Below are 222,301 nucleotides of genomic sequence, written 5' to 3'. Positions count from 1 at the left end.
GGCCGATGTCGTTTGCAGGTCGAAAAGCTGGTTTAGCGCAGCTGGCGCCAGGCGGCGCTGATCGTCATAATGCCTTCGAGAAGTTCGGAGAGCCCCTCGGCGCTGTTCGCCAATACGGCATCGTCGAGCTTGCGGCGCATGCTGCGATAAACGCGCGACAAGGCCGTGGCGACGTCGCCGCCCTTGTCGCGATCGAGACCGGCATCGAGGCCGATCAGGATCGCGCGTGCGCGGTGTGCGGGTTCGGTCGCCGATACGCGCTGTCCCTGCCGGATCATCGCCCCCAAGACGCCGACGGCGGTTTCCAGCTCGTCATAGAGCATGGTGACCAGCTCGACGGGGTCGGCGGCGGCGGCGCGGCTTTCATGCTGCAACCGGCGATAAAGCCCGGTCGCCCGGACGGTCGAGGCGGTAGCGGTCACGGTGGCGGCCCTTAGTCGTTACCCTGGTTCGACCAGAGTTTGATTTGCTGTTCGAGATAGGTTTGCGTCGCCTTGAACGTCGCGAGCCTGGCTTCGAGCGTACCATATTGTTTCTCGAGGCGCTTTTTATAGGCGCTCTCGCGCTCCTCGATCTTTTCGAGCTGATCGGTGAGGGTTTTCTTTTTGGCGTCGAGCGATTTCGACGCGCGATCGATCGCGCCATTGACGCCGACCGCCTTGTCGCGGATCGCGTCGAGCGCAAAGGCGATACCGGGATCGGTGGCCTCGGTGTGGGTGGCATCACGCCGTGGATTGAACAGCGCCTCGACCGCGCCGGCGTCGGAGGCGAGGACCTTGTCGAGCTTGGCATTGTCGACCGACAGCAGGCCTTCCTTGGTCGAGGAAATGCCGATGTCGGACAGCTTGTTGATGGTCCCGTGGCTCGACAGCACCTTGTTGACGAGGCTGGAAAGTTCGCGCTCGATCTCGCGCAGCGACATCGTCGCGCCCGGCAGCTTGGATGCCGCGGTGAGGCTTTTCTTCAGCTGGTTATAGACCGAGACGAAATCGCCGACGGTCTGTTTGATCATGTCGAGCGGGCGGCTCGCGCCGATGTCCACGCCCTGTCCCGGCGCCGCCTTTTTCAGGGTAAGCGACATGCCGGGGATGACATCGTCGACGATGTTGCTGGCGCGGCTGAACGCTACGCCGTCGATCGTGAATTCGGCGTTGGCGGCGCTCTGGCCCACGGTCATGCCGCCACCGGTTGAAAAGGCGGTGAGGCCCGGATCGGCGCCGGCGTCGGCGGTAAGAGTGAAGGCGCCGACTTCGCCTGTCGGACCTTTGACGATCAGGCGGTGGCCGCCTTCGTCGGCGATGATGGATGCGGTAACCCCGGCGCCGCTCGCGTTGATCGCGTTGGCCAGCCCGTCGAGGCTGTTGTTCGTAGCGCCGATGGTGATCGTCTTGGCGACCCCGCCGACGGTCAGCGTCATCGTGCCCGCGCCGATCGCGGCGGTGCGGTCGGAGACGACGCCCGAATAATTGGTCTGCGCGCGTGCGAGCTGGTTCACGACGACGGTCGCGGCGAAGCTGTCGGCCGAGAGGCCGGCGCGGCTGGTGGCGGCGAGCACGCTGTCATCGGAAACCGTCGGCGTGCTGCGGAGTGTGCCGTCGGTGACCATCTGCTCCAGCGAATTGGCAAAACCGTCAAGATCCGATCGCGCCTGCGCCAGCGCGCTGATCCGCGTCTGGTTCGCCTGGGTCAGGGTGGCCATGCGCTGGACCTTGGGATCGCGCGACGCGTTCGACAGGTCGGTGACGAGCTGTTTGACGTCGAGACCGGAGCCGAAACCCAGGGCGTTGGCAATTGAGCTGACCATGGCAAAATATCCTTCGAACCCCTTAACGGCGGCGCGCGGACAAGTTTAAGCCCGCCGCCGTCCGTCGGGATCGAAACGGTGCGAAGGCGGTATATCGACCGACGGAGGCACCGTGCCTTCGGCCGCTGCGCGCTCGAGCTGGAAGACGAAAGCCAGCACCGTTGCCACTGCGACGAACAGCTCCTCGGGGATTACGCGGCCGGCGCGCGCGGTGAAATAGATGGCGCGGGTGAGCGCGGGATATTCCAGCAGCGGGACGCCCGCGGTGCGCGCAAGCTCGCGGATTGACAGCGCGACGTCACCGCGCCCGCGTGCGACCACGACAGGGGCGGCATCGACGCCGGGACGGTAGCGCAGCGCGACGGAGAAATGCGTCGGGTTGGTGAGGATAACGGTCGCATCGGACACCGCCTTGCGCGCCGAACCGCTCAATATCTCGTGCGCGCGCTGGCGCTGCGCCTGCTTGAGTTCGGGGGCGCCGTCGGACTGCCGCATTTCTTCCTTCACCTCCTGCTTGCTCATCATCAGCCGCTGGTTGCGCTGGAACCATTGCACCGGCACGTCGATCAGCGCGATGAGGACGAGCCCGCCGGCGAGCACCAGCATCGCATGGCCGATCTCCTTGCCGGCCAGCCCGACCGCGGCGATCAGATCGTTCGAGGCCATCGTCATGATCGCGGGCAGGGCGCCCATGACCAGCCAATAGCCGATCGTGCCGAGCAGCAGCACCTTGGCGAGCGCCTTGCCGAGTTCGGTGACACCCTGCATCCCGAACATGCGCTTGAGCCCGCTCATCGGGTTCATGCGGTTGCCCTTGAAGTGCAGCGCCTTGCCGCGCCAGCCGAACGAGCCGAGCAGCGCCGGGCCGGCGACCGACGCCCCCAGCGCAAGCGCAAACAGGCTGGCAAGCGGCAGCAGGATTTCGACGCCGTTGCGCATCAGCGCCTCCGCCGGGGCGAAATCGGCGACGTCGGCGTTGGTCAATGTCAGTCCGCGGCGGACGAGGTCGCTTGCCGACTGCACGAACCAGCCTCCCGCGGCGATCATCCAGCCCGCGGCGGCGAGCATCATCAGCGCCGTCGCGAGTTCGCGCGACATCAGCACATCGCCTTCGCCCGCCGAGTCCGACAGCTTTTTCGCGGTCGGTTGTTCGGTTTTCTGGTCCTTCTCGGTCGTGCCCGCCATGGCTCAGATCCCGGCGATCATGCGCGCGGCATCGAGCGCGTCGGACAGGATGCGCGCGATCGCTTCGGCCATTGCGGGAGTCGCGACGCCGAGCAGGACGATCCCGGCGAGCAAGGTCGCCGGAATGCCAACCGCGAACAGGTTGAGCGCGGGCGCTGAGCGGCCGATGACCCCCATGATGATCTGGACGAGGATCAGCACGAAGCCGACCGGCATCGCGATGGTCAGTCCCGCCGCGAACATCAGGCTGCCGAACCGGATCAGTCCGCCGATCGCGTCCCAGGACGGAAAGGCGTTGCCGGGCGGCAGCGCGATATAGCTGTTAACGATGATGTCGATCAGCACGAGATGGCCGTCGGCGGCAAGGAAAAGTGCGGTGGCCATCATCGACAGGAACTGGCCGATCGCCGAACTCGATGCGCCGCTCAGCGGGTCGACCATCGACGCGAAGCCGAGCCCCATCGCGTTGCTGATCGCCTCGCCCGCAAGCAAGGCGGCGGCAAGGCCCATCTGGAGGACGAAGCCCATCGCGAGGCCGATTACGACCTCGCCGATGATGAGGAAAAGCCCCGGAACCGAGACGATCCCTTCGGGCGGCAATGCCATGCCCGATGCGGCGACCGCGGGCACCCCGACCGCCAGCGCGATTACGAGCCGCAGTTGCACCGGTACGCTCGACGCGCCGAACACCGGCGCGGCGATGAACGCGGCGCCGGGGCGGATCATCCCCAGCATCCATAGCTGGAGCATCGCCTCGATATTCGGGATGTCGGCGGGATTCATCCCCGGATTACTTCACCAGGCTGGGGATTTGAGCGAAGATTTCGCGCGTGAAATCGGTGAGAAGAACGAGGATGCTGCCGCCGAAGATCGCAAGACAGATCGCCGCGACGATCAGCTTGGGCACGAAGGTCAGCGTCTGTTCGTTGATCGACGTTGCCGCCTGCACCATGCCGAGCAGCACGCCGATGACGAGCACCGGCAGCAGTAGCGGCGCCGAGGCGAGTGCGAGGATCCACAGCGATTGCTGCGCGACCCCGATGAAATAGTCGGCCTCCATGTCGCTAACTCACAAACGAAGAGGCGAGCGATCCCATCGTCAGCGCCCAGCCGTCGACGAGGACGAAGAGCAGGAGCTTGAAGGGCATCGATATGATCGTTGGCGACAACATCATCATGCCGAGCGACATCAGCGCCGAGGCGACTATCAGGTCGATCACAAGGAAGGGCAGGAAGATCAGGAAGCCGATCTGGAATGCCGTCTTGAGTTCGCTGGTGACAAAGGCGGGCAGCAGGATCGAGAAGGGAACGTCCTTCGGGCTCGCATAGGTCGGCGCCTTGGCAATCTTTGCGAACATCATCAGGTCGGTCTTGCGAGTCTGCTTCATCATGAAGCCGTGGAGCGCGACGCCCGAACGCGACACCGCTTCGCCGATGTCGATCTGTTCCTGACCATAAGGTTCGATCGCGACGCGGTTCACTTCGGTGATTACCGGTTGCATCACGAACAGCGAGAGGAACAGGCTCAATCCGACGAGCACCTGGTTCGGCGGGGTCTGTTGCAGCCCGAGCGCGTGGCGCAGGATCGACAGCACGATGATGATGCGCGTGAAACTGGTCATCATGAGGAGCAGCGACGGCAGAACCGTCAACAGGCTCATCAGGACGAGGATCTGCAGCGACAGGCTCAAGGGCCGGCCGTCGCCGCCGATTTCGCCGACCGCGCGGCTCAGGCCGTCGGCGGCCTGAGCATAAGCGGCGGGCGCGGCGCAAAGCAACGTAGCGCCGCCGGCCAGCGCCGCGGCGCGCAGCCAGAAACGGCGATCAATCCGCATGGAAGTCGCCCTGGCTGTCGTCGGCGATCCGCGTGATGCCATTGCGCGACACCGCGATCAGGACCCGCTGCCCCGCAAATTCGACCACCGCGAGCTTCGATCCCGGTCCGAGGGGCAGTACGTCGATCATCTCGACAGCGCGCGTCTTGGCCGTGCCTCCGCCGACGAGCGGCATGCCCATCTGGACGCGTTTCCACAGCCACAGGCTGCCCCACGCCATGCCCCCCACGATCGGGAGCAGGATGAGCAGGCGAAGAATATATTCGAACATCAGGCTCTCCGCTCGAAGCCTTCGAGTCCGCGCGCCGGCGCGACGACTTCGGCGACCTGGATGCCATAGCGGCCATCGACGCTGACGATCTCGCCCTTCGCGATCAGCGTGCCGTTTGCATAGATGTCGAGCAGATCGGTCGCCGCGCGGTCGAGTTCGATCACACTGCCTTCGTCGATCGCGAGCAGTTCGGAGAGCGTCATCGAAGTCGACCCGACCTCGACCGACACGCGCAGCGAAACGCCGGCGAGCAGGTCGAAATTGGGTGCGGCGGCGATGCTCTTGTCGCGCCGGTCGGCGCGCGCCTTCGGGGCGTCGCTGATGTCAGTCATTGTCCGGTCCTTTTTCGATATGTTCGATCATGATCGCGGCGTTGCCATTGGCTTCGCCGATGCTGCCGAGCGCGAAGCTGCGTCCGGCGACGGTCACCGGCACATGGCGCGGCATGGTGAGCGGAATGATGTCGCCAACCTCGAGCGCGAGCAGCTTGACGAGGCTGATTTCGGGACGCGCGAGCACCGAGCGCACGGGCATGCGCACGTCGCGCAGCGCCTTGTCGAGCGCGCCGGCCCAGGCCGGGTCGGCGCCATTGCCCTGCATGTCGGGAAGCAATTCATCGCCCGCGATCCCGCGCAGCGCGGCGACCGGATAGGCGCACATGATCGTCCGACCCTCGAACGGAGCGCCGCGCAGCGTGAAGCGCTGAACGAACAATTCATCGTCGGCGCGCACCGCGGCGAGCTTGGCGGGATCGGCGGTGACGCAATCGAGTTCGGGTTCGATCGCCAGCTTGCCGCGCCATGCGGCAGCGAGCTGCAACCCGATGTCGCGGCCGAGCCGCGCCGCAAAGCGTTCCTCGGCATCGGTCAGCTCTTCGCGCTCGGCGGCGAGCTGGCCGCGGCCGCCGTAGAAGATATCGACGAGCTGGAGCAGCAGCGAGCGCGAACCCGCAAGCAGCACCGGGCCCTTGAGCGGCGGCGCATGATAGCGCCAGAAAATAGCGGGTGCAGCGGACGCGCTCCACTCGGCAAAGCTGATCTGTTCGGCGCCCGCACGCTCGACCTGAACCGCCGGCGCGCCGAGCGCGCGGATCAGGTCGCGCAAGCTGCGCGCAAACTGGTTCGCCACGCCCTCCAGCGCGGGGAAAGCATAGCCGTCCGCTGCCCTGCGCAGCAGCAGAGACTCCTTCGTATCCGCGGGCGCGACCGCGACTGCAGGTGCAGGCGCGGCCGGTGCCTTCACGGCTTTGACGGTTTTGGTGCTGGTGGTCACTGAATCACCAGACTCGTGAAATAGACATTGTCGATACCCCCGAAACCTTCCTTGTCGCGCAGCACATCGTTGATCGCGGCGGTCAGCTGACGCTGCAGCCGCTGTTTTCCCTGTGATGTGGAGAGCAACGCCGGATCCTGTTCGGCGAGCACCATAAGCACGACCGAGCGGATAGGCACCGCCTGTCGTTTGATATTATTGATAACCTTGCCGTCATAAAAGGTCGAAAGGCTGATACCCACCTGCAGGAAGCCCGATCCGTCGGCTAGGTTCGTCGTGAAGCTGTCGGCGATCGGGTAATAGGTGATCTCGTATTTTTTGGGGTCGACCTTGAACCTGTCGTTCGGGACCGACACCGTGCCGACCTTGGGTGGCGCTTCCTTGCCCTCGCCTTCGGCGGCTGCCTCGGGCTCGCCTTCGTTGCGCACGACGAGCTTGGGGAAATGATCCTCTGGCTTCGCCTCATGCGCCGACAGCGCGCCGAAATAGATGCCGGCGCCGGCGCCCGCGCCGATCAGGGCGATCGCGGCGACGCCGATGATCAGCAGTTTCTTGAACTTGCCCTTCTTCTTGGGCTCGGCTTCGGTTTTATCTTTGGTCATGGTGCGACCCTTTCTGATCAGGCGAAGCGGCCGCGACGGTCGGCGGCGCGGTCTTCGTCACGCGGCTCGGCGCGTTCGGTGGCGGTTTCGATGAGATGCGAAGGGTCGGGCGCAGCAGTGCGTCCCTGGCCCTGGCTTTGTGACTGGCGTCCTGTCTCGCCCGGCGTGCAGGTCACTTCCGCGCCGGTGACGCGGACACCCTGCTGGCGCAGTTCGTCGACGAGGCGGCCTTGCGCGGCGGTGACGATCGTCGCGGTCGCTTCGTGATGTGTGTCCATTTTCAGCGACATGCCTTCGTCGCCCATTTGCATCGCGACGTCGAGGCGGCCGAGGTGGCGCGGCATCAGGCGGAAATTGATGTCGCCGCCGTCCGATTTGGTTGCGGCGATGTCACGCGCGAGCTGGTCGATCCACGCGCCGTCGCTGTCCATGTCGAGCACGCGTTCGGCGATCTGCGCCGGGGCTGCCACATCGGCGAGTGTTGCGGCGCCCTGCGCTGCGGGGTGGGTGAAGAGGATCGTCATCGACGGTACGGCGTCGGCGGGCTTGAGGGCAGGCGCTTCGGCGCCGACGAGGATCGGCATTGCGGCATCGCGCGGGCGCGGGGTTACGGCAAGGGCCGGCGCGCTGTTGTCGGGCTGGGCCGCTGCGGCGTCCGTCGGCTTGGCGGGTTTCGCGGCGGCAGGGACCGTGGCAGCCACGATGGCGACCCAATTTGTTTCCGGAGCGGCTGCGACGGCTTCGCCGGCGTCCTCGACATCGGGTGCGGTGGCCGTTCCGGGCTCGGCCGGAACCGGCTTGCCGGGCGCGGCCGGGGTGCCGGGGACGCTGCCATTCAGCGCGACCAGCAGGTTTGCGGCCAGCGTCGCCGCGTCGGTTTGCGCAGGCTCGGCCTTGACCACCTGGGTCTCGACCACCTGGGTCTCGGCGGTGGCGCCGGTTGCGACCGGCGTTTCGACTGGCGGGTTTGCGGCGCCGACGGCCGGCGCGGGATCGATCTTGATCGTCGCAGCGGCATTGGTAATCGGCGCGGCAGCGAGAAGCTGGTCGAAGCCGCCTTCGCTGCTGCTGTCCGGACCCTGACCGATGTTGGCGAGGAATGCAGCGAAGCCCGCGGGCATCGCTCCCTGCGCTGTAGAGGGAGAGGGTGCGCCCATCATGACGCGCCGCCTTCGATCAGGCGTAGCCGCATGCCCGTGCGCGGACGGTGCGGGCGGTTGGCGTCGTCGCGGCGTTCCTGTTCGACTTCGGCCGACTTGCGGCTGCGTTCGTAGAGGCGCACCGCCGATTCTTCCTTGACCATCGCGCTCTGTGCCAGCGCGCCCATCTGGTCGCGGCGCAGGCTTGCGTTGCTGAGCGGCGCGGTCAGGCTTTCCTGCGCGATGTCGAGCCGCATCGCGAGTTCGCCGATCGTGTTGAGCGCGCGGCCGGCCACGGCGCCTTTCGCCATAGCGAGGTCGACGCGCAGCGTTTCGAGCCGCTTTGCCAGTTCGACAAGGTTCGCCAGTTCGCCATTGGCCCGCGCCAGATTGGCCTCTGCCATCTGATGTTCGACGGTGCGCACGCGGATGATACGTTTGCGGCGTGCAGTGCGGGCGGTCATGCGGAATATCCTTCAATCAGGGTTTGGCGGGAAATCTGGAAATCGACCTGCGCCTTGGCAGGCTGCGACACGAAAGCGATCTGGTCGGCGTGGCGGGCAATCGCTTCGTCGAGCACCGGATCGGCGCCGGCGACATAGGCACCCATCAGCATGAGATCGCGGTTCTCTTCATAAGCCGACCACAGCTGGCGGAAGCGCGCGGCGGCGGCGGCATGTTCGGGATCGACCGAATCGACCATCGTGCGCGACAGCGAACGGGCGACGTCGATCGCGGGATAGACGCCCTGTTCGGCAAGCTGGCGCGACAGGATGATATGGCCGTCGACGATCGCGCGGGCGCTGTCGACCACGGGGTCGTCGATATCGCCGCCATCGGCGAGCACGGTATAGAGCGCGGTGATCGAACCGCCGGTTTCGCGGTCGATGCCGGCGCGTTCGCACAAAGAGGGGATCAGCGCGAAAACCGAAGGCGGATAACCCTTCATCGTCGGCGGCTCGCCGAGCGTCAGCCCGATCTCGCGCTGTGCATGCGCGACGCGGGTCAGGCTGTCGATCAGCAGCAGGACCTTCTTGCCCTCGGCGCGGAATGCTTCGGCGATCGCGGTTGCACGCATCGCGGCGCGGAGGCGAAGAAGCGGAGGGTGATCGGCGGGAACCGCGACGACGACCGATTTCTTGCGGACTTCGGGGGGCAGCTTGGTTTCGACGAAATCGCTGACCTCGCGGCTGCGTTCGCCGATCAGGCCGACGACGATGACGTCGCATTCGGTGCCGGCGATCATTTGCCCCATCAGCACGGATTTGCCGACGCCCGAGCCCGCGATGATCGCGACGCGCTGACCTTCGCCGACGGTGAGCAGGCCGTTGATCGCGCGCACACCCATGTTGAGCGCGCGCGTGACGCGGCCGCGGCGCAGCGGATTGACCTTGCGTCCGGCGAGCGGCCACTGGAATTGCGACTGGATTGCCGGGCGGCCGTCGAGCGGATTGCCCTGCGCGTCCATGATGCGGCCCAGCAGGGTCTTGCCGACCGCGACCATCGAGCTGGCGCCATGCGGCTCGACCGGCGCGCCGGTGACGAGCGGCATATTGGTGTCGAAAGGCAGCACGAGGCTGCGGTGACCGCGAAAGCCGACGACTTCGCCATAGACATAATCGTTGTTCGCCGAACGGATGCGGACATTGCTGCCGAGCGGCTGCGGGAAGCCCGAGACTTCGAGCATGATGCCTTCGTGCGACACCAATGTGCCGATGCGGCGCGGGCTGGCGTTCGTCAGATCGACCGGGTCGAGCAGTTGCTGCGCGCTCATGGCGAGGCGGCGGGTCATTCGGCGACTCCCGTACCGAGCGCGGTGCGCAGTTCGTCGAGATAGACCGCGCGGCCATGTTCGATCCAGCCGGTCGAGGTTTCGAGGCGGACCGTGCCGCGCACCATTGCAGGATCGCTCTCGATCGCCAGCGTCAACGGGCAGTCGGCGAGCAGCGCGGCGTCTTCGGGATGGACCCACAGGGTGCGCGCCTTGTCGGCGTCGGCGACCATCGCGGCGGCGGTTTCGGCCTGCGCTTGCAACCATATGGCGTCGATCGGCGCGGCCTCGACGATCTGGCGCACCAGCCGTTCGACGGTTTCGGCGATCAGCTGCGCAAGTTCCTCGCTCGGCTCGTCCTGCAGCGCTTCGGCGGCGGCGAGCAGCGCGAGCAGTTGGTGACGCTCGGCGACAAAGGCGGCTTCGGCGAGGCGCTGGCCTTCGGCGAGGCCGAGTGCGAACGGATCGTCAAGGTCGGGCTCGTCGCAATTCTCTTCAGCGGCCTGTGGTATATAAGCCGACGGTACGAACGACAGCGGGCGAAAGCCGTTGCCGCGCGCCATCGCCTCGGCGAGCGAGACGGGGGCAAAGCCGGTCTCGGCGGTGCGATCAGACATAGTCGTCGCCTCCGCCCGCGATCATGATTTCGCCCGACGAGGCCATCTGGCGGACGATCTGCATCACGCTCTTTTGCGCGTCGTCGACATCGGCGCGCTTGACCATCGTCATTTCGGTCATCTCGTCGCGGATCGTTTCGGCCGCGCGCTGCGACATGGTGGCAAGGCACATGTCGACCATTTCTTCGTCGGCGCCCTTGAGCGCGATCGCGAGCTGGGCGGCGTCGACCGAGCGCAGCACGGCGCTGAGGCTCTTTTTGTCGAGATCGCGCAGATTTTCGAAGATGAACATCTCTTCTTCGATCGCCTGGGCGAGCACGCGGTCATGCTTCTTCAGCGAACGGAGCGTGCGCTCCGAAAGCTGTTTCGGCATTTTCTTCATGATCTTGGCGACGTCGCTCGGGCCACCGATCGTCTGTTTGGCGACGCGCTGGCCGTCGACATTGGCGCTGGCGAGTACCGATTCCAGATCCTCGATCGCCGCAGCGGGCACCGAGGTGAGCATCGCGGCGCGGAGTACGAGATCGGCCTGCAACACTTCGTCGAGCGTCTCGATCGCGCGCGCGGCGACATCGGGGACGAGCACCGACAGGATCAGCGCGCCGACCTGCGGATGTTCGCTGGCGAGCAGTCCGCTGATCGCGTCGACATCCATCCATCGCAGGATCTCGAGTGACGCGGCGCTCCGCTGCGGGGCAACGGCGGCGAGGATATTGTCGGCGCGGACGTTGCCGACGGCTTCGTTCATGACGGTACGGATGCGCGTGTCGGCGCCGATCGCCAGCGCGCTGACGTCGCGACTGCGCGTCACGAACCGGTCGAGTGCCTGACCGATCTGCTGTTCGCTGGCATTGGCGGTGTCGAACATCGCTTTTGCCAGCTGGCGCACTTCGTCGGGGCCCAGTTGCTTGAGGATCGTCGCGGCTTCGCTTTCGTCGAGCAGCATCAGCAGGATGGCGGCGGCGGCCGATCCTTCGATCGCCGGCATAACGGGGGAAGCATTCATTTCGGCGGCGTCAGGCACGGGCGCCCTCCTGCATCAGGTGGCGGACGACCAGCGCGGCGCGCGCCGAATCCTGGCGGACGAAGGCGCGGACGAGGTTGGCGCGGGCCTCATAGCTTGGCGCCTGCTCGATCATCTCGAGGGTGATTTCGCGGCCACCCTGACCGCTGGCGAGCGCCGGGCGATCGGTTGCTGCGAGCAACGATGCTTCGAGTTCCTGATGCTGTGCGATGCGCTTCGCGGCACGTTCCTTGGCGGCGCGGATCATCGGGCGGCCGATGAACAGGAAAGCGAGCAGTGCGGCGAGGATCGCGCCGACCTGCTTGATCAGCGGCAGGAACCAGCCCTGGTCGTAAAAGGCGGGCGACACATCTTCGACCTGCACGAACGGACGCTGGTTGATCGCAACCAGATCGCCGCGCGTCGCGTCATAACCGATTGCGCCCTTCACCAGATTGTCGATCTTGGTGAGATCGGCCTGCGTCAGGGCTTTCTTGCCCTGATTGAGCGCGACGGCGACCGAGACGCGGCGCAGCTTGCCCTGCGGCGAGTGCGTCACCGAAATCTCGCGGCCGACTTCATAGGCGCGCGCGGCATTTTCGTTGCTTTCGGTGCCAGGAGCGGGTGGCGCGCCGGGCGGGACCGTTTGCGGGCCGGTTGCGGAGATCGTTGTCGCCTGCGGCGGCTGGTTCGACAGCGCGCCGGGGATGCCGACCGCGGGGGCGGGGGTCGAACCGCTGGTCGAGCGCGTGATCTGTTCGCTGGTCAATGCGCGGTCGTTTTCGGGGAAGCTCTCTCGCGTCGCCTGGCTTTCGGACATATCGACGTCGGCGTGGACCTCGACGGTATAATTGCCAGCGCCGAGCATCGGGCCGAGCAAGGTATCGAGCGCGCGGCGGAAGCGATCCTCGACCTGCACCTGCAACTGAAATGCCTTCATGTCGCTGCCCGATGCGGTATCGGACAGCAGCGCGCCGCGCTGGTCGATCACCGACACCTGATCGGCGTTCATGCCGGGAACCGACGAGGCGACGAGGAAGCGGATCGCCTGCACCTGACCGTCGGAAAGCGAACGGCCATTCTGCAGCGTCAGCATCACCGACGCGGTGGCGGGCTTGTCTTCGCGGACGAACAGGCTGGGTTCGGCGGCGGCAACATGGACGCGCGCGCTCTTGACCGCGTCGATCGTCTCGATCGTGCGCGACAGGTCGGCTTCGCGCGCCGACCGCAGCGCTTCGCCTTCGATCGCGCGGCTCGACCCCATGGGCAGCGCGGCGATCAGGCTGTCGCCGCTGGGCGCCGCCTTGGGCAGGCCCTGTCCGGCGAGCGCGATGCGCGCCTGATGGAGCTTGTCGGCGTCGACGGTCAGCGCGCCCGTGGTCGGGTCGATGCTGTGGCCGATGCCCTGCGTCTGCAGCGCGTCGGCGACCGCCGCCTTGTCGGTGTCGTCGAGGCCGGCGAACAGCTGCGCCTGCGGCGCCGCCTGCATCGTGAAATAGGCGAGTGCGGCGATACCGATCGCCGACGTCATGGCGATTGCGGGCAGTGCGCGCTGTATCGCCGGTTGGCGGAGGAACTGGGTCAACGGCGCTAGCCGGCCGCCCAGGACGGGGGCGGGGAGGCGGTTCGCGGAGCCGTCGTCAACGGGCGTGAGGATCTGGGTCTCGGCCATGGGGTCAGACCGGCATGTTCATGATGTCGCGGTAGGCGGACAGCAGCTTGTTGCGCACCTGAAGCGTGGTTTCGAAGCCGAGCGAGGCTTTCTGGCGTTCGATCATCACGCTGACGATGTCGTGCGTGTCGCCGCGCTCATAGGCTTCGCTGATGCTGCTTGCCTTGGTTTGCTGGGCGTTGACCTGCTGGAGCGCATTGTTGATCGCGGCGCCGAAATCGGGGGTTCCCCCTGCGCCGCCGACGCCGCCATCGGCCCCGCCGATGCCGATGCCGATGCCGCTGCGGCCCGCGGCGCGCTGCAGCGCCTCATTCTGATTGAGAATCGAACTGCGCATCTGCAGCAGCCGGCTCGGGTCAATCGTGCTCATTGCTTTCCATCCGTCCTGATGCGCGGCGATGTGCCGCACGCAAAGAACAATGCAAAGCGCGTGCCAAAAAATTAAAAGACCTGTTTTCAAATTGTTGGCTAGGGAATCCGTAGGCTATTCGGGGCTTTCGGCGTTTTTTTGACGGGGCGCCCTTAATCGCCTTTGTCGTCCGCCGTTACTGCTTTCGTGACCGCTCCTCGAGCCCTCACATCATGGGAATGGCCATCGAGGCCGGAAAGGAACAAGTATGACCGTCATCAACACCAATGTGAGCGCGCTTCGCGCCCAGAATAACTCGCGCGTCGCCAGCCAAATGCAGTCGCAGGCCATGGAACGCCTGTCGAGCGGCAAGCGCATCAACAGCGCGAAGGACGACGCCGCCGGCCTCGCCATCGCGACCCGCATGGACGCCAGCGCGCGCGGTCTGACGCAGGCGATCCGCAACGCCAACGACGGCATTTCGCTTGCCCAGACTGCCGACAGCGCCGCTGGCAGCATCTCGGACATCCTCGTCCGCATGCGCGAACTGGCGATGCAGGCCTCGACGGGCACGCTGAGCGACGACGACCGTACGCTGGTGCAGGAAGAAGTTACCGCGCTGATTTCGCAGATCGGCGACGTCGCGACCCGCACTACGTTCAACGACAATGTGCTGCTCAACGGCAGCGTCGCCGCGGGCTTCGACATCCAGACGGGTCTGGATACCGGCCAGGTCGTGAACATCACGGTCGCCGACATGCAGGCCGCTGCGCTTGGCGTCGATGGGCTCGACTTCTCGACCGCGGCGGGTGCGCAGGGCGCGCTTGCAACGCTCGACACCGCGATCGACACGGTCGCGACCGAACGCGCCAACCTGGGTGCCCAGCAGAACCGTCTGTCGTCGGCTGTCGATAATTTGACGTCGAGCGTCACCAATCTGTCGGAATCGAAGTCGCGCATCGAAGACGCCGATTTCTCGGTCGAATCGACGAACCTTGCGGCTGCCGGTATCCTGGCGCAGGCATCGACCGCGATGCTCGCTCAGGCCAATCAGAGCCAGCAGGGCGTGATGAACCTGCTCCGCGGCTAAAAATCGCGAACATATTTCAGGCTATATTCGGTTGGTCCCTTAGATAGCCTGATTCGATGCCCCGGCCCCCACAGCCGGGGCATCATCTTTTTGTCTGTTTGCAACCGGACAGATGCCGCGTCGGCCCGCGCCCCGCGGCGACCACGCCTCAATGAAAATCCCGCGACTTGGGCAGGATGCGCACGTTGCGCGGATGGCCATGCTTCGCGGCATAGCCGCGCGGGGTTTGCGGATGCGCGACCTCGTCGGCACGGCAGAGATCGGGATGGACCTCATGCCCGTCGCCAAGCCCGTCGAGCATCGCGGTGCGATCGACAATCCGCGTCGCCATCAGGTGGATGACGCCCTCCTTGCTCCGCTGCACCTCGCCCTCGGCCAGCATCAGCCGCGACGCCATGACGGCGCGGCGATAACGTTCGAAATGCCGCGCCCAGAGCAGGATGTTGACGACCCCGCCCTCGTCCTCGATCGTGATGAAGATCGCGTTGCCCTTGCCCGGCCGCTGGCGGATCAGCACGACGCCCGCGGCGCGGACGATCGAGCCGTTCTTTGCGGCCATCACCTGAGCCGCGCTCAGCACGCCCTCGCGCGCGAAGTCACGGCGCAGGAACGCCATCGGATGGCCTTTGAGCGACAGCCGTGTCGTCTGGTAATCGGTGAGCACATGCTCGACGAGCGGGGTGGGGGGCAATTGCGCATCCTCTTCGGCGCCCAGTTCATCGGTTTCGGCCGCCCCGAACAGCGGCAGGACACCTTGCCGGACGCGGCGCGCATCCCACAGTGCGGGGCGGCGATCGAGCCCCATCGAACGGCAGGCATCGGCCTCGGCCAGCAGGCGTAGCGCGCGCGATGGCAGGTTTGCACGGCGGGCGAGTTCCTCAACCGAGGCGAAAGGCGCCGCGCGGGCATCGGCGATCTGCGTCGCCCATTCCTCGCGAAAGCCATCGACCTGCCGAAAGCCGAGGCGGAGCGCGAGGCTGCCGTCGGCCTTTCGTTCAAGGCTGTTGTCCCAGCCGCTGGCATTCACATCGACCTCACGCACCTCGACCCCATGCTCGCGCGCATCGCGCACGAGCTGCGCGGGGGCATAAAAACCCATCGGCTGCGAATTGAGGATGCCGCAGGCGAAGACGGCGGGATGATGGCATTTCAGCCACGACGACACATAGACGAGCTTGGCGAACGACTGGGCATGGCTTTCGGGAAAGCCGTAGCTGCCGAAACCCTCTATCTGTTTGAAGCATCGGGCCGCAAAATCGGCTTCGTATCCGCGCCGCACCATGCCGCCGATCATCTTCTCCTTATATTGGTGGATCGTTCCGGCATTTCTAAAGGTCGCCATCGCACGGCGCAGACCATTCGCTTCATCAGGGGTAAATTCAGCCGCAACAATAGCGAGCTTCATCGCCTGTTCTTGGAATAGGGGGACGCCGCATGTTCTGCGAAGCAGATTGTAAAGTTCCTTGGGATCATACGGTGGCGCAGGAGAGGGATAGTCCACTGCTTCCTCGCCAGCACGACGTTTCAGATATGGGTGAACCATGTCCCCTTCGATCGGTCCCGGACGAACGATCGCGACCTGAATGACAAGGTCATAGAACTCTCGCGGACGCAGCCGCGGCAGCATGTTGATCTGCGCACGGCTCTCGACCTGGAAGACTCCGATGCTGTCGCCCTCGCACAGCATGTCATAAACGACCGGATCCTCTTCCGGGAGTGATTTGAGGTTGTGATCGCCCAAATCGTGAAGACGCATCAGGTCGAAGCATTTGCGGATGCAGGTGAGCATTCCGAGCGCGAGCACATCGACCTTCATCAAAGCCAGCTCGTCGATGTCATCCTTGTCCCATTCGATGAAAGTGCGGTCCTTCATCGCTGCATTGTGAATGGGCACCGTCTCGTCGAGCCGATCCTCGGTCAGCACATAGCCGCCGACATGTTGTGACAGGTGGCGCGGGAAAGTGAGGAGTTGTGCAACGATCCATTGTAGCCGAGCAATGTCATCCTGTTCCGGGTCCAACCCCGCTTCAACGAAGCGTTCGATAGGCATTTCGCTGCCCCAGCTGCCCCAAGTCGTGTCAGCGAGCCGCTGCGTGACATCTTCGCTGAGACCCAGTGCCTTTCCGACCTCGCGCACGGCGCTGCGCGGGCGATAATGAATCACCGTCGCGGCAATGCCCGCCCGCCGCCGCGTGTAGCGGCGATAGATATATTGCATCACCTCCTCGCGCCGTTCGTGCTCGAAATCGACGTCGATATCGGGCGGCTCGCGACGCTCTTCGGACAGGAAACGGGTGAAGAGGAGGTTGTTGGCGATGGGGTCGATCGAGGTGATTTCGAGGAGATAGCAGACGAGCGAATTCGCCGCCGAACCGCGTCCTTGGCAGAGGATGGGCGGATCACGCGTGCGGGCATGATTCACGATGTCGTGGACGGTCAGGAAGTAGCAGGCGAAGTTGCATTTGCGGATGAGGGAGAGTTCCTCGTCGAGCACCGCCTGCCAACGTTCGGGCAATCCGCTGGGATGAAGTCGGTTGGCAGCTTCCATTACCATATGTTTGAGCCAGCTTTGGGGCTCCCAGCCTTCGGGGACCGGCTCGTGTGGATATTCATACTCCAGATCTCGTAGTGAAAAACCGATGCGATCGAGGATCTTTGCGCTTTCATCGACCGCTTCGGGGCAAGTGCGGAACAGGCGGCGCATCTCCTGCGGCGATTTCAGATGGCGTTCGCCATTGGCGCGCAGCAGGCGGCCGGCATCGTTGAGATTGCTCCCCTCGCGAATGCAAGTGATGACATCGTGCAGCGGTCGTTGCTCGCGCGTGGCGTAAAGCGCGTCGTTCGTCGCCAGCATCGGAATGCCGACACGGTCTGCCAAGGCGCCTAGCCGGGAGAGGCGTCGGCGATCGCTGCCGCCTCTTGGCATCGTCGCACCCAGCCATAGCGAGCCCGGTGCGACCTTCGCCAGACTGCGCAGGATTTGTTCATCTTTCTCGGACGCCATTGCGATCAGGGTCATATCCTCGCAGTGGATCAGCAGGTTCTTCAGCCTCATCACACAATCGCCCTTTGTGGTGCGGCGATTGCCGATGGTGAGCATTCGGGTCAGGCGACCCCAGCCATGGCGCGTGGTTGGATAGGCGATGATGTCCGGCGTTCCGTCGTCGAACACCAACCGGGAACCGACGACGAGTTTTATGTCAGGGAGGTCTATCCCGTCTTCTGCGGCATCTTCGCGCAGCTTGCGCAACCCGGTCAGCGCCCGCACCACCCCCGCGACACTGTTGCGATCCGCAATGCCGATACCCGACATGCCAAGGGCTATGGCCTCCGCCACCATCTCATGTGGATGCGAGGCGCCGCGCAGAAAGCTGTAGTTGGTCGCGGCGACCAGTTCGGCGAAACCGGGGTCGGGGCCGGGGTCGGGTTCCTCGCTCATGCGAAGACGCCGTGGATATACCAGCGCGGATCGGGTTTTTCGTCGTAGAGGCCGTGGCGGAAGAGCCAGAAGCGGCGGCCCTGTGTATCCTCGACGCGGTAATAGTCGCGCGTCAGGCCGCCATTGTCGCGGCGGCACCACCATTCGGCGGCGATGCGCTCGGGGCCTTCGTAGCGGCGGATCGCGTGCGTCGCGCGGCGCCATCGGAAATGGTGCGGCGGGCCGTCGGGTACTTCGGCGATCACCTCGATCGGTTGCGGCGGGTCGAAGAGGTGGAAGGGGCGCGTCGGCGGCTCACCGGCTTCGGGCGCGGGCCAGGGCAGCGGGGGCGGCGCGTCGGCCGCCGGCAGTTCGAGCTGCGCCTGTTCGGGAATATGCGTATCGGCGGGGCGTAATCGCCGGACGCGCCCGCGCCCGAGCCGCGTCGTCAGCCGGTCGGCGAGCTCGTTCATGGCTGCCCCTTCGTTAACAGCGCCCCCTGCGCCCCCCTCCAGCTTCAACTGCGTTGCGGTCAGCCGTTCGAGCCGCGGCACCGCGAGGCGAATCATGTCGAAGCCGAATCCCGGATCGAGCGGGTCGCGCAAGCTGTCCATGCGTTCGGCGAACAGGCGCATGACGAGGCCGGTGTCGCGGGTCGGGTGGCCGGTTTCGATCGCGATGCTCCGCGCGAGGCCGTCGCTGCGAAAGAAGGTCGCGCGGAAATGGCGGCCGCCCTTGCCGCGTTCGGCGAGATCTTTGATCGCTTCGCCGACGAGTTCGGCGAGTACTCTGGTTGCGTGGGTCGTGCTGCCGAGTGGCTCGGCGAAACGGCGGTCGGCGACGACCGGCGGCAGGGCGGTGCGGGGATCGAGCGGGCTCGGCGCGTCGCCGAGCAGGCGGCGCAGCGCGGTCGCGGCATCGGCGCCGAAGCGCGCGGCGATGTTCGCCATCGGACGGCTCGCGAGATCGCCGATCGTCTTCAATCCTGCGCGGACGAGCGCGGTCGTCGCCTCGGCTTCGAGTTCGAGTGCGGCGACGGGCAGGCGACGGATCGCTTGCCCCTCGTCGGGGGCGGGGCGCGTCTGGTAGCGCGCGAGCGCACGCGCCGCATCGGCGGTGGGGCCGAGCGCGTGACGGAGCGTCATACCGAGCCGGGCGAGGCGCATCTCGGCATCGGCGACCAGCCCCGCTTCGCCATTGTAGAGATGCTCGACGCCCGCGATATCGAGGATCAGTCCATCGGGCGCGTCGAGCGCGACAAGCGGGGAATAGCGCGCGCAGCCCTGCGCGAGCCGGTCGAGCCAGTCATGGTCGAGCACGGGGTCGTGCGGAATGACGGCAAGCTCGCCAATCTGCGCGCGCGCATCGGCGAGCGGCATACCGACGCGCAGCCCGACGGCCTCTGCCCGTGCGTCAACGCTGGCAAGCCGCATCGCACCGCGCTGTTTCTCGGCAAAGACGAGCGGCGCGTCAGGCGGCTGCGGCGCCGTGCGAAGCCATCGCTCGGCGGGCAGGAAAGGGAAGAAGATCGCCAGATAGCGCCGCGTCGCCAGGATTTGGCCCGAAGCATTTTTCGTCATGGTTCCAATCCAGTCGCCAGCGCGTGCCGGCGGGGCCACCGCGCCAGCGCAGCAGTTCGAGGTCGAAGGCGGGAGCGCCGGGGGCATTGGCTTCGAGTGCGCGTGAAGGCGAGGCGGCGATGTTCCAGCGCGTCTCGGCGACGCTCGGCGCGGGGACGGCATTGAGACGGAGCATCAGCAAGGTCGTGCCCGCATCGCGCGCGCCGAGCGCGAGGCGGCGGCCCGCGGTCAGATCGAGCAACGGGAATTTGCCCCAGCTTTCGACGATCACCGCCGCCGACCCGGCGCAACGGATCGCGTCGTTGGCGCAGGCGAGCAGCATTCTGGGATCGGCGGTCTCGACGAGCAAGAGCCGGTCGGGGTCACCGCCGAGTTCGGAAATGCCAGGGGCATAGATATGGCCGGTGCGCTTGCCGGCATCGGTGGTACGCAGCCAGAGGAGCGGTGCCTTGCCGGGGGTGCGCAGCGCCACAAGCGCGGCGAAGGCCGCGGCGCTCGTCGCATCGAGAGCATCGGCGGCGAAAAATTCATGGCATCGTCCGCTCGCCAGCCCGCCGCCCATCGCGTCGTCGAAGGGCGCGTGTCCACTTGCCAGCCAGCCGTCGACCCGGCGGCTTTCGAGACCGCCATTGGCGGTCAGCCGGGCGATGCGCTTACGCAGCCCGGCGAGTATGGGAGACGACTCGCGCATCATTTGTTCCTGATATGTTCTATTAGCGCTTTTTGGGCAACGCTTGTCAAGACGAGTCAGGAGCCGATGCGTTTAATGACGAAGGCGGGTTAGCGAGCGGGCGTCGTCGAACCCGCGCTGCTGTCGCCGCCCAGCGCGCGGAACAGCGCAATGCGTGTCTGGACGAGCAGCAATTGCGTGCCGATCTCGCTTCGCCGCGCCGAATAGAGGCTGCGCTGCGCATCGAGGCTCGAGAGGAAGCTGTCGACCCCGCCCTTGTAGCGCGCGTCGGTCAGCGTCGCGGTGTCGGCCGCCGCTTCGGTGTTGGCGGCCGCGGCGCGCACGCGTTCGGCGATGGTGCCCTGCACCGCGAGCGCGTCGGCGACTTCGCGGAACGCGGTCTGGATAGCGCCTTCATAGCCCGCGAGTGCGGCGTCACGCTGCGCCTCGCTGACCGCAACGCCCGCGCGGCGGCCGCCGGCGTCGAATATTGTCGCGGTGGCATCGCCGCCAGCCGACCAGCTGAAGGCACCATTGTCGAACAGGCCGGACAGCGCGTTGCTGGCAAAGCCGAGCAGCCCGGTCAGCGAGATCGAGGGGAACAGCCGCGCGCGCGCGACACCGATATTGGCGTTGGCGGCGCGCAGGCCATATTCGGCCTCGATCACGTCGGGACGGCGGAGCAATATGTCGGAGCTGATCCCGGCGGGGAGCGCGACAATCGACGGCGTGACTTCGGCGAGACCGGCGGGCAGCAGGGTCCGGTCGACATCGCCGCCGACGAGCAGGCGGATGAGATTCTCGTCCTGTGCCAGCGCACTTGTCTGCGCTGCGATCGCATCCTCGGCAGTCGCCAAAATCTGTTCGGCCTGACGCAGGTCGGTGCGCGGCGCGACGCCGCCGTCGAGCCGCGCCTTGGTCAGCCGGACATTTTCGCGCGCATTCGCGGCGGTATCACGCGCGATGGCGAGCAGGTCGCGGTCAGCGCCATAGGACGCCCATATGTCGGCCAGATTGGCAATCAGCGCGAGCCGTACCGTGCGCGATGCCGCCTCGGTACCGAGCGCGCGGTTGCGGTCGGCTTCGGTCGCGTTGGCGAGCTTGCCGAACAGGTCGAGTTCGAAGGCGGTGATCCCGCCGCGCAGTGAAAAATCACCGCTGCCGCTGGTGCCGCTATTGTCCGAATAGCCGGCGCCGGCGCTGGCCCCGATTGCGGGGAATTGACCCGAACGCGTGACGCGAACCTGCGCGCGTGCCGCCGCGACATTGGCATAAGCGACGCGCAGGTCGCGGTTGTTTGCCAGCGCCTGATCGGCGAGCGATTGCAGGCGCGGATCGGTAAACACGCTTTTGTAAGAGAGGATCGGCAGTGCGGCTTCGCTCTGCAGCAGATAGGCGTCACCAGCGGGCCAGCTTTGGGGGACGGGCGGCGTCGGCAGCACCGTCTTCGGCGCGAGCGAACAGCCGGCGAGCGCGAGCGCGCTTGCCATGAGCAGGGCGCGGGTGCCGATCATGCCGGCACCTCCGTCACGCCATCATCCTTATTCTTGCCAAAACGCGCACGCATTGCGGCAATACCGTCGCGCACGCCGCGGCGGACCAGAACGAAGAAGAGCGGGATGAAGAAGATCGCGAGGAAGGCGGCGGTCAACATGCCCCCGATCACCGAGGTGCCAATCGCGACGCGGCTGTTCGCGCCGGCGCCCGTCGCGATGGCCAGGGGCAGCACGCCAAAGATGAAGGCGAAGCTGGTCATCAGAATCGGGCGAAGGCGGATGCGCGCCGCAGCGATCGCCGCCTCGATCACGCGCTTGCCTTTGCGTTCTTCCTGTTCGGCGAACTCGATCATCAGGATCGCGTTTTTGGCCGCAAGGCCCATTGTGGTGAGCAGGCCGATCTGGAGATAGACGTCGTTTTCGAGGCCGCGCAGCGACACCGCGACCACCGCGCCGATCAGCCCGAGCGGGATGATCAGGATCACCGCGAGCGGGATCGTCCAGCTTTCGTAAAGCGCGGCGAGGCACAGGAAGACGACGAGCAGCGAAATGCCATAGAGCAATGGCGCCTGTCCCGACGACAGCCGCTCCTGATAGGAAGAGCCCGACCAGGCGACGCTCGTCCCGGGGATCTGGTTTGCCATCGCTTCCATTTCGTCCATCGCTTCGCCCGAACTGGTGCCGGCCGACGGCTGGCCCGAAATTTCGAACGCGGGGACGCCCTGGAAGCGCGAGGTGCTGCTCGGCGTCGTCGCCCAGCCCGTGCGGGCAAAGGCCGAGAAGGGCGACATCTCGCCATCGGCCGAACGCACATACCATTGGCTCAAATCTTCGGGCTTGGCGCGATAGGGCGCATCGCCCTGAACATAGACGCGTTTGACGCGGCCTTCGTCGATGAAGTCGTTGACATAGCGGCCGCCCCACGCCGTCGCGAGCGTCGCATTCACATCGGCATTGTCGATCCCGTAAGCGGTCAGCCGCTGGGTATCGACGTCGATCTTCAACGTCGCCACGTCGGGCAGATCGCTCAGGCGCACCGCAGTCAATTTGGGATTGGCGTTGGCCATCGCGAGCAGCCGCTCACGCGCCGCGACGAAATCCTCGCGGCTCATGCCGCCGCGGTTCTGCAACTGCATGGTGAAACCCGACGAGTCGCCCAGCCCGCGCACCGCGCCGGGAACCAGCGCAAACACCTGCGCATCGCGCAGCCCGCCCAGCGCCTTGCGCGCGCGTTCAGCAATAGCATCGGCGGTGTTTTCCTTGCCTTCGCGATTGTCCCAGTGCGTCAGGTTGACGAAACCCTGTCCGGTATTCTGGCCGACCGCGCCGCCGCCGCCGCCGCCGGCGACGATAAACAGCGCCTGCGTGTTCGCCTTTTCCTGCGTCAGCATATATTTTTCGACCGCATCGCGCACTTCCAGCGTCCGCGCCTGTGTGGCGCCGGCAGGAAGGCGGAACTGGACCTGGACGCGCCCCTGATCCTCGCCCGGCAAAAAGCCGCTCGGCAGGCGTAGGAACAGGACGGCCAGCACGGCTACGATGATCGCGTAGATGCCGAGGAAAAGCCATTTTCGGTCGACGACCTTGGTCACGCTGCCGACATAGCGTTCGACGGTGCGATCGAAGCGGGTGTTGAAGCCGTTTTTGGCGCGTTCGAGCATCGCGCTGGCGCGCGGAAAACGCCCGTCGGGTGCGGTCTCGCCATGTGTCTTCTGCTTGAGGAGGGTCGAGGTCAGCGCGGGACTGAGGATCAGCGCGACGAGAACCGACAACATCATCGCGGAAATGATCGTGACCGAGAACTGGCGATAGATGACCCCAGTCGAGCCGCCGAAAAATGCCATCGGCAGGAACACCGCCGACAGCACCAGTGCGATCGCGATCAGCGCGACCTGCAATTCCTTCATCGACTGGATCGTCGCTTCGCGCGCCGACATCTCCGGATTTTCTTCCATCAACCGCTCGACATTTTCGACCACGACGATGGCGTCGTCGACGAGCAGGCCGATCGCCAGCGTCAGCCCGAACAGGGTGAGCGTGTTGATGCTGAACCCCAGCATGTAAAAGATCGCGAAGGTGCCGAGCAGAACGACCGGAACCGCGATCGCCGGGATCAGCACCGCGCGCCAGCTTTGCAGGAACACGAACATCACGATGATGACGAGGATGATCGCCTCGATCAGCGACTTTTGCACTTCGCTGACCGACAGCTTGATGAAGGCGGTCGAATCATTGGCGTAGGAATAGGCAAGCCCATCGGGAAAGTCTGCGGACAGTTCCTCCATCCGCGCCTTGACGCGGTCGGCGGTTTCCAGCGCGTCGGATCCCGGCGACAGCGAGATCGACATGCCCGCGCCGGGGTGGCCGTTGATGCGGCTGACGACGCTGTAATTTTCGGCGCCGATCTCGACCCGCGCGATATCCTTGATCCGCACGCTCGACCCGTCGGGCAGCGTTTTCAGGACGATATTTTCAAACTGTTCGACGGTCTGCAACCGCGATTGCGCGGTCACCGTCGCGTTGAGCATCTGACCCGCGGGCGACGGCAGGCCGCCGACTTCGCCCGCCGCGACTTCGCTGTTCTGCGCCGTGATCGCGGCGATCACCTCGCTTGGCATCAGCGATACCGCAGCGAGCCGCTGCGGGTTGAGCCAGATGCGCATCGCGTGCGGCGCGCCGAAGATATTGACATCGCCGACCCCCTCGACGCGCGATATCGGATCCTGGATGTTCGACGTCATATAGTCGGACACGTCCGCGTTCGCGCGCGTGTCGGTCTCGTCATAAACGCCGACGAGCAGCAAGGTGTCCGAGTTGGATTTGGTGACGCGGACGCCCTGTTGCTGCACCTGTTGCGGCAGGCGCGAGATTGCCGACTGGATCTTGTTCTGGACCTGAACCTGCGCGATGTCGGGATCGGTACCCTTGGCAAAGATCGCGGTGATGTTCGCCTGTCCGCGCGAGCTTGACTGCGAGCTGAAATAAAGCAGGCCATCGATCCCGGTCAGCTGCTGTTCCAGCACCTGCGTGACGCTATTCTCGATCGCCTCGGCCGACGCGCCCGGATAGGAGGCGCGGATATTGACCTGCGCCGGGGCGATATCGGGATATTGCTCGATCGGCAGCGCAAACAGCGCGCCAACCCCGCCCAGCATGACGATGATCGCCAGCACCCAGGCAAAGATAGGGCGGTTGATGAAAAGGCGCGACATGAGGGGCTATGGTCTCTTTTCTGTTGTCTTCGCGGCGGGTGCCCCCACCCGCTGCACACTGCTCGCCGGAACCGGCTTGATCGGCGCGCCTTGCTTCAAATTGCCGACGCCCTGCGTGATGACGCGCTCGCCGGCTTTCAATCCGGCGGTGATGACCCAATTGGCGCCGACGGTGCGGTCGGCGGTCACCTTGCGCCGCGCCGCCTTATTGTCCTTGCCGACCAGATAGACGAAGGCCGAGCCGTCGAAATCGCGTTGCACCGCGGGCTGCGGCACAAGAATAGCCGCCGGGTTGATCGCCTGGTCGAACAGCGCGGTCACGAACATGCCGGGCAGCAACACACCCTTGGGATTGGGGAAGCGCGCGCGCAGCGTGACGGTGCCCGTTTGCTCGTTGACCGTGATGTCGGAAAACTGGACCGTACCGGCGAAGCCATAGGCGCTGCCGTCCTCCATGCGCAGGCGCACCGATGTGCTGCCGGCCGCGACACCGCCGCTTTCGATCGCCTGACGCAGCGTGGTGAGTTCGGCGCTCGATTGTTGCATGTCGACATACATCGGATCGGTTTGCTGGATCACCGCGAGCGGGGTCGCCTGGCTCGCGCTGACGAGCGCTCCCGGGGTGGCGAGGCTGCGGCCGATGCGGCCGCTGATCGGCGCGGTGATCGTCGCATAGCGCAGGTTGATTCGGGCGGTTTCGAGCGCCGCACCATTTTGCGCGATGGCGGCGCGCGCCATGCGGGCCTGCGCAAGCGCATCGGTATAATCCTGTTCGGCAACCGCCTGCATCTTCGCGAGCGGTTCGAGCCGCCGCGCGCGTTCCTCGGCAGCCTGCGCGCTGGCACGCGCGCTGGCGAGATTGGCTGCGGCCTGGTCGACCCCCGCCTGATAGAGGCTGGCGTCGATCTGGTAGAGCGGCTGGCCCGCGCGCACAAAGCCGCCCTCGGCGAACAGGCGGCGGCGGATCAAGCCATTGACCTGCGGCCGCACCTCGCTGGTTTCGAAGGGCACGGTGCGCCCGCCGAGCGACGTCGTAACGGGCACGGCCTCAACCTTCACGGCGACATAGCCGACCTCCGGCGCGCTGCGGCCGTTCTTGCTGTCATCCTGACCCGAGCAGGCGCCGAGCGAAAGAGCCGCGGCACACAGCGCTCCGGTCAGCGAAAGCGACCTTTTGTCCAGCATAGTTGGTTGTTCTCGTATCGGTTCGCCGGGAGGCGGGGGAGGTATTGCGCCCTTTCAACCGATTGGATTGCCCCATGCAAGCCCAATGCGGGCGCTGCGACAAATTACGACAATTTTCTGTGGCAGAAAAATTGCCGTCCGAGTTGTCATACAAGGACGGCAGTTGTCATACAATTATCGCTTGACACGGGCCGGCTAATTCCCGCATCATTCGTGACACCGGTTACCAGTGCCGGGCAATGAAACAGAAAATGGGAGGGCGACGGGCGCGGCTGCAAGAGCCGAGCTTCAGGCGCAATCTCCCGGGGAAATCATTGGTGGTCGGGCGACAGGCCCGCCGCCGGCGTGGGAGGATGACGATGGCTATTCAGGCAAGGCGGGGCGCCCGGACATGGGCAAAATGGGCGAGCGGAGCGTCGCTGGCGGTGCTGGCAGTGGCGCCAGCCTATGCGCAGGACGCAGCGGCTCCGGCCGACGATGATGCGATCGTCGTCACCGGCATCCGCGCCTCGCTCGAGCGCGCCGCCGATATCAAGCGCGAAGCCGAGCAGGTGATGGACGTCATCACCGCCGAGGATGTCGGCAAGCTGCCCGACGCCAACGTCGCCGAAGCGCTGCAGCGCGTGACCGGCGTCCAGATCACCCGCGTCTTTGGCGAAGGCCAGTCGGTGTCGGTACGCGGCCTGCAACAGGTCCGCGTCGAGGTCGACGGGCGCACCCTGCTTGGGTGGTCGGCGCGCCTGTCGCCGCCCGAGAATGACCAGCTCGGCCGCTCGTCGGGTCTCGATTCGGTGCCCTCCAGCCTGTTCGGCCGCCTTGAGGTGCGCAAGTCGCCGCTCGCAAGTCAGGCCGAGGGCGGCCTGGGCGGCACGGTCAACCTCGTCACGCCGAAGCCATTGTCGTTCAAGGAGCCGACGATCTCGGTTCGCGCGCAGGGCGTCTATTCGGAAAATTCGAAAAAGTTCGAACCCGCGATCACCGGCTTTGCGACGACCAAATTTGCCGACGGGCGCATCGGCGTCATGCTGGCGGGCGAATATCAGAAGCGCACCTCGATGACGCAGACGTTCGAGCGTAACAATTTCCTCAACCGCACCTATACCGGTGTCGGCGGGGGCGTGGTCCCCACCCCGGTGCTGCTGCAATATGAACAGTTCACCGTGGACCGTTCGCGGCTGGGACTCAATGGCTCGATCCAGTTCGAGGTGACCCCTGAATTCACCCTCACCGCCGATGCGCTTTATTCGAAACTCAAGACCGGGCGCCGTCAGGACTTTTTCGCATTCCGCCTGCCGACCGGCGCCAACCCCGTCACCAACCGCGTTGTCGAGAATGGCGTGGTCGTTGCGGGCAACGCCAACGGCACCGTTACCAGCGCGGGACAGATCCGCAACGAGCCGACCGAAAGCTTCCTTTATGGCCTGAACGGCAAATATGAGAGCGGGGGGCTGAAGATCGAGGCCGACGGCTATTACAGCAAGGGCACGATCGACCAGACGATCCAGATCATCACCTTGCAAGGGACCGCCTTGGTCCCCGGCGCGTTCGATTTCCGCGATACGACCATTCCGTCGCTGACGCTGACCGGGCCGTTCAACCCGACCAGCTATGCCTCGTACAATCCGGCGACAAACGGCGTGCGCAGCAACCGGCTGATCGGCCTGCTCGACGAGTATACGGGCAAACTCGACGTCAGCTACGAAACCGGCGGCGGCGTCACGATTGCTGCGGGGGTCCGCTACACCGACCTCCACGCGCGATCGAATGCGTTCCGCAGCCAGGTCACCCCGACCCGCGCTGAACTCGAACCCTATCTCAAGCTGGTCAATATGGGCGACTTTCTGTCGGACATTCCGGGCAGTTTCCCGCGCAGCTTCCTCAGCACTGCGCCGACGTTCGACTATGTCTTCACCCGCGCGCAGGCCGCCGAACCCAATCCCGATGCAAACGGCCGATCGACCTTGCTACCCAATTTGCAGCGCGATTATGATTTCAGCGAACGCACGCTTGCGGGCTATCTGATGGTGTCGGGCGAGGGTGAGATTGCCGGCATTCCGTACAAGGCCAATGCCGGGGTGCGCATCGCATCGACGCGGCTGTCGGTCGACTCCTATGTCAACGTCGGCACCGTCAGCCGGCTGGTCAACGACAAGAATCGCTACACCAATGTGCTGCCCAGCGCGAACATCGCGTTCAACATCACCGACGATTTTCTGATCCGCGTATCGGGATCGCAGACGATGCAGCGCGCGTCGATCGCCGACCTGTCGCCATCGACTTTCTTCAATGCGACAAACCTGTCGGTGACCGGCGGCAACGTGAATTTGCAGCCGCCCGTATCGACGCAGGCCGACGTCAGCTTCGAATATTATATGGGCAAGACGTCACTCATCTCGGGCGCCATGTTCTACAAGGATGTGAAGGATTTCATCGCCAGCTTCGTGACCACCGGGGTCGACACCAATCTCGACCCCCAGGGCCGCGAATTGACCTTCTCGCGGCCCGAAAATCTGGCGAGCGCGAAGATCAAAGGATTTGAAATCGGTATCCAGCAGTTCGCCGACTTCCTGCCGTCGCCGTTCGATGGCTTTGGCGTCATTGCCAACTACACCTATTCGGATTCGGAAGATAATAACGGCTTCCCGTTGGTGGCGGTGTCGAAGAACAGCTACAATCTGGTTGGTCTGTACGAGAAGGGGCCCTTCTCGGCGCGCCTCGCCTATAATTATCGCGACGAGGCGGTCTTCGAATTTTCGGAAGGGCGGCCGAGTTTCGTCGGTTCGCGCTCGCAACTCGACGCGCAGATCGGGGTCGACGTCACCAGGAATATCGCGCTGTCGCTCCAGGCGCAGAATCTGATGCCCAAGAAATCGGCGACGAGCGAGTATAGCAATTTCAACACGACCGCGCTCAACAGCTATGCGCTGTCCGAACGTCGTTTTTCGGTCGGCGTGCGCGCAAAATTCTAAAAGGGTCCCCGGCGTGGCGGCGCCCCCGACCTTTGACGGGTCGCGCGCCGCCATGCCACCGGGCCGCAGGGAGTGATCGGGTTATGATTTCGGGTGATCGGCGCGCGCGCCTCGTTTCGGTTTTGGCGCTCGGCGCGGCGTTGACGCTCCCGGTTCAGGCGCAAACGGCGAAACCGCCCAGGATCCTTTCCGACCCGGCGACGGTGGCCGCGAACCCGCTGCCCGATTTCAGCTATGCAGGCTATGGCTTCGGCCTCGCACCGATCCCCGCCGATGCGGGGACGATCGTCGACGTGACCACCCATGGCGCGATCCCCGACGACGGGCTCGACGACACGAAAGCGGTGCTGCGCGCACTCGCCGCGGCGAACGCAGTGAAGGGCAAGGTCATACTGCGTTTTCCGAAGGGGCGCACGCAGATCACCGAAGTGCTGCGGATCACGCGCAGCGACATTGTCCTCGACGGCGCGGGCAATGGTCCGGGCGGCAGCGAATTGTGGTTCCCGCGCCCGCTGAGGTTGATCGACCAGAGCCACGACTATGACGAGCTGCGCGAATATCTGTTGCGCGAGAAGAAGCAGCAGGTCGAGCCCGAGCATAATATCGATTATCTGTTCACCGAATATAGCTGGGCCGGGGGGATGATCCTCGTCGCGCCGGCAGGCAGCCGGCCGGTCTCCTATGACGGCAGCAAGGATGTGCGCGACCCGGTGCTCGCGACGGGCGTGTCGGGCAAGCAGTTTACCCGCACGCTGACGGTCGACAACACCGCAAAGCTCCAGGTCGGCGATGTCGTGCAGCTACAGTGGTTTTCGGTCGACGGGCCAAACAGCAAGATATTGAAGTCGCTCTATGGCGATACCGACCTGCCGATCGGGTCGCACCACTGGACGTCGCCGAACCGGCCGGTGGTCGCGCAGGCGACGCGCGTTACGGCGGTTCGCGGCAAGACGGTGACGCTTGGCGATCCGCTGCTCCACGATGTCCGCGCCGACCAGCCCGCGGTGGTCGCCGAATGGAGGCATCTCTCCAATGTGGGCATCCAGAATCTGCGGCTGCAATTTCCCGACGCGCCGTCGTTCGGCCATCATCTCGAACAGGGTTATAACGGCATCTATATGACCGGCGTGTTCGACGGCTGGGCGAAGAAGCTGACGATCGACAGCTCGGACAGCGGCATCCTCACCGACAATGCGGCGAGCCTGACGATCGCCGACGTCACCACGACGGGCACGCGCCGCGCACATTATTCGGTGCATGTCGGCGCGGTGCACAATGTGCTGGTCAAGGATCTGAAGGTCGAAAACCCCGTCGTCCATCCGGTCAGCATCAACACGCGCTCGACGCGGTCGGTCTTCCTGCGTTCGGTCGTCGACAAGGATGCGATCATCGATCAGCACAGCGGGTCGAACCACCAGAATCTGTTCGACCAGATCGTGATGCATATCGAGCCGAAAGAGGTGAAGGGCGCCTGGCGGTATCAGCTATGGGTCGGCGGGGGCGCGCCGTATTGGAAGCCGGGCCACGGACTCTACAACACGCTCTGGAATGCCAGGCTGGTGATGCCGGGCAGCGTGCCCGCAGATGCGACGGTGGCGATCACGAGCGGGCTCGAAGGACCGGGCGAGCGGATCGTCGGCCTCCATGCCAATCGCAAGATCGCAGTCAGCTATACGCCCGCGCCCTATATCGAGGGAACGGGGCAGGCGGTCGATGCCGTGCCGTCGCTCTACGAATATCAACTCGCGCGCCGGCGGCGCTGAGGCATCAGCGTCGCGGCGCGGGCGCCACCGACTGCCGTTCGACGAAGGTCGACGCCAGCACATTGCTCTCGTCGTCGCCGCCCTTGGTGCCCGGACTCAGGAAATCGGGGACGAGCGTCTGTGCGGCGCGAATACCCATCTCGCGGATCGGCCAGCGCACGGTGCTGAGCGCGGGCCAGATATGCGTCGCGGTCGGGCTGTCGTCGAAGCCGATGATCGAAAGCCGTTCCGGCACCTTGATGCCCTTGCTGTGCGCAACGCTCATCACGCCTGCCGCCATCTCGTCGTTCGAGCAGAAGACAGCCGTCGGCGGCTCGGCGAGCGAGAGCAGCGCTTCGCCCGCCTCGATGCCCGCGGTGTAGCGGTAGTTGCCCGGCGCATAGAGTTCGGAGGCAAGATCGAGCCCGGCCTCGGCGAGCGCTTCGCGGAAACCCTCCTCGCGTTCGGCGGCCGAACGGAACCCGTCGGGGCCGCGCACGAAGCCGATGCGCCGATGGCCGAGAGCGATCAGTCCGCGCACGGCTTCGGCGACGACCTCGCGATCGTTCGACGAGATGCAATGCTTCGCATCGTCGATCCGCGCCGATCCGATGCGGACATAACGCACGCCCAGATCCTCGCAGAGGGCGGCCAGATCGTCGTTTTCCGAAATCGGCGGCAACAGCATCGCGCCGATCGGCCGCTGTTTTTCGAGGAAAATCCGCACATCTTCGAGCATCTTGTCCGATCCGCGGTCGACTGGGCGGACGAGCAGCGCGAGGTCGCTGTCCTTGATCGCGTCGAGCACGCCGCGCTGGAAGTTGAGCACCGTCTGTGCGTTCGGATTGTCGTGGAGAAGCGCGATCAGGAAATTGCGGCGAAAGGCAAGCGCGCGCGCCTGCGGATTGGGAACGAAGCCGAGTTGTTCGATCGCCTTTTCGACGACAGCACGCGTCTTGTCGGTCAGAAACTCGGACCGGTTGATCACCCGGCTCACCGTCTTTTTCGAAACCCCCGCAAGCGCCGCCACGTCGTTAATCGTCGGCTGCTTGCCCCCCGGCCCCTTATTTTGTGCCGCCATATTCTCTTTCCCCTGCAAGTCCGGCCGAGGTCGGGCTCGCCTTTTCGTTCTGATGGGCGCTCGACGGCGTAAAATCAACCGCCTGGCCGGGGTGCCAACATCTCTTGACACCGGTTACCATCAATTCTAGCAAGTCGGCAAGCCAGAAATCTCGAGCGAGGATGCCATCATGTTTTCCAAGACCTATTACGCCACCCATCCCGTGATGATGGAGGAGGTGTCGAATGCGGAGCTTCGCGATCGCTACCTCATCCAGAACCTGTTCCGCACCGGCGAGTGCGTGCTCAACTACACCCACGCCGACCGCTTTGTGATTGGCGGGGTTGCCGTCGGTTCGGTACCGGTGAAGCTGCCCGCGCAGAGCGAGCCGCCGTCGGCCGCAGGCCACCCGTTCCTCGAGCGTCGCGAGCTCGCGATCGTCAATGTCTCGTCGGCCCCCGGCACCGTCACCGTCGACGGCGAGAGCTTCACGCTTGGCAACAAGGATTGCCTCTATGTGACGATGGGCGCGACCGACGTCGAATTCGCGGGCGAAGGCGCGCGCTATTATCTGGCGTCGTGCCCGGCGCACAAGGCGTTCACGACACGCAAGCTCGGCATCGCCGACGCGAATGCGCTCGACCGCGGCAGCCTCGCCGAATCGAATGAACGCACGATCTTTCAGCTCGTCATCCCGGGCGTCTGCGACAGCGCGCAGCTCGTCATGGGGCTGACCGTGCTCAAGGAAGGCAGCGTCTGGAATACGATGCCCCCGCACATCCACGAGCGGCGCAGCGAGATCTATTTCTATTTCGAACTCGACAATCTCGACAACGACCGCGTGATGCATTTCATGGGCGAAGGCGAGGCGACCCGTCACATCGTCATGCAGAATGAGGAAGCGGTGATTTCGCCGCCCTGGTCGATCCACATGGGCGCCGGTACCAAATCCTATGCCTTCATCTGGGCGATGGCGGGCGAGAATCAGGATTATACCGACATGAACGTCCTCGACATCTGTCAGCTGTCGTAATGAGCGGCCTGTTCGATCTTTCGGGCAAAGTCGCGCTCGTCACGGGTGCCAACACCGGCATCGGCCAGGGCATTGCGCTTGCTCTCGCCGAAGCGGGGGCGGATATCGCCGCCGCGGGGCGCTCGCCCGCCGACGAGACGGTGGGCAAGGTGCGCGGGCTGGGACGGCGGGGCGAGAATTTCGCCGCTGACCTGTCGAGCGTCGGCGCGGTGCAGCCGCTCGTCGATGCGGTGCTCGCCGAGTTCGGACGGATCGATATCCTCGTCAACAACGCGGGGATCATCCGCCGCGCCGATGCGGTCGACTTCACCGAGGCCGACTGGGATGCGGTGATGGACACCAATCTCAAAACGCTCTTCTTCCTTTGCCAGAGCGTTGGCCGCCACATGATCGCGCGCGGCAGTGGCAAGATCATCAACATCGCCTCGATGCTGACCTTTCAGGGCGGCGTTCGTGTGCCGAGCTATACCGCGTCGAAATCGGGGGTCGGCGGACTCACCAAATTGCTCGCGAACGAATGGGCGGCCAAGGGTGTGCAGGTCAATGCGATCGCGCCCGGCTATATCGCGACGAACAACACCGCCGCGTTGCAAGGCGACGAGACGCGCAATCGCCAGATCATGGAGCGCATCCCCGCAGGCCGCTGGGGCGACCCTGGCGACATCGGTGGCGCCGCGGTCTTCCTCGCGTCATCGGCGTCGGACTATGTCCAGGGCCATATCCTCGCCGTCGATGGCGGCTGGCTTGCCCGCTAGGGGCGCGCGATGACCGGGCGCCTTGTCTTTTTCGGCGAACTGCTGATCCGCCTGACCGCCCCGGGCAACGAACTGCTGATGCAGTCGCCGTCGCTCGCGCTTCATGTCGGGGGGGCGGAAGCCAATGTCGCGATCGGGCTTGCCCATCTTGGCCATGATTGCGCGATGGTCGGCCGGGTTCCTGCAAACGCCCTGGGTCGCGGTGCTTTGGCGGCGGTGCGCGGCGCAGGCGTCGATTGTACCGCCGTTGCCAGCGGCCCGGGACGGATGGGGCTCTATTTTCTCAGCGTCGGGGCGGGGTTGCGCTCGTCCGAGATCGTCTATGACCGAGCGGGGTCGAGCTTTGCGGCCACTGGCTCCGACGATTATGACTGGGACAAGCTGCTCGCCGGTGCGGACCTGCTCCACCTGTCGGGGATCACCCCGGCGCTTGGCCCGCGCTCTGCCGAAGCGGCGCTCGCCGCCGCGCGTGCCGCCAAGCGGCTTGGCGTCCCCGTCAGCTTCGACGGCAATTATCGCGCGATGCTGTGGGAAGCATGGGACAGCGACCCGCGAACGATCCTGTCCGAACTGATCGGCATCGCCGACATCCTTTTCGGCAACCATCGCGACCTGTCGCTGGTGCTGGGGCAGGAGTTCAGCGGAGACGGCGGCGACCGGCGCCGCGCAGCGGCCGAAGCGGGCTTTGCGGCCTTTCCGGATTTGAAGCTCATCGCTTCGACCGCACGCCACACGCTTACCGCCGATCACCACCGTGTCGCGGCGCGGGTTGATTTGCGCGATGGCGGTTATCAGACCGACGAGGTCGACGTGACCGGCATCGTCGATCGCATCGGCGCGGGTGACGCCTTTGCCGCGGGGGTGCTCCATGCCCATCTGTCGGGCGGCGATGCGCGGGCGATGGCAAAAAGCGGCCTTGCGCTCACCGCGCTCAAGCATTCACTCCCCGGCGATGCGAGCCGCTTTGGTCAGGCCGATATCGACGCGTTTCACGGTGGCGGACTCGACGTCCGGCGCTGAGCCGCCACCGCCAATTTCACAAGGCGCGGCTATTCGCTGCACGGCTACGGAGGCCCAAGACCCTCAAGTTTGCCCCGTTATTCGCTTGCCTTTGACACCGGTGTCTCTTAGACAGTTTTGCGGAAGAGGGAAAATGACAAAGATGCTGGCAAGCCCCGAACAGGAAAATGTCGCCCGCGCCTTTCTGGCAGCGCGAGCCGAAAAGACACCGCTTACCGCATATCCCGGTGCGATGCCGCAGACGATGGCCGAGGCCTATGCGATTCAGGGCGCCGCGATCGCTCTCGACGGGCGCCGCGTTGGCGGCTGGAAGGTCGGGCGCATCCCCGCCGAGATCGTCGAGCGCTTTCAGGACAATCGTCTGGCCGGCCCGATCTTCAGCGACGAAATATTCGACGGCAGCGCCGGGCAGGTGCCCGCGATGCCCGTCTATGCCGCCGGTTTCGCCGCGGCCGAGGCCGAGGTGCTGCTGTGCTTTGGCGACGTCGGCGCGCGCGACTATGATATCGATTCGGTTCGCGATTGCATCGCCGATGTGCGGACCGGGATCGAGATCGCCAGTTCGCCCTTCATCGAGATCAACCGGCACGGCCCGGCGGTCACCGCCTCTGATTACGGCAATAACAAGGGACTGATCGTCGGTCCGTCGATCGCGGATTGGCGTGACATCGATCTGATATCGATGCCCGTCGAGATGGCAATCGATGGCGAGAGCGTCGGCGCGGCGACGATGGAAACGATGCTCGATGGCCCCTTCGGGTCGGCGCTGTTCCTCATCCGTATCCTGCGCGCGCGGGGCATCGCGATTCCGCCGGGCACCTGGGTGTCGGCTGGCGCGATCACCGGAATTCATGAAATAAAACCCGGCCAGCGCGCCGAGGCAGTGTTCGACGGAAAAATCCGCGTCCGCTGCTCCATCACAGGCTAACAAGCCAGAACGGGAGAGAGAAATGGCACAGGCAATCGCGGGCGGAGGTGTGGCGCCGCCGGTGCCCAAGGCGGGCCGCTACCGCTGGCTGATCGTCGGGGTGCTGTTCGCGGCGACCACGGTCAATTATATCGACCGCACCATGCTCGGCCTGCTTGCGCCGACGCTCGGCACCGAGCTCGGGTGGAGCGAGAATGACTATGGCAACATCGTCACCGCTTTCCAGGCCGCCTATGCGCTCGGTTTCCTGCTCATGGGCTGGCTCATCGACCGCTTCGGGCCCAAGATCGGGTACAGCATCGCCATTTCGATCTGGACGATCGGCCATATCGCGCATGGCTTTGCCGGGTCGGTCGCCTCTTTCATGGCGGCGCGCGTCATTCTTGGCGTCGGCGAGGCGGGGCATTTCCCGTCGGTCGTCCGCGCTTCGAGCGAGTGGTTCCCGCAAAAGGAGCGCTCCTACGCGATCGGCTGGGTCAACAGCGCGACGACGATCGGCGTCATCCTGACCGCACCGACGATCTGGCTGTTCATGATCTGGATGGGTTTCGACTGGCGTCAGACATTCATCTACACCGGCGCCTTTGGCGTGCTTCTGCTGATCCTCTGGCTCTGGCTCTACAGCAATCCGCGCGAAAGCGGGAAGGTCAGCGATGCCGAGCTGGCGTGGATCGAACATGATCCGCCCGAAAAGGTCGAGCGCCTCGGCTGGGGCGCAATCGTCACCAAGCGCGAAGCCTGGGCCTATGCCACCGGCAAGTTCCTGACCGACCCGGTCTGGTTCCTGATGCTCTTCTGGCTGCCAAAATATTTCAGCACCACCTATAATGTCGATCTCAAGGTCGTGCTGCTCCCGATGATCATCATGTATCTGTTGTCCGACGTCGGCAGCATCCTTGGCGGTTGGGTCTCCTCGAAACTCATCCAGACGGGGCACAGCGTCAATTTCGCACGCAAGGCGACAATGCTCGGTGCGGGCTGCTGCGTGCTGCCTTTGCTGTTCGTCTCGGGGCTCGACAATATGTGGCTCGCGGTCGTGCTGATCGGCATCGCGCTTGCCGGGCATCAGGCCTTTTCATCGACGATCCTGTCGATCCCGCCCGACATGTTCCCCAAACGCGCCGTCGGTTCGGTAATCGGACTCGGCGGCTTCGCGGGCGGCGTCGGCGGCATGATCATGGCGAAGTCGACCGGGCTCGTGCTCGACGCGACCGGCGGCAGCTACACCCTCATCTTCGCCGCCTGCACGACCGTCTATTTCCTCGCCGTGCTGGCGATCCATCTGTTGAGCCCGCGCCTCGCGCCGGTCACCGTTGAAAGCAAAGCCTGATCCCATGTCGCGTTCGTTGGTCCTCTCCCCCGACCGTCTCTTTCCCTCCGACCCGGCGCAGCGCGACATCGCGCGCCGGCTTTATAAAGAGGTGGCGGGCCTGCCGATCATCAGCCCGCATGGGCACACCGACCCAAGCTGGTTCGCGGGCAACGAGTCGTTCGGTAATGCGACCGAGATGTTGCTGCATCCCGATCATTATGTGTTTCGGATGCTCTATTCGCAGGGCGTATCGCTAGGCGCGCTCGGCATCCGCAACCGAGATGCCGACCCGCGCGAGAGCTGGCGACTGTTTGCCCAAAACTACCATCTCTTCCGCGGCACCCCGTCACGGATGTGGATGGACTGGGTGTTTGCCGAGGCGTTCGGGATCGATGTGCAATTCGAAGCGGCGACTTCGGACCTCTATTACGACCGGATCACCGAAGCGCTGGCGACCGACGCCTTTCGCCCGCGCGCGCTGTTCGACCGCTTCGGGATCGAGGTGATCGCGACGACCGAAAGCCCGCTCGACACGCTCGATCATCACGCCGTGATCCGCGCTGCCAATGCCAGCGGCGAATGGGGCGGGCGCGTCATCACCGCCTATCGTCCCGACCCGGTGGTCGATCCCGAGTTCGAGGGCTTTCGCGATAATTTGAAGCGCTTCTCCGACCGGTCGGGCGAAGATGCCTTCAGCTATACGGGCTATCTCGCCGCGCACCGCAATCGCCGCGCCTTCTTCGCCGACATGGGCGCGACCTCGACCGATCATGGCCATCCGACCGCGGCGACCGCCGACCTGTCGGAGGCCGAGGCCGAAGCGCTGTTCGCGCGCGTCACGGCAGATCATGTCAGCGCCGCCGATGCCGAGCTGTTCCGCGCGCATATGCTGACGGTGATGGCGGGGATGAGCCTCGACGACGGTCTCGTCATGCAGATCCATCCCGGCGCATTCCGCAACCATAATCCGTGGCTGTTTGAACATTATGGTCGCGACAAGGGTGCGGATATCCCCACAAGTACGGATTATGTCCACGCGCTGCGCCCGCTGCTCGGCAAATATGGCAATGAGGCTGGACTGACGATCATCCTCTTCACACTCGACGAGACGAGTTACGCCCGAGAATTGGCGCCGCTCGCGGGCCATTATCCCGCGCTCAAACTCGGCCCGGCGTGGTGGTTCCATGACAGCCCCGAAGGCATGCGCCGTTTCCGCAGCCAGATGACCGAGACCGCAGGCTTCTACAATAGTGTCGGTTTCAACGACGACACGCGCGCCTTCCTCTCGATCCCCGCGCGCCACGATGTCGCGCGGCGCATCGATTGCGGCTTCCTTGCGCAGCTCGTCGCCGAGCACCGGATGGAAGAATGGGAGGCCGCCGAACTCGCCACCGACCTCAGCTATAATCTCGCCAAGGCGGCCTACCGGCTGTGAGGCTGTCCGGCGAAACGCCGATCCCGGCGTCGGTGCGGAGGCCGGCCTATGACCGATCCGCGCAGGCGGCGGGGATTGTGCATATCGGCATCGGCGCGTTCCACCGCGCGCATCAGGCGGTCTATACCGACGATGCGATGAATGCGGGCGACCGCGACTGGGGTATCATCGGGGTGTCGCTGCGCTCGGGCGGTGTCGCGGCGCAATTGAACCCGCAGGACGGGCTTTACACGGTCGGCACGCGCAGCGTTCAAGGCAGCGCGCTGCGCCTCATCGGCGCGGTGCAACGGGTGCTCGTCGCGGCGGAGAATCCGCAAGCGGTGACCGACGCGATTGCCGCGCCAACGACCCATATCGTCAGCTTTACCGTGACCGAGAAGGGCTATTTACGCGGCGCCGACGGCGCGCTCGACCTGGAGGCCGCGCGCGGGTCATCCAGCCTCTACCGTTTCGTTGGCGCAGGCCTCGCGGCGCGCAAGGCCGCGGGATTGCCGGGGCTAACCCTGCTCAGCTGTGACAATCTCGCGGGCAATGGCGCGGCACTGAAGGGCCTGATGCGGCAATATCTGGCGGCCGAACATCCCGATCTGACCGACTGGTTCGACACGACATGCCGCTGCCCCGCGACGATGATCGATCGGATCGTTCCCGCGACCACCAAGGCCGACCGCGCCGAAGCCGAGGCGATACTCGGCGTCGGTGACGAGGGCGCTGTCGTCACCGAAGGCTTCAGCCAGTGGGTGATCGAGGATGATTTCGCCGGCCCGCGCCCGCGCTGGGAGTCTGTCGGCGCCGAGCTGGTCGCCGACGTCGCGCCATATGAAACCGCGAAACTCCGTATGCTCAACGGCGCGCATTCGGCGCTCGCCTATATCGGGCTCGGGCGCGGCCACGAGTTCGTGCATCACGCGATCGCCGACCCCGAAATCCGTCCGGTCATCGAGCGACTGATGCGCGACGAGGCGGCACCGACGATCGACGCCGCGCCGGGACAGGATCTCGCCGCCTATGCCGATGCGCTTCTCGACCGCTTCGCCAATCCGGCGCTCCATCACCGGTTGATCCAGATCGCGATGGACGGCAGCCAGAAGATTCCGCAGCGCTGGCTCGAAACGCTGGCGTGGCGTCAGGAACGTGGGCAGCGTTGCCTCTCGCTCGACGCTGCGATTGCGGCATGGATCGCCTTCCTGCGCAGTGATCACCCGATCGACGATCCGTTAGCCGACCGGTTGCGCGAAGCGGCCGCCGGTCCGGATGCAATCGAAAGGCTGTTCGGGGACGCCGGCCTGATCGCCTCCGATTGGCGTCCGGCTTAAGCGGGAACCAGCAGGCCCCGACTCTCGCGAACTTCGGCATCGAGCCAGTCGATGAACGCGCGGATGCGCGGTTGCGGCGCGACGTCGCGGTGGAGCGCGAGCCAGAAAGCGCGCGCGACGGTCTGTTCGGGCCGCACGCGCACCAGCCCCGGATCGCCCGCCGCAAGGAAACAGGGGAGTATGCCGACCCCCGCTCCGCCCGCAATCATCCGCCGCTGTGCGAGGATAGACGAGGAGCGCACCGTCGCACGCAGTCCCGGCTCGATCTCGCCCAGATAATCGAGTTCGGGCGCGTAGAGGATGTCGGGCATATAGCCGATCACCGGAATCCCCGTGCGCGAAAGCGGCGCGGCGGCAACCGCGACCTGCCAGTCGGGGCGGTCAGCGGGCGCATAAATGCCGAGGCTGTAGTCCGACAGCTTGCGCGTGATCAGCGGACCCTTGCGCGGGCGCGCGAGCAACACCGCCATATCGGCCTCGCGCCGCGAGGGATTGAGGAAGCCGGACGAGGCGACAAGGTCGATCTCGAGTTCGGGATGCGCCGCGACGAACCCCGCAAGGCGCGGCGCGATAAAGCTGTTGCCGAAGCCTTCGGACACGCTGACGCGTAATTGCCCCGATAGCGCCGACGCACCTTCGCGTGCCGAATGGATGCGCGCCGCGGCCGCCGCCATCGCTTCGGCGTGCGGAACGAGCGCCCGGCCGGCTGCGGTCAGAACGAAACCCGATGGCGCGCGTTCGAACAGGGTCTGGCCGAGCGCGGCTTCGAGCGCGCTCACTCGCCGGCTGACCGTCGTCGCATCGACCTGCAACGCCGCGCTGGCGCGTGCGAGCGTGCCGTGGCGCGCGACAAACAGGAAATATTGCAGCCTATCCCAATCCATGACCTGCAAATATGCAGTATCGTCCTGCAAGTCTATCCCTTGCAATCGCGCCGCAACTCGGCTGTGGCAGCGGCAAGATTTTACGGGAGACTCGGACATGCGACAGATCGACCATCACATCGTCGGCGGTGCCGGCGGCAGCGCCCGCCAGGGCGACGTCTTCGACCCCAACAGCGGCGGTATTCAGGCGCAGGTCGCGCTCGGCGACGCGGCTTTGCTCGACCGCGCGGTCGCCGCGGCGAAGGCGGCGCAGCCCGGCTGGGCCGCCACGAACCCGCAGCGCCGCGCGCGCGTGATGTTCGAATTCAAGCGCCTTGTCGAAGCGAACATGGATGCGCTCGCGCACATGCTGTCGAGCGAACATGGCAAGGTGATCGCCGATTCAAAGGGCGACATCCAGCGCGGGCTCGAAGTCATCGAATTCTGCTGCGGCATCCCGCATGTGCTGAAGGGCGAATATACGCAGGGCGCCGGTCCGGGCATCGACGTCTATTCGATGCGCCAGCCGATCGGTATTGGCGCGGGCATCACCCCGTTCAATTTCCCCGCGATGATCCCGCTTTGGATGAGCGGCGTCGCGATCGCGACCGGCAATGCCTTCATCATCAAGCCGAGCGAGCGCGACCCCTCGGTCCCCGTCCGCCTCGCCGAACTCTTCCTCGAAGCCGGCCTTCCCGAGGGCATCTGCCAGGTCGTCCATGGCGACAAGGAAATGGTCGACGCGATCCTCGATCATCCCGATATCGGCGCGGTCAGCTTCGTCGGCTCGTCGGACATCGCGCATTATGTCTACAATCGCGGCGTCGCGAACGGAAAGCGCGTGCAAGCGATGGGCGGCGCGAAGAACCACGGCATCGTCATGCCCGACGCCGACCTCGACCAGGTCGTCAATGACCTGACCGGCGCGGCCTTCGGCTCGGCGGGCGAACGCTGCATGGCGCTGCCTGTCGTTGTTCCCGTCGGCGAAGGCACCGCCAATCGCCTCCGCGAGAAACTGATCCCGGCGATCGCCGCGCTGCGCGTCGGCGTGTCGACCGATGCCGAGGCGCATTACGGCCCCGTGGTGACGCAGGCGCACAAGGAAAAGGTCGAAGGCTGGATCCAGAAATGCGCCGACGAAGGCGCCGAACTCGTCGTCGACGGCCGCGGCTTCTCGCTTCAGGGGCATGAAAAGGGCTTCTTCATCGGCCCGACCCTGTTCGACCATGTCACCACCGACATGGAGTCGTATAAGGAAGAGATCTTCGGTCCGGTGCTGCAGATCGTCCGCGCCGCCAATTTCGAGGAGGCACTCGAGCTGCCGTCGAAGCATCAGTACGGCAACGGCGTCGCGATCTTCACGCGCAACGGCCACGCCGCGCGCGAATTCGCGGCGCGCGTCAATGTCGGCATGGTCGGCATCAACGTGCCGATCCCGGTGCCCGTCGCCTATCACAGCTTCGGCGGCTGGAAGCGGTCGGCGTTCGGCGACACCAACCAGCACGGCATGGAAGGGGTGAAATTCTGGACCAAGGTCAAAACGATCACCCAGCGCTGGCCCGACGGTTCGCCTGACGGCGGCAACGCGTTCGTCATCCCGACGATGGGCTGACGCCGCTTTGCTGCGGGGCTGGCTCCTGCCGCTGCTGATTTTGTTGCTACTGCCGGTTCCGGCGGCAGCGCAGAAGATGATCGCGCTGTCGTTCGACGACGTCCCGCGCGGGCGCGGGGTCTTCTTCACGCCCGACGAGCGCACACAGCGCATCATTGCGGAGTTGAAAAAAGCAAAGGCGCCGCAGGCGGTCTTCTTCGTCAATCCGGTCGCGATCGGGCAGGGCGACGGCGGCGTCGGCGAGCAGCGCATCGCTGCCTATGTCGCCGCGGGCCATGTCATCGCGAACCACAGCAATAGCCATCCGCGCCTCAGCACGACCGATACCGCCGCCTATCTCGCCGACATCGACGCGGCCGAGGTCTGGCTCAAGGGTCGTCCCGGCTACCGCCCCTGGTTCCGCTTTCCCTTCCTCGACGAGGGCGGCAAGGACAAGGCAAAGCGCGATGCGTTGCGCGCCGGCCTCGCCGAACGCGGGCTCCGCAACGGCTATGTCACTGCCGAATCCTCCGACTGGCACCTCGAAAGCCTGACGCGCGAAGCGGTGAAGGCGGGAAAGACCGTCGACCGGAAGGCGCTCGGCATGCTCTATGTGACATGGCATGTCGAGGCCGCCGATTTCGCCGACGCAATGATGCAAAAGGTCACCGGCCGTCAGCCGGTGCAGGTGATGTTGCTCCACGAAACCGATCTGGCGGCGCTCTATATCGGCGACCTCGTCCGCGCGCTGCGAAAGGCCGGCTGGACTGTTGTCAGCGCCGACCAGGCCTATGCCGATCCGATCGGCAAGGCGATGCCCGATGTGCCGTCGGCGCAGGGCACGCTGACCGAGGCGCTTGCCTGGGCTGCGGGCGTCCCTGCCCCACGCTGGTATCGCTATAACCAGACCGATCTCGCAACCGCGGCGTTCCGCAACAAGGTGCTGGGCGAATGACGCGGCCCGCGATGAAACCCGCCAGCCGCGCCGCGCATTTCTCCTTTCGAAGGAGACGAGAGATGACCCGCCTGATGCTTCCCGCGACATTGCTGCTGCTCGCCGCGTGCAGCGGCGGCAAGGACGAGGAGTCCGGCCCTGAAGCCAGCGCCTCGATCGGCCCGCTACAAAAAGCTGGGCGCCCCGTGCCCGCCGAAACGCCCGAACCGACGGTCGATGCCGATCTGTCCGACGGTGCGGAAGACACTGCGGCAACGCCCGAAACCAAACCGGCGGGCGACGGCAAGGCGATCCCCGCCGCGATCCGCGGCCGATGGGCGCTCAAGGTTGCCGATTGCAAGGCGAAGAAGGGCACCGACCTCACCGCGCTGACGATCGATGCGACGAACCTGCGCTTCTACGAATCGCACGGCGAACTCGCGCGTGTGCGGGAAAGCGATGCCGGCCGCATCGTTGCCGACTATAAATTCAGCGGCGAAGGCGTCGAATGGGATCGCCGGATGCAACTCGACCTCGCCGATGGCGGCAAGACGCTGATCCGCCGCGACGAGGGCGAGGGTGCCGCCGCGGACCCGATGCGCTATACGCGCTGCGTCTGATGGTTTTGAAAGGGAGACTCATGATGGATATTCGCCTGTTAGCCATTGCCGCCGCGCTGCCGCTCGCCGCTTGCACACAGGAACGGCCGCCCGTCGAATCGACCCCGACCCCGCCCGCCGAAGCCGCGTGCAACGCCGACGCGGTGCAGTCGCTCGTCGGCCAGACCGCGACCGCCGAAGTCGGCGGCCAGCTGCTCAAGGGCAGCGGCGCGACCAATCTGCGTTGGGTGCCGCCGCGCACCGCGGTCACCATGGATTTCCGTCCCGACCGGCTGACCGTCTCCTACGACGACGCGCTCAAGATCGAACGGATCAGCTGTGGCTGATTCGACACGCCGCAATCACAGCTCCGCGTCCCCCTTCGAACCGGTCTACGGCTACAGCCGCGCGGTTCGGGTGGGGAACCGCATCGACGTCGCGGGCTGCGCGCCGATCGAGCCCGATGGCTCGTCGACTCCCGGCGATGCCGGGATACAGGCGGCGCGCTGCATCGCGATCATCGGCGAGGCGCTCGAAGCGCTGGGCGGCAGCTTCGCCGATGTCGTGCGCACGCGCATGTACATCACCGACGCCGCCGACGCCGACCTCGTCGGTCTTGCGCACGGATCGGCATTCAAAAATGTCCGTCCGGCATCGACGATGCTGGTTGTGCCGGCGCTGATCCGGCCCGAATGGAAAGTCGAAATCGAAGCCGAAGCCATTATCGAGAAATGACCATGACCGACCAGTTCCAGCTTACCGACGACCAGCTCGCCATTCAGGATATGGCGCGCAAATTCACCGCCGATCGCATCACCCCCTTCGCAGCCGAATGGGACGAGAAACATCATTATCCCGTCGATGTGTGGAAAGCGGCGGGTGAGCTGGGTTTCGGCGCCATCTATGTGGCCGAGGAATCGGGCGGCATCGGGCTCGGCCGGATGGAGGCGGCGTTGATCATGGAGGCGATGGCCTATGGCTGCCCCGCGACCAGCGCCTATATCTCGATCCACAATATGGCGACGTGGATGATCGACCGCTTCGGCGGCGCCGAGATCAAGGCGCGCTTCCTCCCCGACCTCGTCAGCATGGACAAGATTGCGAGCTATTGCCTGACCGAACCGGGTTCGGGGTCCGACGCCGCGGCGCTCAAGGCGACCGCCAAGCGTGATGGCGACCATTATGTGCTGAACGGCACCAAACAGTTCATCTCGGGCGCGGGTTATAACGACATCTATGTCTGCATGGTCCGCACCAGCGAGGAAAAGTCGAAGGGGATCAGCTGCCTCGTCGTCGAAAAGGATACGCCGGGATTGAGCTTCGGCGCGCCCGAGAAAAAGCTGGGCTGGAATGCCTCGCCGACCGCGCAGGTGATCTTCGAGGATTGCCGCGTGCCGGTCGAAAATCTCGTCGGTGCCGAGGGCGACGGCTTCCGCTTTGCGATGGCGGGGCTCGACGGCGGCCGCCTCAACATCGGAGCGTGCTCGCTCGGCGGCGCGCAGCGCTGCCTCGACGAAGCGGTCGCCTATACCAAGGACCGCCAGCAGTTCGGCCAGCCGATCGCCGATTTCCAGAATACCCAGTTCATGCTCGCCGACATGGCGACCGATCTCGAAGCCGCGCGTGCGCTGCTTTATATGGCGGCGGCCAAGGTCACCGCGAACGCGCCCGACAAGTCGCGCTTTTCGGCGATGGCGAAGCGGCTCGCGACCGACAATGGCAGCAAGATCGTTAACGACGCGCTCCAGCTGTTCGGTGGCTATGGTTATTTGAAGGATTATCCGATCGAGCGTTTCTGGCGCGACCTGCGCGTCCATTCGATCCTCGAGGGCACCAACCAGGTGATGCGGATGATCGTCGGAAGGGACCTGCTGCGCCAATGACAGACGATGTTTTGATCGGTGCCGACGTTCGTGTCGGCCGCCTGTCGCTCAATCGCCCGAAGGCGATCCATGCGCTCAACCTTGCGATGTGCGACGCGATGATCGATGCCCTCGTCAAATGGCGCGACGACGATGCGATCGAGGCGGTGATCATCGACCATAGCGAGGGCCGCGGTTTCTGCGCCGGCGGCGATATCCGCATGCTCGCGACAAGCGGCGCGAAAGACGGCAAGGAAGCGCGCCAATTCTTCCACACCGAATATCGCCTCAACCATCTGCTCTTCACTTACGCCAAGCCCGTCGTCGCCTTCATGGACGGCATCACTATGGGCGGCGGGGTGGGTATTTCGCAGCCGGCGAAATATCGCGTCGCGACCGAGCATACGCGCTTTGCAATGCCCGAAACCGGGATCGGCCTGTTCCCCGATGTCGGCGGCGGCTGGTATCTGCCACGGCTCGAGGGCCGCGTCGGCGCTTATCTTGCGCTCACCGGGGCGCGGCTCGATGGGGCGGAGTGTCTGGCGCTCGGCCTCGCGACGCATTATCTGCCGTCCGAAAAGCTTGCCGAGGCGAAGGAACGCATCGCGGTCGATCCGACCCGCATCGGCGGCATCCTGGGCGAATTGTCGGTCACCGCGCCGCCTGCCGGAATCACCCAGCATATCGAACGGATCAACCGCCTGTTCGCGAGCGACACCTATGAGGATATCCTCGCCGCGCTCGAAGCCGACGGCGGCGAGTGGGCCGAAAAGGAGCTCGCGACGCTCCACGGCAAATCGCCGCAGACGTGCAAGGTCGCGCTCCGCCAGCTGAAGGAAGGCGGCGAGATGCACGACTTTGCCGAGCAGATGCGCCAGGAATATGCGATCGGCAGCCGCGTCGTTCAGATGCACGACTTTATCGAGGGTGTCCGTGCGCTGATTATCGACAAGGACAACAGCCCGAAATGGGATCCGCCGACGCCCGAGGCCGTCACCGAAGACTGGATCGACGCAATCTTTGCGCCGCTTCCCGAAAACGAGAAATGGACCCCGCTCACTTAAGCTCGTCACCCCGGGCTTGATCCGGGGTCCCTTCACGCAGCGTCGGAATGGATACCGGATCGAGTCCGGTATGACGATAATCCGGAGACTGACCGAATGACCTACGAAACCCTTCTCGTCGAACAGCGCGGGGCCGTCACGTTGGTGACGCTCAACCGCCCGCAGGCGCTGAACGCGCTGAATTCGGGCGTCCTCGACGACCTGATCGCCGCCTTCGCTGCCTTCGAAGCCGATCCCGGCCAGCGCTGCGCCGTCCTCACCGGATCGGGCGACAAGGCGTTCGCCGCGGGCGCCGACATCAAGGAAATGGCCGACAAGCCGGCATCGGATTTCTACCTCGAAGATTTCTTCTCGAAATGGACGAGCGATTTCGTGAAGAAGGTCCGCAAGCCGTGGATCGCCGCGGTCAACGGCTTCGCGCTCGGCGGCGGCTGCGAGCTGGCGATGATGGCCGACTTCATCATCGCCAGCGAGAAGGCGAAATTCGGCCAGCCCGAAATCAAGCTCGGCGTCGCGCCCGGCATGGGCGGCTCGCAGCGGCTGACGCGCGCGATCGGCAAGGCGAAGGCGATGGAAATGTGCCTGACCGGCCGGATGATGGACGCCGCCGAAGCCGAACGTTCGGGCCTCGTCGCGCGCGTGGTCGAGCATGCGACGCTGGTCGACGACGCGGTGAAGACCGCGACCGTCATCGCCGCGATGCCGCCGATGGCCGCGATGGTGAACAAGGACATGGTCAACGCCGCGTTCGAAACGACGCTCGATCAGGGGCTGATCTACGAACGCCGCCTGTTCCAGATCCTCGCCGCGACCGAGGACAAAGCCGAAGGCATGGCCGCCTTCATCGAAAAGCGCGAAGGCGTGTGGAAGGGTCGCTGACATGAAAATCGCATTTATCGGGCTCGGCAATATGGGCGGCGGCATGGCCGCGAATCTGGCGAAGGCCGGCCACGAGGTTCGCGCCTTCGACCTCAGCGAAGACGCGCTTGCACGTGCTGTCGAAGCGGGTTGTTCGCGCGCAGCTTCCGCCGCGGAAGCCGTCACCGGCACGGAAGCCGTCGTGACGATGCTCCCCGCGGGCAAGCATGTCGCCTCGGTCTATGAAAGCGACGTTTTCCCGAACGCCGCGCCGGGCACCTTGCTCCTCGATTGCTCGACGATCGACGTCGCGACAGCGCGCTCGAATATCGAAGCCGCCACCATCAAGGGCTTCGTTGCGGTCGACGCGCCGGTGTCGGGAGGCATTGCCGCCGCCAACGCCGGCACGCTGACCTTCATGGTCGGCGGCACCGGTGACGGCTTTGCGCGCGCCGAACCGATCCTTGGCCTTATGGGCAAGGCGGTGATCCACGCGGGCGACGCCGGGGCGGGTCAGGGCGCGAAGATCTGCAACAATATGCTCCTCGGCGCCTCGATGGTCGCGACGTGCGAGACGCTCGCGCTCGCGCAGAAGCTCGGGCTCGACCCGCAGAAATTCTTCGACATCGCCAGCGTGTCGTCGGGGCAATGCTGGTCGCTGACCTCTTACGCGCCGCTTCCCGGCGTCGGCCCGACCACGCCCGCCGACAATGATTATAAGGGCGGGTTCGCCGCGGCGCTGATGCTTAAGGATCTGCGCCTCGCGATGGAAGCGGCGGCGAGCGTCGATGCCGACGTCCCGATGGGATCAAAGGCGCGCGAACTCTACGAAGCCTTTGTTGAGGCCGACAAGGACGGCCGCGACTTTTCGGCGATCATCAACACGCTTCAGTAAAAGTCGGCGGTCTCGCCGCCATCGCGGCGGTCGGTCCGGTGCACCTGCGTCGGCGTCTTACGCTCGCCGGTGCGCACTTCGATCCGTCCGTCGATCCGGCGCACCTCGGCGGGCGCCAGGACACGCGCGCGCGCGATGCCGATCGCGTTAACCTGCGCCGTCGCCACAGGAGCGGCCACCGGTACGCTGCCGGTGAGCAGGAGGACGGCGAGGAAAGACATGGCGATCATGCTCTGCCGTAACGGCAGGTCTTGCCAGCGCTTTAACCCTGAATCGCAAGTTTTCGGTCGCACCTGCGGCAGCGCGAAGGCAAAAGAAAGGCCGCCTGCCCCGCGCTGGGACAGGCGGCCTGATCTTCGTAAGCGGCGAAGGGCTTAGAAGCCCGCCTTCGCCTCCGCCTTTTCCTTGAGCAAAGGTGCGACCGCAAAGCCGTGCTTTTCCAGCGCCGCGACGATCTTGTCGGTGCCTTCGAGGCCCGCCCAGAACATCGGGCCGCCGCGATAGACCGGCCAGCCATAGCCATAGATCCACACGACATCGATGTCCGACGCGCGCTGCGCCTTACCTTCCGCCAGGATCAGCGCGCCTTCGTTGACCATCGGATATAGGGTGCGTTCGATGATTTCCTGATCGCTGATCTCGCGCTTCGCCTTGTTCGACCGTGAACGGAAATCCTCGATGATTTCGGCGACTTCGGCGCTGGGCGACGGATTGCGCTTTTCGTCATAATCGTAAAAGCCCTTGCCGGTCTTTTGTCCCCAGCGGCCGACCGCCGCGAGCGCGTCGCGGATCGATTCGATGCGCGTCGGGTCGCGGTGCCAGCCGATGTCGACGCCCGCGAGGTCGCTCATCTGGAACGGACCCATCGGCATGCCGAATTCGACATGGACCTTGTCGATCTGCTGCGGCGTGGCGCCTTCCATCAACAGGTTCATCGCCTCGACCTGGCGCGGCTTGAGCATGCGGTTGCCGATAAAGCCGTCGCACACGCCCGCGACCACCGCGACCTTGCCGATCTTCTTGCCGATCGCCATCGCCGTCGCCAGCGCGTCGGGCGCGGTCTTTTCGCCGCGCACGACTTCGAGCAGCTTCATGACATTGGCGGGCGAGAAGAAATGCATGCCGAGCACATCGCCGGGGCGGCTCGTCGCGGTCGCGATCTCGTCGATGTCGAGATAGGAGGTGTTCGATGCGAGGATCGCGCCGGGCTTGGCGATCGTGTCGAGCTTGGCGAAGATCTCCTTCTTCACGTCCATATTTTCATAGACGGCCTCGATGATCAGGTCGCAGTCGGCCAGATCGTCGAGGTTGAGCGTCGGGGTCAGGATGCCCATCATCTGCTCGACCTGCTCGGGCTTGAAGCGACCCTTGGCGGCCGACGCTTCGTAATTCTTGCGGATCACGCCGGTGCCGCGGTCGAGCGCTTCCTGCTGCATCTCGGCGATCGTGACCGGAATGCCCTTCTGAAGGAAGTTCATCGAGATGCCGCCGCCCATCGTGCCGGCGCCGATGACGCCGACCTTCTTGATATCGCGGAGCTGGGTATCTTTGGGCAGGCCGTCGATCTTCGCGGCCTGACGCTCGGCAAAGAAGATATGGCGCTGTGCGGCCGACTGGCTGCCGAACATCAGCTTCATGAACTGCTCGCGCTCGAAGGCCAGCCCTTCCTCGAACGGAAGCCGCGTTGCGGCCTCGACACAGGCAAGGTTGGCGTAAGGCGCCTCGAACCCGCGCCAGCGCTTGGCATTGGCGGTCTTGAGCTGTTCGATCACCGCGACATCGCCGAACACCGGGCGCTCGCGCGTCGGGCGCGGACCGTCGGCGATCTTCGCGCGGGCGAAGGCGATCGCATCGGCGGCGAGGCTGTCCTCGCCCGCGAGTTCGTCGACAAGGCCGAGCTCCTTCGCCTTCGATGCAGGAAGCGGATCGCCGGTCGAGGTCATCGTTGCCGCGGCTTCGACCCCGACGACGCGCGGCAGGCGCTGCGTGCCGCCCGCGCCGGGCAGCAGTCCAAGCTTCACTTCGGGCACGCCGAGCTTCGCCGACGGGACGGCGATGCGGTAATGGCAGACCAGTGCGGTTTCGAGACCTCCCCCAAGGGCTGTTCCGTGGATCGCCGCAACGACGGGCTTCGACGCCGCTTCGATGCTGTTGAGAACCGCGTTAAAATCGGGGCCGCGCGGCGGCTTGCCGAATTCGCTGATGTCGGCGCCCGCGATGAAGGTCGAACCGGCGCAGCGCAGCACGATCGCCTTGACGCTGTCGTCGGCGAGCGCGGCGGCGAAATGATCCTCAAGGCCCTGACGGACGTGCCAGCTCAGCGCGTTCACGGGCGGGTTGTTGACGATGATGACGGCGACGTCGCCATCCTTCTCCAGCGTGACGCTGACGGGGGTTTCTTCGGACATGGGAAAGGCTCCTTGGTTCAATCGTCGATGGCGGCGTGGACCAAAGTCTTGACCTCGCGCCGCACGGGATAGGTGGATGAAGGCATGAGCTGGGTCATGAAGACCATGCAGATCTGCTCGACCGGATCGACGAAGAAACCGGTCGAGAACATGCCCCCCCAGTAATAATCGCCGACCGAGCCGGGGGTCATCGTCTGCGCCGGGCTTTCGTTTACCGCAAAGCCCAGACCAAAACCAACCCCGGCATTTTCGGCCTCCGAAAAGATGCCGACGCTGTGCTGGACCAGGTCGCCCCCGCCGACGAGATGGTTCGCGGTCATCAGATCCAGCGTCTTGCGGCTGACGATGCGCATGCCATCGAGCGCGCCGCCGCCGAGCAGCATCAGGCAGAAACGGTGATAGTCGGCGAGGGTTGAAACCAGCCCGCCACCGCCCGAATGAAAGCTGCGGTCCTTGGCCCAGCGGCTTTTGTCGCCACCGTCGAACGGCTTCATCTTAGCCTGCGGGTCGAACATATAGCAGTCGGTCAGCCGATGCTGCTGTCCGGCGAGCACTTTGAACCCGGTGTCGACCATGCCAAGCGGGGCGAAGATACGCTCTTGCAGGACCTGTGCGAAAGGCTTGCCTTCGATCCGCTCGATCACCGCGCCAAGCACGTCGGTGGCCATCGAATAATTCCAGTGCGCGCCGGGGTCGAACTGCAGCGGGATTTTCGCCAGCCCTTCGATGAAGCTGTCCATCGTATAATCGGCATCGAAATCGTCGATCCGCGCCTTGCGGTACGCGGCGTCGACCGGGGTGCGCTCCTGAAAACCATAGGTGAGACCCGCGGTATGGCGCAGCAGGTCGACCATGCGGATCGGCTGCGTTGGCGGCCGTGTCAGGAAGGGGACATTGCCGCCGCCCGCGACGAACACGCCGGTGTCCTTGAACTCGGGGCAATATTTGACGAGCGGGTCCGACAGCGCAACCTTGCCCTCCTCAACCAGCATCATGAAGGCGATGCTGGTGATCGGCTTGGTCATGCTGGCGATGCGGAAGATCGCATCCTCCTTCAGCGCTTCGCCGGGTCGTGCCTCGCCGATGCACGACAGATGCGCGATCTCGCCCCGGCGTGACACAAGTGTCGCGGCGTGCGGGAGACGGCCAGCGCCGATATATTTTGCCTCGAGGAAGGCGGGGATGCGGTCGAGCCGCGCCGTATCGAAACCGTGACCCATAGCTATCCTATCAATGCGAAGTCTGGCCAAGCAGCTGGCGCGTCACCGGATGCGAGCTGGTGAGCCCGCCATCGACTGCGATCGCCTGCCCGTTGACGTAACTTGCCTGGTCGCTCGCGAGGAAAAGCGCAACATTCGCGAGCTCTTCGGGCTGCGCGGCGCGGCGGAGCGGGTTGAGCTGGCCGAGCTTGTGGGTGACTTCCTTGGCCTTGGCATAGTCGAACGTCGGCTTGGTCATCCCGGTCTCGGTCAGCCCGGGGCAGATCGCGTTGACGCGCACGCCGCTCGTCGACAGCTGCTGCGCCGCGGTCTTGGCGAGGTTGATGACCCCCGCCTTCGATGCCGAATAGGCCCCCGGACCCGCGCCTGAATTCAATCCCGCGACGCTCGCGGTCAGCACGATCGCGCCGCCGCGACCCTGATCGACCATCGCCTTGCCGGCATGCTTCACCATCAGCGCGGGGCCGATCAGATTGACGCGCAGCGTCTCGGCCCAGGCGATCGGGTCGAAATCGAAAATGCCGCCCATGTCGCCGATGATCCCGGCATTGGCGAAGGCGATGTCGAGCGCGCCATAAGTGTCTTTCGCTGTCGCAACGAGTTGCGCGACATCGGCCTCGACCCCTGCGTCGATCTCCAGCGCCACCGCTTCTCCCCCGGCATCCTTCACCAGCTGCGCGGTCTCATGCACCGCTGCCGTCTTGTCGCCGAGCACCAGCTTCGCGCCCTCGGCGGCAAAGCGCAGCGCGCTTGCGCGGCCGATGCCCGAACCGGCGCCCGTGATAATTGCGACCTTGCCGTCCAACGCGCCCATCATGCGCCTCCCGAAATTGTGGCTCCGCCATCGCACACGATGGTCTGGCCGGTGGTGAATGCCCCCGCCTTGCTGGCGAGAAAGACCGCGGCGCCCGCGATCTCGTGCGGCTCGCCGATCCGCTTCAGCGTCGAAGCCGCGGTCGATCGTTTCAGATTCTCGGGATTTTCCCACAAAGCGCGCGCCATGTCGGTGCGTACCAGCCCCGGCGCGATGCAATTGACGCGCACGCCGCGCGGCCCGAACTCGACCGAGAAATTGCGCGCGACCTGCATGTCGGCCGCTTTCGAGATCCCGTACGCGCCGATGATCGGCGATCCTTTCAGCCCGCCGATCGAGCTGATGATCGTGATCGATCCCTCGCCGCGTTCGAGCATTTCGGGCGCGACCATCGTGATCAGCCAGTGGTTGGACAGGATATTATTGTCCATGATCTTGCGGAACTGGTCGTCGCTGATGCCCAAGCCGGGGCCGTAATAGGGGTTCGATGCGGCGTTGCAGACCAGCGCGGTGATCTTTCCGAACGCGGCGCGCGTTTCATCGACCAGATTTTGCAGGTCGTCCTTCGACGAAATATTGGCGGCGACCGCAATCGCGGTGCCGTCGCCGAACGTCGCGTTGATCTCCGCCGCGGTGGCGTCGCAGGCATCCTGCTTGCGGCTCGAAATCACGACCTTCGCGCCCTGTTCGGCCATCGCTTCGGCGGTCGCCTTGCCGATACCGCGCGACGATCCGGTGATCAGCGCGACTTGCCCCTTCATATCGAACAGGCTCATGCGCCGGCCTTTCGTGCAAAGTCCCACGCCCGTTCGGCGAGCGGACGGACGCGTTCGGACATATCCCTGGCATGCTGCGACGAGGCGGTGCCCTCGATCACGCGCTTCTTGATGCCCTGAATGATCCCGGCGAGGCGGAAGAAATTATAGGCGAAATACCAGTTCATGTCGGGCACCCCGGTGCGGTCGGTCGCGGCGCAATAGCGGGTGACCATCTCGTCCAATTCGGGAATGCCGAGCGTCTTGCGATCAAGATCCATCACCCCCGAACGCCCGCCATTCTCGGTCACCCACGCCATCGCGACATAGGTGAAATCGGCGAGCGGATCGCCCAATGTCGACAATTCCCAGTCGAGCACCGCAAGCACCTCGGGCCGGTCCTTGGCAAAGATCATATTGTCGATGCGGTAATCGCCATGGACGACGCTGGTGCGCGTCTGTTCGGGCAGGCTGGCGGGCAGGAACGCGATCAGCTGCTCCATCTCGTCCATCGTCTCGGTTTCGGCGAGGCGATATTGCTTGGTCCAGCGGTCGACCTGGCGACCGAAATAATTGCCCGGCTTGCCATAATCGGACAGTCCCGCCGCCTTGACATCGACCTTGTGCAGCGCGGCGAGCGTGTCGATCATAGCTTCATAGGTCGCGCGGCGGTTCTCGGGGGTCGATCCCGGCATCGCGCCGTCCCAGATCGTGTGGCCGTCGACCATGCCCATGACATAGAACCAGCTGCCGGTGACGCTGTCGTCGGTGCACAGGCCATATTGGCGCGCGACCGGGAAACCCATCTTATGCAGGCCGGACTGGACCTTATATTCGCGGTCGACTGCATGCGCCGAAGGGAGCAGCGGACCATAGGGCTTGCGCCGCAGCACATAATTGCCCGACGGCGCCGAAATCTTGTAGGTCGGGTTCGACTGGCCGCCCGCAAATTTATGCTGGGTCAACGGGCCTTCAAAACCCTCGACATTCGCTTCCATCCACGCGGTCAGCTTCGCTTCGTCGAGCACGTCGGCGCCTTCGGGCGCGACGGTGCCACTGAAGGCCTTTTGCGCGTCCAAGGTCATAAGTCCTTCCCCTCCCGCATAAACCGCGCGAGCGCCAATAAATAGGGACAGTCCCTATTTAATCCAAACCGATGCGTCGAACAGCCAGCGCCCGCTCTAATTAAATAGGGACTGTCCCTATTTATTGGCTCAGGGCTGCCCATCATTGATCGAAAACGATCACCGACCGAGCGGCGTCGCCTTTCTTCATCTTGTCAAAGCCTTCGTTGATCCGCTCGAGCGGGATCGTCTCGGCGACAATGCTGTCGAGGTCGAGCAGTCCGCGCAGGTAGAAGTCGACAAGCCGTGGGATGTCGACCGGGAAGCGGTTGCCGCCCATGATCGCGCCCTGCAATTTCTTGCCCGACAGCAGGTCCATCGCGCTGAGCCCGACTTTCTCGCTCAGCGGCATCATGCCGAGGATCGTCGCGGTGCCGCCGCGGCGGAGCGACGCGACCGCAAGCGCTGCCGAAGCCGGACGCCCGACCGCCTCGATCGCATGATCGACACCGCCCTTGGTGAGTTCGAGGATCTGCTTCGCGGCATCGCCGTCCATTGCATCGACGACATCTGTCGCGCCCAGCTTCATCGCCAGCGCGCGCTTTTCGGGCACCGGATCGGCGGCAATGATCCGCCCCGCGCCCGCGATCTTCGCGGCGTTGATCGTTGCGAGCCCGACACCGCCGCAACCGACGACCGCGACCGTCTCGCCCGGGGTCACCTTGCACGCGTTGAAAATCGTGCCCGCGCCCGTCGTCACCGCGCAGCCGATCACCGCGGCGCGGTCGAGCGGCATGTCGGGATTAATCGCAACGCACGCATGTTCGTGAACGAGCATCGTTTCGGCAAAGGCGCTGAGGTTGAGCATCTGGTTGACCAGGCTGCCATCGGGACGCGTGATGCGCGGCGCTGATCCGATGGCGCGGCGCGTATCGCCGCCCATGCACAGCGACATGCGACCGGTGACGCAATATTCGCAGTGACCGCAGAACGCTGAGAGGCAGGTGACGACCGCGTCGCCGACCTTGACCGTGCGCACTTCGCTGCCGACCGCCTCGACGATGCCCGCGGCTTCATGGCCGGGAATCGCGGGCAACGGGTGCGGATAGGCGCCGTCGATGAAATGCAGGTCCGAATGGCACAGCCCGCAGGCGGCGGTGCGGATACGCACCTCGTGCGGACCGCAATCGGCGATCACGACATTCTCGATCGACAGCGGCTTACCCGGTTCGATCAGAATCGCGGCTTTTGTCATTCCCATCTCCGTATTATCCCCCTCCCGCAAGCAGGAGGGGGAGCGTTTTAACGCGAAACGCCGATGTCGCCCGACGAAAAGCCCGGGTCGCTCGCTTCGCTATGCTTGGCGAATTCGATGCGGGCGATCGCGCGTTCATGCACTTCGTCGGGACCATCGGCCAGACGCAGCGTACGCTGATGTGCAAAGGCCTTGGCCAGTCCGAAATCCTCGGACACGCCGCCGGCGCCATGCGCCTGGATCGCGTCGTCGATGATCTTCAGCGCCATGTTCGGCGCCTGCACCTTGATCATCGCGATTTCGGCCGCGGCCGACTTGTTGCCGACCTTGTCCATCATGTCGGCCGCCTTGAGGCACAGCAGGCGCGTCATTTCGATGTCGATGCGCGCCCGCGCCAGGCGATGTTCCCAGATGCTGTATTCGGCGATCTTCTTGCCGAAGGCGACGCGCGACTGCAGCCGCTTTGCCATCTTGCTGATCGCTTCCTCGGCGACGCCGATCGTGCGCATGCAATGGTGGATGCGGCCCGGCCCGAGGCGCCCCTGCGCGATCTCGAAGCCGCGGCCTTCGCCCAGCAGCATCGCTTCCTCGGCGTTGACGCGAACGTCTTTCAGCTGGATTTCCATATGGCCGTGCGGCGCGTCGTCATAACCGAAGACGGGCAGATGGCGCAGGATGGTGACGCCGGGGGCGTTCAGCGGCATCAGCACCATCGACTGCTGCGCGTGGCGCTTGGCGGCGAAATCGGTCTTGCCCATCACGATCGCGACTTCGCAGCGCGGATCGCCCGCGCCCGACGACCACCATTTGGTGCCGTTGATGACATAATCGTCGCCGTCGCGCTCGATGCGCGTTTCGATGTTCGTCGCGTCGGACGAGGCGACCGCGGGCTCGGTCATCAGGAACGCCGAACGGATCTGCCCGTTCATCAGGCGGCCGAGATATTTTTCCTTCTGCGCACGAGTCCCGTAACGGTGGAACACTTCCATATTGCCGGTGTCGGGCGCCGAGCAGTTGAAAACTTCGCTGGCGAAACCGACGCGGCCCATTTCCTCGGCGCACAGCGCATATTCGAGGTTGGTGAGGCCGGGGCCTTCGAACTCGAACGTCTCGTCGACATGGTGGTGCGCGCCGCTGCGCGGGGGCATGAACAGGTTCCAGATGCCGGCGTCCTTCGCCTCGGCCTTCAGATCCTCGACGATCTGGATGACTTTCCAGCGATCGCCGGCCTTGTCTTGCTCGTTATACGTCGGCACCGCGGGGCGAACCTTGCGCTCGATGAAATCGCGCACGCGGTCGCGCCAATAGACCTGCCGGTCGGTGAGGTCGAAATCCATCTTCGCATCCTTCCCTTTACGTTCACGTAAACCATTGGACCGATTCGTCGGCCTTGCCAAGTGCCGTGGGTCCGAAAATTACATCATTCCGTCGCTTGGCGACATGTTCGTTACGGATGCACTCCGCTGGCGTCGGGTTCGGCGCGCGCGGCGTCGTCGAGAAGCGCGAGCCGCGCCTCATGATCGGCGCGCGAGATCGGGAATTTACGCATCACGATCAGCCCCAGCGTGCCAATGATCAGGATCGCGAGCGCATAGCCGAGCGCGAGATTGCCGAGCACGTCGCTGCCGACCTCGCCCGGTTTCGCGTTCGCCGGAAACGCTGCAAGCGACAGGATCAGCCCGGCAGCGAAAATGCCGATGCCGGTCGCGCATTTCTGCATGAAGAAATAACCTGCGAAAAACAGACCTTCGGACCGGCGCCCGGTCTCGCTCTGCGACGCTTCGACGACATCGGCCATCATCGAGGACGACAGGATCATCAATATGATCGAGAAGCTGTTCGACACGAACACCAGCGCAAACATCGTCGCGACGCTGGGCTTGCCGGGCAGACCGGGGAATATTCCCTGTATCCATGCAAAATAGATACCGCTGTTGACCAGTAGCGCGATGGCACCAGCGACGATCGCACCGTCGCGCTTGCCGAATTTTGCCGATAGCGGAGCGACCAGCAGAAAAGCGGCAATCATCGATCCGAATAGCAGGAAGACATAAGCGACCATCTCGACCTGCGAGAACTGCCAGAAAAAGCCGAGCAGATAATTGTTCATCGAAAAGGTGATGCCCTGATTGACGAAGCCGAACAGCGCCGCAAAAATCAACCACAGGAACGCGCGGTTCGACAGCGTGTCGCGCATATCGCGCAGGATGTGGCGCAGCGTCATCACCGGCTTCACATCGGCGAGGTTGGATACCGCGATCCTTTTATGCTGCCCGGCCGCCGAAACGAGCACCGCGCCCGCCATCATCAGCGCCCCGGCGAGGGCATAGGGGAAATATCCGTCGGGATCGACGAGGCCCTTCGCGCCGCCAAAGAACACGCCATAAGCCAGCAGCAGGATCAGCAACCCGCCGCCCCAGCCGAACAGAAAGCGATAGCGCATGACGGCGGTGCGCTCGTCATAATCGCCGGTAAGTTCGGGGACGATTGCGACCGACGGCACCTCGCACATCGACACCAGTGAGCGGACGATGATCGCAAAGCCGATCAGCCATGCAACGGTCATCGTGTCGCTCATCGCGGGCGGCGACCATAGCAGCATCCACGCGATCGCGAGCGGGATCGGTGCGCCGTAAAGCCATGGCAGGCGGCGGCCCCAGCGGCTGCGCGTGCGATCGGTCAGCTCGCCGATCACCGGGTCGACAAAGGCATCGGCGATCAGCGCGATCATGATCGCGGCGCCGACGATGCCCGCGTCGAGCCCGATCACCTGATTGTAGAACAGCAGCAGAAAGGTCGAAAAACCATTGTCCTTGACCCCGTAAGCGATGCTGCCAAGGCCATGCACGATCTTCAGCCGCACGGGCAGCCGTTCGGGGGGCGGCACGAGCCCCGCGGTTGCAGCCTTCACGCCATCGCTCCGGCCTTGGCCGCATCCTCCATCGCGACCAGCGCGTCGAATATGCCGGGCGCCTCGGGATCCCAGGCGTGGCGCTGGCCGATCGTCAGTCCGCCATCGACCAGCAAATGGGTGCCGGTCATGAACGAGGATTCGTCGCTGGCCAGGAAGGCGACCGCATTGGCAATGTCGTCGGGCTGTCCGCCGCGCGCCACCGGCTGCGCCTGCGCGCTCATTCCGGCGATGACGGCGTTGGCCTGCTCCTTCATCGCGTCGGGAACCTCGAGCGACGCGGTGAAGATGTTGGTGTTGATGAAACCCGGACAGATCGCGTTGACGCGGATGCCATAGCGGGCAAGGTCGGTCGCCGCGACCTTCGACAGATGGAGCACCCCGACCTTGGCCACGGCATAGGCTGTGGGCGAATAGCCCGCGCCGAGCGCCGCTACGCTGGCGGTGTTGATGATCGACGCGCCTTTGCGGCCCTTCATATGCGGGCTGGCATAGCGGATCCCCATCGCGACCGATTTCAGCACCAGGTCCATCGTCCGGTCCCAGCCCTCGGGGGTGATCTCATCGATCGGGGCGCGGTCGCCGCCCGCGGCGGCGTTGTTAAAGACAATGTCGATGCCGCCGCCTTTTGCCGCGGCTTCATTCATCAGCGCCTCGATATCCGACGGTTTTGTGACGTCGCAGCGCACGAAATCGATCTTGCCGTTCGACTGTTCGGCCAGCGCCTGTCCGCCCGCTTCGTCGATGTCGGCGGCGAAGACATGTGCGCCTTCGCTCGCGAGTTTTAATACTGTGGCTTTGCCGATCCCCGAAGCTGCTCCGGTGACGACGGCAATCTTGCCTGCGAATCGCATGACCCATTCTCCCGTTTTCTTTTGCCACTTAGCTTAGGCGCCAAAGGTGACGCGTCAACGGCGGTCAAATCGACGCTACGGCGCCGTAACGGCAGGTTGGCCTGCCCAAGTTGACGCTTGCGTAAAGCGGGCGACTGCTCCTAGATTTGGGGCAGGAAGAGGAGCCTGAAACATGAGCGATCTGGACGCTTTTCGCGCCGAAGTGCGCGCTTGGCTGGAGGCGAACTGCCCCGCCGAAATGCGCGAACCCATCCGCGAGGAGGGCGATGTCTGCTGGGGCGGGCGCAATTGGGTGTTCAAGAATGACGCCCAAAAGCAGTGGCTCGAAGCCTGCGCGGCGAAGGGCTATACCGTCCCCGACTGGCCCAAGCCCTATGGCGGCGCCGGGCTGACGCCTGAGCAGACCAAGGTCCTCAAACAGGAAATGAAGCGCATCAACGCGCGCTCGCCGCTCGACAGCTTCGGCATCTGGATGCTCGGCCCCGCGCTGCTGCAATTCGGCACCGAGGAGCAGAAGGTCCAGTATCTCAACCCGATCGCGCGCGGCGAAATCCGCTGGTGCCAGGGCTATAGCGAACCCGGATCGGGCAGCGATCTCGTCAGCTTGCAGACTTTCGGCGAAGACAAGGGCGATCATTGGGTCGTCAACGGGTCGAAGATCTGGACCAGCTACGCCGACAAGGCCGACTGGATTTTCTGCCTCGTCCGCACCGACAAGGCGAATAAATATCAGGGCATCACCTTCATGCTCTTCGACATGGCGAGTAAGGGTGTCACCACCAAGCCGATCCTGCTGATCAGCGGCAACTCGCCCTTCTGCGAAACCTTCTTCGATGATGTCGAAGTGCCGAAGACGCAGTTCATCGGCGAAATCAACCGGGGCTGGGACGTCGCCAAATATCTGCTCGGCCACGAACGCGAGATGATCTCGGGCGGCGGCGCTGGTGGCGACATGGTCAGCATCGGCGGCGCGTTCGCCAAGGCATTCGGTAAGAATGCGGCGGGCGAACTCGACGACCCGATACTGCGCGCCGAAATGGCGGCGTTCGACGTCGATGTCTTTGCCTATCGCGCGATGGGCGAGCGTTTCATGGACATGTGGAAGACCGGGCGAGCGCATCCGGCCTCGTCGAACATGATGAAATATGTCGGCACCGAACTCAACAAGCGCCGCCACGAACTCGTGATGTCGGGCGGCGGCAGCGAGGCGCTCGAATGGGACAGCGCAGAGACCAAGGGCGGCGCAAGGGCGCGCGGCTGGCTGCGCACCAAGGCCAATTCGATCGAAGGCGGGACGAGCGAAGTCATGCTCAACGTCATCGCCAAGCGTATCCTCGACCTGCCCGGAGCCTGACCCATGCCTTTGTATCACAATGACGACCAGGCGATGCTCAAGGACAGCGTCGCGCCCTTCGTCGCCGAACAGGCGCCGGTTTCGCACCTGCGCAAACTGCGCGATACCGCCGACGCCACCGGCTTCTCGCGCGATCTCTGGACGCAGTTCACCGAAATGGGCCTGCCCGGCATGCTCGTTCCCGAGGAACATGGCGGGCTCGGCATGGGGCATATGGAAGCGGGCATCATACTCGAAGAAATTGGCCGCAATCTGACCCCGTCGCCCTTCCTGTCGACCAGCGTCGGCGCGGTCGCCGCGCTCGCGAAGGCAGGCGGCACGCAGGCGGGTCGCTGGCTTCCTGCGATCGCGTCGGGCGAGGCGATCATCGCGCTCGCGATCGACGAGGGCGCGAAGCACCGCCCCGACCGCATCGCGACCACCGCAACGCGCGCGGGCAACGGCTTCCGCCTCGACGGCAAGAAGAGCTTCGTTCTCCATGGCCATGTCGCCGACATGAGCATCGTCGCGGCCAAGACGGATGGCGGCATCACGCTGTTCGCGGTGCCGAAGGATGCCAAGGGCGTCACCGCCGACCCACGCCGCTTGGTGGACTCAAGCCTTGCGAGCCATGTCACGTTCGACGGCGTCGAGGTCGATGCCGACGCGGTGATTGGTGAGGTCGATGCCGGTGGTGAAATCCTCGACGCATTGCTCGCGGCAACGCGCACCGGCGCCGCCGCCGAACTCGTCGGCGTCGGACAGGGCGCGATGGACATGACCGTCAATTACCTCAAGGAACGCAAGCAGTTCGGCAAGCTGATCGGCGAATTCCAGGGCCTCCAGCACCGCGCCGCGCATCTCTATGGCGAGATGGAGGTCGCGCGCGCCACGGTGATGAAGGCGCAGCAGCTCTTGGACGAGGGCAATGAGGGCGCGAAGCTGATGGTATCGGTCGCGAAAGCGAAGGCCGGCCGCGCCGCCAATCTCGCGGTGCGCGAAGGCGTCCAGATGCACGGCGGCATCGGCATGACCGACGAATATGACATCGGCCTCTATATGAAACGCGATCGCGCGCTCGCCGAATATATGGGCGACGTGCATTATCACATCGACCAGGTCGCCCGGATGAACGGCTACTGACGTCGCGGGGCCAATAAATAGGGACAGTCCCTATTTTCAGCGGCACCGCGTTACACCGAAACCAACAGTGAGCGAAAAATAGGGACTGTCCCTATTTATTGGCAGGGAGCCCACGCCCATGAACCTTCAAGACATGTTCGGCCTCGATGGCCGCATCGCACTCGTCACCGGTGGCTCGCGCGGGATCGGCAAGATGATCGTCGAGGGCTATCTCGCCGCAGGCTGCGCGCGCGTCTATATCTCGGCGCGCAAGACCGCGCAGATCGAGGAAGCCGTCGCCGATTTCGAAACGCGCTATCCGGGCAAGGTCATCGGCCTCCCCGTCGACCTCGCGACCGTCGACGGTTGCCGCGCGCTCGCCAAGGAACTCGAAGCGCGCGAAGAACGCCTCGACATTCTCGTCAACAATGCCGGCGCCGCATGGGGCGAACCCTTTGAGGGCTTCCCTGAAGCCGGCTGGGACAAGGTGATGGACATCAACGTCAAGTCGCCCTTTTTCCTGACGCAGGCACTGCACGGGCTGCTCAAGGCCGGCGGCACCCACGAACGTCCGTCGAAGGTGATCAACATCGGTTCGATCGACGGCATGCGGCTCAATCCATGGGAAACCTACAGCTATCACGCGTCGAAGGCGGCGATCCTCTATCTGACCAAGCGTATGGCGGCGCGGCTGGTGCAGGATCACATTCTCGTCACCGCAATCGCCCCCGGCGCTTTCCAGTCGGACATGAACAAGGCCGCGCGCGACCATGGCGATGCGGTCGCGCAAAGCATCCCGACCAAGCGCATCGGCGTGCCCGAGGATATGGCAGGCGCCGCGATCTTCCTCGCGTCAAAGGCGGGGGATTATGTCGTCGGCGACACGATCACCGTCGACGGCGGGCTGGTGCATGGCGATTTGAAGACCAGCATCGACGCCTGATCTAACCCATTCCTCATCGTCACGCCGGACTTGATCCGGCATCCCGCTTTGCAACGCCGAATAGCGGGACCCCGGATCAAGTCCGGGGTGACGAAAGAGGAATTTGACTCGGTTACCTCCAAGGTGTATTATGTAACTAATGCACCAAGGAGATTGTCCATGCGTCTCGCGTTCCTGATTCCCCCGATGATGCTCCTCGCCGCCTGCGGGTCGGAGGAGAAGAAAGCCGGCGAAGGCACCGAAGTCTCGATCAACGCCGGCGACGAGCATGGCGGGGTGCAGATCAAGGCCGGCAAGGACGGCGGCAATCTCAAAATCGGTGGCGACGGTGCCGCGATCAATATCGACATCCCCGATTTCGTCGACCTGAACATCGAAGACGATTTCGATATCGACGGCGTGAAACTCTATCCGGGCAGCAAAGTCACCAAGGTCGACGTCGATGCGAACGACAAAAATGGCGCCGATACCGCAACGGTCAAACTCGGCTTCACCTCGCCCGCCGCGCCGACGAAGGCCGCCGACTGGATGGCGGGCGAATTCGCCAAAAAGGGCGTCAAGGTCACGCGCAGCGGTGACACGCTGGCGGGCAAGGACAAGGACGGCGCCGATTTCCGGATCAACTTCATCCCAGATGGCGCGAACGCCAAGGGCCAGGTGGTGATCGTCAAGAGCTGAGTCTCACCAACCGTATGATCGTCATCCCGGCGAAGGCCGGGATCTCGCCGTTGCGTAGTGGCGATATGTCGAGACCCCGGCCTTCGCCGGGGTGACGGTATTGGTAGAGCGACTCACCCGCTGTTCCGCAGCGCCGTCGCGATCGCGTTGATCGTCAGCTGAATGCCCTCGGCAATGCGCGGGTCGGTCTCGCCGGCGCGGTGGCGCTTCATCAGCTCGATCTGCAGCAGGTTCAGCGGCTCGATATAGGGCAGCCGCAGCCGGATCGACGCCTCGAGCGCCGGATTCTTCTCGAGCAGCCGCGTCTGCCCGGTGATGTCGAGCAACCCGTCATGCGCCCGATTCCACCCGTCGCGGATGCGCGCGAAGATTGCGTCATGCCCGTCGATGCCCGCCGCAAGCTCGGCATAGCGCGCCGCAATCCCCATGTCGGATTTCGCCAGCACCATTTCCATATTGCCCAGCAACGCGGCGAAGAACGGCCAGCCCGCCGCCATGTCGGCCAGCAGCGCCTTGTCCTCGAATGCCGCAAAACCCTCGCCGGTGCCGTACCAGCCGGGGAGCATCGCGCGCGACTGCGCCCAGCTGAACACCCACGGGATCGCGCGCAAATCTTCGATCGCGCTGCTCTTGGTACGGCTCGACGGCCGCGACCCGATCTTGAGGCCCGCGATCTCCGCAATCGGGGTCATCGCGCGGAAAAAATCCTTGAACGTCGGCGTGTCGTAAACGAGCCCGCGATAGGCGGCGAACGCGCTATCCGACAACTGGTCCATCGCCGCGGTAAAGCGTGCCGCATCAGCATCGCTCAGCGCCTCGGGCTCCAGGCTCGCGAGCAGGCTCGCCGATACCATCGCCTCCAAATTGGTCGCCGCGCTCGCCGCGGTGCCATATTTCGCCGCGATCACCTCGCCCTGTTCGGTGATCCGAATGCGCCCCTGCACCGTGCCCGCAGGCTGCGCGCGGATCGCGGCAAAGGCGCTGCCGCCGCCGCGCCCGACCGCGCCGCCGCGGCCGTGGAACAATTGCATCGCGGTGTCGAATTCTTCGAACACCGGGGTCAGCGCCTGCGACGACTGGTACAGCCCCCAGGTCGACGTGAGATACCCGCCATCCTTGTTCGAATCCGAATAGCCGATCATCACTTCCTGATGCCCGCGCTGGCCGATCTGCGGGCCGATCTCGGGCATCGCGAAATAACGCGCCATGATCGCGGGCGCCTTGTCGAGATCGGCGATCGTCTCGAACAAGGGCACGACCATCAGGTTCGACCGGCCCGCTTCGACGCCACTCCGCCACAATCCGGCCTCGCGTGCGAGGACATGGACTTCGAGCAGGTCGGACAATTCCTGCGCCATGCTGATGATCCACTGGCAGATCGCGTCCTGCCCCAGCCGCGCGCGCACATCGGCGGCGGCGTGGACGATCGCGAGTTCGCCCGCGGTCTCGTCGCTCCACTGGTGCCAGGGCGCGGCGAGCGGCCGGTCGCTTTGCAGCTCGGCGGTGAGCAGTGCGACGCGCTCTTCTTCACCCAGCGCCAGATAGTCGGCACACACCCCCGATACCGCCAGCAGCTCGGCGAGCACACGTTCGTGCACCGCGCTATTCTGTCGCATGTCGAGTGTTGCGAGGTGGAATCCGAATACTTCGACCGCGCGGATCAACCGCCCCAAAGCTCCGATGCCGCCGAACTGGCCTTGGCTGTTCGCCGACAGGCCATTGGCGATGGTGACGAGGTCGCGGCGGAAGTCGGCGGGGGTCGCATAAGGCTCGCCCTTCAACGCTGACGGACGTGGCGGCGCCTTGCCGACAATCTGCGTATAGGTCGCGCAAAGCCGCGCATAGATGCCCGACAAAGCCCGGCGATAGGGCTCGTCGCGGCGGCTCGGCGCCGCATCGCCGCTCGCCTCGGCCAGCGCCTCGACCGCGTCGGGAACCGCAGCGAGGCTCGCCGACACCGACAACTCGGCGCCGAGGCCATGGACCGCGTCGATATAATGGCCGAGCACCGCCGCGGCGTTGCGCGCCGTCGCCATGTGCATCGTCTCGGCGGTGACGAACGGATTGCCGTCGCGGTCGCCGCCGATCCAGCTGCCGACGCGCAGGAAACTCGCGGGGCGCTGCCCCAGCTCGGCTTCCCAGCGCGCATAGAGTTTGGGCACCACGGGCAGGAAGACGTCGCGCAAATAGGTGAGCGCATTGTCGATCTCGTCGGCGACGAACAATTTCTCGGTACGCAGCGGCCGCGTTTGCCATAGCAGCACGATCTGCCGCCGGATCGCATCCTCGACCATATCGCCTTCGGGCGTCTCGTCGGCGCCGCGGTCGCGCAGCAGCATCAGCTCGGCGATGCGGTTCTTGTGGTCGAGCACCGATTTGCGCCGCACCTCGGTCGGGTGCGCGGTCAGCACCGGCGCGACGAGCGACGCGCTCAGCAGCGCCGCGATCGCATTGCCATCGATCCCGTCCGCGCGCAGTTTTTCAATCGCCGCCGCGACCGTCGCTTCGGGTTCGGCGGCCACCCCCTGCCGGTCCTCGGCGAGGTTCGCGAGCATCGAAAACAGCATGAAGCCGCGTACGAACGCGATCGTATCGTCGAGGCTCAGCGCATCGAGCCCGGGGTCGATCGCCTCGGCCCCCGCGATCCCGCGGTGCCGGTCGACGCTCGACGAGCGGATATATTCGGTCTGGCGGAACAATTTGTCGCCGCCATAGGCGCGGATGACGTCGCCGAGGATCCGCCCCAGATAGCGGATGTCGGGATTTTGCGAGATCTGGATCGGCGGCCCCATGGCACGATTGCTGCACCTGCGAACGCACAGCGTCAAGCGGCGCATAGCTATGCGCCCGGCTGCATCGGATCCAGCACCCACTTATCCTCCCCCTTGATGGGGGAGGCAGCGAAACTTGCGAACATGTTCGCTAGTTGCAGCGGTGGGGGTGCGGTCTCGGCCATCAGCAACCGTGCAACGACGCACCCTCACCCCCATCCAACTGCGCCTAATCGCTGCGCGATAAGGCTGCGTATCCTTCCCCCATCAAGGGGGAAGGGGGCTAGGATCAGCGCGTCTTCACCAGCGTCAGCGTCCCCATGTCGATCCGGCTGCGGCCATCGAACGCCACGCTGTTGCGCGTGTCGGTGATGAACATGAGCCGCCCCGACGCGTCGGTGATGCGTGCCGACACGGCATAGCTGTGCCGGGGGTCGAGCGGACGCTGATCGACCGTCAGCGAAAAGGCGAACGGCACTTGCCGTCCGTCGGCGGTGAAGCTTTGCTGCGCGATGGTGCGCGAGGGCGCATCCATCAGGCTGACGTCGCTCAGCTGGATTTCGATCTGCGCCGTTGGCGGCAACGCCATGCGTTCGCGGTACGTAATCTGCCCGGTCACCGACACCGGCTGTTCGGACGGCCCCAACGTCGCGCACGCGGCGAGCGGCAGGGTGGCGAGGCTGAGCGCCAGAGCGCGGGCGATACGGACCATGGTTGTTCTCCTGTTATGGCTCGCGGCCCGGTAGCGCCGCCGCGATGAACCCTGTCTGTCCGGTTTGTTGTCCATCGGTCAGCCTTCGAGTTCAACATCCCAATAGAGCCAGTCGATCCAGCTCGTGTGCAGATAGCCGGGCGGGAAGGCGCGGCCATTGTCCTGCAGCTGCCAGCTCGTCGGGCGCCAGGGCTGGTGATAGATCGGCATATGCGCCTGTTGCGGGGTGCGGCCGCCCTTCTTCAGGTTGCACGGCGCGCACGCGGTGGTGACATTTTCCCACGTCGTTCGCCCGCCCAGCCGGCGCGGCACGACATGATCGAAGGTTAAATCCTTGCCCGACCCGCAATATTGGCAGGAAAACCGGTCGCGCAGAAACAGGTTGAAGCGCGTGAAGGCCGGATGCTGCGACGGCTTCACATATTGGCGCAGCGCGATCACGCTGGGGATCGGCATCGTCTTCGTCGGCGAGTGAATTTCGCGTTCGTAATTTTCGACGATGGTGACGCGGTCGAGGAAAACCGCCTTGACCGCGGTTTGCCATGGCCACAGGCTCAAGGGATAGTAACTGAGCGGCGTATAGTCGGCATTCAGGACAAGAGCGGGACAATTATCGGGATGCCGGGCGAGATCGGGATGGAACATGGCTTTAGAACGCTGCCCCCATGGTTGTACGGGTTGGCGCGCCACTGCCTTTCCCAAGTGACATGCGTATTACATGCCGCATCAGAATCTGACGTCAAGGGGGCTTTTGCCGCAAGATATGGAAGGATTTACCGGAGGTCGGCACAGGATATGGAATTTTCATACCCTCCATGCTGACCCGTTTCGCGCCCAGCCCGACCGGCGATCTCCACCTCGGCCACGCCTATAGCGCGGTGCTCGCGCATCGCGCCGCGCGGGCTGCGGTCGGGCGGTTCCTGATCCGCATCGACGATATCGACGGCAACCGGTCGCGCGAGGAATATATAGGGGCATCGCTCGCCGACCTCGCCTGGCTCGGGCTCGACTGGGACAGCGATCCGGTGCGGCAGTCGGCGCGGCTTGGCGATTATGCCGCCGCGCTCGACCATCTGCGCGCGCGCGGGCTTGTCTATCCGTGTTTTTGCACCCGCGCCGATATCGCCGCCAGCCTGTCGGCGCCGCATGGGCCCCCACATGGACCAGCGGGCGCGATCTACCCCGGAACCTGCCGCCATCTGTCCGAAGCCGACCGGACACGGCGCCTTGCGGATGAACCGCATTGCTGGCGCCTCGACACCGCGCGCGCACTTGCCGAAAGCGGCGAACTGCAATGGGAGGAGGCGGGGCAGGGGATGCGTGCCGCCGATGCGCTCGCCCACGGCGATATCGTCCTCGCGCGCAAGGACGCGCCGGCGAGCTATCATCTTGCGAGCACGCTCGACGATGCCGCGATGGGGGTGACGCACGTAATCCGCGGTGCCGACCTGATTGCCTCGACCGATGTTCACCGGCTGCTTCAGGCGCTGCTTGGCCTGCCGACCCCGCTCTATCACCACCATGCGCTCGTCTGCGGGCCTGACGGCAAAAGGCTGGCGAAACGCGATGCCGCGGCGTCGCTCGCCTCGCTCCGCACGGCCGGGGTCGACGGGCGCGCGCTCGCCGTCGATTTGGCCTTCGACCGGCTTCCCACTGGCTATTCGCTGCAAAATCCCTAGATAGACATTATGGAAATCCTGCTCATCCTTGGCGTCGTGATTGCCGCCGGCTTCGTCCTCTTCTCGCTCGCGCGGGGGCTCTTCTATTTCTCGCAGGGGCATAAGGCCCAGATGGACGGCACCGCGCACGAAAATCAGGTGATGCAGAACAAGATGATGATGTCGCGCGTGAAGTGGCAGGCGATCACCATCATCCTGCTCGTGCTGATCGGCCTGTTTGCCGCCGGCAAGTAAACGACCTTACCGATGGTCAAGCTCAACAAGATATATACGCGTACCGGCGACGACGGCACCACCGGACTTGTCGATGGGTCGCGCGTTGCCAAATCGGATACGCTGATGGTGGCGATCGGCGACGTCGACGAGGCGAACAGTGCGATCGGCATCGCCGCCGCCGCGCTCGACTCCGCGAGCAGCGAAGCCGCGATGCTTTCGCGCATCCAGAACGAGATGTTCGACCTTGGCGCCGATCTTGCGACCCCGGCCGACATCCAGTTCGGCTTCGGCCCGCACGACATGGCGCTGCGTATCGTGCCGAGCCAGATCGCGCGGCTCGAAGACGAGATCGACGCGATGAACGACGACCTCGATGCGCTCAAAAGCTTTATCCTTCCCGGCGGGACCGAAGCCGCGGCGCGGCTCCATCTCGCGCGCGCGGTCACCCGCCGCGCCGAACGTGCCGCGGTCGCGGCGGGCGGCGAGCGCGACCTCAATCCGCTCGCGCTCAATTACCTCAACCGCCTGTCGGATCATCTGTTCGTGCTCACCCGGCACCTGAATGCCGCGGCGGGCGGCGACATCCTTTGGAAACCGGGCGCGACGCGCTGATCTGCGGGTCACATGGCGACCCAAATTTCGTCACCACGGACTTGATCCGGGGGCCATGCGGTCATGGACGCCGGGTCAAGCCCGGCAGGGCGAAGAAGGGCGTTGTTCCCTAAACGTTCTGGACAATCGGTCGCGGTGTAACCATAATTGGCCTTGCTGCGAAACGAATCGTACCCGGGGGGATTGTCACATCATGGCCAGCCGTACCGACGCTCAAAATCGTATCGATCCGCTGGAAGATCTCGGCCGGCGCTTTGCCGCGACGCGGCGCCTGTCGCTCGATCTGGTGGCGCCGCTCTCCGACGCCGATGCCAGCGCGCAGTCGATGCCCGACGCCTCGCCCGCCAAATGGCACCTCGCGCACACGACCTGGTTCTTCGAAACCTTCATCCTGCGCGATCATGTCGCGGGCTATGGTCTCTTCGATGAACGTTATCCTTTTCTTTTCAACAGCTATTATGAGGCCGAAGGGCCGCGCCACGCGCGCCCGCAGCGCGGCCTGCTGACGCGCCCGTCGCTCGACGAAATCTGCATCTGGCGCGCGCATGTCGACGCTGCGGTACAGACCGCACTGCCCGACCTGCCGCCCGCCGCGCACGCGCTCGTCGATCTGGGCATCCATCATGAGCAGCAGCATCAGGAATTGCTGCTTACCGACCTCCAGCATCTCTTCGCGCAGAACCCGCTCGGCCCGGCGGTGTGGAAGGCTTTGGCGATCACGAGTGAAGTTGCGCCGTTTTCCGCGATGAAATGGATTAAGGGGGCGGAGGGCGTCGCCTCGGTCGGGCACAGCGGCACCGGCTTCGCGTTCGATTGCGAAGGGCCGCGGCACGACGCGCTGCTGCCCCCGCACGCGCTCGCCAGCCGTCCGGTGAGCAATGGCGAATGGCAGCAATTCATCGACGACGGCGGCTATCATACCCCGTCGCTCTGGCTCAGCGACGGCTGGGCGTGGGTGCAGGCCGAAGATATCGACGCGCCCGCCTATTGGGACGGCGATCACCAGTTCACGCTTGCCGGCTGGTGCGCGATCGACCCCGCCGCGCCGGTCACGCACATCAGCTTCTACGAGGCCGACGCCTTCGCCAGCTGGGCCGGCGCCCGCCTGCCGACCGAGTTCGAATGGGAGGCCGCCGCGGCCGCCTTCGACCCGGCATCGGGACAGCAACTCGATGCTGCGGGGCCGGTGCAGCCCGCCGCACCCGCCGATGACACCGACTTGCAACAGATGTTCGGCAGCGTGTGGGAATGGACCGGCAGCGCCTATCGCCCCTATCCCGGCTTCCGCGCTGCCCCCGGCGCGGTCGGCGAATATAATGGCAAGTTCATGAGCGGCCAGTTCGTGCTGCGTGGCGGCAGCTGTGCGACCCCCCGCGGCCATCTGCGCGCCTCCTACCGCAATTTCTTCTACCCCCATCAGCGCTGGCAGTTCACCGGCGTGCGGCTCGCAAAGGATCTTTGACATGGGCGTTGTACGCAATCTTAGACAAGTTGCGGCCGACGACGCCGGCGTCGACATCGCCTTCCGCGCCGACGTCCACGCCGGCCTGAGCCAGCAACCAAAGGCGATTCCTGCGCGCTGGTTCTACGACGCAACCGGATCGGCGCTGTTCGAGGATATCACCGCGCTGCCCGAATATTATCCGACGCGCAGCGAAACCGATCTGCTCACCCGCCACGCCGTCGATATCGCTGTGGCGATCGGCCCGGACCGGGCCGTCGTCGAGCTCGGATCGGGAAGTTCGACGAAAACGCCGCTGCTCCTCAACGCGATCGATCCCGCCGCTTATGTGCCCGTCGACATCTCGGGTGATTTCCTGCGCGACAGCTCGGCGGCGCTCGCCGCGCGGTTTGCGGGGCTGCCTATCTATCCGGTCGAGGCCGACTTCACCCAGCGCGTGACGTTGCCCGATGAAATCGCCGACCTGCCCAAGCTCGGTTTTTTCCCCGGCAGCACGATCGGCAATATGGTCGCGCGTACCGCAGTCGATCTGCTTCGCAACTGGCGCTGTGCGCTCGGCGAGGGGGCGCTGCTGCTGATCGGTATCGACCGGATCAAGGATGTGGCGACGCTCGAACTGGCCTATGACGATCCTTCGGGCGTGACCGCGGCGTTCAACCTCAACCTGCTTGAGCGGATCAATCGCGAACTCGATGGCGATATTCCGGTCGAAAATTTCGCACATCGCGCGATCTGGGACGATGTCCATGCCCGCATCGAAATGCATCTTGTCGCGGCGTGCGACATGGAGTTCACGGTCGACGGCCGCAGCTATGCGATGGAGAAGGGCGAAACGATCCACAGTGAGAACAGCCATAAATACGGGCCGCGTGACGCGAGCCTGCTGCTCCGTGCGAGCGGCTGGACCCCGATCGCGACATGGGACGATGTCGATCCCGCCTTTGCCCTGATCCTCGCCGAAGCGACCGCTTTCCGCTCGGCCCCTTGACGCGCGGGACCGAGGCCGTAGGGGCACGGGCAACGGGGTTCAGCGAAAGGGCAGAATATGATCGTCGGCGTTATCGGAGCGGGGCAAATGGGCGCGGGCATTGCGCAGGTGTCGGCGGGCGCCGGGCACGAGGTGCTGTTGTCCGACATCGACCTCGCGCGCGCCGAAACGGGCAAGGCGGGGATCGCCAAGGCGCTCGGCCGGCTCGTCGCCAAGGAAAAGATGACGCAAGCGGACGCCGACGCGCTGCTCGGCCGTATCACGCCGGTCGCCGATCACAGCGCTTTCGCGCCCGCCGATCTTGTGATCGAAGCAGCGACCGAGCGCGAGGAAATCAAGCGTGCGATCTTTGCCAGCGTCGGCCAGCATCTGTCGTCGACCGCGATTCTCGCCAGCAACACCAGCTCGATCCCGATCACGCGCCTGGCTCAGGCCGCGCCCGATGCGGCGCGCTTCATCGGCGTCCATTTTTTCAATCCGGTCCCGGTGATGGGCCTGATCGAACTGATCCGCGGCCTTGCGACGAGTGACGCAACACTGAAGACGGTCGAAGCGTTCGGCCGCGGGCTAGGCAAGGAAATCGTCCACGCGAACGACGCGCCGGGTTTCATCGTCAACCGCGTGCTGATGCCGATGATCAACGAAGCGGTCTTCGCTTTGGGTGAAGGCGTCGCGACGATGCAGGATATCGACGCCGGATGTCGCCTCGGACTCAACCACCCGATGGGCCCGATCACGCTCGCCGATTTCATCGGGCTCGACACCTGCCTCGAAATCATCCGCGTGCTCTACACCGGCACCGGAGATCCAAAATTCCGCCCTGCGCCCTTGCTCGTCCAATATGTCGATGCCGGCTGGGTCGGGAAGAAGGCGGGGCGCGGTTTCTATGACTGGACAGGCCCCGAACCGGTTCCGACACGCTGACGCCTACAAAGAGGCGTGGAGCCGGCTGCGTTTCCGTGCGTTAAGCCTGTGGGCCGCTCTGGCCGGAGCAACAGAGGAAAAGATCATGCGCAGCAAACTTTTGATGGGCCTGGGGGTCGTCGCCTTTATCCTGCCGGTCCATTCCTACGCCCAGCAGGGGGCTCCCGAAGATTCGACGATCAAGGACACCGCCAATACGGTGACCGAACCGTTTGACGGAAAGGAAGCACCCCCCAAGCTTTTGGCGATCCAGGAGAATCCCTATTCCCTCGCAGGGCTTGGAAAATGCGCCGCGATCTCCAAGGAAATCACCGAGCTCAACGACGTCTTGGGTGCCGACGTCAATGAACAAGTCGATAAGGATCGCGCCAAGAAGCGCGAGGAAACCGCGGGCCGCGTCGCGGGCACGGTCGCGGGAGGGATCATTCCGTTTCGCGGGCTGATTGGCGAAGTCACCGGCGCCAACGCCGAACGGCGGCGTTACGCACAGGCGGTCTATGCCGGGACGGTGCGGCGCGGTTTTCTGAAAGGCGTCGGGCTTGAGCGCGGTTGCAAGGCGCCCGCGCGTCCCTGACAATATGGCTGAATAAAGGGGGGGGCGTAGATGCAGGTCGATAATATCCGGGCTTTTACGATCGATGTGCCGCAAGCCGCGCTCGACGATCTGAAGGAGCGGTTGGCGCGCACGCGCTGGCCGGAGAAAGAAACGGTCGACGACTGGGATCAGGGCATCCCGCTTGCCTATGCGCAGGAGCTGGCAGCGTATTGGCGCGATGAGTATGACTGGCGCGGTGTGGAGTCCCGGCTCAATTCGCTGCCCAACTACCTTGCGACGATCGACGGACTCGATATCCATTTTCTGCATATTCGGTCGGCCAATCCGAGCGCGAGGCCGCTGGTCCTGACGCACGGCTGGCCGGGTTCGGTGATTGAGTTCCTCGATGTGATCGAACCGCTTTCGGGCGATTACCATCTCGTGATCCCGTCGCTTCCCGGCTATGGCTTTTCGGGCAAGCCCGCCGAGGCCAAGTGGAGCGTCGAGCATATCGGCGCAGCGTGGGACGCGCTGATGCGGGCGCTCGGCTATAATCGCTATTTTGCGCAGGGCGGCGATTGGGGCAGCGCGGTGACCTGTGCGATCGGGATGAACCATGCCGATCATTGCGCGGGTATCCACGTCAACATGGTGGTAGGGGCCCCGCCGCCCGACCTGATGACCGACCTTTCCGATAGCGAAAAACTCTATCTCGCGCGCTTCGGCTGGTATCAGGCAAAGGACAGCGGCTATTCGACCCAGCAAGCGACGCGGCCCCAAACGATCGGCTATGCGCTCACCGATTCACCGGTGGGTCAAATGGCGTGGATCGTCGAAAAATGCCATGGCTGGACCGATTGCGGGCATCAACCCGGGGGGCAGTCGATCGGAGGTCATCCCGAAAATGCGCTGTCGCGCGACGCCATGCTCGACGCCGTCAGCCTCTATTGGCTGACCGCAAGCGCGGCCTCTTCCGCACGGCTCTATTGGCACAGCTTCCGCAATTTTTCGGCGGGAGAAATTCTCGCGCCGACCGGATGCAGCCTGTTTCCGAACGAGATCATGCGCCTTTCGCGGCGCTGGGCCGAGCGGCGTTACAAGAACATCGTCTATTGGAACGAACTCGATCGCGGCGGACATTTTGCCGCGTGGGAACAGCCCGACTCGTTCGTCAGCGAAGTCCGCGCAGCGCTGGCGCAAATGACGCTATAGCGAGGCCGCCGACGGCGCCGGCGGCCTTCCCGGTCACATCGGCGTATAAACGACGCGGCAGCTTTCGGGCGCCGAGCGCAGTGCGGTGTTCCACGTTACATCATTGCCGTTGCGCTGTAGCCGCGCGCCGCTCTTGTTCTCGTAGACCGAGCCGCCGGTCGACGGCGTCTGCTTCAGCACCATCGAGCGCAGGCCGTTGACACGGACGATCGCAGTGCTGCCGACATAGTCGACCTTCAACTTCGTGCCACCACTGCAGTCATAGCTGGTGCCGGTGTTGCGCGGCACCGACGAACAGGCGGCGAGCGCGAGGATCGCGGCGCCGGCCGCGACAAGGTTCGTCGTCTTCATATCCCGTCTTCCGCTCAATAGCCTGACCGCACGCACAGCACGTCGGCGAGGTAAACCCGCCCACTGATCGTTTCCATATGCTCGCGCGCCGACCCGTTCCAGCCGATCGAACGGCACCAGGTGTCGGCGGTCTGCGCAGCGCAGCTGGCGGTTGCCGAACCGCGGGCGCAAGCCAGCACACGATAGTTGCGCTCTGCCGGCTGGGTGTGGAATTCAGCAAAATTTCCGCGCGCGACCTGATCATTGGCGGGCGGGTTCGGGTTCCAGCCACCGCCACCGCCACCGACCGGACGGATCGACTGGATCGTCAAGCCGCGCAGGACATTGTTCAGCATCGGGGTGTCGCGATCGACCGTCCGGCAATTGCCGCGATAGCGCGTCTTTTCGCAAAGTTCCCAGCGCCCGTTCGGAACGCGGATCGAATTGACCGGCCAAGCAAGGCCGAGGTTCGGCTTTTCCTCGCCGATGAACACCGCCGGGCCACGATAGCCGGCGTCGCGATAGATGGTGGCCTCGGGTGGGCGGTCGGGCCGGTATCGCTCGGTTTCAACGGTTTGGGCGTGGGAGGTGGCGAGGAAACCCGCCCCTATCGATGCCGCAGCGGCGGCAAGGATCGACAAACGATAAGCGGTCTTCATGGCAACCTCCCTGTTGGCGACGCGACCCGGGGAATTTGTTATATTCCCAACTTTACGTCATTCGCGGGCGGCTTGCAAATTCTCACAAGGGTCCGGCATGCGGCCGGGCGGTCAGCGCGCCTCCGTCGCCGGAGCTGCCGGGGGAGCTTTCGCGACGGGAACCGCCGCTACCGGCGTGACGGGCTGTGGCGGTGGAGCCGCGAGGGGCGGCGCAACGCCCAGCATCAGTCCGGCGAGCGCCGCCGACATCAGGTTCGACAGGCTGCCCGCGAGCAGCGCCTTCAGACCGAGCTTCGCAATCATCGGACGCTGGTTCGGCGCCAATCCGCCGGTTACCGCCATCTGGATCGCGATCGAGCTGAAATTGGCGAAGCCGCAAAGCGCAAAGGTCGCAATCGCGACCGACGCGGCGGACATATTGCCCTGTACCTTGCCCAGATCGATGAACGCCACGAACTCGTTGAGCACGACTTTGCTACCGAACAACCCGCCGACCACCGCGCTTTCCTCCCACGGCACGCCCATCAACCACATCACCGGGCGGAAGATCGTTCCGATGATCGCCTGGAACGACAGGCCGTCGATGCCGAACCAGCCGCCGATGCCGGCGAGCAGCCCGTTGGCGAGCGCGACGAGCGCGACGAACGCCATCACCATCGCGCCGACCGCGACGGCGAGCTTGACGCCGGTCTGCGCGCCTTGCGCGGCCGCCATGATCAGGTTGGCGGGCTTTTCCTCGTCATGGCTCGCCTCGGGCATCACGACGGGTTCGATCCCGATGTCTTTCGGGTCGTCGGGCATCATGATCTTGGCCATCAGGATGCCGCCAGGCGCCGACATGAAGCTCGCGGCGAGCAGATAGGGGAGGAGGTGCGGGCCGATCATCCCGGCATAGGCGCCGAGGATCGTGCCTGCGACGCCTGCCATGCCGACCGTCATCACGGTGAACAGCTGGGGCTGGGTCAATCCGGCGAGATAGGGCCGGATGACGAGCGGCGATTCGGACTGGCCGACAAAGATGTTCGCCGCGGCGCCGAGACTTTCGACCTTGGTGATGCCGGTGACCTTCTGGATTGCACCGCCGACCCATTTGATGATCAGCTGCATGACGCCGAGATAATAGAGCACCGAGATCAGCGAGGCGAAAAAGATGATCACGGGCAAAGCGCCGATTGCAAAGACCGCCTTGCCATAGGGCGCCTGCGTCAGCACCTCGCCGAACAGGAATTTGGTTCCCTCGTCGGCATAGCTCAGCAGGTTCGACACGCCGTTCGACATCGCCTGAATCACCGCACGACCCCATGGCGTCCCTATGACGAGCACTGCGAATCCCGCCTGGAGCAGGAAGGCGGGAATGACGATGCGCGGGCGAATCCAGCGGCGGTTCGACGAAAAAAGCACGGCAATCGCAAGCAACGCGACAATGCCGATCAAACCGATAAGGCGTTCCATATTCTCGTGCGTCCCCCGCAAGTTTAATGGGCCTGTCTAGCGGGCTTTGGCGATGGGGCAAGTCTGTGCCGATGCGGCACCTTTCCACCCGCCGCAAAAGCGATTAAGCGGCCTCGATGGAAAATAGCTCTTCGCGCCTGATCGCGCCCTCGCTGCTGCTGTTCGCAATCCTCTACGGCGGCATGGTTCCGCTCGGCGGTTTCCTTGGTGCGAAACAGGTCGCGCTCGGCCCGCTGGCGGTCGAGGCGGGGATTTTCCCCTTTCTGACGCTGATCGCGATCTCCAGCGGCATCGCCGAACTGCACGGCCGCGCCATCGCCGACAAGCTGGTTCGGTTCGGTTTCATTCCGCTCATTCTCGCGATCATTCTGACCGTGTTCGTGCTGCAGCTGCCGACCGACGAGGGAATGTACGGGCCGGCCAAGGAAGCCTTTCCAATCATCGTCGGGCAGGGCTGGCGGATGATGGCGGCGGGCATATTGGCCTATGGCGTGTCGGTCAGCCTCAACGTCTGGATTTTTGCGCGGATGACCGCGAACAACGGCCGGTTGCTGCCACTGCGCGGCTTCATCGCGGCGGCGCTGAGCCAGATTGTGGATACTTTGATCTTCATCACCGTCAGCTTTTATGGCGTTCGCCCGATCGCCGATCTGATGGTCGGCCAGATGATCGCCAAGATTGTCCTGTCGGCGGTGATGGTGCCCCTGCTGGTAATGGCGGTGGTCGCGATCGGCCGGAAGATGGACGCCAACGCCGAACTGCCGACGGGATGACGTCGATGACCGATCCTTCCAAAATGCCCGATCTGCTCGCCAAGGCGGAAACGCTCGTCGAAGCGCTGCCCTATCTGCAGCGCTATGCCGGCCAGACGTTCGTGATCAAATATGGTGGCCATGCGATGGGCGACCCCGAGGCGCAGCGCGACTTTGCCGAGGATGTCGTGCTGCTCAAGGCCGTTGGCATCAACCCGGTGGTCGTCCACGGCGGCGGGCCACAGATTGGCGCGATGCTGAAGCAACTCGGCATCGAATCGACCTTCGTCGGCGGGCTGCGCGTCACCGACGCCGCCACTGCCGAGGTCGCAGAGATGGTGCTGGCGGGCAAGATCAACAAGGAAATCGTCAGCTGGATAGCTGGGCTCGGCGGCCGGGCGGTGGGCATTTCGGGCAAGGACGCAAACCTGGTGCTTGCCGAAAAGGTCAGCCGGACCGAGCCCGATCCCAATTCGGGGATCGAGCGGCATGTCGATCTGGGCTTCGTCGGCGAACCGGTTGCGGTCGACGCGACGATTCTCGTCAATCTGACGAAGGATAATTATATCCCCATCGTCGCCCCCGTCGCGCTCGGCGCCGATGGCGCGACGTATAACATCAACGCCGACACGATGGCGGGCGCGATCGCCGGCGCGTTGGGCGCGAAACGCTTTTTCCTGCTGACCGACGTTGCGGGTGTGCTCGACAAATCGGGTGCGCTGCTCACCGATCTCGACCGCCCGGCGATCGATACGCTGAAAGCCGACGGGACGATTACGGGGGGCATGATTCCGAAGGTCGAAACCTGCGTCGCCGCGGTCGATGCGGGGGTCGAGGCCGCGGTCATTCTCGACGGACGGATTCCGCACGCGATGCTGCTGGAAATTTTCACCGCGAGGGGTGCGGGGACGCTCATTCACCGCTAAGAGACGCGGCAAGACCCTTTTTCGGAGAAATCGCTTTGCTTCTCATGCTCCTCCAGATCGTCCACATCCTCCTGACGGTTCTGTGGTGGTTCATCATCGCGCAGGCGGTGATGTCGTGGCTGATCGCGTTTAACGTCATCAACACGCACAACCAGTTCGTCGGCCAGCTATGGACCGTGCTCGACCGGATCACCGAGCCGCTTTACCGGCCGTTTCGCCGCATCATGCCCGATTTCGGCGGGCTCGACCTGACGCCCATGCTCGTTCTCATCCTCATTATCATTCTCGACGGACCGGTGCTGAACTATCTCGCGCAACTCGCCTACGCCAACGGAATGGCCTGATGACCGCTGCGCAGGTGATCGACGGCAAGGCTTTCGCCGCCGACCTGCGGGCGCGGATTGCCGATGCAGTACCGGCTTTTAAAGCTGCGACCTCGCGGGCGCCCGGCCTTGCGGTCGTGCTGGTCGGCGACGATCCGGCGAGCGCGGTCTATGTCGGGTCGAAGGGCAAGGCAACGACCGCCGCCGGCATGGAAAGCTTTGAGTATCGTCTGCCCGCAAGCGCGACGCAGGAAGAGGTCGAGGCGCTGTTGGCGCGGCTCAACGCCGACGAAGCGGTCGACGGCATCCTGCTGCAATTGCCGCTTCCCGGCCATCTCGACGAACAGGCCGCGGTGGCTACGATCGATCCCGACAAGGACGTCGACGGGCTGACGCCGGTCAGCGCCGGCCGCCTCGCGCTCGGCATCGCGGGTATGGTGCCGTGCACGCCCTATGGCTGTCTGTTGTTGCTCCAGGATCGGCTTGGCGATCTGTCGGGCAAGGACGCGATCGTCGTTGGCCGATCGATCCTCGTCGGCAAGCCGATGGGGCAATTGCTGCTCGGCGCGAACTGCACCGTGACCATGGCGCACAGCCGCACCAAGGATTTGCCCGACCTGGTGCGCCGCGCCGACATCGTCGTCGCCGCGGTCGGCCGCGCCGAAATGGTGAAGGGCGACTGGATCAAGCCCGGCGCAATCGTGATCGATGTCGGCATTAACCGACTCCCGCCCGTCGACGGCGCGGCAAAGGGACGGCTAGTCGGCGACGTCGATTATAACAGCGTGGCCGCAGTTGCCGATGCGATCACCCCGGTTCCCGGCGGCGTCGGCCCGATGACCATCGCGTGCCTGCTGCGCAATACGCTTGTCGCGGCGCACCGCCGCGCCGGCCTTGCCGATCCGGAGGGTTTTTGATGCGTCATCTGCTGATCCCTGCGCTTGCCCTGTCGCTGCTTTCGGGCTGTGCCGGCGATCCCGACGACATTCGCAACCGGCCGCTCGGGCCAAACCCCAGTGCCTTCATCGCGGCCGAGATCGGCTTTGCCCGGCTGGCACAGGACAAGGGGCAGTGGACGGCTTTTCGTGAAACTTCTGCGCCCGAAGCCGTGATGTTTGTGCCGCAGCGCGTAAAGGCACGCGACTGGCTGAAGTCGCAGAAGGACCCAGCCGAGGCAGTGAAGTGGCAGCCGCATGCCGTATATGTCAGTTGTGACGGCAATAGCGGCGCGACCACCGGCGCATGGCAGACACGGCAGGGGAACGGCTTTTTCACCACGGTCTGGCTGCGCGACCCCCGGAGCGGGAAGATGGGCTGGATCCTCGATCATGGCGATGGCCTGACCAAACCGCGCGAAGCGCCCGAATTCATCGCATCGAAGCAGGCGGTCTGCGGTTCGCGGCCCGCTGTGCCGATCGAAGCGGGCGGCGAGGGCGAGGATATGGCGGTCGGCCTGTCCCCCGATCAGACGCTGAGCTGGACGTCGACCGTCCGCGCCGACAAATCGCGCCGCGTGACGATCCGCCTGTGGGATGGCAAGGCGATGGCGACGGTCATCGACGATCAGGTCGCGGCGCCGAAGCAGCCATGATCGACCTTTTCATCTCAGCCTTTGTCACGCTGTTCGTCGTGATCGACCCGCCGGGCTGCGCGCCGATCTATGCCAGTCTGACGACCGGCGCGAGTGCACAGCAACGCCGTTCGATGGCGATCCGCGCCACTATGATCGCGGGGCTGATTCTCGTCTTTTTCGCGATGTTCGGTGAGGCACTGCTTGGCTTCCTGCACATCGACCTCGACAGTTTCCGCATCGCAGGCGGGATCATGTTGTTCATCATCGCGATCGACATGGTGTTCGAGAAGCGCACCGAGCGGCGTGAGCAGCGCGCCGAGAAGGTGATGGCGACCCCTGAAATCGAAGATGTGTCGGTTTTTCCGATGGCGATGCCGATGCTTGCCGGACCGGGGTCGATCGCGTCGGTGATGCTGCTCGTGTCGCAGAACAACGGGCTCGATCGCGCGTTCGTGATTTTTGGCGCGCTGTTGCTGGTGCTGCTGCTGACGCTGGCGGCGCTGCTTTCGGCCGGGCCGTTGATGCGGCTGATCGGCAACAAGGGCGAGGCGGTGATTACCCGTCTGCTCGGGGTGTTGCTCGCGGCGCTAGCGGCGCAGTTCGTCATCGACGGGCTGAAGGCAAGTTTCCCTTCCCTCTCGTAGAAAGGGGCGCCGCTTTTTGGCGACGCCCCTCTTTTCCATGGGAATGGAACTGGTTTAGCGCGCCGCGTTGACGTCGGCCTGGGTGACCGGCGCGATGCGGATTTCGACGCGGCGATTGCATTGATAATCGGCTTCGCTGCGTTCGGGCGAGCATTTCAGTTGCGATTCGCCGTAGCCCAGCGTCGCCATGCGCGCGCGCTGGATGCCGCGGCCACCGAGATAGTCGGCAACCGATGCGGCGCGGCGTTCGGACAGCCCCTGGTTATAGCTGTCGCTGCCGGTCGAATCGGTGTGGCCGTACACGTCGATATAGGTGCTGGGATATTCGGCGAGCGTCGAAGCGACGCTGTCGAGCGCGCTGCGGAACTGCGATTTCACCATGGCACTATTGTAATCGAAGGTCACGTCGCCGGGCATGTTGAGCACGAGCTGGTCGCCCTGTCGCTCGACGTCGATGCCGGTGCCCGCGGTGCGTTCGCGCAGCTTCTTTTCCTGCTGATCCATATAATAGCCAGCGCCTGCGCCGGCGACGGCGCCGATCCCCGCGCCGACGATTTCCTCGGTCCGGCTGTTGCGGCCGCCGATGAGGTCGCCGAGCAGATAACCGCCGAGCGCACCGCCGATGCCGCCGATCGCGGCGTTGGAAATCCGCTTCTGTCCGGTTTCGGGGTCGGTCACACAGCCCGTGAGGGTGATGGCGCCGATGGCGGCGAGGGTAGTCAGCTTGATCGTTCCGATATTCATTGTGTCGCTCCCTTATTCGACGGTCGCAGCTGGTCCTGCAGACACCGTCGTCCATGCCGATAACATATGGCTGGCGATCTGGTTCCAGAATCCGGCTGAACCGTGACTGAGCCGCGCGTTAAGGTGCCATTGTGCAACGCGGCGATTTTGTCTTATAGGAGCCTGATGACCGAACGTTACAGGGGTATGGCGCCCGTGCGCCCGCCAACCATCCGATGACCCCCTTTCCCTGGTCCGACGTGGCGATCATCGCCGTCCTGATCCTGTTAAACGGCGTCTTCGCCATGTCCGAACTCGCGATTGTTTCGGCGCGCGGGCCGCGCCTGCAGGCCGCCGAAAAGCGGGGCAGCCGCGGCGCAGCAGTCGCGCGTCAGCTCACGGCCGATCCGGGGCGCTTCCTGTCGACGGTTCAGGTCGGCATCACGCTGATCGGTATCCTTGCGGGTGCTTATTCGGGCGCGAGCCTCGGGGGCCCGGTCGGTGAGCGGTTGCAGTCGGTGTTCGGCCTTGACGACGAAAATGCGCTGGCTGCGGGTTTTGCGCTCGTTATTGCGGTGACCACTTATTTCTCGCTGATCGCGGGTGAGCTGGTGCCCAAACAGTTTGCGCTGCGCGCGCCGGAACCGATCGCCATTTTCATGGCGCTTCCGATGCTGTGGTTGTCGAAAATCGGCGCGCCGCTGGTCTGGTTGCTCGACGCCAGCTCGGGTCTCGTCTTTCGAATCCTGGGTCTCAACCGCGAATCGGAAGACCGGGTCACGGCAGAGGAACTGCACCTGATCGTCGCCGAGGCGTCGAAGTCGGGCGTGATTGAGGAGAGCGAACGCGCGATCATTTCGGGCGTCGTGCGGCTTGCCGACCGGCCGGTGCGCGAAGTGATGACGCCGCGTATCGACGTCGACTGGATCGATATCGCGTCGGACGCCGATACGGTGCGCGCGAAGCTGCTCGAAACTCCGCATACCCGTATTCCCGTCGCACGCGGTTCGGTCGATGATATCGTCGGCGTCGTTCAGGCGCGCGACATCGCAGCGGCGCTGTTCCGCGGCGAGACGCTCGACATCGAGCGGCTGACCCGCTCGGCCAAAGTCATCCACGACCAGATCGACGCGATGGACGCACTCGAAGCCTTGCGCGTCGCCGACGTGCCGATGCTGTTCGTCCACGACGAATATGGCCATTTCGAAGGGCTGGTGACCCCCGCCGACCTGCTCGCTGCGATCGCCGGCGAATTCGCGTCGGATCAGGATATCGGCAGCGAGCCCTTTGTCGTCGAGCGCGAGGACGGCAGCCTGCTGATCGCGGGGTCGATGCCCGCCGACCAGATGGCCGAACGGCTGGGTATCGAGCTTGGCGACGATCGCGATTACGCGACCGCCGCGGGTCATGCGCTCGCGATCCTCAAGCATCTGCCCAAGGAAGGCGAGCGTTTCACCGACAAGGGCTGGCGCTTCGAGATCGTCGATATGGATGGGCGCAAGATCGACAAGCTGCTGGTCACCGAGGTGCGCAAGCCGAAGGATGAAGACGTCGAGTGACGCCGCGCCGATTACGGCCTTAAGGCGACAAAAGATACGGACGTACGCCGTCATTCTGTCTCCTTTGTCGCTTTAAGGAGATGTGGTGGCACGGCTTCGTCACGTAGCGCAGCGTGGACGACCGCCATGTCCGGGCCGCCACTGACGTCAATCGCGCCGCCCTTCAGGACGCGGACGATGGTGACGCCGTTGAGCGCCCGGTCCATCGCGATGCTATATTGATGGGTGCGCCCCATCGAAATCGCGCGATCCCACGCTGCGGCAAAGCTTGTCGCCTCGGGCCGTTCGCGGAGGCGATAGGCGGAGGCGCGGCCCATCCCGACAGCACGCACCGCCTTGCCGACCGAGCCCATCGCTTCGAGCGCGCGGATGAAACTGGCTTGCGTTTCGGGCGTCCATCCGTCGGCGCGGTGACGTTGCTGTTCGACCGGTGTGAAGGCGAGGCAGGAGCCGGCGAGGAGTGGGGCAGGTGCGGTGTTCTGTTGCATCCGCCAGTATGGAGCATAGCCCGATAATGTAGGAAAGGGTTATTCGAACGTCGGTTTTGGGGTGGGAAGCGGACCTTTTCATCCTCCCTGTCGCGCAGCGATGGGGAGGGGGACCGTCCGCGAAGCGGATGGTGGAGGGGCAGCAACGTCGGCTCCATCGCCCCTCCGTCAGCGCTTCGCGCTGCCACCTCCCCATGGCTTCGCCACAGGGAGGATCCTATGTCCGCAATTGGTCGTCAGTTGACGCTAGAGCTCGCCGCCGAGCGCGCCATATTTCGTTTCGAACCCGGCCTTGTCGCCGCGCGCGAGATAGCCCGCCTGGTCGACGATATTGTCGCGCGCGATGCGGCCCTGGAAGGTGCCGAGTTGCGCATCGATCCGCGCGATGTCGGCGTCGGTCCAGTCGGCGATCTGCTGGAAGCCCGTAACGCCAAGCCCATTCAGCAGCACGACGAGTTTGGGCCCGACGCCCTTCAGCAGCTGCAGATTGTCGGCCCCGGTTTTGCGCGCTGCTGGGGCGGGCTTGGCGGCGGGTGGCGGCGGAACCGCCGGCTCTGCGGGAATGGCCGCGGCCGCCTTTGCGGGCGCCGGTTTAGCGGCCTTTTGGGCTGCGGGCTTGGTCGCCGCCTTTGTTGCCGGCTTGGCGGCCGCTTTTGCGGCGGGCTCCGCCGGTTTCGCCACCGGTTCCCTGGCCGTGACTTTCTTCGCGGCAGGCTTTGCGGCGGCTTTCGGCTTCGCGGCCGATTTGGGCGCCGGCGGCGCGGCTTTAGCGATGGGTGCGGGCTTGGCGGTTGGCGCAGGCGCTGGAGCGGGTGCAGGCGGAGCGACCTTGGCAACCGGTTCGGGCGCCGGCGGCGGCGCGACGGGCTGCGGCTTCGGCTCGATCGGTTTGAAGCGCGCGGGTTCGGCGGCAATGATTTCGGGCTTTACCGGTTCGAGCGGTTTCGCGGGCTTCGCCGGTTCGACAACGGTCGGAGCGATCTCTTCGGGTTTCGAGCGGCCGAACAGCCACCAGAGCAGCACGACGGCAACGACGAGGCCGACGACCGCGATAATCCAGTTTTCCTGAAGCCAAATCATGATCTTCTCCGCTTGTGATTTTCGGCAAGCCTATGCGGGCTTGTTTGCCGGGTCTACCTTAACGAACGGGCCACCATGAATTTCCCCCGGCGAAAATTCACTCCGCTTCGCGTGCGACTTCGCGCCAGCCAATGTCGCGGCGGCAGAAGCCCGCCGCGAAATCAAGCTTGTCGACCGCGGCATAGGCGCGTGCCTGCGCTTCGGTCACGGTGCGTCCCGTTGCGGTGACGTTGAGCACGCGGCCACCCGCAGCGACGATCTGGCCGTCGCTCCGTGCCGTTCCGGCGTGAAAGACCCTGACGCCGCCGGCTTCGGCGTCGGCAATGCCGTGGATCGCGCCGCCTTTTTGGGGCGTGGCGGGGTAGCCGTTGGCCGCCATCACGACCGTCAGCGCATAATCGCTGGCGAAGGCGGGCGGTGTGGCGCCCGCGAGTTCGCCGGTTGACGCCGCGTGGAGCAGCGCGGCGAGGTCGCCCGCATAGCGCATCATCAACACCTGGCATTCGGGGTCGCCGAAGCGCGCATTATATTCGATCAGCTTCGGTCCCGCGTCGGTGAGCATCAGGCCGGCGAACAACACGCCGACATAGGGGGTGCCTTCGGCGGCAAGCGTCGCCACGGTCGGGCGGACGATGCGATCCATTACCTGCGCTTCGAGATCGGCGGTGAGCACCGGCGCGGGGCTGTAGGCGCCCATGCCGCCGGTATTCGGCCCGACGTCGCCGTCGCCGACGCGCTTGTGATCCTGCGCGCTGCCGAACGCGATGACGTCGGTGCCGTCGGAAAGTGCGAAAAAACTCGCTTCCTCACCGGTCATAAATTCTTCGATGACGACTTCGGCACCGGCGCCGCCGAACGCACCGTCGAACATGTCGTCGATCGCGGCGGCCGCTTCGGCCGCGGTCTCGGCGATGATGACACCCTTGCCCGCCGCGAGCCCGTCAGCCTTGATGACGACGGGAATCGAAAAGCCTTCGAGCACCGCGAGCGCCTCGTCGGCGCTGGTGCAACGGACATAGGCCGCGGTCGGGATGCCAGCGCGCGCGCAGAGATCCTTGGTGAAGCCTTTCGATCCTTCGAGGCGCGCCGCAGCCGCGCCGGGGCCGAAGGTCGCGATTCCCAGCGCGCGCAGACGGTCGGCGAGCCCCGCGACGAGCGGCGCCTCGGGGCCGACAACGACGAAATCGATGGCGTGCGCCTTTACGAACGCGATCAGCCCGTCGAGATCGTCGGCGGCAACGGCCACACATTCGGCGTGCGCCTCGATCCCGGGATTGCCCGGTGCGGCATAGAGCTTGGCGCAGCTTGGCGATTGTGCCAACTGCCAGCTGAGCGCATGTTCGCGGCCCCCCGATCCGACCAGCAGGATATTCATGTCTGTCCCTTTTCCCGACCCGGCGTCCGAAGATGACACCGCCGCGCGGCTGTTAGCCGAGGCGGCGCCCGGCGACAATGCACCCGCACTGTCGGTCAGCCAATTGTCGGCGGCGATCAAACGCACCGTCGAGGACGGCTTCGCGCGCGTGCGCGTGCGGGGCGAATTGTCGGGCACCAAACGCGCGGCGTCGGGGCATTTCTATGCCGCGCTGAAAGACGACAATGCGCTGATCGATATGGTGATGTGGAAGGGGCAGGCCGGGCGGCTGGCCTTCCGGCCCGAGGACGGGATCGAGGTGATCGCGACCGGCAAGCTCACCACCTATCCGGGGCGCTCCAAATATCAGCTCGTCGTCGATACGCTCGAAGTCGCGGGCGAGGGTGCGCTGATGCTGCTGTTCGAGAAGCTCAAGGCGCGTTTGGGCGCCGAGGGGCTGTTCGACCGCGAGCGCAAATATGAACGCCTGCCCTATCTGCCGCGCACGATCGGGGTGGTGACCTCGCCCACCGGCGCGGTGATCCGCGATATTCTCCACCGGCTTGCCGACCGCTGTCCGACACATGTCATCGTCTGGCCGGTGCTGGTGCAGGGCGACGGCGCTGCGGCGCAGGTTGCGAATGCGATCCGCGGCTTCGACGCGATTGCGCCCGGCGGGCCGGTGCCGCGTCCCGATCTGGTCATTGTGGCGCGTGGCGGCGGGTCGATCGAGGATCTATGGGCGTTCAACGAGGAGGTCGTCGTTCGCGCGCTCGCCGATTGCCGCATCCCGACGATCAGCGCCGTGGGGCACGAGACCGACGTGACGCTGGCCGACTATGCCGCCGACGTGCGCGCGCCGACGCCGACCGCGGCGGCCGAGATGGCGGTCCCGGTGCGCGCCGAGCTGCAGGCGCAGCTCGCGACCTGGGGTGGGCGGACTATCGGTGCCGCGCACCGTCACCAATCGCTCGCGAGCGAAAGGCTGACCGCGCTGGCACGCCACCTGCCGAAGCGCGAAGCCCTTTATGCGCCGCAGCGTCAGCGGCTCGACGATGCGGGCGACCGGCTCGACCGCAGTCAGCGCCACCGGCTGACGGTGGTCGCCGAGCGGCTCGCGACGCGATCAGGCGCGCTGCGACCCGCGTTGCTTGCGCGGCGCTGGGATCGCGACCGTGCCTTGCTCGAAGGGCTTGGGCGCTTGCTCGACAGTCTCGATCCGCGCGCGCTGCTGTCGAAGGGCTATGCGATGGTCCGGGATGCGGGCGGGTCGATCGTCACGACAGCCGCCAAGGCGCAGTACGCGGGGCGTCTGAAGCTCCAGTTCGCCGACGGCGAGGTGCCGGTACAGGTGGATGGCGGCGATGGACTGCCTGCGCCGTCGCCGCGACTGGTCCGCAAGGCATCGCCAGCGGCGCCCAAACGGGGGCAGGGCGAGCTTTTCTGACACCGGCGGGGTGGCCGCGCGGCGCGATACTGTTATAGTCTTGGCCTGACTTGTCGCCGAATGGATAGAGAATCATGTTGATCGCCAGCCGCAACCGCCTTGCCCGCCTTCAGTACGGACCGAATGGCTTTCGGGTCCTCGAGCCTGGCGATCATGTACTGTGCGCGGTGACCGGCGCGCCGATCGGGCTCGATGAGTTACGTTATTGGTCGGTCGCACGGCAGGAACCTTACGCCTCCGCTACGATATCGGTGCAGGCCGAACAGGACCACGCGCGCGGCGCATGAGGTTAGGTAAGGACTGGCCGCGGCATGGTGCGGCGCTGACACTGTTGATCGTCGCCGCCGGTTGCGTGCCCCCGGTCGATACCGAAGCCAAACCTGTACCGCCACCGGCCGCGCAGCCGCTGCCCGCGCCTTCGCCCGCCCCGCCGCGCACGCCTTTGCGCAGCGACTTCATTCTGGCCGGAGTTCCCGAACAGGGCGCGGTGCTGGTCGGGCAGGCGCCCAGCGACACGCATTTGCTGATTCTCGACGGGCAGACGATTCCGGTCGCTGCCGATGGCCGCTTCCTGATTGCGTTTGATCGCGATGCCGGTCCAAATGCGCGCCTTGTCGCGACGCTCGCCGATGGCCGCGAAATTGTGCGCGTCATTGCCGTTGCTGCGGGTAGCTGGCGGCTCGAACATATCAATGCGCCCTATCGCGGCGGTGCGGCGAGCGACGCCGATTTCGAACGGCGGCGGCCGGCCGAGCTCGCGCAGATCGCGGCGGCGCGGGACATGGAGGTCTCCTCCGACGGCTGGCGCCAGAAATTCCGCTGGCCGGTGACCGGGCGCCTGTCGGGCTTCTTCGGGTCGCAGCGCGTCTATCAGGGCAAGCCCGGCACCTATCATAGCGGCACAGATGTTGCGGTCCCGGCGGGAACGCCCTTCGTGGCACCGGCCGACGGGGTAGTCGTGCTTGCGGCGACGACGCCCTTCACACTCGAAGGCAATCTGCTGATCGTCGACCATGGCATGGGACTCAGCAGTGCGTTCCTTCATTGCCAAAGGCTGGACGTGAAGGTTGGCGATCGCGTGGTGCAGGGGCAGCCGCTCGGGACGGTGGGCCGCACCGGACGCGCGACCGGGCCGCATATGCACTGGGGTCTGAAATGGCGCGACGCGCGCCTCGATCCCGGCAAGCTTGCGGGCGCGGTCGGCAGTTGAACCGACGCCTGGTATGCGGGCAATTCGTAACCATTGAAACAATATGTCGCGAATGACGCGCTGCAGCATATTGTATTTCGCCGTTTCCCGCGTTTGTTGCAAATACGTCACAATGCCGTTTGAAACGGCGGTTTGCGCCGGGAATTCCCTTTACTCGCCATGAACGAAAGGTCATCCCGCACGCTATCGGGGCGTTTGCGTGCCGGCTTCGTGCCGGCGCGTCGGGGGTCCGGGTAGCCAATCCACCAGTAGCAAGGGACTGCACTGTGAAGAAAACTCAATATTCCAAGCTGAAGCTAGGCGCTGCGCCGCTCGTACTGAGCGTCGCCCTGGTTTCGGCTCCTGCCTTTGCGCAGGACGCAGCCGAAGAGGCCACTGCAACGTCGGAAATCGTCGTCACCGGTACGCTGATCCGCAACCCGAACCTCGAACAGTCGACCCCGGTCAACGTCACGACCTCGGACACGATCGAGCTGAAGCAGTCGAACACCGCGGAAGAAGTTCTGCGCGAACTGCCCGGTATCGTCCCGAACATGGGTTCGGCCGTCAACAACGGCAACACCGGCGGCTCGTACGTCGATCTTCGTGGCCTCGGCTCGACGCGTAACATCGTCCTCCTGAACGGCAACCGCGTCGCTCCGTCGGACGTCAACGGCCGCGTCGACCTTAACAACATCCCGCTGGCCCTGATCGAGCGCGTCGACGCGCTGACCGGCGCCGCCGTGACCACCTATGGTGCCGACGCCATCACCGGCGTGGTGAACTTCATCACCAAGCGCGATTTCGCTGGTCTGGAAGTCACGGCTTCGGAGCAGATCACCGAACAGGGCGACGGCAACGTCTTCCGCGTCGATGCCACCATCGGTGCAAACTTCGACGATGGCCGCGGTAACGCCGTGCTGAGCATCGGTTACCAGTCGGCCGACGCGGTTTATCAGGGCGCGCGTCCGTTCTCGGATAACACCCTCGACAGCTATTCGGACACCTTCATCGGCTCGGGCACTTCTGTTCCGTCGCGGTTCTCGGGCACTCGCCCGCTGAATCCCGATGGAACGATCAACCGGACCCCCGATCCGACCGGCACCGGCAACGGCGGCGTGCGTCAGGTCAACGCTGCCGGCCAGGCCGTCGGCACCTTCGCCACCTACAACTTCAACCCGTTCAACATCTTCCAGACCCCGTTCGAGCGCTATAACATCTATGGCCAGGCGAACTACGAAGTGTCGGACGCGATCGAAGTCTATGCGCGCGGCATGTTCTCGAAGAACAAGGTCTCGACGATCATCGCCCCGTCGGGTTCGTTCGGCGGCAATGTCACGATCAACCTGAACAACCCGTTCCTGCCCGCGGCGCTGCGCAATCAGTTCTGCGCATTCAACACGTCGACGGTCAACGGCACCTACACGCCGCGCTTCGACCAACCGACTTGTGACGCCGCCGCTTTGGCGCCCGGCCGCACAAATGCCGATGGCACGGCCAACACCGCCTATCGCGAAGTCACGGTCACGTTGAACCGTCGTACCCCGGAAGTCGGTCCGCGTATCAGCGACTATCAGACGACCTTCTTCGACTATCGCGTCGGCGCCCGTGGCGGCATCACCGACACGATCGACTGGAACATCGAAGGTTCGTACGGCGAATCGGAAAATATCCAGACGATCAAGGGTTACACGCTCCAGTCGCGTTTCCGTCAGGGTTCGCTGGTCAACGGCACGCTCGCCAATCCGGTTTGCCAGGACACGTCGAACGGCTGTGTGCCGATCAACCTGTTCGGCCCCGAAGGCTCGATCACGCCGGCAGCGGCTGGTTTCCTTCAGGAAAACAGCTCGACGACCAACCGTACGGCGCTGTCGCAGGTTCGCGCGATCATCTCGGGTGACCTCGGCTTCACTTCGCCGGGTGCTGTTCAGCCGATCGGCTTCGCGCTGGGTGCCGAATATCGCAAATATACCGCCCAGCAGGCATCGGATCTGCTCGCCAAGACCCCCGGTGAACTCGGTGGCGCCGGCGGCGCGGCTCCCGACATCGACGGCAAGTATGACGTGTACGAAGCCTATGCCGAAGTCGTTGCACCGCTGATCGAAGACAAGCCCTTCTTCGAAAGCCTGACCCTTGAAGCTGGTATCCGTTATTCGGATTACAGCATCGCGGGTGGTGCGGGTTATGATACCTGGACCTGGAAAGCCGGCGGTAGCTGGGAACCGGGTGCGGGCGTCAAGATCCGTGGTAACTACAGCCGCGCGGTTCGCGCCCCGAACATCGGCGAATTGTTCACGCCGCTGTCGGTCGGCCTGACCAACCTGGGTATCGACCCCTGCGCCGGTGCCGCTCCGACGACCAACGCCAACCTGCGCGCCATCTGTATCGCACAGGGCGCTCCGGCCGGAACGATCGGTTCGATCACCAACCCGACTGCGGCCCAGGCCAACATCAACGCGGGCGGTAGCCTGAACCTGCAACCGGAAAAGGCGAACAGCTACACCATCGGTGCGGTGTTCCAGCCCGACTTCCTGCCGCGCTTCAACCTGTCGATCGATTACTACAACATCAAGATCAAGAACGTGATCGGTGCTCCGTTGCCGGGTGACATCATTTCGAGCTGCTTCGGTACCGTTACCGCCGCCAGCGCGGCTGATCCGGCCTGTACGATTATCCGTCGTAACCCGACCACGGGCGGTCTTGACGGCGATCCGGCAACCACGCCGGGCCTGTTCGGCCAGACCAACAACAATGGTCGCCTGTTCACCGACGGCATCGACTTGCTGATGAACTACAACATGGATCTGGGCTTCGCGAGCCTCGACTGGTCGTTCGTCGGTAACTGGACGCATTCGTCGAAGTTCAAGTCGGACGTGAACCTGGCGAGCTCGGTCGACCGCGAATGTGTTGGCTACTACAGCGTGAACTGCTCGTTCACGGGTTCGATCCAGCCGGAATACCAGTTCTCGAACCGCTTCACGCTCGGCTTTGAAAAGGTCGATCTGTCGCTGTTGTGGCGCTGGCAGGACAGCGTGTCGTTCGAACCGCAGCAGCTGCAGGACGATATCGATGCTGCGATCGACGCCGGCACCAGCCCGACCACGGGTTGCCCGGACCCGACGGGTACCGACCCGAACGGTTGTGTCGTCGATCCGAAGTTCCGCAAGATCAAGTCGGCCCATTATTTCGACATGACCGCGCGCTTTAACGTCAGCGACAACCTGACCTTCACGGCGACGGTGCAGAACCTGCTCGACAAGAAGCCGCCGATCGTCGGCAACACGATCGGTTCGACCACCTACAACAGCGGCAACACCTTCCCGTCGTCCTACGACGCGCTGGGTCGCCGTTATGCGGTGTCGGCAAAGCTGAAGTTCTAGTCCTTCACGCTTCGTCAGAAATTGGGGGCGGACAGCAATGTCCGCCCCTTTTTCTATAGGTCGCGGAAAATCGGCATGCCGTGATCCTTGATGGTCGTCGCCCCCGCCTTTCGCCTGCCTTACAGGCGCAGGATAGACTTCAGCCAGAGGCCCGAAAGGCCGGGGACGTTTGAATAGGCTGTTAGCGGACGAGCAGTCGTCGCGGCAGGACCAGCGGGATGCCGGCCTGACGGGCGACCGCCTCGGCCCAACCCACCACCTGATCGATTTCCTCGCCATAGGCGGCGGCGGCGGTGTCGAGATCGCGCTGTCGTTCGCCGGCGGCAAAGGGCGCCCCCGATTTGCTGTTCCGCCCCAGCGCCGGGTGGCTCGCGATGGCGTCGCGGTCGCCGGTCAGGCCCAGATGAGCCATCGCCGCGCCGACCGCGCCGACCGGATCGCCGGTCAGCGTTTCGCTGTCGAGCGATGCTGTCCGATCGGGCGCCCAGTCGAGCAGCGCGCCGAAGGCCTGCTGCTGCGCGAGCCAGCCGACCGCCGCAATCTGGAGGTCTGACTGGCGGAAATAGTCGCGCGTCTCGAACCCGAGCTCGACGAACCCGTCGGTAAGATAGCCTTCGAGCAACTCACGGCACCATAGCCGGCACCACATGCCCTTGCGGGCCACGGAGAGCAGGAAGGCACGCAGCGGCGCATGAAGCAGGATCGCGCGGGCCTGTGGCCGCAGCATCAGCGCGCCCCGCGCGAGCGGATTGAAGATGTTCGATGGCTTGACCACCACCGCCTCGTCCGGCGTGAAGCCGCGTCCCAGCATCGCGAGCGCGTCGTCCAGTGCCCGGGCATGATCGCGGGGATCGGCGCCGCGCCGACGCCAGCCGACCATGTCGTTCAGCAAAACCGGCTCGGAGAGGCTGGCTGCGACGCCGCGTTGGTCGAGCGCCTGCGCGAGCATTGTCGATGCGCAATAGGCTGAATGAAAAAGAAAATGTACCGGTAACTGCGCGCCGGACACCGCGGTGCGGCATTCGGTGCGCCGCAGTACGACAGGCGCATTCTCCTCGCCCAGGTGCAGATCGGTCAGAAACGGTACGCGCGCTCGTGCATCCCGAGTGACACGCCGAAAATGAAAGGCGTCATGGCCCGGATCATATCGGTGCGCGAGCCATTCGGTGTCGTCGATAATGGCGGTGACAGAGGGCGCGGTGGTCATCAATCGACCTTGCCGATTGCCCCCGCCGATGGCAAGCATGGCCATGACCAGCGCACCTCCGCCCGCTTCCGCCGTAGAGGCCAACCGGCTCGGCATTGCTGCCTTGCAAGCCGGCGACGCCGCGGCAGCGATAGAATATTTCACCGCCGCAATCGCAGGCGATCCGCAATCGGGTGCGTTGCAGCGAAACCTCGCTTCGGCATGGCGCGCCGCCGGCGACGATGCCCGGGAGCTTGCGGCACTCGACGCCGCGCTGGCGGTCGACCGCCGCGATTTGATGGCGTGGATACGCAAGGGCGAGCGGCATGAGGCGCGGGGCGAAAAGGGCATGGCGCTTGCGGCGTGGAGCGCGGCGATCGCTCTAGGCGACCAGCTGCATCCTGTGCCGCCGCCGCTCGAGCAGCTTCTGGCGCATGGAAGGGGGTTCGTTGCGGGGGCGACCGACACGATGTTCGTCGCGGCATCCGATGCGCTCGGCAAGATGCGCGGCGACCTGTCGGAAACCGAAGCGCGGCGTGGCGAGGCCTTTATCGCAAGTGCGCTCGGCCGGCGGCGCATCTATCAGAACGAATGTGCGGGCATCTATTACCCCTTCCTGCCCGCCGACGAGTTTTTCGATCGCGATCATTTCCCGTGGCTCGCTGACATTGAGGCAAGGGCGGGCTCGATCCGCGCCGAATTGCAGGCGCTGCTCGATGATCCCGGCGATGCGTTGCGGCCCTATGTCCGGATGGACGCCGGAACGCCCGTTTCGATCTGGTCGGGACTCGACAACCGGCTCGACTGGGGCGCCTGCTTCCTGTGGGAATATGGCGAGCCTAACCAGCCTGTGCTCGATCGCTGCCCCGTCACCGCCACCGCGCTTGCGGCGATCCCCGGCGCGCGTATCCCCGGCCGGGCGCCAAGCGCCTTTTTCTCGATGCTGAAGCCGCATACGCGTATTCCGCCGCACACCGGCGTCACGAACACGCGGGCGATCGTCCATCTGCCGCTGATAGTGCCGCCGGGTTGCGGCTTTCGCGTCGGCGGTGAAACCCGGGAATGGGAGGAAGGCCGGGCGTTCGTTTTCGATGATACAATTGAGCATGAGGCGTGGAACGAGAGTGACGAATTGCGCGCCGTGCTGATCTTCGACGTGTGGAATCCGCATTTGCGAGCTGCCGAGCGCGAACTTCTGCTGCGCTATTTTGCGTCGGCAGACGCGTCGGGTTATGCCGTTCCACGTTAATATTTGCCGGTCGACCCTTATCTGCCCCGGGTCGAAATTCAGCTTTGCGAAAGGCCTTTTGCCAAATATGATGCGGCACATGAGGCTGCGGGCGAAGCTCGTGGCAGGAGGACTTTTCATGAACCGGATTATGCCTGCATTTGTCGCGGTCGCCCTGCTTGCTGCACCGGCCGCCCTCGCCGCCGAGGGATCGGATCGCGCGCCGCCCTCCAAGCCGCCCTCGGCAATGACGCCGACCGAGATCAAGGCGTATAATGTGGGGCTCGCCCAGACCCACCCCTATTATATCAAGTGCCGAAAAATGCTCGAGATCGGTTCGCTCGTGAAGAAAGTCCGCACCTGCTACACCAATCAAAAGTGGAAAGAAGTGATCGCGAACAGCAGCCAGAATGCACGCGACACGACCGAAGCGTTCGTCAGTGCAGCGGGCAATTCCAACTAGTCTCGACCAGTTGATCCTTAAGGGGAGTCTGATGCGCAAAATCACCAGCTTGATGCTTCTAGCGGCCCTGTCGGTGGCCGCCGCCGCCGCCGCCAATGAACCTGAAAACCCGCCCTTCCAGATGCCGTCCACGATGACGGGTGCGGAGATCGACGTCCATAATGAGGGCCGGGGAGCGACCGATGCCGATTATATTCGCTGCCGCCGCATGGACGTGCCGGGGTCGCTCGTAAAAAAACTGCGCGTCTGCAAAACCAACACCGAATGGCGGCAATATTCGGACAAGGGCAATCAGGATGCGCGCGATTCGATGGCGTGGATCGAGCGCGGCTTCAGCAATTCGGTCGAGCCGAAGGACGATGTGTTACAAGGTGGGTATAACGCACCGAAATAGACGAGGCTGAACGATGCTGGCACTGTTGACCATGACGATGGTCGTCGCGTTGTCGACGCACGCGCCGGATTCTGCCGCGGACCGCGCTCCGCCTGATCGTCCACCTTCGACGATGACCAGTGCCGAGATCAAGGTGCACAATCAGGGGTTGCCGATGACGCATCCCTATTATGTTAAATGCCGCAAGATTGAGGAGCTCGGGTCGCTCGTAAAGAAGGCGCGCGTTTGTCATACGAACGAGCAGTGGAAACAACTGTGGGTGCAGGGCAATCAGGATTCGCGCGACACGATGGATGCGATGTCGAGCAAGGCGGGCGACTGCCGCGCGACAGGCACTTGCTGATACGCCAGCGTGGATGAATCAAAGGGCGGCATTTCTGCCGCCCTTTATATTTTACGCCGAAGCAAGCTTTAAGGCGCCGTCACCCTCGTCGACCTTGATCGTCGATCCGTCCTTGACCTCGCCCTTCAGGATCAGGTCGGCGAGCGGATCCTGGAGATATTTCTGCACCGCGCGCTTCAGCGGCCTTGCACCATAGACCGGGTCGTAACCGACGCGGCCGAGCCATGCCCGCGCGGCGTCGGTGAGGTCGAGCGTCACCTTGCGGTCGTTCAGCAATTTCTGCACCCGCGCGACCTGGATATCTACGATGCCGCCCATATGCTGTTGCGCAAGCCGGTTGAAGAGCACGATCTCGTCGAGCCGGTTGAGGAACTCGGGCCGGAAATGCGCGCGCACAACCTCCATCACCGCGGGCTCGGCCTGTTCGACCGGCGCGTCGTCGGGAAGCGCGGCGATCGCCTGACTGCCTAGGTTCGATGTCAGGATGATCAGCGTATTGGTGAAATCGACCGTGCGGCCCTGCCCATCGGTCAGGCGTCCGTCGTCGAGCACCTGGAGCAGGATGTTGAAGACGTCGGGATGTGCTTTCTCGACCTCGTCGAACAGCACGACCTGATAGGGGCGCCGCCGCACCGCTTCGGTGAGCGTGCCGCCCTCTTCATAACCGACATAGCCCGGCGGCGCGCCGACGAGCCGCGCGACGCTGTGCTTTTCCATGAATTCGGACATGTCGATGCGGACCATCGCATTGTCGTCGTCGAACAGGAACCGCGCAAGCGCCTTGGTAAGCTCGGTCTTGCCGACGCCCGTGGGGCCGAGGAAAAGGAAGCTGCCGAGCGGGCGGTTCGGATCCTGCAACCCGGCGCGCGCGCGGCGGACCGCGGTCGAGACGGCGCGGACGGCTTCGTCCTGCCCGATCACGCGCTGCGCCAGCGTGCCTTCCATGCCGAGCAATTTCTCGCGCTCGCCTTCCATCATCCGGTCGACGGGGATACCGGTCCATTTGCTGACCACCGCGGCGATATCGTCGGCGGTGACTTCCTCGCGCAGCATCGCATTGCCCGCTGCGGCTTCGGCGTCGGCAAGCTGCTTTTCGAGGCCGGGGATGGTGCCGTAGCTGAGCTCACCCGCCTTCGCGAGATCGCCGGCGCGCTGCGCCTGATCGAGCGCCGAGCGTGCGGCGTCGAGCTCTTCCTTGATCTTCGCCTCGGCGTGGATCTTGTCCTTCTCCGCCTTCCATTTCTGGGTGAGGCCCGCCGACTGTTGTTCAAGATTGGCAAGTTCTGCCTGCAAGGTGGCGAGCCGGTCCTTCGAGGCTGCGTCGGTTTCCTTCGACAGCGCCGATTCCTCGATCTTCATCTGGATGATGCGGCGGTCGAGCGTCTCGATTTCCTCGGGCTTCGATTCGACCTCCATGCGGATGCGGCTCGCGGCCTCGTCCATCAGGTCGATCGCCTTGTCGGGCAGGAAGCGGTCGGAGATGTAGCGGTTCGACAAAGTGGCGGCGGCTACGATCGCCGCATCGGTGATGCGCACCCCGTGGTGGAGCTCATATTTTTCCTTGAGTCCGCGCAGGATCGAGATCGAATCCTCGACCGTCGGTTCGCCGACGAACACCGGCTGGAAACGCCGCTGGAGTGCGGGATCCTTCTCGACATGCTTGCGATATTCGTCGAGCGTAGTTGCGCCGATGCAATGGAGTTCGCCGCGCGCGAGCGCGGGCTTGAGCAGGTTCGAGGCGTCCATCGCGCCTTCGCCTTTCCCCGCCCCGACAAGTGTATGCATCTCGTCGATGAACAGGATGATCTCGCCCTCGGCAGCCTTCACATCGTCGAGCACGCCCTTGAGGCGCTCTTCGAACTCGCCGCGATATTTGGCGCCCGCGATCAGCGAACCCATGTCGAGCGACAGAAGACGGCGATCTTTCAGGCTGTCGGGGACGTCGCCATTGACAATGCGCAACGCGAGGCCTTCGGCGATCGCGGTCTTGCCGACACCGGGTTCGCCGATCAGCACGGGGTTGTTCTTGGTCCGGCGCGCGAGGATCTGGATGGTGCGGCGGATTTCTTCGTCGCGGCCGATCACCGGATCGAGCTTACCCTCGCGCGCAACCTCGGTGAGGTCGCGGGCGAATTTCTTGAGCGCTTCGTAGCGGTCTTCGGAGCTGGCGGTATCGGCGGTACGTCCGCCACGCAGATCGTTGATCGCGGTGTTGAGTGCGTCGGCCTTGACCCCGGCATCGGCGAACGCCTTGCCGACGGGTGTCGTGGTCGAAAGGACCATCGCGAGCAGGAGGCGTTCGACGGTGACATAACCGTCACCGGCCTTGGTCGCCACTTGTTCCGCCTGATCGAGCAGGCGCACGGCGTCATTGTCGAGACCCGGCGTCGCCTGCGCGCCCGATCCCGACACGGCAGGAACCTTGGCGAGCAAAGCGTCAATACCGGCAACCGCGCGCGGGGCGTCGCCGCCGCTCTTTGCGATCAGGCCAGCGGCCATGCCTTCATTATCTTCGAGCAGCGCCTTGGCGACATGCTCGGGGCTGATCCGCTGATGGTTCATGCGGATCGCGATTGTTTGCGCCGCCTGCAGGAAGCCCTTGGCGCGGTCGGTAAATTTCTCGAGGTTCATTCAGAAAGCCCCTTTCTCACCGAGCAAGATAGTGTTGCCATTGTGCAACACAAGGGGCCTTCCGAGGTTCCGCAAAGCCTAGTCGCCGGACCGGGCCAATTGGTCGAGCAACCGCACGCCAAAGCCGCTCATTCCCTTGGGAACGAGCGACGTCGCCTTGTCGGCCTGATTGACCCCGGCAATGTCGAGATGGGCCCAAGGCGTCGCCTCGTCGACGAAGAAGCCGATGACATGCGCGCCGAGGCTCGCGCCCGGCCCCTGGCTCGGTGCGATGTTACGAATGTCGGCGATGTCGGACTTGAGCTTTTCGGCGTAGTTCTTGTGCAGCGGCATCCGCCACAGTTCCTCGCCGCTCGCGGTTCCGGCGGCAATCAGGGCGGCGGCGAGCTTTTCGTCGCGCGCGAACAGCCCCGCATATTGGTCGTCGAGCGCGCTAACGATCGCCCCGGTGAGCGTCGCGATATTGACGATCGCGCGCGGCTTGTACGTCTGCGCGATATATTCATTGGCGTCGGCGAGTACGAGGCGGCCTTCGGCGTCAGAATTGAGCATCTCGATCGTCTTGCCCGACATGGTGCGGGTGACGTCGCCGGGGCGCTGGGCGTTGCCGTCGGGCATATTCTCGGCAAGCGCTGCGACTGCGACGATGTGGACCGGCGCCTTCGATTTGGCGAGCGATAGCGCGGTACCGACCACCGAGGCGGCGCCCGACATGTCGCCCTTCATATCCCACATGCCTGCGCCGGGTTTCAGCGAGATGCCGCCCGAATCGAAGGTGATGCCCTTTCCGATAAAGGCGATCGGCGCGGCGGGAGCGTCCGCGCCGCGATAGCGCACCGCGAGCAACCGCGAACCGCGCGGGCTGCCCTGGCCGACGCCGACGAGCGTGCCCATGCCGAGCTTGCGCATCGCGGCCTCGTCGAGCACCTCGATGCTGACGCCCGGGATGCCGGCAAAGGCATCGCGCACGCGCGCGACGAAGCTCTCAGGATAGATGACGTTCGCAGGCTCGTTGGCAAGGTCGCGCGACAGGCGCACGCCTTCGGCCAGCGGCTTCCAACGTGTAGTGAAGGCGGCTTCCGCCGCGGAGGCGTTCGCGCTGACGAGCGTCACCGCGCCCGTCGGCGGGGCCTTTTTGTCGACCGTCTTGTAGCGGTCGAACCGGTACTGGCCGAGCGCGAAGCCATAAGCGACATCGGCGGCCGAGGTGTCGCCGAACGCGCCGCCGATCGTCACTGGCTGGGCTTCGCTTTTCAGGTCCTGCGCTGCCTTGCCGCCCGCTTCGGCGAGCGCGAGCGACGAGGGGGTGTCGCCCGCGCCGACCAGCAAGATTCGCGGATGCGCGCCGATTCCGCGCAGCGACAGCGTCGCGCCGACCTTGCCATCGAAGCTGGCCGCCGCGATGGCCGCGGTCACGGCCTGATGCTCGGCGGCGCTCAGTGCGATACCTTCGAGCGGCGGTAAATTGGCATCGGTCATCACAATGACGAGCGCGGCACCCGCCGGGGCGTTGGCCGCAAATCCGATCGCCCGCTCAGTGCTGTTCGCGGCGGTTGCGGGCGCGACGCCAGATCCCGCGATATTCTGCGCGACCGCCGCAGGTGCGAGGGTGAGCGACAGGCAAGCGGAAAGGAGCAGGCTTTTCATGCGCATGGTTCGATATTCCCCGTTGTTCAATTACCTGTGCCTTGCATAGCCGCGTACCGCCTCTCCGCAAATCCGCCTCGACGAACGACAGTCGCTTGCCATCGGACGACATGGCCGCCACATAGCCTTGCGGGCGACGCACCGAAGAGGACCAGAGATGTTGCGACGGATTTTGCTGGGTTTCCTGCTGTTTCTGGTGGTCACCGCCGCCTCGCTCGCGCTCTGGGAGCCGCTCACAGCTGAGGCGCCCGCAGCGCCTGCCTTCAAGCCCACCGACGTCCGTATCGCGCGCGACAAGTTCGGTGTGCCGCATATCTTCGGAAAGACCGATGCCGACGTCGCCTATGGCGTCGCCTATGCGCATGCCGAAGATGATTTTTCGACGCTACAGGAGGTGCTTGCGATGACGCGCGGGCGCGCCGGGGCAATGCTGGGTCAGGATGGCGCGAAGGTCGATTATGCTGCGGCGCTGCTCGACATCCGCACGACGACCGCGCGCGACTGGCCGCGCTTGCCCGCCGACGTGCAAAAGCTGTTCACCGCATACGCTGCGGGGCTCAACCATTATGCCGACAAGCATCCCGGCGAGGTGCGGCTGACGGGCCTGTTCCCGGTGACCGGCGAGGATGTCGTCGCTGGCTTCGTGCTGCGTTCGCCCTTTTTCTTCGGGCTCGATTCAGTGCTGGGATCGCTGGTCGAGGACAAGCCGATCGGCCGTGAGGGCGGCCCCGCGCTTGATGCGACCGGCAAGCTGGTCCCGCGCGAACTGACCCCGGTCGGCACCGATCCCGCCGACAATGGGTCGAACGGCATGGCGGTCGCCCCCGCGCGCTCGACCGATGGCGCGACGCGACTCGTGTCGAACTCGCACCAGCCATGGACCGGCGGCGTCGCCTGGTACGAACTGGTCGTCCATTCGGAAGAGGGGTGGGATTTCGCGGGCGCGAACTTCCCCGGCTCGCCCTATCCCTTCCTTGGCCACAATAAATATCTCGGCTGGACCAATACGGTGAACCGGCCCGATCTGATCGACGTCTACAAGCTGGTGCTCGACGACAGCGACAAGAAATATCGCTTCGACGGAGCGTGGCGGCCGCTCGAGGAAAAGCGTGTCTGGCTGAAGGTCAAGTTCGGGCCGTTCGTGCTGCCGGTGCCGCGCACCATCTATCGCTCGGTCCACGGGCCGGTGGTGAAGAATGAAAAGGGCGCATTTGCGATCCGCTACGCCGGGATCGACCAAGCGAATATGGTCACCCAATATTACCGGCTGAACAAGGCGAAGAGCTTCGCTGAATGGCGCGCTGCGATGGCGGGGCAGGGCGTGCCCGCGACCAATTTCATCTATGCCGACGCCAAGGGCAATATCGGGCTTTTCTACAACGCGATGTTCCCCGACCGGCAGGCGGGGTTCAACTGGCGTGGCGTGTTGCCCGGTGACACGTCCGCTGATCTGTGGACCAAGACATTGCCATTCGACCGCGTGCCGACTTTGGTCAATCCGCGCTCGGGCTATGTGATGAACGCGAACAACACGCCGTGGGTCGCAGCGGGGCCGGGCGACGAGCTCGATGCGGCGGCTTTCTCGCCGTTGCTCGGGGTCGAGGACGATATGACCAATCGCGCGACGCGGCTGATCACGTTGTTCGAGGCGCCGGGGCAGATCGACGAGGCGCGGTTGAAAGCGATCAAATATGACACCGCCTATGCGAAGTCGGGCTATGCAGCGGCATGGATGAACCGGCTGCTCGCGCTTGACACGAAGGATGATCCCGCGCTCCGCAAAGCGCAGAATTTGCTCCGCCGCTGGGATTGGAACCTTGACGGCAAGGGGAAGGGCGATGCGCTCGCGCTGATGGTGCTTCGCCCGGCGAACGGCAGCCATTACCAGCGCCGCGCGGCGCCCGACCCGCGCACCGTGCTGAAAGAGACGGTTGCGCATTTGCAGGATCATTTCGGCGGGCTCGATCCCAAGCTGGGTACCGTGCTGCGGCTGCGCCACGGCGAAGGAGCGAGGCGCGTCGATCTGCCGCTCGACGGCGGTAACGATACGGTGCGTGCCTCGACTTTATGGGATGCCGAACCGGATGGACGGTTGAAGGTCCGGCATGGCGACAGCTTCATCATGTTCGTGACGTGGGACAAGGACGGGCGCGTGCGGTCGGAATCGATCCAGCCGTTCGGGTCGGCGACGACGCGGCCCGCAAGCCCGCACTATAATGATCAGGCGCCGCTTTTCGTCGCCCACAAGCTCAAGCCCGTCCTGTTCGATCCGGCGGCGTTGAAGGCAAGCGGAGCGCGATTCTATCGGCCTTGAAAGCCCGAAAGCGCTGTCCTAAACCGTTGATACAGTGCCCTCCGGCACCCGGTCGCAAGCAGGCATAAGAGGCCTGTGCCCGTATAAGAGGATTTTCATGCCCCGTTTCCATCGTTTCGCACTCGCCTTGGCAGTCACCACGTCGCTCGTCGCTGCGGGCCCTGCGTTCGCCAAGGCGAAAGCCGCCGCCGCCCCGATCGCTGACCTGGTGAAAGCGGTCGATATTCCCTACGAAGCCTTCACCCTCGACAACGGGCTGCGTGTCATCGTGCACGAAGATCGCAAGGCCCCTGTCGTCGCGGTGTCGGTCTGGTACCGCGTCGGTTCGAAGCATGAGCCCAAGGGCAAGACGGGCTTTGCCCATCTGTTCGAGCATCTGATGTTCAACGGGTCCGAAAATTCGCCCGGCGATTTCTTTGAACCGCTGCAACAGGTCGGCGCGACCGACAGCAACGGGACGACCAACGTCGACCGCACCAATTATTTCGAAACCGTGCCGACCGGCGCGCTCGACCGCGCGCTGTTCCTCGAAAGCGACCGCATGGGGCATCTGCTCGGCGCGGTGACGCAGGAAAAGCTCGATAACCAGCGGGGCGTGGTCCAGAATGAAAAGCGGCAGGGCGACAACAATCCCTATGGCCTGCTGCGGTACGAGATTTTCGAAAATCTTTTCCCGACCGGGCACCCCTATCATCACAGCACGATCGGTTCGATGGGCGACCTGAATTCGGCCAGCCTCGGCGACGTGAAGAAGTGGTTCACCGACAATTACGGCCCGAACAATGCCGTGTTGGTGCTGGCAGGCGACGTTGATGTCGCGACCGCCAAAGCCAAGGTGCAGGAGTGGTTTGGCGACATCCCGCGCGGTCCCGAGATCGCGGCGCCCAAAACGTCGGTTCCGACGCTGCCTGCGCTGCTGGCGAAAGAGGTCAAGGACCTCGTCCCGACGACGCGCATCTATCGCATGTGGGCGATCCCCGGGCTCAACGATCCAGAAGCGGTGCCGCTTCAGATGGCAATGAGCGTACTCGGCGGCCTGTCGTCTTCGCGTCTCGACAATGCGCTGGTGCGCAAGGATCCGGTCGCGGTGAGCGTTTCGGCGGTTGCACAACCGTTCGAGGATGCGGGTATCCTGCTGGTGCAAGCCGATGTGAAGCCGGGTGTCGAAGCCCAACTCGTCGCGAAGCGGCTCGACGAGGAAATCGCAAGCTTCCTCGCCAGCGGCCCGACGGCCGACGAGTTGCAACGGACCGCCGCCAGCTATCTGGCCGGGACGATCGCCGGCCTCGAATCGGTCGGGGGCTTTGGCGGGAAGGCAGTGACACTTGCCGAGGGCGCGCTTTATTCGAATAATCCCGCTTATTACAAGGTCGAGCTCGACCGGATGGCGAAGGCCACGCCCGAGCAGGTGAAGGCTGTTGCGCAGAAGTGGCTGTCGCGACCTGCATTTTCGCTGACCTACACCCCCGGCGAGCGTACTGAGGGCGGCGAGAACCGCGGCGGCGCGGTGACAACCGGCAAGGTCAGTGCCCCGATCCAGCCCGACCGTTACTGGAACGAGGCGCTGGGCGATGTCGGCCCCGACACCGGCGGTGCTTTGTCTTTCGCCGATCGTTCGCAGCTTCCGGCGGTCGCCGATCTCACCGCGCTCGATTTCCCCGCGATTGAACGCACCAAGCTGAAAAACGGTGTCGAGGTCGTTTTCGCGCGGCGCACGACGGTGCCGACGGTCAATGTCGCGGTGAGCTTCGACGCCGGCTATGCCGCGGATCCGCACAATGCGCTCGGCACCCAGTCGCTGATGCTCAGCCTGATGGACGAAGGGACGAAGAGCCTCGATTCGATCGCCTTCGCCGAAGCGAAGGAGCGGCTCGGTGCGCAGATCGACGCCACCGCCAATGCCGACGAAACGGTGTTCAGCCTGTTTGCGCTTAAGCCGAACCTTCGTGCCTCGCTGGGCCTGCTTGCCGACTATATCCGCAACCCGGCGTTCGACGGCAAGGAACTGGAGCGCGTGCGCGCGCAGCAGCTCAACCGGTTGAAGGCGGAGCTTAACAATCCCGGCGCGATCGCGTCGCGCGTGCTCACGCCGGTGCTCTATGGCGCCGACCATCCCTATGGCATTCCGCCATCGGGCCTTGGCAATACCGCGTCGGTGAAGGCCGTGACGCAGAGCCAGCTCGCAGATTTCCATGCGGCGTGGATTCGCCCCGACAATGCACGCATCTTCGTCGTCGGCGACACGACGCTGGCCGAGGTAAAGAAGCAGCTCGACGCGACCCTGGGTCAATGGCAGGCGCCCGCTGCCGCGAAGCCGGTCAAGAATTTCGACATCGCGATTCCGGCACCGAAGCCACGCATCCTACTGTTCGACCGCCCCAAATCGCCGCAGTCGGTGATTCTCGCAGGCAAGGTGCTGAGCGCCAAGGGCGGCGACGAGCTGGAAGTTCTGCGCTCGGCGAATGATATTTTCGGCGGTAACTTCCTGTCGCGCTTCAACACCAATTTGCGCGAGACGAAGGGCTGGTCGTACGGCGTGCGCAGCCGCATCTCGGGCGACCAGGACCGTTTGACGTGGGTTGCCTCTGCGCCGGTGCAGGCCGACCGCACGGGCGATTCGATCAAAGAGCTGCAGAGCGACCTCAAAAGCTTCCTTGGCGACAAGGGCGTGACGAAGGAGGAGCTGGAGCGCACGATCAACGGGAACGTCCGCGAATTGCCCGGCAGCTTCGAAACCTCGGGCGACGTGCTTGGGGGCCTCAGGCAGATCGTGAAGTTTGGCCGCCCCGACAATTATTATGAAACGCTGCCCACGACGTACGAGGCGATGACCGCAGCCGAAATCGACGCGGCGGGCCGAAAGGCACTCAGCACCGACGATCTCGTTTATGTTGTTGTTGGTGACGCCGCGGTCGTAAAACCGCAGCTTGACGGATTGGGTCTGCCGGTGGAAACGGTGTCCCTCGATAACTAACATCAGTTTCAGTAAGGAGAGCCCAGATGTCTCAAGTCGATGGCAGCTATGATTGCGTAACCAAGTCGCCGATGGGCGACCAGAAGTCGGTGTTCACCGTCAGCAGCGACGGCGGCAGCTTCACAGGGCAGAATGCCGGCGCAATGGGTTCGCTCGATGTCGAAAATGGCAAGGTCGACGGCAACAAGCTGACCTGGACCATGAACATGAAGGTGCCGATGCCGATGGCGCTCGAGTGCGAAGCGACGATCGACGGCGACGCGCTGACCGGCACGATCAAGGCTGGTGCGTTCGGTTCGATGGCGATGACCGGCACCCGCCAGGGCTGATCGCCGTCTCTGCGTGAATTGAAGGGCCGTTCCCCCGGGAGCGGCCCTTTTCTTTGCATAGCATTGCGGGCGCTTTTCGACGCTCGGGGACTATTCAAACCAGCGTCGGCGGCGCATAGCCTGACGCAATGCACGATATCTCTCAATCTTCTCAGCGGTCGGGTCTCCCGGGCGAACGCGAAATGGTGGTCATGATGGCCATGGTGATGGCGCTCAACGCACTCGCCATCGACGCGATGCTGCCGGCGCTACCCGCGATCGGCAGAGGGTTGGGCGTCGCGGTCGCGAACGACCGCCAATATGTGATTTCCATCTATCTGCTCGGGATCGGCTTCGGCTCGCTGGTCTATGGCCCGCTGGCCGACCGGTTCGGACGCAAGGGTGTGCTGGTGCCGGCGTTGCTTGCCTATGTGGTCTTTTCAATCGGCTGCGGTCTGGCGACAAGCTTTCCGATGCTGCTCGCCCTCCGCTTCGGACATGGCCTGATCAGCGCGGCGCTTGGCGTTATCGTTGTTGCCGTCATCCGCGACCTGTTTTCGGGCGATGCGATGGCGAAGCGCCTGTCGCTCATCTTCCTCGTCTTCATGATCGTGCCGATCATCGCGCCGACGATCGGTGCGGGGGTTGCGGCGATCGCAGGCTGGCGCGCGATTTTCATCGTTCTCGCCGTGATGGGCCTCGTGATGCTGCTCTGGCTTCGGCGTCTTCCGGAAACGCTCGAACCCGGCGACGTGCGACCGCTCGACTGGCGGACGATGCTGGCGGGTTGGGCGACGGTCACGCGCCATCGCCGCGCCGCGGGCTATATGATCGCCTCGGGCATGATGCAGGGCTCGCTTTACGGCTATCTCAATAGCAGCGAGCAGATCATCGCCGAGGTGTTCGACGCGCAAACGCTCTTCCCGCTGATCTTTGCTTGCGTCGCTATCGGCATCGCCATTGCCAATTTTTCCAACGCGGCGATCGTCGAACGTTTCGGCGCCCGGCGTGTTTCGCAAACCGCTGTTTTCGCGTTCATGGCGACATCGGTCTTGCAAATCGTCGCAGCGCTGAGCGGAGCCGAAACATTGTGGATGTTCACCGCGCTGATGATGGTGAATGTCGGTCTGATCGGCTTTATCGGCAGCAACTTCGGGTCGATCGCGATGGAAGATTTCGGCCATATGGCCGGGGTCGCATCTTCCTATCAAAGCTTTGCCAAGACGTTGCTCGCGGCGGTTGTCGGTGCGTTGATCGGCCAGCAATATAACGGGACCACTCTGCCGCTTGCCTATGCGTTTCTTGTCAGCGCCGTCGTGGGCCTGGGGCTGGTCTTCTGGGCCGAGCGCGGCAAGCTGTTCACCCGGCCGGGAACCGCGCCGAAAAGTCCGTTCTGACGGCCATAATCGGCGTGCGCTAGAACGGTCGCCCGGGTCGGGGTGGTGAGCTGCAACCAATTATCGTCACCCAGGACTTGATCCGGGCTGAAGATAAGGGAGATTCGCCGGGCTGCGGACATAGGGAAGTGGCAGCCTGAAGTGCTGAGGTCATTCCTCTCTACCAACCGCTTCGCGGCAGTTCCCTTCGCCGCTGTTCCCCACGGGGATGATCACAATTGTCCGCCTCAGGTTGTCAGCGCCATGGGCCCATGCGGTGGGCCCGACAAAAAGAAAGGGGGCCGAAGCCCCCTTTCCCTTTATTGGCTCGAACCGTCAGTTGAACGACGGCGCCGGCGGAACCGGCGGCGGGGGCGCGTCGGCATCGTCTTCATGCACTTCGATATGGCCCTGCCCGACATGGCTGCGCTTGCGGCTGTAAGCGAAATAAACGACCAGGCCGATCGCAGCCCAGATCAGGAAGAGGTTGATACTCTTCTGGTCGAGGTTGAAGAACAGGTAGAGGCAGCCAAGGATCGCGATCGGCGCCGTGACATAGATCAGCGGCGTCTTGAACGGGCGATGGCGGGCCGGGTCGGTTTTGCGGATGACCATCACCGCGATCGACACCGCAGCAAAGGCGAACAGCGTACCCGAGTTCGAGATATTCGCCAGCTGCCCGACAGGGAAGAAGGCGGCGAACAGCGCGACCGCGATACCCGTGATGATCGTGATCACGTGCGGCGTGTTGAACTTCGGATGGATCTTCGAGAAGGCTTTAGGCAGCAGGCCGTCGCGGCTCATGACGAAGAAGATGCGGGTCTGGCCGAACATCATCATCAGGATGACCGAAGGCAGCGCGAGGCCGGCGGCGAGGCCGATCAGATTGCCGACCTGCGGCCAGCCGATTTCACGCATGGTCCACGCCAGGGCTTCCTTCGAGCAGACCACGGCCTGATCGCCGATCGCGCCGCACGCGGCAGCCAGTTCGCGGCTACCGGGTTCGAGCGCATGCTTGGCGGCGGCATCGATGCCGACCGGCTGTGCGCCGACCGAGCCGATGACGCCAGCGGCGACGAGCAGGTAGAAGATGGTGCAGATGGCAAGGCTGCCGATCAGGCCGATCGGCATGTTGCGCTGCGGATTTTTGGTCTCCTCGGCCGCGGTCGAGACCGCGTCGAAGCCCACATAAGCAAAGAAGATCGACGCGGCCGCCGCGCCGATGCCGGCAAAGCCGAGCGGTGCGAAGGGCTCGAAATTCTCCATATTCATCACCGGAACGGCGAGGACGATGAAGAGGGTCAGCGCGGCGACCTTGATGACAACAAGAAACGCGTTGATCGTTGCGGATTCGCGCGTGCCGATAACGAGAAGCATGGTGACCAGTCCGGCGATGAACATCGCCGGCAGGTTGATCAAGCCGCCGTCGAACGGCCCGAGCACGAATTTGGCAGGTATGTCTATACCGAAACTATGCTCTATCAAGCCAACGACATATCCCGACCAGCCGACCGAAACCGCGCCCGCCGCGACGGCATATTCGAGGATCAGCGCCCAGCCGACCATCCAGGCGATCAGTTCGCCCATCACGGCATAGCTATAGGTGTAGGCCGATCCCGACACGGGGACCATCGAGGCCATTTCTGCATAACAGAGCGCTGCAAAGGCGCAGACGAAGCCGGCGATGATGAAGCTGATCATCATGCCCGGCCCCGCTTTTTGCGCGGCCTCGGCGGTCAGCACGAAAATCCCGGTCCCGATCACGGCGCCGATTCCCAGCATGGTGAGCTGAAAGGCGCCCAATGTGCGCGTAAGCGACTTTTTCTCCGCTGTCGCCAAAATGGCATCCAACGACTTTACGCGGTCAAATAGCATAGTCTTCCCCTTGGGAGCGGCTGAACTGCCGCCCGTCTCATGGCGGGGCAGACTAGCCGCTCCGCGCGTCAGCGCAACTTAATTTCAGGGCCCGATGTGGCTTACCGTACGGTAAAGCGCACGCGATCAATCATTCGGCCGCCCGGATCAACGAGCGCGAGCATGTGGCTGCCGGGGCGCGGCAATATCTGTTGCCCCGCGTCGGCGTCGCCGAGGGGTTTTTTGTCAAGGATCAGGCGATAGCCGGCGACCGAGCCGCTGACGGTAACCGCCAGCCGCTGGCGGCCGATCGGGATGTCGGGATCGAGCGCATAGACGCTGCCGCTGACCGGGCTGGTGATGCGCGGGCGGCGCGCGGCTTGGGGCGCCGCCGCCATTTCGGTTTGGGCGGTACCGCGCAGGAAATATTCGCGGCGCGGCGGTTCGCGGGTGCCGGGGAGCGCGATCTGGCGCGCTTCGACGCCTTCGGGCATCGTCGGCGGCTTGCCGGGTCTGCCCGCGTGGAGTGCGAGCATCACGTCGCGCCAGACGGGTGCGGCGCCCGAGGTGCCCGAGACGGCACGCATCGAATCGCCCTCGAGATTGCCGACCCAGACGGCGACGGTGAAGCGGTCGGACCAGCCGATGCACCAATTGTCGCGCATGCCTTTCGAGGTGCCGGTCTTGGCGGCGGCCCAGAAGGGGAGGCGCAGCGCGCTGTCGGAGCCGAAAGCGTCGGTGCGGGCGGAGGCGTCGGCGAGGATGTCGCCGACGATGAAGGCGGCGGCGGGGTTGACGATCTGGCGCGGCGGATGTTGGCGAAGGTGCCGCGTAGCGAGGTAGGTGACAGGCGACCACTTACCCATATTTGCGAATGTTCTGAATGCGTTGGCCTGTTCTACCAAGGACACTTCGGCCGAGCCAAGTGCCAGGCTGAAGCCATAATATTCGCCGTCCTCGACAAGACCGTGGTAGCCGAGCGCCCAGAGGCGGTCGCGGAACTGCTGGACGTCGTCGATGACGAGGGCGCGGACCGCGGGAACGTTGAGCGACGACGCGAGCGCGTGGCGGACGCTGACCGGCCCCTTGAAGCTATGGTCGTAGTTTTTGGGCACGTACAATCCCGAAGCCGTATCGAGCTGGACCGGGCTGTCGTCGAGGATCGACGCGGCGGTGAGCCAGCCATGTTCGATCACCTGTGCATAGAGATGCGGCTTGAGCGTCGATCCCGCCTGCCGCCGCGCGTTGGCGCCGTCGACCGACGCCGCGGTCGATTTCAGGCCGACGCCGCCGACATAGGCGAGCACCTCGCCGGTGGCATTGTCGAGCACGACGACCGCGCCGTCGCGCACGCGGTCCGAGCCGAGCCCCGCAAGCTGGCGGCGCAAGGCGACGATCGCGGCGGCCTGGATGCGGCGGTCGATGGTTGTGGTGACGCGCTTGCCGGGCTTGTCGAGCAGGCGGACGGCGAGGTGGGGCGCGAGCGCGGGGTCGAAGCGCGCAACATGTTCGCCCGAGACGAGCGTCGCGGCGGCGGCGCGGATCGCGGTGCAGTCCTTTGTTTGCGCCACCCGGCACGCGCGGCGGCCGAGCGCGTCGGCGCTGGCGGTGGGGTTGGGGAGAAGGCCCGCGAAGAGCGCGGCGTCGGTGCGGGTCATTTCGGCGGGGCGTTTGCCGAACAGGCTTTGCGCGCCCGCCCCGATACCCTGTGCCTCGCCGCGCAAGGGCAGGAGGTTGAAATAGGCCTCGAGCATTTCGTCATGCGACCAGTTCGCGGCGAGTGCCTGTCCGGCGCGCATCTGACGGATCTTGGTGCGCCAGTCGCGCTTGCCGGGCTGCGCGAGGCTGGGGTCGAGGAAGGCGGCGAGCTGCATCGGCAGCGTCGAGGCGCCGCGCGAGCGGCTGCCGGTCCCCCCCATCGCCAAGCGCCCGCGGACCGCGCTGGCGATCGCGAGCCAGTCGACCCCGCCGTGCGACCAGAATCGCCGATCCTCGCTTTGCACCACCGCCTTGCGGACCGCGGGGCTGATCTCTTTCAGCGGCACCCAGGCGAGGCGGCGGCGCTCGAAATTCACGCGCTCGCTGTCCAGCAACCGGCCGTCGCGGTCGTAGAGCCAGGCTTCGCTGGGCTGCCAGTCGGCGCGCACGTCAGCATAGGCGGGCATGGGGGGCGGGCGGGTGGCGAGGTGCGCCGCCGTCGTGAGGATGAGCAGGGCGAGGGCGAGCCATGCGAGGATGGCGCGCCAGCGGGGTCGGGCGGTCATGGATCGCGAGGCCTAAACGATCCTCCCCGTGGCGAAGCCATGGGGAGGGGGACCGCCGCCGCAGGCGGGGGTGGAGGGGGCGCGACGCTGCGCCAAAGCCCCTCCGTCAGCGCTTCTCGCTGCCACCTCCCCATCGCTGCGCGACAGGGAGGATCTTATCCGTCCGCAGCCGATCATCACTGGCCGACGCTGGCGATCGTCATCGGAGCGTTCGGCCACTGGCCGCGGATCGCGGGCGAGTACATCGCCTCGACGCGCGTCGGCGGCAGGGTGAATTTGCCCGAGCCGTTCAAGCGCACGACATATTCGACCGCGTGGGTGCCCGCGGGCATCCAGCCGAAATAGCCGCGCCAGCTGTCCTTGCCGCGCTCGACATAGCTTGGCTGCGCGCCCGATCCGCTCGCCTGATCGGCGAGCATTTCGGACTGGCCGCCGAGGTTGCCGACGATCGTCGCGCCGGGGGCGATCGGATCGTTGATCACGACCCACGTCCGGCCCGCGGCCGCGACGACCTCGATCCGTATCTTGATCACGTCGCCGCGCGTCAGCCGGTCCTTGTTCGCCGCCTTGACGATGCTGACCGAACGCTTGATCCGGTAGCCTGCGTTGAGCGGTTCCTTGAGCGGGACCGCGGCCTTGACGCTGACCGTCGCCCATGGCGAGCCGGTGCCCTCATGCTTGAGGCTCATCGTGGCAGCGTTCAGCGCGACACGAAGCGGCGAGACCGGGTCGGCGGGCAGCGGCCAGCTTTGCGACGCCGTGCTGCCCGACAGGCTGATATTTGTGACGCCGGTGATCGCGTTCGCCGGATAGAGTTCGGCGAAGCGGCGAACGGTCACCGCTCCCCAAGCGTTGGCGGGGGTGGTGTCCCAATGACCCTTGCGCTGACGCTGCGCGACGCCGACCATCAGCTTGCCCGCGTCATCTTCCCAACCCTTGCGGCCGAGCACGGCTTCCAAGGCTTTGATCGCCATTTCGTCGCCGCTGGTCATCATCCACCAGGGTGCCTTGGCATCATCGACGAGGTCGAGACGCGTGCCTTCATAGACGAGACGCTTGCGCAGCTCGGCCTCGGCTGCGGTGCGCAGCGCGGGGGCATTCCGCACGCCGGGGGTGCGTTCGATGGCAACGAGCCAGTCGGCAAGGGTGCCGGTGGCCATGTCGATCGGCGCGACATCGATCGCTGCGACCAGCTGTGCACTCGACGCATTGTTGCGCGCGAGCGCCGCCAGCGCCGCGATGCGGACCGGGCGGATGTCGTAGGGGCCGTAACCCTTGCGCGTCAGGCGCCCGTCGACGACCGCCTGCAGCGCCTTGACCATCCTGGCCTTCGACGCCTCGGGGATCGCAAAGCCGTTCGCCGCGGTGATGCTGAGCACATAGGCGGTGAGTTCGATCGACCCCTCCATGCGCTCGTTCGGCCAGTAACGGAGCAGACCATCATTATCGAGATAGGTCGGCATCGCGCCGGCCAGCGCCTGCCAGCGGCCGAGGTCGCCGAGCGCGATCGCGCGCGAGGTCGACTGTTCGAAGCAGTTGTACGGATAGGCGCTCATATAATCGCGCACCCCCGACAAGGGCGGCGCAAGCGTGCCCGCGAGCGCGACGTCGACATAACCGCCGGGCAGCGCGCCCATCGGGATCGCGATCGGCAGCGTCGTGTTCGGGCCGACGCGGAACAGGCTGGCGGCCCAGGTTTCGACCGGGATTGCGGGGTCGACCTGCTGCGCGAAGACCAGCCGGTCGCGTTGCTTGCCGCCCTTGGCGACCGCCTCGACCGTCCATTCGATCGGGCCGGTCTGTTCGGGCGCGGTCATCGACCAGCTGATCGGTACGGCCCCGCCCGCGGGGATGGTGACGGTCAGCGGCGGCGCGGTCGCGACGGCGGGCGACAGCGTCGGGGTCGCGGTGACCTCCATCGGCTTGTCGGTGCCGTTGCGCAGCGTGAAGCGCGCATCATAAGTGTCACCGGTACGCACCAGTTCGGGCATGCCGGCAAAGATGCCGAGATCCTGCACGGTGCGGACGGTGGTTTCGCCGGTCCCGAAATATTGCGATCCGTCGGTCGCGATGGCGACGAGGCGGAAGCCCGACAGATTGTCGGACAGGGGGACGTCGACGGTCGCGCGGCCCTTGCTGTCGAGCGGCACATTGCCCTTCCACAGCAGCACCGGACGGAAATCCTCGCGGGTCAGCCCCGAAAGATCGCCGCCGCCGCCGCCGCCCGGTTCGAGCGCCTTGCGGCCATAATGGCGCTTGCCGACGACCTGCATCTGCGCGGTCGAGGTGAGCACGTCGAGGGTGCGTTCGCCCATCATCGCGTCGATGACCTGCCAGCTTTCGTTGGGGGCAAGCTGGAGCAGCGCTTCATCGACCGCCGCGAAGGCGACATCGGCGTTCTTCGGCGCCTTGCCGCCCGGAGTCTTGACTTCGATCGCGACCTTCGCGGTTTCGCGGACCGAGTATTTCTCCTTGTCGGCCTTTACCTTGACGCCGAGCTGATGGCCTTCCCAGCCGACCTTGATGCGCGCGATGCCCATGCGATAGCTCGGCTTGGCGAGGTCGACGAGCGCGGTGGGCGGAGCGCCCTCGCTATTCTCGATCTTGAAACCGACCGCGCGTTTCATCGTCCGGAACCAGCTTTCGCCGCCGGTGACGCGGCCGCGCACGGCCATCACCGAGACATAGACGTCGGGCGCATAGGTCGCGGGAAGCTTGACCTTCACGACAGGGTTGGTGCCCTTCAGCGGCACGACGAAGCTCGACAGCACACCTTCGCGTTCGACGGTGACGAGAGCAGTCGCTTCGCGGAACGGCATGCGGACCTGGAAGCTGGCGGTGTCGCCCGCGGCATAGCGCGGCTTTTCGGCGATCACGTCCATGCGGTCGCCATTGTCGCCGCCGAACCACCATTCATTGTCGCCCGCGAGCCAGACCGAGCGCACCGCGCGGGCTTCATTGCCGTCGGCGTCTTGCGTTGTCGCGACCACAGTGACTTCGCCCGAGATGCCGGGCGCCATCGCGCAGCTCGCGCGGCCGAGCTTGTCGGTGGTTGCCGAGCAGGTCGTTTCGAGGCGCGTGGTACGCATCTGGTTGTCGTAAGCGTAGAAGCCGCCGATCAGGCGGCGCCGCGCGGTGATGATTTCGCGGTTATAGAGCGCGACCTGCACGCGCTGGCCCGAAATCGGCTTGCCGCCCAAGTCGAGCGCGATGAAATTGAGGCGCAGGTCGTTGTCGCGCATCAGCCAGCCGTCGGTCTTGAGCCCGAGGCGGACGGCGGAGGGATAGAGGGTGATGCGGCGGCTGGAGGTCAGCGTCTCGCCATTGGCATCCTCATAATCCATTTCGACCGCCATCAGCGTCGGTTCGGTGATCGGCTGGTCGACCGCGATGCTGGTCGTCGCGGCGCCATTGGCGTCGAGCTTGAGCGGCACCGAGCGTGCGAGCGGCAGGTCTGCGCTGGGCTCGTCGCCGCTGTCGTCGAGCTGGACGACGCCTTCCTTCACCGGCTGGCCGTCGAAATCCCAATCCCTATAATCCTGCGGCGGCGACCAGCTCGACTGGAAATTGGTGCGCAGTTCGACGGGGATATTGGGGGCGGGACCGCCCGAGAGATAACCGACGAACAGCGACAAAGGCACCGCGGTCGGGCGGACGGGTGACGTTTTCGGCCCGGTCACCGTCGCCTTCATCGTCGGCAGGCGATATTCGTCGACCCTGACCGACTGGCCCGACCAGATCGTCTTGTCCTCGCCATCCCCCTTGGCTTTTGGGTCCTTGGTGACGAAGACGAGTTCATAATCGCCCATCGGCGCCGAGGCGGGGACGTTCCATGTCGTTTCGCCGCTGCCGGTCGTCGCGATGGCGAAGGGCATTTCGAATTCGGTGTCGGAACCGCGATGGACGAGGCGCAATTTGCCCGCGAGCGGCTGCGGCGTCATGAAGCCGGTGCCGACGGGGCGGCGAAGCAGATGCTTCATGTGGACCGTCTCGCCCGCCTTGACGAGCGCGCGGTCGAAGACGGTGTGGAGGATGTCGCTGCGCTCCGACCAGCCATAGGGGAGGTCGAAGTCATAGGGGCGGATGCCGTTGCCCCAGTCGGTGAGGGTGAAGCTGAAATCGTCGCCCGCGCGCGCCGAGACCATCAGGGCATGGCCCTCGCTGGACGCGGGATCGGGCTTTTCTTCGCAACTCGAATAGGTTTCGGGCTGGGGCAGGCCCCCCGCAAAGGCGAGGCGTCCCGCCTTGTCGGCATTGCCGCGCGCGAGCAGGCGGCCGGTGCAGCTGTCCGAGACGCGGATTTCGGCGCCTGCGACGGGCAGGCCGGTGTCGAGCGCGGTCACCCACGCGAGTGAGCCTTCGCGGCCCCATTTGAAATGCACCGCCATATTGGTGACGAGCGCGGCGGTCGCGACGTAGCGCGTCGTCTTGCGGCCGAGCAATGCAGCGCCGAGTTCGGGACTGGCGATCTCGACGACGTGGAAGCCCTTTTCGGTCAGCGGGATGCCGACGACTTCGAATTCCTTGCCGCCGCCGGGGGGCGACAGCTGCATGTCGCGGCGTTCGCCGCCCGAAGGCGCGTCGGTGAAGACCGATTTTGTGCCGGTGTAGTTGACCGTGACCTCTTTGCCGGTGCGGTCCTTTTCCTCGCGATAGTCGGTGTCGTCGGCGTCATCGACGCGCTTCAACCAGCGCGCGATCGCGGCATCGTCGTCGCCGACTTTGAGCGCCGTCGCGGGCATTTTGAGATTCGCCTGAACCAGCGAGCTTTCGACGCCGCGCACGGTGACGGGGAGGACGCCGCCCTCGCCGGCTTCGAGGATGCCGAATTCGGCGGCGAATTTGACCAAAGGCGGGGCGCGGTCGATGTGGAATTTCAGCGGGAAGTTCGACTGGTTCTGCAGCTTGCGGCCGCTCTGGTCGGTGACGTCGGCGGGCAGGACGAGCGTCGCGTCGACATTCTGCGGCAGCGGGCCGGTGAAGCGGACGGTCGTCAGCCACGCGTCATTCTTGTCGTCGTCGTCGATCTTCGGCGTCAGCTTCTTGCCGTCGGCGGTGTTGAGCGTCGCGGCGAGGATCGTTTCGCGCGATACGGGCGAGGCGAAGCTGAGCGTCACATCCTTGATCGGGTTGCAGCCCGCCTGCGGATTGATGCGGCTGCACGACATTTTCGCGGTGAAGGCGGGGCGGACGTCATGGTCGAAACGCTGGTCGCGCCCGGCGGTGCGGCCGGGGACGCCGGCTTGCGAAATGCGCGCGTCCCAGACGAGCGCCATCTCCCGGCCCGGCGGCAGCGGGCGGCGGCATTTGACGGGGACGATGCGGTCGAGCGCGGCTTCGCGGTCGGCGCCTGCGGCGGGGAAGCGCTGCGGCAGGCCGGCGTCTTCGGTGAACGACTGGCGCGACCAGTTATTCTCGCCGAGCCCGGTCAGAATCTGCGTCGCGGTGTCGCGCGGCAGGACGTCGAGCGGGATCTTCTCGCCGATGCCGTCGACGGCGCAATAGCCGTAGCGACCGACCGAGGCGCGGTCGGCGGCGACATTGGTGGCGACGAGGAAGATCTGGTCCTCCTCGATATCGCCGGACATTCCGCCCGCCAGCACCGCGCGCGCCGAGGGGCCGCCGGTGTCGAGCGCAAAGCGGCTGTTGCCGACCACCGAAACGCCGCGCGCGGTTTTCAGGCCCTCGCGCAGATCGACGTGGCAGGCGAGACCGCCGGGAAGCGGTTTGTCGAATTCGAGTACCCAGGTGCGCGTGTCGACCCAGCGGCCGGTCGCGGGAAGCTTGCAGTCGTTGGTCGCGGGGGCCGGGGCGCGGGGATCGCCGAGGGGGACCATGTCTTCGGAAAAGCGCAAGGTGAAGCGCGTGATCGTGCCGTCGCCGGTGCCCGAGCTGCCCGGGGTCGCAAGCGTCACCTGCGGCACGGTGTCGGCGGCGGTCGCCGCCATCGCGAGGCCAAGGGGGATGATCAGCGCCAGTTTCGCCTTGCCGGCCAATGCTGTAGCCAGCGCGCGCCATCGCATACCCATGATCAACTCCCCGTTCGGTCCGAACTTCTATCCTGCTGGAAACAGGGAACAGAGTCCACCCGTCGCCGCCTATAGCACACGGTTAACCGCGCTTCGGGAAAATGCTGTGACCGCCGTCATAGACAGCGCCCGAATGTCAGCGCGCGAGCATCGGCCCGAGCTTTTTCCCCGCGAAGAGGTGGACATGGAGGTGCGGCACTTCCTGATGGCTGTCGAGGCCGGCATTGGCGAGCAGGCGGTATCCGGGGGCAACGAGGCCGGCGTCGCGCGCGACCTTGCCGACCGCGCGAACGAAGCCCGCGATCTCGGCGTCGCTGCCGCGCTCGGAAAAATCGTCCCAGCTGACATAGGCGCCCTTGGGGATCACGAGGATGTGCAGCGGCGCCTGCGGGTTGATGTCGTGAAAGGCGAGCGCGAATTCGTCTTCGTACACGGTCTTCGACGGCAGCTCGCCGCGCAGGATGCGCGCGAAGATGTTGCTGTCGTCATAGGGGAGGGTCGCGTCGATCGGCATGGGAGAACTCCTGTGCTTCTTGCCTATTGGGGGCGGCCGGCTTTTTCGGTGTGTCCCGACGTGCCGTGGCGGCGACCGAGTTCGGCGGCGATCATGTCCCATGTCAGGCCACGCTCGGCGAGCAGGATCGAGAGGTGGAAGACGAGGTCGCTCGCTTCGCCGATCAGCGCAGGGTCGTCCTCGCTGACCGCGGCGATCACCGCCTCGACGGCTTCCTCGCCCAGTTTCTGTGCGATCTTGCCGCGGCCCTTCGCCGCGAGGCTTGCGACATAGGAGGCTTCGGCATCGCCCGCGCGCAGCCGCTCGTGGATGACCGCTTCCAGCTGCCCCAGCGCGTCGCCCATTGCCTTGCTCATCGCTCGATCCTTTCACGCCCGGCCTTGGCAGCGTGCCTAGCCGCGACGCGCGGCTGCGACAAGCGGGCGACGCACGAGCAAAAACTTACCGCGACGTAAACCATATCGAAACGCCTTTTGGCGTAGTTTCCGCCCCGCCGGGGGGCGAGAACAACTTTTAGAAATCGGACGAAGATTATGAAAATGGGCACCAATCCCTCGGTGTTTCTGGCCGCGACGGCCTCGGTGATCGCACTGGCGGCATCGCCGGCAGCGGCGCAGAGCGGCGACGAAATCGTCGTCACCGGCTCGCGCATCGCGAAGAGCGAGTTTACCAGCGCCGACCCGATCCAGGTCATCGACCCCGAAAATGCGAAGCTGCAGGGGCAGGTCCAGCTGGCCGACATCCTGCAATCGACCCCGGCGGCGCAAGGATCGATCCAGGTCACCTCGGCGATTTCGAACCGCTTCGTCGCCAACGGCGGCAATGATGTGCAGACGGTGTCGCTGCGCGGGCTCGGTGCCGAGCGGACATTGGTGCTGATCAACGGGCGGCGCGCGGGGCCGGCGGGGATCCGCGGGTCGGTCGCGCCCTTCGACCTCAATGTGCTGCCGCTGTCGGTGGTGCGCCAGGTCGAAATACTCAAGACCGGCGCGTCGTCGATTTACGGTTCGGACGCCGTCGCGGGCGTGGTCAACATCCTGACCCGCAACGATCTGGACGGTTTCGAAGGCGGCGGCTTTTCGTCGATCACCGAACATGGCGGCGGCGAAAGCTATGGCGTTGACGCGAGCTTTGGCAAAAAATTCGACCGCGGGCATATTTTTGCGACCGTCGACACGTTCCGCCAGCAGAATCTCACGCGCCGCGACCGCGGTTTCCTCTTCTGTTCCGAAGAATATCTGAAGCGCGAGGCCGACGGCAGTCGGGCCGACATCGTCGATTTCAGGACGGGACGGCCGGCGTGCTACAGCACGCTTGGCAATGCGATCGTCTTCTCCGATTTTTCGGGGGTCGACCAGAACGGCTTTCCAACCTTTGGCCCCGGGCTGATCGCGCCGAACGGGCAGCCGATCTTTGCCGGCCAATATGGGTCCGAGCTTGCGGCCGTCGGCATCCCGCTCAACGCGTATAACCCGATCGGCGTGTTCGGCCCGGCCAATTTCTTCGGGGTCGATTTCAACGGACCGTCGAACGGTGCGCTCAACCGGTTCGAACCGGTCGAACAGGATTCGGACGTGTTTTCGGGCGTCAGCCGCGTCAGCGCCTTCCTCGATGCCGCTTATGACGTGACCGACGACATCACCGCTTATGGCGAGTTCCTGTTCAGCAACCGCAAGTCGAAGAACAACGGGTTCCAGTCGATGACGCTCGAGCAATTTACCGGCGCGTCGATGCTGCCCTTTTTTCTCTGCGATCCGACGGCGTATAATTGCGATCCCAATGACATGGGCGACCCGTTCAACGCCGAGTTCGGCGGCAACATCATCCTGCGCCCGCGCGTGCTGGTGAAGTCGCAAAGCGAGGCCGACGTTGATTATTATCGCGGCGTGCTCGGACTGCGCGGCGAGATCGGTGGCGGGTGGAAATGGGATGTAAGCGGTCAGCACAGCCGCTCGGACGCCAGCTATACGCAGGATGTCATCTATCAGGATGCGCTGGCGTCGCAGACGCTGCGCACGCGTTCGTGCGTGGGCACGGTCACGGCGATCCGCGGCGTGCCGTGCATGGATATGGATTTTACCGACCCGCGCGTGCTGCGCGGCGATTTCACGCCCGCCGAGCGCGCATTTCTGACGGGCCGCGAGACGGGCCGGACTTTGTTCAAGCAGACGTCGGCCGAGGCGCTGCTGACCGGCAAGCTGTTCGCCCTGCCGGCGGGGCAGGTCGGGGTCGCGTTCGGTGCGAACATCCGCCGCGACGAAATCAACGACACGCCGGGCGCGGCGACGCTGGCGGGCAATGTGGCCAATTTCACGACCTCGGGCATCACCGCGGGCCGCACCGTGGCGAAGGAGCTGTTTGGCGAGGTCGAGGTGCCATTGCTCGAAGGCGTACCGATGATCGAGCGGCTGACGCTGTCGGGCGCGGTGCGCTATACCCATGTCGAGGCCACGCGCCGCGACGGGGTGCAGGACAAGTTCAGCGACACGACGTGGAAGGTCGGCGCCGACTGGGCGGTCACCGACTGGCTGCGCTTCCGCGGCACCTGGGGCACCTCGTTCCGCGCGCCCGCGCTGTTCGAACTGTTCCTCGAGAATCAGACGGGCTTTCTGGGCCAGCCGGCGATCGATCCGTGCATCCAGACCGCGGCGCGGCTCGCGACCGGCGCGATCAGCCAGCGCATTTTCGACAATTGCGCCGCCGACGGCATCGGCCCGAATTTCGCGGGCGGCATCGGCCCGGCGACGATCGTGTCGGGCGGCGGTATCGGCCAGCTCAAACCCGAAACCTCGACTGCGAAGACGGTGTCGGTCATCCTGACCCCCGATCTGTCGGGAGCGCTGTGGGGCGGGCTCAAAACGCAGCTCGCGGTCGATTATTTCGACATCGAGGTGAAGGACGAAATCACCCTGCTCGGCGCAGGCAACATCTTGCGCGGCTGTTATGACTCCGATGCCGCCGACGAGCCGCTATGCGGTCTTTTCACACGCGTGGCCGCGGGGCCGGATGCGCGGAGCGTCGGGACCGTGACCGACCGTTATGTCAACATCAGCCGCCAGCGAAACCGCGGCGTCGATCTGTCGTTCGCGATCGATCAGGATCTCGGCAATCTCGGCGCGCTCGCTTTCCGCGGCCAGATGACCTGGCAGGTGAAGGACAAGGTCGCGCTCTTTCCCGGCACCGAGGTCGATGACAATGGCAAGATCGGCAATCCGAAGTGGGTCGGCGATTTCAACCTCGGCTGGACCAAAAGCGGGTGGACTTTATTCTATGGCCTCGACGTCACCGGGGCCGCGTCGAACAGGAAGGATCTGCTCCGCGCACAGGGCGGCGACGCGTGCCGCACGTCGAGCTATCGCCCCGGCGGGCGCTTCTGCCCCGACGTCAGCGTGCCTGCGACCTTCTATCATTCGCTGTCGCTGAGCCGCGACGTCGCCGAGCGGTTCCGCATCACCTTCGGGGTCGCTAACCTGTTCGACACCCCGCCGCCGCGCGTGTCGACCGTCGTCACCGCGACGCCGCCGGTGATCGGTCAGGCGCCCGCGTTCGGGACGCAATATGACTATCTGGGACGCCGTTTCTTCCTGGGCGTGCGGGGCAGTCTGTAAGCCTCTGGACAAGCCCGCGCTCCTCTGGTGAAGCGCGGGCATGTCCGAGGTCAAACTGCATCCCGAGTGGCTCGCGCGCGTCGGCGGCGAGTTCGAGCAGCCTTATATGGCGGCGCTCAAGACATTCCTTGCGGGCGAACGCGACAAGGGCAAGGCGATCTATCCGCGCCCGCGCGAATGGTTCGCCGCGCTCGACGCGACGCCGCCGCAGGACGTACGCGTCGTGATCCTCGGGCAGGATCCGTATCACGGGCCGGGGCAGGCGCATGGATTGTGCTTTTCGGTCCAGCCGGGGGTTCGCACCCCGCCCAGCCTCGTCAACATCTACAAGGAAATGCAAAGCGACCTCGGCATCGCCCGTGCGTCGCACGGATATCTCGAACATTGGGCCAAGCAGGGTGTGCTGCTGCTCAACAATTGCCTGACGGTCGAGGCGGGGCAGGCGGCGTCGCATCAGGGCAAGGGGTGGGAGAAATTCACCGATGCGGTGGTCGCGGCCGTCGCCGCCGATCCTTCGCCCAAGGTCTTCATCCTGTGGGGCAGCCATGCGCAGAAGAAGGCGGCGAATGTCGCGGGGCTGGGGGCGGGCAGTCCGCACCTGATCCTGCGCGCGCCGCACCCCTCTCCGCTGTCGGCGCATAACGGCTTTTTCGGGTCGCGGCCGTTCAGTCAGGCGAATGCGTTTCTCGAGGCGCACGGGCGCGGTGCGATCGACTGGCGGCTTCCCGACAATCCCGGGCTTGTCCTCGCATGACCATTCTGGCCGATCCGGCGACGCTGGCGATTCTGATCGTCGCGGTGGTGTTGCTCGGCATGGCGAAAGGCGGTCTGGCGGGCGTGGGTGCGCTGGCGACGCCGCTTGCGGCGCTGGTGCTGCCGCCCGCGACCGCCGCGGCGTTGCTGCTCCCCATCCTGATCGTGCAGGATGTCATCAGCGTCTGGTCGTTCCGCAAGACGTGGGACGGCTGGATCATCGGCTGGATGTTGCCCGGCGCAGCGGTCGGCATCGCCGCCGGCTGGTATTATGCCGAGCGGGTGAATGAGGCGCAGCTGATGGCGGCGCTCGGCGCGATCACGCTCGCCTTTGGCCTTTATCGGCTGTGGGTCGAGCGCGGCGGGCGGATCGTCGCGGCGTCGCAGTCGCCGGGCTGGGTCGGCACGATCTTTGGCGCGCTGACCGGATTGACCAGCCAGATCGCGCACGCGGGCGGCCCGCCATTCCAGATGTGGGTCACGCCGCGCCGCCTGCCGCACCTCGTCTTCATCGGGACGAGTTCGGTTCTCTTCGCGCTCATCAACTGGATGAAGGTGCCCGCTTATCTCGCGCTCGGTGCCTTTCCGCACGAGGTTGTCGTCGCGGCGCTGCTGCTGATGCCGCTCGCGATCGTTTCCACCTTGCTCACCGTGCGCTGGATGAAGCGGATGAACCCCGAGCGTTTCTATGTGCTGATCTATGTCCTGATGGTGCTGCTTGGCGCGAAGCTGCTGTGGGACGGCTTGGCCGGATAACAGGCGACGTGGCGGGGTAAAGCGCCTAGACTGGCGGCCGACGGGCACAGGCGTCCGTCCCCTTTCAAGGTAAAGACCATGGCCAAAAGCCAGAAGAAATCGAGCCGCGAAGTCCGCAAGCCCAAGGCTGAAAAGCCCAAGAAGCAGAATGCGAGCAACCCGAGCACCAAGACCGGCGTCGTCGCCGGGCTGGACAATATGAAGAAATAAGCGCGCGCGATACGATCAGGAGGCGATCATGGTTCAGGCACGATGGAATGGCGCGGTGATCGCCGACAGCGACGATATCGTCATGGTCGAGGGCAATCCCTATTTTCCGCGCAGTGCGGTCAGCGCGGGCGTGCTGTCGGACAGCGCGACGACCAGCCTGTGCCCGTGGAAGGGGATCGCGCATTACCACCATGTCACGGTCGATGGGCAGGTGAACGCGGACGCCGCCTGGTATTACCCCGACCCCAAGGATGCGGCGGCGGCGATCAGGGATCGCATCGCCTTCTGGAAAGGCGTCGAGGTCGGCTGACCGCTTTCGCTGATGTCCGACGCTATCCAGATCCTGGTCGATGCCGACGCCTGTCCGGTGAAGGACGAGATTTACCGTGTCGCCTGGCGGCACGAAGTGGCGGTGAAGGTCGTCAGCAACAGCCGGCTGCGCGTGCCCGAGCATCCGCTGATCGAACGGATCGTCGTGTCCGACGGCTTCGATGCCGCCGACGACTGGATCGCCGAAGCGGCGCATGCGCGGAGCGTCGTGATTACCGCCGACATCCTGCTGGCCGACCGCGCATTGAAGGCGGGGGCGACGGTGCTCGGCCCGAATGGCAGGCCTTTCACCATGGCGTCGATCGGCCCGGCGATCGCGACGCGTGCGATCATGGCCGACCTGCGCGCCGGGGGCGATCAGATCGGCGGCCCGCCGCCTTTTTCAAAGGCCGATCGTTCGCAATTTCTGCAAGCGCTCGATAGTGCGCTGGTGCGGATCAAGCGCGGGTAGCGGGCGTTTTTTGCATTCGGAGAATTTTTTCGGGCGAGTGATGGCGATCACGGCCGGGCGCGACGGTGCGCGGCATAAGCGGGGCATCGGGACGGCCCACCACGCTGCTCCGGTACCAGCCCTTCCGCCGTAGCGACCCCGGCGGGAGGGCTGCAGTTTTTCTGGAGACCTGTTCCTAATTCCCCGCGCGGCGGTGCATGAAAAAGGCGAGCAGCAGGACGGCAGAGATCACCCCGACCATCATCCCTGCGGTCGTCGTCACCATCGAGATGGTGCCCGCCGGATCGTTCGAATTCCACGCGCCGCTTTGCGTCCGGCCGATCATCCACCAGGCGCCGGTGATGACGATCGCATCGAGCAAGACCAGCCCGACCAGTGCCCGCGTCGATTTTTTCATGAATATTCCCCCTCTGCCCGGCCGCCATCCTATCATGACAGGATGGGGATGGATGCGGAAAATATTGACCGCATGCCGCGATCGCATCATCCTCTGTCCATGCCCCGGCTCTACACCAGTTTCGCCGAATTCTGGCCCTTTTACCTGCGCGAGCATAGCAAGGCGTCGACGCGGGCTTTGCATTATGCCGGGACGAGCCTGGTCGTGTTGATTGCGATTGGCGCGGTGCTCAGCGGGCGGTGGGCTTGGCTGATCGCGCTGCCGCTGGCGGGCTATTTCTTTGCGTGGGTCGCGCATTTCGGGGTCGAGAAGAACCGGCCGGCGACCTTTACCTATCCGCTGTGGAGCCTCGCCGCCGATTTCAAAATGTGGGGGCTGTGGCTGACCGGGCGGCTTGGTCGCGATCTCGACCGGGCTGGGGTCTTGCGGGAAAATCGATCAGACTGACCTGAACATCCTTCTGGCAGTTGTTGCGAATCATTCTTAACTTGGCGCTTCGTCCATCGGAGAATGCGCCATGTCCACCGACATGATCAAGACCTTCACTTACCTCACGATCCACCTGACGATCGGGTTCAGCGTCGCTTATGCGATGACCGGATCGGTCGCGCTCGCGGGCGGGATCGCGATCATCGAGCCGTGTATCAATGCCGTCGCATTCTTCTTCCATGAAAAGGCGTGGAAGCGCGTCGGTGCGCGGCGTAAGCTGGTCTCCGCCTGAGGCTTCGAGTCCTGGGCCGCTTTTCCGCTTACTCCCCGAACCAACCAAGGAGATACACCATGACCGTCAATCGCGCATCCGCCCGCTACGAAGGTTTCGGCAAGGAAGGAAAGGGGTCGATCACGACCAAGTCGGGGGTGCTCGACAAGCAGCCCTATGGATTCGGGACGCGTTTCGAAGGCCTGCCGGGGACCAATCCCGAGGAGCTGATCGCTGCGGCGCATGCGGCCTGCTTCACGATGGCGCTGTCGTTCGGGCTCGCACGCGCGGGCTATTCGGGCGACACGCTCGAGACGAGCGCCGCGGTGACGCTTGACCAGGTCGATGGCGGCTTTCAGATCACCAAGTCGGCGCTGACGCTGACCGGCAAGGTGCCCGGAATTTCGGCCGACGAATTCGCCAGGATCGCCGAAGAGGCGGAGAAGAATTGCCCGGTGTCGAAGCTGCTGAACTGTGAAATCACATTGGAGCATAATCTGGAAGCTTAGGCTGCCCGGAGCATCGGCGCGGGCAGTTCGTCGGCCATGAAGTCGAAGCTGCTCTGCGCCGGTGGCGCCAATGTCCAGCTTTGCAGCAAGCGGTGCCGCCGGTGGCCGATATGGCTTTCGATGAGCACGAGGTGGCGCGGGGTCCAGTTCCATGCGACCGGGACGGGATCGAATTCGCATGTCCCATAGCCGAGGGTGACGTGCGGACGGAGGCCGGACTTGCGGTGCATCGGCTCGATTTCCTCGGCCGCGAGGCGGGCGACGATTGCTTCATAGGTCTGGCGGATCGCCGCGAGGCTGCCGGCGGTGATCAGCTCGGCTCCGGCGCCGCGCGAGACGATGCGCCCAAAAGATATCGGGCTCGCCGCCGGAAGGCCCGCTTTGAAGGCCCGGGCGACCTGGCCGGGCAGGAAGGGTTGCGGCTTCATCGTTTCGGCGATCGTGCAGAGCGTCAGATGATAAAGCTGCGGTTTCAGCCCCGCGAACAGGTCGCCGGAAACGGGCGGCAACTGGCGCGCCAGCCAGCCGGCGCGCGCGGTGTTCACCTGAAACCCCAGGAAATAGCGAAACATCGGGTCCATCGTCCTTCCTCCGAATCGGACCAATGTTCCCATTATGTTCTTTTCAGGCTCGCGAGTCGAATCTGACCGAATCCGCCGGTAATGGAGCTGCGGGGCTGTGACACGTCAGGGTTTCGGCGCTCGCGAGGCCGGGGGCGTTGCCGAGCGGCAGGATGGGATGGTGTTTTGCGAAGTCCCAGGCCCGCATATACGCGCTTGATCTCAACTGTGGTTGAGCTTTCATAAGGGCGGCAGATGATTCGCAAATGGAGCTTTTGTCATGTTGCACTATCCGGCCGCCACGCCTTCCAGTCCCGACGATTCGGTTACTGAAGCACCTGCCCCGGCCTTCCTGCCGCGCTATCTGGCACGGATCGGCTTTGCCGGGTCGGCCGCGCCGACGCTTGAGACGCTGGCGGCGCTTCAGGCCGCGCATATTGCGGCGATCCCGTTCGAGGCGATCGACGCGCTGACCGGCGCCGGGATCGATATCGGCGCCGAGGCCATCGACGCCAAGCTGATCGGCGGGCGGCGCGGGGGCTATTGTTTTGAGCAGAACAGCCTGTTCCTCCGCGCTTTGCGCGCGATCGGGTTCGAGGCCGAGGGGCTGCTCGGCCGCGTGCGCTGGATGCTGCCCGACGATGCGCCGGAAACGCCGCGTACGCATATGGTGGTGCGCGTGATGCTGGGCGGACGGCCATGGCTCGCCGACGTCGGCTTTGGCGCGGCGGTGCCGCCGCAACCGCTGGTGATGGACGTCGAAGACGCACAGCCGACGCGACATGAAAGCTATCGCGTCATCCGGCATGGCGCCGAATGGCAGGTTGCGGCGCTGATCGACGGCGAATGGCGGACGCTTTACCGCCTCGATCCGGTGTCGCCCCCCGCGATCGATTACGAGATCGGCAATTGGTACACCTCGGCACATCCGGACTCGCATTTCCGGCATCAGCTGATCGCCGCGCGCACGACCGCCGAGGCGCGCTATGGCCTGCGCGACAACCGGCTGACGACGCGGCTGGCCGACGGACGCATCGACCGGCGCTACCTGACCGCTGACGAGATCGAGCGGGCGCTGGCCGAGATTTTCCTGCTGCCGGTACAGCGCCACTGGCGCCCGGCGATCGAGCGCGCCGCGACCGCGGAGATTGCGGGCTAGCTTGACTCAATGTGGCTATCGCGTTCTTTTGCCGGCGAAAGAAGGAGCGCGATTCCATGGCCGATAAGAAGGTCGTCCTGCTGTCGGGCGGTAATCCGCAAATCGCAAAGGGCTATGGCGATGCGCCGGTGCAGGCCTATATCGCGGCGATGCCGGGATGGAAGTCGGGCGTGTGGCGCCGACTCGACGCGCTGATCGAAAAGGTCGTTCCCGGGGTTGCGAAGGCGGTCAAATGGAACTCGCCGCTCTATGGTCCGCCGGGGCAGGGCGAGGAGCCGACGCACTGGTTCCTGAGCATCCATTGCTTCGACAAATATATCAAGGTCGCCTTCTTTCGCGGCCAGTCGCTGGCCCCGGTGCCGCCGGTCGCGTCGAAGAGCGGCGACACGCGCTATTTCCATATCCATGACGATGCGCCGGTCGACGAAGCGCAATTCGCCGACTGGGTGAAACAGGCGGCGGCGCTGCCGGGTGAGAAGATGTGATGGAGACGAGGAATATGGCGGCGGATCTGGTCGATGCAAAGATTGCGGGGCTGGGCGACTGGCGCGGGGCGACGCTGGCGAAGCTGCGCGCGCTGATCCACGATGCCGATGCGCAAGTCGAGGAGACGGTGAAGTGGCAGAAACCCTCGAACCCGGCGGGGGTGCCGGTGTGGGAACATGCGGGGATATTGTGCACCGGGGAGACCTATAAGGACAAGGTCAAGCTGACCTTTGCCAAGGGTGCGGCGCTCGCCGATCCGGCACAGCTGTTCAATTCGAGCCTCGACGGCAACGTGCGGCGCGCGATCGACCTGTTCGAGGGTGACAAGATCGACGAGGCGGCGTTCAAGGCGCTGGTCCGCGCCGCGGTCGCGGCGAATCTGGAGAAGCCGGCGCGCCCGAAGAAGGGCTGAGCCTAGTCGCAGCCCGCCCCTTCCTTGCGCGCCGCCCAGCCGATTGCGCCGTCCAGCATCTTCAGATGCACGCGGTCGGACCATGCTTCGGCCTTGTGGCCGAGCGCCGAGTAGAAGATGCGCGCGCGGCCTTCGCAGCGCCACCAGATGAGGGCGTGTTCGCCCATTCGCAGCTTTGGTTCGAGCCGCATGTTCGTTTCGTCGAGGCGCGCAAGGATATGGGCGTTGGCGGTGGGGGCTGCGTCCCAACTATAATATTCGTCGGTCCACGGCCAGATCGCGGGCAGGTGGCGCGTCGCCGGATGGCTGCGGTCGGTGAGGATGAGGTTCGCGGTCTGGAACTGGTCGCTGCCGCCGGGGTGGCCGGTGAAATTGCCGTTGCCGCGCATCTTTACGAACCAGTCGGGGTGGCTGCCGTCGCCCGCGCTGTGGAGGCCGACGAAGCCGCCGCCGCGGGCGATCCACGCCTGAAAGGCCGCGCGCTGGTCGGGCGTATAGATGTCGCCGCTGGCGTTGGCGAAGACGATGACGTCGAACTTCGCGAGGCTTTCGGGGTTGAACACCGCGGCGTTTTCGGTCGCGAAGCTGCTCCAGCCGCGCGCTTTCACGAGCGCTTCTATCGCGGGCACCGCCTCTGCGATGCTGTCGTGGCGATAACCGTTGGTCTTGCTGACGATGAGCACCGCCGGGCGGGTGAGCGCGGGCAGATCGGGCGCCACGCTGTCGAGCGTCGGTGCAGGGCGGCGCGGGTCGGGAGCTTGCGCGGCCAACAGCAGCGCGGCGGCGAGCGCGAGCGCGATCTTCACTTCAAGGCCTCGCGCGGTTTCATGTGCCAGAGCGCGTTGACGATGATCCAGCGCTCGCCGAATTTGCCCATGTGGAAATAGTCGACGAACCATGGGGTTTCGACGCGGACCGCGGCGGCATTGCCCGCGACGTCGAGGATCTTGCACGACCGGTTCCAAGCTGCGCGCGGGGTCTTGAGCGCGCCGCGTTTGGTCAGATCGACCAGCTCTTCGCGGCTCATCCGTTGCAGGCCGAGGCGCTCGTCGGGCGTGTCGCCGAGGACGCGGCGCTTGGCGAGGTCGGGGTGGAGCGCGCGCCTGACGCGTTCGGGATCGCCTTCGAGCTGGCCGTCGACATAATCGAAGCAGGTCGCCTCGATCGCCGCGAGGTCGGCGGGCGATGCGGCGGGGGATGGCGCTGCGGCGGCGATGGCGAGGAGGGTTGTAAGCATCGGGGTTCCCAGGATGAAGATCGCCGCGATCGGGCGCGATTGACCTTAAATCAATGAGGTGTATTAGTGCAATAATTCACTAGGGCAGGATCGGGAATCGAACAATGAGCCGATGGCGCGGAGCAATCATATGGGCGGCGGCGGGACTGGCGCCGGCATCCGTGCAGGCGGCGGCGCCCGAGGTCTGCGCGCTGGTGCGCGAGGCGCGCGCCGACGCGCTGCTCAGCGTGCCCTTCCGCGTCGTCGACGGGCGTATCTATGTCGAGGCGCGCGTCAATGGCGAGGGCCCTTTCGCCTTTGCGGTCGACACCGGAGCGAGCGGCATGGGCCGCGCCGATGCGAGCCTGACCAAAGAGCTCGGCCTTCCGGTCGAACTGACGGGGTCGACGTCGGACGGTATCGCGACGGCAAAGGTCGACATGACCCGCTTCGCCTCGCTCGACCTTGGCGGCTTCATCCGCCGCGACCTGTCGGTCATCACCCGCGATTACAGCAGCCGTGCGGCGCCCGAGGCGAAGTTCGCGGGAATTATCGGGCGCGAATTTTTTGCCGATGGTCTGCTCGTCATCGATTACCCGTCGCGGACGCTGAGCTTTACCCGCACCCGCGCGCTGGCGCGCGGCGAGGCCGGCGTGCTTGGCTATGACCGTGCGTTTCGCGTCGCCGTGTCGATCGCCGGCGTGATTGCCGAGGGCAATCTCGATACCGGTGCCAATGTCGCCTTCGTGCTACCCAAGGCGCTGTTCGATCGTGTGTCGGGCGGCCCGGTGACCGCAGCGGGTGCGGGGCGGCTGACCAATTCGACGATCGATACCGGGCGCGCGACGGTCGCCGGCCCCTTTGTCATCGGCGCGGCGCGCCTGTCCGACGTCGAGGTGCGCGTGTCGGAAAAATATCCCGAACTGCTCGTCGGTGCCCACGCGCTGCAGCATTTCGCGATGCTGATCGACCAGCGTTCGCAGAGCGTCGCGTTATGCCCGCCGCCGGATATCAATCGATGATCGGCGCGCCCTCGGCCTTCAGCCGGGCCAGACTATCCTTCATCGCCTGGAGTATTTCGGGTGCGTGTGGCTCCCAGTTTTCGATCTCGCCGACGATGCGCAGCGGCGACTGGCTTCGATAGCTGCGCGTCGGGTTGCCGGGGAATTTCTTGTCGGTGAGGTTGGGATCGTCGAACCAGTCGCCGGTCGGCTGAACGATATAGATCCGCTCGCGGCCCTCTCCCGCCGCCAACTCGCAGCCCCAGATCGCCGACTCGAGCGCAGCGGAGAAATAGATCCACGACATCGGGTTGGCCTGATAATTGCTGCCCCAGCCGACGCCAAGCAGGTCGCCGGTTTTCAGGTCGGCGCGGGTGCCGTGGTAGAAGGTGGCGCCCGTATCGGGGCCGGTGGGGGCGGTGTCGGTCATCGGCGTCAATATTCGTTGCGGGTCGTGCGCAGCACCGCCTTGCCGTCCTTCCAGTTCACTTCGGCGGCGGGCTCGTCGGCTTTGCCGGGCGCGAAGAGTTCATAGACGATCGTGCCGTCCTCCTGCGTGCTTTCGATGACGCGCGCGGGGGTGAAGGCGTCGGGGGCGGCGGCGGCGACCGCCTTTACCGGCGCGGGGGCGTCGGCCCAGGCGATATCGCGCTGCATCTCGACGACGCGATATGTGCCTGCTTCCTCGATCAGATCGAGCTCGACCGGGCTGCCGTCGGGGCGCGTCCCCTCGACGTCGTAGAAGATCCTGCCGCCGCGTTCCTTGCGCTCGGTCTCGGCAATTTTCATGCCGGGGATTTTGGCGAGCACGGCGTCGCGGACGCCCCGCGGCAGGTCGGCTTCAGCGATTTCGCTGATCTCGGCGGTGGGCCCATCGGCGAGCACCGATTTTTCGGGCGCTGCTGGCGCCTCGGCCTTGCCGCAACCCGCAATCGCCAGCAACGCGCCCGCCATCAGCCAGGTCTGTCCACGCATCGTCACTCTCCCATAGCGGCACGTGCGGTCAGCCTATCGGGGACGCGGACGCGAGTCGACCCGGCGCCGGGCTCATTCCACATCGTCGGAGGGATCGAGCCGCACCACCCACATCGGGTGGCCGCCCGGCGACAGCGCGATGTCGTGGCTGGGGACCATGTCGGCGCCGGTCTCGATCCACCCGCGCCCGTCGCATTTGGGGCAGGGGACGCGGATCGAGCGGTGGCTGATCAGGTCGATCTGGCTGTTCCACTGGCCGTGGCCGCTGCAGACCGGGCAGCGCAGGTCGAGATCGCCGCTGCGGTGGCGCCGCGAAATGCCGTCGAACGCGTGGGCATCCTGCGGGCCGGTGCAGTGGACGATGTTCAATGGGTGCGACATGCGGGCAGTCTATCACCGAAGGCGGACAAGGAAAGGGCCGCCAACCGCGCGGGCTGGCGACCCTTATCCGGTCAGGCGTTAACGGCAGCGCACGTCGTTGTTATTGCCGCTGCGTTCGATCGCGCGTCCGGCGACCGCACCGCCGACGGCGCCGAGGATTGTGCCGAGCGTCTCCGACTTGCCGGGGGCGATGACATTGCCCGCGATGCCGCCGACGATCCCGCCGACGATCAGCCCGGTCGACCCGTCGTTGCGGCGGCAATAATATTTATTGTCGCGGCCGCGATAGACGCGGTCGTTGTTCGCGAGGCGGCGTTCCTTGTAGCGGCGGTCGGTGCGGTAGTAGTTGTCGGCATAATAGCCGCCGTGGCGCGGGTCGGGGCGGTCATAGTCGTAATTGCCGTACTGGCTGTACGTATTCTGGTCGTAATAACCATAGCCGCCATCGTCATAGCGCCCGCTGCTGGCGCCGGCACCGACACCGCCATACAGGCCGCCCGAGGCGCAGCCGGCCGCGAGCGCGGTAACGGCGGCAAGGGGAAGGATCATCAGCTTGTTCATCGACATCACTCCATTCAGGATCGCGTGCCGCGCCAAGCGGGCATGGGCATGCTTTGTTTTTGCCCCACGCATTATGTAAAGTCCTGAGAGGGGTGGGAGTTCCGTTGGGTCAGGCGGCGCGGAGCGGCCAGCGGCTCGCGCGTGCGCAGCATCGCCGCCTTGCGGTTCTCTTGTCTGCCGAAAACGGCGTGGCAGGCCCGGCCCGCGGAACGTCTCAAAGTTCACGCTCCCCTCCGGTATCATCATACCTGCCGCCCGGTTTCGCGTCGGGCGCGGCGCGCCCTGTGCCGGTTTCGGGCATGCCGGTTTCGGACGCGCCGGTTTCGGGGGGCGCGAAGACGGCGGGGTCGAGGCCGAGAGCTTTCGCCATCTCGGCCGGGTCGGGGATGCCGGGGATGCCGTCGCGGCCGGCGGCGAGCAGCATATCCTGCAGCTGGAGCAGCATGCGCGTGAACCAGAGCGCGGGGCCGTCGTAATGCGCGTCCGGGCGCTGCGGCGTCTCGCGCCACGCGCCGAAGCGTTCGGGATCGCGCAGGCGCAGGATCCACATCGCGAGCCGCTCGGGATAATAGATGCGCTCGCCGACCTGTTCGCCCTGATAGAAGATCGGGCGCGACACGCCATGCACCGCGCGCGCCAGCACCGCGTCGCCCAGTCGCCGCACGCCGACGTCGAGCGCGGCATCCCACGCGAGGCGGAAGGCCTGCGCATCGGGGTTGGCGCGCAGGCGATAGGCGGAGGAGGGCGACATGCCGACGAGCTTTGCCGCCTGCGTCACGCAGGCGGTCTCGGCCAGCGCCTCGATGAAATCGAGCTGGCGGTCGGGGGTCCACCCGTCGTGGCGCCGGCGCAACGGCACGGGGACATAATCGGGAATCGCGGCGCGCTGTTTCGCGCGGCCGGCGGCGGGGCGAGGGGGGATTTTTTCCTGCTTCATCCGGCAGGATGAACCATGGCGCGATAATTTAGGAAAGGGGGTTCGGGGCGGGGGTGTGCGAAATAGGATCGGATGGCGCGGACGGCGCCGACGAGGCCGATGACCGGCTTGCGACCGATTGCTGACGTTCCTTTAATCGTCACCCCGTCAGGAAGCGCCCGCGCACAGCGGCCAGCGGCCGTGTTCGACATGGGTGGTCTTGCCGACGATGCTTTCCATCAGGATGATTTCGTCGACCGTCCAGCCGATCGGCGGCATTTTCTTGCCCAAAGTCTCACTGCCCAGCCGGTCGCCGCGATAGTTGGCGCCTGACGTATTTTGGGGATGTGCGGTTCGGGGGTGGTGCCGTCCATGATCGGCGCCTTCTCGCGCAGCAGATGGTTCACCAGCGCCTTCTGGAACGCCCGCGCCTCGGCCAGCGGCTCGCGGGTGCGCAGCGTCACCGCCTTGCGGTTTTCGATCCGGTCGAAGGCGAGCGGGAAGGGCGCTGCTGCGAAGCCGTCGAGCGCGGCGATGGTCGCGGGCAGCCACTCGGGCGGCGCATAGTGGAGGTCGTAGAGCGAGATGAGCGTGACATGGAGGAGATGGGGGCCGCGCGAAGGATCGCCCAAGCGGCAGCGCGGCGATCTGCGCCTGCACCTCCGGCGGCGGCTTGGCCATGACGTAGAGGGGGTTTCGGGCGCGCATGGGTGGGAGTGTATATGATGAAACGGAGATACCGAACGGTGGCCGATCGAATGGATTGCTTGTTGCCAAGAATTATCGGCACGCTAGATCATGCAAAGGGCTCAAGTCGAAGGATTTAATATGTTTCCGATATTTCTTTCGGTTTCTGACAAAGATGTTCGATTTGCTGAGCAGATATGGGAAAAGCTTCCTTCCGATTTGTGTTATCTATATTCGAAAAATGGCGTGGAAGGGGCAGACATGTGGGAAGAAATTTCCCGCAATGAGTTGCCCAACTGCGCGATTTATATCGCGTTTTGGTCCGAGAATTTTTTATCCGCAAGGGGCTGCCTTAGAGAGCTGTTTCAGGCTTCCGAACTAGTCAAAGAGGGTTCTATCAAGGCGCTTATAGTTAGACTCGATGACACTCCGATTGTTTGGGATATTGATCAACGCGACGACGACAAGGAGGCTTTTGAAGCATTAAGGGCGCTCCTGCCAATTCGGACTTCTCGTCCGAACATTTCTGTACCCGATGCTATAGACCTGATTTCAAGGTATTCCGATCCAGTTCTGGAAGATCAACACCCTCAATTTTCACGAAGCGAAATTGTAGATCGCGTAAAGGCACTGAGTCGAAAAGATAGATTCAGGCAGTACCCGTGCGTTTGGTTAGGTGGATTTCCAGGCGTCGGAAGGTTGACTATAATCAAGGAAATTAACCGGTCATTCACACCGAACGGGCGCCCGGTAGTTATTGACATAAATGAGGCGTCCCTGCCGAAACAGATTCTTATGAGGATCGAAAGCGAAGCGTTGGGAGCGGATTACCGGCGTTTGGAAGATCTAAATTCCGACCCTAGTCTCGATTGTCCAAGCGAGGTTTCGACAGCGATAGCGAAAGTTGCCGATACAGGAAATTATGTCGTATTTAGGCATCAAAAAATAATTGAGGAAAACGCTGATCTGCCAGAATGGGTTGATGATTGTATAGTTATACTTGAACCAAGAAATAGACCGTACTTGTTCTTAACGTCTCAGCTTCCGGTTTCTGTAGATCGTCGAGTCAATTGTACGGGGTACATGATCGATGATCGCATCTCGACATTGCTAGACGATGAATCGGTCAGTTACACAGAGCAACTCATCGCCTTCTACGATTCTAGTCCTGAGCGCTGGTCTGAAGAAAGCGTAAATATGATTGCCCGGTCTGCAGGCGGCAATCTTGGATTTCTAGTTACTTTAGTTAAATCTATATCTAGAATACAGGATTTCAGCAAAGTTCAGAATTTCATCGATCGAAGCTTGGAACGCCAAGCGGAATCAATTGCATTCTATGTTGGCTGGGCTTTCGACCAACTTAAGGAAGATTCCATAGAGCAGAAAGTTCTGCTTTTTCTTAATGATGTAAGCCCGTGTGATGCTAAGGATTTGTCGCACGTCATATCTGATGAACAGCCAATATTGGGAGTCTTGGGTAAGCTGATGGAGTTAGGGCTTGTTGAGCGTGATATTGGCGGATTGTATCGGCTGACTCCATTTCTGTCTGGACGATTAAGCCGTCACATCGTTAGGCCCGACCTCGTCGAGTGGCGTCGAGCCATTATTCGAGATTTTGCGCTTCGGCCCATCGAGTTTCAAGCGGAGGAACACGATTTTATCAAAATTGAATCGCGAATTCAGGCCGCGCTTTGGGCCGACGGAGGAGAAGTTCCCTCATCAATCCAAAAGTTCGTTTCTGCGTCGCATTGGTTCCAAGCTGGAGTCCGTCTATATCACGCTAAACAACGCGAGCCTGCGTACAAGCTTTTGAAGAAGGCCTTCGAACGAAGGCACGAATTCCGGGATGGGTCCAGGATCGAAATCATTCGGTACTTTGGGCTAAGCGCGGTTAGAAACAACAAGCAGACCGATGTCGATGCTTGTATTTCTCTTCTGATGTCCGACCATCGAAGTCATTCAATGGGCTCTTTCTTGAAGGCATTCAGCCTAGAATATCAGAGAAAATATTACGAGGCCGCAAAGGAATATAAGGTAGCTCTCGGGCTGGATTCTGGAAAAAAGAGTCGAATGGAGAGGATTTTCCGGCCGCTGGTTCGTTGTATACTGAAATCGAGAAATCCAAATTTTGTCGAGGCCGAGCGTTATGCGCTCCAATGGACAGAAATTCGTGAGACAGTGTTCAGCAAAAAAGCACTTGCTGAACTCTATCTCCATTGGGTTTATAGCGATGGATTGTCCTCACCGGAAAGAAGCAGGGTTAGGGCGAAGTATGTGGGGGCGATGGACGCGCTTCGCATTCATCCTTCTGTTGGGAGCGCTTACTTTGAGATGCTTTCCGACGAAGCTCATATCCAAGGAGACTATCGTCAAAGCGTTAAATGGCTGGATAGCGCAATTGGCGTCGATCCACGATTTGAAGTAAGAGTCGAGCGTTGGGAAAAGATGAGCAAATCAAAGATTCCAGATCTTATTGATTCGTGTGTTAAGGAACTGGAAGATGCTCGAAGGAATCCAGAGTACAAAAGCAATTGGACTATTTTCTTGGGATCTATATATGAGTCTTATATCAGGGCTTTGAAGGATGGCGGGCAGTTTACGTCAGCTAAAGCAAATAGCTTTTCGCCGGTTTTGGACGCTAAGCAGATAGGCCTTACAATCGCGAAGGTGAATCGGGAGCTGCAGAATTAGCTCCCGATTTTAAGGGAGCAAGTTTCAATCGTGCTCCCTGCCGCCCGCACCCATATACAACTCGCTCCCCGTCTCCTTGAACAGCTCGCTCATCTCGGCCATGCCCTTTTCGGCTTCCTCGGCGGCGATGAAATTCTCGGCGGGCTGATTCTGCTTTGCCGCAAATTCGCGCACTTCCTGGCTGATCTTCATCGAGCAGAATTTCGGGCCGCACATGCTGCAGAAATGCGCGGTCTTGGCGCCCTCCGCAGGGAGCGTCTGGTCGTGATATTGCTCGGCCGTGTCGGGGTCGAGCGACAGGTTAAACTGGTCGCGCCAGCGGAATTCGAAGCGCGCTTTCGATAGCGCGTCGTCGCGGACCTGTGCGGCGGGGTGGCCCTTGGCGAGGTCGGCGGCGTGGGCGGCGAGCTTGTAGGTGACGACGCCGACCTTCACATCGTCGCGGTCGGGCAGGCCGAGATGCTCCTTGGGCGTGACGTAGCAAAGCATCGCGGTGCCGTACCAGCCGATCTGTGCGGCGCCGATGCCGCTGGTGATATGGTCATAACCCGGCGCGATGTCGGTGGTGAGCGGCCCCAAGGTGTAGAAGGGCGCCTCGCCGCAGGCTTCGAGCTGCTTTTCCATATTCTCCTTGATCTTGTGCATCGGGACGTGGCCCGGGCCCTCGATCATCACCTGCACATCCTGCGCCCACGCGCGCTTGGTGAGCTCGCCCAGCGTGTAGAGCTCGGCGAACTGCGCCTCGTCGTTCGCGTCATAAATGCTGCCGGGGCGGAGGCCGTCGCCGAGGCTGTAGGCGACGTCATAGGCCTTCATGATCTCGGTAATCTCGTCGAAGCGTTCGTAGAGGAAGCTTTCCTTGTGATGCGCGAGGCACCATTTCGCCATGATGCTGCCGCCGCGCGACACGATGCCGGTCATGCGCTTTGCCGCGAGGGGCACGTAGGGCAGGCGGACGCCGGCGTGGATGGTGAAATAGTCGACGCCCTGTTCGGCCTGCTCGATCAGCGTGTCGGCGAAGATTTCCCACGTCAGGTCCTCGGCGACGCCGCCGACCTTTTCGAGCGCCTGATAGATGGGGACGGTGCCGATCGGGACGGGCGAGTTGCGGATGATCCATTCGCGGGTGTCGTGGATGTTGCGCCCGGTCGACAGGTCCATGACGGTGTCGGCGCCCCAGCGGATCGACCAGACCATCTTGTCGACCTCGGCCGCGACGTCGGATGCGACCGCGCTGTTGCCGATATTGGCGTTGATCTTGACGAGGAAGTTGCGGCCGATCGCCATCGGCTCGCTCTCGGGGTGGTTGATGTTGCTGGGGATGATCGCGCGGCCGCGGGCGACCTCGTCGCGGACAAACTCAGGCGTGACATAATCGGGGATGCTGGCGCCGAAGCTTTCGCCGTCGCGCTTGTATTCGGACAGGCGCGCGCGGCCGAGATTCTCGCGCTCGGCGACATATTCCATCTCGGGCGTGATGATGCCGCGGCGGGCGTAGTGCATCTGGCTGACGTTCTGCCCCGGCTTGGCGCGGAGGACCTGGCGGCGGACGTTGGGGAAGGCGGGGACGCCGCCCGAGCGGTCGGGGCCGAGCTGGCCGTTGTCCTCGGGCTTTACTTCGCGCTGCGTGACGTCCTGAACGTCGCCGCGATTGCGGATCCACTGGCTGCGGATTTCGGGGAGGCCGGCGTTGATGTCGATCGTGGCATTGGCGTCGGTGTAGGGGCCGCTGGTGTCATAGACGCGGACGGGGGGCTCGCCCGAATGCGGGTCGAGGTCGATCTCGCGCATCGCGACGCGGATGCCGCTGCCGGTCTGGGTCGCGACGTGGATCTTGCGGCTGCCTCTTATGGGTCCGGTGGTGACGCCGATGGGGGTGGATGCGCTCTTGTCGAGGCGGGAATCGATGTCGGCCATGTGCAGTCGCTCCGTTGGTTATCGGAGCGAGAATGGGGATTCCTGATGTGGAATACCGACCCTCCCTCCGCCGGTATTATCCGGATCAGGTTCAACGGGTCGCGGTCTATTCCGCTCTCAACCGGCCATCACAGACGCGGCTCCCCGGGGATGGTGCCAGTGTAGCGGGACGGGGCGGTGCTGTCCATCGCCAGCGGTCGGGGCGCCTTTGCGATGTACCGGTGTGATCCTGGACACTTTCCAAGCGAACGGAGCGCGTTATGGTCAACCATATCAGCATATTAAAGGGCCTTCGTATGACGCGTTTCCTCGACGTGCGCCGCACCTGCCAAATTCTCCTGATCGCAATGACCTGGTGCCTCTGGCCGGCGACGGTGCAGGCGCAGGCCTATGCCTGCCCCGGCGCGGGGCCGGGGGAGCGGGTGGTCGGGATGACGCAGGGCGGCATCGGCATCGCCCCGGTACCGCTGTGCGTACGCGACGACAGCGGCGGCCCGCCGCCACCGCCCGCGCCGCCGTCCGAAGCTCATGCGGCGCTCGTCTGGCACCCCGACGCCGCCGATGTCTGGGTCGACGGCAATTACACCGGCTCGAACAACCCCGGCGAGGCGAATGCGCTGGCGGCGTGCGCCAAGGTGATGGGCGACGGCTGCGTGCCGGCGGGCACCTGGTGGAATTCGTCGATGACGATCATCCGCGACCGCAACGGATATTTCTACAAGGGCTGGGCCGGCGAAGGCGGTGCCGAGCGCAAGCAGTCGCTGGCCGATTGTTCGGGCAAGCAATTGCTGCCGTGCGAAGTTTTCGCGACGATCAAGTCGAGCACCAACCGGAGGTTCCCCGGCGCCGGGGTCCGCAAGGCCTTTGCCGCCTCGGCGTGGGTCGTCGGCGGCGCTGCCGACGGATATAATGCCAGGCTGTATGTCGCGAGCGGCTATCGCAGCGCCGACGAGGCGACCGCCGCGGCGATCAAGGCGTGCGCCGACGCGACGGCGCGTCCGTGCGAAAGCAATGCGCTGACCGGCAACGGGTTCATCCAGGCCTATCGCATGAACGGCAGCGACGACAGCGCGACCGCCGAAAACTCCGCCAAGCGCGCGCAGGAAGCGGCGCGCGCGAACTGCAAGAAATTGAAGAGCCCGACGTGCGAACTGCAGGCGCTGTTCGACAGCCGCAAGTCCGGACTGTTCGTGCACGATTTTGCCAAAGGCAAGGCGCCCTGACCAAGCCGGAATAACAGATAGGGGCGAAGCCGAACCAATAGTCGAGCGAGCGCGCCGGCGGGGTCGGGCCGCTGGCGACGGGCAATGGTGCGGTCGCGGGCGGCGCGTCGGGCTTCAGCCGCCGCGGCAAGAGCGGCGTGCGCAGGCGTGACGATCGGCTTTTGAAAGGCGACGGCCGGGCGAGGCGCGACCTCGCCCGGCCGACTTTCGGGTCGGGCCAGACGGCCTAATCGAGGAAGGGGCCGCGGGCGCGGGCGCGCGCGGTGGTGGCGGGAACGCCCGCGAGCGCGCGGAAGTCGCGCGCCATATGCGCCTGATCGGCATAGCCCTGCGCGGCGGCGTGGCTGGCAAGAATCGGCCCGCCGGGAAGGGTTTCGAACGCGGCCTGGAAGCGGCGGAGGCGGAGCCATGCGCGCGGGGACAAGCCCACGTGGCGCGCGAACCAGCGCTGGAGCGTGCGCGGCGACATGGCGGTGGCCTGGCGCATCGCCGCGACCGTCGGGGCGGCGAGGATGGCGGTGCCGACGGCCTTGAGGTCCCGTTCAATGGCGAGCTGCGCTTCGATCCGGTCGAAGGCGGGCGCGTCCCATGCGGCCCATCGACCATGGAGATCCGCGAGCGGGATAGGGCCGATCGCCGACCACGCCCACGGCCAGAGGCGGAGTGCCTCGAAAGCCGCGGCGCCGCTGATCTCGAAGGACTGCGGGTGGTCGACGAGGCCGACGACGAAGCTGGCGGGCTGGTCGCCGCCCCAGCGCGACCGGCCATCGATGCGGCGAATGATCTCGACGCAGCCGTCGGGGGTCGCCTGCTGCCGTAGCCAGTCGGTCGCGGTGTCTTCTGCGCCGAGCGTCCAGCGCGCCTTGACCAGCCCGACGAGATGCGGCGGCGGCGGGGTCTCGCGATAGTCCATGGCTGGCGTTAGACGATGATTGTCGTGTCGGTTCAAGACGGAGCGCGCCGATTCTGCCAGATGAGGTGCAAGAGGAGGCGGATATGAAGGCATTTTTGGCGATGGCCGCGGCGGCGATGCTGGTCGCGGCAAGCCCGGCGGCGACGGTCGACGACCTGGGCTGGCTGGCGGGGCAGTGGACGAGCGAGACAGGCGAGCGCTGGACCGAGGAGAGCTGGACGGCCCCGCGCGGCGGCCTGATGCTGGGGCACAGCCGGTCGGGGCGCGGCGACGCGCTGCGCGCGTTCGAATTTCTGCGGATCGCGGCGGGACCCGACGGCGGGCTCGCCTATCTGGCGCAGCCGCAGGGTCGCGCGCCGGTGGCGTTCCGCATGGTGCGGCATGACGGCGCGAGCGCGACTTTCGAGAACGCCGCACATGATTATCCGCAGCGTATTGCCTATGTCCGCACCGGCGATACGCTGACCGCGACGATTTCGGCGATCGACGGGTCGAAGGCGCGCAGCTGGACCTATCGGCGGCGCTGACAGGACATGAGGAGCGGTTAGTGGACAAGACGGGGCGGTTGTTTGCGATCATCGACAGCCTGCGCCGGCGCCGGCGGCCGGTGACCGCCGAAGCGCTTGCCGAGGAGCAGGGCGTGTCGGTGCGCACGCTGTATCGCGATATTCAGGCGCTGATCGCGCTCGGCGCGCCGATCGAGGGCGAGGCGGGGGTCGGCTATGTGCTGCGGCCCGGATTCTTCCTGCCGCCGCTGATGTTCACAGCCGATGAGCTGGAGGCGCTGGTGCTCGGCGCGCGGTGGGTCGAGGGGCGGCAGGACGGGGCGCTCTCGCGCGCGGCGGGCATGGCGCTGGCGAAGATCGCGGCGGCGAGCCCCGACGAGCTCAAGCGGCGGATCGATGAGTCGGGGCTGTGGCCGGTGAACAGCCGCTGGCGCGAGAGCAATGCGCCCTTGCTCGCGACGGTGCGCGAGGCGATGCGCGCGGAAAAGACATTGCACATCGACTATGCCGACGACAAAGGCGCCGCGAGCGAACGCGCGATCTGGCCCGCCGCACTCGCCTATTTCGAGGACAAGCAGATCATCGCGGCCTGGTGCGTGCTGCGGCAGGATTTCCGCAGTTTTCGTATTGACCGGATCGGCGCGGCGCGGATCGGCGACGAGGGTTTCGGGCGGCGGCGCGCGGTGCTGATGGCCGATTGGTGGCGCAAGAATGGATATGACACCGCCTCCTGACATGATCTGTCAGGGGGGTGCGCTAATCTGCTTCGGGTAAGGGGCACCGGCGGACGGCGCCCGCCAGACCGGAGGATTTTCAGATGCTCAAGACCCATCATGGTTCGTGCCATTGCGGCGCCGTCAAGTTCGAGGCCGACATCGACCTCGAGGCCGGGACGGGCAAATGCAATTGCTCGATCTGCACCAAGAAGAGAAACTGGAGCGCGCAGATCAAGCCCGACGCCTTTCGCCTGCTGACCGATCCTGCCGCGCTGGAGGAATATGTGTTCGGGTCGGGGAGCGCGCACCATGCGTTTTGCAAGACATGCGGCGTGTCGTCGTTCGGCCATGGTTATGTCGAGGAGATCGGCGGCGCCTATTATTCGGTATCCGTCGCGTGCCTCGATGACCTGACGCTGGCCGAGATGGCGGCGTTGCCGGTCACCTATATGGACGGCGCGGGCAATAATTGGTGGAATCCGCCCGAAGTCACCGCGCATATGTGAGGCGTGGGCTCAGCCCGTGCGGCGCGCGAGCCAGACACCCGCGACCATCAGCGCGATCCCGGCGATACGCTTGGCATCGACGGGAAAGCGCATCGCGCCGAACAGGCCGAAATGGTCGATCGTCGCGGCGCTGACCAACTGGCCGACGAGCACGAAGAAGATCGCGTTGCCGACCCCGAAACGCGGCGCGATGAAGGTCACCGCGATGACGTAGAAAGCGACGAACAGCCCGCCGAAGTAGAATTGGGCGGGGATGTCCGACGAGAAACGGATCTGGCCGATCGACCCGGTCATCAGCGCGCCAGCGGTGGCGATGAGGAAGGCGAGACCGAACAGGATCATCGACGCCGCCATCGGGCTGCCGAGCCGGGTGCCCAAGCCGCCGTTAAGCGCGGCGAGGATCGGGATGCCGACCCCGGTGAGCAGCATGATCGCGGCGAAAGCGGGGGCGGCGTTGTGGGCGGTCATCGTGGAGGCTCCTTGGCGGCTTGCGCGGCACGATAGTCGAGGACGGGCAGCCCGCCGATCCCCCAATTTTCGAAATCGACCTCGTCGATGTTCACCACGGTCGTCGCGGGATTTTTGCCCAGCACGCGCTGAAGCAGCTCGGTGACGCCGCCGATCAGTTCGGCTTTCTGTTCGGGCGTCGCGCCTTCGCGGGTGACGCGGATATTGACGTAAGGCATTATGCAGCTCCTTCGGCCGGCCAGCCCGGCATGACGGGAAAGTCCGGCAGTGCGGCGATCCGGCGGGTCCAGTCGTGAATCGCCGGCCAGTCGGCGATGGCGATGCCCGCATCCTCCATCAACGCGAGATACGGGCTCGCCGCAAGGTCGGCGATGGTCAGGCGGCGGCCGGCGAGCCAGTCGTGGCGTTCCAGATGCGCCTCGATCACCGGCAGAATGCGCGCGGTGGTTGCCGCGGCATGGTCTTCGGCGATGGCGGTGCCGAACTTGCGTGCAAGGCGAAGTGTCGCGGGCCCGTTGGCGATCTCGTTCGCGGCATGCGATAGCCAGACGGCGATTTCGCCGCGCTCCTCGGGGGTGTGACCGTCCCAGTCGCCGGGGCGATGACGCGCCGCGAGCAGGGCGAGGATCGCCTGGCTGTCGCGCAGGATGAGGGCGCCGTCGACGAAGACCGGGATCTGGCGCATCGGGGTGAGCGCCGCGAAGGCGTCGGATTGGCGCGCCGCCGCGTCGGTCAATTGCTCGTCCCATGGCAGGCCGACGAAAGCGAGCGCCATACGAACCTTGTGCGTGTTGCCCGACAGCGGCGAGCCATAGAGGCGGATCATCATGCTTCTCCTGAAAGGCGGGCGTGGAGCGCGGCGACTTCGGCGCGCAGCTGGTTGAGTTCGTCCGCCATCGGGCGGATCGCGGCGGAAATTTCGGCTTCGGAGAAGCGTGGGGTTATGTGCTGCGAACAATTCCATTCCCAGCCGATCACATCGATGAAGAAGGCGCGCTCGGGAGCCGCACGATACCCCTCGGGCATCAGCGCGGTGACTGCGGCGGGGTCATCGGCGAGTTCGACGCTGTGGGCATGGCCGACGAGCTTGAGCCGGTCCTTGTTCGGATAATCCATCAGGAACAGGGAGACGCGGTCGTTGCCCATCAAATTGGCGGTGCTGATATATTGCTTGTTGCCGCGATAGTCGGCGAAGCCGATGCGGTTACCTGCGATGTGCCGCAGGAACCCCGCGGGGCCGCCGCGATGCTGCATATAGGGCCAGCCCTCGGCGGTGACGCTCGCCATGTAAAAGCTGTCGCGCAGCGCGATATAATTCAGCTCCTTGGCGGTCAGCCGGTCGGGCGTGCCGTCGGCGCCGGCATCCATTTTGACATAGGCGGCGCGCGATCCGTGGCGTTCCTGCTGCGCCTTCACCGCGTCGTCGAAAAGCGTGTGCCGGTAATTCTGTGCCATCGGGCCGGACCTCTTGCGAAAGGAAGCGAACGAAGGCCGGAGGAGGGGGCAGGCCTTCGTTCGCCGGACCGGATTTAGGCCGTTGCACCGATGGTGATAATAAGGAAACATCGAACGAGTTAATTCCGTAAAGTGGAATAATAATGGACCGTTTGCTGACACTGGAAATGTTCGTCGCTGTCGCGAGCGAGGGCGGATTTGCGGCGGCGGCGCGCAAGCTGGGCAGCTCGCCGCCCGCGGTGACGCGGGGAATCGCGGCGCTCGAAGCGCGGCTGGGGACGAGCCTGTTCCACCGTTCGACGCGCGCGGTCGCGCTGACCGATGCGGGGGCGGCGTTTCTGGAGCAGGCGCGGCGCATCCTCGCCGATCTTGCGGGCGCCGAGCGCGAATTGCGCGGTGCCGAGGCCGAGCCGCGTGGCCAGTTGCACCTGACCGCGCCGGTGATGTTCGGGCGGCTGCATGTGTTGCCCGTCGTCGGCGATCTGATGGCGCAGTACCGCGAACTGACGGTGCGGATGATGCTGATCGATCGCAATGTCCGAATCGTCGAGGAGGGAATCGACGTCGCGGTGCGCATCGGTCCGCTCGTCGATTCCAGTCTCAAGGCGGTGCGGATCGGCCGGGTGCGGCAGATGCTCGTCGCGAGCCCCGCCTATCTCGCGCGGCGCGGCGCACCGGCGAGCGTGGCGGAGCTGGCGGGGCATGATCTGATCGCGGCGATGGGGCCGCGCGCGGCGGGCGAGTGGCAGTTTGTATCGGGTCGCTGGCGGGTCGATCCACGGCCGCGGCTGGTACTCAACACCGTCGACGGCGTATTGGCGGCGGCCGAGGCGGGGCTGGGGATCGCCAATCTGCTGAGCTACCAACTCGCCGAAGCGGTCGACGCCGGGCGGCTGATTTCCTTGCTGGCCGACGAGCAGCCGCCCGCGCTGCCGGTGCACCTGCTGTTCGAGCCATCGCGCGCGGGATTGCCCGCAGTGCGGTTGTTCATTGCGGCGATGAGGGTGCGGCTGCGGATGGCGGGGCTGGTGTGAGGGTCGGTCAGAACTGGTAGGCGAGCCCGCCGCCGAAGAGCCACTGGTCGGCGCTGCCGGCGTCGGCAACGATCGGCGAATCGGCGAAGCGCGAGAGCAGGCGGCCATATTGCGCGCCACCGATCAGCACGAAGCCTTTGCGCAGGTCGCCCGACAGGCCGTAGGCGCCCGCCAGCCCAAGCGTATATTTGCCCGCGGTCGCCTTGCGTCCTGCGCCGGTATAGACCGGAAGGCCGCTCGCGGCGCTGCCGAGCGCGTCGATGTCGTAATAATAGCGGCCGAAACCCTTGCCGTAGAAATTTACCGACGCCGAAACGCCGATATAGGCGCGTTTCGATAGCGGGGTGCCGTAATCGATCGTCGGTGAGGCGGTCCAGCTGCCATGCTTGCCCGAGACGTCCTTGGTTGCGACGAGGCGGAAACCAATCTGGTCGTACGCGCTGGTGATCACCCCGGTGTGGGTGACGCCGGTGAAGATGCCCGCCTCGACCGCCATTTTCTTGTCGGGCAGCGCGTCGACCCGCGGATCCTTGACGCTGCCGGTGCGGTCGCCGCGCAGGCTGATGATCGGGCCGAATTTGAAGTCGGTCTTTTGGCCGCGGCGCTGGCGCAGCAGGTCGACCTGGAAATTGGTACCGCGGGTCGAGAAGGAAAAGCCGCTGATCCGTCCGCGCAGGTAAAAGGCGGGCAGGAAGCGGCGATCGTCCGAGCCGTTGTAATCGGGCGTGTTGAGCACGCCTGCGGCAATCGCGATATAATCGCGCGACCATTTGCGCTCGCCCTCATCGTCGTCGGATCGCGCGCCGGGGAGCAGGATATTCTCGTCGATGTCGGTGTTCTGAAGATAGCGCGCGGGTTCTTCGTCGATGCCCTGCGCGAGCGCGCTGTCGGCTGGCGTCGTCAGTTCGTAAGGGAGCGGCGCGTCTTCGGCGGTGGCGGGGGCCGCGAAGCCGACCATGAAAATGGCGAGCAAAGGGATCGAACGCATCGGGCGGCTTATGCGAAACAACAACGTCGAATCAGCCCTCAGCATCCGCATCCTATCGCATCCTATATTTTGCCCCCTCCGACCGGGGGTGTAAGTGTTTGACCCGTCATTGCAACGGCTTCGTCTTGCCGAAGGATGCATTTGGCCGCATGTGCCTTTCATGCATCAACCTGTCTTCGCCGCTTTCATATTCCCCTGCAGCCTTGTTGGTTCCCGAGCGGATGTCGGGGCGGGCGCCGGATCATGACCCGCGCGCCGCGTTTCATCGGCTATGCCCTGATGGCGGTTGCGGCATCGATCGCGGTCGCGTCGAGAGAGAAGGATATCGAGAGCATCGGCCCTTTTCCCGTCGTCGCGCTGGCCCTGTTCTTCGGGATGATCGGGATTATGCTCGTGGTCACAGATTTGATGGTGCGCGGGCTGTATGCGCAGGTCGAGGCGGCCGGACGGGCGCCGCGCGATCAGGAGAAAAGTGGCGATGATGAAGATTGATGTCCATCTGGGCGTGGCGATCGCCGCGGTGCTGTGCCTGTCCGCGCCGGCCGCTGCCGCGCCGGCTGACGAAACGGTGAGCGAGAGCGACCGTTTCTTTCTGGACGAAGCCGCGAGCGCGTGCCGCAATGGCGATTTCCCGGCCTTTCTGTGGCCTTTCGCGAACAGCAAAATGGTGCGCGACCGTTATCGCGGCGCGGCCGAGGGCCCGGCCGCTGCCGACGATTTCCCGATCATGATGATCGATTACACTTATGTCACGAGCGCGTCGGTGCGGCGCTTCGAGGCGGCCGGCGGCGACGCGAGCCAGCTTGTCTATGTCCAGATCGATTTCAGCACGCCGTCGGCGGGGGTCGAGCGTATCGCGTGGTTTCCCGGCCGCTTCGAACCCGGCGAGGGCGACGGACCGGGAACGCTGATCGAAAGAACCGGGCCGGGCGGTTCGCTGCATTTCACGAAAACCGCCGATTGCTGGCAATTGACCAAGGATATAAGGAACCGGCCGAGCGCGCGCTGAGCGGCGCGCGGCCCCTTTTCGTTCGACAGCTTCGGTGCTTAGCCTTATGACGGTCGCATGACCGATCGTCCGCATACGCCGCTGCTCGACACGGTGGATGTCCCCGCCGACCTCCGCAAGCTGAAGCCCGAAGACCTCCGCCAGTTCGCCGACGAACTGCGTAGCGAGATGATTTCGGCCGTGGGCACGACGGGCGGGCATCTCGGGTCGGGGCTTGGCGTCGTCGAACTGACGACCGCGCTCCATTATGTGTTCGACACCCCGCGCGACAAGATCGTGTGGGACGTCGGGCACCAATGCTATCCGCACAAAATCATCACCGGGCGCCGCGACCGGATCCGGACGCTGCGCACCGGCGGCGGCCTGTCGGGTTTTACCAAGCGCAGCGAAAGCGAATATGATCCGTTCGGCGCGGCGCATTCGTCGACCTCGATCAGCGCCGCGCTGGGTTTCGCGATCGCCAACAAGCTGAAGGATCAGCCCGGGCGCGCGATCGCGGTGATCGGCGACGGGTCGATGTCGGCGGGCATGGCCTATGAGGCGATGAACAACGCCGCCGCGGCGGGCAACCGCCTGATCGTCATCCTCAACGACAATGACATGTCGATCGCGCCGCCGGTCGGCGGACTGTCGGCCTATCTCGCCAAGCTGGTGTCGTCGCGGCCGTTCATCGAGCTGCGCGAGATCGCGCGGCGCTTTGCGCGCAAGCTGCCCGAGCCGCTGCACAAGGCGGCGAAAAAGACCGACGAATATGCGCGCGGCATGGCGATGGGCGGGACCTTGTTCGAGGAACTCGGCTTTTATTATGTCGGGCCGATCGACGGGCATAATCTGGAGCATCTGATCCCGGTGCTGGAGAATGTGCGCGACAGCGACCATGGTCCGGTACTGATCCATGCGGTGACGGTGAAGGGCAAGGGCTATGCCCCCGCCGAGGCCGCCGCCGACAAATATCATGGCGTGCAGAAATTCGACGTCATCACCGGCGAACAGGCGAAGGCGCCGCCGGGGCCGCCCCAGTATCAGAATGTGTTCGGCGAAACGCTGGCGAAGCTGGCCGAGACCGACAAGCGAATCGTTGCGATCACCGCGGCGATGCCGTCGGGGACGGGCGTGGATAAATTCGCCAAAGTGCATCCGACGCGCAGCTTCGACGTCGGGATCGCCGAGCAGCATGCGGTGACCTTTGCTGCGGGGCTGGCGGCGCAGGGGATGCGGCCGTTCTGCGCGATCTATTCGACCTTCCTCCAGCGCGCCTATGATCAGGTTGTGCACGATGTGGCGATCCAGAATCTGCCGGTGCGTTTCGCGATCGACCGCGCCGGGCTGGTCGGCGCCGACGGATCGACCCATGCGGGCTCGTTCGACGTCACCTATCTGGCGACCTTGCCCAATTTCGTCGTGATGGCGGCGGCCGACGAGGCCGAGCTGGTCCATATGACCTATACCGCCGCCGAATATGACGACGGCCCGATCGCCTTTCGTTATCCGCGCGGCAACGGCACCGGCGTGGCCTTGCCCGCGGTTCCAGAGAAGCTGGCGATCGGCAAAGGGCGTGTCGTGCGCAGCGGGAAGACCGTCGCGATCTTTTCGCTCGGCACGCGGCTGGCCGAGGCATTGAAGGCGGCCGACACGCTCGAGGCGCGCGGGCTGCCGACGAGCGTCATCGACCTGCGCTTCGCCAAGCCGCTCGACGAGGAACTGATCCGCAAGACGCTGGCGAGCCACGAGGTTTGCGTGACGATCGAGGAAAACAGCGTCGGCGGGCTCGGCGCGCATGTGCTGACGCTCGCGAGCGACGAGGGGCTGATCGACGCGGGCTTGAAGCTGCGCACGATGCGCCTGCCCGATATGTTCCAGGACCAGAACAAGCCCGAGCTGCAATATGACGAAGCGGGGCTCAACGCGCCGCAGATCGTCGACACGGTGCTGAAGGCGCTGCGCCACAACAGCGCGGGGGTCGAGGAAGCGGGCGCGCGGGCTTGAGCAGTTGGTGGTTCGCCGCCGGTTGCGTCGGACTGTTCCTGGTGCTGTGGATCGTGACGAACCGACGCGGGAAAAGACAGGCTGCGGCCTTGCTGCAAGCGCGCCCTAGCCCGACCCGTGAGCAATTCGCCGCTTTGCTGTCGGGCGACTGCGACAGCGATATCGCCGATTTCCTCTGGAACAAGATGGCGCCCGAGTGGAGCCATTGGAATGGCGACCTGGCTCCGCATCCCGACGACGATTATCTGGGTGGATTGCCGATCGATCCCGAGAGCCCGGAGGATTGGATTCGCGACTTTTGTATCGATAACGGGTTGCGGCTGACCGGCTTGCCCGCTTGGCCCGGAGAATGGGCAATGACGGTGCGCAATTTCGCCCGCTGGTTATCATCCGCACGCCGAACGCAGGCGGAAAATGTAGCGGCATGACGGGGGAAGCAGATGGATTTCCTGAAACTCATCCAGTCGCTCGACGAGCTGCTCTATGAGATCATGTCGTGGCTGATCTTTTATCCGGTCACTTTATGGCGGACGCTGACGCGACCGCTGAGCATGATGGATTATTCGGAGGCCGAGCTCGGCGATGCCGCCGGGCAGCAATATACCGATACGCTGTCGCCGCCCTTGTTCCTGATGCTGACGCTGGTGATCAGCCACGGGATTGAATTGTCGACGGTGGGCGAAAGCACCACCGTGACCGAAAAGACCGGGCTCAGCGGGCTGATCAGCGACGATTCGAGCCTGATCCTGTTGCGCGTCGCTTTTTTCAGTATCTTTCCGCTGCTGATGGCGGCGCGGCTGGTGCGGGCGCGGAGCGTCAAGCTCGATCGCGATACGCTGAAAGCGCCCTTTTACAGCCAATGCTATGCAACCGCGCCCTTCGCCTTGATGGTGACGGGGGCGTCGATCCTGATGCGGATGACCGCGGCGGAGGTGATATTGGCGGGCTTTGCGCTGCTGATCGTCGCGCTGCTGTGGTTCGGGATTTTACAGATATTGTGGTTTGCGCAGCATATGCGCTCGGGCCGCTGGCGCGCCTTTGGTCATGCTTCGCGCGCGATGGTCGAGGCGTTGATCCTGTTCAGCATGGTATCGCTGCTGTTCAAATAGAAACGGCCCGGGGTTGCCGGGCCGTTTTCTTGATATCGATAGCGTAGGCTCAGGCGGTCGGGATCGCCGCCGATGCATCGCGGCCGTCGCCTTCGGGGGCGGCGAGGATGTCGCGGACGACGAGGCCCTTGTCGACGACCTGTGTGTCGGGGCTGCCGACCTGGCTGCGGATGCCGGGGTCGGCGCGCGCGCCGTCGGCGCTGCCGATGATCTGCGTTTCGCTCGCGCTACGGGTCGAGGGCCCGCCGAACAGTGCGCGCAGCGTCTGTTCCGCGGTCGATTCGCCGCCGGGGCGAACGGTGCCGGGGGCCGGCGGGACCAGCGAATAATCGGGCGGCACGACGAGCGGCGCCTGACGCGACACCATCATCTCGTCGGGACGGTCGCGGCTGAACAGGCTGTTCGACCCGCAGGCCGACAGGGTCGTGGCAAGAATCGAGGCTGCCAGGATGGCGGTGGTCCGGTTCACTTTACAAATACTCCCAATGCGCCCCGTAATCGACGCCCTGTTTAAATGACTGGCGGCTTGCCGTCCGTCGTTGCGGCCTTTTCGCCCAAGAGCAGCGCGCGCGCAACCAGCAAAAGCACGCCGAGCGTGATGCACGCATCGGCGACGTTAAAGATCATGAAGGGGCGGAAATCGCCGATATGCAAATCCGCGAAGTCGACGACATAGCCGAAACGCACGCGATCGACGATATTGCCGAGCGCGCCGCCGAGGATCATCGCGAGCGCGATCACGTCGCCCTTCGCCTGTTCGCGCGTCATCCAGAAAGCGACCGCGGCGGCGACGAGCCCCGTCACCGCGACGAGCGTCCAGCGCGTCGTGTCGGTGCAGCTGGCGAACATCGACAGCGAAATCCCGCAATTCTCCGCCCACGTCAGGTTGAAGAAGCTCGTAATCTCGATCATCCCCTTCGGCTCCAGCGACAGGGGGACGGTGACGACCCATTTCGTGACCTGGTCGAGGATGAAGGCGAGGGCCGCGAAGATCAGGCCGAAGCGCAGGTGCGGCGAACGTGTTCTGCTCATGCCGCGTCCAATACCGTGTCGCAGCGATTGCACAAGCTGCCGTCCTCGGTCACCTCGGGCAGGTGGCGCCAGCAGCGGCCGCATTTGTGGTTTTCGGTGCGGGTGACGGCGAGTGCGTCCCCTGCGCGCGCGACCGATACGATGAAGATTTCTTCCAGCGCCGCCGGATCGAGCGTCGGATCGGGAATCGTGACTTCGGCCTCGAGGCTCGAGCGGATCGTCTTTTCGCGGCGATAGGGTTCGATCGCCTCGGTCACCGCCTCGCGCTGGGTGCGGACGCCTGCCCATTTGCTCGCGAGGGCGGCGTCGTTCCATGCCGCGTCGACGGTGGGCCATTCGAGCAGATGCACGCTGCCCGCATCGGGATAGCGCGTGCCCCACACTTCCTCGGCGGTGAACACCAGCACCGGCGCCGCGTAGCGGACGAGCGCGTGGAACAGGATGTCGAGCACGCTGCGATACGCGCGGCGGGTGTCGGTGCCGAGCGGCGCGGCGGGGCCGAGGTCGCAGTAGAGGACGTCCTTGCGGATGTCGAAGTAGAAGGCCGAGAGGTCTTCGTTGCAGAAATCGGCGAGCAGGCGCGTGTAGGTATTGAAGTCGAAGTCATCGACCGCGCGGGCCATCTTCGCGTCGAGGTCGGCGAGCAGCGACAGCATATAGCGTTCGAGTTCAGGCATCGCCGCAACGTCGGTGATGCGCTCCTCTTCGCCGAACCCGTCGAGCGCGCCGAGCAGGTAGCGGAAGGTGTTGCGCAGTTTGCGATACTGGTCGGCAACGCCCTTGAGGATTTCGTCGCCGATGCGGTGATCCTCGGTGAAGTCGACGCTCAGCGCCCACAGGCGGATGATGTCGGCGCCGTTGGTTTGCATCACCTTGACGGGGTCGGTGGTGTTGCCGACCGACTTCGACTGTTTGAGGCCCTTGCTGTCCATCGTGAAGCCGTGCGTGAGCACCGCCTTATACGGTGCCTGTCCGCGCGTGCCGCAGCTTTCGAGCAGCGACGACTGGAACCAGCCGCGATGCTGGTCGCTGCCTTCGAGATAGAGGTCGGCGCTGTGGGTGCCGCCGTCGTGGCGGACGAGCGCGGGCCAGCGGCCGCTTTCGAGCACGAAGGCGTGGGTGCAGCCCGAATCGAACCAGACGTCGAGAATGTCGACGATGCGTTCGTAATCGGCGGCGTCATAGGCGTCGCCCAGATATTCCTGCGCGCGCGCGTCGCTCCATGCGTCGACACCGCCCGCCTTCACCGCCGCGACGATGCGGTCGTTGACGACCGGGTCGTTGAGATAGACGCCGGTCTTGCGGTCGACGAAGAGCGTGATCGGCACGCCCCACGCGCGCTGGCGGGAGAGCACCCAGTCGGGGCGGTCCTTGACCATGCTGCCGATGCGGTTGCGGCCCTTTTCGGGGACGAAGCGGGTGCGGTCGATCGCGTGCATCGCCGCCTGCCGCAGCGTCGGCGCGGCGCACAGACCCTCTTCGGCGGGGTTGATCGCGCCGCCTTCGCTTTCCCAGCGCTGCTCGCGCGGCGCCTTGGGCTCGATATGCGTCATCACCCGGTCCATCGGCACGAACCATTGCGGGGTGCAGCGATAGATGACCTTCGCCTTCGAGCGCCAGCTGTGCGGATAGCTGTGCTTGTAGTCGGCCGAGGCGGCCAAGAGGCCACCGGCGTCGCGCAGGTCGGTGCAGATCGGGCCGTCGGGGGCATTGAATTTCGGATTGATGACGCTGCCCTGGCCGCCGAGCCAGCCCCAGTCTTGGCGATATTTGCCGTCGCCCTCGACCGCGAACACGGGGTCGATGCCGTTCGCCTTGCACAAGTCGAAATCATCCTCGCCATGGTCGGGCGACATATGGACGAGCCCGGTGCCGCTGTCGGTGGTGACGAAATCGCCGGGCAGGAAGGGGCGCGGGCGCGCGAAGAAGCCGCCGAGCGCGTGCATCGGGTGGCGGGCGATGGTGCCGGCGAGGTCGGAGCCTTTGCCCGACCATAGCGGTTTGAACAGATCGTCAGGGATAAATGCCGACCGTCCACGGAAATCATCGAATAGCTTGCTAGCAACGATAACCACGCCTTCCCAAACGGTGCGGAGATTGTCACCAGATGCTGGAAGGCTTTGATCGACTACCTGAAGTTGACGGCCTTTGTGGGCGACGTACTCAATCTCGGGGCCATAGGCCAAAGCCTGATTGACCGGGATCGTCCACGGCGTCGTGGTCCAGATGACCGCGTAGGCGCCCTTCAGCTCTTCGATCGGAGAGTCCGTGATCTCGAGCGCGACATCGATCTGCGTCGAGACGATATCTTCATATTCGATCTCGGCCTCGGCGAGTGCGGTCTTTTCGACCGGCGACCACATCACCGGCTTGGCGCCGCGATAGAGCATGTCGTTGGCGGCGAACTTGAGCAGCTCGCGGACGATCGTCGCCTCGGCCTCATAATCCATCGTCAGATACGGATGGTCCCAGTCGCCGCCGATGCCAAGGCGCTTCAGTTGCTCGCGCTGGGTGTCGACCCAATGCTGGGCATAGGCGCGGCATTCGGCGCGGAATTCCTCGACCGGCACCTCGTCCTTGTTGAGCTTTTTCTTGCGATACTGCTCCTCGACCTTCCACTCGATCGGCAGGCCGTGGCAATCCCAGCCGGGAACGTAGGGCGCGTCCTTGCCCTTCAGCGTCTGGGTGCGGACGACCATGTCCTTGAGGATATGGTTGAGCGCATGGCCGATGTGCATGTCGCCATTGGCGTAGGGCGGACCGTCGTGGAGGATGAACTGGTCGCGGCCGGCGCGGCTTTCGCGAATCTGGCCTTCGAGATTGCCCTCAAGCCATTTGGCGAGAATCGCCGGTTCCTTCTGCGGCAGGCCGGCCTTCATCGGGAAGTCGGTCTTGGGCAGGAAGACGGTGTCGCGGTAATCGCGTTGCTCGGCGGAGGGTTCGGGGGTGGGCGTGCTGTCGGTCATGGTGGCGGCGCTTAGCGCAGATTCGCGTGGGAGCAAACAGCGGCTTTTCCCTCTCCCGCAAGGGGAGCGGGGGTCAAAGCTCCGCCAGCAATTCTTTCGCCGTGTCGCAATCCGCCGCGATCTGCGCCATCAGCGCGTCCATGCCGTCATATTTCGCCTCGGGCCGGATGAAGGCGTGGAAGGCGACGTCGATTTCCTGGCCGTAGAGGTCTTCGGCGAAGTCGAAGAAATGCGGTTCGAGCAGTTCCTTGGGCGGATCGAAGCTGGGGCGGATACCGAGGTTCGCGGCGCCCTTGAGGATGCGGCCCTCGGAACCTTCATTCAGCAGACGACCGGTGACGGCATAGATGCCGTAGCGCGGGCGCAGATATTGACCCATTTCGAGGTTGGCGGTCGGGAAGCCGAGCAGGCGGCCGTTCTTGTCGCCGTGCTGCACCACATTGCGCACGGTGAAGGGGCGCGTGAGCAGGCGGGTTGCGGCGGCGCAGTCGCCCGCCTGCAAGGCTTCGCGGATGCGGCTCGAGGAGATCACTTCCTCGGTGTCGTCGACCGGGGCGACCATTTCGGTGAAGAAGCCGTGGGTCCGGGCGTGCTCGGCGAGCGTGACGACATCGCCGCCGCGGCCCTTGCCGAAGGTGAAGTCGCTGCCCGTCACAACCCCCGCAGCACCATAGCGACCCAGCAGCAGGCCGGTGATGAAATCCTGCGCTGTCGTCCCCGCAAGCGTCGCGTCGAACGGCAGGACGAGCATCGCATCGGCGCCCGCCGCGGCAAACAGTTCCTGCCGCTGGTCGAGCGTGGTGAGGCGAAAGGGCGGGACGTCGGGTTTGAAGAAGCGCACCGGATGCGGGTCGAAGGTCGCGACGATCGCGGGGCGGCCCTCGTCGCGCGCATGGCGCACGGCGCGGCCGACGACCGCCTGATGCCCGGCGTGAAAGCCGTCGAAATTGCCGAGCGCGATCACCCCGCCGCGCAAGGGTTCGTCGATGCGGTTATGGCCGTCGAGGCGGATCATGGCGCCGGAGGTGTCAGCGGGACGAGGCCCGCTTTTAGTACGCGAATCGCATTGCCGCCCATCGCGGCGCGAATCTCGTCGTCGCTGAAGCCCGCATCGATCAGCGCCTGCGTCACCTGCACCAGCTTCGACGTGTCGAAGCGTACGGTGGTGGCGCCGTCATAGTCGCTGCCGAGCGCGACATGCTGAATGCCCACAAGGTCGCGGACATGCTTCATCGCCTTCGCGATGCTTGCGGGCGAGGTGTCGCAGACCGCCGCGTCCCAATAGCCGATACCGACGAGGCCGCCGGTCGCGGCGACGCCCTTGATCTGCTCGTCGCTGAGGTTGCGGTTGACCTTGCACGTTGCCTGCACGCCGCCGTGGCTGGAGACGACAGGGCGGCGCGCGATCTTGAGGATGTCGGCGACACAGGCGTTCGAACAATGCGCGATGTCGACGATCATGCCCTTCGCCTCCATCTCGGAGACGACCTGTCGCCCGAACAGGGTGAGCCCGCCCTTCTTCATCCCGTGCATCGATCCGGCGAGATCATTGTCGAAAAAATGGGTCAGCCCCGCCATGCGGAAGCCGGCGGCGTAGAGCTTGTCGAGGTTGGTCAGCTTGCCCTCAAGGCCGTGCAGCCCTTCGATGCTGAGCATCGCGCCGACGGGCGGCACCTTGCCACGGCGTTCGGTGAGCAGGGCGTCGATATCTTCGGGCACGGCGACGGCGCGCAGCTTGCCTTCCGACGCGGCGACCGCCCGGTGCAACTTCTCGGCATGCCAGAGCGAGCGTTCGAGCAGCGAGTTCCACGTCCGCACCGGCTGCAGCTGCGCGATCACCAGACTGGTGATATTGTCGGTGTCGCCGCTGTTCGCGTCGTAATTCTGGCCCTTCGGCGACTTGGTCGTGCTCGCGAGGATCTGCAGCGCGACATTGCCGTCTTCGAGCCGCGGCAGATCCATATGGCCGCGCTCGGCGCGGTCGAGGATATTCCGCTTCCACAGCAGGGTATCGCTGTGGAGATCGACGATCGTCAGCGTCTGGTGCAGCGCCTTCGCGCGGGTGCTGACGGGGGCAAGCGGCTTGCCGTCGATCTGGTTCATTCCGCGTTCGAGCACGCCGGGGGCGAAGGCGAAGAAGGCGAGCGCGGCCAGCGCGACGACGAGCAAAATCCCGATCAACCAGCGACGCATCGACCTATTTCCTTGTGAGCGTGACGAAGCTGTACGCGGGGCGGCCGGCGTCGTCGGCGGGATGATTTTCGCGCGCTGCTTCGTGCCAGTCGGCGGCGGCCGGATAGGCGATCACCGCGTCGCCCTTTGGGTCGAGCGCGACTTCGGTGAGTTCGATGCGATCGGCGAGCGGCAGGAAGAGGCGATAGATTTCGGCGCCGCCGATCACCATGACATGCGGGGCATTGGCGAGTTTCAGCGCGTCCTCGATCGTCGCGACCGGCTCGGCGCCCTCGTCCTGCCAATCGGGGTCGCGGGTGAGGACGATGTGGCGGCGGCCTTCGAGCACCGCGGGCAGGCTGTCGAAGGTCTTGCGCCCCATGATCATCGGGCGGCCCATCGTGATCTGTTTGAAGCGGCGGAGGTCGGCGGGCAGGTGCCAGGGCATCTTGCCGTCGGCGCCGATCACGCCATTGGCGGCGCGCGCGAGGACCAGAGTGATTTCGGGACGGTTCATGTGGGAGAGGCTCCGGCCCAGGTGGCATGGCCGAGCTTGCGGCCTTCGCGGACCTCGGCCTTGCCATAGTGATGGACGTGACACGCGTCGTCGGCGAGCAGCGCGGGCACGGTTTCGATGTCGGCGCCGATGAGGTTGCGCATCGTCACGGGAAGCGCGGCGGTCGCGGTGCTGCCGAGTGGCAGGCCGGCGACGGCGCGGATGTGATTTTCGAACTGGCTCGTCACCGCGCCCTCGATCGTCCAGTGGCCGCTGTTGTGGACGCGCGGCGCCATTTCGTTGAAGACGGGGCCGTCCGCAGTAGCGAAAAACTCGCCCGTGAGGACGCCGACATAGTCGAGTTCGTCGGCGATCTTTGCCATCAGCGCGCGCGCCTCGTCCTGCTGGTCGAGCACGGTTTGCGGGGGGGGCAGCGTCGAGGTGGCAAGGATGCCGCCTTCGTGGACATTGACGGGCGAGTCCCAGAAACGGACCTCGCCATCGATGCCGCGTACCAGCAGCACCGAAAATTCATGCTCGAAGTCGACGAAGCCTTCGAGCACCGCGGCGTGGCGGTCGATGGCATCCCATGCGGCGTCGGCGTCGGCGGGGGCCATGATCCGCGCCTGTCCCTTGCCGTCATAGCCCATGCGCACGGTCTTGAGGATCGCGGGCGCGCCGATCCGGTCGAGGGCCGCATCGAGCGCGGCGCGGTCGGGCACCGCGGCGAACGGCGCGGGACGGCCGCCGAGCCCGGCGACGAAATTCTTTTCGGTCAGCCGGTCCTGCGCGATTTCGAGCCCTTCGCCGCCGGGGCGAACCGCGACATGGCCCGAGAGGAAGCGCACCGTGTCGACCGGCACATTTTCGAATTCATAGGTCACGACATCGCAATGCGCCGCGAAGGCGGCGAGGCGCGATTCGTCGTCCCACGCGGCCTGGACATGATGCGCGGCGACGTCGGCCGCGACACTCTCACGATCCGGCGCATAGATATGGATTTTGTAACCGAGCTGCGCCGCCGCCTGGCCGAGCATGCGCCCAAGCTGGCCGCCGCCCAAAATGCCGATCGTTGAACCCGGTGGCAGCAAGCGATCAGCCCTCGCGCACAGGGGTCGGGGCGACGCTGCTCGTCTGCGCTTCGCGCCACGCGACCAGCTTTTCGGCAAGGCCGGGATCGTTGTTTGCGAGTAAAGCGGCGGCGAAGAGGCCGGCGTTGGTCGCGCCCGCCTTGCCGATCGCGAAGGTCGCGACGGGGATGCCGCCGGGCATCTGGACGATCGAATAGAGGCTGTCGACACCGCTGAGCGCCGCCGACTGGACGGGGACGCCGAGCACCGGCACGCGCGTCATCGAGGCAACCATGCCGGGCAGGTGCGCCGCGCCGCCGGCGCCGGCGATGATCGCTTTCAAGCCGCGGTCCGCCGCGCTTTTGGCATAGGCGACGAGGCGGTCGGGCGTGCGGTGCGCCGAGACGATCTGGACCTCATGCGCGATGCCGAATTCATCGAGGATCTGGACCGCGTGCGCCATCGTCGGCCAGTCGGACTGGCTGCCCATGATGACGCCGACCTGCGGGGCCGCTTCGCCCATTCCCGTCCCTCCTGTTCGGCCCCATCGCTTGATGAATCGCCGTGGCATCCCCCCTAGCGACTGCATGGCGCGTGGGCAACGCCGTGCAATTGATGCCTTCGCGTTTACCGATTGGTATCAAGTCGCAGCTAGGGTTGCCGCGTTAAATCTGTCGGCATCCGGCCGGCGGAGGGTAAGGCGCGCCGGGGATCAGGCATGGATAGCGTAGGGGGGGCACGGATCGCGGTCGACCATTTCGGGACCGTTTCCGTTGACTCCATCGAGGACCAGCTGCGTGACATACGCCGGGAACGCGACGCTTTGCGCCGCGAGAACCGCGTATTGAAGATCGCCGTCGCCGAACTCGAACGTGTGTCCGAGCGCGACACGCTGACGCCATTGTTCAACCGTCGTTATTTCCTGACCGCGATCCATCACCGCATGGCACGCTTCGAGCGCCACGCCGAACGCGCCGCGGTCGTCTTTATCGACGTCAACCAGCTGAAATATATCAACGACAGCTTTGGCCATGCCGCGGGCGACTTCGCGCTGATGGAAATTGCCAAGCGGCTGGCGGGTTCGATCCGCGCGACCGACGTCGCGGCGCGCATCGGCGGTGACGAATTCGGCCTGATCCTCGACCAGTCGAGCGAGGCCGGCGCCCGAACGCAGGTCGACCGGCTGTGCGACGTGTTGACCGCCGCGCCCGCCGAATATGACGGGCATGAAATTGCGCTGTCGGCGTGCTTTGGGGTGGCGATGCTGCAGACCGGGATGACCGAATCGGACATATTGGCTGCCGCCGACCGCGACATGTATCGCAGCAAGCAGGGTCTCGCAGGGCTGCCGGGCCACCGCTAACCGCGCGTTAACCAAAAGAGCGCATCGTCTCCCATGACGACAGGGGGGTAAGATGCGAAACCAGACCGACCCATATCTCGACATGCAGAACCGGATTACCGGCCAGATCGGTGCACTCGCCGAAGCGCTGCCGCACTGCGCGCTCGCGCAGATCGTGCAGGGGATCGACGATATCCGCTGCCTGGCGCGCGACAACGGCTTTGCCGCGGTCGAAACGCTCGCGAGCCGGCTCGAATCGGCGGTTGCGGGCGGCGGCTATCGCGCGGCGATCCTGACCTATCTTGATGCGATGAGCGACGCCGCGGGTGCGCCGCAAGGGCCGCTGCCCGCCGCCGTGCACGAGGCGTGGCTGGCTTCGGTCGCCGTCCGGCTGGGGCATTGACGCCCAACGCCTGACAATCCAGACCCGACCTCATGGATGCAATCATGCTTGCGCTGGTGGCGGTGCTGCTGGCTAATGCCGATGGGCGCAGCGGAATTGCGCTGTCGCGGCTGGTCAGCGCACGCAGCGACCGGCGCGCAACGGTCGTCATCGCCTTCGGAGCCTTTATCGTCAACGCCGTCATCGCCGCGGTCGCGGGGGCGGTCGCGAACGGAATGATCGGGCAGGGCGTGGCGGCATTGCTCGTCGCGCTCGCGATGCTGTCGGCGGCGGTCGCGCTGCTCTGGCGCATGAGACTCCGCCCCGATTCGAGCATCGACGACGTGCCGACTGTGATGCTGGCCGGCAGGATGCTGGCCAGCCAGTTCGGCGATCGCAGCCATTTCCTGATCGGGGCGCTCGCGGCGACCAGCGGCGCGGGGCAGTGGGCCGCAGCGGGCGGGCTGGTCGGCTGGACGCTGTCGATGCTGCCGTTTCTTGCCTTTGGTCCAGCGCTCGCCGAGCGGCGCGCGGCGCGAAATTTGCGCTGGGTAGCGGCCGCGATCCTGATCGTCTGGGGCGTGCGCACGGCGCTGGGTGCATTCGGATTGATCGGCTGACTGGCTATTAGGAATAGGCTTCATCGTTTTTATCGATCAAGCTCACCCAAAGGTTCAATGGGAAAGCGACATGCCGGATCGCTATATGGGCAGGATCAACCGAAAGGATGCTCCCATGTCCGAAAAAACCGACAACGCTCCCGCCGTCGCCGATGCGCTCAACGCGCTGCTCGCCGACAGCTTCGCGCTCTATCTGAAGACGAAAAATTATCATTGGCACGTCCAGGGGCCGCATTTTCGCGAGCTGCACCTGCTGTTCGACGAACAGGCTGCGCAGATTTTCGCGACCACCGACCTGATCGCCGAGCGCGTGCGCAAGAATGGCGCGCCGACGCTGCGTTCGATCGGCGACGTGAGCCGCCGTGCGTCGATCCGCGACGACGACAGCGCGGGGGTCGATGCCGAGGCGATGATCCGCACGCTTGCGGGCGACAATAAAACCCTGCTGGGTCAGTTGAAAGAGGTGAAGGCCGCTGCCGAAGCCGATGGCGACATCGCGACGAGCGGGCTGGTCGACGGCTGGGCCGACGAGACGCAGCAGCGAATCTGGTTTTTGGAGGCCACGCTGGGGTATTGAGCCTGAGTTCCCCTCCCGCTTGCGGGAGGGGAACTGTCTCCAAACAAAAAGGGCGGCCCGAGAGCCGCCCTTTTCGTTTTCTGTCCGGCCGATCAGTCCTGATGCGGCTGGATGTTCACCGCGGCAAACTTGCCGCGGTCGTCGACTTCGATGTCGAACGCGACGCGGTCGCCTTCGTCGAGGCCCGCCATGCCGGCGCGCTGCACCGCGCTGATGTGGACGAAGGCATCGGCCTGTCCGTCGTCGCGCGCGATAAAGCCGAAGCCCTTCGTCGTGTTGAAGAATTTGACAGTGCCCGAAGTGCGTTCACCGGTCAGCTGACGACGGCCGCGGGCGCCGCCCGGGGCTGCGCCGCCGGGTGCACCGCGATCGTCGCGTGCGCGCGGGGCGCTGTCTTCGATCGGCATCGGCTCGCCTTCGATCTTGATATCGATCGCCGAAACCTTGCCGTTGCGTTCAACGAGCGTGAAGCCCAGCGGCTGGCCCGAAGCGAGACCCTGGAGGCCTGCCTGCTCGACCGCGCTGATGTGCACGAACACGTCTTCGCCGCCATCGTCGCGTGCGACGAAGCCGAAGCCCTTGGCTGCGTTGAAGAATTTCACTGTGCCATTGCCTTCGCCGACGACCTGCGCCGGCATGCCGCCGCCACGTCCGCCACCGAAGCCGCCGCCGCCACCGCGGTCGCCGCCGCCGAAGCCACCGCCGCGGTCACCACCGCCGAAGCCGCCGCCGGGACGATCACCGCCACCGAAGCCGCCGCGATCGCCGAAGCCACCACCACGATTGCCGCCGCCATAGCTGTCGCCGCCATAGGGTGCAGGTTCGAAGCTGTCGAAATTGCCGAAATCATCGCGCTTGCCGCGCCCCCGCTGGCCGCGGCGATCCTTGTTGAAACTCATTGTCTAATAGTCGCTTTCGGTTCGTCCATACCCCATTCGATCGGTGCCTGCGCCGGACGGGGACGCAATTCACCATGGGCACAGACTCGCCCCGTGCCTCTAACGGCGCAATATATAGCGTAAATGAACGCGCTCTGCGAACGGAAAATTCAGGCGCGCCTTCAGAATAAAGTGCGCTTTGCCGCAGCCCTGCGGCGGACAGCCCAGCCACGCGAAAACCAGTCATTGAGCGGCACGGCCGCTTCGCCTAAGGCGGGCTTTATGACTGTCCATTTCCATGAAGAAGATTTGCCCGAAGGCGTACTGGGTCCGGGCGCGGTTGCGATCGATACCGAGACGATGGGGCTGAATCCGCTCCGCGACCGATTGTGCCTCGTCCAGATCAGCGACGGATCGGGCGACGAGCATCTCGTCCGCTTCAAACCCGGCAGCGCCTATGACGCGCCGGTGCTGAAGGCGATATTGACCGACACCAACCGATTGAAATTATTTCACTTTGCGCGGTTCGACATTGCGGCGTTGCAGCAGGCGCTCGGCGTCGTGACGGCGCCCGTCTATTGCACCAAGATCGCCTCCAAGCTGATCCGCACCTATACCGACCGCCACGGGCTGAAGGAACTGGTTCGCGAATTGCTGGGTCAGGACGTGTCGAAACAGCAGCAATCGAGCGACTGGGGCGCTGCCGAACTCAGCGATGCGCAGCGCGACTATGCGGCGAGCGATGTGCGCTTTCTGCACGCGATGAAGACGATTCTCGACGTGCGGCTGGCGCGTGAAGGCCGCACCGAGCTGGCGCAGGCCTGTTTCGATTTCCTGCCGACGCGCGCGGCGCTCGACCTCGCGGGCTGGCCCGAGGTCGATATTTTCGCGCATAGCTGAAAAGGCGATTCGCTAGAGCATGTCCGAACGCGCCGATCTTGACCGCACGATGCGCCGTATGTGGGCGACCAGCGGGTCGAGCCACGACCGCGTCGTGCGCATCCTGCGCTATGGTCTGCCGCTCGTCATCGGCGTCGTCGCGGCGGTGCTCGTTTTTTCGCCTTTCACCCAGCGCGCCGAAATCAGCTTCCTGCTGTCGAAGGACAAGGTCGACATGGCGAGCGAGCGGATGAAGGTGACGCGCGCCGAATATCGTGGTCAGGACGCCAAGGGGCAGCCTTTTGCGCTGCTCGCGGGAAGCGCGGTGCAGAAAAGCTCCGCCGAACCGATTGTACGGATGACCGACCTGTCGGGCGCCATTCGTCTCGACGACGGCCCGGCAACGATCGTCGCCAGGAACAGCGCCTATAATATGGATACCGAAAAGATCGCGGTGCCGGGGCTGGTGCAGGTCAAGAGCGCGAACGGGTATCGGATCGACGCGAACAATGTCGCGGTCGACCTCAAGACGCGCAGCCTCGCCGGGCAGGGCGGCGTCAATGGAAGTCTGAACATCGGTCAGTTTTCGGCCAACCAGCTGTCCGCCGATCTCGACCGGCGGATCGTTCGCCTGCAGGGCAATGCGCGGCTGCGGATCAATCAGGGAGTGCTCAAATGAACCGCGGATCGCCGATGAAGAGCGTGATGCTAGCCGGCGCGGGCTTTGCACTGACCAGTCTCGCGCTGCTGTCGGCCGGCACCGGCGGTGACACCGCGCAGGCGCAGGCGCTCGCCAATCATAACAGCGGCGCGCCGGTCGATTTCGCCGCGGGCAGCATCGAGGTGCAGGATCGCGCCGACCGCGTCGTGCTCGAAGGCAATGTCCGCGTGACGCAGGCGGGGCTGACCGTTACCGCCCCGCGGATGACGGTCGCCTATACGCGATCGGGCGGCACCGACGTGAACCGGCTCGACGCCACCGGCGGCGTGACGGTGGTGAAGGGCGACGAGACGGCGAAGGGCAATGTCGCGATCTATGATCTCGACCGGCGGCTGATCACCATGGTCGGCAATGTCGAGCTGCGCCAGCGTGGCAACAATCTGCGCGGCGGACGGCTTGTCATCGACCTCAACAGCGGGCGCGCAACGGTCGACGGTCGCGGCGCGGCGCGCGGTCCCGACGGCAATCCGGTGCAGGGCGGCACCGGCGGGCGCGTGACCGGCACCTTTACGGTACCGGAAAGAAAGCAGTAACCACCGCTTTTAACGGACCTGCAATCACGCGCCTTCACCAAGGGCGCGGGACCAGATCCATAGCGGTGCCGGGGGGCGACGCCGCGCAATGAAAGCGAGCCCCCATGCGCTTCTCCCCCATCGTTCCGACCCGGCGTCCGGTGTTCGGCCGCCGTCAGGAGCCGCCCGAGCCGGTCGTGACCGGCCCCAGCAACGAAGAACGGCGATTGATCGATCGCATCATGCGCCACGCGGGGTATCGCGAGCCGCGATAATTGGTTCCCGGCGAGCCCGACGGAGGGCGTCATGGGCCCCGGCTTTCGCCGGGGAACAGCAAGCGTTGTTAGCACGGCCCATCACCCCTACATGGGGCGCGCATGCCGCCTGATACCTCCACCTCCGCCGACGCTTCGCGCGAACCGCCCGTCCTTGCGACGCTGAAACGATTCCTGCCCTATCTGTGGCCGGCGGGGCAGACCGAGCACAAGGTCCGCATAAGCCTTGCGGGGCTGATCGTGCTCGTGTCGAAGGGCGTCCAGCTGTCGATGGGCTTCCTCTATGGCGCCGCGATCGACAAGATGGCGCCGGGGATGGAAGAGGGCGTCGCGCTCGCGATCGGATTGGTGCTCGCCTATGCTGGCGCGCGTTTCGCCGGGGTGCTGTTCGATAATCTGCGCAACGTCGTGTTCGAACGCGTCGGGCAGGATGCGACGCGCGAACTGGCGATCACGACCTTCAGCCACCTTCATGCGCTGAGCCTGCGCTTTCACCTCGCGCGGCGGACGGGCGAGGTCACCAAGGTGATCGAGCGCGGGACGAAGAGCATCGACACGATGCTCTATTTCCTGCTGTTCAACATCGCGCCGACGATCATCGAGCTAATCGCGGTGCTGATCATCTTCTGGACCAAGTTCAGCTTCGGGCTCGCCAGCGCGACCGCCTTGATGGTCGTCGTCTACATCATCTTCACGCGCAAGGTGACCGACTGGCGCAATGCGCTGCGCACGCGGATGAACGATCTCGACACGCTGACGATCGGGCGCAGTGTCGACAGCCTGCTGAATTATGAGACGGTCAAATATTTCGGCGCCGAGGGACGCGAGGAAGCGCGATACCGCGATGTCGCCGACCAATATGCCAAGGCGGCGGTCAAGAGCGAGAACAGCCTCGCGTGGCTCAACATGGGCCAGAGCCTGATCACCAACGCCGCGCTGGCGGGGGCGATGGCGTACACCGTGTGGGGCTGGTCGAAGGGGCAGTTTCAGGTCGGCGACGTGGTGCTGGTGAACACGTTGCTCGCGCAGCTGTTCCGCCCGCTCGACATGCTCGGCATGGTCTATCGCGTGATCCGCCAGGGACTGATCGACATGGAGGCGATGTTCCGCCTGATCGACACGCCGTCCGAGATCAGCGATGCGCCGGACGCGGGGCCGCTGGTCGTGAACGGCGGCGCGGTCGCGTTCGAGAATGTCGTCTTCGGTTATGAGCCCGACCGCACGATTTTGAACGGCGTGAGCTTTGTCGTGGGCGCGGGCGAGACGCTGGCGATCGTCGGGCCGTCGGGGGCGGGCAAGTCGACGATCGCACGGCTGCTCTTCCGTTTCTATGATCCGCAGGGCGGGCGTGTGCTGATCGACGATCAGGATATTTCGCAGGTGACGCAAAAAAGTCTGCGCGGCGCGATCGGCATCGTCCCGCAGGACACGGTGCTGTTCAACGACAGCATCGGCTATAATATCGCCTATGGCCGCGAGGGCGCGAGCGCCGAGGAGATTGCGGCGGCGGCCGAGGGCGCGGCGATCGACGGCTTCATCGGCATCCTGCCGCAGGGTTACGACACCGAGGTCGGCGAGCGCGGGCTGAAGCTGTCGGGGGGCGAGAAACAGCGTGTTGCGATCGCGCGGACATTGCTGAAAAACCCGCCGGTGCTGATCCTCGACGAAGCGACAAGCGCGCTCGACAGCCGCACCGAGGCTGCGATCCAGGACACGCTCGAACGCATTGCGGCGCGGAGAACGACGCTGGTGATCGCGCACCGGCTGTCGACGGTGACCGGCGCCGACCGCATCATCGTGCTCGATCACGGGCGCGTCGCCGAGACGGGGACGCATGAGCAGCTGCTCGCGATGCGGGGGCTGTATGCCGATATGTGGGCAAGGCAGCAGGCGGAGAAGGAAGAGGGGACGGTTTAGGCCGTCGTCGGTGTTTCGGCTTCGCCGGTCGGCGTTTCCGTTTCGCCTTCTTCGCGACTCTCGCTGGCGTCGGCCATTGGTGGTTCAAGCGCGGCCTTCCGTCCAAAACCCATGGTAGCAAGCACGTTGTCGCGGCGGACGAAGCCGTGGACCAGCGCGGCGGTCAGATGGCCGAGGATGAGCGCGAAGAGCGCGAAGGCGGCGAGCGCATGGAGCTGTCGGAGCAGGCCGAAGGCGAGCGCGTCGGGCGGCAGGATCGGCGGCAGGACCCATCCCGCGCCGAGGCGGACCGGGTAGCTGCCCGCCGACAGCATCGCCCAGCCGATCAGCGGCAGCCCGATCATCGCGAGGTAGAGGAGGATATGCGACGCACGCGCCACTCTGGCCTGTGCGCGCGGCAAGTCGTCGGGCAGCGGCGGCGCGGGCGTGCCGATACGGATCGCTAGCCGGATACACGCGAGCAGCAGGATCGCGATCCCGAGCGGGCGGTGCAGCGCGAGCAGCGCGCTATAGGCAGGGCCGGCGGTCGAGACCATCGCGATGCCGATGAACAGCATCGCGATGATGAGCGCCGCCATCGTCCAGTGGAGCAGGCGGATCGCGAGCGCGAAACGGTCGGGCAACATCAACGTCCTCCCTGCATCATTTTCTTGCCGACCGCGCTCGGTCCCGGCGTCTCGACCGCGCGCCGCCGGAACGATGCGGCGTAAGCGGCCGACCGCGCGGCGAGCAGCGGGTCATCGGACAGCGCGACGCCGTCAGGCAGGATCGTCGGGTCGAAGGTGATGTCACGGCAGGCGCCGCTCTCCTCCGGCTCGGCGCGCGCGATGGTCAGCGTCCCGGCGTCGACCTGGCGGCGCCCGGCGGGCCACATGACCGTCGCATTGTCGGTTGGATCGCCCGGCGCCGCGACGGTCACGATCATGCGCCAGCGCAGCGGTGCCTTGGCGAGCCGGCCGCGCACTTCGTCGAACAGATAATCGGTGGGCAGGCTGGCGAGCGCCGCCTTGTCGAGCGCGCTAAAGGGGGCTTCGGGTTCGAACGCCCAACGGACCGGGTGCGATGCCCCCGCGCGGTCGATGAAGCGGAAGGCGTTGATGCTGTAATAGGTGCCGTTGGCGAAACTGTCGGGCAGGGGCGCGGCGGCGAGATAATCCTGATAGGCGCGGGTTTCGGGATGGTCGGCGAGATAGGCCTTCATCGCTGCGGGATCGGGCTTTCCGGTCGCGGGGTCCGGGCGCGTCGCGCGCTGGAGCGCGACAAATGCGTCGGCGGTCGCGACCGGAAAGATCGGGGTATGGTCCAGCGCCATCCGCCAGATCTGGCCGTCCGAGCCCTTCAACTGCAACGCCATCGCGTGAAAGACATTGCGGCCGTCGGTCGCGAAGGGGTTGCCGCCGCCGGTTGAGAAGCGGCCGACCACCGCATAGCGGCCCGGCGCGAGCAGGAGTGCCTTCGAAAGATCCGACGCCCTGCCGTTCGCTTCGAATTCGCCGGTGAAGCAGAGCCCCTTCGCATGGGCGCGGCGATAGCCGGGGTGCTGGCCGGCATTGGATTCGAGAGCGTCGGCGATCGTGCTGCCGCCGGTGCGCGGTGGACCGATCCAGCCGCCGGCCCAAGCGAAGCCGGCGAGCAGCGCCAGCGGTGCCGCCGCAATCGCGGCGATGGTCAGGCGGGATGGACGAGACTGGGTCACGTTGGAATCCTTGCAATCGAACGCCCGGATGGCGACGAGGGCTGTTGTCCCAACCACCTTCGAACGGTGTAGCGCGAAAGTTACAACGGGCCAAAAGTTTGACGCGACGATGCTGTTACGCGCGACCGTTGGCGCTTAGAGCGCGTCCCAATGGGGCGGATTGCCGAACGCGGTTTGCAGATGCTCCCTCAGCGCCCGCAATTTCGCCGACGGGTTTCGTCCCTGCGCGTGCGCCATGTAGAGAAATTCCTCGTCGGGTTCGACGTCGAGCGGCACCGCCACCAGCTCGCCCGCCTTGACCGCCGGTCCCGCGATAAACGCCGGGAGCATCGCTAGCCCCAAGCCCGCGATTGCGGCGTCGCGCATCATGTCGCCGTTGTTGACGCCGAACATCGCGCGCGCCTGTACCGATACCGGGCCGCTGCTCGTCTGAAAACGCCAGTCGGCGGCGCCGCGGTTGGTGTAGAAGATGCCGCGGTGGTGGCGGAGGTCTTCGAGCGTCTGGGGCGTGCCATGCTCGGACAGATAGGCCGCGGACGCAGTGAGCAGGCGGTGGCTTTTGGCGAGCGTCCACGCGACGAGGCGGGTGTCGTCGATGATGCCGTGGCGGATGATCGCGTCATGGCCGCTCGATGCGACGTCGATGCGGCGGTCGTCGAGGTCGAGCGTTAGCTGGATCTCGGGATGGCTTTTCAGGAACGGATAGAGCGCGGGGCCGAGGTGGAGGCGCGCGAAGGTCACCGGCGCGGCGATGCGCAGCGGGCCCGACAAGGTGCCGCGGCGCTCGGCGATGTCGGCGGCGGCTTCGGCTATGTCGCGCGTGATCCGCTGCGCGCGCGGCAGGAAGGCGGTGCCGTCCTCGGTCAGGCTCAATTTGCGCGTCGTGCGGTGGAGCAGCGCGCTGCCGAGCGAGCGTTCGAGCTCGGCGAGACGTTCGCTGACGACCGATTTGGAGAGGCGGAGCTGGCGCGCGGCGCCGCTGATCGAGCCTTGCTCGACCGTGGCGACAAATGCGGCGATGCCTTCGATGCGGATCATTGTTCGGTAATCCCGAATGATAGAACCAAGAGTTGCTGCCTATTCCGAACATCGCCGCAGGTCCATCTTCCTTTCATCGAGACGGGCATCGGGCCCGCCGCCGAACAGGAGAAAGATCATGGATCGTCTGCTCAACAAGGTTGCAATCGTCGCCGGCGCCAGTTCGGGCATCGGCCGCGAAACCGCGAAACTCTTTGCCGCCGAGGGCGCGTCGGTCGTCGTCGGCGCACGCCGCCAGGCCGAACTCGACGCGCTGGTCGCCGAAATCACCGCGGCGGGCGGCAAGGCCGTCGCCGTTGCCGGCGATGTCCGCGACGAGGCTTTTCACGAGGCGCTGGTGCGCGCCGCGGTCGACAATTACGGCCGGCTCGACATTGCGTTCAACAATGCCGGCGTGTTCGGTGAAGCGGGGCCGAGCACCGAGGTGTCGGGCGCGGGGTTCAGCGATGCGCTCGCGGTCAACCTGACCGGATCGTTCCTCGGCGCGAAGCACCAGATCGCCGAGATGGTGAAACATGGCGGCGGCTCGGTGATCTTCACCTCGACCTTCGTCGGTTACAGCTTCGCCTTCCCGGGCAGTGCCGCCTATTCGGCGAGCAAGTCCGGGTTGATCGGGCTGACGCAGGCGCTCGCCGCCGAGTTCGGACCCCAGAATGTCCGCGTCAATGCCGTGCTCCCCGGTGCGGTCGCGACCGACATGTTCGAGGCGGTCAACGACAGCGCCGAAAAGCAGGATTTCGTGACGAACCTGCACGCGCTGAAGCGCGTCGCGCAGCCGATCGAAATCGCCAAGTCGGTGCTTTATCTCGCTTCGGACGACGCAAGCTTCGTTACCGGCACGGCGTCGCTGCTCGATGGCGGGGCTTCGATCACGCGGAGCTGAGGCCGCGGCATCGCCATTCGGGCGGGGGTTTGACCGAACCTTCGCCCGAATGGCGTGCGAAGTGCCATCAATCGCTGCCAAAAAGATTGTGTTGGGTTGACCCCGCGCGCCCCCGCCCCCTAGGCAAAGCCCATGCCGCACGACACGACATTGATCGGCACCGTGGTCGCCGGGCTTGGCGTCGCATTCCTGATGGGCGCGCTTGCGCACCGGCTCCGCATCTCGCCGATCGCGGGCTATCTGCTCGCGGGCATTCTGGTCGGGCCGTTCACGCCGGGCTTCGTCGCCGATACCGGGCTCGCGCTCCAGCTTGCCGAGATCGGCGTGATCCTGCTGATGTTCGGAGTGGGCCTGCATTTTTCGCTGAAAGACCTGATGTCGGTCCGCAAGATCGCGGTGCCGGGAGCTATCCTGCAGATCGCTGTCGCGACCGCGCTCGGCATGATGCTTGGGCTGTGGCTCGGCTGGTCGATCGAGGGCAGCGCGGTCTTTGGGCTCGCGCTGTCGGTCGCGAGCACCGTCGTGCTACTGCGCGCGCTGCAGGCGCGTGACATGGTCGAGACCGAAAAGGGACGGATCGCGGTCGGTTGGCTGATCGTCGAAGATCTGGTGATGGTGCTCGCGCTGGTGCTGTTGCCCGCGATGTTCGGCGCGCGCGGCGATGAGGGGGGCGGCGCGGGTCTGCTGCAATCGGCGGCGATCGTGCTGGTCAAGGTCGTCGGCTTTGTCGCCTTCATGTTCATTATCGCGCGGCGGGTGTTGCCGTGGGTATTGCACTGGGTCGCGCATTCGGGATCGCGCGAGCTGTTCCGGCTCGCGGTGCTGGCGATCGCGCTGGGGGTTGCGTTCGGCGCGGCGGTGATTTTCGATGTGTCGTTTGCGCTTGGCGCCTTCTTTGCGGGCATGATCCTCGGCGAGACGCAGCTGTCGCGCCGCGCGGCGGAAGAGACGCTGCCGCTGCGCGATGCGTTTGCGGTGCTGTTCTTCGTGTCGGTCGGCATGTTGTTCGATCCCAAGGTGCTGATCGAGCAGCCGGGGCCGGTGATCGCGACGGTCGCGATCATCCTTTTTGGCAAGTCGCTGGCCGCCTATGCGCTCGTCCGCGCCTTTGGTCACAATTCGGGGACGGCGCTGACGGTGTCGGTCAGCCTGGCGCAGATCGGCGAATTTTCGTTCATCCTCGCCGGGCTGGGAGTGGGCCTGAAAGTCCTGCCCGAAACCGGGCGCGACCTGATTCTCGCGGGGTCGATGCTGTCGATCCTGTGCAACCCGATCCTCTTCACGCTGGCGATGAAGCATGTTCGCAAAACCCAGGTCGAGGACGCGCCGGCTGAGGAAGAAGACGTACCCGCGCCGTGCAATGCGGGCGTCGTGCTGATCGGCTATGGCCGTGTCGGCAGCCATATCGGCAGCCTGATCTGCGGGCGCGGCGAGGGGCTGACGGTGATCGAGGATCAGAAGGATATGGCCGCCGCGGCGCGCGAAGCCGGCGCGACGGTGATCGTTGGTGACGCGACGAAGGAAAGCATATTGCGGCAGGCGGGGATCGACACGGCGTCGACGCTGCTGATCGCGATCCCCGAGGGGGTCGAGGCGGGGGCGATCGTACGGCGCGCGCGGGCGATCAACCCGAAGCTGGTGATCGTGGCGCGCGCGCATTCGGACGAGGAGGTCGACGATCTGGTGCGCCGCGGCGCCGACCATGTCGTGATGGCCGAGCGCGTGACCGCGTCGCGGATGGCCGAGCGGGCGATGCTGACTTTGGCCTAATGACGGGATTGGAGGAGTCCGGGGCTTCCCTCGCTCCACCATCTTCCCTATCGCCCATCCCGATGTCCGCCGACGCTCTCCTCCCGCTCCTGAAATCCACTTTCGGTTTCGATGCCTTTCGCGGGCGTCAGGGCGAGGTTGTCGATCGGGTGATGGCGGGTGAGCGCACGCTGGCGGTGATGCCGACGGGGGCGGGCAAGTCGCTGACCTATCAACTGCCCGCGGTCGCGCTGAACGGCTGCGTCGTCGTCGTGTCGCCGCTGATCGCGCTGATGCACGACCAGCTGCGCGGCGCGCGTGCGGCGGGGATCCGGGCCGCGAGCCTGACCAGCGTCGATGCCGATGGGGCCGAGACGCGGCAGGCGTATCGCGACGGCAATCTCGACCTGCTGTATGTGGCACCCGAGCGCGCGACGGGCGAAGGGTTCCGCACTTTGCTCGAGGCGCGGACGCCGGCGCTGTTCGCGATCGACGAGGCGCATTGCGTTTCGGAATGGGGGCATGATTTTCGCCCCGATTATCGCCTGCTGCGCCCGCTGCTCGATGCGTTTCCGGCGGTGCCCCGGCTCGCGCTGACCGCGACCGCCGATAAGCACACGCGCGAGGATATCCTCGTCCAGCTCGGCATTTCCGCCGACGGATTGATCCTCGCGGGCTTCGACCGGCCGAACATCCGTTATGCCGTCCGCCCGCGGATCAGCCCGGCGAAGCAGCTCGTCGATTTCATCTCCGCGAATCCGGGGCCGGGGATCGTCTACGCCCCGACGCGCAATGGCACCGAGCGGCTCGCCGAGCAGATCGCGGCGGCGACGGGGCGCCGCGTCGCGGCGTATCACGCCGGGCTCGACCCGGAAATTCGCGCGCGCGTCCAGCATGATTTCGTCGCGTCGGAGGACGGCATCGTCACCGCGACGGTCGCGTTCGGCATGGGGATCGACAAACCCGATGTGCGCTTCGTCGCGCATGCGGGCCTGCCGAAATCGATCGAAAGCTATTATCAGGAGACCGGGCGCGCGGGGCGCGACGGCGATCCGGCCGAGGCGATGATGCTGTGGGGCGCCGACGATTTTGCGCGCGCGCGGATGCGGCTTTCGGAGCTGCCCGAGGTGCGGGTGCCGGGCGAACGGGTGCGGCTCAATGCCCTCGCGGCGCTGGTCGAGACGGTCGAGTGCCGCCGCGCGCTGCTGCTGCGGCATTTCGGCGAGACCCCGCCCGAACGTTGCGGCAATTGCGACAATTGCCTCGAACCCGCGGCGCAGGTCGATGCGACCGTGCTCGCGCAGAAGCTACTGTCGGCGGTGTACCGCACCGGGCAGAGCTTTGGTGCGGGGCATATCGAGGCGGTGCTGACGGGACGGAGCGACGAGCGGATCGCGAGCCGCGGGCACGACAAATTGTCGGTGTTCGGGATCGTCGCGGGCGAAGAGGCGCGGCTGATCAAGCCGCTGGTGCGCAGCCTGATGGCGCGCGAAGCGCTCGACACGACCGAGCATGGCGGGCTGATGCTCGGCCCCGCGGCGCGCGCGATGATGAAGGGCGAGACCGCGGTGCTGATGGCCGAGCCGCCGGTGAAACGGACGCAGCGTGCTTCGCGCGGCGGTGCAAGCGCCACGCCGAACCCGGTTGGCGATCCGCTGTTCGATGCGTTGCGCGCGATGCGGCGCGAGCTGGCGGCCGAAGCCGGGGTTCCGCCCTATGTTATTTTCCACGATGCGGTGCTGCGCACGATGGCGAGCGACAAGCCGGCGACGCGAAGCGCGCTGGCGGACATTCCCGGCGTCGGCGGCAAGAAGCTCGAGGCATGGGGCGATGCGTTCCTGAATGTGATCCGGCAGTACTGACACGCACCTTCACGCTTGTCAGCAAGTGCGCGGCAGGAGTAGATCGCTGGCATGAGCGATTTTCGAACCCTGTCCGCCGACTTCAGCGTCGCCCCGCAAATCAGCATCGAGGATGTGGCCGAGGCGAAGGCCGCGGGCTTTGCGATGCTGATCAACAATCGCCCCGATGGGGAAGAGCCCGAAGCGCCGCAGGGCGACGAGATCGCGCACGCCGCGGCCGCGGAAGGGCTGGCCTATGCCGCGATCCCGATCGGCCATTCGGGTTTCAGCCATGCGCAGATCGATGCGCTCGACACATTGCTGGGCGATGCGACGGGGCCGATCCTCGCCTATTGCCGTTCGGGCACGCGCTCGACGCATCTGTGGGCGCTGACGCGCGCGCGCGCCGGCGACGATGTCGATGCCATCGTCGAGGCGGCGGCGAATGCGGGCTATGACCTGACGGGGCTGCGGCCGATGCTGGACGCGCTCGCGGGGGAAAAATGAATCAGGCCGAGTTGATCCAGCTGGGGGCATCGCTGGTCGCGGTGCTCTTCATTGCCTGGCTGGTCGGAAAAATCGGGCTCGGCGCCGATCCGCGGATCGAGGACGCCGACCATGCCATCCGGCTCGCCGAAGAGGCCGAGGCGGGGTTTCGCGGGGTCGAGGTCGCGCGCGACCGCGCGGGCTTTGCCGCGATCGTGCGCAATGCCGAAGGCCGGCAGATGCTGGTGCGCGCGCATGGCAATCATTTTGCCGCGCGGCCGATCGATGCGAGCGTCGAGGGACGGCTCGACAAGGATTTCCTGACGCTGACGATGCCCGAAAGAACATTCGGTTCGGTGACGCTGCAACTGGGGAAGGATGCGGGGATGTGGGCTTCACGGATGCGGGATCTGAATTGTGGATAAGCTGCCCGACCCGGTAACCTATGCGGTTCCCGCCTTCATCCTGCTGCTGATCGCCGAGATGATCATTTCGTTGCGCAAGGATAAAAGCCGCTACGAAGCGCGCGACACGCTGACCTCGCTGATGCTGGGGACGGTGAGCCAGGTTGCGGGCGCGCTGGTCGGTGCGGCGGTGATCGCGGCGTCGGTGTGGGTCTATCAATACCGGCTGTTCGACATCGGGATCGAATTCGGCAGCTGGTGGTGGGCGTGGATATTCTGCTTTTTCCTCGACGATCTGGCCTATTACGCCTTCCACCGCAGCGCCCACCGCGTGCGCTGGTTCTGGGCGAGCCATGTCATTCACCACAGTTCGCAGCATTATAATCTGTCGACCGCGCTGCGGCAGACATGGACGGGCTTTTTCAGCCTGACCTTCCTGTTCCGCCTGCCCCTGTTCCTGATCGGTTTTCCGCCCGCGATGGTGTTCTTCTGCGCGGGGCTGAACCTGATCTATCAATTCTGGATCCATACCGAGGCGATCAAGCGGCTGCCCAGATGGTTCGAGGCGGTGATGAACACGCCGTCGCACCACCGCGTCCATCATGGCGTGAATCCGCGCTATCTCGACGCCAATTATGCCGGGGTCTTTATCATCTGGGACAAGATGTTCGGCAGTTTCGTCGCCGAACGCGACGACGAGCCGGTGCGTTACGGCATCGTCAAGCAGCTCGGCAGCTTCAACATTCTCTGGGCCGCGGTGCACGAATGGGTCGGGATCGCAAAGGATGTCTGGCACGCGCCGTGGAAGCACAAGCTGTCCTATATGTGGCGCGAGCCCGGCTGGAGCCACGACGGCAGCCGCGCGACGAGCGCGATGATCAAGGAACGCTGGGCGGCGGGGCGGCCGGTAGAGGAGCCGGCGGAATGAGCTGCCCCATCTGGTAGCTTGCGTCGCCCGCTAATGACATTCATGTAAGCACCCGGGATGACCGCCAGCAGGCGGCGTAAGGGAGAGTCGCAAGCATGGATCAGTTCGACATCATCGTCATCGGCGGGGGCAGCGCGGGGAGCGCGGCGGCGGGGCGGCTGGCCGAGGACGGATCGCGCACGGTCTGTCTGGTCGAGGCGGGCGGGACCAACGATAAAGTGCAGGTCAAGACGCCGGGCTTCATGCCCTTCATCCCAAAATCGTCGAACTATCGCTATGAGACGGTGCCGCAAGTGGGGCTGAACGGCCGCATCGGATACCAGCCGCGCGGGCGCGGGCTGGGCGGGTCGAGCGCGATCAACGCGATGGTCTATATCCGCGGGCACCAGTTTGATTACGACCAGTGGGCGTCGCTGGGGGCAAGCGGCTGGAGCTATGCCGAGGTGCTGCCCTATTTCAAGCGCAGCGAGGGCAATGAGCGGGGCGGCGATGAATTTCACGGCGCGGGCGGGCCGCTTAATGTGATGGACCAGCGCTGGCCCAATGTGACGAGCCGGCGCTTCATCGAGAGCGCGGCGTCGTTGCAACTGCCGCGTACCGCCGATTTTAATGCACCGAACAACGAGGGTTTCGGCCTTTATCAGGTGACGCAGAAGGGCGGCGAGCGCTGGTCGGCGGCGCGCGCCTATGTCGAGCCGCTGCGCGCGCATGGCAATTTTGCCGTGCGCACCGGCGCGCTGGTCGAGAAGATTGTCGTCGAGGACGGCCGCGCGACCGGCGTCGTGATCCGCCGCGGCGCGCGGCGCGAAACGCTGCGCGCGCGCGGTGGGGTGATCCTGTCGGCGGGCGCCTTCAACAGCCCGCAAATTCTGATGCTGTCGGGGATCGGACCGGGCGCGCATCTGAAGGACATGGGGCTGGACGTGGTCGCCGATCGCGCCGGGGTGGGCAACGATCTGCAGGACCATATCGATTATGTATCGAGCTGGGAGACGCGCTCGACCGAGCCGTTCGGCGACAGTCTCGGCGGGACATGGCGGATGGTGAAGGCGATCTTCGAACATCGCACGAAGCGCAGCGGGATCATGACGACCTGTTTTGCGGAGGCGGGCGGCTTCTGGAAATCGAACCCCGACCTGCCCGCGCCCGACATCCAATATCATTTCGTCCCCGCGATGCTCGAGGACCATGGGCGCGCCAAGGTGAAGGGGCATGGTTTTTCGTGCCACGCCTGCGTGCTGCGCCCCGAGAGCCGCGGCACAGTGCGCCTCGCGTCGGGCGACGCCGCCGCGGCGCCCGCGATCGATCCTGGCTTTCTGACCGACGCGCGCGACATTGCGACGTTGCGCGCGGGCGTGCGGATGATGCACCGTATCGCGGCGGCGCCGCCCTTGTCGGATTATGCGGGGGCCGATCGGCATCCGGTGAATCTGGATGATGACGGGGCGCTCGACGCGCTGATCCGCAGCCGCGCCGACACCGTCTATCACCCCGTCGGCACGTGCCGGATGGGCAGCGACGCCGATGCGGTGGTCGATCCGACGCTGAAGCTCAACGGGATCGAGGGGCTATGGGTGGCGGACGCGAGCATCATGCCACGGCTGGTCAGCGGCAACACCAATGCGCCGAGCATCATGATCGGGGAAAGGGCAGCCGATTTTGTGAAGGCGGCTTTGAACTGAATCTCCGCTTCTTTCAGGAATGCGAATCAGGCCGAGCACGCCTCGGCCAATAATTGCCCGTTGCGCGTCAGATCATAGCGGCTGGCCGGCGGGCGCATGTCGATCACCTCGCGCTTTACCAGCCCATGTTTGCCGAGCGCGCTCAGCCCCTGCGATAGCGCGCGCGGGGTCGCGGGGGTCAGCAGCCGCGAGAGCGCGTTGAAGCGGTCGTGACCCGCGCCGATTCCAGCCACCAGTGGCAAACCCCAGCGCGTCGCGGCGCCGGGAAGGAGGCCGATCGCGGCCTGCGCCCCGGCGATCGTTGCGGCACGCGTTGCGGCCGCCGTTCCCGTTTCGGTGAGGATATATTCGGGGCGCAGCGGATGGCCATGGCCGGGGTTGCGCTGCACCCACCCGATCGCCGCCGCCGCCTCCAGCGTGCGCGCACAGCTGTCGCGCGACAGTCCGAGCCGGTGGATCAATTCGACGAAGCGCGCGCCCTTGTGCGCCGCCAGATCGGCGAGCAACGGCACCAGCCAGCGGTGGCTGCCGAGCTGGACGAGCAGAGGATCGGCTGTGGTTGACGGCATTTGCAACTAACTATACAAATCAGACCATGGAGGCAAGCGATATGGGCCGGGCGATTCTCTGCGCGACCCGACGCTTGGCAAGGAAGGGAGAAATGGCATGGCGCTTCAGATCGGATCCGAACTCACCTGTTCGATGGGGGTCAAGGACATGACGGCGTCGATCGCGTGGTACGAGCGGGTGATGCAGTGCAAGCTGCTCTACCGTGCCGACGAGATCGGATGGTGCGAACTCGCGACCCCGATGGCGGGGGTGAATATCGGGCTGAGCGAGGTCGAAAGCGTGGTGCAGGGCGGCGGCGCGACCAATGTGTTCGAGGTCGCGGATATCGTGGAAGCCAAGGCGCATCTCGATAGCGAAGGCGTGCGGCAGGACGGCGACATCCAGCATATTCCGGGGCTGGTGAAGCTGATCACCTTCTACGATCCCGACGGCAACGCCTTCATGTTCTCGCAGTCCGAAGCGGCGGCATGACGGCAGGTTGGTGGGCCGCGGCGCTGGTCGCGCTTGCGGCGCCAGCCGCAGCACCGACGCCGTCGCTCACCGCATGGCATGGCACGTGGGTGGGGGAGGGAACCGCTTTCGGCCAGCCCGCCTCCGCGACGCTTGGCATCGGTTCGGCGGAGGGCGGCGCGACCGCACTCGCCTATCGGCTGTCGATCGAAGGAACACCGTCCGTCGCCTATTCGGCCGAGGCGATTTATCGCATCGACAACAAAGGCCGGCTGAGCGGAAACTGGACCGATAATCATGGCCGCACGCGCCCCATCGGAGGCCGTGTGAGCGACCATTTGTGGGTGAGCAATTGGGGAAGCGCCGATGTCGAAATCGGCCGATCGACCTATCGGCTGGATGGCCCCAATTCGCTCATCGTCAGCGATTCGGTGCTGCAGGACGACGGTCGCTGGCGGGTCTTTTCGATGCTGCGCTATCGTCGCAGCAAGGGCTGAAAACAGACGTTTTTGGCGCGCTCTTATGCTGCGCACAAAAAAAGAGGGCCGGGACTTGCGTCCCGGCCCAGCCTTTCAGGCTCTCCCCTCCTGAAACTGTTGACGCAATGAATGCCATATTAATGTCATGTTGAAAAGGCCTAAATTTACGGCAGCGCTGCCCAAATATTGTGCAGCGCAGCGTGCAGCAAAAAAGGGTCGGATCCGGACCCGGATCCGACCCCTTTTCCAGACCTAGAAGGTCTTGCGCGCGGTGATGCCAAAGGTGCGCGGCTGCCCGACGGTATAGCCGAGCCGGGCGCGGCCGCCGCGTTCGCGATCGAACGAAAGCAGGGCATTTTCGTCGAACACATTGTTGACATAGGCGATCAGCGAGAGGCCATTGTCGAAGTCGACTCCGGCGCTGAGATTGACCAGCTGGTAATCGGGAAGCTCCAGGTCGATCGTCGTCGATGCGTTCGCCGGAGCGCCGCCGAACGGCGTGCCATGGACGAAGGTGCGCGGATTATTCTCCTGATCCGCCGGCTGGGTATAGCGCGCCCCGACATGCTGCACCGATGCCGAGACATACATGTTCGCGGCATCGCCGATCGGCCATTCGTAGCTGCCCGACGCCGAGATCTGGAATTTCGGCACCGAGGGCAGGCGGTTGCCTTCGCGGATACCGGTCGTGGCGGCGAGCACGCCGGGCAGTGTCGAATCGAATTCGGCCTCGATGATGCTGCCCGAGAGATTGAGGTCGAGGCCGTCGACCGGCGATACGCCGAGTTCGAATTCGACGCCCATCGAATGCGCCTTGGGCACGTTGAAGACGACGCGCGACGAACAACTGCCGGCATCGAGCGTGACCTGCAGATTCTTGATGTCGTTGTAAAAGCCCGCAGCATTGAAGGTGAAACCGCGGCCCTGCGACTTTACGCCGAGTTCGTAGTTCCACAGCGTTTCGTCGTCATAGTCCTGGAAGCCACCGAACAGCGCGGCGTCGGCGGGCGAACAGAGCGGCAGGTTGAGCGGGTCGTTTACCCCGCCGAGGCGGAAGCCCTTCGACGCCTGCGCGTTGACCGTGACATCCTCGCTGACGTCGTAGGACAGCAGGAAGCGCGGGGTGAAGCCGCTCGACTTGGTGCTGTCGGTGCGGTTGTCGCCATTGGCGAAGAGGCCGCCCGATTTGAAGCTGCGCGTTTCCTTGAAGTCGTAATAGCGCCCGCCCGCGGTCGCGGTGAAGGCGTCGGATAGGTCGTAGCTGACCTCGCCGAAGACTGCGAACTGCTTGATATCGTACGGCAGGAAGGCGTTGTACGGCGAATCGGGCGCAAAGCCGTTGCGCACGCTGGCGGAGGTTCCCGCGCCGAGCGTTGCGTCGGTCACCGCGTCATAGCCCGGCGTCGGCAGCGTTTGCTGGTAGACCCGGTCGACCTTGGAGTAAAAGCCGCCGATCACCCACTGGAACGGGCTGTCATTGTCCGAGGCGAGGCGCAATTCCTGCGTCCAGGTCTCCAGCGCGGTGGTATCGACGAGGTTTGACGGCAACAGGACGCCCGCGGCGGGGAAGCCGAGATCGACCGACACCGAACCCGACAGCGAACTCGCATCGCGGCTGACGAGAATGTCGCGGTTGATATAGCTCGTCACCGAGGTCAGCTTGGCGCCGCCGAGGCCGACGTTGATGCCAAGATCGGCGATCAATGTTTCGTCGTCGAACCCTTCGCGTAGCAGCAGATATTGCTCGCGTTCGTCGAACGTGACCTTGGGCCGCGTCGTCGTGAATTCATTCGCGTAAAGATTGTAGACGTCCTGCCGGTTGAAGCCGTCGGCCTTGACCTTCTGATACACGATGCGCGGGGTGATCGAGAGATTGTCGGTCGGCTCGAAGGTCAGCGCGAGGCGTCCGCCATAGCGTTCGCCGCTGTTGATATCGTCCTTGCCCGCCGGGCCGATCGCGTTGATGAAGCCGCCGTAGCGCGTGTAATAGCCGACCGCGCGTATCGCCGCATTCTCGCCCATCGGAATGTTGATCGCGCCTTTGAGATGGCCGCCGATATCGTCGCCGTCGACAAGATTGAGATTCGCCTCGACGCTGCCTTCCATCACGCCAAGCTTTGGCTGGTTGGTGATGTAGCGGATCGTGCCGCCGACCGAACCCGAACCGAAGAGCGTGCCCTGCGGTCCACGCAGCGTTTCGACGCGGTTCAAATCATAAAGGTCGATGTCGGGGGTGAAGAGCGACAGCGAGATCACGCTTTCGTCGAGATAGACGCCGACCTGTTCCTTGACGCCGGGCTGGTCGCGGACGACCTGCCCTGCAGAGACGCCGCGTACCGACACCTGGCTCTGGCCGGGCCCGAGATTCTGGACCGAGAGGCCCGCGACGTTGCGTGACAGGTCTTCGAGCGTCACGGCGCCCGATTTCTGGATATCCTCGGCCGTCTGCGCGTTGATCGAGAAGGGAATGTCCTGAAGATTCGCGTCGCGCTTGGTCGCGGTGACGATAATGATATTGCCGTCGTCCTCGGCTTCGGCGGCGGCATTTTGCGCCGCGGCGGGTGTGCTGATCACGAGCGCGAGCAGCGACAGCCCCGCCAACATGTGGGAACGTGCCATTTAGATCCTCCTCCTGGTGGCCAGTCTTCGCTGGTCCGGCAGAGGGAGTGCGCCTCTTGTCATAGATGCGCAATGGCGCATGAATCTTGCGCAAAGAATGACCGGGGCGTGTTGCGCGGCGGCCACAGTCAAAAAGAAGGCCGGGAACAAGCCCCGGGCCCGTGACCGTTCCGGCCACAATCAAAAAAATGGCCGGGGACAAGCCCCGGCCAGTGGTTCGCAGGAGGAACCTCGGTAGGATCCCGCCGCCGCCGCTTGAAAGGAGAGAGACGTGCGGCAGCGGGTATCCTGTCTCGTTGATCAATAGTTGTAGGCGCGCTCTCCATGCTCGCCGAGGTCGAGGCCTTCGCGCTCCACCTCTTCGGAGACGCGCCCGCCGGTGACGGCTTTGGCGATGTAGAAGGCGATGGCCGAACCGACCGCCGACCAGAGGACCGCGACGCCGACCGACTTGAGCTGGATGACCAGCTGACCCGCGAGGTCGTAATCGTCGGCGCCCGGGCCGCCGAGTGCGGGCAGCATGGTGACCGCGGTCAGGATCGAGCCGATCAGGCCGCCGATGCCGTGGATGCCGAACACGTCGAGCGAGTCGTCGAAGCCGAACTTGGCTTTGAGCTTCATCACGAACCAGCAGCAGACGATACCGGCGACGGCGCCGAGCAGGATCGCGCCGAACGGGCCCGAATTGCCTGCGGCCGGGGTGACTGCGACGAGGCCGGCGATCGCACCCGAACAGGCGCCGAGCAGCGAACCCTTATGGCCGAGCGCGCGTTCGGTGAGCATCCAGAACAGGACGCCGGCGGCGGTCGCGGTGAAGGTGTTGATCAGCGCAAGGCCGGCCGAGCCATTGGCTTCGAGTGCCGAACCGGCGTTGAAGCCGAACCAGCCCACCCAGAGGAGACCGGTACCGATCAGCGTCATGGTCAGCGAGTGCGGCGCCATGATGTCCTTCTGGTAACCCGAACGCTTGCCGATGATGAGGCAGCCAACGAGCGCCGCGACGCCTGCGTTGATGTGGACGACGGTGCCGCCCGCAAAGTCGAGCGCGCCCCAGCCGAAGATGAGGCCGGTCGAAGCATCGTCACCGCCCAGATACCAGACCATGTGCGCGATCGGGTAATAGACGATGGTCAGCCAGACGATCGCGAAGACCATGACCGCCGAGAATTTCATGCGTTCGACGAGGCCGCCGAGGACCAGCGCAACGGTGATCGCAGAGAAGGTCATCTGGAAGGCGATGAACACGAATTCGGGGATCACGACGCCATCGCTGAAGGTCGCAACGGTCGAATCCGCGGTGACACCAGCGAGGAACAACTTGCCCGCCGAGATGAACTGGTTGGCGTCGCCGCCAAAGGCGAGGCTGTAGCCGAACATCACCCACATGATCATTGCGAGCGCCGCGACGGCGAGGATCTGCGTCAGGACCGACGCCATATTCTTGGTGCGGACAAGCCCGCCATAGAACAGCGCGAGGCCCGGGACGATCATCGCCATGACGAGCACGGTCGAGATCATCATCCAGGCGGTGTCACCCTTGTCGGGCGTCGGCGCGGCGGCTTCGGCGACGGCGGGTGCCGCCTCCTGCGCCCAGGCGGGCAGCGCGGCGAACAGCGAGAGGCCGACGGCCCCGGCGCTCGCCGCAAATTTATTTGCGAACGTCATAGTTTCCCCCTTCGTCATTACAGTGCCGCCTCGCCGGTCTCGCCGGTGCGGATGCGCACGGCCTGACCCACGTCGAGAACGAAAATCTTGCCGTCGCCGATCGAACCGGTGCCGGCGCTTTGCTGCAGCGTTTCGACGACCCGCGGTGCGAGCGCGTCGTCGCAGACGAGCTCGATCTTCACTTTCGGCACCATGTTGGTGGCATATTCGGCCCCGCGGTAGATTTCTGTCTGCCCCTTTTGCCGACCGAATCCCTTGACCTCGGTCACGGTCATGCCGGCGATGCCCAATCCGGTGAGCGCCTCGCGCACCTCGTCGAGCTTGAATGGTTTGATGATGGCCAAGATCAGCTTCATGACGCCCCCTTTTGCTAATGGCTCCATGTTGCACTGCAACAGCCGTGCCAGATTGCGCGGGTGCTGGAAAAGTTAACATTTTGTGACGCGGGGGTGACCGTGCGGCGAACAATCGTTCGTTCGCTGGGCAGCAGAGGCAGAGGTTTGCCTAAATTTTGGGCAGCCTTGTCGCCCTTCCGCAAGCGGGAGGAGACTAACCGACCGTTTTGAACCGTGCCCAGATCGGCAAATGGTCCGATGCGCGTGCCGCCAGCGCGCTTTGATGCACCCCGGCGTCGATCGCTTCGAGGTCGGGGGTGGCGAAAATGCGGTCGAGCCTGGCGACCGGACGGCGGCTGTGGAAGCTGTGGCCGGTTTCGACCATTGGATGCCGCTCGCCGAAATCGGCGAGGCAGCCGCCGCGATTGCGCCATTCGTTGCAGTCGCCCATCAGAATCGTCGGCAGATCCTCGCCGTCGGCGAGATGCGACAGGATTGCCCGTGCCTGCTGGCGGCGGCGGAGACCCGAAATATCGAGATGCATGCCGACCACCCGCAATCTGGTGTCGCCGATGCGGATCGTCGCCGCGACCGCGCCGCGCGGCTCGAGCGTCGGCAAATGGAGCGCATGGCTTTCCTCGACCTCGGCGCCCTTGCGCACGAGCAGGGCGTTGCCGTGCCAGCCGATGCTGTGCGGGCGATTGTCGAGCGTCACCGGGACATAGTCGCTATTGTCTTCGAACATGTGCGGCGGGATCGCGCTGGCGCGCGTGCCGAAACGGCGGTCGGCCTCCTGCAGCGCGACGATGTCGGCGTCGAGCTCGCCCAGCACCGACAGCACCCGGCCGGGGTCGCGGCGGCGATCGAGTCCGATGCCCTTGCGCATATTGTAACTGGCGACCTTGATCATGATTTGCTTTTCAAGCGCTCAGGCCGCGTTTCCGTTCCCGCCGCCCTCGAATTCGGCGATCAGGGCCTGTGCTTCGCCCAGATCCTCGTCGAGCACCATGATGCGGACCGGGATCAGGAGCCCGACGCTTTCGGCGATATTCATGCCCGCATCGAAGCACACCGCATGCACACCTGCACTTTCAAGCCGGCCGCGCAGCAATTCGGCTTCGGCGCCATTGGGAAGGCGCACCAGTTCGACCAACGGCATCAGGCGGGCTCGCCCGGGATGAAGCGGTCGGTCGGGCGCGTTGGCAGGCCGTCGATGCTTTTGGTGCGGCCCTGGAGTTTTTCGACCCACAAATCGGGGTCGGCCTGACGGTGATATTTCTGCAGCGTTTCGCGTTCGTGCTGCAATTCCATCATCGGCACGCCCCAGCCACAGCTCGTCTGTACGCTGTCGATGTCGATCACGAAAATCTGGCGCGTACCGGGGACCAGCGTGAAGTTCGCGGCAAGCGCGTCCCACTCGGCGTCCTGCGGCAGCACGGGCCGCCCGCGGCCATAGATGCGCAGGATCAGCGCGGTGCGGTCGAAAGCGCAGAACATGATCGTGATGCGGCCGTCGGCGGCGAGATGCGCATGGGTTTCGTTGCCCGATCCGCCGAGGTCGAGATAGGCGACCTGGCTATCCGAAAGGATTTTGAAACTGTCGGCATAGCCCTTGGGCGACAGGTTGATGCGCGCGCCCTCGGCGGCGGTCGCGGTGAAATAGACCGGCTGCTTGTCGATGAAGGCGATATGCTTGTCGGTCAGCGTGTCGGTGAATTCCATGGCTGCGCTCCGCGGGTTGGATGCGCCCGCCCTATCACCAATTCTTGCCTTCCTCCACCGCCGCTTCCTCGTCGGGGCGCGTCGTGCGGCCGAGGACGGCATTGCGGTGCGGGAAGCGCCCGAAGCGGTCGATGATGTCGAAATGCTTTTGCGCATAATCATGGAACATCGGGTCGGCGAACTGGCTGAACAGGCGTAACGATTCGCGCTGGTCGGCGATGTCCTCGCTATGTTCGAAGGGCAGGTATGCGAACTGGCGGCGCTCGTCGGGCCAGTCCTGGTCCCAGCCGCGCGCGACGATGCCGCGCGCGATCGCGCGGGCAAGGTCGTCGGTGGCAAAGGCGTCGGCGTGGCCGCGGAACAGGTTGCGCGGAACCTGATCGAACAGGATCGTCGCCGCGAGCGCGGCATCGGGATCGGTCAGGAAGGTTTCGGCGGGCTGCGATCGCAACGCTTCGTGCCAGCCTTCAGCAAGGGCGCGAACCTCGGCATCGAAATCGGGGCCGCCGCCGTACCAGTCGTCGAAACCATGTTCGTCGAACCAGAAGGTGAGAAGTTGTGCGGCCCAATCGGCGGGCGGTGCGGCGGGAGTCTCGGGGTTTGTCATCATCACCCGCAGCGAAGCAATCCCGAGCGGTTTAGGCAAGCCGGATTGCTTCATTGCGTGGCAATGACAAGATTATTCGCCTTTGACGCGGCGATAGGGGACGAATTCGCCGAGCGAGACGAAGCCGGTGTAAAAATGACTGGTGCGGTCGCGCAGTTCGATTGCATCGATGCTGCAAAGCTGGCTGCCGGTCGTTTTGGTCACGAGAATATCGTCATCATCGAGCGATTCGGCGCCGCCCTTCGGCCGGTTGACCCAGAGCGTGCTGCCGACCCGGTAGACGATTGCGGTCTTGTCGATGATCTGCGAGCTGCGCGCGGTCGAGAGCGAGATGCAATCCTGCGGTTCGCCTGCGACGCGGCCTTCGAGCAGCTTGGCGAGCTGGTCCTCAGGCGCGAGCTTTTCGCGCGCGGTGGCGGCGGGCGCTGCCGCGATGGCGGCGGCGGCGAGAAGCGCCGGGATGAGGTGACGCATGGTTCGACTCCTGTCTTTCATACCCTACCCGGCGCTTTTCTACGCCGCTCCCCGTGAACGGGGGCTGACTCGCCGCCGTTTCAGCACGCCCCGTCGGGAAGCGGGATGCCGAGCGGGCCTTTGCATTTCTTCTTCTTCGCGGGCTCGACCGGGGTGCTTCCGCCCGTCGACGATCCGCCCATGCCGCCGAAATCGGCCCCGATCATCAGCATCGTGCGCGAGCGGAAGCGGACCTTTGCGGTCCAGTCGATGTTCCACGTCGCATTGCCCGCGGGCTTGGGCGGATAGGAGAAATTCGCCTCGGGCCCGAAGGCGTTAAGATTGCCGATCATCATCTCGCCCGATGCCTTTTTGACCTCGGCCGGAATCTGGCAGCTGGTTTGCGATGGCGGCATCACGATCTTTTTGGTGATCAGGTTCGCGACGACCGATGGCGGCAGCCAGTCCCAGAGGCCGCCGCCGAATTCCTTCGACGCGCTGCTCGTCCACCAGACGATATCGCCGACGTCGTTCTTGCCGCCGCCATTGCCCATGCCGCCGATCGTCCACGCGGCGTAGCCGGTCGCCGTGGGGACCTGATTCCAGCGCAGCATCACCGACTGGTCGCCCTGGATCGCGGTTGAGGCCGAAAGCCCCTGCATATAATCCTGCGCGAGGGTGAAGTTGATGTCGGGGCCGTAATTGCTCGCGACCCGGTGCGCACCGAGCAGCGACGATCCACCGCCCGGCTGCTTGCCATTCTTGCTGTTCGGCCAGTCGGTGTAGGAGCGGCTGTTCATCTGGCTGACTTCGCGGATCACGGGCACCGCGCTCGAAAAGAGACCTGGTGGAACCTGGCCCGCGGCGACCTTGGCGAAATCGATGATCACCGGCTGGCCCGGCCCGGCCTTCGCGCCGCAACCCCAATAGAGGAGCAGGCGGCCCTTCGGGCGCTCGAAGTCGGTCGGATAGCTGCCTTCCTTGCGCTCGACGCTGATCAGCGGCACCGATTTGCCGAGCTTCGCCTGCGGCTGGAAGAAATGGTCGCCCTTCGGCGGCGGCGCGGTCGGCGCCTCGTTCGATCCGAGGCGGAGCATGAGCTGATAGGCGATCCTGCTCGACGGATCGCCGCCGAACATCATCCCCATCGCGCCGCCGATGCCGCCGCGCCCGCCGCCCGCCATCGCGGCGAAGCCCGACATCGTCGCGACGTCCATCTCGTAACGTTCCTTGGGACCGGTCGATTTTTGCGCCGAGCCGGGGACGGCGGCGAGCATCGCGGCCACGGCGGCCACGGAAACGAAACGCAGACTCGAACGCATATTACCCTCCCTGTTGCAGGGCGTGCCCCGCGGATGATGCGACCCGATTCTTCTTTTGTTGAGGTGAGCTATATGCGCGGGAGGGGCGAACGCCAAGTGAGGGCGATCACAGCTATTCAACCTCCCCCTTGATGGGGGAGGCAGCGAGACTTGTCAGCTTGCTGGCTAGTCGCAGCGGAGGGGGTGGGCTCTCGCTCCCAGGCGACGGCGCGATTACGCGCGATCACCCTCATCCAACTTCGCCTAGCCGCTTCGCGGGCAAGGCTTCGTATCCTTCTCCCATCAAGGAGAAGGAATTTAAGCCGTACCGCCCACCGTCAGCCCGCTGACCAGCAGAGTCGGCTGGCCGACGCCCGCGGGGACGCTCTGGCCGCCTTTGCCGCAGATGCCGATGCCTTCGTCGAGCGCCATGTCGTTGCCGATGCCCATGACCTTGGTCAGCACGCTGGGGCCGTCGCCGATCAGCGTCGCGCCCTTGATCGAATCGCCCAATTTGCCATTCTCGATCTTGTACGCCTCGGTGCAGCTGAAGACGAACTTGCCCGACACGATATCGACCTGTCCGCCGCCAAAACTTTTGGCGAAAATGCCGTTCTTGACGCGGCTGAGCAGCTCGGCGGGATCGTCGTTGCCGCCCTTCATGAAGGTGTTGGTCATTCGCGGCATCGGCGCGTGCGCGAAGCTTTCGCGGCGGCCGTTACCGGTGGGTTCGACCCCCATCAGCCGCGCGTTGAGGCGGTCCTGCATATAGCCTTTGAGGATGCCGTCCTCGATCAGCACGGTTTCGCCGGTCGGAGTGCCTTCGTCGTCGATGCTGAGCGAGCCGCGGCGGCCGCCGCCGACGGGACTGTCCATCGCGCCGTCGTCGACCACCGTCACCCCGGGCGCCGCAACGCGCTGACCGATGCGGCCTGAGAATGCGCTGGTGCCCTTGCGGTTGAAATCGCCCTCGAGGCCGTGGCCGACCGCTTCGTGGAGGAGCACGCCGGGCCAACCGGGGCCGAGCAACACGGTGAATTCGCCCGCGGGGGCGTCGACCGCGCGCAAATTGACGAGCGCCTGCGCCAGCGCCTCGTCGATCGCGCGGTTCCACTGCGCGGGTTCGAACAGATGATCGTACATGTAACGCCCGCCGAGGCCAAAAACCCCGGTTTCGCGGCGACCATTTTCTTCGACCACGATCGAGACGTTGAGGCGCACGAGCGGGCGGATGTCGGTCGCGAGGAAGCCGTCGGCGCGGACGATTTCGACCACCGACCAGCTGCCCGCGAGCGAGACCGAAACCTGAACGATGCGCGGATCACGTTCGCGCGCGGCGGTGTCGATTTCCTGGCAGAGCGCGACCTTCTTGGCGAAGGGGATGAGGTCGAGCGGGTTCGCTTCGTCGTAGAGATGGCGGTTGGTGCGCGGCGGCGGCGCGGCGTGCGGCTGGCTCGAGGGGTCGAGCAGCGCGAGGGTTTCGGCGGCGCGGCGGATCGCCCCGGCGCTGATGTCGCTGGCGTGCGCAAAGCCCGTCATCTCGCCCGACACGGCGCGCAGGCCGAACCCGGCGTCGGTCGAATAGTCGGCAGTCTTGAGCCGGCCGTCGTCGAAACCGAAGCTCTCGGTCGCGCGATATTGCAGGTAAAGTTCGCCGTCGTCGGCCTTGGCGAGCGCTTCGCGCGCGAGCGCCTGCGCCAGATCGGGGTCGAGCGCGTCGGCGCGATAGAGGAAGCGGCGGGGGTCGGTCGGGCTTGTCATGAAGCCGATATAGGCACGCGCGTCCCCCGACGCCAGCGGTCAGAGATAATTGACCGTGAGGGTGAAGGTGCCGTTGTAGTCGCCCGCGGGCTGGTTCGCGGGGACGGTGAGCGTGCCGCCGATATAATAGGTCTGGACGCCGCTCGGCAGCAGCGTGCCGCCGAGCAGGGCGATGCCGCCGCCGCTGGTGCTCGTGGCGCGGACGAGGGTCGCGGTCATCGGCGCCGCGCCGCCGCCGACGCGGGTGAGCGTGACCGAGGTGCTGCCCGAAACGGTGATGAGCAGGATGCCGCCGGTGCCCTGAAAGATCGCGCGCTGCGTCCCGGCGCCGACCGGCGTCACACCGCCCGCCGTCGTGCGCACGCCGGTGACGGCGTTGATCGACACGGTCCCGCCGGTCGGGCCGCTGACCATCGTTCCGAAATCGAGATCGTCGGTCTTGATCAACGTGTTCGGGCGGACGACCGCCGCGTTGACGGTGACATTGGTGTCGGCGGCATAAGCCGGCGCAGAAAGCCCCGCGCTCGCCGCTGTCGCGGCGATGGTCAGGGCGCGCAATGCGCCCCGACGGTTTTTGGTCCCTTGAATCCCCACAGATTCTGCTCCTGTCTGGCACATCTTATGCCAGCGGGACCTTCATCACTGATGCATGGGGTTGGTAAACTGGACGTTTACTTCCGGCAGCCGGCTCAGGCTTTGTCGGCGATCCCGCCGATGAGAATGAAGCGGCGGTCGCAATAGCCGCAGTCGGCGAAGCCATCGTCGGTGTCGATTTCGAGCCATACGCGCGGGTGGCCGAGCGCCGCATCGGCGAGGCCGTCGCCGGTGCCGTCGCAGGCGATGCGGGTCTTGGGCGTGCGGATCGTTTCGGGTGCGGGCTGGGTCATCGACCGCGCCCATAGCAAGCGAGACGGGCGCCCGCAATCGGGTCTGCACAATCTGTGTGGGGCTTTGACGGCACCGGTGCAGGCACCCTTTCGGGCGCAAGTGGTCCCCCGGTGCCGTCCTTCCCCCACAGAAGGTCTAAAGATAGTTGAGCGTGATCGTGAACGTGCCGCTGTAATCGCCCGGGGTCTGGTTGGCGCCGACCTCGAGCGTGCCGCCGACGGGGAAATTATAATTTCCGAGCGCGCTGGCGATGCTGAAGCGTGTCGGCGTCGTCGACAGGATCGCGGTCGGCGTGCTGCCGATCTCGAAATCGCGTACGCGCATCCGCACCCCCGGCCCGGTGATCCAGATCGTATTCGATCCGAGCGAAATATTGACCTGCCGATTCGGCGTGCCGAGCCCCGCGAAGCGCGCAGGTTCGCCGCCGCTGCCCGAGAGCGTCACGCCGCCGGTGCGCGTCCGTGTCCCGTCGGGGGCAAGGCGCACCGTGCCCGCGGTTCCCGAGGCGATGATGCTCCCGAAATCGAGGTCGTTGACCTTGAAGAAACTGAGCGGCCGAAGCACAATGGCTTCGGCCTCGCTCTGCGCACTGTTCTGCGCCAGCGCCGGCGAAGCGGCGGCGGCACCCAGAAAAAGCGCAAAGCTGGCTAGGCCGCGCTGCATCGGCAGCGGGCAAATGATGTGGCTGGTCCTCACATCATTGGTCCTAGCGGCGAGTTTCCAATTTAGCGTTAACGTCGCGCTGACGAAAAATTAGCGGGCTTTCGCAGGCGAGTGCACGCGGCTATGGAAGCGGCCATGAGTGAAGCCGCCATCCGCATCGACGCCGTCTCCAAAGTTTACTCCGGCGGCAAGCAGGCGCTCGACAATGTCAGTTTTGACGTGCCGCGCGGCCAGATCTTCGGGCTGCTCGGGCCGAATGGCGCGGGCAAGTCGACGCTGATCAATATTCTTGCGGGGCTGGTCAACAAGACCGCGGGCAGCGCGAGCATCTGGGGCTTCGACATCGACGCCGATCCGCGCAATGCCAAATATTCGATCGGCATCGTGCCGCAGGAAATCGTCTTCGATCCCTTTTTCACGCCCTATGAGACGCTGGAGAATCAGGCCGGGCTGTACGGCGTGCCCAAGGCGAAGCGCATTTCGGACGAGCTGCTCGCCGCCGTGCATCTGTCGGACAAGCGCGATGCCTATGCACGCACCTTGTCGGGGGGGATGAAGCGCCGCCTGCTCGTCGCGAAGGCGATGGTCCATTCGCCGCCGATCATTGTGCTCGACGAGCCGACCGCGGGGGTCGACATCGAACTTCGCCAGCAGCTCTGGGATTATGTCCAGCGCCTCAACGATCGCGGCGTCACCGTCGTGCTGACGACGCATTATCTGGAAGAGGCCGAGGAGCTGTGCGACCGGATTGCGATCATCAACCATGGCAAGCTGATCGCGAACAAGCCGACGCGCGAGCTGGTCGACATGGCGCGCGAGAAGATCGTCGTCGTGACGCTCGATGCCGATATTACCGATTTGCCGACGCACCCGGCTTTTGAAAAGATTGAGCGCGAGGGTGAGCGTGGGCTCGCGATCAGTTACAACAAGGACCGGATGAACGCCGGCGAAGTGCTCGCCGCGGTCAATGCGATGGGGCATGGCATCGTCGATGTGTCGACGCGCGAGGCCGATCTGGAAGATGTGTTCCTGAATTTGACGCGCAGCGCGGCCTGAGACTCAACGGCGCGTCAGGCGCGCTGCTACTCCGAAATGGTCCGACGGATATTCGCCGTCTACCGCGATGTTGCCGATGACGCGGGCATCGGTGACGGCGAAGGCCGCGCTTTCGGCGAAGATATGGTCGATTACGCGGGGTTGATGCCCGCGCGCGGGATTGAGCGTGGTCGCGGTGCTGCCGGCGGGCAGCGCCGATGTGAAGCGCGGCGGTCCCATCGCCTTCAGCCCCGGGTCGCTCAGCGGCGCGTTGAAATCGCCCATCACGACAAGCGGGGTGCCGCCAGCCGGCAGCCAGCCGAGCAGGTCGGCGAGTTGTTCCGCGCGGACGGCGGTGGCTTCATGCTGCCAGGCAAGATGCGTTGCGACGATATCGACGGGGCCCGCTTCGGTTCGCACGCGGACGCGTATCGCGGTGCGATAATCGGATAGGGGCTCGAGCTTGCGGCGGGCGACCTCGATCACGGGCAGGCGGGTCAGGATGGCATTACCGTAGCGCTTCGGTGATCCCTCGGGTTCGGGTGCGACGAAATGGACTTGCGTGAAGCCGAGCGCACCCGCGATCGTAACGGCCTGATTGGGCAGTCCTTTGCCCGCGTCCTCGAGCACCTCCTCGAGCGCGATCACATCCAGGTCGGCGGCGCGCAGCGCGGCCGTCAGCAGTTCGAGCCGCTTCGGCCACTGGCCGCCCGCATCATGCCAGATGTTGAACGTCGCGACACCTAGCTGGCTTGCCGCGCCCGGGGCGATGCGGTGCGCACAAGCCGCGAGCGGAAGCCCCGCAATTCCGGTCAGCAACATGCGCCGGCCAAGTTCCGCTTTGAGCATGGCGATAAATTCCCTTGGCCGACCTCTTCGATCCCCCTGTCATGCAGCGTCCTGCTGTGCAACAGAGGCGCCATGAGTGAATACGACGTCATCATCGTGGGCTCGGGTGCCGCAGGGCTCACCGCCGCCATCGCGCTCGCCGACCATTGCAAGGTTCTCGTGCTCGCGAAGGGCGAACTGACCGGCGGATCGACCGCCTGGGCGCAGGGCGGGATCGCGGCGGTGCTCGATGCGGGCGACACGTTTGAGAATCACATCGAGGATACGATGGTCGCGGGCGGCGGGCTCAACCGGCGCGATACGGTCGAGTTCGTGATCGAGAACGCGCCGCACGCGATCGAGCGGCTCGTCGAAATGGGCGTGCCGTTCAACAAGGACGCCGAGGCGCTGCACCTGACGCGCGAGGGCGGGCATTCGCACCGGCGCATCGTCCATGTCGACGACGCGACCGGCTGGGCGGTGCAGGCGGCGCTGCTCAAGACCGCCGAGGCGCATCCGAACGTCACCTTGCTCCCCGGGCAGGCGTGCATCGACCTGATCACCGGCCGCCACGAAGCGCGCTATTCGGGATCGGGGCGCGTGTGGGGCGTCTATGCGCTCGACGAGAAAACGGGGAAGGTCCACGCGCATGTCGGCCGCGCGACGATCCTGGCGAGCGGCGGAGCGGGGCGTGTGTACCAGTTCTCGACGGCGCCAAGAGGGGCGACCGGCGACGGTATCGCGATGGCGTGGCGCGCCGGCGCGCGCGTTTCAAATATGGAGATGATGCAGTTCCACCCGACCTGCCTCTATAATCTCGACGTCAAGAATTTCCTGATCACCGAAGCAGTGCGCGGCGAGGGCGGCATATTGAAGCACCCCGTCACCGGCCACCGCTACATGCCCGATTATGATGCGCGCGCCGAGCTGGCGCCGCGCGATGTCGTGGCGCGCGCGAACGATGATCAGATCAAACGCTCGGGGCTCGATTATGTCCATCTCGACATCAGCCACAAGGATCCCGATTTCGTCGCGGGGCATTTTCCGAACATCTATGAAAAGCTGCTGACGCTCGGCATCGACATGACGAAGCAGCCGATCCCGGTGGTGCCCGCGCAGCATTATACGTGCGGCGGGGTGCTGATCGATCTCGACGGGCGCACCGACCTGCCCGGCCTCTATGCCGCGGGCGAATGCACCGAAAGCGGGCTGCACGGTGCGAATCGCCTCGCGTCGAACTCGCTGCTCGAATGCTTCGTGTTTGGCGAAGCCGCGGCGAAGCATATTATCGAGTGCTGGGACTCGCTCGACGCGCCGCCAGCCATCCGCCCGTGGGACGCGAGCCGCGTCACCGACTCCGACGAAGAGGTGGTGATCAAGCAGAACTGGACCGAGATTCGCCGCTTCATGTGGAATTATGTCGGCATCGTGCGCACGACCAAGCGGCTCGAACGCGCGCAGCACCGCATCAACATGATGACGCATGAGGTCGAGGATTATTACGGTCATTTCCGCGTCACGACCGACCTCATTGAACTCCGCAACCTGCTGCAATGCGCCGAACTGATCGTGCGCAGCGCGCTCCATCGCAAGGAAAGCCGCGGGCTGCATTATACGCTCGATTACCCCGACCTGCTGCCGCAGGCGGTCGATACGGTGCTGGTGCCGTGAGCGGTGGCTAGAAAGACGTCCCGGATCAAGCTTCCGCCGCCCTATCTGCGGCGGGTGTGGATGCCAGAGCCGGTCGCCGATGCCGACAAGCCCGCGATCGACCGCAAAACATACCCCTTTAATATCCCGTTGTTCGGCGATCCGGCGTTCGAAGTCCGGTTCGAAAAACCCGTCACGATATTGGTGGGCGAAAACGGGTCGGGCAAATCGACCCTGCTCGAGGCGATCGCCGTACTGGCGGGGTTCAGCGAGGGCGGGGGCGGTTATGGCCACCGCGCGGTCGATCGGTCGGACATTTCGGGAAGCGATGGCGGCGTGCTGGCGGACGCGTTTCGCGCGGCCTGGCTGCCCAAGATCGGTCAAGGCTTTTTCTTCCGCGCCGAGACCTTCTTTTCGCTGGCACGCTATGTCGATCAGGCCGCCCATGACGTTGGCGCCGCGCGGCCCGATTATCTGTCATGGTCGCACGGCGAGGGTTTTCTGGGGTTTTTCGAAGAACGCGCCGATCAGCAGGGTATCTATATCTTCGACGAGCCCGAATCGGCGCTCTCGCCGTCACGCCAGTTCGAATTTCTCAAACTGCTGCGCCGCATCCAGCGCGCGAATAACAGCCAGGTCATCATGGCGACGCACTCGCCGATTCTGATGGCGCTGCCCGACGCCGATTTGTGGCAGATCAGCCCGCTCGGCATCGAACCAGTGCAACTCGAAGACACCGCGCATTACCGGCTCTATCGCGAATTCATGCTCTATCCGCACGAAACGGTCGAGGCGATGACCGAATAGACGTCAGCCGCCGACGCCGAGCAGCCGCCCCACAAGGATCAACACGATCGCTCCGATCACCGACGCAAGGCAGCCCGCGCGGTGGAAGTCGCCGCGGCCGCGCGAGGTGGCAAGGCCGGCGAGCAGCGATCCGCCGATGCCGAGCAGGATCGTCGCGATCCATCCCATCTGCACCGCGCCCGGATAGAAGAAGCGCGCGAGCGCGCCGATGATCAGGCCCGAGATGATGGCGCCGATGATATTGATCATGCATTGAATCCTTCATTCAGAAAGCGTTCGGCAAGCGCCGCGTGCAAGGCGGCGCCGCGTGCCATGACCTTTTCATCAAGCACCATATGGTTCGAATGGAGGCCGCAGCACGCCCGCCAGTCGCTGCCTTCCGCACTCGCGCCGAGCCAGAACATTGCGCCGGGGACCTTTTCGAGGACGTAGGAGAAATCCTCGGCTCCCATCACCGGATGGTCCATCGTCAGCCAGGCCGCCTCGCCGAAGATGTCTTCGACGACCGACTGGCCGAAGGTGACCGCGCGGCTGTCGCAGATGGTTACGGGAAAGCCCTCCTCGATCGTCACTTCGGCGGTGCAGCCATGCGCCTCGGCGATCGCGGGGGCGAGGCGCTTCAATTCGCGCGCCACCATCGCGCGGCGTTCGGGCGACAGCGTGCGGATCGTGCCGAGCATCTCGGCACTTTCGGGGATGATATTGTTCGTCGTTCCCGCGGCGATCTTTGCGATGGTGACGACGGCAGGATCGAACACCGAGATGCGGCGCGTCACCATCGTCTGGATCGCGGTGACGATCGAACAGGCGACGGGGATCGGATCGACCGCATCGTGCGGCATCGAGGCATGACCGCCTGCGCCCTTGACGGTGATTGACAGCACGTCGGACGACGCGAGCAGCGGTCCCGCGCGCCCGGCGAAGATGCCGTGCGGCGCGTTGGGCATGATGTGGAGTGCGAAGGCGGCATCGGGCAGCGGGTCAATGATCCCGTCGTTCAGCATGAAGCGCGCGCCATGATGGCCCTCCTCGCCCGGCTGGAACATGAACATCACGGTGCCGGGCAGGCGATCGCGCGCGGCACACAGCAGCTTTGCTGCGCCGACGAGCATCGCGACATGCGTGTCGTGCCCGCACGCATGCATCGCGCCGGTCGTTTCGGAAGAAAAGTCGAGCCCCGTGTCCTCGATGAGTGGCAGCGCATCCATGTCGCCGCGCAGCAGCACGGTGCGCCCGTTCGCAGGCCCACGCAGGATCGCGATTAGCCCCGTGGTCGAAGGCCCCTCGCGAAACTCGAGCGGCAGCCCGGCAAGCGCGTGCTTGATCTTCGCGAGCGTCTTGGGGTTTTGGAGCCCCAGCTCGGGTTCGCGGTGGATCGCGCGGCGAAGGTCGACGAGGTCGTCGAGGAGGGTTTCGGCCTCAGCGGGCCAGGTGGTGGTGAGCGTCATGCGCGGCCTCTCGTTCGCCGGGGGTTCGGTGTCCACCCTGCAGCCGATCCGCCGCTAAGTCGAGAGGGCGGTACGGCTAAGCCAGCGCCGTCCTGTGCTGTTTTCGCCCTGCGACCACCCGCAGCACGATGACCGCGACGACCAGCGCGACCGGCAGCGCGTACCAGCCGCTCACCGGGATGCGTTTGCCATTGGTGAAGATGAAGCTGAGCGCCACGATCCACACCCCCCACCAGTGCAGCCGGCCCCACGTCTTTCGTCCCATCGCCTTGACCATGTGGTCGAACGAGGTCGCGGCGAGCAGCGCGATAAACAGATAGGCGGTCCCTCCGGTGACGATCGATTTGGGGTTGGAGAGTCCCCAGAAGACACCGGGGTCGGTCTGCCACAGCGCGATGATCGCAAGCGCGTGGATGAAATGCGACATCGCAAAACCGAGCCCGAGCTGGCGCCGGTTGCGGCGCAGCCAGCGGGTGAAGGGGCCGGGCCACAGCCTCGCTGCCGCCGACGCGGCAAAGGCGGCGAGGAACATGACGAGCGACGTGCGCGCGGTGGCGCGGATCACCATGCGATAGCCGTCGGTATCCCAGCCGATGACGAAGAGAAAGCCGAGCGCCATCGCCGCCAGCGCCCCGGTGAGGGTCCAGAACAGCCCCCAGCCTTCGGTCCAGCCACTTGTCGCCGTCGTCGCCCCGGTTGTCGTCACCGTCATCACATCCTCCCGATCAAGCCTAGTGTTGCTAGGTATAACTTGCATACCTAGCGTTGCAAAGCTAAATCAGCGGGCATGTCATCGGAAATGCTCAAGGGCCATCTCGACGCGGTGCTGCTCGCCACCATCGGCGATGCCGCGCTCCACGGCTATGCGATCATCGAGGCGATCCGCGAGCGTAGTGGCGGCCATTTCGACCTGCCCGAAGGGACGATATATCCGGCGCTGCATCGGCTCGAACTCGCGGGGCTGCTGTCGAGTCGCTGGGTCCAGCCCGATGGGGGGCGTAAGCGCCGCGTTTACGCGCTGACCGACAAGGGACGCGAGTCGCTCGTCGACCGGCGCGCCGGCTGGCAAAGCTTTGCCAGCGGTATCGACCGGGTGCTGGGCGCGCGCGCATGAGCGGTCCGATCGCCACCTATCTCGACGAACTCGATCGGGTTCTCGCGTTCGATCCGCGCCTGTCGCGCCGCGTGCACGACGAGATCGAATCGCATCTTTTCGATACCGCCGAACGGGTCGGCGAGGCCGATGCGGTGCGGCGCTTCGGGCGCCCGGCCGAAATCGCTCGTGCCTATGCCGAGGCGGCCTTGCCCGACCGGTTGCGGCGGTCGTGTATCACGGCGGCCGCGCTGGGCGGCGCGACGTTGCTGCTGATGCGGCTGCGCACGGTGCTGCTCGATATTCCAGGCGGGGCCGATCCGCTCGCCTGGCTCGATCGGGGCGGATTGTTCGCGGCGTTGCTGTGCATCGGTGCGGCCTGGTGGTTTTCGTCGCGTTATCGGATCGCATCGGTGCGCAAGGCGCTGCATCTGGCCGCCGGATGTCTCGCCCTGTCGGTCGGTGCAAGCCTTTTGCGCGCGGTCGCGGGGGCCAGCGGCGATGGCGCCTTTGTGCTGATCGTCGGCACCGCTTCTGTCGAACTGGCGATGATTGGCGGACTGATGGCACAACTCGCGCGGCTCGACCGCTATGCGCGGCGCCTCGCGGCCTAGCGTCCGCCCCCGAACAACTGCCGGCCCGCGAGGTCCAGCATGATTTCCTCGCTGCCGCCGCCGATCGCGTTGACGCGGACTTCGCGGTAGATGCGTTCGACCTTGCTGCCGGTGATATAGGATGCGCCGCCGAGGACCTGTGCGGCCTCGCGCGCGACGGCCTCCAGCATGCGCGTTGCCTGCACCTTCAGCATCGCGAAGTCGGCGGGGCGGTCCTTGCCGTTTTTGACCTGCCAGGCGCAGAGGTCGACCCACGCTTGTGTCGCCTCGATCTGGCGTTCCATGTCGGCGAGCTTGATGCGGATCGACTGGTGGCCGACGAGCGGCTTGCCGAAGGTCTCGCGGTTCTGTGCCCATTCGGCGGCCTCGGCCATCGCGACGCGGGCATAGGCGCAGCAGCCCATCGCCATGCCGAGCCGTTCCGAATTGAAATTGCGCATGATGCCGATGAAGCCGGCATTCTCCTGGCCGATGAGATTTTCGGCCGGAACGCGGACGTCGCTGAAATGGATCGCAGCGGTGTCGCTGCAGCGCCAGCCCATCTTGTCGAGCCTTGTGCGTTCGACGCCGGGGCTGTCCATGTCGATAAGGAGCAAGGAGATGCCCGCGGCGCCGGGGCCGCCGGTGCGCACCGCGCAAGTCAGCCAGTCGGCGCGCATGCCGCTGGTGATGAACATCTTGCCGCCGTTGACGATGTAGCTGTCGCCGTCCTTGGTCGCGGTGGTCTTGAGGTTCGCGACGTCGCTGCCGCCGCTCGCCTCGGTGATGCCGAGCGCGATGATCGTCTCGCCAGCGAGCACGGGCGGGGCGACGCGCTGTTTCAGTTCTTCGGAGCCGAGCGCGAGGATCGGCGGCAGGCCGATGCCGTGCGTCATCAGCGACGCGCCGAGGCCGCCGGCGCCGACCGCGGCGAGTTCCTCGGTCAGCACGAGGCCGTGGAAATTGTCGAAACCTTCCGAATGACCACCATATTGTTCGGGATAACGCAGGCCAAGGATGCCCGCGTCGGCGGCTTTCCTGTGGAGCTCGCGGGGAAGCTCGCCCTCGGCCTCCCAGCGGTCGATGTGCGGGGCGATCTCGCGGGTGACGAAGCGGCGGACGCTTTGCGCCAGCGCCTCATGGGTTTCGTCATAATAGGGCGATCTTGCACGCCAGTCGTCAAATGCTGTCATGCGCCGATGCTGCGCGGGCTTGACGCGCGCGTCAAGCAGGGCTTGCGCCGCCGCGCCAAGCACTTAAGGTCGTGCTCCATGAACAAGCCCATCCTGCTCGCCGGCCTTGCCGCATTCGCCCTCATTTCCACCCCCGCCGCGGCGCAGAAGTCGCCCGAAGCGATCGCCGAAGCCGCGCTCAAAAAGGCGCCGGTGTTCGACGGGCATAATGACGTGCCATGGGAATTGCGGGGAGAGGTCGGCAATGTGATCAACGACTTCGACTTTCGCGACACCACCAGGCCCAAGCCCGACGGAACGGTGATGCACACCGACATCCAGCGCCTGCGCAAGGGGCATGTCGGGGCGCAATTCTGGTCGGTCTATGTGCCGTCGAACACGAACGAGCAGCAGGCGGTGCAGCAGACGATCGAACAGATCGACGTCGCGAAGCGGCTGATTGCCCGCTATCCGAACGACCTTGGCTTCGCGTCGACCTCGGCCGAACTCGAACAGCAGATGAAGGCGGGCAAGGTCGCCGGCATGCTGGGGATGGAGGGCGGTCAGTCGATCGGCTCGTCGCTTGCCGTGCTGCGCCAGCTCTATGGCATGGGCGCGCGCTACATGACGCTGACCCACGGCAAGACGACGCCTTGGGCCGACAGCGCGACCGACGCGCCGCAGCATGACGGGCTCACCGATTTCGGGCGTAAGGTCGTGCAGGAAATGAACCGCATCGGCATGATCGTCGATTTGAGCCATGTCAGCGAAGCGACGATGAAGGACGCGCTTGAGGTGTCGAAGGCGCCGGTCATGTTCAGCCATTCGGGCGTCCGTGGGGTCAACGACCATCCGCGCAACGTGCCCGACAGCGTGCTGCCCGCGGTGAAGGCCAATGGCGGCGTCGTGATGGTGGTGCTCTATGCCGCCTTCCTCGACCCCAAGCTGCGCGCGCATGGCCTGACGCGGACGGCGGAGAAGGCGCGGCTCGACGCGCTGTATGTCGGCAATCCCGACGCTGTCGCCCCGGCGCTGAAGGCGTGGGACGCGGCGAACCCGGCGCCGCAGACGCCGATCGGGATCGCGGCGGACCATATCGACCATATCAAGGCGACGATCGGCGTCGATCATATCGGGATCGGCGGCGATTATGACGGGATGGACGCGACCCCGGTGGGGCTGGAGGATGTCACGGGCTATCCGCGGCTGTTCGCCGAACTCGCGCGGCGTGGCTATACGCAGGCTGAACTGGAGAAGATTTCGAGCGGCAATATGTTGCGGGTGCTGAAGGCGGTCGAAGCCTATGCGGCAAGCCAGAAGGGCCAGCTGCCGATCGAGACGCCGGTCGCGAAATAAGGGTCAGGCGCGGCGGCGAAACGGCCTGTCGGTCGCGCCGCCCGCCCAGAGCGCCCACCAGATGATCAGCGGCTGCGCGGCAAGGCGCGGCCCGTGGTACCACCAGCTCAGCGTTTCGCCGCCGATCGCGACATTGGCGAGCGCATGGTGGAAATTGGCGGGCCAGACGCACAGGGCATAGAGCGCGAGGCCCCAGCCGGCGGCTTTGCGCGTGGCGGGGATCATGAGGCCGATCGCACCAGCGATCTCGGCAACGCCGGTCGCCGCCACGACGAGTTCGGGCGCGGGCACCCACGACGGGGTGATTGCGAGGAACGGCGCCGGACGCGCAAGATGCGCCCAGCCCGCATAGCCATAAGCCAGCGCGAGCAGCCAGCGAAACAGCGTGCGGACCGGATGATGTTTCGTCTTGCCTGATTTCATTATTCTCTCTTACAATCTGTCCATGCAGGGGCAAATATTTCGCCATCGGGGGATGGTATTCGCAGTCGCCTTGATGGCGCCATTTCTTGTTGGGGCGGGAAGGTCGGCGCCCAAGACAGGCGTCGCGGCGCCCGAGTTCACGCTCACGACTTTGGCCAAGCGCAAGGTCCGGCTGTCGGAATTGCGCGGCAAGGTGGTGATCATCAACTATTGGGCAACCTGGTGCGCGCCGTGCAAGGCCGAGATGCCCATGATGCACAGCTATTTCCGCGCAAACCAGACGCGCGGGCTGGAAATGTTCGGGGTGACGACGCAGGACAGCGTCCCGCCCTACCGCCTGAAGGAAGTGTCCGCGGCGTTATCCTACCCGCTCGCGGCGAGGATCAGCGGCGGGTACGGGGCGATCAAGAACGCCGTGCCGTCGACCTATATCATCGACCGCAAAGGCGTGCTGCGGGTGGCTCGATCGGGCGTGTTCACCGCCGCCGAGTTCAAGGCGGCGGTCGATCCGCTGCTCGCCGAAGCGCCTTAACGGCCGATCGCTTCGAGCATCGCCTCGATGCTGGTGAATTTTTCGCGGGGGTTGCCGTCGAGCGCGGCCGCGACCTCGGCCTCCTCGATCTTGCGCCAGTCACGGAAGGTGACCGGGGTGACGCCGCGGCTGGCGAGCAGGGCATCGAGTGCGGCGCGCCCTGCCTTGCCCCCGCCGCGGCCGATATCCTCGAGCACCATCTCGCCGATGCGCGCGCCGTCGGGCTTGTTTGTCCCGATCGTCCCCGACGGCCCGCGGCGTGCCCAGCCGACGCAATAGAGGCCGGGCAGGATTCGCCCGTCGTCGTTGGCAAAACGGCCGCGGCCATGCTCGTAGGGTACGCCGGGGATCGGCGGGGTCTGATAGCCGATGCAGCTGATCACGAGACCCGCGTCGATCGCATAGATTTCGCCGGTGCCGTTGCTGCGCAGATCGGCGTCGAGTGTCGTGCGCTCGACGATCACGCGCTGCGCACGGCCGTCTTCGCCCTCGATCGCGACGGGCATCGCGAAGAAATCGAAATCGATCGTCACCGGCTTGGCGACCGGGTTGGCGGTGAAGCTGCGCAGATGCGTGACCGATTTGCGCATCCCGGGTTCGAGAAGCGCGTCGTCGCCTTCCGGCGGCAGGTCGGCGGGGTCGACGCGCGGGCTGGCACGTTCGAGGTGGCCAAGTTCGCCCAGCTCCTTCGGCGTCATTGCGATCTGGTGCGGGCCGCGGCGGCCGAGGATGTGGATATGGCGCACCGCGCTCGCCTCCAGCACCTGGCGGGCGTGCGCGACGATGTCGCTGCCCGCGAACTCCTGCGGCGTCTTCGCCAGGATGCGCGCGACGTCGAGCGCGACATTGCCGTTGCCGATCACTGCGACGCCGGGGGCGTCGAGCGGCGGATCAAGGTCCGCAAAATCGGGATGGCCGTTGTACCAGCCGACGAAGGCCGCGCTGCCGATCACCCCGGGAAGGTCGGCACCGGGAATATCGAGCGGTCGGTCGTCGGGCGCCCCGGTGGCGAGGATGACCGCGTCGTAAAGCTCGACCAGCTCGTCGATCGTGACATCGGTGCCGACCGAGACATGGCCGACAAAGCGGACATTGTCGGCCAGCGCGGTGCCTTCGTACCGGCGCGACACCGCCTTGATCGACTGGTGGTCGGGCGCGACCCCGGTGCGGATCAGGCCATAGGGAACGGGCAGCCGGTCGATGACGTCGACCGCGATATCGTCCGCCTTCTGCAGAGTTTCGGCGGTATAATAGCCCGCAGGGCCCGACCCCACGATCGCGACATGACGCATCAACCCACTCCTTCGGGTGTCCGCGCGGGCGCGCGGCCCCCTTCTTGTTATAAGTGCGATGCTAGCGGCGAAATGCGTCAGGGCAAGCGGACTTGTTCGAGCCGTCGCGGCGGTCTTGACAGCGCGCCCGTGCAATCATATTGCGCCCGCCTCTGCTGCCCTGTCGTCTAATGGTAAGACTGCGGTTTCTGATACCGCCTATCGAGGTTCGAATCCTCGCGGGGCATCCAGATTTTCTAGCTAAAGCATTGATTTAGCTGGCTTATCCTGGAAGCGGACGAGCCTCCTCCCTCATTTCCTCCCTCAGTCAGCTTCGCCAGCGATGGCGAAGAATAGCGGCTTATGGGTCAGAAACTGACGCTTCTCAGCAGATATTCCGAATGAGCTAGGCTTTTCCGACCGACTGGTAGGGCATCCGATGGCGTGGGGATAATAGCGCCCGTTTCCGCACGCGGGCGCCTTTACCAGGCCCGCGCCACCCCCGCAGGCGCGGGCTTGAGCCGCAAACGTTGAGAGTGAGAAAAATTCAGGAGGCCCGTGACGGGCGGGGGCTTGGAGAGAGGCTCCGGGCGCTCGTCACGGAGACTTGCCATGACCCTTCCTATCCCAGCCGCGACCCCCGACCCATCACAGGGCTACAAGGTCGATATCTCGCGTGGCCGGCGCATCGGCCGCGTATCATCGGAATGGTTCTTGCGTCCGGACGATGAGCGATACCTTTCGCTGAGCGAGCTTTATGAGGCGGTTCGGGCGCGTGCCGAGGTCGCGACCGCCCGCACGGTTGAAACCCGCGCGATCCGGGTCGAGGCCGCCAGCGATAATCCGGAACGGCTCACCCTCCTCCTCCCCGATTGCCGAGATCCGGTGGCGCCAACCCACTGGTCCTTTGGTCAGCTTTGCAGCTTGGTGGGGGCGCCATCCGGCTATTTGCGCCAGCTGCCTGCGGCCCTGGCGGGGATCAACATGCAACATGGGCTCATCGCGCACCGCGGCGAACTGGTAAAAACCCTCGAAACGGGCGATGGCCGCACCGAGCTGCGGGCCGTCACGGGTCCGGATTACGGTCGCATCTGGGACCATGAGCTCGTGTCCGCGGCGATGAAAATCGCGGGTAACGGTACGGGGGACTCGCGCTGGAAAGTCCCTGGCACGCTTGACTGGTCATCAATGCAGCACAATCCCTTCGTCGAGGTGACGAAGGATAATACGACGCTTTATGCAAGTGATCGCGACGTCTTTCTCTTCCTCGTCGATGATGCGAACCCAATCGAGGCGGGGCGGCTACCGAACGGCGATCCCGACCTCTTCTTTCGCGGCTTCTATCAGGACGCCATCAATTTGCGATCCGTGATAACTGCTCCCCATCAATGTCGGAAAGAGAGGATCGGCAATCAGGCTTTGGGGCGTTCGACTTTCGGCCCCAGCTTTGCCACCACGTCGCGGGCATCGAAAGATTTGCCATTTCCGTCGAGCTTCGGTCCCCGGTGCATCACGATCTCTGCAGTCGCCTCAAATTGTTCGACCGTCCGGACATCGATATGGCTCGTCCAGAAGGGATCGCCTCCATAGGGATGCCAGGAGCGCCAGCCATAGGGCCGACCATAATATCGCCATTCCGGCTGCCAATATGTGTAGGCGGAGCCATACCAGGGCCGATAGAGCGGATCGGGTTCGACGCGGCGCTCGACGCGATGCTCGGTTTCGCGCTGGACGATCGAAAACCAGTCATACCCTTGGGCGAGCGTGAGGTCAGCTGACCGGTAGAGCAGGTATCCCTCCACCGTGTCGCGCGAGGTCAGGTTATTGCCCTCGAAGGTGACGCGGTACCGATCGGACGCCAGCTGGACCTCCGAATATCCGCCCTTCACCTTGTTGGACGCCGAAGCTGGCTGGTAGGGTGTGCCCGTGGCGGCACACCCGCCCAGCGCGAAGGCCAGCCCCGCCAATGTGGGAAGGACCAGTTTCAAAAAACCGTTGTTGGCCATCGCTTTGTCCTCTCAGTTCTGGGGGGCCGGCAAGTCCGCCGGCACTTCATATTCGTGGATATAGTTGATGATCGCCCGGGCATCGTCGACCGCGGTCGCAAAAGCACTGAAGGTGCCGGTGCCGCTGTAATCCGCGCTCCCGAAAACGGTCGCGTATATGTTCACCTCGGTCGGCATGTAGCTGCCGTCGGGCTGTTTGATCAGCACGGTTGCGGTGACATCGCCATAGGTGTCCGAGCGATCGTAATTATAGCTGCTGTAATCGACATCGGACCAGGTCACGTTGCCTGCGGTCTGCGTCTCGATGCCGAGGATGGCGTTCATGTAGGCGACCGCATCGGGTGCCAGCGTCGAGAATTTGTCGGCGGCGCCGGCCATCAAACTTGTGGCGGTGACCATGTCTTGGGTCGTCAGCACGCCATCGACCAGATGGTCGAACTCGGTCCCGGGCAGATCGGTCACCCCCGGGATGGTGCCACTCGTCATCAGCGCGACATAGAGCGCGAGATTTTCGAGCGGAGCGTCGATCGTCTTGGTGCCTTCGGGGCTGGTGACGACCAGCCGGCCCGATGCGTCGGTGGTGATCGCGGTCGCGCTGTTGAGCAAGGCGACGACCTCGGCGGCGCGATTGTCGAGAACCTGGTCGGGTGCGCGGCCGACGTTTAGCCGCCCCATTTCGACTTCGATCGCCAGCGACGGATCAATCGGCGCGCCTTCTGCATCCAGCGGAATCAGGTTGCCGTTGACGTCGATCGGCTGCACGAACCCGGCCGCATTGAGGACTGGCACGCCGTTCGCATCGCGCAAGATGACATACATGTCGCCATAAAGGTCGCCGCGCGCGCTGCCGGCGTCGCCGGGCTTCTCGCCGCGGTCATTCTTTCCACCGCCGCCGCCCGCCCAGGCCGGACGATCCGAATCCTCCTCTTCTTCGCCGTGCGGCTCGCCGCTCGACCCTTTACTGCCCTGACCGGCAGTGGAAGGCCGGCCCGAGCCCTGTTCTGCATCGGCAACGTCGCGAAAAATATCCTCCATGCTGCGATGCCCGCGCGCGTCGGACGCTTCGCCGGGTGCGCGCGTTTTGCCGCCACGCTGTCCAGAACTCCCATGATCCGTCTGGTCGCTTTCCTGATGATCGCTGCCGCCTTCATGGCTGCCATGCTCCTGAGCCATCGCCGGGACCGGTGCTATCGCAAGCGCCATGCCCGCGCCGCCGACCAGCAGTGCCGCGCTTGCTGCGGCCGTCCGAAAACTCTTCAAGAGACGTGTGCGAACATTCATTTCAGTTTCCTTTTGCGCTTGGATTTTCGTGTCTTCAGACCATTGGGGCAGGGCGCCGAACCGGCCAATGCGTGTTCTCCCCGTCCGCGATTCTACCTAGAGCCGCCACGAGAGTCCGACGCGGAACAGCGCCTCGGAATGGTCGAAATGGTCCGTGTTGCGGCCATATTCGACGTCGTATGATGCATAGTCGGTGATCGTGTAATCGAGCCGCAGGCGTGCCCGGGGGCCAAGCCCGATCTCGATGCCGCCGCCGTAACGCAGGCCAGTTCGCGTATCGAGCGAGCGGACCGCAAGCCCGCTGGTCGCATAATCGATGTCGAAGCGGGTGCGCACGACGCCCACCCGGGCGTATATCAATGCCGCATCGCCAATCAGCAGCCCGGCGCGCGCCGTACCGCCGAAGGAATAGTCATGCTCGGCCGAATAGGTCCGGCCATTCGCTTCGCGGTCGATATTCCAGTTTATGGCCGAGATGTCCGCTTCGGCCTCGAGCCCGAGATAGCCGCGACCGATCACGGTCCCATAGCCACCATAAAGTCCCAGCAGGCCGCCCCGGCTGGCGCGGGTGACATCGAGTTCGGTTCCGCCGCTGCGGACGCCCTGGTTGGCGGTGACGAGCGCGCCGTGCCCGATCTGAACGCCAAGATAAGGGCCATCGAAGCGCAAAGGTTGCAGCTCCTCGGTTGCTGCCGCGACCCGCCCGAAGCGTATCCCGCCGCCGACACGAAACTGCGTTTCGTTTGGCGAGAAATTGTCGAAATTGCCGCCGCCGCTCGGCACGTCGAAATCCTCGTGCGAAGCGACGAGATATTCGGCGCGCACGAAGCCACGCCGTCCCGCGCGTGCTTCGACGCCGAAGCCAGCGGAGAAACCGGTTTGACGCGCGGCCTGCGAATAAGCGCTGGCGCCATGCGTATAGTCGGTCCCGAACCGGGTCGAGGTGATGCCGAAGCGCGTGTAGATGAGGTCGCTATGGGGCGTTACCCAGCCGGCGCGCGCGGATAGGCCGACCGCATTGTCCTTGCTCATCGAGAAGACACGGTCGGCGCTATGCTGCCAGTCGGGTCCGGCCAGCGCCGCTTCGGCTTCGATGCCCAGATAGAGTCGGCCCGCGAGAATGCCGTACCCCGCCACCGCAACGACGCCGCCGCCCATGTCGCCGAAATCCGCGGTGTTGCTCCCGGGCCCCCGAGGTCCGTCGACGCCGGTTATCAGGGTGGCATGGCTGGCGAGCAGGCCGACATAGGCGCCGCCGGGTGCCGCATCCCCCCATGCAATACTCCGGGCATCACCGGAATAGTGGGGACGCAGCTCAACGCCCAGACTGACCCGGAAGCGGTTCTGGTCGTAATCGAACCCCGCGGCGTTCGAGCTGCGTTCGGCATGGCTGTAATCGACACCAAGATAGATATGCCGGCTCAGCCATTGGCGGACCCACAGGTCACCGCCGATGACAAATTCGTTTCGATCGGCGCCGACATAATCATAATGGGCGCCCGAAAGGCCGATGCCTGCCGTAAGTCGCGGGCCGACATCGGCGCGCAGCGCCAGCCGGCCCGCTGTCGTAATGTAACCGGAGGCGCCGGGGAGCGTCGTTTCCTCGATGCTGCGATCGAGCCGGAACGAACCGCCAAGACCTTTGTCGCCCGTCCAGTCGACAACCGCCCCGATGTCCCAGCTATTGATATCGGGGAGCCGGGGATCTTGATAATCGCGCCGCACCCAGCCCGCGAACAATTCGGCGCTCCACGCATCGCTCAATTTTCTCCGGACACCGGCCGCAATGTTGAGACCTTCCGAGTTACGGCGATAACCCGAATCGTCGGTTTGCAGGTCATAATCGCGCCAGTCGAAAGCCCCCTGCAGGAAGAGCTCGGTTCCGGACGTCAGCCGAACTGCGCCGCGCCCGCCGATTTCGCCCTGGAGCCGATCGCGGTCGTCGTTGTTGATTGTGACGCCAGCGCCGGGAACATCGTCGAAATCATGGCGCGTTACCGTGCCTGCGAGCCGCCCGGTGAAATTTCCGCTCGAACCGATAAGCCCCAGATAGCCAAAGCCGCGCTGATAGCGGGTGGGTTCGATCCCGCTGACCGCATCGGGCGACGCGCGGCTTTCATGATCCCACCGCCACTCCGCACCGGCAGTGAGCGACACTGTTTTCGACAGCGCGGCGCGGGCATCGCCGGCCAGCGACCAGTCCTCATAATCCTCGCTCGACAGGTCGGCGTACCGCGCGATTTCGCCCGCACCACGAACCGTTAGTGTCGTGTCGCCGGAGCCCAGCCTCAATTTCAGGCTCGGCCGCACGATCAGATAGAAATCGTCCTGCTCGCGATTGCGCGTGACATAAATATTATCGTCATAGCCGGCCGCAACCTCGAGTCCGGCATCGAGCCGGCTGCTGTCCGGCGCGGTCGCGACAGCGCCTGGTGATGCCCGGTCGGGCGGGGCGTTTTGCGCAAGCGCGGGCACCGTCAGCCAGCTGGCCGTTGTCAGAATCAATATCTTGAAACCATTGGAAATATGCATTGGCGCCCCGCTTGAAAAATCATCCTGAGCACTGCGCCTATGCGGTTGCTGCGACCCCGGCTTTACGTATTGATCCTGATGGAGCCCCTTCTGGCAGGCGAATGAACGCGGGCTGTTCGTGGAGCCAGCCGAAGTGATATGGGGCCAATCACGGTGCTTTGTCGGGAATCCCGAGCAACGTCGAAGGAAACGTCAGGCCATGGATGCCGAAACAAGTTCAAGGTGAAGAGTTAAGAGATGTCCGCAACTCGTCGCTATACGTCGTCTCGTCGCTATACGTCGTCCACGCGCGATCCTGGCGAATGTCGGCTATCTCGGATTGGCGACCAGAAGCTGCGGGTCTGAAATCGGCCAGATCCTGCGGTAGTTAGCCTCGATCCGCATCGGGCAGGGGACGCGTTTTATTTCCAACCAGCTTGAAGGCGCGCGCGCTTTGCTTATCCTGTGGGCGATGAGCCCTGCGGAATATCTCCAAGCGCGGATCCGCGCCGATCTTAAATTGGCAATGGTTGGACGCCGAACTATCGAAGTTCACGCTCTGCGCTCGCTACTCGGAGCGATCGATGACGCTCAGGCGGTACCAGTCGGCGACCGTCACGACAAATATGTCGTTCGGGCCTTCGGGGATGCCGGGGTCGAAGTGCCACGCCTCGATCTGAGCGCGGATGCTCTGGAAACGCTTTTACGACGAGAGCAAGCAGAGCGTGCTCAGTTAGCCGGGCAAATGAGTGCATTGGGTCAGGACAACCGCGGACTGGCGCTGAAGGAAGAGGCAACTATCATCGCGCGCTACCTAGCATCGTAGAGGGCTACCTCCCCCGAATGCCCGATTCTTGCGATTTGCGCCTTAAACCGAAACATCCCAAACCGATGATGACGACCGGGAGTGCACAAGGGTAATAGACCGGCATGACAAATCGATCCTGGCGGGGCAAATTACGGATTGAAGGCGAGACTGCCTGGTGGTCGGGCTCCGTTGGCGACACCGTCTCGCATCGGCATTTCGCGGCCCAGGCTGTGTTCTCCGATGTGCCGATCCGCTTGCTCGACGGTGCGGGCGAAGAAATATCGGCAACTTGCCTTCTCATCGAACCTAATGCACCGCATCAGCTTCTGCCGGCTGATGCCGCCGACATCTGCTACGTCGAGCCCACCGGTTCCTTTGGTTTACCGGAACCCCTGCGCGCGCGCATAGAGCGAAGCAGAGCACATATTGTATCAGATGCGAAAACCCGATCTTTCTGGAAGGAGGCGATCGGGAGATCCGCGGGCCGGCGGATCGACGCGCGTGTGTCGCATGCCATTTCGGCGATCGAGCGACTGCTTCCTGACGGCACCGTCCGTCTCGCGGACGTTTGTGTTGATGCCCAGCTCTCGATCGGCCGGTTTCGGCACCTCTTTTCCTCGGAGGTCGGAATGCCTTTCCAGCGATATATATTGTGGTGCCGGCTGCGGACTGCGTTCGATGCACTCATCGCTGGATACAATATCACCCGGTCGGCCCATGCTGCAGGCTTCGCCGATGCCGCCCATTTCGCGCGAACGATCAAGGCGATGTTCGGGATCCGGGCCGGCGATCTGAATCTGAAGGCTTAGCCGCTGCGTTCAAGCGCCGAGCCACCTGCTTGGCTAAGTAACGGACATGACCGATGTAAACCGAGATTTCGTCCCCGCCTTGGGAAAGGCCGGAAATATAGACCGCTATGACGCCGTCGTCGCGTTGATGACGCGCGAGAAGCGTTGGCGGGGTGAGCTCGTCCGGCTCGTCGCGCCGTATGCGGGGGAAACAATCGTCGATATCGGCTGCGGGACTGGCACGCTTGCCATCGCGCTCAAGGCGGCGGCGCCGGACGCTATTATTTTGGGCGTCGATCCCGATTCAGCGGTACTGGCGATTGCTAAAGCCAAGGCTCGCGATGCTGGCGCGACGGTGCAATGGTTCGAAGCGATGGGTGACGCTCTCGATACCGTCGAGCCGTTGCGGGGCTGCGACAAGATCGTCTCAAGCCTCGTTCTCCATCAATGTCCGATGGAGGTGAAGGAAGCGATCGTCCGTCAGATGTGGCGGCTTCTGAAACCCCAGGGCGAATTGTTCATCGCCGACTATGGCGAGCAGCGCACGCTGGTGATGCGCACCCTCTTTCGTCAGGTCCAGATGATCGACGGCTTCGACCTTACTGAACCCAATGCGCGCGGCTGCGTCCCCAAAATCCTCGTCGCTGCGGGATTTCGCCACGTCGAGGAAGTGCGGGTAATCCAGACCCCGACGGGTTCGATCTCGCTTTACCGGGGTCAGCGTTAACTTCGTCTTCTGCGATCATATGCGCGCCACGTCCGGTTTCGCCGCTTTCTTTCTAGAAGCGGACTGACCGCTGACGGCCACACCAGGATTCGGTTGGAATGGCGGTTCGCAAGGTCACGGCCATTGACGGCATGGAGCCTGGATTATGCGAACAAGCCGAGGGACCGGGATATCATCGAGCAATCAAAAATCGCCGGAGCCATTCGGGGGCAGTCGTTTCAAGGCGCCGAATATGGCGTTTCTCCGCCGAGGCTGTCGTTCGTATGACGGATCAACAGATCGCACAGACAGGCAGCATCGGAACAGGCGTCACGCTTTGCGATGAAACCGGCATCGCGCGGGGGATTGCTCTGGTCGACTTCCTGCTTGGTTGCATTCTCGCTCGCATAGACCCAGGCAAGGTCGTCGAGGCGGCCCATGTGCCAGAGTCCGGCAGGATATTCGTCCAACGAGTCGCACATCAGCTGATGTGCTTTCACGGTCGGGTCATCGCAGCTGATATCGGACAGGACGTTCGCATAGGATGGTTCTAGCCTGGCTATCCTCTTTTCGACCGCGGCAAAGTCCACCTTGCAGCTCTGTGCGAACGATATCTGGGGCACCAGCAGCAACGCGATCGTCAGAACCGCGCGGGATGCGGGGCCGGGGCGCCGTGACAATAGGGGCATCGGGTCGTCCTTTGTTTCGTTGAAGCGCATATCGCGGGCTCCGCTTAGCCAGCGATTGCGCATCGTCAATGTGATCGACCGCACACGGATCGAATAATCAATGAATTTCATAGGATAGATACCGATATGCGGCGCCCCTCGCAATTTTGCGCGAGAAAGCGTCGCCATTCGCATCGGCCGTGCCACTTTCATCGTGGCGAGACAAATGGTGGCCCTTGACCAACAGCGTCGTCATGTGAGCGGAGCGGCTCAAACCGGCCAACATTGTCAATGGCAACGCGATTTCGAGAGACGCTATCCCAGGACACCGGAATCGACGACGGTTGCCACCACCCCGCCGCAGCCGACTGCGCCCGTGAATGTCCCTGCAACGCACGCAATCGCACCGCACTGCATTATAATCGGGGACGGGGCGCGCCTGCGTCGGTTTCGACTTCTGCGCGCGTTGCCTTGATCATAGCCTTGCCGGGCATATCGATCCCGCCAAGGACAAACTCTCATGTCAAATGCCCTGCCGACCATCGAAGTTTACGAATATAGCGGAGGCTTGCTGGGACCGAGCATCGCCCCTGCCGGAACCGTCCGCGATGGCGGTACCATTCGCACCGGCACGCCGCCGGGTTGCTGGGGGCCGATGATTACCCCAAAATTCCAGGGCGGGCATGAAGTCACGCGGCCCGTGTTGGTCGAGGGCGCCGAAATCGGCGACGCGATCGCGATCAAGCTCAAGAAGGTCCGGGTCACCTCGCTTGCGACTTCGTCGGGGGTGATGACCTTTGTCGAAGGCCGCTATAGCGGCGACCCCTTCGTCGCCAAACATTGCGATGCGTGCGGAGAAATCAGCCCGCCCAGCCATATCGAGGGCATCGGCGACGATGCCGTGCATTGCGACAGGTGCGGCGCCGAGGTCAGCGCATTCCGCTTTTCCAACGGCTATGTGATCGTCCTCGACCAGGAGAAAGCTGTCTCGCTTACGGTAGGCCAGGAAATTGCCGATCGCATCGCTGCGGATGCCGAGACGATGGCCGCGCTGCCGGGCCAGTCGGCGCAGCATTCGATCCTGTCGCTGGCGCGCGCCGATATCTCGGGCCTCGCCGCGCGGATGCGCCCCTTCATGGGCAATATCGGTACCACGCCGTCGCGCGATCTTCCGGACTCGCACAATGCCGGCGATTTCGGGTCGTTCCTGATCGGCGCGCCGCACAGCTATGCCATGACGCAGGAGGAACTCGACCTCCACAAGACCGACGGCCATATGGACACCAATTCGGTGCGCGAGGGCGCGATCCTGATCTGCCCCGTGAAGGTGCCGGGCGGCGGCATCTACATGGGCGACATGCATGCGCAGCAGGGCAATGGCGAGATCGCCGGCCATGCGACCGACGTCGCCGGCGAGGTCGAACTGGAGGTCGAGGTCATCAAGGGGCTCGCACTCGACGGGCCGATCCTGTTGCAGCGCGCCGACGACTTGCCGCCGCTCGCGCAGCCGCTTTCCCCGGACGAACGGTCGGCGGTCGCCGCCCTCGCCGCACGCTATGGCCAGACTTGGGTCGAGGACAATGCGCCGATCACCTTCATCGGGTCGGGCGTGACGCTCAATGATGCGACCAAAAACGGACTCGACCGTGCCGCCAGGGTGACGGGCCTGCCCTATGACGAAATCCTCAACCGGGCGACGATCGCCGGGTCGATCGAGATCAGCCGCTTGCCAGGGGTCGCACGCGTGACCTTCATGTGCCCGCGCCCCATCCTTGAGCGCCTCGGCCTCGGCCAACTGGTCGAACAACAATATGGCGCATCGGGCGCCGCCTGACTCTCCCATCGGGGCGGCCGTCGGCCGCCCCGCCTTTTAAGGACAGACCGCGGCGTCAGCGCCGCGCGATCAGCTTCGCCGGGAGGGAAGCGAACTGGCGGGCGTCCACCGCCCGCAACCATTGGAGCAGACGGAGCGAGGCCGGCAGGCGGAGGTCGATGTCGGCCAGCAGTTCGTCGATGTGATGCAGCGAGAAGGGTACGATGTTGGTGCCCTTGCAGTGCTTTCCTCCGGTCCGGTCGTGCATCCAGGCGAGCCGCTGGTCGATCGATGCGTTCTGGGCCGCCGCATCGGGCAGGGCGATGCGGCCCGCCATATATTCGACGATCCAGAACGACCCGACTTCGGCGCTGAGCTGGCTGAAGAAGGACGAATTATAGCCATTGAACGCGAGCCGCGGGACCCCGACCGGGAGCGTCGAGCGGTACAGCCGGAAATTGCCCGCCTCGTCGGTGATCCGGCCGAGCTGGGGGCCTGGAAGGAAGGCGGCGCGCTGGTCCCAGCCGGTTCCGCAGACGATGATGTCGGCGGCCAGCGTGCCGCCCCCCTTGAGCTGGATGAGCCCGGGTTCGAGCGCGGCGATTTCATCTTCCCGGACCGATAGCCGGCCTTCGGCAATCTTCTCGTAAAAGCCGTCGCTCACGAGGCTGACCGTACTGCGGGCGATCGTCTCGAGCGGCTTGTCAGGTTCGAGCCCGACGCCGCCGAGCTTCAGCTGGCGCGAGATGATCGCCTGGACGAGATTGAGCATCCCGTTTCGCAGGAAACGCCCCGGCCCGTGCAGGAAGCGCTCGAAGCCGCGCAATTCGATATAGGGGAACAGGGCCTCGCCCATCCGCGTCAGGAACAGATGCTTGAAGTTGACGACATGGCCAATCCGTTTGGGAATCTTCCAGATTAGCTGGCGCGCGAGGAGAGTGGTGTTCGCGGCGACGCCGACGAGCGCATTGGCGACGTCGCACGATGACTTGCCATAGCCGATCACGACGATCTGCTTGCCGCGGGCCAGTTCGGGATCAGTGAACTCGCTGGTGTGGAGGAGCAGGCCGCCGGCTGCCTCGAACGCTTCGGTGCCGGGGTAGGCGGGCACCGTGGGGATCGAGAAAATGCCGTTGCACACGATCAGCCAGTCGAAGGACTGGCAGGTTGCCGGACCATCGCTCGCTCCGCCCGCGGGTCGCGTCGCGATCGTCCATCCGGGCGCGCCTGCGCGCGGGGTGGCCTCGACGATCTCGGTACTCAATGACAGGTGCGGCGTGACGCCGAAATGGTTGGCATAGGACTGGAGATAGGCCTGGACCTGTTGGCCGCTGGGCCATTCGGGATAATCGTCCGGCATCGGAAAATCGGAAAAGGCATAGGTGTCGCGCGGGTTCTGCGTCCCGAGGCCGGGATAGCGCCGCGACGCGGCCCAGACCCCGCCGACCTCGGGCTCCTTCTCGAACACCCGGACATCATAGCCGAGCGCGATCATCAGTTTTGCCGTGCACAGGCCGGCGATGCCGGCGCCCACGATCGCTACGCTCTCCACGGCCTCTTCCCTTCCAAATGGATCTCGGAAAGGGGTTTGGAAATCATCGCCGCGCCGGCCTATGCCGGAAATGCTGGCGCTGTTCCCTAATCGCAACATTCTGAACTGTCGCCGCCCGGTGCCCCGGTTGGCCCGCTATCGCTGCCGCCAGAAATCCGCACTGCCCGCATATTTGATGCATTTCGCGAATATCGCGAAGGGCAGGGGCGAGGGAGTGTCCGCTTCGAACCGCCGCCGCAAAGGCGGGGTGACGACAGGCCAAGGGGATAATCATGACACGCATTCGCTCTTTCTGCCGGCTTGGTGCCGCGGTGCCGGCCCTGCTTTCCACCGCCATGCTGACGGCACCCGCCGCGGCGCAGGAGGATGCGCCCGCAGTCCAGAAGGACGGCAGCGGGGACGGATCGCGTGCGGATGCGATGGCCGGCGATATCGTGGTGACGGCGCGCAAGCGCGAAGAGCGCGCGCAGGATATCCCGATCGCCATTTCGGCCTTCAGCGGGGAATCGATCGAGGCGCGCGGCATCGACAAGATCGATGGCGTCGCGACCTTCACCCCCAATATGACCTTCCAGAACAACCCGAGCTTCGGCGGCGCGGGCTCGTCGGCGGCCATCTATATCCGCGGCATCGGGCAGAAGGAGTTTCTTCCGACCACCGAGCCCGGCGTCGGGGTCTATGTCGACGGCGTCTATGTCGCGCGCTCGGTGGGGGCGCTGCTCGATCTCGTCGATGTCGAACGCGTAGAAATCCTGCGCGGTCCGCAGGGAACATTATTCGGTCGCAACACCATCGGCGGGGCGCTGAGCATCACGACGCGCAAGCCTGGCGATGCGCGTACGATGACGGGGTCGTTGACCGTCGGCGGCGATCGCCGCATCGACGCTAAGGTGTCGGCCAATCTTCCGATCAGCGACACTTTGTTTTCGAAACTGTCGTTCGCGAGCTTCCGCCGCGACGGCTATGTCACCCGCCTCGTTGACGGGCGCGATCTCGGCAATGTGAACACGTTGACCGGCCGGGTTGACCTGCGCTGGGTGCCGAGCGACAATCTTGAGGTCAATCTCTCGGCCGAAGGCACCCGCGACCGGTCGAACGGCCCCGCGCTCGTCCTTACCGGGGCGACCTATCAGTCGGCGGTGTTCAACCCCGACAATCTGCCGATCCTTCCGCCGGGCAGCCAGGCCGCCACGGGCTTCTATGTGCTCAATCCGCCGTTCGACGCCCCGGTCGACAATTTCACTCTGCTCAACAATTATTTCGCGGCCTTCCTGGGCGGGCAACCGTGCATCGGTTTCAATCCCTATAGTCCGCAGGCGAGCGACGCTCCGGCTTGTTTTTCCGATCGCTTCCTGGTCGGCAACAACGCCGACGCCGGAACCGCGCCCCAATATTCGAAGAATGACACCTGGGGCGCGCAGGGGACGATCGACTGGGATCTCGGCAGCGTCCAGCTCAAGTCGATCACCGCCTATCGCAAGATCGACGGTGCCTATGCCCGCGACGGCGACCATAGCTCGCTGACCATCCTCCACCTGCAGGATATGCTGAAGCAGCGCCAGTTCAGCCAGGAGTTCCAGATGCTCGGCGAAGCACTGGACAACCGGCTCAAATATGTCGTCGGACTTTATTATTTCGACGAAAAAGGAAATAATATCAACAATCTGGATTTCACGCCGGTGACCTTCCGCTCGGGGGGACGGTTCCAGACCAAAAGCTATGCCGCCTTCGCGCAGGCGAGCTGGACAATCGTCCCGACCGTCGATCTCACCGCCGGGCTGCGCTACACCGACGACCGCAAATCCTTCCTGCCCGATCAGGAAATCCTCGTCGACAAGACCGGCGGGGCGCTGATCGCCGGCAGCCCCAACACGCCCCGGACGCGGGTTCTGCCCTTCGTGCGGGTGCGCCAGAGCGAGGACGCTTTCACGCCGATGGTCAACCTCGCCTGGCACATCACACCCGACGTGATGGTTTATGGATCCTTCTCGCAGGGGTTCAAGAGCGGCGGTTTCGTCCAGCGGGTGTTCCCGCCGCTCGCTGCAACGCCGCAATTCTCCTCGGAAAAGGCGACCGCCTATGAGCTCGGCTTCAAGTCGGCTCTCTTCGACCGCGCGCTGACGCTGAACGGCGCGCTCTTCTACACCCGCTACGACAATCTGCAGGTGCAGGTCTTCACAGGTATCGCCCCGGTCACCAAAAATGCCGCAGCCGCCGAGATAAAGGGCGCCGAGCTCGAAGCGCGGCTCTCGCCGGGCGGCGGCTGGTTCTTCGAGGGCAGCCTTGGCTATCTCGATCCCGAGTTCACCCGGATCGATCCGTCGGCGACCGAGATCGGCCTCGACTCCCGGTTCGAGCGGATCGCGAAATGGACGCTGAGTGCGTCGCTGTCGAAAAGCGTGAGTCTCGCCGACGGTAGCGCCCTCACCGCGCGTGGCGACTGGTCCTACCGGTCGGGCATGTTCATGGACGCGCTCAATTCGCCCCAGCTTTTCCAGCCGGGCTACAGTCTGTTCAACGCCAATCTGACCTATGATCTTCCAGGCGAGACCCTCAGCCTCATCGCCGGGGTCAGCAATATTGCGAACAGGAAATACAGCATGACCGGTATCTACGGCAGCTCCTTCGGCCTCTACGAGCAAATGTTCGCGCGCGGCCGCGAATGGAGCGTCACCCTGCGGTGGAAGCTGTGACGGGGCGCAGCGACGACGCGCCGCGCGGTTTCGCGGGCCGGACCGCGATCCTCGCGGGCGGCGCAACCCTGATCGGCCGCGCGACCGCGGCCGCGCTGGTCGATGCGGGCGCCAATGTCGTGATTGCCGATATCGACGCCGAAGGCGGCGCGGCGGCGGCGCGGGATCTCGGACCCAACGCCCTGTTCGTCCGCACCGATGTGACCGTCGATGCCGACATCGACGCGTGCATCGACCGCGCGATCGAGGCCTGCGGCGGGGTCGATTTTCTGGTCAACGTCACGACCTCCTATATCGACGACGGCCTGCTGACCACGCGCGCCGACTGGCTGCGGGCGCTCGACATCTCGCTCGTCGGCGCCGCGATCTTCGCCCAGAAGGCGGCGCCGCAGCTGATCGCGCGCCAGGGGGCGATCGTCAATTTCTCAAGCGTCAGCGCGCACCGGGCGCAGGCCGGGCGGTTCGTCTATCCCGCCGCCAAGGCTGCCGTCGCCCAGCTCACCCGCTCGCAGGCGCTCGAATTCGCGCCGCACGGCGTGCGCGTCAACGCGGTGGCGCCCGCATGGACCTGGTCCAATGTCATCGCCTCGCTGAGCGGCGGCGACCGGGCCAAGGCCGATCGCGTCGGCGCCCCCTTCCATATGGCGGGACGGATCGCCGATGCCGAAGAGGTCGCCCGCGCGGTGCTGTTCCTGCTCTCCGATGCCGCCTCCTTCATGACCGGGGCCGAGCTCCCCGTCGACGGCGGCTATCTGGCGCTCGGGCCCGAGCAGGGAAAAGCGGCGATTACAGCGCTCGCCGACTAATCGGCGCGATTGACCTCAAAACGCAGCGCCTGACCCGTGGCGGAAGGAAATGCGGCGGATGCGCGGGACGGTGCTTGACTTGTCCGCATGGCGGATAGAACCTCATCCACTGGCCAGAAATCCAGATGGGAGGAGGCTGTGGCACCGGGCGGGATGATGTTAGCGGATCTTGCGGGACAGGAATCCGCCGGCCGGCATTTGATGGGCAACCATCGCATTTTCGAATCCAACGATCTCGATCAGACGCGTGACCATATCGCGCGCACCTATTGCCCCCACCATCTTTCGATCGGCGAGCGGACCGGCGAGCTGGGCGCGTGGCTCAACCATAAGCGCCTGTCGCAGGTGGGAGTGGGGACCATGTCCTACGGCACCGAAGTCCGGATCTCGGGCGTCGAAGACCAGGACTTCATCCTGCTGATGTTGCCGCTTTGCGGCGCCGCCGACATAGGGCTGCGCCACCAGGCGATTGACAGCCATCCCGGGCGCGCGGTGGTCGCGAGCACGGTCGAACTCGACCGGATGCGCTGGTCCGCCGACTGTTCTCAAATCGTCGTCCAGATCGCGACCGAGGCCATCGACCGGCAGGTGGTGTTGATGACGGGGCGCGGTATCCGCGAGCCGCTGCGTTTTGTCCCCGAAATGGATATCCCGGCCGACCGGCTCTCCTGGTGGAGCTATGTCGCGCTGCTGCTCGACGAGCTGGGCCAGTCAGAGGCGCAGGGTGCCCGCGCGAGCATAGCGCATCTGGAAAGCCTGTTGATTATCAAGCTGCTCGAAAGCCAGCCGAACAATTATAGCGAGCAGCTTCAACCGCTGCAGGCCCGGATTGCGCCGCAGCATGTGCGGCGCGTCGAACGCTTCATTGCCGACCATATCGACCGCCCGATCGCGCTCGATGAGCTGGTGGCGGTGAGCGGAGTCAGCGCGCGCGCGTTGTTTGACGGCTTTCGGCGGTTTCGCGGGCTGTCCCCGATGGCCTATGCGCGCTCCATTCGCCTGGCCCGGGTGCGTCAGGACCTCTTGACCGCAAAGGAGGGCGAGACGGTCACGACGATCGCCTGCCGCTGGGGCTTCTTCCAGTTCGGCCGCTTTGCCGGCCAGTATCGCGCAGCCTTTGGCGAATTGCCCTCCGAAACCCTCCGGTCGCACAGCTAGCGTCCCTTTCACGAAGCATCGGGACGCGGTCCTGTTTTGAGGTCATGATGGAACTTCGGCATCTGCGCTATTTCGTCGCCGTCGCGCAGGAGCGGAACTTCTCGCGCGCCGCGGAGGTGCTGCACATCGCCCAGCCCCCGCTCAGCCGTCAGATCCGGCAATTGGAAGCCGAGATCGGCGCCGAACTGTTCGACCGGACGACGCGGCCGCTCAAACTGACCGAGGCCGGACGTCTGTTCTACCAGCATGCGGTGCAGGCGTTGGCCGGGTTCGACCAGGTGCGCGGGATGATGACGCGCTATTTCGGCGCTGCGACGCGCCACTGCATGATCGGGTTCGTCGGTTCGATCCTGTGCGGCAAGCTGCCGCAGGTTATCCGCGAGTTTCGCGTGCGCATGGGCGACGGAGTCGCCATTTCGCTCCTCGAAATGGGATCGCTCGAACAGGCCGAGGCGCTGCGCGAGGGGCGCATCGATGTCGGCTTTGGCCGCCTCCGGGTCGACGATGAGGGATTGCGGCGTATCGTGCTGACGAAAGAACCGCTCGTCGCCGCGCTTCCCGCCGATCACCGCCTCGCCGCTCAGGGCGCGCCGCTCGGGCTCGATCAGTTGGCGGACGAGCCGATGATCCTCTATCCGCGGCCGGTCCGCCCAAGCTATGCCGACCAGGTGCTGTCGCTCTTCGAGGACCATGGTCTGACGCTGCATCATTGCCAGGAGGTGCGCGAATTGCAGGCGGCGCTCGGCATGGTTGCGGCAGGGGCGGGTCTGTCGGTCGTACCCGCCTCGGCCCAGATCATGGACCGGCCCGACCTCATATTCCGCCCGATCGCGGCGTCGGATGCGATATCCCCGATCATCCTGAGCCACCGGGCCAGCGACGGGTCGTCGGAACTGCAATGCCTCGTCGAAATCAGCCGGGCGATCTACCAGACCGATCTCGACGACGAACCCGTGCCGGTCAGTTGATCAATTGCTTGGCGATCTGGCGGACCGCAACGCCGGTATCTCCCAGAAGCGCCGGATCGACCCGCGCCCGGCCTTGGACCAGTGCCCGTCCACCCATGAAGTCCTTGGGGCAGTTGACGCAGTCCAGCGCGACGACCGCGCCGCTCTGCAGGTAAAAGATCGAGAAGGATCCGCTCTCCATATCGCCGCGCACGACGGTCTCGCAGGCGCCTTGCAGGATGCCCGCCGACTGGATGCGCATATCATATTGGTCGGACCAGAAGGTCGGCAGCGCATCATAGCAGCGCGCGCCGTTCATGATCGCATCGGCCGCGATTTCGGCCGACCCGGTTGCATGTTGGACCGATTCGAGCCGCCACAGGCCGCCGGCGAAATCGTTCGGGTGCCGCGCGCAGTCGCCGATCGCGAAGACCGACGATGCCGAAGCGCGGCCGCATTGGTCGACGATCACGCCGCCGTCGCATGTCAGACCTGCCTCTTCGGCGAGGCCGGTGCGCGCGGCGATCCCGATGCCGGCGATGACGAGGTCGGCTGGCAGCCGTTCGCCTGATTGCAGGACCACGGCTTCGACCCGTCCATTGCCCTCGATCGCGGCGACATGCTGGCCGAGGCGGAAATCGACGCCGTGCCCGCGATGCTTGCTCTCGACGAACCCGGCGAGCGCGGGGCCGGTGACGCGCGCGAGGACCCGGTCCTGCGCTTCGATCACGGTGACCGCATGATCGAGTTCGCGCAGCACCGCGGCGGCCTCCAGCCCCACATAGCCAGCGCCCACGATCACCACCTTCATGCCCGGGCGCAGCGCTGCGCGAATGGCGTCGGCATCGGCAAGCGAACGGACGCCGTGGATGCCGGGAAGGTCGGCGCCGGGACAGGTCAGGGTGCGGACGCTGCCCCCCGTTGCGAGAATGCAATGGCCGAAGCGGACGGTCTCGCCGTTGCTGAGCCCGAGCGAGGAGGCCGCGACGTCGAGGCGATCGGCGGTGACACCGAGCGCGATGTCGATCTTTTGCTCGGCCCAATAGGAGGCGTCGCGCAGCAGCAGCTGCTCGATCCCGATCGATCCCAGCATATAGGATTTGGACAGCGAGGGGCGGTCATAGGGCAACGTCGCTTCCTCGCCGATCAACAGGATCGAACCGGTAAAGCCGCGATTGCGAAGGGTGATTGCGCTGTGGGCGCCGGCATGGCCGGCCCCCACGATTGCAACATCATATTCCAGGGTCATGAGAGGTCCGTCGTTTTCGTCTGTCAGGCGAGGCCGCGGATGCAGCGCTCGACGCCGTTGCCCAGATGCCGGACGAGCAGTTCCTCGTCCTGGAAATGGATGAACTTCTTGGCGCCCGATTTCAGCTGGGCGGCCATCAGTTCGTGGGTGTAGCAATCCTCCATCATCGGATCGCGCAGC

At 64.8% G+C, this 222,301-nt stretch carries 217 protein-coding genes, 1 tRNA gene, 1 pseudogene and 1 riboswitch (1 of these 220 only partly in view); of the genes and pseudogenes, 109 read left to right on the top strand and 110 right to left on the bottom strand.

Translation table 11 applies throughout. From position 1 onward, the window contains the following. Positions 1–32 precede the first annotated feature (32 nt). Genes AC3A43_RS19670 through fliE form a run of 17 tightly spaced genes read right to left on the bottom strand, consistent with a single transcriptional unit; the run spans position 33 to position 13,541 of the window. Positions 33–422, bottom strand: coding sequence for a flagellar export chaperone FliS (locus tag AC3A43_RS19670; RefSeq protein WP_487794256.1), 390 nt, complete (start codon positions 420–422; stop codon positions 33–35). 11 nt (positions 423–433) lie between these two features. Further along, positions 434–1,804, bottom strand: coding sequence for a flagellar filament capping protein FliD (gene fliD / locus AC3A43_RS19665; RefSeq protein WP_487794255.1), 1,371 nt, complete (start codon positions 1,802–1,804; stop codon positions 434–436). Positions 1,805–1,849: 45 nt separating this feature from the next. Then, a complete protein-coding gene (locus tag AC3A43_RS19660) occupies positions 1,850–2,989 on the bottom strand; it encodes an EscU/YscU/HrcU family type III secretion system export apparatus switch protein (protein ID WP_487794254.1) in 1,140 nt (379 codons plus the stop codon). A gap of 3 nt (positions 2,990–2,992) precedes the next feature. Beyond that, positions 2,993–3,772: a flagellar biosynthetic protein FliR gene (fliR, locus tag AC3A43_RS19655; protein ID WP_487794253.1), complete on the bottom strand. Its 780-nt coding sequence runs from the start codon at positions 3,770–3,772 to the stop codon at positions 2,993–2,995. A 7-nt stretch (positions 3,773–3,779) separates the two neighbouring features. Next, positions 3,780–4,049 (bottom strand): flagellar biosynthetic protein FliQ, encoded by a 270-nt coding sequence (locus AC3A43_RS19650; protein WP_039577709.1) that lies wholly within the window; start codon positions 4,047–4,049, stop codon positions 3,780–3,782. A 4-nt stretch (positions 4,050–4,053) separates the two neighbouring features. Continuing rightward, on the bottom strand, positions 4,054–4,824 hold the full coding sequence (gene fliP, locus AC3A43_RS19645; protein ID WP_487794252.1) for a flagellar type III secretion system pore protein FliP: 771 nt from the start codon (positions 4,822–4,824) through the stop codon (positions 4,054–4,056). Continuing rightward, positions 4,814–5,095, bottom strand: a complete 282-nt coding sequence (locus tag AC3A43_RS19640) for a flagellar biosynthetic protein FliO (RefSeq protein WP_487794251.1) — start codon at positions 5,093–5,095, stop codon at positions 4,814–4,816. The genes fliP and AC3A43_RS19640 overlap by 11 nt, the downstream gene beginning before the upstream one ends. After that, entirely contained in the window at positions 5,095–5,427 is a 333-nt protein-coding gene (fliN, locus tag AC3A43_RS19635) for a flagellar motor switch protein FliN (protein ID WP_487794250.1), read from the bottom strand. The genes AC3A43_RS19640 and fliN overlap by 1 nt, the downstream gene beginning before the upstream one ends. Next, complete coding sequence (locus AC3A43_RS19630) at positions 5,420–6,367, bottom strand: flagellar motor switch protein FliM (RefSeq protein ID WP_487794249.1); 948 nt, start codon at positions 6,365–6,367, stop codon at positions 5,420–5,422. The genes fliN and AC3A43_RS19630 overlap by 8 nt, the downstream gene beginning before the upstream one ends. Then, a complete protein-coding gene (locus AC3A43_RS19625) occupies positions 6,364–6,969 on the bottom strand; it encodes a flagellar basal body-associated FliL family protein (RefSeq protein WP_487794248.1) in 606 nt (201 codons plus the stop codon). Before AC3A43_RS19625 ends, AC3A43_RS19630 begins: the two co-directional genes overlap by 4 nt. A gap of 17 nt (positions 6,970–6,986) precedes the next feature. Then, positions 6,987–8,129, bottom strand: a complete 1,143-nt coding sequence (locus AC3A43_RS19620) for a flagellar hook-length control protein FliK (RefSeq protein ID WP_487794247.1) — start codon at positions 8,127–8,129, stop codon at positions 6,987–6,989. Continuing rightward, positions 8,126–8,572, bottom strand: coding sequence for a hypothetical protein (locus tag AC3A43_RS19615; RefSeq protein WP_487794246.1), 447 nt, complete (start codon positions 8,570–8,572; stop codon positions 8,126–8,128). The genes AC3A43_RS19620 and AC3A43_RS19615 overlap by 4 nt, the downstream gene beginning before the upstream one ends. After that, positions 8,569–9,900: a FliI/YscN family ATPase gene (locus tag AC3A43_RS19610; RefSeq protein WP_487794245.1), complete on the bottom strand. Its 1,332-nt coding sequence runs from the start codon at positions 9,898–9,900 to the stop codon at positions 8,569–8,571. Before AC3A43_RS19610 ends, AC3A43_RS19615 begins: the two co-directional genes overlap by 4 nt. Beyond that, on the bottom strand, positions 9,897–10,496 hold the full coding sequence (locus AC3A43_RS19605) for a FliH/SctL family protein (RefSeq protein ID WP_487794244.1): 600 nt from the start codon (positions 10,494–10,496) through the stop codon (positions 9,897–9,899). The genes AC3A43_RS19610 and AC3A43_RS19605 overlap by 4 nt, the downstream gene beginning before the upstream one ends. After that, positions 10,489–11,520 (bottom strand): flagellar motor switch protein FliG, encoded by a 1,032-nt coding sequence (fliG, locus tag AC3A43_RS19600; RefSeq protein ID WP_487794243.1) that lies wholly within the window; start codon positions 11,518–11,520, stop codon positions 10,489–10,491. The genes AC3A43_RS19605 and fliG overlap by 8 nt, the downstream gene beginning before the upstream one ends. Beyond that, complete coding sequence (gene fliF, locus AC3A43_RS19595; protein ID WP_487794242.1) at positions 11,513–13,171, bottom strand: flagellar basal-body MS-ring/collar protein FliF; 1,659 nt, start codon at positions 13,169–13,171, stop codon at positions 11,513–11,515. The genes fliG and fliF overlap by 8 nt, the downstream gene beginning before the upstream one ends. A gap of 4 nt (positions 13,172–13,175) precedes the next feature. Further along, entirely contained in the window at positions 13,176–13,541 is a 366-nt protein-coding gene (gene fliE, locus AC3A43_RS19590; protein WP_487794241.1) for a flagellar hook-basal body complex protein FliE, read from the bottom strand. Between the two features lie 247 nt (positions 13,542–13,788). Here fliE and AC3A43_RS19585 point away from each other — a divergent pair, with 247 nt between their 5' ends. Next, positions 13,789–14,610, top strand: coding sequence for a flagellin N-terminal helical domain-containing protein (locus AC3A43_RS19585; RefSeq protein WP_487794240.1), 822 nt, complete (start codon positions 13,789–13,791; stop codon positions 14,608–14,610). Between the two features lie 148 nt (positions 14,611–14,758). Here the strand turns inward: AC3A43_RS19585 and AC3A43_RS19580 are convergent, their stop codons facing one another. The 6 genes from AC3A43_RS19580 to AC3A43_RS19555 all read right to left on the bottom strand — a co-directional run bounded on the left by AC3A43_RS19580 (position 14,759) and on the right by AC3A43_RS19555 (position 26,171). Beyond that, positions 14,759–18,049 carry an error-prone DNA polymerase gene (locus tag AC3A43_RS19580; protein ID WP_487794239.1) on the bottom strand — a complete coding sequence of 1,097 codons (3,291 nt, stop codon included), beginning with the start codon at positions 18,047–18,049 and terminating at the stop codon, positions 14,759–14,761. Continuing rightward, positions 18,046–19,608, bottom strand: a complete 1,563-nt coding sequence (locus AC3A43_RS19575; protein WP_487794238.1) for a Y-family DNA polymerase — start codon at positions 19,606–19,608, stop codon at positions 18,046–18,048. The genes AC3A43_RS19580 and AC3A43_RS19575 overlap by 4 nt, the downstream gene beginning before the upstream one ends. After that, positions 19,499–20,299, bottom strand: coding sequence for an ImuA family protein (locus AC3A43_RS19570; protein ID WP_487794237.1), 801 nt, complete (start codon positions 20,297–20,299; stop codon positions 19,499–19,501). The genes AC3A43_RS19575 and AC3A43_RS19570 overlap by 110 nt, the downstream gene beginning before the upstream one ends. Before the next feature lie 89 nt (positions 20,300–20,388). Next, a complete protein-coding gene (locus tag AC3A43_RS19565; RefSeq protein ID WP_487794236.1) occupies positions 20,389–21,792 on the bottom strand; it encodes an efflux transporter outer membrane subunit in 1,404 nt (467 codons plus the stop codon). Continuing rightward, positions 21,789–24,986 carry an efflux RND transporter permease subunit gene (locus tag AC3A43_RS19560; protein WP_487794235.1) on the bottom strand — a complete coding sequence of 1,066 codons (3,198 nt, stop codon included), beginning with the start codon at positions 24,984–24,986 and terminating at the stop codon, positions 21,789–21,791. Before AC3A43_RS19560 ends, AC3A43_RS19565 begins: the two co-directional genes overlap by 4 nt. Positions 24,987–24,992: 6 nt before the next feature. Beyond that, positions 24,993–26,171: an efflux RND transporter periplasmic adaptor subunit gene (locus AC3A43_RS19555; protein ID WP_487794234.1), complete on the bottom strand. Its 1,179-nt coding sequence runs from the start codon at positions 26,169–26,171 to the stop codon at positions 24,993–24,995. 359 nt (positions 26,172–26,530) lie between these two features. Here AC3A43_RS19555 and AC3A43_RS19550 point away from each other — a divergent pair, with 359 nt between their 5' ends. Both AC3A43_RS19550 and AC3A43_RS19545 read left to right on the top strand, forming a co-directional pair. After that, positions 26,531–29,140 carry a TonB-dependent receptor gene (locus AC3A43_RS19550; protein WP_487794233.1) on the top strand — a complete coding sequence of 870 codons (2,610 nt, stop codon included), beginning with the start codon at positions 26,531–26,533 and terminating at the stop codon, positions 29,138–29,140. Between the two features lie 83 nt (positions 29,141–29,223). Next, positions 29,224–30,903: a hypothetical protein gene (locus tag AC3A43_RS19545; RefSeq protein WP_487794232.1), complete on the top strand. Its 1,680-nt coding sequence runs from the start codon at positions 29,224–29,226 to the stop codon at positions 30,901–30,903. Positions 30,904–30,907: 4 nt separating this feature from the next. Here AC3A43_RS19545 and AC3A43_RS19540 read toward each other — a convergent pair whose 3' ends face one another. Beyond that, positions 30,908–31,963 (bottom strand): LacI family DNA-binding transcriptional regulator, encoded by a 1,056-nt coding sequence (locus AC3A43_RS19540; RefSeq protein WP_487794231.1) that lies wholly within the window; start codon positions 31,961–31,963, stop codon positions 30,908–30,910. A gap of 169 nt (positions 31,964–32,132) precedes the next feature. On the opposite strand from AC3A43_RS19540, the gene kduI reads away from it, so the two are divergent. From kduI to AC3A43_RS19505, 7 genes are all read left to right on the top strand, one after another. Next, complete coding sequence (gene kduI, locus AC3A43_RS19535) at positions 32,133–32,975, top strand: 5-dehydro-4-deoxy-D-glucuronate isomerase (RefSeq protein ID WP_487794230.1); 843 nt, start codon at positions 32,133–32,135, stop codon at positions 32,973–32,975. Continuing rightward, complete coding sequence (gene kduD / locus AC3A43_RS19530; RefSeq protein ID WP_487794229.1) at positions 32,975–33,730, top strand: 2-dehydro-3-deoxy-D-gluconate 5-dehydrogenase KduD; 756 nt, start codon at positions 32,975–32,977, stop codon at positions 33,728–33,730. Before kduI ends, kduD begins: the two co-directional genes overlap by 1 nt. Positions 33,731–33,739: 9 nt before the next feature. Next, positions 33,740–34,750, top strand: a complete 1,011-nt coding sequence (locus AC3A43_RS19525) for a sugar kinase (protein WP_487794228.1) — start codon at positions 33,740–33,742, stop codon at positions 34,748–34,750. Between the two features lie 133 nt (positions 34,751–34,883). Continuing rightward, complete coding sequence (locus AC3A43_RS19520; RefSeq protein WP_487794227.1) at positions 34,884–35,678, top strand: 2-keto-4-pentenoate hydratase; 795 nt, start codon at positions 34,884–34,886, stop codon at positions 35,676–35,678. Positions 35,679–35,700: 22 nt separating this feature from the next. Then, a complete protein-coding gene (locus AC3A43_RS19515) occupies positions 35,701–37,008 on the top strand; it encodes an MFS transporter (RefSeq protein WP_487794226.1) in 1,308 nt (435 codons plus the stop codon). Between the two features lie 4 nt (positions 37,009–37,012). Continuing rightward, complete coding sequence (gene uxaC, locus AC3A43_RS19510; RefSeq protein WP_487794225.1) at positions 37,013–38,425, top strand: glucuronate isomerase; 1,413 nt, start codon at positions 37,013–37,015, stop codon at positions 38,423–38,425. Next, complete coding sequence (locus AC3A43_RS19505; protein WP_487794224.1) at positions 38,422–39,741, top strand: mannitol dehydrogenase family protein; 1,320 nt, start codon at positions 38,422–38,424, stop codon at positions 39,739–39,741. The genes uxaC and AC3A43_RS19505 overlap by 4 nt, the downstream gene beginning before the upstream one ends. Here AC3A43_RS19505 and AC3A43_RS19500 read toward each other — a convergent pair. After that, positions 39,738–40,625, bottom strand: coding sequence for a LysR family transcriptional regulator (locus AC3A43_RS19500; RefSeq protein ID WP_487794223.1), 888 nt, complete (start codon positions 40,623–40,625; stop codon positions 39,738–39,740). The two genes, AC3A43_RS19505 and AC3A43_RS19500, sit on opposite strands and share 4 nt — an antisense overlap. 97 nt (positions 40,626–40,722) lie before the next feature. Here AC3A43_RS19500 and AC3A43_RS19495 point away from each other — a divergent pair, with 97 nt between their 5' ends. The 9 genes from AC3A43_RS19495 (at position 40,723) to mmsB (ending at position 48,407) form a co-directional block, all read left to right on the top strand. Then, positions 40,723–42,216, top strand: coding sequence for a CoA-acylating methylmalonate-semialdehyde dehydrogenase (locus AC3A43_RS19495; RefSeq protein ID WP_487794222.1), 1,494 nt, complete (start codon positions 40,723–40,725; stop codon positions 42,214–42,216). A gap of 7 nt (positions 42,217–42,223) precedes the next feature. Next, a complete protein-coding gene (locus AC3A43_RS19490; RefSeq protein WP_487794221.1) occupies positions 42,224–43,150 on the top strand; it encodes a polysaccharide deacetylase family protein in 927 nt (308 codons plus the stop codon). 62 nt (positions 43,151–43,212) lie between these two features. Further along, positions 43,213–43,749: a hypothetical protein gene (locus AC3A43_RS19485; RefSeq protein WP_487794220.1), complete on the top strand. Its 537-nt coding sequence runs from the start codon at positions 43,213–43,215 to the stop codon at positions 43,747–43,749. Between the two features lie 20 nt (positions 43,750–43,769). Continuing rightward, positions 43,770–44,075: an I78 family peptidase inhibitor gene (locus tag AC3A43_RS19480; protein WP_487794219.1), complete on the top strand. Its 306-nt coding sequence runs from the start codon at positions 43,770–43,772 to the stop codon at positions 44,073–44,075. Beyond that, complete coding sequence (locus tag AC3A43_RS19475; protein WP_487794218.1) at positions 44,068–44,463, top strand: RidA family protein; 396 nt, start codon at positions 44,068–44,070, stop codon at positions 44,461–44,463. The genes AC3A43_RS19480 and AC3A43_RS19475 overlap by 8 nt, the downstream gene beginning before the upstream one ends. A 2-nt stretch (positions 44,464–44,465) precedes the next feature. Then, a complete protein-coding gene (locus tag AC3A43_RS19470) occupies positions 44,466–45,611 on the top strand; it encodes an acyl-CoA dehydrogenase family protein (RefSeq protein ID WP_487794217.1) in 1,146 nt (381 codons plus the stop codon). After that, entirely contained in the window at positions 45,608–46,654 is a 1,047-nt protein-coding gene (locus tag AC3A43_RS19465; RefSeq protein ID WP_487794216.1) for an enoyl-CoA hydratase/isomerase family protein, read from the top strand. Before AC3A43_RS19470 ends, AC3A43_RS19465 begins: the two co-directional genes overlap by 4 nt. 96 nt (positions 46,655–46,750) lie before the next feature. Then, complete coding sequence (locus AC3A43_RS19460) at positions 46,751–47,533, top strand: enoyl-CoA hydratase-related protein (RefSeq protein ID WP_487794215.1); 783 nt, start codon at positions 46,751–46,753, stop codon at positions 47,531–47,533. A 1-nt stretch (position 47,534) separates the two neighbouring features. Beyond that, positions 47,535–48,407: a 3-hydroxyisobutyrate dehydrogenase gene (gene mmsB, locus AC3A43_RS19455; RefSeq protein ID WP_487794214.1), complete on the top strand. Its 873-nt coding sequence runs from the start codon at positions 47,535–47,537 to the stop codon at positions 48,405–48,407. Here the strand turns inward: mmsB and AC3A43_RS19450 are convergent. The 10 genes from AC3A43_RS19450 to AC3A43_RS19405 form a co-directional block, all read right to left on the bottom strand. Further along, entirely contained in the window at positions 48,401–48,637 is a 237-nt protein-coding gene (locus AC3A43_RS19450; RefSeq protein ID WP_487794213.1) for a hypothetical protein, read from the bottom strand. The two genes, mmsB and AC3A43_RS19450, sit on opposite strands and share 7 nt — an antisense overlap. A 144-nt stretch (positions 48,638–48,781) precedes the next feature. Continuing rightward, positions 48,782–50,815 (bottom strand): 3-hydroxyacyl-CoA dehydrogenase NAD-binding domain-containing protein, encoded by a 2,034-nt coding sequence (locus tag AC3A43_RS19445; protein WP_487794212.1) that lies wholly within the window; start codon positions 50,813–50,815, stop codon positions 48,782–48,784. Between the two features lie 17 nt (positions 50,816–50,832). Further along, on the bottom strand, positions 50,833–52,035 hold the full coding sequence (locus AC3A43_RS19440) for a serine hydrolase domain-containing protein (protein WP_487794211.1): 1,203 nt from the start codon (positions 52,033–52,035) through the stop codon (positions 50,833–50,835). Positions 52,036–52,045: 10 nt separating this feature from the next. After that, positions 52,046–52,849 carry an SDR family NAD(P)-dependent oxidoreductase gene (locus AC3A43_RS19435; protein WP_487794301.1) on the bottom strand — a complete coding sequence of 268 codons (804 nt, stop codon included), beginning with the start codon at positions 52,847–52,849 and terminating at the stop codon, positions 52,046–52,048. Beyond that, the gene (locus AC3A43_RS19430) at positions 52,849–53,625 is read right to left on the bottom strand and encodes an SDR family NAD(P)-dependent oxidoreductase (RefSeq protein ID WP_487794210.1); all 777 of its coding nucleotides are present in this window, start codon (positions 53,623–53,625) and stop codon (positions 52,849–52,851) included. The genes AC3A43_RS19435 and AC3A43_RS19430 overlap by 1 nt, the downstream gene beginning before the upstream one ends. After that, the gene (locus tag AC3A43_RS19425) at positions 53,622–54,689 is read right to left on the bottom strand and encodes a phosphotransferase family protein (protein ID WP_487794209.1); all 1,068 of its coding nucleotides are present in this window, start codon (positions 54,687–54,689) and stop codon (positions 53,622–53,624) included. Before AC3A43_RS19425 ends, AC3A43_RS19430 begins: the two co-directional genes overlap by 4 nt. A 142-nt stretch (positions 54,690–54,831) precedes the next feature. Then, positions 54,832–55,923, bottom strand: coding sequence for a Zn-dependent alcohol dehydrogenase (locus tag AC3A43_RS19420; protein ID WP_487794208.1), 1,092 nt, complete (start codon positions 55,921–55,923; stop codon positions 54,832–54,834). A gap of 47 nt (positions 55,924–55,970) precedes the next feature. Beyond that, the gene (locus AC3A43_RS19415) at positions 55,971–57,260 is read right to left on the bottom strand and encodes an acyl-CoA dehydrogenase family protein (protein WP_487794207.1); all 1,290 of its coding nucleotides are present in this window, start codon (positions 57,258–57,260) and stop codon (positions 55,971–55,973) included. A 110-nt stretch (positions 57,261–57,370) separates the two neighbouring features. Next, positions 57,371–58,834, bottom strand: a complete 1,464-nt coding sequence (locus tag AC3A43_RS19410; protein WP_487794206.1) for an MFS transporter — start codon at positions 58,832–58,834, stop codon at positions 57,371–57,373. After that, complete coding sequence (locus AC3A43_RS19405; protein WP_487794205.1) at positions 58,831–59,688, bottom strand: SDR family NAD(P)-dependent oxidoreductase; 858 nt, start codon at positions 59,686–59,688, stop codon at positions 58,831–58,833. The genes AC3A43_RS19410 and AC3A43_RS19405 overlap by 4 nt, the downstream gene beginning before the upstream one ends. A gap of 172 nt (positions 59,689–59,860) precedes the next feature. Here AC3A43_RS19405 and AC3A43_RS19400 point away from each other — a divergent pair, with 172 nt between their 5' ends. The 4 genes from AC3A43_RS19400 (at position 59,861) to AC3A43_RS19385 (ending at position 63,764) form a co-directional block, all read left to right on the top strand. After that, the gene (locus tag AC3A43_RS19400) at positions 59,861–61,042 is read left to right on the top strand and encodes an acyl-CoA dehydrogenase family protein (protein WP_487794204.1); all 1,182 of its coding nucleotides are present in this window, start codon (positions 59,861–59,863) and stop codon (positions 61,040–61,042) included. Between the two features lie 3 nt (positions 61,043–61,045). Beyond that, a complete protein-coding gene (locus AC3A43_RS19395; protein WP_487794203.1) occupies positions 61,046–62,164 on the top strand; it encodes an acyl-CoA dehydrogenase family protein in 1,119 nt (372 codons plus the stop codon). 118 nt (positions 62,165–62,282) lie between these two features. Beyond that, the gene (locus AC3A43_RS19390) at positions 62,283–63,086 is read left to right on the top strand and encodes an SDR family oxidoreductase (protein WP_487794202.1); all 804 of its coding nucleotides are present in this window, start codon (positions 62,283–62,285) and stop codon (positions 63,084–63,086) included. A gap of 159 nt (positions 63,087–63,245) precedes the next feature. Further along, positions 63,246–63,764: a hypothetical protein gene (locus tag AC3A43_RS19385; protein ID WP_487794201.1), complete on the top strand. Its 519-nt coding sequence runs from the start codon at positions 63,246–63,248 to the stop codon at positions 63,762–63,764. Positions 63,765–63,877: 113 nt separating this feature from the next. Here AC3A43_RS19385 and ppc read toward each other — a convergent pair whose 3' ends face one another. The 3 genes from ppc to AC3A43_RS19370 all read right to left on the bottom strand — a co-directional run bounded on the left by ppc (position 63,878) and on the right by AC3A43_RS19370 (position 67,892). After that, a complete protein-coding gene (ppc, locus tag AC3A43_RS19380; RefSeq protein ID WP_487794200.1) occupies positions 63,878–66,556 on the bottom strand; it encodes a phosphoenolpyruvate carboxylase in 2,679 nt (892 codons plus the stop codon). Between the two features lie 268 nt (positions 66,557–66,824). Continuing rightward, complete coding sequence (locus AC3A43_RS19375) at positions 66,825–67,247, bottom strand: YbaY family lipoprotein (RefSeq protein ID WP_487794199.1); 423 nt, start codon at positions 67,245–67,247, stop codon at positions 66,825–66,827. 78 nt (positions 67,248–67,325) lie between these two features. Then, complete coding sequence (locus tag AC3A43_RS19370; RefSeq protein ID WP_487794198.1) at positions 67,326–67,892, bottom strand: HNH endonuclease; 567 nt, start codon at positions 67,890–67,892, stop codon at positions 67,326–67,328. A gap of 170 nt (positions 67,893–68,062) precedes the next feature. On the opposite strand from AC3A43_RS19370, the gene gluQRS reads away from it, so the two are divergent. From gluQRS to AC3A43_RS19330, 8 genes are all read left to right on the top strand, one after another. Further along, on the top strand, positions 68,063–68,926 hold the full coding sequence (gluQRS, locus tag AC3A43_RS19365; RefSeq protein ID WP_487794197.1) for a tRNA glutamyl-Q(34) synthetase GluQRS: 864 nt from the start codon (positions 68,063–68,065) through the stop codon (positions 68,924–68,926). Between the two features lie 9 nt (positions 68,927–68,935). Beyond that, positions 68,936–69,160 (top strand): HIG1 domain-containing protein, encoded by a 225-nt coding sequence (locus AC3A43_RS19360; protein WP_487794196.1) that lies wholly within the window; start codon positions 68,936–68,938, stop codon positions 69,158–69,160. 12 nt (positions 69,161–69,172) lie between these two features. Further along, positions 69,173–69,754: a cob(I)yrinic acid a,c-diamide adenosyltransferase gene (locus AC3A43_RS19355; RefSeq protein ID WP_487794195.1), complete on the top strand. Its 582-nt coding sequence runs from the start codon at positions 69,173–69,175 to the stop codon at positions 69,752–69,754. A 193-nt stretch (positions 69,755–69,947) separates the two neighbouring features. Next, positions 69,948–71,216: an ergothioneine biosynthesis protein EgtB gene (gene egtB / locus AC3A43_RS19350; RefSeq protein WP_487794194.1), complete on the top strand. Its 1,269-nt coding sequence runs from the start codon at positions 69,948–69,950 to the stop codon at positions 71,214–71,216. A gap of 1 nt (position 71,217) precedes the next feature. After that, positions 71,218–72,204, top strand: coding sequence for an L-histidine N(alpha)-methyltransferase (gene egtD, locus AC3A43_RS19345; RefSeq protein WP_487794193.1), 987 nt, complete (start codon positions 71,218–71,220; stop codon positions 72,202–72,204). A 57-nt stretch (positions 72,205–72,261) separates the two neighbouring features. Further along, the gene (locus tag AC3A43_RS19340) at positions 72,262–73,128 is read left to right on the top strand and encodes a 3-hydroxyacyl-CoA dehydrogenase NAD-binding domain-containing protein (RefSeq protein WP_487794192.1); all 867 of its coding nucleotides are present in this window, start codon (positions 72,262–72,264) and stop codon (positions 73,126–73,128) included. Between the two features lie 85 nt (positions 73,129–73,213). After that, complete coding sequence (locus AC3A43_RS19335) at positions 73,214–73,702, top strand: hypothetical protein (protein WP_487794191.1); 489 nt, start codon at positions 73,214–73,216, stop codon at positions 73,700–73,702. Positions 73,703–73,732: 30 nt separating this feature from the next. Beyond that, positions 73,733–74,875 carry an epoxide hydrolase family protein gene (locus AC3A43_RS19330; RefSeq protein ID WP_487794190.1) on the top strand — a complete coding sequence of 381 codons (1,143 nt, stop codon included), beginning with the start codon at positions 73,733–73,735 and terminating at the stop codon, positions 74,873–74,875. 33 nt (positions 74,876–74,908) lie between these two features. Here the strand turns inward: AC3A43_RS19330 and AC3A43_RS19325 are convergent, their stop codons facing one another. The 3 genes from AC3A43_RS19325 to AC3A43_RS19315 form a co-directional block, all read right to left on the bottom strand. Then, entirely contained in the window at positions 74,909–75,226 is a 318-nt protein-coding gene (locus AC3A43_RS19325; RefSeq protein ID WP_487794189.1) for an MliC family protein, read from the bottom strand. A 14-nt stretch (positions 75,227–75,240) separates the two neighbouring features. Further along, a complete protein-coding gene (locus AC3A43_RS19320) occupies positions 75,241–75,864 on the bottom strand; it encodes a beta/gamma crystallin-related protein (RefSeq protein WP_487794188.1) in 624 nt (207 codons plus the stop codon). 111 nt (positions 75,865–75,975) lie between these two features. Continuing rightward, positions 75,976–77,316, bottom strand: coding sequence for a NupC/NupG family nucleoside CNT transporter (locus tag AC3A43_RS19315; RefSeq protein WP_487794187.1), 1,341 nt, complete (start codon positions 77,314–77,316; stop codon positions 75,976–75,978). Between the two features lie 116 nt (positions 77,317–77,432). Between AC3A43_RS19315 and AC3A43_RS19310 the strand changes: the two genes are divergently transcribed. From AC3A43_RS19310 to AC3A43_RS19285, 6 genes are read left to right on the top strand one after another with little or no spacing between them, the layout of a single operon-like run. Further along, positions 77,433–78,089 carry a queuosine precursor transporter gene (locus tag AC3A43_RS19310; protein ID WP_487794186.1) on the top strand — a complete coding sequence of 219 codons (657 nt, stop codon included), beginning with the start codon at positions 77,433–77,435 and terminating at the stop codon, positions 78,087–78,089. Next, on the top strand, positions 78,086–78,994 hold the full coding sequence (gene argB, locus AC3A43_RS19305; protein ID WP_487794185.1) for an acetylglutamate kinase: 909 nt from the start codon (positions 78,086–78,088) through the stop codon (positions 78,992–78,994). Before AC3A43_RS19310 ends, argB begins: the two co-directional genes overlap by 4 nt. A 44-nt stretch (positions 78,995–79,038) precedes the next feature. Next, positions 79,039–79,338 (top strand): YggT family protein, encoded by a 300-nt coding sequence (locus AC3A43_RS19300; protein WP_487794300.1) that lies wholly within the window; start codon positions 79,039–79,041, stop codon positions 79,336–79,338. Continuing rightward, entirely contained in the window at positions 79,338–80,234 is an 897-nt protein-coding gene (gene folD / locus AC3A43_RS19295) for a bifunctional methylenetetrahydrofolate dehydrogenase/methenyltetrahydrofolate cyclohydrolase FolD (RefSeq protein WP_487794184.1), read from the top strand. The genes AC3A43_RS19300 and folD overlap by 1 nt, the downstream gene beginning before the upstream one ends. Continuing rightward, entirely contained in the window at positions 80,234–80,908 is a 675-nt protein-coding gene (locus AC3A43_RS19290) for a hypothetical protein (protein ID WP_487794183.1), read from the top strand. The genes folD and AC3A43_RS19290 overlap by 1 nt, the downstream gene beginning before the upstream one ends. Further along, entirely contained in the window at positions 80,905–81,534 is a 630-nt protein-coding gene (locus AC3A43_RS19285; RefSeq protein WP_487794182.1) for a MarC family protein, read from the top strand. The genes AC3A43_RS19290 and AC3A43_RS19285 overlap by 4 nt, the downstream gene beginning before the upstream one ends. Positions 81,535–81,588: 54 nt before the next feature. Here the strand turns inward: AC3A43_RS19285 and AC3A43_RS19280 are convergent, their stop codons facing one another. Continuing rightward, positions 81,589–82,278 (bottom strand): YiaD family glycine zipper/OmpA-like lipoprotein, encoded by a 690-nt coding sequence (locus tag AC3A43_RS19280; RefSeq protein ID WP_487794181.1) that lies wholly within the window; start codon positions 82,276–82,278, stop codon positions 81,589–81,591. A gap of 215 nt (positions 82,279–82,493) precedes the next feature. Between AC3A43_RS19280 and AC3A43_RS19275 the strand changes: the two genes are divergently transcribed. Continuing rightward, positions 82,494–83,816: a hemolysin family protein gene (locus tag AC3A43_RS19275; protein ID WP_487794180.1), complete on the top strand. Its 1,323-nt coding sequence runs from the start codon at positions 82,494–82,496 to the stop codon at positions 83,814–83,816. A 50-nt stretch (positions 83,817–83,866) separates the two neighbouring features. Here the strand turns inward: AC3A43_RS19275 and AC3A43_RS19270 are convergent, their stop codons facing one another. The 3 genes from AC3A43_RS19270 to purD form a co-directional block, all read right to left on the bottom strand. Further along, positions 83,867–84,304 carry a hypothetical protein gene (locus tag AC3A43_RS19270; protein WP_487794179.1) on the bottom strand — a complete coding sequence of 146 codons (438 nt, stop codon included), beginning with the start codon at positions 84,302–84,304 and terminating at the stop codon, positions 83,867–83,869. Between the two features lie 246 nt (positions 84,305–84,550). Further along, positions 84,551–85,384, bottom strand: a complete 834-nt coding sequence (locus tag AC3A43_RS19265; RefSeq protein WP_487794178.1) for a hypothetical protein — start codon at positions 85,382–85,384, stop codon at positions 84,551–84,553. A gap of 97 nt (positions 85,385–85,481) precedes the next feature. Further along, the gene (gene purD / locus AC3A43_RS19260) at positions 85,482–86,759 is read right to left on the bottom strand and encodes a phosphoribosylamine--glycine ligase (protein WP_487794177.1); all 1,278 of its coding nucleotides are present in this window, start codon (positions 86,757–86,759) and stop codon (positions 85,482–85,484) included. Here purD and xseA point away from each other — a divergent pair. From xseA to AC3A43_RS19240, 4 genes are all read left to right on the top strand, one after another. Next, complete coding sequence (gene xseA / locus AC3A43_RS19255) at positions 86,758–88,185, top strand: exodeoxyribonuclease VII large subunit (RefSeq protein WP_487794176.1); 1,428 nt, start codon at positions 86,758–86,760, stop codon at positions 88,183–88,185. The genes purD and xseA overlap by 2 nt on opposite strands. Positions 88,186–88,259: 74 nt before the next feature. Continuing rightward, positions 88,260–88,472, top strand: a complete 213-nt coding sequence (locus tag AC3A43_RS19250; RefSeq protein ID WP_487794175.1) for a DUF2093 domain-containing protein — start codon at positions 88,260–88,262, stop codon at positions 88,470–88,472. Beyond that, a complete protein-coding gene (locus tag AC3A43_RS19245; RefSeq protein WP_487794174.1) occupies positions 88,469–89,395 on the top strand; it encodes a M23 family metallopeptidase in 927 nt (308 codons plus the stop codon). Before AC3A43_RS19250 ends, AC3A43_RS19245 begins: the two co-directional genes overlap by 4 nt. A 266-nt stretch (positions 89,396–89,661) precedes the next feature. Further along, positions 89,662–92,754 (top strand): TonB-dependent receptor domain-containing protein, encoded by a 3,093-nt coding sequence (locus tag AC3A43_RS19240; RefSeq protein WP_487794173.1) that lies wholly within the window; start codon positions 89,662–89,664, stop codon positions 92,752–92,754. Between the two features lie 181 nt (positions 92,755–92,935). On the opposite strand, the gene AC3A43_RS19235 is transcribed toward AC3A43_RS19240, so the two are convergent. Next, positions 92,936–94,006, bottom strand: a complete 1,071-nt coding sequence (locus tag AC3A43_RS19235; RefSeq protein ID WP_487794172.1) for a hypothetical protein — start codon at positions 94,004–94,006, stop codon at positions 92,936–92,938. Between AC3A43_RS19235 and AC3A43_RS19230 the strand changes: the two genes are divergently transcribed. The 4 genes from AC3A43_RS19230 to AC3A43_RS19215 all read left to right on the top strand — a co-directional run bounded on the left by AC3A43_RS19230 (position 94,005) and on the right by AC3A43_RS19215 (position 96,368). Continuing rightward, positions 94,005–95,189, top strand: a complete 1,185-nt coding sequence (locus tag AC3A43_RS19230) for an aspartyl/asparaginyl beta-hydroxylase domain-containing protein (protein WP_487794171.1) — start codon at positions 94,005–94,007, stop codon at positions 95,187–95,189. The genes AC3A43_RS19235 and AC3A43_RS19230 overlap by 2 nt on opposite strands. Positions 95,190–95,307: 118 nt before the next feature. Then, the gene (locus tag AC3A43_RS19225; RefSeq protein WP_487794170.1) at positions 95,308–95,631 is read left to right on the top strand and encodes a hypothetical protein; all 324 of its coding nucleotides are present in this window, start codon (positions 95,308–95,310) and stop codon (positions 95,629–95,631) included. Between the two features lie 31 nt (positions 95,632–95,662). Next, the gene (locus tag AC3A43_RS19220) at positions 95,663–96,025 is read left to right on the top strand and encodes a hypothetical protein (RefSeq protein ID WP_487794169.1); all 363 of its coding nucleotides are present in this window, start codon (positions 95,663–95,665) and stop codon (positions 96,023–96,025) included. Positions 96,026–96,038: 13 nt separating this feature from the next. Continuing rightward, the gene (locus tag AC3A43_RS19215; RefSeq protein ID WP_487794168.1) at positions 96,039–96,368 is read left to right on the top strand and encodes a hypothetical protein; all 330 of its coding nucleotides are present in this window, start codon (positions 96,039–96,041) and stop codon (positions 96,366–96,368) included. A gap of 51 nt (positions 96,369–96,419) precedes the next feature. Here the strand turns inward: AC3A43_RS19215 and clpB are convergent, their stop codons facing one another. Further along, positions 96,420–98,999 (bottom strand): ATP-dependent chaperone ClpB, encoded by a 2,580-nt coding sequence (gene clpB, locus AC3A43_RS19210; protein ID WP_487794167.1) that lies wholly within the window; start codon positions 98,997–98,999, stop codon positions 96,420–96,422. 78 nt (positions 99,000–99,077) lie between these two features. Further along, positions 99,078–100,646: a leucyl aminopeptidase gene (locus AC3A43_RS19205; RefSeq protein WP_487794166.1), complete on the bottom strand. Its 1,569-nt coding sequence runs from the start codon at positions 100,644–100,646 to the stop codon at positions 99,078–99,080. 157 nt (positions 100,647–100,803) lie between these two features. Here AC3A43_RS19205 and AC3A43_RS19200 point away from each other — a divergent pair, with 157 nt between their 5' ends. The 4 genes from AC3A43_RS19200 to AC3A43_RS19185 all read left to right on the top strand — a co-directional run bounded on the left by AC3A43_RS19200 (position 100,804) and on the right by AC3A43_RS19185 (position 107,639). Continuing rightward, positions 100,804–102,960, top strand: a complete 2,157-nt coding sequence (locus AC3A43_RS19200; RefSeq protein WP_487794165.1) for an acylase — start codon at positions 100,804–100,806, stop codon at positions 102,958–102,960. Between the two features lie 97 nt (positions 102,961–103,057). Further along, positions 103,058–105,934: a M16 family metallopeptidase gene (locus AC3A43_RS19195; RefSeq protein WP_487794164.1), complete on the top strand. Its 2,877-nt coding sequence runs from the start codon at positions 103,058–103,060 to the stop codon at positions 105,932–105,934. A gap of 26 nt (positions 105,935–105,960) precedes the next feature. Next, positions 105,961–106,263 carry a hypothetical protein gene (locus AC3A43_RS19190; RefSeq protein ID WP_487794163.1) on the top strand — a complete coding sequence of 101 codons (303 nt, stop codon included), beginning with the start codon at positions 105,961–105,963 and terminating at the stop codon, positions 106,261–106,263. 182 nt (positions 106,264–106,445) lie between these two features. Then, entirely contained in the window at positions 106,446–107,639 is a 1,194-nt protein-coding gene (locus AC3A43_RS19185; protein ID WP_487794162.1) for a multidrug effflux MFS transporter, read from the top strand. A gap of 315 nt (positions 107,640–107,954) precedes the next feature. Here the strand turns inward: AC3A43_RS19185 and AC3A43_RS19180 are convergent, their stop codons facing one another. From AC3A43_RS19180 to AC3A43_RS19160, 5 genes are all read right to left on the bottom strand, one after another. Beyond that, positions 107,955–109,493, bottom strand: a complete 1,539-nt coding sequence (locus AC3A43_RS19180) for an amino acid permease (protein WP_487794161.1) — start codon at positions 109,491–109,493, stop codon at positions 107,955–107,957. A gap of 101 nt (positions 109,494–109,594) precedes the next feature. After that, positions 109,595–111,736 carry a penicillin-binding protein 1C gene (gene pbpC, locus AC3A43_RS19175; RefSeq protein WP_487794160.1) on the bottom strand — a complete coding sequence of 714 codons (2,142 nt, stop codon included), beginning with the start codon at positions 111,734–111,736 and terminating at the stop codon, positions 109,595–109,597. Between the two features lie 176 nt (positions 111,737–111,912). Further along, positions 111,913–117,765: an alpha-2-macroglobulin family protein gene (locus AC3A43_RS19170; protein WP_487794159.1), complete on the bottom strand. Its 5,853-nt coding sequence runs from the start codon at positions 117,763–117,765 to the stop codon at positions 111,913–111,915. Between the two features lie 136 nt (positions 117,766–117,901). Beyond that, a complete protein-coding gene (locus tag AC3A43_RS19165) occupies positions 117,902–118,279 on the bottom strand; it encodes a histidine triad nucleotide-binding protein (protein WP_487794158.1) in 378 nt (125 codons plus the stop codon). Positions 118,280–118,302: 23 nt separating this feature from the next. Beyond that, a complete protein-coding gene (locus AC3A43_RS19160; protein ID WP_487794157.1) occupies positions 118,303–118,635 on the bottom strand; it encodes a phosphoribosyl-ATP diphosphatase in 333 nt (110 codons plus the stop codon). Between the two features lie 183 nt (positions 118,636–118,818). Between AC3A43_RS19160 and AC3A43_RS19155 the strand changes: the two genes are divergently transcribed. From AC3A43_RS19155 to AC3A43_RS19130, 6 genes are all read left to right on the top strand, one after another. Then, complete coding sequence (locus tag AC3A43_RS19155) at positions 118,819–121,887, top strand: TonB-dependent receptor domain-containing protein (RefSeq protein WP_487794156.1); 3,069 nt, start codon at positions 118,819–118,821, stop codon at positions 121,885–121,887. Positions 121,888–121,927: 40 nt separating this feature from the next. After that, complete coding sequence (ung, locus tag AC3A43_RS19150) at positions 121,928–122,641, top strand: uracil-DNA glycosylase (RefSeq protein WP_487794155.1); 714 nt, start codon at positions 121,928–121,930, stop codon at positions 122,639–122,641. Further along, complete coding sequence (locus AC3A43_RS19145) at positions 122,638–123,396, top strand: sulfite exporter TauE/SafE family protein (RefSeq protein WP_487794154.1); 759 nt, start codon at positions 122,638–122,640, stop codon at positions 123,394–123,396. Before ung ends, AC3A43_RS19145 begins: the two co-directional genes overlap by 4 nt. Positions 123,397–123,474: 78 nt before the next feature. Next, positions 123,475–123,606 carry a hypothetical protein gene (locus AC3A43_RS19140; protein ID WP_487794153.1) on the top strand — a complete coding sequence of 44 codons (132 nt, stop codon included), beginning with the start codon at positions 123,475–123,477 and terminating at the stop codon, positions 123,604–123,606. 28 nt (positions 123,607–123,634) lie between these two features. Continuing rightward, entirely contained in the window at positions 123,635–123,916 is a 282-nt protein-coding gene (locus tag AC3A43_RS19135; protein ID WP_487794152.1) for a DUF427 domain-containing protein, read from the top strand. A gap of 12 nt (positions 123,917–123,928) precedes the next feature. Continuing rightward, positions 123,929–124,387, top strand: coding sequence for a YaiI/YqxD family protein (locus AC3A43_RS19130; protein ID WP_487794151.1), 459 nt, complete (start codon positions 123,929–123,931; stop codon positions 124,385–124,387). A 175-nt stretch (positions 124,388–124,562) separates the two neighbouring features. Here AC3A43_RS19130 and AC3A43_RS19125 read toward each other — a convergent pair whose 3' ends face one another. Further along, complete coding sequence (locus AC3A43_RS19125) at positions 124,563–124,784, bottom strand: hypothetical protein (RefSeq protein ID WP_487794150.1); 222 nt, start codon at positions 124,782–124,784, stop codon at positions 124,563–124,565. Between the two features lie 99 nt (positions 124,785–124,883). Here AC3A43_RS19125 and AC3A43_RS19120 point away from each other — a divergent pair, with 99 nt between their 5' ends. From AC3A43_RS19120 to AC3A43_RS19110, 3 genes are all read left to right on the top strand, one after another. Beyond that, entirely contained in the window at positions 124,884–125,231 is a 348-nt protein-coding gene (locus AC3A43_RS19120; protein WP_487794149.1) for an Mpo1-like protein, read from the top strand. Positions 125,232–125,301: 70 nt separating this feature from the next. Next, positions 125,302–125,505, top strand: a complete 204-nt coding sequence (locus AC3A43_RS19115) for a DUF2061 domain-containing protein (RefSeq protein WP_487794148.1) — start codon at positions 125,302–125,304, stop codon at positions 125,503–125,505. 59 nt (positions 125,506–125,564) lie between these two features. Continuing rightward, on the top strand, positions 125,565–125,993 hold the full coding sequence (locus AC3A43_RS19110) for an OsmC family protein (protein WP_487794147.1): 429 nt from the start codon (positions 125,565–125,567) through the stop codon (positions 125,991–125,993). Here AC3A43_RS19110 and AC3A43_RS19105 read toward each other — a convergent pair. Further along, positions 125,990–126,574: a hypothetical protein gene (locus AC3A43_RS19105; protein WP_487794146.1), complete on the bottom strand. Its 585-nt coding sequence runs from the start codon at positions 126,572–126,574 to the stop codon at positions 125,990–125,992. The genes AC3A43_RS19110 and AC3A43_RS19105 overlap by 4 nt on opposite strands. Positions 126,575–126,833: 259 nt before the next feature. Here AC3A43_RS19105 and AC3A43_RS19100 point away from each other — a divergent pair, with 259 nt between their 5' ends. From AC3A43_RS19100 to AC3A43_RS19090, 3 genes are read left to right on the top strand one after another with little or no spacing between them, the layout of a single operon-like run. Next, positions 126,834–127,712 carry an arylamine N-acetyltransferase family protein gene (locus AC3A43_RS19100; protein WP_487794145.1) on the top strand — a complete coding sequence of 293 codons (879 nt, stop codon included), beginning with the start codon at positions 126,834–126,836 and terminating at the stop codon, positions 127,710–127,712. A gap of 56 nt (positions 127,713–127,768) precedes the next feature. Next, positions 127,769–128,197, top strand: a complete 429-nt coding sequence (locus tag AC3A43_RS19095) for a DUF1801 domain-containing protein (RefSeq protein WP_487794144.1) — start codon at positions 127,769–127,771, stop codon at positions 128,195–128,197. A gap of 14 nt (positions 128,198–128,211) precedes the next feature. Next, entirely contained in the window at positions 128,212–128,610 is a 399-nt protein-coding gene (locus AC3A43_RS19090; RefSeq protein WP_487794143.1) for a DUF1801 domain-containing protein, read from the top strand. Positions 128,611–128,612: 2 nt separating this feature from the next. Here AC3A43_RS19090 and AC3A43_RS19085 read toward each other — a convergent pair whose 3' ends face one another. Beyond that, positions 128,613–129,416 carry a ThuA domain-containing protein gene (locus AC3A43_RS19085; protein ID WP_487794142.1) on the bottom strand — a complete coding sequence of 268 codons (804 nt, stop codon included), beginning with the start codon at positions 129,414–129,416 and terminating at the stop codon, positions 128,613–128,615. Next, positions 129,413–129,847, bottom strand: a complete 435-nt coding sequence (locus tag AC3A43_RS19080) for a nuclear transport factor 2 family protein (RefSeq protein WP_487794141.1) — start codon at positions 129,845–129,847, stop codon at positions 129,413–129,415. The genes AC3A43_RS19085 and AC3A43_RS19080 overlap by 4 nt, the downstream gene beginning before the upstream one ends. A gap of 104 nt (positions 129,848–129,951) precedes the next feature. On the opposite strand from AC3A43_RS19080, the gene AC3A43_RS19075 reads away from it, so the two are divergent. Beyond that, positions 129,952–130,848, top strand: a complete 897-nt coding sequence (locus tag AC3A43_RS19075) for an aspartyl protease family protein (RefSeq protein WP_487794140.1) — start codon at positions 129,952–129,954, stop codon at positions 130,846–130,848. On the opposite strand, the gene arr is transcribed toward AC3A43_RS19075, so the two are convergent. The 6 genes from arr to AC3A43_RS19045 form a co-directional block, all read right to left on the bottom strand. Then, the gene (gene arr, locus AC3A43_RS19070) at positions 130,838–131,257 is read right to left on the bottom strand and encodes an NAD(+)--rifampin ADP-ribosyltransferase (RefSeq protein ID WP_487794139.1); all 420 of its coding nucleotides are present in this window, start codon (positions 131,255–131,257) and stop codon (positions 130,838–130,840) included. The genes AC3A43_RS19075 and arr overlap by 11 nt on opposite strands. 5 nt (positions 131,258–131,262) lie before the next feature. Beyond that, complete coding sequence (locus AC3A43_RS19065) at positions 131,263–131,802, bottom strand: PepSY domain-containing protein (RefSeq protein WP_487794138.1); 540 nt, start codon at positions 131,800–131,802, stop codon at positions 131,263–131,265. Between the two features lie 72 nt (positions 131,803–131,874). After that, the gene (locus tag AC3A43_RS19060; RefSeq protein WP_487794137.1) at positions 131,875–132,183 is read right to left on the bottom strand and encodes a hypothetical protein; all 309 of its coding nucleotides are present in this window, start codon (positions 132,181–132,183) and stop codon (positions 131,875–131,877) included. Between the two features lie 78 nt (positions 132,184–132,261). Next, positions 132,262–132,744 carry a glycine zipper 2TM domain-containing protein gene (locus AC3A43_RS19055; RefSeq protein ID WP_487794136.1) on the bottom strand — a complete coding sequence of 161 codons (483 nt, stop codon included), beginning with the start codon at positions 132,742–132,744 and terminating at the stop codon, positions 132,262–132,264. Between the two features lie 214 nt (positions 132,745–132,958). Continuing rightward, positions 132,959–133,681 (bottom strand): hypothetical protein, encoded by a 723-nt coding sequence (locus AC3A43_RS19050; RefSeq protein ID WP_487794135.1) that lies wholly within the window; start codon positions 133,679–133,681, stop codon positions 132,959–132,961. A gap of 218 nt (positions 133,682–133,899) precedes the next feature. After that, on the bottom strand, positions 133,900–134,292 hold the full coding sequence (locus tag AC3A43_RS19045; RefSeq protein WP_487794134.1) for a 2'-5' RNA ligase family protein: 393 nt from the start codon (positions 134,290–134,292) through the stop codon (positions 133,900–133,902). Positions 134,293–134,488: 196 nt separating this feature from the next. On the opposite strand from AC3A43_RS19045, the gene AC3A43_RS19040 reads away from it, so the two are divergent. Beyond that, positions 134,489–137,038, top strand: coding sequence for a TIR domain-containing protein (locus AC3A43_RS19040; RefSeq protein ID WP_487794133.1), 2,550 nt, complete (start codon positions 134,489–134,491; stop codon positions 137,036–137,038). 24 nt (positions 137,039–137,062) lie between these two features. On the opposite strand, the gene thiC is transcribed toward AC3A43_RS19040, so the two are convergent. Further along, complete coding sequence (gene thiC, locus AC3A43_RS19035; RefSeq protein WP_487794132.1) at positions 137,063–138,955, bottom strand: phosphomethylpyrimidine synthase ThiC; 1,893 nt, start codon at positions 138,953–138,955, stop codon at positions 137,063–137,065. A gap of 45 nt (positions 138,956–139,000) precedes the next feature. Beyond that, positions 139,001–139,112: riboswitch (TPP riboswitch) on the bottom strand. A gap of 103 nt (positions 139,113–139,215) precedes the next feature. Here thiC and AC3A43_RS19030 point away from each other — a divergent pair. Next, positions 139,216–140,178 (top strand): hypothetical protein, encoded by a 963-nt coding sequence (locus AC3A43_RS19030; RefSeq protein ID WP_487794131.1) that lies wholly within the window; start codon positions 139,216–139,218, stop codon positions 140,176–140,178. A 226-nt stretch (positions 140,179–140,404) separates the two neighbouring features. Here AC3A43_RS19030 and AC3A43_RS19025 read toward each other — a convergent pair whose 3' ends face one another. Beyond that, positions 140,405–141,091, bottom strand: coding sequence for an AraC family transcriptional regulator (locus tag AC3A43_RS19025; protein WP_487794130.1), 687 nt, complete (start codon positions 141,089–141,091; stop codon positions 140,405–140,407). An 83-nt stretch (positions 141,092–141,174) separates the two neighbouring features. On the opposite strand from AC3A43_RS19025, the gene AC3A43_RS19020 reads away from it, so the two are divergent. The 3 genes from AC3A43_RS19020 (at position 141,175) to AC3A43_RS19010 (ending at position 142,819) form a co-directional block, all read left to right on the top strand. Next, positions 141,175–141,618, top strand: a complete 444-nt coding sequence (locus AC3A43_RS19020; protein WP_487794129.1) for a DUF6265 family protein — start codon at positions 141,175–141,177, stop codon at positions 141,616–141,618. 20 nt (positions 141,619–141,638) lie between these two features. Continuing rightward, the gene (locus AC3A43_RS19015) at positions 141,639–142,331 is read left to right on the top strand and encodes a helix-turn-helix transcriptional regulator (protein ID WP_487794128.1); all 693 of its coding nucleotides are present in this window, start codon (positions 141,639–141,641) and stop codon (positions 142,329–142,331) included. A gap of 83 nt (positions 142,332–142,414) precedes the next feature. Next, the gene (locus tag AC3A43_RS19010; RefSeq protein WP_487794127.1) at positions 142,415–142,819 is read left to right on the top strand and encodes a GFA family protein; all 405 of its coding nucleotides are present in this window, start codon (positions 142,415–142,417) and stop codon (positions 142,817–142,819) included. Between the two features lie 9 nt (positions 142,820–142,828). Here the strand turns inward: AC3A43_RS19010 and AC3A43_RS19005 are convergent, their stop codons facing one another. From AC3A43_RS19005 to AC3A43_RS18990, 4 genes are read right to left on the bottom strand one after another with little or no spacing between them, the layout of a single operon-like run. Then, on the bottom strand, positions 142,829–143,287 hold the full coding sequence (locus AC3A43_RS19005) for a DMT family transporter (RefSeq protein WP_487794126.1): 459 nt from the start codon (positions 143,285–143,287) through the stop codon (positions 142,829–142,831). Further along, the gene (locus AC3A43_RS19000; RefSeq protein WP_487794125.1) at positions 143,284–143,505 is read right to left on the bottom strand and encodes a tautomerase family protein; all 222 of its coding nucleotides are present in this window, start codon (positions 143,503–143,505) and stop codon (positions 143,284–143,286) included. The genes AC3A43_RS19005 and AC3A43_RS19000 overlap by 4 nt, the downstream gene beginning before the upstream one ends. After that, positions 143,505–144,116, bottom strand: a complete 612-nt coding sequence (locus tag AC3A43_RS18995) for a glutathione S-transferase family protein (RefSeq protein ID WP_487794124.1) — start codon at positions 144,114–144,116, stop codon at positions 143,505–143,507. The genes AC3A43_RS19000 and AC3A43_RS18995 overlap by 1 nt, the downstream gene beginning before the upstream one ends. Beyond that, positions 144,113–144,742 (bottom strand): pyridoxamine 5'-phosphate oxidase family protein, encoded by a 630-nt coding sequence (locus AC3A43_RS18990; protein ID WP_487794123.1) that lies wholly within the window; start codon positions 144,740–144,742, stop codon positions 144,113–144,115. The genes AC3A43_RS18995 and AC3A43_RS18990 overlap by 4 nt, the downstream gene beginning before the upstream one ends. A 143-nt stretch (positions 144,743–144,885) precedes the next feature. On the opposite strand from AC3A43_RS18990, the gene AC3A43_RS18985 reads away from it, so the two are divergent. Further along, on the top strand, positions 144,886–145,776 hold the full coding sequence (locus AC3A43_RS18985; RefSeq protein WP_487794122.1) for a LysR family transcriptional regulator: 891 nt from the start codon (positions 144,886–144,888) through the stop codon (positions 145,774–145,776). 7 nt (positions 145,777–145,783) lie between these two features. Here AC3A43_RS18985 and AC3A43_RS18980 read toward each other — a convergent pair whose 3' ends face one another. Further along, on the bottom strand, positions 145,784–146,764 hold the full coding sequence (locus tag AC3A43_RS18980; protein ID WP_487794121.1) for a MipA/OmpV family protein: 981 nt from the start codon (positions 146,762–146,764) through the stop codon (positions 145,784–145,786). A gap of 243 nt (positions 146,765–147,007) precedes the next feature. Here AC3A43_RS18980 and AC3A43_RS18975 point away from each other — a divergent pair, with 243 nt between their 5' ends. Genes AC3A43_RS18975 through AC3A43_RS18955 form a run of 5 tightly spaced genes read left to right on the top strand, consistent with a single transcriptional unit; the run spans position 147,008 to position 150,868 of the window. Beyond that, a complete protein-coding gene (locus AC3A43_RS18975; RefSeq protein ID WP_487794120.1) occupies positions 147,008–147,256 on the top strand; it encodes a hypothetical protein in 249 nt (82 codons plus the stop codon). Further along, positions 147,243–147,773: a hypothetical protein gene (locus AC3A43_RS18970; RefSeq protein WP_487794119.1), complete on the top strand. Its 531-nt coding sequence runs from the start codon at positions 147,243–147,245 to the stop codon at positions 147,771–147,773. Before AC3A43_RS18975 ends, AC3A43_RS18970 begins: the two co-directional genes overlap by 14 nt. A 57-nt stretch (positions 147,774–147,830) precedes the next feature. Beyond that, on the top strand, positions 147,831–149,759 hold the full coding sequence (gene dxs / locus AC3A43_RS18965; RefSeq protein ID WP_487794118.1) for a 1-deoxy-D-xylulose-5-phosphate synthase: 1,929 nt from the start codon (positions 147,831–147,833) through the stop codon (positions 149,757–149,759). Then, entirely contained in the window at positions 149,756–150,187 is a 432-nt protein-coding gene (locus AC3A43_RS18960) for a hypothetical protein (protein WP_487794117.1), read from the top strand. The genes dxs and AC3A43_RS18960 overlap by 4 nt, the downstream gene beginning before the upstream one ends. Positions 150,188–150,199: 12 nt before the next feature. Further along, a complete protein-coding gene (locus AC3A43_RS18955; RefSeq protein WP_487794116.1) occupies positions 150,200–150,868 on the top strand; it encodes a hypothetical protein in 669 nt (222 codons plus the stop codon). Positions 150,869–150,917: 49 nt separating this feature from the next. On the opposite strand, the gene AC3A43_RS18950 is transcribed toward AC3A43_RS18955, so the two are convergent. The 8 genes from AC3A43_RS18950 to purE form a co-directional block, all read right to left on the bottom strand. Beyond that, entirely contained in the window at positions 150,918–151,337 is a 420-nt protein-coding gene (locus AC3A43_RS18950; protein WP_487794115.1) for a DUF3035 domain-containing protein, read from the bottom strand. 41 nt (positions 151,338–151,378) lie between these two features. Continuing rightward, a complete protein-coding gene (gene lspA / locus AC3A43_RS18945) occupies positions 151,379–151,900 on the bottom strand; it encodes a signal peptidase II (RefSeq protein WP_487794114.1) in 522 nt (173 codons plus the stop codon). Further along, entirely contained in the window at positions 151,897–154,866 is a 2,970-nt protein-coding gene (ileS, locus tag AC3A43_RS18940; RefSeq protein WP_487794113.1) for an isoleucine--tRNA ligase, read from the bottom strand. Before ileS ends, lspA begins: the two co-directional genes overlap by 4 nt. A 73-nt stretch (positions 154,867–154,939) precedes the next feature. Further along, positions 154,940–155,881 carry a bifunctional riboflavin kinase/FAD synthetase gene (locus AC3A43_RS18935; RefSeq protein WP_487794112.1) on the bottom strand — a complete coding sequence of 314 codons (942 nt, stop codon included), beginning with the start codon at positions 155,879–155,881 and terminating at the stop codon, positions 154,940–154,942. Next, positions 155,878–157,059 (bottom strand): dipeptidase, encoded by a 1,182-nt coding sequence (locus tag AC3A43_RS18930; RefSeq protein ID WP_487794111.1) that lies wholly within the window; start codon positions 157,057–157,059, stop codon positions 155,878–155,880. The genes AC3A43_RS18935 and AC3A43_RS18930 overlap by 4 nt, the downstream gene beginning before the upstream one ends. A 4-nt stretch (positions 157,060–157,063) precedes the next feature. After that, positions 157,064–157,555 carry a dihydrofolate reductase gene (locus AC3A43_RS18925; RefSeq protein WP_487794110.1) on the bottom strand — a complete coding sequence of 164 codons (492 nt, stop codon included), beginning with the start codon at positions 157,553–157,555 and terminating at the stop codon, positions 157,064–157,066. After that, positions 157,552–158,625: a 5-(carboxyamino)imidazole ribonucleotide synthase gene (locus tag AC3A43_RS18920; protein WP_487794109.1), complete on the bottom strand. Its 1,074-nt coding sequence runs from the start codon at positions 158,623–158,625 to the stop codon at positions 157,552–157,554. The genes AC3A43_RS18925 and AC3A43_RS18920 overlap by 4 nt, the downstream gene beginning before the upstream one ends. 4 nt (positions 158,626–158,629) lie before the next feature. Beyond that, positions 158,630–159,127 carry a 5-(carboxyamino)imidazole ribonucleotide mutase gene (purE, locus tag AC3A43_RS18915; RefSeq protein WP_487794108.1) on the bottom strand — a complete coding sequence of 166 codons (498 nt, stop codon included), beginning with the start codon at positions 159,125–159,127 and terminating at the stop codon, positions 158,630–158,632. Between the two features lie 195 nt (positions 159,128–159,322). Here purE and AC3A43_RS18910 point away from each other — a divergent pair, with 195 nt between their 5' ends. The 4 genes from AC3A43_RS18910 (at position 159,323) to AC3A43_RS18895 (ending at position 161,525) form a co-directional block, all read left to right on the top strand. Further along, positions 159,323–159,967: a GGDEF domain-containing protein gene (locus tag AC3A43_RS18910; RefSeq protein WP_487794107.1), complete on the top strand. Its 645-nt coding sequence runs from the start codon at positions 159,323–159,325 to the stop codon at positions 159,965–159,967. A gap of 52 nt (positions 159,968–160,019) precedes the next feature. After that, the gene (locus tag AC3A43_RS18905) at positions 160,020–160,349 is read left to right on the top strand and encodes a hypothetical protein (RefSeq protein ID WP_487794106.1); all 330 of its coding nucleotides are present in this window, start codon (positions 160,020–160,022) and stop codon (positions 160,347–160,349) included. 44 nt (positions 160,350–160,393) lie between these two features. Continuing rightward, positions 160,394–160,948, top strand: a complete 555-nt coding sequence (locus tag AC3A43_RS18900) for a hypothetical protein (protein ID WP_487794105.1) — start codon at positions 160,394–160,396, stop codon at positions 160,946–160,948. 115 nt (positions 160,949–161,063) lie between these two features. Continuing rightward, positions 161,064–161,525, top strand: coding sequence for a Dps family protein (locus AC3A43_RS18895; protein ID WP_487794104.1), 462 nt, complete (start codon positions 161,064–161,066; stop codon positions 161,523–161,525). A 92-nt stretch (positions 161,526–161,617) separates the two neighbouring features. On the opposite strand, the gene AC3A43_RS18890 is transcribed toward AC3A43_RS18895, so the two are convergent. Further along, entirely contained in the window at positions 161,618–162,424 is an 807-nt protein-coding gene (locus AC3A43_RS18890) for a cold-shock protein (protein WP_487794103.1), read from the bottom strand. A gap of 261 nt (positions 162,425–162,685) precedes the next feature. On the opposite strand from AC3A43_RS18890, the gene AC3A43_RS18885 reads away from it, so the two are divergent. From AC3A43_RS18885 to AC3A43_RS18865, 5 genes are all read left to right on the top strand, one after another. Next, the gene (locus AC3A43_RS18885) at positions 162,686–163,303 is read left to right on the top strand and encodes a ribonuclease D (protein ID WP_487794102.1); all 618 of its coding nucleotides are present in this window, start codon (positions 162,686–162,688) and stop codon (positions 163,301–163,303) included. Positions 163,304–163,322: 19 nt separating this feature from the next. Then, entirely contained in the window at positions 163,323–163,961 is a 639-nt protein-coding gene (lptC, locus tag AC3A43_RS18880; RefSeq protein WP_487794101.1) for an LPS export ABC transporter periplasmic protein LptC, read from the top strand. Between the two features lie 14 nt (positions 163,962–163,975). Continuing rightward, positions 163,976–164,536, top strand: coding sequence for an LptA/OstA family protein (locus AC3A43_RS18875; protein WP_487794299.1), 561 nt, complete (start codon positions 163,976–163,978; stop codon positions 164,534–164,536). A gap of 104 nt (positions 164,537–164,640) precedes the next feature. Beyond that, a complete protein-coding gene (locus tag AC3A43_RS18870; RefSeq protein WP_487794100.1) occupies positions 164,641–164,790 on the top strand; it encodes a hypothetical protein in 150 nt (49 codons plus the stop codon). A 102-nt stretch (positions 164,791–164,892) separates the two neighbouring features. After that, positions 164,893–166,707: an ABCB family ABC transporter ATP-binding protein/permease gene (locus AC3A43_RS18865; RefSeq protein ID WP_487794099.1), complete on the top strand. Its 1,815-nt coding sequence runs from the start codon at positions 164,893–164,895 to the stop codon at positions 166,705–166,707. Here AC3A43_RS18865 and AC3A43_RS18860 read toward each other — a convergent pair. The 3 genes from AC3A43_RS18860 to AC3A43_RS18850 form a co-directional block, all read right to left on the bottom strand. Then, a complete protein-coding gene (locus AC3A43_RS18860) occupies positions 166,704–167,333 on the bottom strand; it encodes a cytochrome b (protein ID WP_487794098.1) in 630 nt (209 codons plus the stop codon). The genes AC3A43_RS18865 and AC3A43_RS18860 overlap by 4 nt on opposite strands. Next, positions 167,333–168,403, bottom strand: a complete 1,071-nt coding sequence (locus AC3A43_RS18855) for a catalase family peroxidase (protein WP_487794097.1) — start codon at positions 168,401–168,403, stop codon at positions 167,333–167,335. Before AC3A43_RS18855 ends, AC3A43_RS18860 begins: the two co-directional genes overlap by 1 nt. 135 nt (positions 168,404–168,538) lie before the next feature. Continuing rightward, positions 168,539–169,441: a LysR family transcriptional regulator gene (locus AC3A43_RS18850; protein ID WP_487794096.1), complete on the bottom strand. Its 903-nt coding sequence runs from the start codon at positions 169,439–169,441 to the stop codon at positions 168,539–168,541. A gap of 118 nt (positions 169,442–169,559) precedes the next feature. On the opposite strand from AC3A43_RS18850, the gene AC3A43_RS18845 reads away from it, so the two are divergent. The 7 genes from AC3A43_RS18845 to AC3A43_RS18815 all read left to right on the top strand — a co-directional run bounded on the left by AC3A43_RS18845 (position 169,560) and on the right by AC3A43_RS18815 (position 177,414). Next, on the top strand, positions 169,560–170,324 hold the full coding sequence (locus tag AC3A43_RS18845; protein WP_487794095.1) for an SDR family oxidoreductase: 765 nt from the start codon (positions 169,560–169,562) through the stop codon (positions 170,322–170,324). A 132-nt stretch (positions 170,325–170,456) separates the two neighbouring features. Continuing rightward, positions 170,457–172,094, top strand: coding sequence for a cation:proton antiporter domain-containing protein (locus tag AC3A43_RS18840; RefSeq protein ID WP_487794094.1), 1,638 nt, complete (start codon positions 170,457–170,459; stop codon positions 172,092–172,094). A 62-nt stretch (positions 172,095–172,156) separates the two neighbouring features. Continuing rightward, positions 172,157–173,935: a DNA helicase RecQ gene (recQ, locus tag AC3A43_RS18835; RefSeq protein ID WP_487794093.1), complete on the top strand. Its 1,779-nt coding sequence runs from the start codon at positions 172,157–172,159 to the stop codon at positions 173,933–173,935. A 51-nt stretch (positions 173,936–173,986) separates the two neighbouring features. Beyond that, on the top strand, positions 173,987–174,421 hold the full coding sequence (locus AC3A43_RS18830; protein WP_487794092.1) for a TIGR01244 family sulfur transferase: 435 nt from the start codon (positions 173,987–173,989) through the stop codon (positions 174,419–174,421). Further along, positions 174,418–174,825: a hypothetical protein gene (locus AC3A43_RS18825; protein ID WP_487794091.1), complete on the top strand. Its 408-nt coding sequence runs from the start codon at positions 174,418–174,420 to the stop codon at positions 174,823–174,825. The genes AC3A43_RS18830 and AC3A43_RS18825 overlap by 4 nt, the downstream gene beginning before the upstream one ends. Next, the gene (locus AC3A43_RS18820) at positions 174,818–175,732 is read left to right on the top strand and encodes a sterol desaturase family protein (RefSeq protein WP_487794090.1); all 915 of its coding nucleotides are present in this window, start codon (positions 174,818–174,820) and stop codon (positions 175,730–175,732) included. The genes AC3A43_RS18825 and AC3A43_RS18820 overlap by 8 nt, the downstream gene beginning before the upstream one ends. A 95-nt stretch (positions 175,733–175,827) precedes the next feature. Then, positions 175,828–177,414 carry a GMC family oxidoreductase gene (locus AC3A43_RS18815; protein ID WP_487794089.1) on the top strand — a complete coding sequence of 529 codons (1,587 nt, stop codon included), beginning with the start codon at positions 175,828–175,830 and terminating at the stop codon, positions 177,412–177,414. 26 nt (positions 177,415–177,440) lie between these two features. Here the strand turns inward: AC3A43_RS18815 and AC3A43_RS18810 are convergent, their stop codons facing one another. Continuing rightward, the gene (locus tag AC3A43_RS18810; RefSeq protein WP_487794088.1) at positions 177,441–177,983 is read right to left on the bottom strand and encodes a winged helix-turn-helix transcriptional regulator; all 543 of its coding nucleotides are present in this window, start codon (positions 177,981–177,983) and stop codon (positions 177,441–177,443) included. A gap of 97 nt (positions 177,984–178,080) precedes the next feature. On the opposite strand from AC3A43_RS18810, the gene AC3A43_RS18805 reads away from it, so the two are divergent. After that, on the top strand, positions 178,081–178,455 hold the full coding sequence (locus AC3A43_RS18805) for a VOC family protein (protein WP_487794087.1): 375 nt from the start codon (positions 178,081–178,083) through the stop codon (positions 178,453–178,455). Continuing rightward, positions 178,452–178,931 (top strand): hypothetical protein, encoded by a 480-nt coding sequence (locus AC3A43_RS18800; RefSeq protein ID WP_487794086.1) that lies wholly within the window; start codon positions 178,452–178,454, stop codon positions 178,929–178,931. The genes AC3A43_RS18805 and AC3A43_RS18800 overlap by 4 nt, the downstream gene beginning before the upstream one ends. A gap of 234 nt (positions 178,932–179,165) precedes the next feature. On the opposite strand, the gene AC3A43_RS18795 is transcribed toward AC3A43_RS18800, so the two are convergent. From AC3A43_RS18795 to AC3A43_RS18735, 13 genes are all read right to left on the bottom strand, one after another. Next, on the bottom strand, positions 179,166–181,532 hold the full coding sequence (locus AC3A43_RS18795; protein ID WP_487794085.1) for a TonB-dependent receptor: 2,367 nt from the start codon (positions 181,530–181,532) through the stop codon (positions 179,166–179,168). 300 nt (positions 181,533–181,832) lie between these two features. Beyond that, positions 181,833–183,197 (bottom strand): ammonium transporter, encoded by a 1,365-nt coding sequence (locus tag AC3A43_RS18790; protein ID WP_487794084.1) that lies wholly within the window; start codon positions 183,195–183,197, stop codon positions 181,833–181,835. 17 nt (positions 183,198–183,214) lie between these two features. Beyond that, positions 183,215–183,553, bottom strand: a complete 339-nt coding sequence (locus tag AC3A43_RS18785; RefSeq protein WP_003043080.1) for a P-II family nitrogen regulator — start codon at positions 183,551–183,553, stop codon at positions 183,215–183,217. A gap of 193 nt (positions 183,554–183,746) precedes the next feature. Next, positions 183,747–184,442 carry an endonuclease/exonuclease/phosphatase family protein gene (locus AC3A43_RS18780; RefSeq protein ID WP_487794083.1) on the bottom strand — a complete coding sequence of 232 codons (696 nt, stop codon included), beginning with the start codon at positions 184,440–184,442 and terminating at the stop codon, positions 183,747–183,749. A gap of 18 nt (positions 184,443–184,460) precedes the next feature. Next, positions 184,461–184,691 (bottom strand): putative signal transducing protein, encoded by a 231-nt coding sequence (locus AC3A43_RS18775; RefSeq protein WP_487794082.1) that lies wholly within the window; start codon positions 184,689–184,691, stop codon positions 184,461–184,463. Beyond that, positions 184,691–185,254, bottom strand: a complete 564-nt coding sequence (locus tag AC3A43_RS18770) for a pyridoxamine 5'-phosphate oxidase family protein (protein ID WP_487794081.1) — start codon at positions 185,252–185,254, stop codon at positions 184,691–184,693. Before AC3A43_RS18770 ends, AC3A43_RS18775 begins: the two co-directional genes overlap by 1 nt. Before the next feature lie 34 nt (positions 185,255–185,288). After that, the gene (locus AC3A43_RS18765) at positions 185,289–185,864 is read right to left on the bottom strand and encodes a DUF924 family protein (protein WP_487794298.1); all 576 of its coding nucleotides are present in this window, start codon (positions 185,862–185,864) and stop codon (positions 185,289–185,291) included. A gap of 69 nt (positions 185,865–185,933) precedes the next feature. Continuing rightward, positions 185,934–186,335, bottom strand: a complete 402-nt coding sequence (locus AC3A43_RS18760; RefSeq protein WP_487794080.1) for a hypothetical protein — start codon at positions 186,333–186,335, stop codon at positions 185,934–185,936. An 80-nt stretch (positions 186,336–186,415) separates the two neighbouring features. Continuing rightward, a complete protein-coding gene (locus AC3A43_RS18755) occupies positions 186,416–187,636 on the bottom strand; it encodes a hypothetical protein (RefSeq protein WP_487794079.1) in 1,221 nt (406 codons plus the stop codon). 297 nt (positions 187,637–187,933) lie between these two features. After that, a complete protein-coding gene (gene tldD, locus AC3A43_RS18750; RefSeq protein ID WP_487794078.1) occupies positions 187,934–189,376 on the bottom strand; it encodes a metalloprotease TldD in 1,443 nt (480 codons plus the stop codon). A 39-nt stretch (positions 189,377–189,415) separates the two neighbouring features. Continuing rightward, entirely contained in the window at positions 189,416–189,934 is a 519-nt protein-coding gene (locus tag AC3A43_RS18745) for a DUF4402 domain-containing protein (RefSeq protein WP_487794077.1), read from the bottom strand. Between the two features lie 131 nt (positions 189,935–190,065). Then, positions 190,066–190,263, bottom strand: a complete 198-nt coding sequence (locus AC3A43_RS18740) for a zinc-finger domain-containing protein (RefSeq protein WP_487794076.1) — start codon at positions 190,261–190,263, stop codon at positions 190,066–190,068. A 136-nt stretch (positions 190,264–190,399) separates the two neighbouring features. Beyond that, positions 190,400–190,960 (bottom strand): DUF4402 domain-containing protein, encoded by a 561-nt coding sequence (locus tag AC3A43_RS18735; RefSeq protein ID WP_487794075.1) that lies wholly within the window; start codon positions 190,958–190,960, stop codon positions 190,400–190,402. A gap of 102 nt (positions 190,961–191,062) precedes the next feature. On the opposite strand from AC3A43_RS18735, the gene AC3A43_RS18730 reads away from it, so the two are divergent. Further along, on the top strand, positions 191,063–191,983 hold the full coding sequence (locus AC3A43_RS18730; RefSeq protein WP_487794074.1) for an ABC transporter ATP-binding protein: 921 nt from the start codon (positions 191,063–191,065) through the stop codon (positions 191,981–191,983). A 3-nt stretch (positions 191,984–191,986) separates the two neighbouring features. Here AC3A43_RS18730 and AC3A43_RS18725 read toward each other — a convergent pair whose 3' ends face one another. Beyond that, a complete protein-coding gene (locus AC3A43_RS18725; RefSeq protein ID WP_487794073.1) occupies positions 191,987–192,811 on the bottom strand; it encodes an endonuclease/exonuclease/phosphatase family protein in 825 nt (274 codons plus the stop codon). Positions 192,812–192,883: 72 nt separating this feature from the next. Here AC3A43_RS18725 and nadB point away from each other — a divergent pair, with 72 nt between their 5' ends. Together nadB and AC3A43_RS18715 are read left to right on the top strand one after the other, a co-directional pair. Further along, positions 192,884–194,461 (top strand): L-aspartate oxidase, encoded by a 1,578-nt coding sequence (gene nadB, locus AC3A43_RS18720; protein ID WP_487794072.1) that lies wholly within the window; start codon positions 192,884–192,886, stop codon positions 194,459–194,461. 60 nt (positions 194,462–194,521) lie between these two features. Beyond that, positions 194,522–195,247, top strand: coding sequence for an AAA family ATPase (locus tag AC3A43_RS18715; protein ID WP_487794071.1), 726 nt, complete (start codon positions 194,522–194,524; stop codon positions 195,245–195,247). A gap of 3 nt (positions 195,248–195,250) precedes the next feature. On the opposite strand, the gene AC3A43_RS18710 is transcribed toward AC3A43_RS18715, so the two are convergent. The 3 genes from AC3A43_RS18710 to AC3A43_RS18700 form a co-directional block, all read right to left on the bottom strand. Next, positions 195,251–195,496, bottom strand: coding sequence for a GlsB/YeaQ/YmgE family stress response membrane protein (locus AC3A43_RS18710; protein ID WP_487794070.1), 246 nt, complete (start codon positions 195,494–195,496; stop codon positions 195,251–195,253). After that, positions 195,493–196,695: a M20 metallopeptidase family protein gene (locus AC3A43_RS18705; protein ID WP_487794069.1), complete on the bottom strand. Its 1,203-nt coding sequence runs from the start codon at positions 196,693–196,695 to the stop codon at positions 195,493–195,495. Before AC3A43_RS18705 ends, AC3A43_RS18710 begins: the two co-directional genes overlap by 4 nt. Positions 196,696–196,771: 76 nt before the next feature. Next, the gene (locus AC3A43_RS18700) at positions 196,772–197,407 is read right to left on the bottom strand and encodes a hypothetical protein (RefSeq protein ID WP_487794068.1); all 636 of its coding nucleotides are present in this window, start codon (positions 197,405–197,407) and stop codon (positions 196,772–196,774) included. A 75-nt stretch (positions 197,408–197,482) separates the two neighbouring features. Between AC3A43_RS18700 and AC3A43_RS18695 the strand changes: the two genes are divergently transcribed. Next, on the top strand, positions 197,483–197,809 hold the full coding sequence (locus AC3A43_RS18695; protein WP_487794067.1) for a PadR family transcriptional regulator: 327 nt from the start codon (positions 197,483–197,485) through the stop codon (positions 197,807–197,809). Next, positions 197,806–198,402: an HAAS signaling domain-containing protein gene (locus AC3A43_RS18690; RefSeq protein ID WP_487794066.1), complete on the top strand. Its 597-nt coding sequence runs from the start codon at positions 197,806–197,808 to the stop codon at positions 198,400–198,402. Before AC3A43_RS18695 ends, AC3A43_RS18690 begins: the two co-directional genes overlap by 4 nt. Here AC3A43_RS18690 and AC3A43_RS18685 read toward each other — a convergent pair. Beyond that, positions 198,399–199,574 (bottom strand): acyl-CoA dehydrogenase family protein, encoded by a 1,176-nt coding sequence (locus AC3A43_RS18685; RefSeq protein WP_487794065.1) that lies wholly within the window; start codon positions 199,572–199,574, stop codon positions 198,399–198,401. The two genes, AC3A43_RS18690 and AC3A43_RS18685, sit on opposite strands and share 4 nt — an antisense overlap. 78 nt (positions 199,575–199,652) lie before the next feature. On the opposite strand from AC3A43_RS18685, the gene AC3A43_RS18680 reads away from it, so the two are divergent. Further along, positions 199,653–200,909 (top strand): dipeptidase, encoded by a 1,257-nt coding sequence (locus AC3A43_RS18680; protein WP_487794064.1) that lies wholly within the window; start codon positions 199,653–199,655, stop codon positions 200,907–200,909. Between the two features lie 3 nt (positions 200,910–200,912). On the opposite strand, the gene AC3A43_RS18675 is transcribed toward AC3A43_RS18680, so the two are convergent. Beyond that, positions 200,913–201,332, bottom strand: coding sequence for a DoxX family protein (locus AC3A43_RS18675; protein ID WP_487794063.1), 420 nt, complete (start codon positions 201,330–201,332; stop codon positions 200,913–200,915). Positions 201,333–201,405: 73 nt separating this feature from the next. Between AC3A43_RS18675 and AC3A43_RS18670 the strand changes: the two genes are divergently transcribed. Beyond that, complete coding sequence (locus AC3A43_RS18670; protein WP_487794062.1) at positions 201,406–201,864, top strand: TlpA family protein disulfide reductase; 459 nt, start codon at positions 201,406–201,408, stop codon at positions 201,862–201,864. Here AC3A43_RS18670 and AC3A43_RS18665 read toward each other — a convergent pair. Then, entirely contained in the window at positions 201,861–203,156 is a 1,296-nt protein-coding gene (locus AC3A43_RS18665; RefSeq protein WP_487794061.1) for an FAD-dependent oxidoreductase, read from the bottom strand. The two genes, AC3A43_RS18670 and AC3A43_RS18665, sit on opposite strands and share 4 nt — an antisense overlap. Before the next feature lie 156 nt (positions 203,157–203,312). Between AC3A43_RS18665 and AC3A43_RS18660 the strand changes: the two genes are divergently transcribed. Together AC3A43_RS18660 and AC3A43_RS18655 are read left to right on the top strand one after the other, a co-directional pair. Continuing rightward, positions 203,313–203,386, top strand: a tRNA-Gln gene (locus AC3A43_RS18660). Between the two features lie 361 nt (positions 203,387–203,747). Continuing rightward, a pseudogene (locus AC3A43_RS18655) lies at positions 203,748–204,572 on the top strand (DUF932 domain-containing protein); the annotation flags it as partial. Here the strand turns inward: AC3A43_RS18655 and AC3A43_RS18650 are convergent. From AC3A43_RS18650 to AC3A43_RS18640, 3 genes are all read right to left on the bottom strand, one after another. Further along, positions 204,548–205,141: a CC0125/CC1285 family lipoprotein gene (locus AC3A43_RS18650; protein ID WP_487794060.1), complete on the bottom strand. Its 594-nt coding sequence runs from the start codon at positions 205,139–205,141 to the stop codon at positions 204,548–204,550. The pseudogene AC3A43_RS18655 and the gene AC3A43_RS18650 overlap by 25 nt on opposite strands. Positions 205,142–205,153: 12 nt before the next feature. Then, the gene (locus AC3A43_RS18645; RefSeq protein WP_487794059.1) at positions 205,154–206,422 is read right to left on the bottom strand and encodes a hypothetical protein; all 1,269 of its coding nucleotides are present in this window, start codon (positions 206,420–206,422) and stop codon (positions 205,154–205,156) included. A 96-nt stretch (positions 206,423–206,518) separates the two neighbouring features. Beyond that, complete coding sequence (locus AC3A43_RS18640) at positions 206,519–208,954, bottom strand: outer membrane beta-barrel protein (RefSeq protein WP_487794058.1); 2,436 nt, start codon at positions 208,952–208,954, stop codon at positions 206,519–206,521. A 433-nt stretch (positions 208,955–209,387) separates the two neighbouring features. Here AC3A43_RS18640 and AC3A43_RS18635 point away from each other — a divergent pair, with 433 nt between their 5' ends. From AC3A43_RS18635 to AC3A43_RS18625, 3 genes are all read left to right on the top strand, one after another. Then, positions 209,388–209,759 carry a hypothetical protein gene (locus AC3A43_RS18635; RefSeq protein WP_487794057.1) on the top strand — a complete coding sequence of 124 codons (372 nt, stop codon included), beginning with the start codon at positions 209,388–209,390 and terminating at the stop codon, positions 209,757–209,759. Positions 209,760–209,863: 104 nt separating this feature from the next. After that, on the top strand, positions 209,864–210,550 hold the full coding sequence (locus tag AC3A43_RS18630) for a helix-turn-helix domain-containing protein (RefSeq protein WP_487794056.1): 687 nt from the start codon (positions 209,864–209,866) through the stop codon (positions 210,548–210,550). 46 nt (positions 210,551–210,596) lie between these two features. Next, positions 210,597–211,256 carry a class I SAM-dependent methyltransferase gene (locus AC3A43_RS18625; RefSeq protein ID WP_487794055.1) on the top strand — a complete coding sequence of 220 codons (660 nt, stop codon included), beginning with the start codon at positions 210,597–210,599 and terminating at the stop codon, positions 211,254–211,256. Between the two features lie 218 nt (positions 211,257–211,474). Here the strand turns inward: AC3A43_RS18625 and AC3A43_RS18620 are convergent, their stop codons facing one another. Next, on the bottom strand, positions 211,475–211,924 hold the full coding sequence (locus tag AC3A43_RS18620; protein WP_487794054.1) for a hypothetical protein: 450 nt from the start codon (positions 211,922–211,924) through the stop codon (positions 211,475–211,477). A 499-nt stretch (positions 211,925–212,423) separates the two neighbouring features. On the opposite strand from AC3A43_RS18620, the gene AC3A43_RS18615 reads away from it, so the two are divergent. After that, positions 212,424–213,737: an acetamidase/formamidase family protein gene (locus AC3A43_RS18615; protein ID WP_487794053.1), complete on the top strand. Its 1,314-nt coding sequence runs from the start codon at positions 212,424–212,426 to the stop codon at positions 213,735–213,737. A 55-nt stretch (positions 213,738–213,792) separates the two neighbouring features. On the opposite strand, the gene AC3A43_RS18610 is transcribed toward AC3A43_RS18615, so the two are convergent. After that, the gene (locus tag AC3A43_RS18610) at positions 213,793–215,268 is read right to left on the bottom strand and encodes a flavin-containing monooxygenase (RefSeq protein ID WP_487794052.1); all 1,476 of its coding nucleotides are present in this window, start codon (positions 215,266–215,268) and stop codon (positions 213,793–213,795) included. 272 nt (positions 215,269–215,540) lie between these two features. Here AC3A43_RS18610 and AC3A43_RS18605 point away from each other — a divergent pair, with 272 nt between their 5' ends. From AC3A43_RS18605 to AC3A43_RS18590, 4 genes are all read left to right on the top strand, one after another. Continuing rightward, positions 215,541–217,961 (top strand): TonB-dependent receptor, encoded by a 2,421-nt coding sequence (locus tag AC3A43_RS18605; RefSeq protein WP_487794051.1) that lies wholly within the window; start codon positions 215,541–215,543, stop codon positions 217,959–217,961. Further along, positions 217,949–218,767 carry an SDR family oxidoreductase gene (locus AC3A43_RS18600; RefSeq protein ID WP_487794050.1) on the top strand — a complete coding sequence of 273 codons (819 nt, stop codon included), beginning with the start codon at positions 217,949–217,951 and terminating at the stop codon, positions 218,765–218,767. The genes AC3A43_RS18605 and AC3A43_RS18600 overlap by 13 nt, the downstream gene beginning before the upstream one ends. Positions 218,768–218,968: 201 nt before the next feature. After that, positions 218,969–219,925 carry an AraC family transcriptional regulator gene (locus AC3A43_RS18595; RefSeq protein WP_487794049.1) on the top strand — a complete coding sequence of 319 codons (957 nt, stop codon included), beginning with the start codon at positions 218,969–218,971 and terminating at the stop codon, positions 219,923–219,925. A gap of 44 nt (positions 219,926–219,969) precedes the next feature. Continuing rightward, a complete protein-coding gene (locus tag AC3A43_RS18590) occupies positions 219,970–220,893 on the top strand; it encodes a LysR family transcriptional regulator (protein ID WP_487794048.1) in 924 nt (307 codons plus the stop codon). On the opposite strand, the gene AC3A43_RS18585 is transcribed toward AC3A43_RS18590, so the two are convergent. Together AC3A43_RS18585 and AC3A43_RS18580 are read right to left on the bottom strand one after the other, a co-directional pair. Then, entirely contained in the window at positions 220,886–222,121 is a 1,236-nt protein-coding gene (locus tag AC3A43_RS18585; RefSeq protein WP_487794047.1) for an NAD(P)/FAD-dependent oxidoreductase, read from the bottom strand. The two genes, AC3A43_RS18590 and AC3A43_RS18585, sit on opposite strands and share 8 nt — an antisense overlap. Before the next feature lie 23 nt (positions 222,122–222,144). Beyond that, on the bottom strand, positions 222,145–222,301 hold the 3' end of the coding sequence (locus AC3A43_RS18580) for an SRPBCC family protein (protein ID WP_487794046.1). The gene runs 1,040 nt beyond the window's last position; the window shows 157 of its 1,197 coding nt (coding positions 1,041–1,197); its start codon lies off the right edge, out of view; the stop codon is at positions 222,145–222,147.

The sequence above is a fragment of the Sphingopyxis sp. Soil_C_28 genome, assembly GCF_057657055.1.
The sequence above is the reverse complement of the archived record's forward strand: the minus strand, read 5'-3'. Positions and strand labels throughout refer to the sequence as shown.

What these genes read in the sequence shown, in the direction of transcription:
- AC3A43_RS18860 (WP_487794098.1), bottom strand. Translation starts at nt 167,333, where the DNA reads ATGTTGCCCGACCGTTTCGCGCTCGCGATCCGCCTGCTCCACTGGACG.
- AC3A43_RS19115 (WP_487794148.1), top strand. Translation starts at nt 125,302, where the DNA reads ATGTCCACCGACATGATCAAGACCTTCACTTACCTCACGATCCACCTG.
- AC3A43_RS19625 (WP_487794248.1), bottom strand. Translation starts at nt 6,969, where the DNA reads ATGACCAAAGATAAAACCGAAGCCGAGCCCAAGAAGAAGGGCAAGTTC.
- lspA (WP_487794114.1), bottom strand. Translation starts at nt 151,900, where the DNA reads ATGAGCAGAACACGTTCGCCGCACCTGCGCTTCGGCCTGATCTTCGCG.
- AC3A43_RS19515 (WP_487794226.1), top strand. Translation starts at nt 35,701, where the DNA reads ATGGCACAGGCAATCGCGGGCGGAGGTGTGGCGCCGCCGGTGCCCAAG.
- AC3A43_RS18615 (WP_487794053.1), top strand. Translation starts at nt 212,424, where the DNA reads ATGTCAAATGCCCTGCCGACCATCGAAGTTTACGAATATAGCGGAGGC.
- AC3A43_RS19120 (WP_487794149.1), top strand. Translation starts at nt 124,884, where the DNA reads ATGCCCCGGCTCTACACCAGTTTCGCCGAATTCTGGCCCTTTTACCTG.
- uxaC (WP_487794225.1), top strand. Translation starts at nt 37,013, where the DNA reads ATGTCGCGTTCGTTGGTCCTCTCCCCCGACCGTCTCTTTCCCTCCGAC.
- AC3A43_RS18895 (WP_487794104.1), top strand. Translation starts at nt 161,064, where the DNA reads ATGTCCGAAAAAACCGACAACGCTCCCGCCGTCGCCGATGCGCTCAAC.
- AC3A43_RS18990 (WP_487794123.1), bottom strand. Translation starts at nt 144,742, where the DNA reads ATGGCACAGAATTACCGGCACACGCTTTTCGACGACGCGGTGAAGGCG.
- AC3A43_RS19355 (WP_487794195.1), top strand. Translation starts at nt 69,173, where the DNA reads ATGGTCAAGCTCAACAAGATATATACGCGTACCGGCGACGACGGCACC.
- AC3A43_RS19100 (WP_487794145.1), top strand. Translation starts at nt 126,834, where the DNA reads ATGTTGCACTATCCGGCCGCCACGCCTTCCAGTCCCGACGATTCGGTT.
- AC3A43_RS19650 (WP_039577709.1), bottom strand. Translation starts at nt 4,049, where the DNA reads ATGGAGGCCGACTATTTCATCGGGGTCGCGCAGCAATCGCTGTGGATC.
- AC3A43_RS19545 (WP_487794232.1), top strand. Translation starts at nt 29,224, where the DNA reads ATGATTTCGGGTGATCGGCGCGCGCGCCTCGTTTCGGTTTTGGCGCTC.
- AC3A43_RS19395 (WP_487794203.1), top strand. Translation starts at nt 61,046, where the DNA reads ATGCCTTTGTATCACAATGACGACCAGGCGATGCTCAAGGACAGCGTC.
- AC3A43_RS19205 (WP_487794166.1), bottom strand. Translation starts at nt 100,646, where the DNA reads ATGAAAAGCCTGCTCCTTTCCGCTTGCCTGTCGCTCACCCTCGCACCT.
- mmsB (WP_487794214.1), top strand. Translation starts at nt 47,535, where the DNA reads ATGAAAATCGCATTTATCGGGCTCGGCAATATGGGCGGCGGCATGGCC.
- AC3A43_RS19275 (WP_487794180.1), top strand. Translation starts at nt 82,494, where the DNA reads ATGACCCCCTTTCCCTGGTCCGACGTGGCGATCATCGCCGTCCTGATC.
- AC3A43_RS19040 (WP_487794133.1), top strand. Translation starts at nt 134,489, where the DNA reads ATGTTTCCGATATTTCTTTCGGTTTCTGACAAAGATGTTCGATTTGCT.
- AC3A43_RS19485 (WP_487794220.1), top strand. Translation starts at nt 43,213, where the DNA reads ATGACCCGCCTGATGCTTCCCGCGACATTGCTGCTGCTCGCCGCGTGC.
- AC3A43_RS18700 (WP_487794068.1), bottom strand. Translation starts at nt 197,407, where the DNA reads ATGACGGTGACGACAACCGGGGCGACGACGGCGACAAGTGGCTGGACC.
- AC3A43_RS19400 (WP_487794204.1), top strand. Translation starts at nt 59,861, where the DNA reads ATGAGCGATCTGGACGCTTTTCGCGCCGAAGTGCGCGCTTGGCTGGAG.
- argB (WP_487794185.1), top strand. Translation starts at nt 78,086, where the DNA reads ATGACGTCGATGACCGATCCTTCCAAAATGCCCGATCTGCTCGCCAAG.
- AC3A43_RS19025 (WP_487794130.1), bottom strand. Translation starts at nt 141,091, where the DNA reads ATGGACTATCGCGAGACCCCGCCGCCGCCGCATCTCGTCGGGCTGGTC.
- ppc (WP_487794200.1), bottom strand. Translation starts at nt 66,556, where the DNA reads ATGGGGCCGCCGATCCAGATCTCGCAAAATCCCGACATCCGCTATCTG.
- AC3A43_RS19110 (WP_487794147.1), top strand. Translation starts at nt 125,565, where the DNA reads ATGACCGTCAATCGCGCATCCGCCCGCTACGAAGGTTTCGGCAAGGAA.
- egtD (WP_487794193.1), top strand. Translation starts at nt 71,218, where the DNA reads ATGGGCGTTGTACGCAATCTTAGACAAGTTGCGGCCGACGACGCCGGC.
- AC3A43_RS18985 (WP_487794122.1), top strand. Translation starts at nt 144,886, where the DNA reads ATGGACCGTTTGCTGACACTGGAAATGTTCGTCGCTGTCGCGAGCGAG.
- AC3A43_RS19445 (WP_487794212.1), bottom strand. Translation starts at nt 50,815, where the DNA reads ATGTCCGAAGAAACCCCCGTCAGCGTCACGCTGGAGAAGGATGGCGAC.
- AC3A43_RS18680 (WP_487794064.1), top strand. Translation starts at nt 199,653, where the DNA reads ATGAACAAGCCCATCCTGCTCGCCGGCCTTGCCGCATTCGCCCTCATT.
- AC3A43_RS19550 (WP_487794233.1), top strand. Translation starts at nt 26,531, where the DNA reads ATGGCTATTCAGGCAAGGCGGGGCGCCCGGACATGGGCAAAATGGGCG.
- AC3A43_RS19480 (WP_487794219.1), top strand. Translation starts at nt 43,770, where the DNA reads ATGATGGATATTCGCCTGTTAGCCATTGCCGCCGCGCTGCCGCTCGCC.
- AC3A43_RS18825 (WP_487794091.1), top strand. Translation starts at nt 174,418, where the DNA reads ATGAATCAGGCCGAGTTGATCCAGCTGGGGGCATCGCTGGTCGCGGTG.
- AC3A43_RS18905 (WP_487794106.1), top strand. Translation starts at nt 160,020, where the DNA reads ATGCGAAACCAGACCGACCCATATCTCGACATGCAGAACCGGATTACC.
- AC3A43_RS19575 (WP_487794238.1), bottom strand. Translation starts at nt 19,608, where the DNA reads ATGACGAAAAATGCTTCGGGCCAAATCCTGGCGACGCGGCGCTATCTG.
- AC3A43_RS19170 (WP_487794159.1), bottom strand. Translation starts at nt 117,765, where the DNA reads ATGGGTATGCGATGGCGCGCGCTGGCTACAGCATTGGCCGGCAAGGCG.
- AC3A43_RS19180 (WP_487794161.1), bottom strand. Translation starts at nt 109,493, where the DNA reads ATGCTATTTGACCGCGTAAAGTCGTTGGATGCCATTTTGGCGACAGCG.
- AC3A43_RS19435 (WP_487794301.1), bottom strand. Translation starts at nt 52,849, where the DNA reads ATGGGCGCGTTGGACGGCAAGGTCGCAATTATCACGGGCGCCGGTTCG.
- gluQRS (WP_487794197.1), top strand. Translation starts at nt 68,063, where the DNA reads ATGCTGACCCGTTTCGCGCCCAGCCCGACCGGCGATCTCCACCTCGGC.
- AC3A43_RS18845 (WP_487794095.1), top strand. Translation starts at nt 169,560, where the DNA reads ATGGATCGTCTGCTCAACAAGGTTGCAATCGTCGCCGGCGCCAGTTCG.
- AC3A43_RS19165 (WP_487794158.1), bottom strand. Translation starts at nt 118,279, where the DNA reads ATGCCGATCGACGCGACCCTCCCCTATGACGACAGCAACATCTTCGCG.
- AC3A43_RS18675 (WP_487794063.1), bottom strand. Translation starts at nt 201,332, where the DNA reads ATGAAATCAGGCAAGACGAAACATCATCCGGTCCGCACGCTGTTTCGC.
- AC3A43_RS19325 (WP_487794189.1), bottom strand. Translation starts at nt 75,226, where the DNA reads ATGAAGACGACGAACCTTGTCGCGGCCGGCGCCGCGATCCTCGCGCTC.
- AC3A43_RS18645 (WP_487794059.1), bottom strand. Translation starts at nt 206,422, where the DNA reads ATGAATGTTCGCACACGTCTCTTGAAGAGTTTTCGGACGGCCGCAGCA.
- AC3A43_RS18740 (WP_487794076.1), bottom strand. Translation starts at nt 190,263, where the DNA reads ATGACCCAGCCCGCACCCGAAACGATCCGCACGCCCAAGACCCGCATC.
- AC3A43_RS18970 (WP_487794119.1), top strand. Translation starts at nt 147,243, where the DNA reads ATGATGAAGATTGATGTCCATCTGGGCGTGGCGATCGCCGCGGTGCTG.
- lptC (WP_487794101.1), top strand. Translation starts at nt 163,323, where the DNA reads ATGTCCGAACGCGCCGATCTTGACCGCACGATGCGCCGTATGTGGGCG.
- AC3A43_RS19000 (WP_487794125.1), bottom strand. Translation starts at nt 143,505, where the DNA reads ATGCCTTACGTCAATATCCGCGTCACCCGCGAAGGCGCGACGCCCGAA.
- AC3A43_RS19335 (WP_487794191.1), top strand. Translation starts at nt 73,214, where the DNA reads ATGCGCAGCAAACTTTTGATGGGCCTGGGGGTCGTCGCCTTTATCCTG.
- AC3A43_RS19315 (WP_487794187.1), bottom strand. Translation starts at nt 77,316, where the DNA reads ATGGAACGCCTTATCGGTTTGATCGGCATTGTCGCGTTGCTTGCGATT.
- AC3A43_RS19215 (WP_487794168.1), top strand. Translation starts at nt 96,039, where the DNA reads ATGCTGGCACTGTTGACCATGACGATGGTCGTCGCGTTGTCGACGCAC.
- AC3A43_RS18955 (WP_487794116.1), top strand. Translation starts at nt 150,200, where the DNA reads ATGGATTTCCTGAAACTCATCCAGTCGCTCGACGAGCTGCTCTATGAG.
- dxs (WP_487794118.1), top strand. Translation starts at nt 147,831, where the DNA reads ATGACCGATCGTCCGCATACGCCGCTGCTCGACACGGTGGATGTCCCC.
- AC3A43_RS19125 (WP_487794150.1), bottom strand. Translation starts at nt 124,784, where the DNA reads ATGAAAAAATCGACGCGGGCACTGGTCGGGCTGGTCTTGCTCGATGCG.
- AC3A43_RS18585 (WP_487794047.1), bottom strand. Translation starts at nt 222,121, where the DNA reads ATGACCCTGGAATATGATGTTGCAATCGTGGGGGCCGGCCATGCCGGC.
- AC3A43_RS18810 (WP_487794088.1), bottom strand. Translation starts at nt 177,983, where the DNA reads ATGCCGTCAACCACAGCCGATCCTCTGCTCGTCCAGCTCGGCAGCCAC.
- AC3A43_RS18980 (WP_487794121.1), bottom strand. Translation starts at nt 146,764, where the DNA reads ATGCGTTCGATCCCTTTGCTCGCCATTTTCATGGTCGGCTTCGCGGCC.
- AC3A43_RS18625 (WP_487794055.1), top strand. Translation starts at nt 210,597, where the DNA reads ATGACCGATGTAAACCGAGATTTCGTCCCCGCCTTGGGAAAGGCCGGA.
- arr (WP_487794139.1), bottom strand. Translation starts at nt 131,257, where the DNA reads ATGACCGACACCGCCCCCACCGGCCCCGATACGGGCGCCACCTTCTAC.
- AC3A43_RS18780 (WP_487794083.1), bottom strand. Translation starts at nt 184,442, where the DNA reads ATGATCAAGGTCGCCAGTTACAATATGCGCAAGGGCATCGGACTCGAT.
- AC3A43_RS18935 (WP_487794112.1), bottom strand. Translation starts at nt 155,881, where the DNA reads ATGATCCGCCTCGACGGCCATAACCGCATCGACGAACCCTTGCGCGGC.
- AC3A43_RS19540 (WP_487794231.1), bottom strand. Translation starts at nt 31,963, where the DNA reads ATGGCGGCACAAAATAAGGGGCCGGGGGGCAAGCAGCCGACGATTAAC.
- AC3A43_RS19440 (WP_487794211.1), bottom strand. Translation starts at nt 52,035, where the DNA reads ATGGGTCACGGTTTCGATACGGCGCGGCTCGACCGCATCCCCGCCTTC.
- AC3A43_RS18705 (WP_487794069.1), bottom strand. Translation starts at nt 196,695, where the DNA reads ATGACGCTCACCACCACCTGGCCCGCTGAGGCCGAAACCCTCCTCGAC.
- AC3A43_RS19430 (WP_487794210.1), bottom strand. Translation starts at nt 53,625, where the DNA reads ATGAGCCTGTTCGATATGAAGGGGCAAGTCGCGCTGATCACCGGATCG.
- AC3A43_RS18890 (WP_487794103.1), bottom strand. Translation starts at nt 162,424, where the DNA reads ATGAGTTTCAACAAGGATCGCCGCGGCCAGCGGGGGCGCGGCAAGCGC.
- AC3A43_RS19280 (WP_487794181.1), bottom strand. Translation starts at nt 82,278, where the DNA reads ATGAATATCGGAACGATCAAGCTGACTACCCTCGCCGCCATCGGCGCC.
- AC3A43_RS19130 (WP_487794151.1), top strand. Translation starts at nt 123,929, where the DNA reads ATGTCCGACGCTATCCAGATCCTGGTCGATGCCGACGCCTGTCCGGTG.
- AC3A43_RS19425 (WP_487794209.1), bottom strand. Translation starts at nt 54,689, where the DNA reads ATGACCTTGGACGCGCAAAAGGCCTTCAGTGGCACCGTCGCGCCCGAA.
- AC3A43_RS18840 (WP_487794094.1), top strand. Translation starts at nt 170,457, where the DNA reads ATGCCGCACGACACGACATTGATCGGCACCGTGGTCGCCGGGCTTGGC.
- ung (WP_487794155.1), top strand. Translation starts at nt 121,928, where the DNA reads ATGTCCGAGGTCAAACTGCATCCCGAGTGGCTCGCGCGCGTCGGCGGC.
- folD (WP_487794184.1), top strand. Translation starts at nt 79,338, where the DNA reads ATGACCGCTGCGCAGGTGATCGACGGCAAGGCTTTCGCCGCCGACCTG.
- AC3A43_RS19155 (WP_487794156.1), top strand. Translation starts at nt 118,819, where the DNA reads ATGGGCACCAATCCCTCGGTGTTTCTGGCCGCGACGGCCTCGGTGATC.
- AC3A43_RS19465 (WP_487794216.1), top strand. Translation starts at nt 45,608, where the DNA reads ATGACAGACGATGTTTTGATCGGTGCCGACGTTCGTGTCGGCCGCCTG.
- AC3A43_RS18995 (WP_487794124.1), bottom strand. Translation starts at nt 144,116, where the DNA reads ATGATGATCCGCCTCTATGGCTCGCCGCTGTCGGGCAACACGCACAAG.
- fliE (WP_487794241.1), bottom strand. Translation starts at nt 13,541, where the DNA reads ATGAGCACGATTGACCCGAGCCGGCTGCTGCAGATGCGCAGTTCGATT.
- AC3A43_RS19065 (WP_487794138.1), bottom strand. Translation starts at nt 131,802, where the DNA reads ATGCGTGGACAGACCTGGCTGATGGCGGGCGCGTTGCTGGCGATTGCG.
- AC3A43_RS19300 (WP_487794300.1), top strand. Translation starts at nt 79,039, where the DNA reads ATGCTCCTCCAGATCGTCCACATCCTCCTGACGGTTCTGTGGTGGTTC.
- AC3A43_RS19500 (WP_487794223.1), bottom strand. Translation starts at nt 40,625, where the DNA reads ATGGATTGGGATAGGCTGCAATATTTCCTGTTTGTCGCGCGCCACGGC.
- AC3A43_RS19390 (WP_487794202.1), top strand. Translation starts at nt 62,283, where the DNA reads ATGAACCTTCAAGACATGTTCGGCCTCGATGGCCGCATCGCACTCGTC.
- AC3A43_RS18830 (WP_487794092.1), top strand. Translation starts at nt 173,987, where the DNA reads ATGAGCGATTTTCGAACCCTGTCCGCCGACTTCAGCGTCGCCCCGCAA.
- AC3A43_RS19190 (WP_487794163.1), top strand. Translation starts at nt 105,961, where the DNA reads ATGTCTCAAGTCGATGGCAGCTATGATTGCGTAACCAAGTCGCCGATG.
- AC3A43_RS18850 (WP_487794096.1), bottom strand. Translation starts at nt 169,441, where the DNA reads ATGATCCGCATCGAAGGCATCGCCGCATTTGTCGCCACGGTCGAGCAA.
- AC3A43_RS18665 (WP_487794061.1), bottom strand. Translation starts at nt 203,156, where the DNA reads ATGCGTCATGTCGCGATCGTGGGGTCGGGCCCTGCGGGCTATTATACC.
- AC3A43_RS18795 (WP_487794085.1), bottom strand. Translation starts at nt 181,532, where the DNA reads ATGGCACGTTCCCACATGTTGGCGGGGCTGTCGCTGCTCGCGCTCGTG.
- AC3A43_RS19310 (WP_487794186.1), top strand. Translation starts at nt 77,433, where the DNA reads ATGGAAAATAGCTCTTCGCGCCTGATCGCGCCCTCGCTGCTGCTGTTC.
- AC3A43_RS19235 (WP_487794172.1), bottom strand. Translation starts at nt 94,006, where the DNA reads ATGGCCATGCTTGCCATCGGCGGGGGCAATCGGCAAGGTCGATTGATG.
- AC3A43_RS19360 (WP_487794196.1), top strand. Translation starts at nt 68,936, where the DNA reads ATGGAAATCCTGCTCATCCTTGGCGTCGTGATTGCCGCCGGCTTCGTC.
- AC3A43_RS19570 (WP_487794237.1), bottom strand. Translation starts at nt 20,299, where the DNA reads ATGCGCGAGTCGTCTCCCATACTCGCCGGGCTGCGTAAGCGCATCGCC.
- AC3A43_RS18725 (WP_487794073.1), bottom strand. Translation starts at nt 192,811, where the DNA reads ATGCTCAAAGCGGAACTTGGCCGGCGCATGTTGCTGACCGGAATTGCG.
- AC3A43_RS19080 (WP_487794141.1), bottom strand. Translation starts at nt 129,847, where the DNA reads ATGCTTACAACCCTCCTCGCCATCGCCGCCGCAGCGCCATCCCCCGCC.
- purD (WP_487794177.1), bottom strand. Translation starts at nt 86,759, where the DNA reads ATGAATATCCTGCTGGTCGGATCGGGGGGCCGCGAACATGCGCTCAGC.
- AC3A43_RS18870 (WP_487794100.1), top strand. Translation starts at nt 164,641, where the DNA reads ATGCGCTTCTCCCCCATCGTTCCGACCCGGCGTCCGGTGTTCGGCCGC.
- xseA (WP_487794176.1), top strand. Translation starts at nt 86,758, where the DNA reads ATGTCTGTCCCTTTTCCCGACCCGGCGTCCGAAGATGACACCGCCGCG.
- AC3A43_RS18925 (WP_487794110.1), bottom strand. Translation starts at nt 157,555, where the DNA reads ATGAACCGTCCCGAAATCACTCTGGTCCTCGCGCGCGCCGCCAATGGC.
- AC3A43_RS18775 (WP_487794082.1), bottom strand. Translation starts at nt 184,691, where the DNA reads ATGCCGTTGGTCGAACTGGTGCGCCTTCCCAATGGCGCCGAAGCCGAA.
- ileS (WP_487794113.1), bottom strand. Translation starts at nt 154,866, where the DNA reads ATGACCGACAGCACGCCCACCCCCGAACCCTCCGCCGAGCAACGCGAT.
- AC3A43_RS19555 (WP_487794234.1), bottom strand. Translation starts at nt 26,171, where the DNA reads ATGCTGGACAAAAGGTCGCTTTCGCTGACCGGAGCGCTGTGTGCCGCG.
- AC3A43_RS19415 (WP_487794207.1), bottom strand. Translation starts at nt 57,260, where the DNA reads ATGGATTTCGACCTCACCGACCGGCAGGTCTATTGGCGCGACCGCGTG.
- AC3A43_RS18770 (WP_487794081.1), bottom strand. Translation starts at nt 185,254, where the DNA reads ATGGAATTCACCGACACGCTGACCGACAAGCATATCGCCTTCATCGAC.
- pbpC (WP_487794160.1), bottom strand. Translation starts at nt 111,736, where the DNA reads ATGACCGCCCGACCCCGCTGGCGCGCCATCCTCGCATGGCTCGCCCTC.
- AC3A43_RS19225 (WP_487794170.1), top strand. Translation starts at nt 95,308, where the DNA reads ATGAACCGGATTATGCCTGCATTTGTCGCGGTCGCCCTGCTTGCTGCA.
- AC3A43_RS19075 (WP_487794140.1), top strand. Translation starts at nt 129,952, where the DNA reads ATGAGCCGATGGCGCGGAGCAATCATATGGGCGGCGGCGGGACTGGCG.
- AC3A43_RS19560 (WP_487794235.1), bottom strand. Translation starts at nt 24,986, where the DNA reads ATGTCGCGCCTTTTCATCAACCGCCCTATCTTTGCCTGGGTGCTGGCG.
- AC3A43_RS18620 (WP_487794054.1), bottom strand. Translation starts at nt 211,924, where the DNA reads ATGCCCCTATTGTCACGGCGCCCCGGCCCCGCATCCCGCGCGGTTCTG.
- AC3A43_RS19195 (WP_487794164.1), top strand. Translation starts at nt 103,058, where the DNA reads ATGCCCCGTTTCCATCGTTTCGCACTCGCCTTGGCAGTCACCACGTCG.
- AC3A43_RS19375 (WP_487794199.1), bottom strand. Translation starts at nt 67,247, where the DNA reads ATGGTCCGTATCGCCCGCGCTCTGGCGCTCAGCCTCGCCACCCTGCCG.
- fliF (WP_487794242.1), bottom strand. Translation starts at nt 13,171, where the DNA reads ATGGCCGAGACCCAGATCCTCACGCCCGTTGACGACGGCTCCGCGAAC.
- AC3A43_RS18690 (WP_487794066.1), top strand. Translation starts at nt 197,806, where the DNA reads ATGAGCGGTCCGATCGCCACCTATCTCGACGAACTCGATCGGGTTCTC.
- AC3A43_RS19245 (WP_487794174.1), top strand. Translation starts at nt 88,469, where the DNA reads ATGAGGTTAGGTAAGGACTGGCCGCGGCATGGTGCGGCGCTGACACTG.
- AC3A43_RS18910 (WP_487794107.1), top strand. Translation starts at nt 159,323, where the DNA reads ATGGATAGCGTAGGGGGGGCACGGATCGCGGTCGACCATTTCGGGACC.
- nadB (WP_487794072.1), top strand. Translation starts at nt 192,884, where the DNA reads ATGAGTGAATACGACGTCATCATCGTGGGCTCGGGTGCCGCAGGGCTC.
- clpB (WP_487794167.1), bottom strand. Translation starts at nt 98,999, where the DNA reads ATGAACCTCGAGAAATTTACCGACCGCGCCAAGGGCTTCCTGCAGGCG.
- AC3A43_RS18865 (WP_487794099.1), top strand. Translation starts at nt 164,893, where the DNA reads ATGCCGCCTGATACCTCCACCTCCGCCGACGCTTCGCGCGAACCGCCC.
- kduD (WP_487794229.1), top strand. Translation starts at nt 32,975, where the DNA reads ATGAGCGGCCTGTTCGATCTTTCGGGCAAAGTCGCGCTCGTCACGGGT.
- AC3A43_RS18930 (WP_487794111.1), bottom strand. Translation starts at nt 157,059, where the DNA reads ATGCGTCGCTGGTTGATCGGGATTTTGCTCGTCGTCGCGCTGGCCGCG.
- AC3A43_RS19230 (WP_487794171.1), top strand. Translation starts at nt 94,005, where the DNA reads ATGACCAGCGCACCTCCGCCCGCTTCCGCCGTAGAGGCCAACCGGCTC.
- AC3A43_RS19340 (WP_487794192.1), top strand. Translation starts at nt 72,262, where the DNA reads ATGATCGTCGGCGTTATCGGAGCGGGGCAAATGGGCGCGGGCATTGCG.
- AC3A43_RS19265 (WP_487794178.1), bottom strand. Translation starts at nt 85,384, where the DNA reads ATGATTTGGCTTCAGGAAAACTGGATTATCGCGGTCGTCGGCCTCGTC.
- AC3A43_RS19450 (WP_487794213.1), bottom strand. Translation starts at nt 48,637, where the DNA reads ATGATCGCCATGTCTTTCCTCGCCGTCCTCCTGCTCACCGGCAGCGTA.
- AC3A43_RS18640 (WP_487794058.1), bottom strand. Translation starts at nt 208,954, where the DNA reads ATGCATATTTCCAATGGTTTCAAGATATTGATTCTGACAACGGCCAGC.
- AC3A43_RS18785 (WP_003043080.1), bottom strand. Translation starts at nt 183,553, where the DNA reads ATGAAGCTGATCTTGGCCATCATCAAACCATTCAAGCTCGACGAGGTG.
- AC3A43_RS18755 (WP_487794079.1), bottom strand. Translation starts at nt 187,636, where the DNA reads ATGCGTTCGAGTCTGCGTTTCGTTTCCGTGGCCGCCGTGGCCGCGATG.
- AC3A43_RS19145 (WP_487794154.1), top strand. Translation starts at nt 122,638, where the DNA reads ATGACCATTCTGGCCGATCCGGCGACGCTGGCGATTCTGATCGTCGCG.
- AC3A43_RS18800 (WP_487794086.1), top strand. Translation starts at nt 178,452, where the DNA reads ATGACGGCAGGTTGGTGGGCCGCGGCGCTGGTCGCGCTTGCGGCGCCA.
- AC3A43_RS18875 (WP_487794299.1), top strand. Translation starts at nt 163,976, where the DNA reads ATGAAGAGCGTGATGCTAGCCGGCGCGGGCTTTGCACTGACCAGTCTC.
- AC3A43_RS19140 (WP_487794153.1), top strand. Translation starts at nt 123,475, where the DNA reads ATGGCCAAAAGCCAGAAGAAATCGAGCCGCGAAGTCCGCAAGCCCAAG.
- AC3A43_RS19525 (WP_487794228.1), top strand. Translation starts at nt 33,740, where the DNA reads ATGACCGGGCGCCTTGTCTTTTTCGGCGAACTGCTGATCCGCCTGACC.
- AC3A43_RS19405 (WP_487794205.1), bottom strand. Translation starts at nt 59,688, where the DNA reads ATGCGATTCGCAGGCAAGATTGCCGTCGTCACCGGAGCAGCTTCGGGG.
- fliD (WP_487794255.1), bottom strand. Translation starts at nt 1,804, where the DNA reads ATGGTCAGCTCAATTGCCAACGCCCTGGGTTTCGGCTCCGGTCTCGAC.
- AC3A43_RS19060 (WP_487794137.1), bottom strand. Translation starts at nt 132,183, where the DNA reads ATGTCGCACCCATTGAACATCGTCCACTGCACCGGCCCGCAGGATGCC.
- AC3A43_RS18650 (WP_487794060.1), bottom strand. Translation starts at nt 205,141, where the DNA reads ATGGCCAACAACGGTTTTTTGAAACTGGTCCTTCCCACATTGGCGGGG.
- AC3A43_RS19005 (WP_487794126.1), bottom strand. Translation starts at nt 143,287, where the DNA reads ATGACCGCCCACAACGCCGCCCCCGCTTTCGCCGCGATCATGCTGCTC.
- AC3A43_RS19010 (WP_487794127.1), top strand. Translation starts at nt 142,415, where the DNA reads ATGCTCAAGACCCATCATGGTTCGTGCCATTGCGGCGCCGTCAAGTTC.
- tldD (WP_487794078.1), bottom strand. Translation starts at nt 189,376, where the DNA reads ATGACAAGCCCGACCGACCCCCGCCGCTTCCTCTATCGCGCCGACGCG.
- AC3A43_RS18630 (WP_487794056.1), top strand. Translation starts at nt 209,864, where the DNA reads ATGACAAATCGATCCTGGCGGGGCAAATTACGGATTGAAGGCGAGACT.
- AC3A43_RS19640 (WP_487794251.1), bottom strand. Translation starts at nt 5,095, where the DNA reads ATGTTCGAATATATTCTTCGCCTGCTCATCCTGCTCCCGATCGTGGGG.
- AC3A43_RS19585 (WP_487794240.1), top strand. Translation starts at nt 13,789, where the DNA reads ATGACCGTCATCAACACCAATGTGAGCGCGCTTCGCGCCCAGAATAAC.
- AC3A43_RS19660 (WP_487794254.1), bottom strand. Translation starts at nt 2,989, where the DNA reads ATGGCGGGCACGACCGAGAAGGACCAGAAAACCGAACAACCGACCGCG.
- AC3A43_RS19220 (WP_487794169.1), top strand. Translation starts at nt 95,663, where the DNA reads ATGCGCAAAATCACCAGCTTGATGCTTCTAGCGGCCCTGTCGGTGGCC.
- AC3A43_RS18605 (WP_487794051.1), top strand. Translation starts at nt 215,541, where the DNA reads ATGACACGCATTCGCTCTTTCTGCCGGCTTGGTGCCGCGGTGCCGGCC.
- AC3A43_RS19605 (WP_487794244.1), bottom strand. Translation starts at nt 10,496, where the DNA reads ATGTCTGATCGCACCGCCGAGACCGGCTTTGCCCCCGTCTCGCTCGCC.
- AC3A43_RS19420 (WP_487794208.1), bottom strand. Translation starts at nt 55,923, where the DNA reads ATGACAAAAGCCGCGATTCTGATCGAACCGGGTAAGCCGCTGTCGATC.
- AC3A43_RS18885 (WP_487794102.1), top strand. Translation starts at nt 162,686, where the DNA reads ATGACTGTCCATTTCCATGAAGAAGATTTGCCCGAAGGCGTACTGGGT.
- AC3A43_RS18730 (WP_487794074.1), top strand. Translation starts at nt 191,063, where the DNA reads ATGAGTGAAGCCGCCATCCGCATCGACGCCGTCTCCAAAGTTTACTCC.
- fliP (WP_487794252.1), bottom strand. Translation starts at nt 4,824, where the DNA reads ATGCGGATTGATCGCCGTTTCTGGCTGCGCGCCGCGGCGCTGGCCGGC.
- AC3A43_RS19050 (WP_487794135.1), bottom strand. Translation starts at nt 133,681, where the DNA reads ATGAAGCAGGAAAAAATCCCCCCTCGCCCCGCCGCCGGCCGCGCGAAA.
- AC3A43_RS18815 (WP_487794089.1), top strand. Translation starts at nt 175,828, where the DNA reads ATGGATCAGTTCGACATCATCGTCATCGGCGGGGGCAGCGCGGGGAGC.
- egtB (WP_487794194.1), top strand. Translation starts at nt 69,948, where the DNA reads ATGGCCAGCCGTACCGACGCTCAAAATCGTATCGATCCGCTGGAAGAT.
- AC3A43_RS19105 (WP_487794146.1), bottom strand. Translation starts at nt 126,574, where the DNA reads ATGGACCCGATGTTTCGCTATTTCCTGGGGTTTCAGGTGAACACCGCG.
- AC3A43_RS18695 (WP_487794067.1), top strand. Translation starts at nt 197,483, where the DNA reads ATGTCATCGGAAATGCTCAAGGGCCATCTCGACGCGGTGCTGCTCGCC.
- AC3A43_RS19370 (WP_487794198.1), bottom strand. Translation starts at nt 67,892, where the DNA reads ATGTTCCATCCCGATCTCGCCCGGCATCCCGATAATTGTCCCGCTCTT.
- AC3A43_RS18670 (WP_487794062.1), top strand. Translation starts at nt 201,406, where the DNA reads ATGGCGCCATTTCTTGTTGGGGCGGGAAGGTCGGCGCCCAAGACAGGC.
- AC3A43_RS18685 (WP_487794065.1), bottom strand. Translation starts at nt 199,574, where the DNA reads ATGACAGCATTTGACGACTGGCGTGCAAGATCGCCCTATTATGACGAA.
- AC3A43_RS18805 (WP_487794087.1), top strand. Translation starts at nt 178,081, where the DNA reads ATGGCGCTTCAGATCGGATCCGAACTCACCTGTTCGATGGGGGTCAAG.
- AC3A43_RS19290 (WP_487794183.1), top strand. Translation starts at nt 80,234, where the DNA reads ATGCGTCATCTGCTGATCCCTGCGCTTGCCCTGTCGCTGCTTTCGGGC.
- AC3A43_RS19615 (WP_487794246.1), bottom strand. Translation starts at nt 8,572, where the DNA reads ATGACCGCCCGCACTGCACGCCGCAAACGTATCATCCGCGTGCGCACC.
- AC3A43_RS19520 (WP_487794227.1), top strand. Translation starts at nt 34,884, where the DNA reads ATGACAAAGATGCTGGCAAGCCCCGAACAGGAAAATGTCGCCCGCGCC.
- AC3A43_RS18790 (WP_487794084.1), bottom strand. Translation starts at nt 183,197, where the DNA reads ATGACGTTCGCAAATAAATTTGCGGCGAGCGCCGGGGCCGTCGGCCTC.
- AC3A43_RS18590 (WP_487794048.1), top strand. Translation starts at nt 219,970, where the DNA reads ATGATGGAACTTCGGCATCTGCGCTATTTCGTCGCCGTCGCGCAGGAG.
- AC3A43_RS19250 (WP_487794175.1), top strand. Translation starts at nt 88,260, where the DNA reads ATGTTGATCGCCAGCCGCAACCGCCTTGCCCGCCTTCAGTACGGACCG.
- AC3A43_RS19470 (WP_487794217.1), top strand. Translation starts at nt 44,466, where the DNA reads ATGACCGACCAGTTCCAGCTTACCGACGACCAGCTCGCCATTCAGGAT.
- AC3A43_RS19285 (WP_487794182.1), top strand. Translation starts at nt 80,905, where the DNA reads ATGATCGACCTTTTCATCTCAGCCTTTGTCACGCTGTTCGTCGTGATC.
- AC3A43_RS18760 (WP_487794080.1), bottom strand. Translation starts at nt 186,335, where the DNA reads ATGCGTCACCTCATCCCGGCGCTTCTCGCCGCCGCCGCCATCGCGGCA.
- AC3A43_RS19095 (WP_487794144.1), top strand. Translation starts at nt 127,769, where the DNA reads ATGGCCGATAAGAAGGTCGTCCTGCTGTCGGGCGGTAATCCGCAAATC.
- AC3A43_RS19055 (WP_487794136.1), bottom strand. Translation starts at nt 132,744, where the DNA reads ATGAACAAGCTGATGATCCTTCCCCTTGCCGCCGTTACCGCGCTCGCG.
- AC3A43_RS19160 (WP_487794157.1), bottom strand. Translation starts at nt 118,635, where the DNA reads ATGAGCAAGGCAATGGGCGACGCGCTGGGGCAGCTGGAAGCGGTCATC.
- AC3A43_RS19020 (WP_487794129.1), top strand. Translation starts at nt 141,175, where the DNA reads ATGAAGGCATTTTTGGCGATGGCCGCGGCGGCGATGCTGGTCGCGGCA.
- purE (WP_487794108.1), bottom strand. Translation starts at nt 159,127, where the DNA reads ATGGGCGAAGCGGCCCCGCAGGTCGGCGTCATCATGGGCAGCCAGTCC.
- AC3A43_RS19320 (WP_487794188.1), bottom strand. Translation starts at nt 75,864, where the DNA reads ATGAAGACCGCTTATCGTTTGTCGATCCTTGCCGCCGCTGCGGCATCG.
- AC3A43_RS19090 (WP_487794143.1), top strand. Translation starts at nt 128,212, where the DNA reads ATGGCGGCGGATCTGGTCGATGCAAAGATTGCGGGGCTGGGCGACTGG.
- AC3A43_RS18975 (WP_487794120.1), top strand. Translation starts at nt 147,008, where the DNA reads ATGACCCGCGCGCCGCGTTTCATCGGCTATGCCCTGATGGCGGTTGCG.
- AC3A43_RS19330 (WP_487794190.1), top strand. Translation starts at nt 73,733, where the DNA reads ATGCAGGTCGATAATATCCGGGCTTTTACGATCGATGTGCCGCAAGCC.
- AC3A43_RS19200 (WP_487794165.1), top strand. Translation starts at nt 100,804, where the DNA reads ATGTTGCGACGGATTTTGCTGGGTTTCCTGCTGTTTCTGGTGGTCACC.
- recQ (WP_487794093.1), top strand. Translation starts at nt 172,157, where the DNA reads ATGTCCGCCGACGCTCTCCTCCCGCTCCTGAAATCCACTTTCGGTTTC.
- fliN (WP_487794250.1), bottom strand. Translation starts at nt 5,427, where the DNA reads ATGACTGACATCAGCGACGCCCCGAAGGCGCGCGCCGACCGGCGCGAC.
- AC3A43_RS19385 (WP_487794201.1), top strand. Translation starts at nt 63,246, where the DNA reads ATGCGTCTCGCGTTCCTGATTCCCCCGATGATGCTCCTCGCCGCCTGC.
- AC3A43_RS19460 (WP_487794215.1), top strand. Translation starts at nt 46,751, where the DNA reads ATGACCTACGAAACCCTTCTCGTCGAACAGCGCGGGGCCGTCACGTTG.
- AC3A43_RS19620 (WP_487794247.1), bottom strand. Translation starts at nt 8,129, where the DNA reads ATGATGGGCGCACCCTCTCCCTCTACAGCGCAGGGAGCGATGCCCGCG.
- AC3A43_RS19610 (WP_487794245.1), bottom strand. Translation starts at nt 9,900, where the DNA reads ATGACCCGCCGCCTCGCCATGAGCGCGCAGCAACTGCTCGACCCGGTC.
- AC3A43_RS19270 (WP_487794179.1), bottom strand. Translation starts at nt 84,304, where the DNA reads ATGCAACAGAACACCGCACCTGCCCCACTCCTCGCCGGCTCCTGCCTC.
- AC3A43_RS18765 (WP_487794298.1), bottom strand. Translation starts at nt 185,864, where the DNA reads ATGATGACAAACCCCGAGACTCCCGCCGCACCGCCCGCCGATTGGGCC.
- kduI (WP_487794230.1), top strand. Translation starts at nt 32,133, where the DNA reads ATGTTTTCCAAGACCTATTACGCCACCCATCCCGTGATGATGGAGGAG.
- AC3A43_RS19185 (WP_487794162.1), top strand. Translation starts at nt 106,446, where the DNA reads ATGGTGGTCATGATGGCCATGGTGATGGCGCTCAACGCACTCGCCATC.
- AC3A43_RS19495 (WP_487794222.1), top strand. Translation starts at nt 40,723, where the DNA reads ATGCGACAGATCGACCATCACATCGTCGGCGGTGCCGGCGGCAGCGCC.
- AC3A43_RS18595 (WP_487794049.1), top strand. Translation starts at nt 218,969, where the DNA reads ATGGGCAACCATCGCATTTTCGAATCCAACGATCTCGATCAGACGCGT.
- AC3A43_RS19135 (WP_487794152.1), top strand. Translation starts at nt 123,635, where the DNA reads ATGGTTCAGGCACGATGGAATGGCGCGGTGATCGCCGACAGCGACGAT.
- AC3A43_RS18715 (WP_487794071.1), top strand. Translation starts at nt 194,522, where the DNA reads ATGCCAGAGCCGGTCGCCGATGCCGACAAGCCCGCGATCGACCGCAAA.
- thiC (WP_487794132.1), bottom strand. Translation starts at nt 138,955, where the DNA reads ATGGCCGACATCGATTCCCGCCTCGACAAGAGCGCATCCACCCCCATC.
- AC3A43_RS18900 (WP_487794105.1), top strand. Translation starts at nt 160,394, where the DNA reads ATGCTTGCGCTGGTGGCGGTGCTGCTGGCTAATGCCGATGGGCGCAGC.
- fliR (WP_487794253.1), bottom strand. Translation starts at nt 3,772, where the DNA reads ATGAATCCCGCCGACATCCCGAATATCGAGGCGATGCTCCAGCTATGG.
- AC3A43_RS19580 (WP_487794239.1), bottom strand. Translation starts at nt 18,049, where the DNA reads ATGAGCGAGGAACCCGACCCCGGCCCCGACCCCGGTTTCGCCGAACTG.
- AC3A43_RS18710 (WP_487794070.1), bottom strand. Translation starts at nt 195,496, where the DNA reads ATGATCAATATCATCGGCGCCATCATCTCGGGCCTGATCATCGGCGCG.
- AC3A43_RS19565 (WP_487794236.1), bottom strand. Translation starts at nt 21,792, where the DNA reads ATGATCGGCACCCGCGCCCTGCTCATGGCAAGCGCGCTCGCGCTCGCC.
- AC3A43_RS19030 (WP_487794131.1), top strand. Translation starts at nt 139,216, where the DNA reads ATGGTCAACCATATCAGCATATTAAAGGGCCTTCGTATGACGCGTTTC.